The 225857-nt window shown below is 65.6% G+C and carries 209 protein-coding genes (1 of these 209 running past the window's edge); 111 read left to right on the top strand and 98 right to left on the bottom strand.

All coding sequences use genetic code 11. The annotated features are described in order from the left end of the window. The 3 genes from ACSQ23_RS25170 to ACSQ23_RS25160 form a co-directional block, all read left to right on the top strand. Positions 1–2402, top strand: the final stretch of a protein-coding gene (locus ACSQ23_RS25170; RefSeq protein WP_436092274.1) for a LamG-like jellyroll fold domain-containing protein. 9913 nt of this gene lie to the left of the window's left edge; the window shows 2402 of its 12315 coding nt (coding positions 9914–12315); its start codon lies beyond the left edge, outside the window; its stop codon occupies positions 2400–2402. A 140-nt stretch (positions 2403–2542) separates the two neighbouring features. Next, the gene (locus ACSQ23_RS25165; RefSeq protein ID WP_436092273.1) at positions 2543–4114 is read left to right on the top strand and encodes a hypothetical protein; all 1572 of its coding nucleotides are present in this window, start codon (positions 2543–2545) and stop codon (positions 4112–4114) included. A 122-nt stretch (positions 4115–4236) separates the two neighbouring features. Then, positions 4237–5160 carry a hypothetical protein gene (locus ACSQ23_RS25160; RefSeq protein ID WP_056001564.1) on the top strand — a complete coding sequence of 308 codons (924 nt, stop codon included), beginning with the start codon at positions 4237–4239 and terminating at the stop codon, positions 5158–5160. Positions 5161–5714: 554 nt separating this feature from the next. Here ACSQ23_RS25160 and ACSQ23_RS25155 read toward each other — a convergent pair. From ACSQ23_RS25155 to ACSQ23_RS25125, 7 genes are all read right to left on the bottom strand, one after another. Further along, positions 5715–7007, bottom strand: a complete 1293-nt coding sequence (locus ACSQ23_RS25155) for a trypsin-like peptidase domain-containing protein (protein ID WP_056001561.1) — start codon at positions 7005–7007, stop codon at positions 5715–5717. Positions 7008–7137: 130 nt separating this feature from the next. Beyond that, positions 7138–8307 (bottom strand): hypothetical protein, encoded by a 1170-nt coding sequence (locus tag ACSQ23_RS25150; RefSeq protein ID WP_056001557.1) that lies wholly within the window; start codon positions 8305–8307, stop codon positions 7138–7140. A 94-nt stretch (positions 8308–8401) separates the two neighbouring features. Further along, positions 8402–10291 carry a hypothetical protein gene (locus ACSQ23_RS25145; RefSeq protein ID WP_056001554.1) on the bottom strand — a complete coding sequence of 630 codons (1890 nt, stop codon included), beginning with the start codon at positions 10289–10291 and terminating at the stop codon, positions 8402–8404. 194 nt (positions 10292–10485) lie between these two features. Beyond that, positions 10486–11805, bottom strand: a complete 1320-nt coding sequence (locus ACSQ23_RS25140) for an HlyD family type I secretion periplasmic adaptor subunit (protein ID WP_436092272.1) — start codon at positions 11803–11805, stop codon at positions 10486–10488. Then, positions 11795–13471 carry a type I secretion system permease/ATPase gene (locus tag ACSQ23_RS25135; RefSeq protein WP_436092271.1) on the bottom strand — a complete coding sequence of 559 codons (1677 nt, stop codon included), beginning with the start codon at positions 13469–13471 and terminating at the stop codon, positions 11795–11797. The genes ACSQ23_RS25140 and ACSQ23_RS25135 overlap by 11 nt, the downstream gene beginning before the upstream one ends. Positions 13472–13520: 49 nt before the next feature. Further along, a complete protein-coding gene (locus tag ACSQ23_RS25130) occupies positions 13521–14282 on the bottom strand; it encodes a helix-turn-helix transcriptional regulator (RefSeq protein ID WP_055883610.1) in 762 nt (253 codons plus the stop codon). Positions 14283–14447: 165 nt separating this feature from the next. Then, positions 14448–16100, bottom strand: coding sequence for a tetratricopeptide repeat protein (locus ACSQ23_RS25125; RefSeq protein ID WP_055883606.1), 1653 nt, complete (start codon positions 16098–16100; stop codon positions 14448–14450). A 307-nt stretch (positions 16101–16407) separates the two neighbouring features. Between ACSQ23_RS25125 and ACSQ23_RS25120 the strand changes: the two genes are divergently transcribed. Beyond that, on the top strand, positions 16408–17286 hold the full coding sequence (locus ACSQ23_RS25120; protein WP_436092270.1) for a phosphatase PAP2 family protein: 879 nt from the start codon (positions 16408–16410) through the stop codon (positions 17284–17286). Positions 17287–17292: 6 nt separating this feature from the next. Then, positions 17293–18753 carry a S8 family serine peptidase gene (locus ACSQ23_RS25115; RefSeq protein ID WP_055883600.1) on the top strand — a complete coding sequence of 487 codons (1461 nt, stop codon included), beginning with the start codon at positions 17293–17295 and terminating at the stop codon, positions 18751–18753. Positions 18754–18883: 130 nt separating this feature from the next. Here ACSQ23_RS25115 and ACSQ23_RS25110 read toward each other — a convergent pair whose 3' ends face one another. Continuing rightward, the gene (locus ACSQ23_RS25110) at positions 18884–19078 is read right to left on the bottom strand and encodes a DUF2934 domain-containing protein (protein WP_197421329.1); all 195 of its coding nucleotides are present in this window, start codon (positions 19076–19078) and stop codon (positions 18884–18886) included. A gap of 243 nt (positions 19079–19321) precedes the next feature. Here ACSQ23_RS25110 and ACSQ23_RS25105 point away from each other — a divergent pair, with 243 nt between their 5' ends. Together ACSQ23_RS25105 and ACSQ23_RS25100 are read left to right on the top strand one after the other, a co-directional pair. Next, positions 19322–21172, top strand: coding sequence for an ABC transporter ATP-binding protein (locus ACSQ23_RS25105; protein WP_436092269.1), 1851 nt, complete (start codon positions 19322–19324; stop codon positions 21170–21172). Further along, positions 21169–23076, top strand: a complete 1908-nt coding sequence (locus ACSQ23_RS25100; RefSeq protein WP_436092268.1) for an ABC transporter ATP-binding protein — start codon at positions 21169–21171, stop codon at positions 23074–23076. Before ACSQ23_RS25105 ends, ACSQ23_RS25100 begins: the two co-directional genes overlap by 4 nt. 171 nt (positions 23077–23247) lie before the next feature. Here the strand turns inward: ACSQ23_RS25100 and ACSQ23_RS25095 are convergent, their stop codons facing one another. Continuing rightward, on the bottom strand, positions 23248–24024 hold the full coding sequence (locus ACSQ23_RS25095; protein ID WP_436092267.1) for a phosphodiester glycosidase family protein: 777 nt from the start codon (positions 24022–24024) through the stop codon (positions 23248–23250). A 113-nt stretch (positions 24025–24137) separates the two neighbouring features. On the opposite strand from ACSQ23_RS25095, the gene ACSQ23_RS25090 reads away from it, so the two are divergent. Both ACSQ23_RS25090 and ACSQ23_RS25085 read left to right on the top strand, forming a co-directional pair. Beyond that, positions 24138–24977: an aldo/keto reductase gene (locus ACSQ23_RS25090; protein WP_436092266.1), complete on the top strand. Its 840-nt coding sequence runs from the start codon at positions 24138–24140 to the stop codon at positions 24975–24977. 136 nt (positions 24978–25113) lie between these two features. Beyond that, on the top strand, positions 25114–26025 hold the full coding sequence (locus ACSQ23_RS25085; protein WP_436092265.1) for a FecR family protein: 912 nt from the start codon (positions 25114–25116) through the stop codon (positions 26023–26025). A 28-nt stretch (positions 26026–26053) separates the two neighbouring features. On the opposite strand, the gene ACSQ23_RS25080 is transcribed toward ACSQ23_RS25085, so the two are convergent. The 6 genes from ACSQ23_RS25080 to ACSQ23_RS25055 all read right to left on the bottom strand — a co-directional run bounded on the left by ACSQ23_RS25080 (position 26054) and on the right by ACSQ23_RS25055 (position 32627). Next, on the bottom strand, positions 26054–26383 hold the full coding sequence (locus ACSQ23_RS25080; protein ID WP_436092264.1) for a hypothetical protein: 330 nt from the start codon (positions 26381–26383) through the stop codon (positions 26054–26056). A 631-nt stretch (positions 26384–27014) separates the two neighbouring features. Continuing rightward, complete coding sequence (locus ACSQ23_RS25075) at positions 27015–28004, bottom strand: ABC transporter ATP-binding protein (RefSeq protein WP_436092263.1); 990 nt, start codon at positions 28002–28004, stop codon at positions 27015–27017. After that, positions 28001–28981 (bottom strand): ABC transporter ATP-binding protein, encoded by a 981-nt coding sequence (locus ACSQ23_RS25070; protein ID WP_436092262.1) that lies wholly within the window; start codon positions 28979–28981, stop codon positions 28001–28003. Before ACSQ23_RS25070 ends, ACSQ23_RS25075 begins: the two co-directional genes overlap by 4 nt. After that, positions 28978–29862, bottom strand: coding sequence for an ABC transporter permease (locus tag ACSQ23_RS25065; RefSeq protein WP_436092261.1), 885 nt, complete (start codon positions 29860–29862; stop codon positions 28978–28980). Before ACSQ23_RS25065 ends, ACSQ23_RS25070 begins: the two co-directional genes overlap by 4 nt. Before the next feature lies 1 nt (position 29863). Further along, positions 29864–30814, bottom strand: a complete 951-nt coding sequence (locus ACSQ23_RS25060) for an ABC transporter permease (RefSeq protein WP_436092260.1) — start codon at positions 30812–30814, stop codon at positions 29864–29866. A gap of 235 nt (positions 30815–31049) precedes the next feature. Continuing rightward, positions 31050–32627, bottom strand: coding sequence for an ABC transporter substrate-binding protein (locus ACSQ23_RS25055; RefSeq protein WP_436092259.1), 1578 nt, complete (start codon positions 32625–32627; stop codon positions 31050–31052). Positions 32628–32878: 251 nt separating this feature from the next. Between ACSQ23_RS25055 and ACSQ23_RS25050 the strand changes: the two genes are divergently transcribed. The 3 genes from ACSQ23_RS25050 (at position 32879) to ACSQ23_RS25040 (ending at position 37120) form a co-directional block, all read left to right on the top strand. Beyond that, positions 32879–34078 (top strand): mandelate racemase/muconate lactonizing enzyme family protein, encoded by a 1200-nt coding sequence (locus tag ACSQ23_RS25050; protein ID WP_436092258.1) that lies wholly within the window; start codon positions 32879–32881, stop codon positions 34076–34078. A gap of 333 nt (positions 34079–34411) precedes the next feature. Beyond that, the gene (locus ACSQ23_RS25045; RefSeq protein WP_436092257.1) at positions 34412–36169 is read left to right on the top strand and encodes an IlvD/Edd family dehydratase; all 1758 of its coding nucleotides are present in this window, start codon (positions 34412–34414) and stop codon (positions 36167–36169) included. An 81-nt stretch (positions 36170–36250) separates the two neighbouring features. Then, positions 36251–37120 carry an amidohydrolase family protein gene (locus ACSQ23_RS25040; protein ID WP_436092256.1) on the top strand — a complete coding sequence of 290 codons (870 nt, stop codon included), beginning with the start codon at positions 36251–36253 and terminating at the stop codon, positions 37118–37120. 186 nt (positions 37121–37306) lie between these two features. On the opposite strand, the gene ACSQ23_RS25035 is transcribed toward ACSQ23_RS25040, so the two are convergent. The 3 genes from ACSQ23_RS25035 to ACSQ23_RS25025 are packed head-to-tail and all read right to left on the bottom strand — an operon-like array spanning position 37307 to position 40443. Then, entirely contained in the window at positions 37307–38200 is an 894-nt protein-coding gene (locus tag ACSQ23_RS25035) for an SMP-30/gluconolactonase/LRE family protein (RefSeq protein ID WP_436092255.1), read from the bottom strand. A gap of 11 nt (positions 38201–38211) precedes the next feature. After that, the gene (locus tag ACSQ23_RS25030) at positions 38212–39324 is read right to left on the bottom strand and encodes a cellulase-like family protein (protein WP_436092254.1); all 1113 of its coding nucleotides are present in this window, start codon (positions 39322–39324) and stop codon (positions 38212–38214) included. 3 nt (positions 39325–39327) lie between these two features. After that, positions 39328–40443, bottom strand: coding sequence for a cellulase-like family protein (locus ACSQ23_RS25025; RefSeq protein WP_436092253.1), 1116 nt, complete (start codon positions 40441–40443; stop codon positions 39328–39330). 146 nt (positions 40444–40589) lie between these two features. On the opposite strand from ACSQ23_RS25025, the gene ACSQ23_RS25020 reads away from it, so the two are divergent. From ACSQ23_RS25020 to ACSQ23_RS24995, 6 genes are all read left to right on the top strand, one after another. Then, positions 40590–41330, top strand: a complete 741-nt coding sequence (locus ACSQ23_RS25020; protein ID WP_436092252.1) for a FadR/GntR family transcriptional regulator — start codon at positions 40590–40592, stop codon at positions 41328–41330. Positions 41331–41361: 31 nt separating this feature from the next. After that, on the top strand, positions 41362–42561 hold the full coding sequence (locus ACSQ23_RS25015) for a mandelate racemase/muconate lactonizing enzyme family protein (RefSeq protein WP_436092251.1): 1200 nt from the start codon (positions 41362–41364) through the stop codon (positions 42559–42561). A gap of 26 nt (positions 42562–42587) precedes the next feature. After that, positions 42588–43568: a substrate-binding domain-containing protein gene (locus ACSQ23_RS25010; protein WP_436092250.1), complete on the top strand. Its 981-nt coding sequence runs from the start codon at positions 42588–42590 to the stop codon at positions 43566–43568. A gap of 70 nt (positions 43569–43638) precedes the next feature. Further along, a complete protein-coding gene (locus ACSQ23_RS25005) occupies positions 43639–44619 on the top strand; it encodes an ABC transporter permease (protein WP_436092454.1) in 981 nt (326 codons plus the stop codon). Then, positions 44616–45347 (top strand): ATP-binding cassette domain-containing protein, encoded by a 732-nt coding sequence (locus tag ACSQ23_RS25000; RefSeq protein WP_436092249.1) that lies wholly within the window; start codon positions 44616–44618, stop codon positions 45345–45347. The genes ACSQ23_RS25005 and ACSQ23_RS25000 overlap by 4 nt, the downstream gene beginning before the upstream one ends. After that, entirely contained in the window at positions 45347–46102 is a 756-nt protein-coding gene (locus tag ACSQ23_RS24995) for an SDR family oxidoreductase (protein ID WP_436092248.1), read from the top strand. Before ACSQ23_RS25000 ends, ACSQ23_RS24995 begins: the two co-directional genes overlap by 1 nt. 81 nt (positions 46103–46183) lie before the next feature. Here the strand turns inward: ACSQ23_RS24995 and ACSQ23_RS24990 are convergent, their stop codons facing one another. Further along, on the bottom strand, positions 46184–46660 hold the full coding sequence (locus ACSQ23_RS24990) for a group II truncated hemoglobin (protein ID WP_436092247.1): 477 nt from the start codon (positions 46658–46660) through the stop codon (positions 46184–46186). Between the two features lie 177 nt (positions 46661–46837). Between ACSQ23_RS24990 and putA the strand changes: the two genes are divergently transcribed. After that, entirely contained in the window at positions 46838–50389 is a 3552-nt protein-coding gene (gene putA / locus ACSQ23_RS24985) for a bifunctional proline dehydrogenase/L-glutamate gamma-semialdehyde dehydrogenase PutA (RefSeq protein ID WP_436092246.1), read from the top strand. Positions 50390–50584: 195 nt separating this feature from the next. Here putA and ACSQ23_RS24980 read toward each other — a convergent pair whose 3' ends face one another. The 8 genes from ACSQ23_RS24980 to ACSQ23_RS24945 form a co-directional block, all read right to left on the bottom strand. Further along, positions 50585–51658 (bottom strand): ABC transporter ATP-binding protein, encoded by a 1074-nt coding sequence (locus tag ACSQ23_RS24980; RefSeq protein WP_055881176.1) that lies wholly within the window; start codon positions 51656–51658, stop codon positions 50585–50587. Positions 51659–51806: 148 nt separating this feature from the next. Beyond that, positions 51807–52886 (bottom strand): Gfo/Idh/MocA family protein, encoded by a 1080-nt coding sequence (locus ACSQ23_RS24975; RefSeq protein WP_436092245.1) that lies wholly within the window; start codon positions 52884–52886, stop codon positions 51807–51809. Beyond that, complete coding sequence (locus ACSQ23_RS24970; protein ID WP_436092244.1) at positions 52883–53902, bottom strand: Gfo/Idh/MocA family protein; 1020 nt, start codon at positions 53900–53902, stop codon at positions 52883–52885. Before ACSQ23_RS24970 ends, ACSQ23_RS24975 begins: the two co-directional genes overlap by 4 nt. A gap of 8 nt (positions 53903–53910) precedes the next feature. Further along, positions 53911–54321 carry an endonuclease domain-containing protein gene (locus tag ACSQ23_RS24965; protein ID WP_436092243.1) on the bottom strand — a complete coding sequence of 137 codons (411 nt, stop codon included), beginning with the start codon at positions 54319–54321 and terminating at the stop codon, positions 53911–53913. Positions 54322–54496: 175 nt separating this feature from the next. Continuing rightward, on the bottom strand, positions 54497–55327 hold the full coding sequence (locus ACSQ23_RS24960; protein ID WP_156384736.1) for a carbohydrate ABC transporter permease: 831 nt from the start codon (positions 55325–55327) through the stop codon (positions 54497–54499). A 108-nt stretch (positions 55328–55435) separates the two neighbouring features. Further along, positions 55436–56383, bottom strand: coding sequence for a carbohydrate ABC transporter permease (locus tag ACSQ23_RS24955; protein ID WP_436092242.1), 948 nt, complete (start codon positions 56381–56383; stop codon positions 55436–55438). A gap of 4 nt (positions 56384–56387) precedes the next feature. Continuing rightward, positions 56388–57665 carry an ABC transporter substrate-binding protein gene (locus ACSQ23_RS24950; RefSeq protein WP_436092241.1) on the bottom strand — a complete coding sequence of 426 codons (1278 nt, stop codon included), beginning with the start codon at positions 57663–57665 and terminating at the stop codon, positions 56388–56390. 224 nt (positions 57666–57889) lie between these two features. Beyond that, positions 57890–58570 carry a TetR/AcrR family transcriptional regulator gene (locus ACSQ23_RS24945; protein WP_056001474.1) on the bottom strand — a complete coding sequence of 227 codons (681 nt, stop codon included), beginning with the start codon at positions 58568–58570 and terminating at the stop codon, positions 57890–57892. A gap of 198 nt (positions 58571–58768) precedes the next feature. On the opposite strand from ACSQ23_RS24945, the gene ACSQ23_RS24940 reads away from it, so the two are divergent. From ACSQ23_RS24940 to denD, 4 genes are all read left to right on the top strand, one after another. Next, entirely contained in the window at positions 58769–59923 is a 1155-nt protein-coding gene (locus ACSQ23_RS24940) for a Gfo/Idh/MocA family protein (protein WP_436092240.1), read from the top strand. 160 nt (positions 59924–60083) lie between these two features. Then, positions 60084–61250: a dihydrodipicolinate synthase family protein gene (locus ACSQ23_RS24935; RefSeq protein ID WP_436092239.1), complete on the top strand. Its 1167-nt coding sequence runs from the start codon at positions 60084–60086 to the stop codon at positions 61248–61250. Positions 61251–61401: 151 nt separating this feature from the next. Further along, complete coding sequence (locus tag ACSQ23_RS24930; protein WP_436092238.1) at positions 61402–62223, top strand: sugar phosphate isomerase/epimerase family protein; 822 nt, start codon at positions 61402–61404, stop codon at positions 62221–62223. 280 nt (positions 62224–62503) lie between these two features. After that, positions 62504–63490 carry a D-erythronate dehydrogenase gene (gene denD / locus ACSQ23_RS24925; protein WP_436092237.1) on the top strand — a complete coding sequence of 329 codons (987 nt, stop codon included), beginning with the start codon at positions 62504–62506 and terminating at the stop codon, positions 63488–63490. A 123-nt stretch (positions 63491–63613) separates the two neighbouring features. Here denD and ACSQ23_RS24920 read toward each other — a convergent pair whose 3' ends face one another. From ACSQ23_RS24920 to ACSQ23_RS24905, 4 genes are all read right to left on the bottom strand, one after another. Then, a complete protein-coding gene (locus ACSQ23_RS24920) occupies positions 63614–64381 on the bottom strand; it encodes a metallophosphoesterase family protein (protein WP_436092236.1) in 768 nt (255 codons plus the stop codon). Then, a complete protein-coding gene (locus ACSQ23_RS24915) occupies positions 64378–65403 on the bottom strand; it encodes a Gfo/Idh/MocA family protein (protein WP_436092235.1) in 1026 nt (341 codons plus the stop codon). Before ACSQ23_RS24915 ends, ACSQ23_RS24920 begins: the two co-directional genes overlap by 4 nt. A gap of 15 nt (positions 65404–65418) precedes the next feature. Beyond that, positions 65419–66330: an acetamidase/formamidase family protein gene (locus tag ACSQ23_RS24910; protein WP_436092234.1), complete on the bottom strand. Its 912-nt coding sequence runs from the start codon at positions 66328–66330 to the stop codon at positions 65419–65421. 319 nt (positions 66331–66649) lie between these two features. Then, positions 66650–67267 carry a hypothetical protein gene (locus tag ACSQ23_RS24905; protein WP_436092233.1) on the bottom strand — a complete coding sequence of 206 codons (618 nt, stop codon included), beginning with the start codon at positions 67265–67267 and terminating at the stop codon, positions 66650–66652. Positions 67268–67355: 88 nt separating this feature from the next. Between ACSQ23_RS24905 and ACSQ23_RS24900 the strand changes: the two genes are divergently transcribed. The 4 genes from ACSQ23_RS24900 to ACSQ23_RS24885 all read left to right on the top strand — a co-directional run bounded on the left by ACSQ23_RS24900 (position 67356) and on the right by ACSQ23_RS24885 (position 70001). Further along, positions 67356–67823 (top strand): hypothetical protein, encoded by a 468-nt coding sequence (locus ACSQ23_RS24900; protein WP_332694140.1) that lies wholly within the window; start codon positions 67356–67358, stop codon positions 67821–67823. A gap of 69 nt (positions 67824–67892) precedes the next feature. Then, on the top strand, positions 67893–68510 hold the full coding sequence (locus ACSQ23_RS24895; RefSeq protein ID WP_055881132.1) for a trimeric intracellular cation channel family protein: 618 nt from the start codon (positions 67893–67895) through the stop codon (positions 68508–68510). After that, entirely contained in the window at positions 68510–68869 is a 360-nt protein-coding gene (locus tag ACSQ23_RS24890) for a DUF4326 domain-containing protein (RefSeq protein ID WP_436092232.1), read from the top strand. Before ACSQ23_RS24895 ends, ACSQ23_RS24890 begins: the two co-directional genes overlap by 1 nt. Positions 68870–68873: 4 nt before the next feature. After that, positions 68874–70001 (top strand): iron-containing alcohol dehydrogenase, encoded by a 1128-nt coding sequence (locus ACSQ23_RS24885; RefSeq protein WP_055881125.1) that lies wholly within the window; start codon positions 68874–68876, stop codon positions 69999–70001. Between the two features lie 194 nt (positions 70002–70195). Here ACSQ23_RS24885 and ACSQ23_RS24880 read toward each other — a convergent pair whose 3' ends face one another. Beyond that, the gene (locus ACSQ23_RS24880; RefSeq protein ID WP_055881123.1) at positions 70196–70903 is read right to left on the bottom strand and encodes a GntR family transcriptional regulator; all 708 of its coding nucleotides are present in this window, start codon (positions 70901–70903) and stop codon (positions 70196–70198) included. Positions 70904–71072: 169 nt separating this feature from the next. Between ACSQ23_RS24880 and uxuA the strand changes: the two genes are divergently transcribed. Continuing rightward, positions 71073–72290 (top strand): mannonate dehydratase, encoded by a 1218-nt coding sequence (gene uxuA, locus ACSQ23_RS24875; protein WP_436092231.1) that lies wholly within the window; start codon positions 71073–71075, stop codon positions 72288–72290. Further along, positions 72290–73363: a Gfo/Idh/MocA family protein gene (locus ACSQ23_RS24870; protein WP_436092230.1), complete on the top strand. Its 1074-nt coding sequence runs from the start codon at positions 72290–72292 to the stop codon at positions 73361–73363. Before uxuA ends, ACSQ23_RS24870 begins: the two co-directional genes overlap by 1 nt. A 185-nt stretch (positions 73364–73548) precedes the next feature. Here ACSQ23_RS24870 and ACSQ23_RS24865 read toward each other — a convergent pair whose 3' ends face one another. The 6 genes from ACSQ23_RS24865 to ACSQ23_RS24840 all read right to left on the bottom strand — a co-directional run bounded on the left by ACSQ23_RS24865 (position 73549) and on the right by ACSQ23_RS24840 (position 78629). After that, a complete protein-coding gene (locus tag ACSQ23_RS24865) occupies positions 73549–74064 on the bottom strand; it encodes a hypothetical protein (RefSeq protein WP_436092229.1) in 516 nt (171 codons plus the stop codon). Further along, positions 74065–75207, bottom strand: coding sequence for a succinylglutamate desuccinylase/aspartoacylase family protein (locus ACSQ23_RS24860; RefSeq protein ID WP_436092228.1), 1143 nt, complete (start codon positions 75205–75207; stop codon positions 74065–74067). It lies immediately after the preceding gene. Between the two features lie 2 nt (positions 75208–75209). Further along, the gene (locus ACSQ23_RS24855) at positions 75210–75956 is read right to left on the bottom strand and encodes an ABC transporter permease subunit (protein WP_055881110.1); all 747 of its coding nucleotides are present in this window, start codon (positions 75954–75956) and stop codon (positions 75210–75212) included. Next, entirely contained in the window at positions 75956–76798 is an 843-nt protein-coding gene (locus ACSQ23_RS24850; RefSeq protein ID WP_055881107.1) for an ABC transporter permease subunit, read from the bottom strand. Before ACSQ23_RS24850 ends, ACSQ23_RS24855 begins: the two co-directional genes overlap by 1 nt. Before the next feature lie 58 nt (positions 76799–76856). Further along, a complete protein-coding gene (locus ACSQ23_RS24845; RefSeq protein ID WP_436092227.1) occupies positions 76857–77618 on the bottom strand; it encodes a transporter substrate-binding domain-containing protein in 762 nt (253 codons plus the stop codon). Between the two features lie 228 nt (positions 77619–77846). Continuing rightward, on the bottom strand, positions 77847–78629 hold the full coding sequence (locus ACSQ23_RS24840; protein WP_056001431.1) for an ABC transporter ATP-binding protein: 783 nt from the start codon (positions 78627–78629) through the stop codon (positions 77847–77849). A gap of 185 nt (positions 78630–78814) precedes the next feature. Here ACSQ23_RS24840 and ACSQ23_RS24835 point away from each other — a divergent pair, with 185 nt between their 5' ends. Beyond that, a complete protein-coding gene (locus ACSQ23_RS24835) occupies positions 78815–79015 on the top strand; it encodes a CsbD family protein (RefSeq protein ID WP_069911009.1) in 201 nt (66 codons plus the stop codon). A 132-nt stretch (positions 79016–79147) separates the two neighbouring features. Here the strand turns inward: ACSQ23_RS24835 and ACSQ23_RS24830 are convergent, their stop codons facing one another. The 3 genes from ACSQ23_RS24830 to ACSQ23_RS24820 form a co-directional block, all read right to left on the bottom strand. Further along, a complete protein-coding gene (locus ACSQ23_RS24830) occupies positions 79148–79513 on the bottom strand; it encodes a YciI family protein (RefSeq protein ID WP_436092226.1) in 366 nt (121 codons plus the stop codon). Positions 79514–79707: 194 nt separating this feature from the next. After that, positions 79708–79875 carry a DUF1328 domain-containing protein gene (locus ACSQ23_RS24825; RefSeq protein ID WP_082528208.1) on the bottom strand — a complete coding sequence of 56 codons (168 nt, stop codon included), beginning with the start codon at positions 79873–79875 and terminating at the stop codon, positions 79708–79710. 314 nt (positions 79876–80189) lie between these two features. Next, positions 80190–80984 (bottom strand): response regulator, encoded by a 795-nt coding sequence (locus ACSQ23_RS24820; protein WP_056001422.1) that lies wholly within the window; start codon positions 80982–80984, stop codon positions 80190–80192. A gap of 74 nt (positions 80985–81058) precedes the next feature. Between ACSQ23_RS24820 and ACSQ23_RS24815 the strand changes: the two genes are divergently transcribed. Then, positions 81059–81349: a NepR family anti-sigma factor gene (locus ACSQ23_RS24815; protein ID WP_407065077.1), complete on the top strand. Its 291-nt coding sequence runs from the start codon at positions 81059–81061 to the stop codon at positions 81347–81349. 4 nt (positions 81350–81353) lie between these two features. Then, positions 81354–81908, top strand: a complete 555-nt coding sequence (locus ACSQ23_RS24810; RefSeq protein ID WP_055881092.1) for an RNA polymerase sigma factor — start codon at positions 81354–81356, stop codon at positions 81906–81908. On the opposite strand, the gene ACSQ23_RS24805 is transcribed toward ACSQ23_RS24810, so the two are convergent. Continuing rightward, complete coding sequence (locus tag ACSQ23_RS24805) at positions 81905–82258, bottom strand: hypothetical protein (RefSeq protein ID WP_056001419.1); 354 nt, start codon at positions 82256–82258, stop codon at positions 81905–81907. The two genes, ACSQ23_RS24810 and ACSQ23_RS24805, sit on opposite strands and share 4 nt — an antisense overlap. A gap of 147 nt (positions 82259–82405) precedes the next feature. Here ACSQ23_RS24805 and ACSQ23_RS24800 point away from each other — a divergent pair, with 147 nt between their 5' ends. The 3 genes from ACSQ23_RS24800 (at position 82406) to ACSQ23_RS24790 (ending at position 85742) form a co-directional block, all read left to right on the top strand. Next, on the top strand, positions 82406–83167 hold the full coding sequence (locus ACSQ23_RS24800) for a Crp/Fnr family transcriptional regulator (protein WP_055881088.1): 762 nt from the start codon (positions 82406–82408) through the stop codon (positions 83165–83167). A gap of 109 nt (positions 83168–83276) precedes the next feature. Beyond that, the gene (locus tag ACSQ23_RS24795) at positions 83277–84671 is read left to right on the top strand and encodes a sensor histidine kinase (protein WP_055881085.1); all 1395 of its coding nucleotides are present in this window, start codon (positions 83277–83279) and stop codon (positions 84669–84671) included. Positions 84672–84800: 129 nt separating this feature from the next. Continuing rightward, positions 84801–85742: a diacylglycerol/lipid kinase family protein gene (locus tag ACSQ23_RS24790; RefSeq protein WP_055881082.1), complete on the top strand. Its 942-nt coding sequence runs from the start codon at positions 84801–84803 to the stop codon at positions 85740–85742. Between the two features lie 290 nt (positions 85743–86032). Here ACSQ23_RS24790 and ACSQ23_RS24785 read toward each other — a convergent pair whose 3' ends face one another. From ACSQ23_RS24785 to ACSQ23_RS24755, 7 genes are all read right to left on the bottom strand, one after another. Continuing rightward, positions 86033–86266, bottom strand: coding sequence for a hypothetical protein (locus ACSQ23_RS24785; RefSeq protein WP_055881079.1), 234 nt, complete (start codon positions 86264–86266; stop codon positions 86033–86035). A 104-nt stretch (positions 86267–86370) separates the two neighbouring features. Then, on the bottom strand, positions 86371–86832 hold the full coding sequence (locus ACSQ23_RS24780) for a hypothetical protein (RefSeq protein WP_055881076.1): 462 nt from the start codon (positions 86830–86832) through the stop codon (positions 86371–86373). Between the two features lie 5 nt (positions 86833–86837). Continuing rightward, positions 86838–87233, bottom strand: coding sequence for a DUF883 family protein (locus ACSQ23_RS24775; protein ID WP_055881073.1), 396 nt, complete (start codon positions 87231–87233; stop codon positions 86838–86840). 177 nt (positions 87234–87410) lie between these two features. After that, positions 87411–87569 carry a DUF3309 family protein gene (locus ACSQ23_RS24770; RefSeq protein WP_082434138.1) on the bottom strand — a complete coding sequence of 53 codons (159 nt, stop codon included), beginning with the start codon at positions 87567–87569 and terminating at the stop codon, positions 87411–87413. A 491-nt stretch (positions 87570–88060) separates the two neighbouring features. Continuing rightward, entirely contained in the window at positions 88061–88939 is an 879-nt protein-coding gene (locus tag ACSQ23_RS24765; RefSeq protein WP_055881071.1) for a transglutaminase family protein, read from the bottom strand. A gap of 11 nt (positions 88940–88950) precedes the next feature. Then, positions 88951–91353: a circularly permuted type 2 ATP-grasp protein gene (locus ACSQ23_RS24760; RefSeq protein ID WP_436092225.1), complete on the bottom strand. Its 2403-nt coding sequence runs from the start codon at positions 91351–91353 to the stop codon at positions 88951–88953. Between the two features lie 365 nt (positions 91354–91718). Next, complete coding sequence (locus ACSQ23_RS24755) at positions 91719–95060, bottom strand: DUF2126 domain-containing protein (protein WP_436092224.1); 3342 nt, start codon at positions 95058–95060, stop codon at positions 91719–91721. Between the two features lie 115 nt (positions 95061–95175). Between ACSQ23_RS24755 and ACSQ23_RS24750 the strand changes: the two genes are divergently transcribed. After that, entirely contained in the window at positions 95176–95670 is a 495-nt protein-coding gene (locus tag ACSQ23_RS24750) for a hypothetical protein (protein ID WP_436092223.1), read from the top strand. 149 nt (positions 95671–95819) lie between these two features. Here ACSQ23_RS24750 and ACSQ23_RS24745 read toward each other — a convergent pair whose 3' ends face one another. Then, a complete protein-coding gene (locus ACSQ23_RS24745) occupies positions 95820–96089 on the bottom strand; it encodes a hypothetical protein (protein WP_056001410.1) in 270 nt (89 codons plus the stop codon). 75 nt (positions 96090–96164) lie between these two features. Between ACSQ23_RS24745 and ACSQ23_RS24740 the strand changes: the two genes are divergently transcribed. The 6 genes from ACSQ23_RS24740 (at position 96165) to ACSQ23_RS24715 (ending at position 103348) form a co-directional block, all read left to right on the top strand. Beyond that, entirely contained in the window at positions 96165–97088 is a 924-nt protein-coding gene (locus tag ACSQ23_RS24740) for a LysR substrate-binding domain-containing protein (protein ID WP_055881060.1), read from the top strand. 194 nt (positions 97089–97282) lie between these two features. After that, complete coding sequence (locus ACSQ23_RS24735; RefSeq protein ID WP_055881057.1) at positions 97283–98440, top strand: ABC transporter substrate-binding protein; 1158 nt, start codon at positions 97283–97285, stop codon at positions 98438–98440. A 343-nt stretch (positions 98441–98783) separates the two neighbouring features. After that, the gene (locus ACSQ23_RS24730; protein WP_055881055.1) at positions 98784–99785 is read left to right on the top strand and encodes an ABC transporter ATP-binding protein; all 1002 of its coding nucleotides are present in this window, start codon (positions 98784–98786) and stop codon (positions 99783–99785) included. A 5-nt stretch (positions 99786–99790) separates the two neighbouring features. Then, a complete protein-coding gene (locus ACSQ23_RS24725) occupies positions 99791–100741 on the top strand; it encodes an ABC transporter permease (protein WP_156387352.1) in 951 nt (316 codons plus the stop codon). 185 nt (positions 100742–100926) lie between these two features. Continuing rightward, positions 100927–101742 carry an ABC transporter permease gene (locus ACSQ23_RS24720; protein WP_055881313.1) on the top strand — a complete coding sequence of 272 codons (816 nt, stop codon included), beginning with the start codon at positions 100927–100929 and terminating at the stop codon, positions 101740–101742. A 178-nt stretch (positions 101743–101920) separates the two neighbouring features. Then, positions 101921–103348 carry a gamma-aminobutyraldehyde dehydrogenase gene (locus tag ACSQ23_RS24715; RefSeq protein WP_055881049.1) on the top strand — a complete coding sequence of 476 codons (1428 nt, stop codon included), beginning with the start codon at positions 101921–101923 and terminating at the stop codon, positions 103346–103348. 204 nt (positions 103349–103552) lie between these two features. Here the strand turns inward: ACSQ23_RS24715 and ACSQ23_RS24710 are convergent, their stop codons facing one another. Then, the gene (locus ACSQ23_RS24710; protein ID WP_055881048.1) at positions 103553–104320 is read right to left on the bottom strand and encodes a FadR/GntR family transcriptional regulator; all 768 of its coding nucleotides are present in this window, start codon (positions 104318–104320) and stop codon (positions 103553–103555) included. Positions 104321–104701: 381 nt separating this feature from the next. Between ACSQ23_RS24710 and chvE the strand changes: the two genes are divergently transcribed. The 4 genes from chvE to ACSQ23_RS24690 all read left to right on the top strand — a co-directional run bounded on the left by chvE (position 104702) and on the right by ACSQ23_RS24690 (position 112097). Next, positions 104702–105772: a multiple monosaccharide ABC transporter substrate-binding protein gene (chvE, locus tag ACSQ23_RS24705; protein WP_055881045.1), complete on the top strand. Its 1071-nt coding sequence runs from the start codon at positions 104702–104704 to the stop codon at positions 105770–105772. Positions 105773–105950: 178 nt separating this feature from the next. Beyond that, a complete protein-coding gene (gene mmsA, locus ACSQ23_RS24700) occupies positions 105951–107486 on the top strand; it encodes a multiple monosaccharide ABC transporter ATP-binding protein (protein ID WP_055881310.1) in 1536 nt (511 codons plus the stop codon). Further along, positions 107483–108754 carry a multiple monosaccharide ABC transporter permease gene (gene mmsB / locus ACSQ23_RS24695; RefSeq protein WP_055881041.1) on the top strand — a complete coding sequence of 424 codons (1272 nt, stop codon included), beginning with the start codon at positions 107483–107485 and terminating at the stop codon, positions 108752–108754. The genes mmsA and mmsB overlap by 4 nt, the downstream gene beginning before the upstream one ends. Positions 108755–109055: 301 nt before the next feature. Continuing rightward, the gene (locus tag ACSQ23_RS24690; RefSeq protein ID WP_436092222.1) at positions 109056–112097 is read left to right on the top strand and encodes an alpha-mannosidase; all 3042 of its coding nucleotides are present in this window, start codon (positions 109056–109058) and stop codon (positions 112095–112097) included. A gap of 173 nt (positions 112098–112270) precedes the next feature. Here the strand turns inward: ACSQ23_RS24690 and sseA are convergent, their stop codons facing one another. The 5 genes from sseA to ACSQ23_RS24665 form a co-directional block, all read right to left on the bottom strand. Continuing rightward, positions 112271–113107 carry a 3-mercaptopyruvate sulfurtransferase gene (sseA, locus tag ACSQ23_RS24685; protein ID WP_436092221.1) on the bottom strand — a complete coding sequence of 279 codons (837 nt, stop codon included), beginning with the start codon at positions 113105–113107 and terminating at the stop codon, positions 112271–112273. A 129-nt stretch (positions 113108–113236) separates the two neighbouring features. Continuing rightward, the gene (locus ACSQ23_RS24680; protein WP_055881034.1) at positions 113237–114304 is read right to left on the bottom strand and encodes an ABC transporter ATP-binding protein; all 1068 of its coding nucleotides are present in this window, start codon (positions 114302–114304) and stop codon (positions 113237–113239) included. Between the two features lie 3 nt (positions 114305–114307). Next, entirely contained in the window at positions 114308–115096 is a 789-nt protein-coding gene (locus ACSQ23_RS24675; protein ID WP_055881032.1) for an ABC transporter permease, read from the bottom strand. Next, positions 115093–116031 carry an ABC transporter permease gene (locus tag ACSQ23_RS24670; RefSeq protein WP_436092220.1) on the bottom strand — a complete coding sequence of 313 codons (939 nt, stop codon included), beginning with the start codon at positions 116029–116031 and terminating at the stop codon, positions 115093–115095. Before ACSQ23_RS24670 ends, ACSQ23_RS24675 begins: the two co-directional genes overlap by 4 nt. A 1-nt stretch (position 116032) precedes the next feature. Next, complete coding sequence (locus tag ACSQ23_RS24665) at positions 116033–117142, bottom strand: ABC transporter substrate-binding protein (RefSeq protein WP_055881030.1); 1110 nt, start codon at positions 117140–117142, stop codon at positions 116033–116035. Positions 117143–117505: 363 nt separating this feature from the next. Here ACSQ23_RS24665 and ACSQ23_RS24660 point away from each other — a divergent pair, with 363 nt between their 5' ends. The 4 genes from ACSQ23_RS24660 (at position 117506) to ACSQ23_RS24645 (ending at position 122551) form a co-directional block, all read left to right on the top strand. Continuing rightward, positions 117506–118756 carry an imelysin family protein gene (locus tag ACSQ23_RS24660; RefSeq protein ID WP_056001385.1) on the top strand — a complete coding sequence of 417 codons (1251 nt, stop codon included), beginning with the start codon at positions 117506–117508 and terminating at the stop codon, positions 118754–118756. 113 nt (positions 118757–118869) lie between these two features. Continuing rightward, positions 118870–120378: a di-heme oxidoreductase family protein gene (locus tag ACSQ23_RS24655; RefSeq protein WP_056001382.1), complete on the top strand. Its 1509-nt coding sequence runs from the start codon at positions 118870–118872 to the stop codon at positions 120376–120378. Beyond that, positions 120378–121451, top strand: a complete 1074-nt coding sequence (locus tag ACSQ23_RS24650) for an imelysin family protein (RefSeq protein ID WP_436092219.1) — start codon at positions 120378–120380, stop codon at positions 121449–121451. Before ACSQ23_RS24655 ends, ACSQ23_RS24650 begins: the two co-directional genes overlap by 1 nt. Before the next feature lie 2 nt (positions 121452–121453). Then, the gene (locus ACSQ23_RS24645) at positions 121454–122551 is read left to right on the top strand and encodes a DUF1513 domain-containing protein (RefSeq protein WP_436092218.1); all 1098 of its coding nucleotides are present in this window, start codon (positions 121454–121456) and stop codon (positions 122549–122551) included. Positions 122552–122784: 233 nt separating this feature from the next. Here ACSQ23_RS24645 and ACSQ23_RS24640 read toward each other — a convergent pair whose 3' ends face one another. Next, positions 122785–123225 carry a multidrug/biocide efflux PACE transporter gene (locus ACSQ23_RS24640; protein WP_436092217.1) on the bottom strand — a complete coding sequence of 147 codons (441 nt, stop codon included), beginning with the start codon at positions 123223–123225 and terminating at the stop codon, positions 122785–122787. 127 nt (positions 123226–123352) lie between these two features. Here ACSQ23_RS24640 and ACSQ23_RS24635 point away from each other — a divergent pair, with 127 nt between their 5' ends. The 3 genes from ACSQ23_RS24635 to ACSQ23_RS24625 all read left to right on the top strand — a co-directional run bounded on the left by ACSQ23_RS24635 (position 123353) and on the right by ACSQ23_RS24625 (position 126300). Next, positions 123353–124219, top strand: coding sequence for a LysR family transcriptional regulator (locus ACSQ23_RS24635; RefSeq protein WP_056001370.1), 867 nt, complete (start codon positions 123353–123355; stop codon positions 124217–124219). A gap of 375 nt (positions 124220–124594) precedes the next feature. Then, entirely contained in the window at positions 124595–125479 is an 885-nt protein-coding gene (locus ACSQ23_RS24630) for an alpha/beta hydrolase (RefSeq protein WP_436092216.1), read from the top strand. A gap of 38 nt (positions 125480–125517) precedes the next feature. Beyond that, positions 125518–126300, top strand: a complete 783-nt coding sequence (locus ACSQ23_RS24625; RefSeq protein WP_436092215.1) for a protein phosphatase 2C domain-containing protein — start codon at positions 125518–125520, stop codon at positions 126298–126300. Positions 126301–126387: 87 nt separating this feature from the next. Here the strand turns inward: ACSQ23_RS24625 and ACSQ23_RS24620 are convergent, their stop codons facing one another. Beyond that, positions 126388–127410 (bottom strand): substrate-binding domain-containing protein, encoded by a 1023-nt coding sequence (locus ACSQ23_RS24620; RefSeq protein ID WP_055881001.1) that lies wholly within the window; start codon positions 127408–127410, stop codon positions 126388–126390. Positions 127411–127895: 485 nt separating this feature from the next. On the opposite strand from ACSQ23_RS24620, the gene ACSQ23_RS24615 reads away from it, so the two are divergent. The 10 genes from ACSQ23_RS24615 to ACSQ23_RS24570 all read left to right on the top strand — a co-directional run bounded on the left by ACSQ23_RS24615 (position 127896) and on the right by ACSQ23_RS24570 (position 137407). Then, complete coding sequence (locus ACSQ23_RS24615; protein ID WP_436092453.1) at positions 127896–129158, top strand: ABC transporter substrate-binding protein; 1263 nt, start codon at positions 127896–127898, stop codon at positions 129156–129158. 263 nt (positions 129159–129421) lie between these two features. Further along, complete coding sequence (locus ACSQ23_RS24610; protein ID WP_244488521.1) at positions 129422–130315, top strand: carbohydrate ABC transporter permease; 894 nt, start codon at positions 129422–129424, stop codon at positions 130313–130315. Beyond that, on the top strand, positions 130315–131154 hold the full coding sequence (locus tag ACSQ23_RS24605; RefSeq protein WP_055880992.1) for a carbohydrate ABC transporter permease: 840 nt from the start codon (positions 130315–130317) through the stop codon (positions 131152–131154). The genes ACSQ23_RS24610 and ACSQ23_RS24605 overlap by 1 nt, the downstream gene beginning before the upstream one ends. Before the next feature lie 4 nt (positions 131155–131158). Beyond that, positions 131159–132169 (top strand): ABC transporter ATP-binding protein, encoded by a 1011-nt coding sequence (locus ACSQ23_RS24600; protein WP_436092214.1) that lies wholly within the window; start codon positions 131159–131161, stop codon positions 132167–132169. Between the two features lie 185 nt (positions 132170–132354). Then, positions 132355–133125 carry a ThuA domain-containing protein gene (locus ACSQ23_RS24595; RefSeq protein ID WP_055880985.1) on the top strand — a complete coding sequence of 257 codons (771 nt, stop codon included), beginning with the start codon at positions 132355–132357 and terminating at the stop codon, positions 133123–133125. Between the two features lie 73 nt (positions 133126–133198). After that, positions 133199–134245: a Gfo/Idh/MocA family protein gene (locus ACSQ23_RS24590; RefSeq protein ID WP_436092213.1), complete on the top strand. Its 1047-nt coding sequence runs from the start codon at positions 133199–133201 to the stop codon at positions 134243–134245. Between the two features lie 51 nt (positions 134246–134296). Then, on the top strand, positions 134297–135343 hold the full coding sequence (locus tag ACSQ23_RS24585) for a Gfo/Idh/MocA family protein (protein WP_436092212.1): 1047 nt from the start codon (positions 134297–134299) through the stop codon (positions 135341–135343). A 103-nt stretch (positions 135344–135446) separates the two neighbouring features. Then, positions 135447–136442 (top strand): phosphotransferase family protein, encoded by a 996-nt coding sequence (locus tag ACSQ23_RS24580; protein WP_436092211.1) that lies wholly within the window; start codon positions 135447–135449, stop codon positions 136440–136442. Between the two features lie 193 nt (positions 136443–136635). After that, positions 136636–136887, top strand: coding sequence for a GlsB/YeaQ/YmgE family stress response membrane protein (locus ACSQ23_RS24575; RefSeq protein WP_055880977.1), 252 nt, complete (start codon positions 136636–136638; stop codon positions 136885–136887). 4 nt (positions 136888–136891) lie between these two features. Continuing rightward, positions 136892–137407 carry a GNAT family N-acetyltransferase gene (locus ACSQ23_RS24570; protein WP_436092210.1) on the top strand — a complete coding sequence of 172 codons (516 nt, stop codon included), beginning with the start codon at positions 136892–136894 and terminating at the stop codon, positions 137405–137407. 403 nt (positions 137408–137810) lie between these two features. Here ACSQ23_RS24570 and ACSQ23_RS24565 read toward each other — a convergent pair whose 3' ends face one another. Then, a complete protein-coding gene (locus ACSQ23_RS24565) occupies positions 137811–139604 on the bottom strand; it encodes a bifunctional metallophosphatase/5'-nucleotidase (RefSeq protein ID WP_436092209.1) in 1794 nt (597 codons plus the stop codon). A gap of 288 nt (positions 139605–139892) precedes the next feature. On the opposite strand from ACSQ23_RS24565, the gene ACSQ23_RS24560 reads away from it, so the two are divergent. After that, entirely contained in the window at positions 139893–140546 is a 654-nt protein-coding gene (locus ACSQ23_RS24560; RefSeq protein WP_055880971.1) for a ThuA domain-containing protein, read from the top strand. 83 nt (positions 140547–140629) lie between these two features. On the opposite strand, the gene ACSQ23_RS24555 is transcribed toward ACSQ23_RS24560, so the two are convergent. Beyond that, entirely contained in the window at positions 140630–141268 is a 639-nt protein-coding gene (locus ACSQ23_RS24555; protein ID WP_436092208.1) for an NrsF family protein, read from the bottom strand. Next, positions 141261–141818: a sigma-70 family RNA polymerase sigma factor gene (locus ACSQ23_RS24550; protein WP_436092207.1), complete on the bottom strand. Its 558-nt coding sequence runs from the start codon at positions 141816–141818 to the stop codon at positions 141261–141263. The genes ACSQ23_RS24555 and ACSQ23_RS24550 overlap by 8 nt, the downstream gene beginning before the upstream one ends. Before the next feature lie 154 nt (positions 141819–141972). Here ACSQ23_RS24550 and ACSQ23_RS24545 point away from each other — a divergent pair, with 154 nt between their 5' ends. From ACSQ23_RS24545 to ACSQ23_RS24535, 3 genes are all read left to right on the top strand, one after another. Then, positions 141973–142338 (top strand): hypothetical protein, encoded by a 366-nt coding sequence (locus tag ACSQ23_RS24545; protein WP_197421239.1) that lies wholly within the window; start codon positions 141973–141975, stop codon positions 142336–142338. Between the two features lie 87 nt (positions 142339–142425). Continuing rightward, positions 142426–143304, top strand: coding sequence for a cytochrome b/b6 domain-containing protein (locus ACSQ23_RS24540; protein ID WP_436092206.1), 879 nt, complete (start codon positions 142426–142428; stop codon positions 143302–143304). Beyond that, positions 143301–144095: a molybdopterin-dependent oxidoreductase gene (locus ACSQ23_RS24535; protein WP_055880965.1), complete on the top strand. Its 795-nt coding sequence runs from the start codon at positions 143301–143303 to the stop codon at positions 144093–144095. Before ACSQ23_RS24540 ends, ACSQ23_RS24535 begins: the two co-directional genes overlap by 4 nt. Before the next feature lie 63 nt (positions 144096–144158). Here ACSQ23_RS24535 and ACSQ23_RS24530 read toward each other — a convergent pair whose 3' ends face one another. Both ACSQ23_RS24530 and ACSQ23_RS24525 read right to left on the bottom strand, forming a co-directional pair. Beyond that, entirely contained in the window at positions 144159–144983 is an 825-nt protein-coding gene (locus ACSQ23_RS24530) for a DUF4097 family beta strand repeat-containing protein (RefSeq protein ID WP_055880962.1), read from the bottom strand. Between the two features lie 53 nt (positions 144984–145036). Next, a complete protein-coding gene (locus tag ACSQ23_RS24525) occupies positions 145037–145537 on the bottom strand; it encodes a hypothetical protein (RefSeq protein WP_055880959.1) in 501 nt (166 codons plus the stop codon). 582 nt (positions 145538–146119) lie between these two features. Between ACSQ23_RS24525 and ACSQ23_RS24520 the strand changes: the two genes are divergently transcribed. Beyond that, on the top strand, positions 146120–147646 hold the full coding sequence (locus ACSQ23_RS24520) for a DEAD/DEAH box helicase (RefSeq protein WP_082528202.1): 1527 nt from the start codon (positions 146120–146122) through the stop codon (positions 147644–147646). A gap of 347 nt (positions 147647–147993) precedes the next feature. Continuing rightward, a complete protein-coding gene (locus ACSQ23_RS24515) occupies positions 147994–148911 on the top strand; it encodes an IS110 family transposase (RefSeq protein ID WP_156387292.1) in 918 nt (305 codons plus the stop codon). 113 nt (positions 148912–149024) lie between these two features. Here ACSQ23_RS24515 and ACSQ23_RS24510 read toward each other — a convergent pair whose 3' ends face one another. Next, entirely contained in the window at positions 149025–149867 is an 843-nt protein-coding gene (locus ACSQ23_RS24510) for an intradiol ring-cleavage dioxygenase (RefSeq protein WP_436092205.1), read from the bottom strand. Positions 149868–150214: 347 nt separating this feature from the next. Between ACSQ23_RS24510 and ACSQ23_RS24505 the strand changes: the two genes are divergently transcribed. Together ACSQ23_RS24505 and ACSQ23_RS24500 are read left to right on the top strand one after the other, a co-directional pair. After that, complete coding sequence (locus ACSQ23_RS24505) at positions 150215–150346, top strand: hypothetical protein (RefSeq protein ID WP_274532718.1); 132 nt, start codon at positions 150215–150217, stop codon at positions 150344–150346. Between the two features lie 63 nt (positions 150347–150409). Continuing rightward, complete coding sequence (locus tag ACSQ23_RS24500) at positions 150410–151204, top strand: phosphorylase family protein (RefSeq protein ID WP_055880956.1); 795 nt, start codon at positions 150410–150412, stop codon at positions 151202–151204. 179 nt (positions 151205–151383) lie between these two features. On the opposite strand, the gene ACSQ23_RS24495 is transcribed toward ACSQ23_RS24500, so the two are convergent. The 3 genes from ACSQ23_RS24495 to ACSQ23_RS24485 all read right to left on the bottom strand — a co-directional run bounded on the left by ACSQ23_RS24495 (position 151384) and on the right by ACSQ23_RS24485 (position 153635). After that, entirely contained in the window at positions 151384–152007 is a 624-nt protein-coding gene (locus ACSQ23_RS24495; RefSeq protein WP_055880953.1) for a nucleoside deaminase, read from the bottom strand. Positions 152008–152268: 261 nt separating this feature from the next. Next, positions 152269–153042: an META domain-containing protein gene (locus tag ACSQ23_RS24490; protein ID WP_436092204.1), complete on the bottom strand. Its 774-nt coding sequence runs from the start codon at positions 153040–153042 to the stop codon at positions 152269–152271. A 77-nt stretch (positions 153043–153119) separates the two neighbouring features. Continuing rightward, positions 153120–153635 carry an ureidoglycolate lyase gene (locus ACSQ23_RS24485; protein ID WP_055880948.1) on the bottom strand — a complete coding sequence of 172 codons (516 nt, stop codon included), beginning with the start codon at positions 153633–153635 and terminating at the stop codon, positions 153120–153122. A gap of 122 nt (positions 153636–153757) precedes the next feature. On the opposite strand from ACSQ23_RS24485, the gene ACSQ23_RS24480 reads away from it, so the two are divergent. Beyond that, positions 153758–155320: a winged helix-turn-helix domain-containing protein gene (locus tag ACSQ23_RS24480; protein WP_055880945.1), complete on the top strand. Its 1563-nt coding sequence runs from the start codon at positions 153758–153760 to the stop codon at positions 155318–155320. 217 nt (positions 155321–155537) lie between these two features. On the opposite strand, the gene ACSQ23_RS24475 is transcribed toward ACSQ23_RS24480, so the two are convergent. The 5 genes from ACSQ23_RS24475 to ACSQ23_RS24455 form a co-directional block, all read right to left on the bottom strand. Beyond that, positions 155538–155981 (bottom strand): cupin domain-containing protein, encoded by a 444-nt coding sequence (locus tag ACSQ23_RS24475; protein ID WP_436092203.1) that lies wholly within the window; start codon positions 155979–155981, stop codon positions 155538–155540. 74 nt (positions 155982–156055) lie between these two features. Beyond that, positions 156056–156877 (bottom strand): bifunctional allantoicase/(S)-ureidoglycine aminohydrolase, encoded by an 822-nt coding sequence (locus ACSQ23_RS24470; RefSeq protein WP_436092202.1) that lies wholly within the window; start codon positions 156875–156877, stop codon positions 156056–156058. Between the two features lie 65 nt (positions 156878–156942). After that, complete coding sequence (locus ACSQ23_RS24465) at positions 156943–157971, bottom strand: GlxA family transcriptional regulator (RefSeq protein WP_436092201.1); 1029 nt, start codon at positions 157969–157971, stop codon at positions 156943–156945. Positions 157972–158087: 116 nt separating this feature from the next. Continuing rightward, positions 158088–159242: a DJ-1/PfpI family protein gene (locus ACSQ23_RS24460; protein ID WP_436092200.1), complete on the bottom strand. Its 1155-nt coding sequence runs from the start codon at positions 159240–159242 to the stop codon at positions 158088–158090. 187 nt (positions 159243–159429) lie between these two features. Further along, positions 159430–159753, bottom strand: a complete 324-nt coding sequence (locus ACSQ23_RS24455) for an ArsR/SmtB family transcription factor (protein WP_056001308.1) — start codon at positions 159751–159753, stop codon at positions 159430–159432. A gap of 60 nt (positions 159754–159813) precedes the next feature. Between ACSQ23_RS24455 and ACSQ23_RS24450 the strand changes: the two genes are divergently transcribed. The 4 genes from ACSQ23_RS24450 to ACSQ23_RS24435 all read left to right on the top strand — a co-directional run bounded on the left by ACSQ23_RS24450 (position 159814) and on the right by ACSQ23_RS24435 (position 161141). After that, positions 159814–160272 carry an SRPBCC domain-containing protein gene (locus ACSQ23_RS24450; RefSeq protein ID WP_056001305.1) on the top strand — a complete coding sequence of 153 codons (459 nt, stop codon included), beginning with the start codon at positions 159814–159816 and terminating at the stop codon, positions 160270–160272. Further along, entirely contained in the window at positions 160269–160628 is a 360-nt protein-coding gene (locus ACSQ23_RS24445) for a VOC family protein (RefSeq protein ID WP_055880923.1), read from the top strand. The genes ACSQ23_RS24450 and ACSQ23_RS24445 overlap by 4 nt, the downstream gene beginning before the upstream one ends. Before the next feature lie 84 nt (positions 160629–160712). After that, the gene (locus ACSQ23_RS24440) at positions 160713–160904 is read left to right on the top strand and encodes a hypothetical protein (RefSeq protein ID WP_056001302.1); all 192 of its coding nucleotides are present in this window, start codon (positions 160713–160715) and stop codon (positions 160902–160904) included. Positions 160905–160907: 3 nt separating this feature from the next. Beyond that, on the top strand, positions 160908–161141 hold the full coding sequence (locus ACSQ23_RS24435; protein WP_056001300.1) for a hypothetical protein: 234 nt from the start codon (positions 160908–160910) through the stop codon (positions 161139–161141). A gap of 164 nt (positions 161142–161305) precedes the next feature. Here the strand turns inward: ACSQ23_RS24435 and ACSQ23_RS24430 are convergent, their stop codons facing one another. From ACSQ23_RS24430 to puuE, 7 genes are all read right to left on the bottom strand, one after another. After that, complete coding sequence (locus tag ACSQ23_RS24430) at positions 161306–161770, bottom strand: SRPBCC domain-containing protein (RefSeq protein ID WP_056001297.1); 465 nt, start codon at positions 161768–161770, stop codon at positions 161306–161308. Continuing rightward, positions 161767–162477: a DNA alkylation repair protein gene (locus ACSQ23_RS24425; RefSeq protein ID WP_055880912.1), complete on the bottom strand. Its 711-nt coding sequence runs from the start codon at positions 162475–162477 to the stop codon at positions 161767–161769. The genes ACSQ23_RS24430 and ACSQ23_RS24425 overlap by 4 nt, the downstream gene beginning before the upstream one ends. 9 nt (positions 162478–162486) lie before the next feature. Further along, positions 162487–164247 (bottom strand): serine hydrolase, encoded by a 1761-nt coding sequence (locus ACSQ23_RS24420; RefSeq protein WP_436092199.1) that lies wholly within the window; start codon positions 164245–164247, stop codon positions 162487–162489. Positions 164248–164344: 97 nt separating this feature from the next. Then, positions 164345–164803, bottom strand: coding sequence for a VOC family protein (locus ACSQ23_RS24415; protein WP_055880909.1), 459 nt, complete (start codon positions 164801–164803; stop codon positions 164345–164347). Positions 164804–164915: 112 nt separating this feature from the next. Then, positions 164916–165398: an SRPBCC domain-containing protein gene (locus ACSQ23_RS24410; protein WP_436092198.1), complete on the bottom strand. Its 483-nt coding sequence runs from the start codon at positions 165396–165398 to the stop codon at positions 164916–164918. Positions 165399–165426: 28 nt separating this feature from the next. Continuing rightward, entirely contained in the window at positions 165427–165783 is a 357-nt protein-coding gene (locus ACSQ23_RS24405) for an ArsR/SmtB family transcription factor (protein WP_055880904.1), read from the bottom strand. 234 nt (positions 165784–166017) lie between these two features. Continuing rightward, positions 166018–167433, bottom strand: a complete 1416-nt coding sequence (gene puuE / locus ACSQ23_RS24400; RefSeq protein WP_436092452.1) for an allantoinase PuuE — start codon at positions 167431–167433, stop codon at positions 166018–166020. A 211-nt stretch (positions 167434–167644) separates the two neighbouring features. Here puuE and uraH point away from each other — a divergent pair, with 211 nt between their 5' ends. The 11 genes from uraH to ACSQ23_RS24345 all read left to right on the top strand — a co-directional run bounded on the left by uraH (position 167645) and on the right by ACSQ23_RS24345 (position 182721). Then, complete coding sequence (gene uraH / locus ACSQ23_RS24395) at positions 167645–168001, top strand: hydroxyisourate hydrolase (RefSeq protein WP_069907755.1); 357 nt, start codon at positions 167645–167647, stop codon at positions 167999–168001. Beyond that, positions 168001–169464 (top strand): xanthine dehydrogenase small subunit, encoded by a 1464-nt coding sequence (gene xdhA / locus ACSQ23_RS24390; protein WP_436092197.1) that lies wholly within the window; start codon positions 168001–168003, stop codon positions 169462–169464. The genes uraH and xdhA overlap by 1 nt, the downstream gene beginning before the upstream one ends. After that, positions 169461–171791, top strand: coding sequence for a xanthine dehydrogenase molybdopterin binding subunit (gene xdhB, locus ACSQ23_RS24385; RefSeq protein WP_436092196.1), 2331 nt, complete (start codon positions 169461–169463; stop codon positions 171789–171791). The genes xdhA and xdhB overlap by 4 nt, the downstream gene beginning before the upstream one ends. Positions 171792–171933: 142 nt before the next feature. Next, positions 171934–172815 (top strand): xanthine dehydrogenase accessory protein XdhC, encoded by an 882-nt coding sequence (gene xdhC, locus ACSQ23_RS24380; protein ID WP_436092195.1) that lies wholly within the window; start codon positions 171934–171936, stop codon positions 172813–172815. Next, positions 172802–174367 carry an ABC transporter ATP-binding protein gene (locus ACSQ23_RS24375; RefSeq protein ID WP_244488520.1) on the top strand — a complete coding sequence of 522 codons (1566 nt, stop codon included), beginning with the start codon at positions 172802–172804 and terminating at the stop codon, positions 174365–174367. The genes xdhC and ACSQ23_RS24375 overlap by 14 nt, the downstream gene beginning before the upstream one ends. Further along, the gene (locus ACSQ23_RS24370; protein WP_056001288.1) at positions 174357–175451 is read left to right on the top strand and encodes an ABC transporter permease; all 1095 of its coding nucleotides are present in this window, start codon (positions 174357–174359) and stop codon (positions 175449–175451) included. Before ACSQ23_RS24375 ends, ACSQ23_RS24370 begins: the two co-directional genes overlap by 11 nt. 3 nt (positions 175452–175454) lie before the next feature. Further along, positions 175455–176390, top strand: a complete 936-nt coding sequence (locus ACSQ23_RS24365; protein ID WP_055880886.1) for an ABC transporter permease — start codon at positions 175455–175457, stop codon at positions 176388–176390. A 29-nt stretch (positions 176391–176419) separates the two neighbouring features. Then, positions 176420–177505, top strand: coding sequence for a BMP family ABC transporter substrate-binding protein (locus ACSQ23_RS24360; RefSeq protein ID WP_436092194.1), 1086 nt, complete (start codon positions 176420–176422; stop codon positions 177503–177505). Positions 177506–177742: 237 nt separating this feature from the next. Beyond that, entirely contained in the window at positions 177743–178963 is a 1221-nt protein-coding gene (locus tag ACSQ23_RS24355; protein ID WP_436092193.1) for a urate hydroxylase PuuD, read from the top strand. Positions 178964–178965: 2 nt separating this feature from the next. Further along, on the top strand, positions 178966–180300 hold the full coding sequence (gene guaD / locus ACSQ23_RS24350) for a guanine deaminase (RefSeq protein WP_436092451.1): 1335 nt from the start codon (positions 178966–178968) through the stop codon (positions 180298–180300). Between the two features lie 261 nt (positions 180301–180561). Further along, positions 180562–182721, top strand: coding sequence for a malate synthase G (locus ACSQ23_RS24345; RefSeq protein WP_436092192.1), 2160 nt, complete (start codon positions 180562–180564; stop codon positions 182719–182721). Between the two features lie 134 nt (positions 182722–182855). Here ACSQ23_RS24345 and ACSQ23_RS24340 read toward each other — a convergent pair whose 3' ends face one another. Further along, positions 182856–184499, bottom strand: a complete 1644-nt coding sequence (locus ACSQ23_RS24340; protein WP_436092191.1) for a CocE/NonD family hydrolase — start codon at positions 184497–184499, stop codon at positions 182856–182858. Further along, complete coding sequence (gene ade, locus ACSQ23_RS24335) at positions 184496–186208, bottom strand: adenine deaminase (RefSeq protein WP_436092190.1); 1713 nt, start codon at positions 186206–186208, stop codon at positions 184496–184498. The genes ACSQ23_RS24340 and ade overlap by 4 nt, the downstream gene beginning before the upstream one ends. 120 nt (positions 186209–186328) lie before the next feature. Between ade and ACSQ23_RS24330 the strand changes: the two genes are divergently transcribed. Together ACSQ23_RS24330 and ACSQ23_RS24325 are read left to right on the top strand one after the other, a co-directional pair. Then, a complete protein-coding gene (locus ACSQ23_RS24330; protein WP_156384700.1) occupies positions 186329–186502 on the top strand; it encodes a hypothetical protein in 174 nt (57 codons plus the stop codon). 6 nt (positions 186503–186508) lie between these two features. After that, on the top strand, positions 186509–187507 hold the full coding sequence (locus ACSQ23_RS24325; protein WP_436092189.1) for a DNA topoisomerase IB: 999 nt from the start codon (positions 186509–186511) through the stop codon (positions 187505–187507). Positions 187508–187693: 186 nt separating this feature from the next. Here the strand turns inward: ACSQ23_RS24325 and ACSQ23_RS24320 are convergent, their stop codons facing one another. Further along, positions 187694–189877, bottom strand: coding sequence for a putative bifunctional diguanylate cyclase/phosphodiesterase (locus tag ACSQ23_RS24320; protein ID WP_436092188.1), 2184 nt, complete (start codon positions 189875–189877; stop codon positions 187694–187696). A 115-nt stretch (positions 189878–189992) separates the two neighbouring features. After that, positions 189993–191237 (bottom strand): ROK family transcriptional regulator, encoded by a 1245-nt coding sequence (locus ACSQ23_RS24315; protein ID WP_055880864.1) that lies wholly within the window; start codon positions 191235–191237, stop codon positions 189993–189995. Between the two features lie 343 nt (positions 191238–191580). On the opposite strand from ACSQ23_RS24315, the gene ACSQ23_RS24310 reads away from it, so the two are divergent. From ACSQ23_RS24310 to ACSQ23_RS24290, 5 genes are all read left to right on the top strand, one after another. Then, complete coding sequence (locus tag ACSQ23_RS24310) at positions 191581–192585, top strand: substrate-binding domain-containing protein (RefSeq protein WP_407065080.1); 1005 nt, start codon at positions 191581–191583, stop codon at positions 192583–192585. 98 nt (positions 192586–192683) lie between these two features. Beyond that, positions 192684–193799, top strand: a complete 1116-nt coding sequence (locus tag ACSQ23_RS24305) for an ABC transporter permease (protein ID WP_055880860.1) — start codon at positions 192684–192686, stop codon at positions 193797–193799. Then, a complete protein-coding gene (locus tag ACSQ23_RS24300; protein ID WP_436092187.1) occupies positions 193796–194659 on the top strand; it encodes an ATP-binding cassette domain-containing protein in 864 nt (287 codons plus the stop codon). Before ACSQ23_RS24305 ends, ACSQ23_RS24300 begins: the two co-directional genes overlap by 4 nt. Next, complete coding sequence (locus tag ACSQ23_RS24295; protein WP_436092186.1) at positions 194656–195702, top strand: NAD(P)-dependent alcohol dehydrogenase; 1047 nt, start codon at positions 194656–194658, stop codon at positions 195700–195702. Before ACSQ23_RS24300 ends, ACSQ23_RS24295 begins: the two co-directional genes overlap by 4 nt. A gap of 192 nt (positions 195703–195894) precedes the next feature. Further along, on the top strand, positions 195895–196677 hold the full coding sequence (locus ACSQ23_RS24290; RefSeq protein ID WP_055880855.1) for an SDR family NAD(P)-dependent oxidoreductase: 783 nt from the start codon (positions 195895–195897) through the stop codon (positions 196675–196677). Between the two features lie 187 nt (positions 196678–196864). Here the strand turns inward: ACSQ23_RS24290 and ACSQ23_RS24285 are convergent, their stop codons facing one another. Both ACSQ23_RS24285 and ACSQ23_RS24280 read right to left on the bottom strand, forming a co-directional pair. Continuing rightward, positions 196865–196996 (bottom strand): hypothetical protein, encoded by a 132-nt coding sequence (locus ACSQ23_RS24285; RefSeq protein ID WP_436092185.1) that lies wholly within the window; start codon positions 196994–196996, stop codon positions 196865–196867. Between the two features lie 5 nt (positions 196997–197001). Continuing rightward, positions 197002–198348, bottom strand: a complete 1347-nt coding sequence (locus ACSQ23_RS24280; protein ID WP_436092184.1) for an MFS transporter — start codon at positions 198346–198348, stop codon at positions 197002–197004. Positions 198349–198523: 175 nt separating this feature from the next. Between ACSQ23_RS24280 and soxR the strand changes: the two genes are divergently transcribed. The 3 genes from soxR to ACSQ23_RS24265 are packed head-to-tail and all read left to right on the top strand — an operon-like array spanning position 198524 to position 199785. Beyond that, positions 198524–198988, top strand: a complete 465-nt coding sequence (gene soxR, locus ACSQ23_RS24275) for a redox-sensitive transcriptional activator SoxR (RefSeq protein ID WP_056001968.1) — start codon at positions 198524–198526, stop codon at positions 198986–198988. 56 nt (positions 198989–199044) lie between these two features. Next, positions 199045–199563 carry an MgtC/SapB family protein gene (locus tag ACSQ23_RS24270; RefSeq protein ID WP_436092183.1) on the top strand — a complete coding sequence of 173 codons (519 nt, stop codon included), beginning with the start codon at positions 199045–199047 and terminating at the stop codon, positions 199561–199563. Between the two features lie 27 nt (positions 199564–199590). Beyond that, positions 199591–199785, top strand: coding sequence for a DUF3008 family protein (locus ACSQ23_RS24265; protein ID WP_056001248.1), 195 nt, complete (start codon positions 199591–199593; stop codon positions 199783–199785). Positions 199786–199954: 169 nt separating this feature from the next. On the opposite strand, the gene ACSQ23_RS24260 is transcribed toward ACSQ23_RS24265, so the two are convergent. Together ACSQ23_RS24260 and ACSQ23_RS24255 are read right to left on the bottom strand one after the other, a co-directional pair. Continuing rightward, a complete protein-coding gene (locus tag ACSQ23_RS24260) occupies positions 199955–200455 on the bottom strand; it encodes a hypothetical protein (protein WP_436092182.1) in 501 nt (166 codons plus the stop codon). A 602-nt stretch (positions 200456–201057) separates the two neighbouring features. After that, the gene (locus tag ACSQ23_RS24255; RefSeq protein ID WP_436092181.1) at positions 201058–201504 is read right to left on the bottom strand and encodes a hypothetical protein; all 447 of its coding nucleotides are present in this window, start codon (positions 201502–201504) and stop codon (positions 201058–201060) included. A gap of 267 nt (positions 201505–201771) precedes the next feature. Here ACSQ23_RS24255 and ACSQ23_RS24250 point away from each other — a divergent pair, with 267 nt between their 5' ends. Both ACSQ23_RS24250 and ACSQ23_RS24245 read left to right on the top strand, forming a co-directional pair. Continuing rightward, on the top strand, positions 201772–203517 hold the full coding sequence (locus ACSQ23_RS24250; RefSeq protein ID WP_436092180.1) for a tetratricopeptide repeat protein: 1746 nt from the start codon (positions 201772–201774) through the stop codon (positions 203515–203517). 33 nt (positions 203518–203550) lie between these two features. Continuing rightward, positions 203551–204552, top strand: a complete 1002-nt coding sequence (locus ACSQ23_RS24245) for an MDR family oxidoreductase (protein ID WP_436092179.1) — start codon at positions 203551–203553, stop codon at positions 204550–204552. A 200-nt stretch (positions 204553–204752) separates the two neighbouring features. Here the strand turns inward: ACSQ23_RS24245 and ACSQ23_RS24240 are convergent, their stop codons facing one another. From ACSQ23_RS24240 to ACSQ23_RS24225, 4 genes are all read right to left on the bottom strand, one after another. Beyond that, the gene (locus tag ACSQ23_RS24240; protein WP_055880836.1) at positions 204753–205088 is read right to left on the bottom strand and encodes an SMR family transporter; all 336 of its coding nucleotides are present in this window, start codon (positions 205086–205088) and stop codon (positions 204753–204755) included. 139 nt (positions 205089–205227) lie between these two features. Further along, positions 205228–206547 carry a Mur ligase family protein gene (locus ACSQ23_RS24235; RefSeq protein WP_436092178.1) on the bottom strand — a complete coding sequence of 440 codons (1320 nt, stop codon included), beginning with the start codon at positions 206545–206547 and terminating at the stop codon, positions 205228–205230. Then, entirely contained in the window at positions 206537–207865 is a 1329-nt protein-coding gene (locus ACSQ23_RS24230; RefSeq protein ID WP_436092177.1) for a hypothetical protein, read from the bottom strand. The genes ACSQ23_RS24235 and ACSQ23_RS24230 overlap by 11 nt, the downstream gene beginning before the upstream one ends. 2 nt (positions 207866–207867) lie before the next feature. Continuing rightward, positions 207868–208761 (bottom strand): metallophosphoesterase family protein, encoded by an 894-nt coding sequence (locus tag ACSQ23_RS24225; protein WP_436092176.1) that lies wholly within the window; start codon positions 208759–208761, stop codon positions 207868–207870. A gap of 85 nt (positions 208762–208846) precedes the next feature. Between ACSQ23_RS24225 and ACSQ23_RS24220 the strand changes: the two genes are divergently transcribed. Continuing rightward, on the top strand, positions 208847–209338 hold the full coding sequence (locus ACSQ23_RS24220; protein WP_436092175.1) for an NUDIX domain-containing protein: 492 nt from the start codon (positions 208847–208849) through the stop codon (positions 209336–209338). A 90-nt stretch (positions 209339–209428) separates the two neighbouring features. Here the strand turns inward: ACSQ23_RS24220 and ACSQ23_RS24215 are convergent, their stop codons facing one another. Next, the gene (locus ACSQ23_RS24215) at positions 209429–209818 is read right to left on the bottom strand and encodes a nuclear transport factor 2 family protein (protein WP_436092174.1); all 390 of its coding nucleotides are present in this window, start codon (positions 209816–209818) and stop codon (positions 209429–209431) included. A gap of 68 nt (positions 209819–209886) precedes the next feature. On the opposite strand from ACSQ23_RS24215, the gene ACSQ23_RS24210 reads away from it, so the two are divergent. Further along, a complete protein-coding gene (locus ACSQ23_RS24210) occupies positions 209887–210471 on the top strand; it encodes a TetR/AcrR family transcriptional regulator (protein WP_055880822.1) in 585 nt (194 codons plus the stop codon). A gap of 177 nt (positions 210472–210648) precedes the next feature. Here the strand turns inward: ACSQ23_RS24210 and ACSQ23_RS24205 are convergent, their stop codons facing one another. After that, on the bottom strand, positions 210649–211161 hold the full coding sequence (locus ACSQ23_RS24205; RefSeq protein ID WP_436092173.1) for a putative immunity protein: 513 nt from the start codon (positions 211159–211161) through the stop codon (positions 210649–210651). Positions 211162–211250: 89 nt separating this feature from the next. Here ACSQ23_RS24205 and ACSQ23_RS24200 point away from each other — a divergent pair, with 89 nt between their 5' ends. Then, a complete protein-coding gene (locus tag ACSQ23_RS24200; RefSeq protein ID WP_436092172.1) occupies positions 211251–212210 on the top strand; it encodes an alpha/beta fold hydrolase in 960 nt (319 codons plus the stop codon). On the opposite strand, the gene ACSQ23_RS24195 is transcribed toward ACSQ23_RS24200, so the two are convergent. After that, positions 212160–213764: a winged helix-turn-helix domain-containing protein gene (locus ACSQ23_RS24195; protein WP_436092171.1), complete on the bottom strand. Its 1605-nt coding sequence runs from the start codon at positions 213762–213764 to the stop codon at positions 212160–212162. The genes ACSQ23_RS24200 and ACSQ23_RS24195 overlap by 51 nt on opposite strands. Before the next feature lie 454 nt (positions 213765–214218). Here ACSQ23_RS24195 and ACSQ23_RS24190 point away from each other — a divergent pair, with 454 nt between their 5' ends. Beyond that, positions 214219–216642 carry an autotransporter outer membrane beta-barrel domain-containing protein gene (locus tag ACSQ23_RS24190; RefSeq protein WP_436092170.1) on the top strand — a complete coding sequence of 808 codons (2424 nt, stop codon included), beginning with the start codon at positions 214219–214221 and terminating at the stop codon, positions 216640–216642. Positions 216643–216644: 2 nt separating this feature from the next. Here the strand turns inward: ACSQ23_RS24190 and ACSQ23_RS24185 are convergent, their stop codons facing one another. Further along, entirely contained in the window at positions 216645–217217 is a 573-nt protein-coding gene (locus ACSQ23_RS24185; protein WP_436092169.1) for a TetR/AcrR family transcriptional regulator, read from the bottom strand. Positions 217218–217253: 36 nt separating this feature from the next. Between ACSQ23_RS24185 and ACSQ23_RS24180 the strand changes: the two genes are divergently transcribed. From ACSQ23_RS24180 to ACSQ23_RS24150, 7 genes are all read left to right on the top strand, one after another. Next, complete coding sequence (locus ACSQ23_RS24180; protein WP_436092168.1) at positions 217254–217643, top strand: DUF4336 domain-containing protein; 390 nt, start codon at positions 217254–217256, stop codon at positions 217641–217643. After that, positions 217633–217962 carry a hypothetical protein gene (locus tag ACSQ23_RS24175; RefSeq protein ID WP_436092167.1) on the top strand — a complete coding sequence of 110 codons (330 nt, stop codon included), beginning with the start codon at positions 217633–217635 and terminating at the stop codon, positions 217960–217962. The genes ACSQ23_RS24180 and ACSQ23_RS24175 overlap by 11 nt, the downstream gene beginning before the upstream one ends. Before the next feature lie 389 nt (positions 217963–218351). Further along, on the top strand, positions 218352–218912 hold the full coding sequence (locus ACSQ23_RS24170) for a GNAT family N-acetyltransferase (protein ID WP_436092166.1): 561 nt from the start codon (positions 218352–218354) through the stop codon (positions 218910–218912). Positions 218913–219055: 143 nt separating this feature from the next. Then, entirely contained in the window at positions 219056–219355 is a 300-nt protein-coding gene (locus tag ACSQ23_RS24165) for a hypothetical protein (protein ID WP_436092165.1), read from the top strand. Between the two features lie 72 nt (positions 219356–219427). Next, positions 219428–220225 carry an ADYC domain-containing protein gene (locus ACSQ23_RS24160; RefSeq protein WP_436092164.1) on the top strand — a complete coding sequence of 266 codons (798 nt, stop codon included), beginning with the start codon at positions 219428–219430 and terminating at the stop codon, positions 220223–220225. A 90-nt stretch (positions 220226–220315) separates the two neighbouring features. Beyond that, positions 220316–220984: a CoA pyrophosphatase gene (locus ACSQ23_RS24155; protein WP_055880800.1), complete on the top strand. Its 669-nt coding sequence runs from the start codon at positions 220316–220318 to the stop codon at positions 220982–220984. Continuing rightward, positions 220981–222180 carry a CCA tRNA nucleotidyltransferase gene (locus ACSQ23_RS24150; RefSeq protein ID WP_055880797.1) on the top strand — a complete coding sequence of 400 codons (1200 nt, stop codon included), beginning with the start codon at positions 220981–220983 and terminating at the stop codon, positions 222178–222180. The genes ACSQ23_RS24155 and ACSQ23_RS24150 overlap by 4 nt, the downstream gene beginning before the upstream one ends. A 171-nt stretch (positions 222181–222351) precedes the next feature. On the opposite strand, the gene ACSQ23_RS24145 is transcribed toward ACSQ23_RS24150, so the two are convergent. Beyond that, entirely contained in the window at positions 222352–222540 is a 189-nt protein-coding gene (locus tag ACSQ23_RS24145; RefSeq protein WP_055880795.1) for a DUF1059 domain-containing protein, read from the bottom strand. A gap of 235 nt (positions 222541–222775) precedes the next feature. On the opposite strand from ACSQ23_RS24145, the gene ACSQ23_RS24140 reads away from it, so the two are divergent. Beyond that, entirely contained in the window at positions 222776–223888 is a 1113-nt protein-coding gene (locus ACSQ23_RS24140) for an HD-GYP domain-containing protein (RefSeq protein WP_436092163.1), read from the top strand. Here the strand turns inward: ACSQ23_RS24140 and ACSQ23_RS24135 are convergent, their stop codons facing one another. Next, positions 223889–225058 carry an AAA family ATPase gene (locus ACSQ23_RS24135; protein WP_055880789.1) on the bottom strand — a complete coding sequence of 390 codons (1170 nt, stop codon included), beginning with the start codon at positions 225056–225058 and terminating at the stop codon, positions 223889–223891. Between the two features lie 98 nt (positions 225059–225156). Beyond that, positions 225157–225588, bottom strand: a complete 432-nt coding sequence (locus ACSQ23_RS24130) for a hypothetical protein (RefSeq protein WP_436092162.1) — start codon at positions 225586–225588, stop codon at positions 225157–225159. Positions 225589–225857 lie beyond the last annotated feature (269 nt).

Raw genomic sequence — 225857 nt, 5'->3', positions numbered from 1 at the left:
GCTTCACGCTGGGGGCCGAGGTCGAGAACCTGACGCTGACCGGCACGGCCGCCAGCAACGGCACCGGCAACGCCCTCGCCAACGTCATCACCGGCAACGTCGCCGCCAATACGCTGAACGGTGGCGCCGGTGCGGATCTGCTGGTCGGTGGAGCCGGCAACGACATCTACATCATCGACGAAGCCGGGGACGTGATCGACGAAAGCGTCAATGGCGGGGCCGGCACGGATACGGTGCAATCTGCCATCTCGTTCGACCTCGGCAGCGCCTCGGTGCTCGGCGATGTCGAGCGGCTGACCCTCACCGGCACAGCCAATATCGATGGCACCGGCAACGAGCTCAACAACGTGCTCACCGGCAATGGCGGCGACAACGTCCTCGATGGCGGTACGGGCGCGGATACCCTCGCCGGGGGCCTCGGCAACGACACCTACCTCACCGATGGTGGCGAGACGATCACTGAGGCGGCCTCGGCCGGCATCGACACGGTGCGTGCCTCGGTCGATTACACCTTGGGCGCCAACCTCGAGAACCTGGTGCTGGTTGGCGCTGCGCTCGCCGGTACCGGCAACGGCCTCGACAACACCATCACCGGCAATGCCAACGCCAACGTGCTGAGCGGCGGCGCCGGCATCGACACCATGCTCGGCGGGGCGGGCGACGATATCTACATCGCAGACAATGCGGGCGACGCGGTGACCGAACTGGCCGGCGAAGGCGTCGACGAGGTGCGGAGCTCGGTGAGCTACAGCCTCGGCAATGAGGTCGAGAACCTGACCTTGACCGGCACCTCGGCGATCAACGGCACCGGCAACAGCCTCGCCAACCTGATCACCGGCAACGGCGCCAGCAACACCCTCAGCGGGGGGGCCGGCAACGACACCCTCAATGGCGGGACCGGCGCCGACAGCATGGCCGGCGGCGAAGGCGATGACAGCTTCATCGTCGACAACCTGGGCGATGTGGTCAGCGAGCTCGCCGGCGAGGGCACCGACCTGGTGCTCTCCTCGGTCTCCCATACGCTGGGGGCCGAGGTCGAGAACCTGACCCTGACCGGCACCGGCGCCATCAACGGCACCGGCAACAGCCTCGCCAATCTGATCGTCGGCGGCATCGGCGCCAATGTCCTCAACGGGCTCGAAGGGGCCGACCTGATGAGCGGCGGCGCCGGCGGCGACACCTATGTCGTCGACAATGCCGGCGATGTCGTCGACGAGTTGAGCCATGACGGGGCCGGCATCGACACGGTGCAGTCCTCGATCAGCTTCAGCCTCGCCGACTCGGCTCACGTGCTGGGCGAGGTGGAGCGGCTGACCCTTACCGGCACGGCGAACCTCACCGGCACCGGCAACGCTGCGGACAACCTGATTACCGGCAACGCCGGCAGCAATGTCCTCGATGGCGGGGCAGGGACCGACACGCTGGCGGGTGGCCTCGGCAACGACACCTACATTGCCGATATCGTCGGCGACGTGGTCACCGAAGCCGCCTCGGCGGGCACCGACACGGTGATCTTCAACGGCGCCGCCGGCACGTTCGTGCTCGGCGCCAATGTCGAAAACCTCACCCTCGGCGGCTCCGCGGCGATCGGCGGCACCGGCAACGGGCTCGCCAACGTGCTGATCGGCAACGCCGCCGGCAACACGCTCTCGGGCGGGCTCGGCAACGATACGCTGAACGGCGGTGGCGGCGCCGACACCCTGATCGGCGGCGGCGGCAACGACACCTATGTGGTCGACAATGCCGGCGACAGCGTCGACGAGGCGACCGGCGGTTCGGGGGTGGACACCGTCCAGTCCTCGGTCAGCTTCAGCCTCCTCGCCGACGGGGCGCATGTCCTGGGGGTGGTCGAAAACCTCATCCTCACCGGCACGGCGTCGGTCTCCGGCACCGGCAACGCGCTCGACAACCTGGTCAGCGGCAACTCCGGCAGCAACATCCTGTTCGGCGCGGCCGGCGACGATACGCTGAGCGGCAATAACGGAGCGGACACGCTGATCGGCGGCACCGGCCATGACGACCTGTTCGGCGGCGCCGGCGCCGATGTGTTCGACTTCAACGTCGCCGATTTCGGCGGCGCCGGCGGCGCGATGGCTGATCACTCCGACGAGATCTTCGATTTCTCCATCGCCGACGGCGACACCATCGACCTGTCGGGCCTGCTCAACGACGCCATGGCGCTGGTCGGCGGCAACGCCAACAGCCTGCTCCGGGCCTCGATGGTGGGTGACGACCTGGTCATCGAATTCAACGAAAGCGCGGTGCTCGACGGCTCGGCCGTCCAGTCCAACTGGGGCGAAGCCATCACCGTCCGCGACGTCGGTGATCCGGAGGGAGTGAACGTCGTCTTCGCCAACCAGACCTGGCACTACGACGCCGACACGAACCTCTTCGGCCTCTAGCAGTCACCGTTTCAAGCGAACGGTGACAAGGCCGGCGGGCCTGGCGCAACGACCTCCAGCGCCAGGCCCGGGGCCTCACGGGATCGGCAGGGCGCCGCGCAATCGGCACCCACAGTTCACAGACGGATCAGGAGAGGTAGATGTTCAGCATAGTTGCGCGAGTTGTTCTCAGAGTACTCTCAATAGTTGCATCGGCGTGGTTGTTGGTTGTCGCGCCGGTCGAGGCGCAGTCTCTGCGGCATGGGACAACCGTCAGACTCCTCGAGAACAACGGCGAGATGCAGAATGGGCAGCTATACGCGATTGATGTCAGTTGCTCGCCAAAGGGCGCGAAAGTACCCGCGGATCCGACTGTTTTTGAATCCACCGGGGTGTTCAGCAGGACTTACTACACCGCATCTCACCTGCTGATCATCACTCTCAAGGATGTTGCTGACACGCCCTCACTCACGCAATTGCCGACCGACGCGCTTGTCGTTGTCCATCCGTACACAAGTGCGAAGGATACTGGGTGGCGAGACAGCGACTGCAAGCGGACGGTCGTTGTGGCGGGTGGCCCAAACATCCACCTGGTCATTGCCTCGGCGTTCTCTGCGACTACTGAACCATCACCGGTCGTTGGGGTCATTACCGGCGCTTTGAAGCTCGCCTCACCCCTTCTCGCGCTCTTCGGTGCCACTCCCGAGGCCGCCGCGGTGACCACGTTCACTGCGGGCATCGAGAGCCTGAAAAAGCCCTATCAGGACTTGCTCAGTACACTGAATGAAGGAACCAAAATCCGAGCGGGTTCGGCCACTCTTGTGGCCGGGACATACGAAATTTCTGCGCCGTTCAGCACCGAGACAGTCACCGTCAGGCCGGTTGCGTCCTTGGTTCAGGATGGAAAGTACGCGTTTACCAAATACCTTGATGATCAGATCGGAAGTGCAAAATTCACTCTGAACAAGGCGTCGTTTTCTGACACATGCCTAACGATCAACAGGGAATTGTATGATCTTGGGATGCATGCGCCGCTCGATCTTGGCTATGCCAAGCTGCAGCTGGCGCTGAGGGCGAAGTTCACCAAATCCGAGATACTTCAGTGCCTGACACGTGAGCAGGCGATCGAGCTGCTTTCGAAGCTTCCGGAGAGATTCTGGGGCAATGTGGACGTCCTGACGCAAAGGTACACGCTACCGGAAGTCGACACAGTGCATCCTGTCGACGAAGCCGCGCCAGGGGCGCAGCCGCCGTTCGATAAGGTTAAGAGAAGCTTGTTTGACCTCGTTAGCAGCCTGTCGGCTGCTGGACGTACCGGAACGGTGGCCGCGCACCAGCGAGCCGTGCTCGCGACACTCTTCGCCGACAGCGTTCTGGTCAGCGACAGAACGAGCGATGAACTCGCTGGCGGCGGCGACAGGTCTCTGAGCCGTGACGCGCTTGTCGACTCGCTGGCGTCCTCGAAAATTCGACGCTTTGGGTGTTACGCAGCAACGGTGAAGCTCGCTGCGCTGGATACCGTTGGCGATGGAGCAGTCGCAGCATTCCTCGGCTTTGTGGTCGATCCGAATGCAGTGACTGCAGCAGAATCGCAGGCCGTAGTGTTCCGACCATTCTTTGGCCCGAACGGGATCGAGAAGGTAACGATAATGCGGGATTTCGCGATGATCTCGGCCATTGTTACGGATGCTGCCAACAAGTGCGGCGAACTGAGCATAACGAACCCACCGTGAAATCAACGGTGAGCGTGTCAGCGTTCGGCGTAGAGGTACTATGCACTAATTCGCTGCTGCCCGCTGCCGCAACCTGACCCCGACCGCAACCAGTAACCGTTTGCAACGAAAAGGAGACAGGAATGTTCTCGACACAGCTTCGGGCAATATTGGCGGCTTTGGCGGCCTTTGGCATTTTTGGTGCAAGTTACGCTGGCGAATGCGACTCCGTCGGCAGCATCAGCATTGGCTCACAAGCGGCGAATGTCCTCGAAGACGGAAGCGTGGTGCTTAGGGCCAAGATGAACATCAATATCGATGGCTCTGCCCGAGCCTACCATCTTAAGAACAGAGCCGGTGGTGCCCTTATCCACCTCTGCAATGCAGGCGAGGTGTTCCTCCCCGACGGTAGCCGCTACCAGGGATCTGAGAGCAATGAGACGTGCACTGGCAGGTTTATGACCGACGTTGCAGCCATCGGCGCTGCGGGGTGGAATGACCCTACCGTTGGCGCGGTGCGTTGGTTTGGCGTGCTTGGCCAGGGCAGAGTGCGGGTCGGGAGCAACACCGTGGAGGGTGTGGTACCCGTGCTGCAGGCGGACGGCTTCTTCGTATCGCCTACCGCGCTCATCGATCCCCACTTCCCACCGGAAGATCAGCGGCGTTACGTCGAACCGCTGACAATTCCGGCTGGTGTCATTCGGAGCTCTGCCTCGCTCACCGCGAGAGGCGTGGTTGTTGGTACATTTGGCGTTGCGATCGACCCCGTGAAGAACGTGGCGGTTCCCTTTATTGTCGGGGACACGGGTCCGCGGGTGGGAGAAGGCACCCCGGCACTCGCGCGGCAGGTCGCAGGCCTCGCGATCGATCCCGGCGTTGAGTACTCGCATCGCTACGACGGTGTTGTCGATACTCGAAGGGTCATTTGGGTGTTCTTTGGCGGTAACGGAATGTCGCCTCCCTTCACCCAAAGCTCCGTAGCTGATGCCGCGCGCGCCGCATTCGACGCCTGGGGCGGTGAGACCCGGCTGGCGCACTGCGCCGCACGGAGCGATATCCCGGACTAGGTAGCTGATACTTTTCGTTGGGTTGGGGCCAAAGCAGATGTTCGCACCCTGTGTCCTCTTGTCTTGGGGCCTCAATCCTTTCGGAACACCCGACCCAGCAGGTCGGTCAGCGGCTTAGTCAGAAACGCTAGCACCATGCGATCGGGGGAAGCGATGTCGAATGTCGAGGTCACCGTTCGCCTGGAGGGGACCTTGGAGATCAGGAGTCCAAGGGCCAATACACCAGCCGGATGGATTACTTTCGGGTTTCATGAGGATCTGAGCGAGGCGACGGTCCAGGCGCTAGATGGGGATGGTCGACCTAATCGGCGAACTCTACGGGCTCGGCCGCGTCGAGGCTATGGCGCTCGGGAGCGTTGTCGTGGACCTACGGGTTATGCAAGTCGTCAACGGGGACCAGGGGTGTCCACGCCTGCCTGTCGCATAGGCTGCTGGCTCGCGTGCCTCGATGCCGACGCGTGCTCGATTCGCCTGCGGAACCGGAGCTTGCTGCCATGACCGAAGAGTCCGTCCGGGCCCGCCGATATTTAGGCAGGCCGCAGGCCACCCGACATCTACTCTTTTACGCAATAGGTCAGTGCGACGAAAGGATCGCGCACGCTGACTGGCGCTCCGTTGCCGATCGTGTCCGACTTGATCAAAGTCCCGTTAGGGGGAGCAGGCGGCGTTCCAACGACCTTCGTCATCGCATAGTCTCCGTTAAAATAGTTGTTGCTGGTGTCCTGTACGACCGAAATCGAGAAGCTGTGTGGTGGCAGTTGGTCGACCGAAAGTGTCGTTGCCTCGGCGCCGCCGGTTTGTCCGAGCACGTAACTCGAAAGGTTCGCCCCCCTATCGTCGACGCCATCGGCCTCGCCGGCGCCAACAATTCGACGCGCCACCGCGGGCTCGAACCGCCCCCAGCCAGCAGGACACTGTTCCAGATCAAAAGCCATGACCGCACCGCCGGGAACAGCGTCGCGCAACAGATGCTCGAGGTCGAAAGTCGTATTCCCCAATGTGCCGATTGCACCAGTGTTCCGCTCGGTTTCCGCCTTGAGGGCGTCGTATTTCTGCTGCAGCTCCTGAAGGTCTTTGTCATTCTTCTTGCACGCACCTTCGGTCTGCAAAACCACGCCGGCCTGCGCCAGGAGCGGCGTGGCCTTTTGTATCGGCACCACAAAGCTGATGAGCTGCGCCTGATCATCGCGCATAGCCGCCGAGACGCCTACAACTGTTCCGTCAGCTCCGAACACCGGCCCACCACTATCGCCGGGATTGAGCGCCAGCGAGGTTTGCCACCAACCGTTAGGCGCCGGCTGATTGTTGGGGTCCGGTGTCAGAGGGCCGATATAGGTGTTTAATGCCGAGATCTGGCTGGTCTCCGGGACGTCCAGGTCGCCGGATGGGAACCCGGCAGCGGTGAGTTCGTCCCCAACGGTGAAGCCTGTACTGCTCCCGATTGGCAATACCGTGTACCGCTCGTCCTGCCTGATCTTCAGAAGTGCCAGGTCGTTCGTTTCGTCAGAGTACTCCAAGCTCGCCGACAGAGCCGAAGCCTCGTATGATCCAAGGCGCACCCGATATTTTCTTTGAGCGATGTCTGCCTCTGCAACCGCGTCCACCTTGGGTGGCCTGAGGACATGCAGTGAGGTGATGATGTAACCCTCCTTGCTGACGACAAAACCACTGCCGAAGGTAAATCCGCTGGTCCCGTCCTTAGCGGTATACTCGAAGAGCACCATGGCAACGCCGGGGCCATACTGCTTGTAGATGCAGGCTTCGGTTTCGCCCCCTAGTGCCGGCGCCGCGGCTGCAATCAGAAACGAGAGTGAACACGCCGCTACTTGCAACTTGTGTTTTGTCATCCTGGATCCCCAACGTCATTCATAGCTGAGAGGCGCCTTTGACTGACGAAATAGCCGTCGCGCCGGGAGGTGAAGCACGCATGCTCCGGGGGAAACGAGTGCTGAGCAAGCAGTAGGATTGCTGAGAACATCACAAAGCTCGCACAATATCGCCCACGCGGTGCTTGAGAAGTTCGCCATAACCCGCGTAACCACCTATCGACCGGCCCATCCGAATGAGTGATCCGATCCCCTTGCCATTTAGGATGGAGTCGTCGTCGGCCAGCCTGTTGTAGTGGGTAGGTTTCGAGTGCTCTCTGATTGCTTGCCCTAAGACGGCTTTCCCGGCGTCGCCAAACAGCGTGTCCCAATCCGCGTTCGTGCTGGTCGTGCAGACCTCATCGGGATCAAGCCCGCGCCAACGGGTGCGAAAAGACCGCACGAGCGCGTCATCCCCTTCGTAACCTTGGACAAACCGCACCAGGCCTCGGTAGTTTGACCTCCACGTTGTCTGGATCAGGCCTCGGCCACGGAACTTGAAGAAATCGGTTTCCAGAATGATCCCGCAGTCGTCGGGACGTCCGTTGGTGGGATAGTCCTCCTTCGGATAGTCGGTTCCCAACCAGACATCGTTCGAGGTTCTCGCCAGGTTGCTCGACAACGCGAGGTCGCCATGAGCTTTGAGGAAGACGTCGTCGTTGAACAGCTTCCCTGCAGGTAGGTTCTGCAGGTTCTTATGCTTGTTGTAGGAGGCCTTGTTGAACTTCCGTTTGACACCATCGGCAGGTATGGCGTCGAACAGGTAGGAAATTCCCGGATGATCTGGAGGAGAGCCAAAAAGCTCACTCCGGCTCTGGAGTTGCCCCCCCACCTCGTTCGTAAAGACCGCCATGTAGGCCATGAATCTCATGGCCGTGACCTGGTCACGGGCACCGGCGTCGGCGACGAACCGGTCCCAGAAGGCGTCAAAGTCAGCCCGCGTTCCCGAGATACGCTTGCCCTTCCACGCGCCCTTGTTGGCAACGGTATCGTTAAACCAGTTGATGAAACCGGCACTTCCAAACAGACCATCGCAGTCAGCCGCGCCGGACATGACCGTTGAGAACTTTGCAGCCGAACCAACCGGCAGGTCTGGAGCCGCCGCGACTTGCACTATTGTCGTTCCCGGCTGCGGCTCCCAGATCTGAGAAAAATCCGCGTATCCAGTTTCTTCTGGCGAGAGCAGGTCGGCAAAGCTTGCCAGGTCTTGGGCGACTGAACGGTGTACAAACCCAGAGAGCCCCAGCGCCATCAGCCCAAGGGACACTTCGCGTCTCTTCATCGCATCCTCCGGTGCGTTTCTGACTAGTTGTCTCGCTTAAGGCGGCGAACGAAGTCAGACATGATCGTGAAAGATACAGCTATCACGAGTTCGGTCAGTTGATTTCTGCTAGTACAGGCACGTAGTATCCCGTCAGGTCAAGGGTCACTGCCTCAACTGGGATGTCGATCTCCACGCCTTGTCTTGGTAACAGCGTAAATGGCGCCGCCCCGAGTGAAGTTGATATGCCATTCGCGGTGTTGTACTTTAGCGAGCTAACGTAGGTCACCTCGGGCTCTTGCTCTCTTACGATGAGCTTTCTGGCGCCGGGCGGAATTGCAATGCGCTCCGCCCGAACCAGGTCAGACGAGGACGCCCCCACAAGAACGCGACCGTGATATTTAGACGAGCCATCCTGCATGACGAAATAGACAAAGGGGCACGACCCCTCCTCAAAGGTCCAGGTCGTGTAAAGACTGATATCGGGCGCGGACGCGGTCGTAACTTGCTTCCCATCGACGTTGATGTAGACCAGTTCCACCGCCTCTCCGTAGGAGTAGCTAGGTGTCGGGGTCAAAGGCGACGAAAGGGGAATGTCTCCCAATTTTTTCGGGCTCAGGGTCTTGCAGGTTTCGCCAGTACAGACTCGATATTCCAGCTCCGTACTGCGGTACTTCCGCGAGAGCGCCAACGCCGCCTCATGGGGAATTGGGCCTCCGCCCTGGACGCTGTTCAGCTCTTCCCTCTGATACTGGAATTCGATTCCAAGGGGCACAACGTAGGTGCTTCCCTCGTTGGCATTCAGGATCATTTGCCCGGTGCGAACCGGGCGTCCGGCGTCGAAGCTTGTTTCAGCGCGCAGCGAGGTTTGGCTGTCCAGTTTCACGAAGGCCCCATCGAGGACGACCGGGTCGTCGACTGCGGAGATCACCGCTACGATCGTCTTCAGTTCACGGGGCACAGCGTACATATTCAACCCGCCCACGTATCCGGCACACCCGCCCTCCATATCCCCGGACACCGTGGAACCCACCGCGAGCAAGAAGTCGGAGGGGAAGTAACCCGAGGTGACGTGGTCAATTAGGTCGTAGGATGGACTTGGCGCGTCCTGTTCCAGGAGCGCTTTGGCATCCGCCCCAACAGAGCCTGAATCCAACCCCATGACGTCGTTGAGCCCCCTGCCTTGCAGGATCAGGTCCTGCGCGAGACGATCGATGCGCAGCCAATATCCGCTGAACTCTTCGTCACTGATGTACCGTGCGAAGGAGAGACAGCTCGATATGACATCGACTGGATCCTCTGTTCGTTGCAGCAAGCTTTGATCGAGCTCGCGCACCGCTTGCCTGGTCGTGGCGTCCCGTGAGTGCGTCAGGTGGTACGAGTAATTTGACGGCCATCCGCTCGTGCCAAGAAAGGCATCAGCTGCCGCCTGATCCGGCCACACGAGTTGTCGCTCAAATGTCGGCAGTCGCATCTTGTCCACAACAGGCTGCGGAAGCGACTGAATTGATGTATAGCCCAATGAAGTGATCTCGGTTCGGCCATCAGCCAGCGAGACATCGGCTCCCAGGTACTCCTCGCCGGTCGAGCGTGACGCGTAATTTTCATATAGATCTTCGAGTCGTTTGAAGACCTCGTTCTTTGCGACCCTCGGCTGTTTGCCGATAAGCAGGCTGAGTGTCTCGTCAGCGTAACCGACTAACAGCAAGCTACTCTGAACTGCGTTCAGCGCGAGGTATTTGACAGAAACCTTGGGTCGGTCGGGCGCTGGGCAGACGACATCAATGATCGTCTCGTCCCGATAGCCATCGACAGGCTGCGCCAGCACACTTTGCAGGAGGTGACATTTGCCACCATTAATTGGGATCGCTTCGACCAACCGATCTTGGGCGTAGGCCGAAATATCCAGCAAGATCAATGTTGTCGTCAGAAGTGCAGCAGCGGCGCCAGTATCTATGCGCCCAACGAGGCGGATAGCTTTGTGTGAAGACAGGCTCGGCGTCATTGTGATCTCCGAAGGGGTTCCTGTGGTGCTCCTCAAGATGGATACGAGCGCGCTGACGTACAGTAGGTTGTGAGTGAATATAGAGTATGAATGTCAATGCTCATCAATGTCGAATCTCCATTCTGCACTTGATATTGAACATCAACGGAGGTCGTTATATTTGCGTAGCGGTTCCCCCTCGGAGTGTGCCTCCCTCAATCCTCCCGAAACGCCCGGCCCAGCAAATCCGTCAGCGGTTTACTGAGGAACTCGAGCACCGTGCGGTCGGTGGTGCGGATGAAGGCGTTGACGGGCATGCCGGCGACCAGGGGGATGTGGCCGGGCAGGCGGTCGAGTTGCTCGGCCGGCACGATGATGCGGGCGACGTAATATTGCATTGCGCCTGAGGGATCAGTCGTGAGGTCGGGGCTTACCGATTTCACCTCGGCCTCGAGGTCGGGGCTGTAGCGGGTTTCGATGCCGGGGAATTTCAGCAGCACGTGCTGGGCCGCGCCCACCGCCTCGACATCGAGCGGGCTGATGCGGGCCTCGACGGTTGCGCCGTTGACCGGCGGGATCACCAGCATCGCCGTTTCGCCGGCGCCGACCACGCCGCCGACGGTGTGAATGGTCGAGCCGTGCACGATCCCGGTGATCGGGGCGCGGACTTCGAGCCGCGCCAGCTGGCTGTCGAGCGCCACCTGCTGCTGCAGCAGCTGGGCGATCTCGGCACGGGTGGTTTGCTGCTCGCCGATGATCTCGGCGCGCCGTGTATCGGCTTCGGCGGCGAGCAGGGCCCGGTGCTCGGCAATGGTGGCGCGCGCCTCGGCGATGCCGGCGGCGACCTGGCCGATGCTCCCCTCGAGCTGCAGCTGGCGCTGCGCGATGTCGTTGATCCGGCTCTGCTCGACCAAGCCATCGGCCCGCAGCGCCTCGAGGTCGCGGCGCTCGACGGCGAGGAGGGTCAGTTGCCCCTGGCTGGCGGTGCGTTGCGCTGCGAGCCCGCCGATCTTTTCGTCGAGCTGGTTGATCTGCTCGACGATCTGGGCATGGCGGCTCTGCTGCACCGCTGCACGCGCCTGCATGAACGCATGCTGGGTTTCGAGCAGTGCGGCAAGATCGGCTCCGGCCAGCGCCGCGGGCGTGGTTTCGACCAGCACCGGCATCGGCGATCCCTCGAGCTCGGCCGCCAGGCGCGCCAGCCGGGCGAAGGTGTCGCGCAACTGCGCGAGGACGATGTTGCGGCTCGCCATGACCGAGGTTGCATCGAGGCGGAACAGCACGGCGCCGGCCAGCACGTGGTCGCCATCGGCGGCGAGGATCTCGGCGATGACGCCGCCATCGGGGTGCTGGACCCGCCGGGCGCCGCCCTCGACCACAATGGTGCCCGAGGCGACGACGGCGCCCGAAATGGTGGTCGAGGCGCTCCACCAGCCGAGTCCGCCGGCAAAGCCGGCGAGCAGGGCAGCGCCCGCAAAGACGTGCAGCTGCAGGCTTTTCGCCGCCTGGCCGGAGGGCGCGCGATCAGTTGACATCGGCGTGGCTCCGTCCCGCATTGCCGGCTCCGGCCTGGCTGCCATTGAGGTGGCCCAGCACGGCCTCCTTGGAGCCGAACATCGCCTGCCGGCCCTCGGCCAGCAGCAGCAGCTTGTTGGCGGCGGTGAGGGCGCTCGCCCGGTGGGCGATGACGATGACGATCGCCCCGCGGGCCCGGGCGCCGAGGACGGCGGCGGCGAGCGCCGCCTCGCCGGGCGCGTCGAGGTTGGCGTTCGGCTCGTCGAGCACGATGAGGAAGGGCTGGCCATAGAGGGCGCGGGCGAGGCCGATGCGCTGGCGCTGCCCGGCCGACAGAGCGCCGCCACGCTCGCCCACCGGTGTTTCGTAGCCGTCGGCGAGGCCGGCGACGAGCATCTGAACTCCCGCCGCGGCGGCCGCCGTCTGCACCGCTGCCGAGGCGCCGGCCTGAAAGCGCGAGATATTGTCGGCGATGCTGCCCGAGAGCAGGCCGACATCCTGTGGCAGATAGCCTGTCGCCGCGCCAAGGATCGACGGATCGTAGTGGGCAAGCGGTTGCCCATCGAAGCGAACCTCGCCGGTGCGGGCCGGCCACACCCCCACCAGCGCGCGGCCGAGCGACGACTTTCCCGAACCCGATGGCCCGATGATACCAAGCGCATCGCCGGCGACGAGCTCGAAGCTGATGCCGCCGACGACGACCCGCCCCTCCGGTGTGGCGACGGCGAGGTCGATGACCTCGAGGCGCTGCTGCGGCGCCGGCAGGAGGACCTGCCGTGCCTGGCGTTCACTTTGCGCCAGCGCCGGAAGCAGCCGCCGCAAGGCCTGGCGGGCGGCAACAAAGCTGCGCCAATGGCTGACCGCCTGCTCGACCGGCGCCACTGCGCGAGACGAGAGGATGGAGGCGGCAATGATGATCCCGGCCGTCGACTCGCCGCTGATCACGAGGAATGCGCCGGTGGCGAGCACTGCCGATTGCAGCATCAGCCGGGTGCCGCGGGTGAACGAGGAATAGAGCGCGGCGCGGTCGCTGGCGCCCGCGGTGGCGGCGCCCAGATCGGCAACGATCGCGGTAAGACGCTGCGTCAATGGCGGTTGCAGCCCCATGGCGCGAATGGCCTCGGTGCCGTGCCGGATCTCGCTCAGCGTCGCGCCACGCCGCAGCGCCGCGTCGGCGACGGCAGTCGCGGGCCCACGGGCGCGGAACTCGTGCACCACCAGCAGCCCCACAGTGGCGAGAATGCCGGCCAGCGTCACCTGGCCGAGCAGCGGGTGCATCAGGAAGATGAGGCCCAGATAGAGCGGCAGCCAGGGCAGATCGAGCAGTACGGTCGGGCCCGGCCCCGAGGCGAAGGCGCGCACCGCATCGGCATCGGCGAAGGGATCGGAGCCTCGGGCCTGCTTACCCTCGATCACGGCATTGACGATGCGCGGCATCAGCGCATCCTCGAAGGCGCGGCCAAGGCGGCTGGCGATGCGCATGCGGATGAGCTCGACCAGCGCGTAAAAGCCATAAACCGCGGCAACCAGCAGGGAGAGCGACAACAGGCTCGGCAGCGATCGGCTGGGCAGGATCCGGTCGTAGACCTGCAGCATGAAGATCGGCCCGGCCAGCAGCACCAGGTTCGAGGCGATACTGGTGACGATGATGGTGGCGAGCCCGGCGCCAACCCAGCTGCGGGCCATCGCCCGCCCCCCGGGGGTCGGCAATGGGTTGGGAGCGCGCTGCAGCATCTCAGGCTCCCTCGACGAACGTAGCGCCGGCACATAGCGAGATCATCAGGCGCACCAGGTCCACCTGGCGGTGGCAGCCCATCTTGGCGAGGACCGTCTTGCACTGGCTGCGCACCGTCTCGAGCTCGACGCGGCGGGCCAGCGCAATCTGGGTGAGCGTGAGCCCCTCGACCAGGTGTCCCAGCACCGCCGTCTCCGCCTCGGTAAGGCTGAAGCCCATGCCGATGGCCCAGAGCTGATGGCGCGACAGCTCGAACGCGCCGACGCGGAAATCGAGGATGGCGACGCTGGCGCCGGAACGCAGCTGCTCGGGTGGCGCCCATAACGAGATGCTGACCGAGAATGCGCCGAGCTCGCCGTCCGAAACGACAAGCATGGGGTTGGCGGTTTCGCGCACCTGTCGCAGGGCATCGCGCACCAGCAGCGCACCGCGCTCCGAGGTGATCTCGACCACGCCGCGGTTGAGCCGGGCAGGGTACCGCTTGTGCAGGAGCGCCCGCCCCTGAACATTGGCGTAGCGCAGGATCAGGTGGTTCGGATCGACGATGATGCAGGCGCTATGCCCATCGGGGCAGATGTTCTCGTAGCTCAGCGCGGCCTCCTTGCGCAGTTGCGACGTCGCCAGTGCCGGGGTGGGAAGGTGCCGCCTCGGCTGGCGATAGGGGCTCGGGTACGGCGCCGGTTCCAGCTCGCGCGAGGGGTGTTCGGCCGGCTCGATCGTTTCCAGCCGATGGTCGGCGGCCGAGCCGCGATAGGTGATCATGGTGCCAAGCGCCCTGCCTGCGGTTGCGATGCTTGCGGTAATAGGGCGCGGCAGGTCCGACGATCGTGAAAGCGGCGCCCGCCGACCGTGAAAACGGCGTGCGCGGGAGGAAAACTTTGCTAGGAACGGGTCACGATCGGGTCGCCTGGTGGGGCCGGCGGTCGCTTACACACCAACGAGGCGCAAGGCCGACTTCACGAACAGGGCGCTGCCGGCGCTGGGCAAGGCGTCGAGCGGCGCTTCGACGGCGTTGCTCGTACCGGCGAGGCGTTCGGCTTCCGGCAGCTGCCCGAACAGCGCGCGGGCCTCATCGACCTGGCCGGCATGGGCGAGCGTCGCGCCGAGATAGCGCAGGATCGGCGGGTAGGAGAGCTGGCGGTTGGCCGGCTCGAGCTGCAGCGCGCGGCGGCCATGCGCGATTGCCGCCTGGTGGTTGCCGGCCAAACCCTCAATCATCAGCAGGGTGGTGGCGAAAGCATAGCGGTAGGAGAGATTGCGGCCGGTCAGCAGGGCTGTCGTGGCGCTTTCGCGCGCCTCGTCGTAGCGACCCGAATAGAACCGCAGCAGCGACAGGGCATCGTAATACATGACGTGCCGCGTGCCGGTGAGGCCGGCGCGGTCGATCAGATCCCACGCAGTGGAAAAGTCGCGGAACAGGAACGCCTCGACATGCGCGCACAAGGACAGCACCAGCCCGTTATAGGGCTCCTCCGCCAGCGCCCGGTTGAGGTTCTCGCGGCATTCCTCGAGCGTCAGCCGGTAATTGTAGCCGTGGCCCGGATCGGCGAGAAATACCGCCTGGTAGGCCTGCCAGGCGTTGAAGATGCCGTTCTCCCGGTACTCCCTGACGCTGGCCCAGGTGTCCCTGCTGCGAATGACGTCCGCGGGGTTGAGGCTGAACATCTGCTCGACCGCTGCGAACGCCGCCCGGCGCGTCATGTGCAGTTCGTCCTGCCGCGGGGGGCGCAGCAGCGCTTCGCGCAGCAACTGGTCGACACACTGACCGGCGAACGTGCCGACGCGGCCATTGGTGGCGGCCCAGCCGCCGCTGGTGCTGATGCCGTCCTGCCGGCTCATCAGCAGCGCGCCATCGCTGAACCGGTGCGCCACGACGACGACCCATGATGCATCGCCCGCCGCTGTCGCCCTGATATGCAGCTCGATATCGGGGGCGATGGCAGGGCCGACAGGCCGGCCCTGCGGGCGCTCGACAATGCTGGCGCGCACGAACCCCGACTCCGACAGGCCGGCCGCGATTGCCTGCGCCACCATATCGGGGACCAGCGCCACCGGCCCCGAAGGGGTGCGGTCGATGTCGAGATGCAGGGTGACCAGCAGATGGGTGGCGGGGCTTACCGTACTGCTGCCAGCGGTTCGGACCGGGGCGGCCGCACTGTGCCGCTCGCTCAGCCGCTCGGCCCGCAGCCAATCCTCGAAGCCTTCGGCCCCCGGCAGGTCGAGGCCCTCCAGCAAGGTCGATCCGCTGGGGATCGGTCTTTCGAGCGCATCGACCTCGCAACGCTCGAGCCGCAGCCGGATGGCTTCGCGGCCGACCTCGAGCAGGGCTTCGGTCAGATCGCCCAATACCTGCCGGATGCTGGAGAGCTCGCGGCGCAGGCTGCCCTGCGCCTCCGACCGCTCCGAGCGCGACCACAGGGTATCCTGCAGCCACACTCTCGAGCGTTCGCCGTGCGGCGCGAGCGCGAGAACGGCCAGCAGGGCGCGCGCCTTGCGGCTCGAGACTGCGACCTCTCGTCCCTGATGCTCAAGCCGAAAGACGCCGATGAGTCCAAGCTTGAATTGCCGTTCCGCGTCCATCTTGCTTGCTGCTTCCCCGGCAATTGTCGACCTTACGCAAAAGCCAAGGAAAATCAACGACAGCCGTATGTCTTCGTTGCCGGAAAGACATGCGGACGTCGAATGTCGTCACGAAAAAGAACGATCGGAACGGAATAGTTTTGGCGAGCTAGATTTACTCAGAGTGCGGACGTGTTGCAACTCTGCCGCGCAAGACAACAAAAACGGTGCTCGACGGGATCATCGCAGATTAAGCGGCTTGTCACGTCCGTGCCGAAAAGTCTCAATGATCGTCAATAGTACGCTGGAGCTTTTGGGGGGAGCTGCCATGGCTGAAGACGATCCGGTATTCAATATTCCCGACGAGATTCTGTGGACCGCGGACGGTGACCTGATCCCGCGGATGGCGGCCGCGGTGCCGTTCGCCGGACGTTCATCCGGCATGATTGCCGCCCTGTCGCGCTCACGCTCGCGCTCCCGCTCACGCTCCAGGTCGCGTTCGCGCTCCAGGTCGCGCTCACGTTCGCGCTCGAGATTCGACAGCGACGGAGCGCCGCAGGGCGGGGCGGTGCTGCAATCGTGGTCGGTGGTGAAGGCGCTGTTCGAGGGATCGGCCGGGGGCCTGCTGCCCTTCGAGACGCTGCTCGACCGTCTGCCGCCGAACCCGGACGAGACGGCGCTCGAGATCGAAGAAATGCGCCTCATGCAGGTGCACCTGACCACCGACAAGACCCGCCAGGAGGAGATCCTGCGCCAGGCCGACATGAGCGACCTGTCGGATATCTATCGCCCGCTCGGCATCGACAATGGCGGCTATCCCGACACCGAGGCGCTGATCGACCTGGTGTTCGAGACGGCCGAACGGGTCGGTTATTTCTATAAGCGCATCATCGATCGGCCACGACCCAACGCGGTCGATCCGCGCCTCAGGCCGTTCCTCGATATCCCGCCGCACCAGGCGTTTCCGTCCAACCACTCGTTTCAGATGTTCAGCGTCGCCGAGGTGTTTTCGCGCATTCTTCCCGAACATCCCGGTAGCGCCGAGCTGTTTTATGTGGCGCAGCGCGTGGCCGAGAACCGCGAATATGCCGGGCTCCACTATCCGTCGGACACGCGGGCTGGCCGGCGCCTGGCGCAACGCTTCTCACCCTATCTCGTCAACTTCCTCAGGCGCGAAATTGGCAGCGCCCTGGCCGAATGGCGGTAACCGAACATGAGCAGTAACCGTTTCTGGCGTGAGCCCGATCCCAAGAATGGCAAGCCAGGGGGCTGGCTGCCGATCTTTTACCTGTGGCACCTCGAGCAGATCGGGGTCATCGAGCGCGGTAACGGCCCGATCGACAAGTCGATCGAGTATGAGCCGGGAGAAGGCTATGGTTGGCCGTACTGGCCGGACGAGCTGCCGTACTCGACCGTTGCGATCATCGACAGCGGCTGCACGACGCGCCATCCCAACCTGCCGGCCAGTGCCATCCGGCACGGCGTGGACATGGCCCTGATGCCGGTGGGTGGCGTCTACAGCAAAGATGACGCCGACGACATTCGGGAGGAGCGCAGGAAGGGCAAGTGGCGCCTCGACCAGATACTGAAATCCCTCGATGTCCCGGCCGATGCGCTTGCCCTGCAGGAGATCGCCGACGAATTGGCCGACCGCCTGCCCGACCACGTGCAGACCGAGGACCCGGCGAACAACTTTGCCGGTCACGGCACGGCCTGCGCCGGGTTGGTTGCCGGCCGCCTCACCGACGGGGGCAAGGAACGGCCGACAGTGCTGCCCTATTACGGTGTCAACCCGTTCGCGACGATCATCCCGATCGCCACGCCCTACAGTCACGAAATCCGGCCGATCATTGCAGCCCTGATGCATGCGGTGATGGTCGAGGCCGACGTCATCCTGATGCCGCGTGCGGTGAACGACCTCGTGCTCGACCAACAGCGTGACGACGGAACTCCTGACGGCAAGCCTGGTGCATGGAAACCTCCGGCGCTGCACGACCTGCGCGCCACCCGGATCGACTCCGACGCCACGCTGAAGAACGACAAGCAGCTGTTCGTTGCGCTGCTGCAGGCCGTGGCGGCCTGGCGGCCGGTGGTGCTGGCCGCCGGCAACGAGGGCAGGGCGGTGCCCACCTATCCGGCCTCGCTGGCCCACCAGAAGCAGAACCCGCTCACCGACGCGATCATCGTCGGCGCCGTCAACGCCGACGGCGTGCCCTCGTCCTACTCGAACGGCACGCCGCAGACCGGTGTCACGGTCTATGCGCCCAGCGATGACGAGGAACGGATCGACCAGACAAATGGCGACCCGCTCGCGCTGTTCGATCTGGCCGGCCGCGACGCCGCCTGGATCGCACAGCAACCGTTCGTGCGGCCAGCCGAGAACACCTACCTTCCCTACGCCGTGCTCGCCATCGACGTGCCGGGCCGCACGCTGCCCGACGCCACCCCGCAGCAGGTGGTGCCGATGCGCGCGCTCTACAGCAGCTTCGGTGGCACCTCGGCCGCCTCCTCGATCGTCGCCGGGGCGCTCTCGCTGGCCCAGGCCAAGCGCAAGCAGGCGGGCCTCGGGGTGCTGAGCGGCACCGAAATGCAGAAGTGCCTGGTCGACAGCCTGAAGGGGCAGGCCGTGCCGGTTCTCAACATCGCAACGCTGTTGGAGCAGGTGCTGGCGTAACGTCACCCGCAGGCCGGGATCGCAAGGCCGGCGGTACTGAAGAGCCCGTCGGTGTCGCGCACCCGGTCGGGCGCCGATTGCAGGGGCGTCGCGGCGAATGGGCCGCGGCGCGGCGTCGCCAGGCGGGGCCTCAGTCGCCGTCCGGGCCGTCTTCCAGCCACTGGTCGTATTGCCGCTCGCGGCGGTGCTGGTCGAGGGCGCGGAGGTAATAATCCTCGTGCCGGCCGTGCGGGCGGCCAGCCTGTTCCCAGAGGAAGTAGGCGGTTTTGCGCACGGCCTCGCGGAAGGCGTCGTCTTCGTGCGGCGGGCCTCGGCCGTCGGTCATTTTGGGCTCGTGGTTCATTTCGCCCTCAACGTTGCGCCGAAGGTGAGGTTGCATTCGTGCAACATCATGGCGAAGCCTTGCGGCGCTGATACGAAAGTACCCTATCGCCCCCGCATATCTGCCTTGAACAGAACGCAAATCAGCGCAAGAGATGAGGCCTTCCTCTGGTTCTACCGGGCCGAGTCTGTCCGCCAATATTCCGGCGAGGGCAGGCCCTAAAAGCTTTATGTCTGGACCCTTAAATTGAGCTCGAATGCTCCGCGCAGCGCCTATTCGCCTGGCGATGCAATGTCACATGTCGTCGCCGCACAGCAGGGTAAGGGGCTCACCACCCTGTGGCGGATCATGGTGCTGACCTGGCGTCACCCCTGGATGGTGATTATTACCATCCTCTCCTGCTTCATTTCGTCGGCACTGCAATTGGCGACGCCGGTACTGCTTGGCCAGGCGGTCGATCGCGCCGAGGGCGTCCTGGATGGTGGGGTGGGCGCCGCCGATGCGCTGTGGAGCATTGCGCTGATCCTGCTGGTGGTCTCGACCCTGCGCGGCCTGTTCACGATGTCGATGAACTACTTTGGCGAAGCCGTTGGCCACCACACGGCCTATGAGCTGCGCCTCGCGGTCTACGAGAAGATCCAGCGGCTGAGCTTTTCCTACCACGACAAGGTGCATACCGGTGACCTGATCACCGTGGGCATGCTCGATCTCGAGGGCGTGCGCATGTTCTTTGCGACGGGCCTGCTCCGCATCGTGCTGCTCGGCACGCTGATCGGGGTGGGCGCCTATATGCTGATCTCGACCGACTGGATCCTTGGCCTTCTGGCGCTGAGCTTTGCGCCGTTTGTCGGGGTGAACTCCTCGCTCACCCAGCTGAAGCTCCGCGCCACCTGGCTGACGCTGCAGGAGCGGCTGCAGGACCTGTCCCGCGTCATGGAAGAGAACCTCGGCGGCATCCGCGTGGTCCGCGCCTTTGCCGGCGCGCGGCATGAGATGAAGAAATACAACGAGGCTTCCGACCGGGCGCTCAAGCTGACGCATAAGCGCGTCGATATCCGCGTCAACTCGACCTCGATCATGAATATCAGCTTCTTCGTCTCGATGGCGCTGGTGCTGTGGTATGGCGGCGAGCGCGTCATTTCCGGCGAGATGACCGTCGGCACGCTGGCGGCTTTCCTCACCTTCATGACCATCCTGCAGATGCCGGTGCGCCAGCTTGGCCTGCTCGTCAACTCGGTAGCCCGCGCCTCGACCTGCGGCAATCGGCTGTTCGCTTTCCTCGACCTCGAAATCGAGATCAAGGACGAGCCGGGCGCCAAGCCGCTGAAGCTCTCCGAAGGCACGCTGAAGTTCGAGAATGTCGATTTCGCCTATCCCTCGGCGCCGTTCCGTCCGGTGCTCCAGGGCATCTCGTTCGAGGGCAGGAAGGGCGAGACCATCGGCATCGTCGGCAAGCCCGGCTCGGGCAAATCGACTATCGCCCACCTGATCCCGCGCTTTTACGATGTGACCGGCGGCCGGGTGACCATTGACGGCCAGGACGTTCGGGCGCTGACGCTGGCGAGCCTCAGGCAGGCGGTGGCCGTGGTGCAGCAGGACAGCTTCCTGTTCACCACCAATATCGAGAACAACATCGCCTATGGCGATCCGTGGGCGAAGGGGCCGCGCATCGCCAGCGCCTCGGAATATGCGCAGCTCCACAACTACATTATCGGGCTGCCCACCGGCTACGAAACCATCGTGGGCGAGCGCGGCGTGTCGCTGTCGGGCGGCCAGCGCCAGCGCCTCAACATCGCGCGTTCGCTGATGCTCAGGCCCTCGGTGATGGTGTTCGATGACTCGACCGCGGCGGTCGATGCCGGCACCGAGCAGCGCATCCGCACGGCGATGAAGCGCTTCGCCAAGGACCGGGTGACGCTGATCATCTCGCACCGGCTTTCCTCGCTGATGCATGCCGACCAGATCCTGTTCATCGATGAGGGCAAGATCGTCGAGCGCGGCACGCATGAGGAGCTCCTGGCGCTCGGCGGCCGCTACCGCGCCCTTTACGACCTCCAGGTGAAGCCTGGCGACGACCAGCTGGAGGCTGCCGAATGACCGAGGCAACGCTCAACACCGAAGACGACAGCGAAGACCGCAACCGCCGTCCGCCCCGCGCCGTGGTCGGCTCGAGCCTCGACCGCGAGGAAGAGGTGTTCGGCAAGGCCTATGATCCGAAGATCGTCCGCCGCATCTGGGCCTTCGTCAAACCCTATCGCAGGCAGATCTACCTGTCGGTCGCCGCCGTGCTGGTGTTCACGCTGACCCAGCTGGCTTTCCCGCTGGTGATCCGCTTTGCCATCGATAACGGCATGGCGCAGGGCGGGGGCGGGCGTTCGATCCTCCTCTGGTGCATCGTGGCGTTTGCCGGGCTGATCGCTATCAACTTCGCCTCGTCCTGGATCCAGGAAACGGTGGTCGGCAAGGCGGCCGAGAACGTGCTGTTCGACATGCGCCGCGCCATGTTCGCCCATCTGCAGCGGGTATCGCTCGGCTGGATGGACAAGACCGAGGTCGGCCGGTTGATGTCGCGCCTGATGGGCGACGTGAACTCCATGCAGGAGTTCCTTGAAACTTCAGTGCTTTCGGTCGGCGATATCGTCCTGCTGTTCGGCATTGTGGGCGTGCTGCTGTGGCTCGATCCGATGCTCGGGCTGATCACCATGGCGACCATGCCGATCCTGTTCATCGTGCGGCTGTTCTGGCTGCCGCCGGCCAAGGTCAGCTTCATGGCGGCGCACCACACCAACTCGGCCGCCAATGGCGCGCTCGCCGAGGGCATCAATGGCGTGCGCACGGTGCAGAGCCTCGATCGGCAGCAGGTCAATTTCGACCTCTACGAGGAAAAGGCCCGCGCCAATCTCCGGGCGCACCTTCGCGCCGCCAAGTTCGCCCAGGTGATGGTGCCGATCGTCGATACGCTCACCGGCATTTCGATGGCCACGGTGATCGTGGTCGGCGGCCAGATGGTGCTGGGGCGTGAGCTCGATGTCGGCGTCATGGTGGCGTTCCTGTTCTACATCCAGCGCTTCTTCGATCCGATCCGCTCGCTCACCATGCAGTATTCGGTGTTCCAGCGCGCCATGTCGTCGGGCACCCGCATCGTCGAGGTGCTCGATGTGCCGGTGACCATCGCCGACAAGCCCGATGCCTTCCCGCTGACTGCGGGGATGGATGGCTCGGTCGAGTTCAAGGATGTCACCTTCGGCTACCGCAAGGGCCAGCCGGTGCTGAAGCATGTCAGCTTCCGGGTCAACCCGGGCGAGACGGTGGCCATTGTCGGGCCCACCGGCTCGGGCAAATCGAGCTGCATGTCGCTGGTGCACCGCTTCTACGACGTGTGGGAAGGCTCGGTGACGGTAGGCGGACACGATGTACGCGACGTCACCCAGGATTCGCTCGGCGAGCAGGTGGCGATGGTGCTGCAGGAGCCGTTCCTGTTCACCGGCTCGGTGATCGAGAACATCCGCTACAACAAGGAAAGCGCCACCCGCGAGCAGGTGATCGATGCGGCAAAGGCGGTGGGCGCGCATGATTTCATCATGTCGCTGGCCGATGGCTACGACACCCGGCTTGAGCAGCGCGGCGGCAACCTGTCGCTGGGGCAGCGGCAGCTGATCAGCTTCGCCCGGGCGCTGGTGGCCGATGCCAAAATCCTCGTCCTCGACGAGGCGACAGCGAACATCGACAGCTATACCGAGATGCTGATCCAGAAGGCGCTGAAGCGGCTGCTCGAAGGCCGCACCGGCCTCGTCATCGCCCACCGCCTCGCCACCATCCGCGGCGCCGACCGCATCATCGTGCTGCAGAACGGCGAGCTCTTGGAATCGGGCAACCACGAGCAGCTGATGGAAAAGCAGGGCCTCTATTCGCGGCTCTACACCATGAACTATTCGAGCTTCGACGACCTGCCGGAGAATGCGGAAGATCATGCCGCGGCGGCGGTGGGGAAGGCGACCTAACTCCCTACGGCTTTTGCGGCCCCACCCCCTCCCAGCCTCCCCCATCAAGGGGGAGGTGTCAGGCTGGTGGAATTGGCTGGATCGTGCCTTACACACTGAACGGCACCTCCCCCTTGATGGGGGAGGCTGGGAGGGGGTGGGGCCACAGGCTTGATGGAGCGAAGGTACCCGCTACTTCGCCACCCCCAGCATCGGCCCATAGCCGCCATGCCACGACACATCGTTCCGGCCGAGCTCCGGATCGTACAAGCCCACGCCGCGTCCGCCATCGAGGAACAGTGCATCGTCGCAGCCGAGGCTGTCGCGGAACAGCCGCGCGAAATCGTGGAAGTTCACGCCGCCATCGCTGACGGCGACGATCACCTCGCCTTCTCTACAGACGCCGACGCCGCTGCGCCGGGTGCGGTCGGTGGAGCCGGGGATCAGGGCAGGGTGGAGTTGGCCTTCGATCACCAGCATTGGCCCTGACTGCGTGGCGAGCCGCGGCTCGGGGGCGGCGGCGAGATAGTCCTCGGTGCTCGTGATCGCCGCCGTGTCGCCGACAATGAAGAACACGCCATTGGGCTTTTTGTAGAAGTTGGGGATGGGTTTTGTCCCCGGCGCCGCCTCGTTGGTGTTCAGCTTCACCAGTTTCTCCTCCGCCTCGACATAGAGGCCGATGGGGCGGAACTCGGTGTCGTACATGCCGGCATTGACGGCGAACTGCAGCGTGCGGCCGCTGGCCGCGAGCGCGGTGGCCAGCGCGTCGAAGCGGCGATAAGGGCGCTTGTCGGCATCGCGCCAGTGCAGCTCCAGCTCGGCGGGCGCGGCGCGGCACACGGTATAGCGCGCGCCCTCGAACTCGGTGGCCGCGCAGCGCGCCTCGCCCGGGGCAGCGTGCGCGAGCGGAGCACCGAGCAAAGAGGCTAAGGCGAATGCAGCAAGGGAGAGTGAATCACGCGGGGTCATCGGCGGACTGTCGCGGCGAGCAGCGCCGCACGCAAGCGCAACACGCCTATTTGGGGATAGCGTTACCGCGCCCGCTCCGTTCCTATGCCTCGCAAAACTCGAGGAGATTCGTGATGTCCCTGTTGCCCGACCACAAACTCAATGATGGCACGACGCTTCCGGCGGTCGGGCTCGGCACCTATGCGCTGCGCGGCATTCCCGGGGCCGAGGGCATGGCGGAAGCGCTGCACGAGGGCTATCGGCTGCTCGATTCCGCGGTCAATTACGAGAACGAGGGCGCCGTCGGCAAAGCCGTGCGGATGTCCGGGGTGCCGCGCGAGGAAATCCGCGTCACCTCAAAACTCCCCGGCCGGCATCACAAGAAGCCGAATGTCACCTGGGCGATCGAGGAATCGCTGTTGCGCAGCGGTCTCGACTATCTCGATCTCTACCTGATCCACTGGCCCAACCCGAGCCAGCAGCTGTTCGTCGAGGCCTGGGAGGGGATGATCGAAGCGCGCGAGCGCGGCCTCGTCCGCTCGATTGGCGTCTCGAACTTTCTCCCTGACTATCTCGACCAGCTGATCGAGAAGACCGGCGTTGCCCCGAGCGTCAACCAGATCGAGCTGCACCCCTATTTCAACCAGCCCGAGCAGCGCGCCGCCGACAAGCAGCGCGGCATCCTCACCCAGGCCTGGACGCCGATCGGCAAGGGCACGGGCCTCCTTGCCGAGCCGGCGGTGGTGGCGGCTGCCACCAAGCACAGCCGCACGCCGGCGCAGGTGGTGCTGCGCTGGCACCTGCAGCTTGGCGTGCTGCCGATCCCCAAGTCCGCCACCCCGTCGCGCCGCCGCGAGAACCTCGAGTTGAGCGGCTTTGAGCTCGACAATGCCGACATGGCCGCGATCAACGCGCTGGCCCGTCCCGATGGAAGGCTGTTTGACGGCGATCCGCGCACGCATGAGGAGTTCTGAGGGGCGTAAGTCGAATTCGCCCCACACTACTTTGAGTATGATGCGATTTGTGCAGTGTTCACCCCGATCGGGAAGTGATTAGCTCAGCGCTATTGCTGCCGCACGGTCGCGGCTGGGGCTAACCCCGGGGACATCGATGAACTGGCTGGTCAAACACCTGACGGCGGTGCTGTTTGTCTTCAGTGGTTCGGCCGCGGCCCTCGCGGCGCCGGCCGGCTCGGCGGTGGGGGTCGATCCCGCGGCGGAAATCAATTCGACCGGCGGGCTCCGCACCCTGGTGGTCGGCGAGGACGTATTCCTCGGCGACCTGATCCGCACCAGTTCGGGCGGTTCGGCACAGATCCTGTTCGCGGACGGCACCAAGCTGGTGGTCGGGCCCGGCTCGACCCTCAAGATCGAGGATTACCTGCTGCGCGCCGATGGTTCGGCCGGCAAGATGGTGATCGGGGCGCTGGCCGGCACCTTCCGCTTCGCCACTGGCGACGCCGCCAAGGACCGCTACAGCATCAAGACCCCCAGCGGCACCATCGGCATTCGCGGCACCGAGTTCGACCTGGTGGTCGACGGCCCGAAATCGACGCGCGTGCTGATGTATTCGGGCAGCACCGAGCTCTGCACCAAGGCCGGGGTATGCTCGGAGATTTCCGAGACGTGCGAGCTGGGCGAGATGACGCGCGACGGCGCCAGTTCGCTTGGGCTTTCCAACGCCCTCGACCGTGCCACGCGTAAGGAGCTGCGCGGGCTGTTCGTCTATGGCGCCACGCAACAGCCGCTGGCCGGCGCCTTCCGGATGAAGCAGGCGGCAAGCTGCCTGCTCTCGCCGTTGCCGTTTAGCCCCGGTTTCTTCAACAGCCTCGATCGGCAGACGCCGGCCGGAAAGCCGATGCAGGTGGTTGCCGGCAGCGCCGGCGCCCCGGCCCCCGATGGTGGGGTGCAACCGACGCCGACCACGCCGACGCCGACCACGCCGCCGTCCTCGGGCAGCGGGGGCGAGTGCGCCGGCAACAGCGGCCACAACCCGGGCAACTCGCAGAACTGCAGCCACTAGGGCGGGTCGCTCCAGCCGGCTCGCCAGCCTATCGCGGGGTCTCCAGCCGCTCGGCGGATTTGCGCGCCCGCGCCTCCTTCATCGCGTCCTTGTAGCGGCCTTCGTCGGGCAGCTCGTGGTAGGTGATGTGGAACAAGGCAGTGTTGGGCCCGGTGACCGGGAACATCTCGTTGGATTCGGTCGAGCTCACCACCAGCATGGCGTCCATCAGGGCGCGGTCATAGCCGAGGCTGGCGAGATACCAGGCGGCTGCCGCGACGCCTTCGTCGGGGATGGCGATGGTGACCATCGAAGTGCGGTAGAACGGCATGTGCAGCGACACCACGCCGTTGGCATAGAGCTTTCTCCGCCCAGCCACAGGAACGCACAGGCCGAGTAGCAGAGGCTGCCTGAGGCATAGGTCTCGAGCCGGTGCTCGCGCGCCCAGGCGCCGGCATCGATGGCAGTCATGAAGTCGCCGCCGGGGCTATGCAGATAGAGCCCTTCCACCTCGCCGTCGGCCGCCGCGAACACCTCGCGGATGCGCTCGAAATCGCCTGCCTCGATGCTGCCATCGACGATGATGGTGCGCAGTTCGGGGCTCAAGGAGATATTGGCCGCCTGCGCCGGCACTGCCGACGCGATGGCCATAGCCGCTGCTGCACATGCAACCAGCTGCACGATGCCCAGCATCGCCGCCTCCCGAAACCGGCTTAACAGCCGTTGCCTCCAATATGGTCTACGGCAGTAATTCTGCGAACAGGCAGTCGTTCGGGCGTGCAGGTGGCGAAAACGACGCTAGTTCATCGGCGGATGCTGTGCAATCGGGGGACGGTGAGATGGGCCACCCGGCGGTGCGGTGATCCTCCCCCGCGTGGCGGGGGAGGGGGACCGCCGAAGGCGGTGGAGGGGGCGGCAAGAGTCGCCGGCTTGGGCTCCCCCCTCCACCAGCTTCGCTGGTCCCCCTCCCCCGCCACGCGGGGGAGGATGCCGAGAGGCCGGTGCGCAGCTTAGCCTTCGCCGGCCGCGATCTCCTCCGCGAAATGACACGCCGCCTGCCGCGTAGCACTGACGCTGCGCAGTTGCGGCACCTGCACTTTGCAGATGTCGCGGGCGAACCTGCAGCGCGGGTGGAAGTGGCAGCCGGTCGGCGGATTCAACGGGCTCGGAATCTCGCCTTCGAGGCGCTTGCGGGCGTGACGCTTGCTCGGGTGGGAGACCGGCACCGAGCCGAGCAGCGCCTGGGAATAGGGGTGCATCGGCAGGGCGTAGAACTCGCGCTTGGGCGCCATTTCGACGATGCGGCCCAGATACATGATGGCCATGGTGTCGGCGATGTGGCGGACCACGGCGAGGTCGTGGCCGATGAACAGGTAGCTCAGCCCCAGCTCGTCCTGCAGGTCCTGCAGGAGGTTGATGACCTGCGCCTGCACCGACACATCGAGCGCTGACACTGCCTCGTCGCAGACGATCAGCTGCGGCTTCGAGGCGATGGCGCGGGCGATGCCGATGCGCTGGCGCTGCCCGCCGGAGAACTCGTGCGGGAAGCGGGTCAGGTGCCGGCGCGACAGGCCGACCTTGTCGAGCAGCTCGCCGGCATAGTTGGTCAGTTTGGCGCTGGGCTTTTCGCTCTGGGCGTAGAGCGGCTCGAGGATCAGCTCTTCGACGCGATGGCGCGGGTTGAGCGAGGCCTGCGGGTCCTGGAAGATGATCTGCATGGCGCTGCGCAGCTGCCGCAACTCTTCCCTGGGCATCGTGGCGAGGTCGCGGCCGTTGAAGCGCACGGTGCCGGATGTCGGCTCGATCAGCTGCAGGATCAGCCGGCCGGTGGTGGATTTGCCGCAGCCGCTCTCACCCACAAGGCCGAGCGTCTGGCGGCTGCCGAGTTCGAACGACACCGATTGCACGGCCCGCAGGGTCTGTCTGGGTGCCAGCCAGTTGTCGCCGGCAACCGGAAACTCCTTGGAGAGGCTGTCGACCGAGAGCAAAGGAGTGGTCATCGCGTGCCCTCCGAAACGAGGCCCGGCGCGAGGATGCAGGCGGCGCTCTGGGCCGGGGAGATTGGGAGCAGCGGCGGTTGCATGTCGAGGCAGGCGGAAATCGCCCGGGGGCAGCGCGGCGCAAACAGGCACCCGGGCGGCAGTTCGGCGGGGTTGGGCATGGCGCCCGCGATGGTGCGGAGGCGATGGGCCTCGCCATCGAGCTCGGGTGTGCTGCCGAGCAGGCCGCTGGTATAGGGGTGCTGTGGCCGATCGAAGAGATCGAAGATAGTCGCCTCCTCGACGATACGGCTCGCATACATCACCACGACGCGGTCGGCGACCTCGGCCATGACGCCCATATTGTGGGTGATCAGCAGGATGGCGGTGCCGAAATCCTGCCGCAGCTGGTTGAGCAGGTCGAGCAACTGCGCCTGGATGGTCACGTCCAGGGCGGTGGTCGGCTCATCGGCGATGAGCAGTTTTGGCGACGACGACAGGGCGATGGCGATCATGACGCGCTGGCGCAGGCCGCCGGAGAGCTGATGCGGATAATCCTGCAGCCGGCGGCGCGGTGCCGGCACCCCAACTTTCTCGAGCAGTTCGGTGGCGCGGTCCCACGCCGCCTTCCTGCTCATCGGGTCATGCACGCGGACCGCTTCGGCGATCTGGTCGCCGATGGTGAAGACGGGATTGAGCGAGGTCATCGGTTCCTGAAAGATGATGCCGATGTCGCGGCCGCGGAGTTTTCTGAGCTCACGGCGCGACAGGGTCAGGAGGTCGCGGCCCTCGAAGTGAATCGAGCCCGTGACCTTGGCGGTCGGCGGCAGGAGGCCCATCACGGCGAGCGCGCTGACGCTCTTGCCCGAGCCGCTTTCGCCCACCACGCCGACCAGCTCACCGGGATGCACGTCGAAGCTCGCCTCGCGCACCGCGGTGAAGCGGGTGTTGAACGACACCGTGAGGTCACGGACGCTGAGCAGGGGGGCGGCGGTCATTGTTCTACTTTCATCCGCGGATCCAGCACGTCGCGCAGGCCATCACCCAGCAGGTTAAGGCCGAGCACGGTGATGGCGATGGCGAGACCGGGGATGACGGTCAGCCAGGCTGCCTCGCGCAGATAGGTGCGGCCCTCGGCGATCAGGACGCCCCAGCTGGGGACGGTGGGCGGTGCGCTGAGGCCGAGAAAGCTCAGCACCGCTTCCGACAGCACGGCATAGGCGAAGACGAAGCTCAGCTGCACGATGAGCGGCGCCATGCAGTTGGGCATGATGTGGTGCCAGAGGATGCGGCCGTCGCGGGCGCCTGCCGCCCGCGCCGCCTGCACGTAGTCGAGTTCGCGGGCGACGAGGATCGAGGCGCGGACGACACGCGCGGTGCGCGGGATATAAACGACGGCAAGGGCAATGATGGCGGTTGCTGCCGAGGGCCCCAAAGCGGCGGCGATGCCGATGGCAAGCAGCACGGCGGGAAAGGCCATCAGCGCGTCGGCGATCCGCATTAAGAGGTCATCGAGGCGGCGATAATAGCCGGCGATGGCGCCGAGAAACACGCCGAACACCGCGTTGAGGATCACCACGGCAAAGCCGATGCCGAGGCTCAACCGGGCGCCGTTGAGAACGCGCGACAGCATGTCCCGGCCGAGATTGTCGGTGCCGAACAGGTAGAGCTCGGAGGGCGGCTTGAAGCGGTTGCGGACCGACAGGGCGTTGGGATCGACGCTGGTGAGCAGCGGCGCCGCGAGGGTGAAGAGGCAGATGCCGCCGAACAGGATGGCGCCGAGCAGGAACGAGCGGTTGGCGCTGAGGCGCTTAACCCAGTGGCGGGCCGAATCCAGCGCAAGCGACAGCCGCGACGGCTCGTTGACGAGGTCGGTCATCTCAGCGCCCCCTGACCCGGATGCGGGGATCGAGGCTGGTGTAGAGCAGGTCGATCACGATGTTGAGCAAGAGCAGGGCCGTGGTGACGAACAGCAGCCCGCCCTGGATCATCGGGTAGTCGCGGTTGGAAATCGCGCTGCCGAGGAGCGAGCCGATCCCCGGCACGCCGAAAATGGTTTCGATGACGATCGAGCCGGACAGCAGCACCGAGAGCACCAGGCCGATCATGGTGACGATCGGCATCATGACATTGGCGAGCGCATGCCGGCCGACGACGATCCACTCGGGCAAGCCCTTGGCGCGGGCGGTGCGGATGTAATCCTGGTTGAGCACTTCGAGCATGGTGGAGCGGGTGATGCGGGTCAGCAGCCCTGCCTGCATCAGGGCGAGCGCCACGGCGGGGAGGGTGGCCGTGCGCAGCCAGCCGATGGGATCCTTGGTGAATGGCACATAGCCGCCGGTGGGCAACCAGCCCAGGTGCACCGAGAACAGCACGATCATCACCAGCGCCAGCCAGAAATTGGGCAGCGACACACCGAGCAGCGCGAACAAAGTCGCGGCCTGGTCGATCCAGCGATTGTGGTTGAGCGCCGCCAGCATGCCGGTGCTGAGCCCGATCAGGATGGTGAGCACCAGCGAGTAGATGGCGATGCCGATGGTGATGGGCGAGCGGGCGAGCAAGGCATCGACTACTGGGATGCCGAGGGTCAGCGAGCGGCCGAGATCGCCCTGGAACAGGTTGATATAGAAGGTGAGGATCTGGATGTGCAGTGGCTGGTCGAGCCCGAGATTCTGCCGGATCTGCGCCAGTTCCTCCGGCGTTGCCGATGGCCCGCCGATCACCACCGCCGCATCGCCGGGGATCAGGTAGATGATGCCGAAGGCGATCAGGCTGACGAGAATGAGGATCGGGATCGCCTGGAGCAGGCGGGAGATGATGTAGCCGAACATCGTGCAGGCCCTCTAGTCGTATAGGAGATGAGCCACCGGGCTCTCCGTAATCCTCCCCCGCGTGGCGGGGGAGGGGATGAGGCCAGGGCCTCACCCCGGGGGGACCGCCGAAGGCGGTGGAGGGGGGAGCCAAAACTGAGACTCTTGCCGCCCCCTCCACCACCCTTCGGGTGATCGTCCCCCGCCACGCGGGGGAGGATCAGAGCGGAGAGGCCGGTGGCTCTGCCCCGTCACATCACTTTTCGAGCCAGACGTTCGACACCCGCGTGTTGTAGAAGGGCTTAAACCCCTTCACGTTCGACCGTGTGCCCTGGACGTTCGACATCACGCCGAATGGAATGGCGAGTACGTGCTCGAACACCGCCTTCTGGGCATCGGCGAAGGCAGCGGCCCGCTCTTCGATGGTGGCGCCACCCTGCACGCGCTGGAACGCGGCGTTGTAGTCGGGGTCACCGGCCGGGTCCTGCGGCTTATAGATATTGGCGGGGGCCGCGAGGTTGCGGAGCGTCGTCGCGCCGCCCTGGGCGGCCGAGCCGGTCCAGTGGGTGAAGAAGAAATTCCACCCGGTGGTTTCCTTCTCGCTGGTGGCCAGCGCCGTCGGCCAGTCGAACACCTTGAGTTCGGCGTTGAAGCCGGCTGCCTGCAGCTGCGCCTGCATTACCAGGGCAGTGTTGTACATGGTGGTGATCTGCTGGGTGGTCAGCAGCACGATCGGCTCGTTGTTGTAGCCGGCCTCGGCCAGCAGCGCCTTGGCCTTGTCGGCATTGGCCTGGTTGTAGAGCTCGCCGCCGGCTTCGGAGAAATAGGCGGTGCCGGGGAATTGCAGGCTGGGGTTGAGCTTGTAGACGCCGTCGGTCGACGCCTCCATGATCTCATCCATGTTGAGCGCGGCCAGCATGGCCTGGCGCACCTTGAGGTTGTCGGTGGGCGGCGCCGACCAGTTCGGGTAGCCGATATTGAGGCCGTAGGCTTCGAGCGTCAGCAGCTCGACGCCCTCGACCGCCGCGAGGCGCTCCATCGAAATCGCCGGCACCGATTCGACGATATGGACTTCGCCGGTTTCGAGCGCCGCCATGCGGGCGGCGGTTTCGGTGAGCATGCGGAAGGTCACGGTATCGACGCAGGCCTGCTTGTAGCCGGCAAAGCCGCTGAGACCGGTGAGCGTGGTGCCCGGGGTGTAGTCGGCATAGCGGTCGAGACGCACATGGCTGTCCGGCACGAATTCGCCGAGCTTGAACGGCCCGGTGCCGATGACGTCGATCTGCCCGGCCGCCTTGCTGGCCTCTTCCGAGGGCATGATGACGACGGGGGCCGTCGACGACGAGAGATTTTCGAGGAAGTTCGCCTGCGGCGCCTTGAGCGTGATGACGAAGGTGGCGTCATCGGGGGCCGTCCAGCCTGCCACGGCTTCGAGGATCGAGCGGCTGACGCCGACGGTCTTGTAGCGGTCGAACGAGGCGAGCACGTCGGCGGAGGTCATCGGCTTGCCGTTGTGGAACTTGACCCCCTGGCGCAGCTTGAAGGTGTAGTTCAGCCCATCGGCGCTGGTCTCGATCGTGTCGGCGAGATCGGGCACCGGCCGCATGTTCTCGTCGCGGATGATCAGCGCCTCGAAGATGTTCATGGCGATATTGCGTGTCGCCGACGGGGTGGCCGTCTGCTGGTCGAGCGTTCCGGCCGCGGCTTCGAGCCCGACCACCAGATCGCCGCCCTGCTGTGGGCAGCTGAACCGCTCCTGAGCCGTCGCGCCGAAACTGGCGAGAAGGCCCAGCGTCACTGCCGAGCTGAAAAGAAGATGCTTCCTGTTACCCATTGTCCGTCCCTCCTGAAAATAGACGTGCATCGACATCAAGGACCGGGCCCCTGATCGAAAGGGGTAGAACGCGCATCGCCCCAACGACTTGCGTTTCCGATCCTCGTCTGTATCGTGGTCGACATGTATCGTTAAAGGTATTCAGTCAGCTTCACGCCGGATCGTCAAGAGGGTGTGGGAATTTTCGTCGGGAGGGGGGCAGGGGCCTTGAGCCCAGCCGGTCTCACGGCGCCTGAGGGAGGAAATGCGAAATGAAGATAACCGAGGTCGAGACGCTCTATACCGAGGAGTTCTCGAACGTCATCTGGGTGCGGGTGCATACCGATGCGGGGATAACCGGGCTGGGCGAGACGTTCTTCGGGCCGGGGTCGGTCACCGCACATGTACACGAAGTGCTGGCGCATAAGCTGCTCGGCCGCGACCCGCTGGCGATCGAGGCGATCAACCGCGAGATGGTCTATGCGGCGCTGGGGTTCTCGTCATCGGGGGCGGAAATGCGGGCCGCGTCGGCGGTCGACATCGCGCTGTGGGATCTGTTCGGCAAGGCATGCAACCTGCCGGTGCACCAGATGCTGGGCGGGCTGAGCCACCAGCGGCTGCGCATCTACAATACCTGCGCCAACCCTCGCTACGCGCAGGCGCGCAACTTCCGGCCGGTGGATAACTGGGCCTCGGGGCAGGGCGATGCCCGCTATGCCGATCTCGACGGCTTCATGCATCGGGCGGGGGAGCTGGCGGAGGACCTGCTGGCCTCGGGGATCACGGCGATGAAGATCTGGCCGTTCGATCCGCCGGCGATGGAAAACGACGGGCGCTACATCACCACCGACCAGCTGAAGCTGGCGCTCGCGCCGTTCGAGAAGATCCGGAAAGCCGTGGGCGACCGCATCGAGATCATGGTGGAGCTGCATAGCCTGTGGAACCTCCCCACCGCCAAGCAGATCGCGCGGGCCCTGGAGCCGTTCCAGCCGACCTGGTTCGAGGACCCGATCCGCATGAACTCGCCGCAGGCGCTGGCCGAGTTCGCGCGCTCGACCCCGATATCGGTCTGCGCCAGCGAAGTGCTGGCGACGCGCTTTCCCTACAAGGACCTGCTCGACCGCGACGCGACGCATGTGGTGATGGTCGATATCGGTTGGTGCGGCGGGCTGACCGAAGCACGCAAGATCGCCGCGCTGGCCGACACCTATCACCGGCCGTTCGCCGCGCATGACTGCGTCGGCCCGGTGGCGTTCGCCGCGGGAGTGCATGCCTCGTTCAGCCAGCCCAACACGCTGATCCAGGAGAGCGTGCGGGCCTATTACAATGGCTGGTACAAGGACCTGGTGACGGCAACGCCACGCATCGAAGGCGGGCATGTGTACCCAATGGAGGGGCCTGGGCTGGGGACTGAGTTGAGGCCGGAGGTGTTCGAGCGGGCCGATCTGGTGCGGCGGGTGTCGCGGGTTTAGGGGCAGGGGGACTGGGCACTGGCACTGGACGCGATCGCCTTCTCCCCTTGTGGGAGAAGGTGCCCGAAGGGCGGATGAGGGGTATCTCTCCGCGCACTGGGTCACTCCTCGCTTCGCTCGGAGCGCGCTACACTTCGTTGCGCGGACCCCTCATCCGGCCTTCGGCCACCTTCTCCCACAAGGGGAGAAGGCCCTCGCCTCACAGCCGGAACTTGAGGCACCATCATCTCATGGTCGTACCCCACACAAAGTCCCTTGACGGCCTTCGTCCATGTAACGTTACAGTGCACGCCGGCAAAACCACCGAACAACAGCCGCACGGACAAGCGTCAGATGAGCATTGAGACCACCCCAGCCAATGCCGCCAAGCCGGGCGAGCCGCGGGCCTATCGCAGCGCCGAATGGTTTGCGCGGGCCGGCAAATATGGCTTCGTGCCGCGCAGCTGGATGAAGAGCCAGGGGTTCTCGCCCGAACTGCTCGATGGCCGGCCGGTGATCGGCATCTGCAACACCTGGTCGGAACTGACCAACTGCAACCGGCACCTGCGTGAGCTGGCCGAGCATGTGAAGCGGGGCGTGCTGATGGCGGGTGGTTTCCCACTGGAGTTCCCGGTAACGAGCCTGGGTGAGCCGCTGATGCGGCCGACCACCATGATGTTTCGCAACCTCGTCGCCATGGATGTCGAAGAGACGATCCGCGCCAACCCGATCGACGGGGTGGTGCTGCTGGCCGGCTGCGACAAGACCACGCCGGCGGTGCTGATGGGGGCGGCAAGCTGCGATGTGCCCGCCGTGCTGGTGTCGGGCGGGCCAATGCTCAATGCCCGCTTCCGCGGCCGGGTGTTGGGCTCGGGCACCGATATCTTCAAGCTCGATGAGGAATACCGCACGGGCAAGATCTCGAAGGCCGACCTCGATGCGGCCGAGGCGGCGATGAGCCGTTCGGCCGGCTCGTGCATGACCATGGGCACCGCCTCGACCATGGCGTCGCTGGGCGAAGCGATGGGCATCGGCTTTGCCATGAACGGCTCGATCCCGGCGCCCGACAGTCGTCGCGCCGTGCTGGCCGAGCAATCGGGCAAGCGTGCCGTCGAACTGGTGCGGCAGAACATCACCATTTCCAAGATCCTGACCCGGGCGGCGTTCGAGAACGCGGTGAAGGTCAATGGCGCGATCGGCGGCTCCACCAATGCGGTGGTGCACCTGCTCGCCCTCGCCGGTCGGCTCGGCGTCGATTTCAAGCTCGAGGACTGGGACGCGCTCGGCCGCGACGTGCCGACCATTGTCGACCTCAAACCCTCGGGCCGCTTCCTGATGGAAGAGTTCTTCGATGCCGGCGGTTTGCCGGTGGTGATGCAGCGCATCTCGCATTTGCTCAACCTCGACGCCGTCGCGGTTGAAGGCGGCACGATCGGCGAGCGCATCGCGGATGCGCAAAGCTGGAACGACGAGGTGATCCGGCCGCTGGACAAGCCGCTGACGCCGCAGGGCGGCATGATGGTGCTGAAGGGCAACCTTGCCCCCAATGGCGCCATCATCAAGCCGTCGGCGGCCTCGCCACGGCTGATGCAGCACCGCGGCCGGGCCATGGTGTTCGAAAATTCCGAGGATCTCAGGGCCCGCATCGACGACCCCGATCTCGATGTCGACGCCGACAGCATCCTGGTGCTGAAGAATGCCGGGCCGCGCGGTTATCCCGGCATGCCGGAAGCCGGTACCATGGCGCTGCCCAAGAAGCTGCTCGAGCAGGGCGTCACCGATATGGTGCGGGTCTCGGACGCGCGGATGAGCGGCACGGCATTCGGCACCGTGGTGCTGCATGTGGCGCCGGAATCGGCGCTGGGCGGGCCGCTGGCGCTGGTCAGGACCGGCGACTTCATCGTGCTCGATTGTGCCGCGCGGAAGCTCGAGCTCGAAATATCCGCCGAGGAACTGGCGCGGCGCCGGGCGGCCTTCGTGCCGCCGCCGCCGGCCTATGAGCGCGGCTATGGCCGGCTCTACATCGACCATGTGCAGCAGGCCGACAAGGGCGTCGATTTCGACTTCCTCGTCGGCGGCAGCGGCACGCCACCTTCAAAGGTCTCGTTCTGACGGCACACCCGTCGCACTGCCGATGCCGCTCGGTGAGCCGCTGAGCCTCGGCGCCCGCATTTTATCTGGAGGATATTCAGCATGACCGCCCGCGCCTATTGCGACTGCCACGTCAATATCTACAACGAAGAGCACATCCTGCCGCTGTACTGGACGCTGCATGGCCGGGTACGGAAGGGCGAGCTCAGCCACCAATCCGATGCGGATTCGCTCTACACGGCGATGGCCGATGTGGAGAAGGCGATCATTTTCACCCTGCGCTATGCCGACGCCATCGGCGTCGAGGGCAATGACGAGCTGACCGCCGCGGCGGTGAAGAAGTACCCCGACAAGTTCGTCGGCTTCGCCTATGTCGATCCGCGCCGCCCCGACTACATGGACATGCTGCACCACGCCATCGAGGACCTTGGTCTCAAGGGCGTGAAGTTCGGGCCGATCTATAACGGCGTGCACCTCTCCGACCCACGGCTCGAGCCGGTCTACGAGTATCTGCAGAAGCGCAACATCCCGCTGACCATGCATATGGGCACCACCTATGCCCGCAATGCCCCGGTGGAGCTTGGCCGCGCCATCCATGTCGAGCCGGTGGCGCTGAAATACCCCGACCTCACCATGATCCTCGCCCATATGGGCCACCCCTGGTACGACGAGGCGATCGTCGTGGCGCGCAAGCAACCCAATGTGTGGCTGGAACAGTCAGCGCTCTTCTACCGGCCCTGGCAGTATTACAACATGCTGGTGCTGGCCGAGGAGTATCGCACCGCCGACAAGATCTTCTTCGGCACCGACTTCCCGTTCGCCGGCGTGGCGGAATCGGCCGATGGGCTGATCAACATCAACAAGCAGGTCGAAGGCACCAACCTGCCACGGGTGAGCGAGGAGACGATCCAGTCGATCCTCTGGTCCAACCCGTTCAAGACCTGGTGGAAGGGTGACAACCCGCTGGGCTGAGCGGCCGGTCTGGCCGGGCACGGGACTCTCCGTGATCCTCCCCCGCGTGGCGGGGGAGGGGGACCGCCGAAGGCGGTGGAGGGGGCGGTAAGAGTCTCCGGCTTGGGCTCCCCCCTCCACCAGCTTCGCTGGTCCCCCTCCCCCGCCACGCGGGGGAGGATCGCGGCACCGCCGGTGGCTTTGCCGCTATCCCGCGAAGGTGCCGGAGGCGGTCCCCACGCTGGCGAGCGGGACGGCAACCAGCGCGCCCTCGGCCGGACGAGCCGCCAGCTCGGCCTCGCTCATCCCGAAACGCGCCGAGGTGACATAGAGCGTTTTGAGGTCCGCGCCGCCAAAGGTGCAGCTAGTGGGCGATCGGACCGGCAGCTCGACCATCTCGATGGCGCCGGATGGGGCGATCCTCGCAATGCCGGCGCCGCCGGCAACGCGGCAGTTGTAGACGGCGCCGGCCGCATCGCGGGTCGAACCATCCGGAAGTCCGCGCGGCAACGGCGAAGCGAAGGGGCGCGGGTTGGCGAGGGTGAGGGCGCCGGGGTCGTAGTCGAAGGCCAGCAGCGCATTGGTGGTGGTGTCGGCGGTGACGAAGCGGCCATCGTCGAGCCAGACCATGGTGTTGGTGATGCCGAACCGCTCCGAGCTGAGGGCGGTCACCTGGCCTTCCGGCGAGATCCGGTAGAGCCGGCCGGTGCGATCCGGGGCGGGCTTGGGCCCGCCATCGGCGCCGATATTGTCCTGCATGGTGCCGACCCAGAACGAGCCGTCTGGCGCCACCACACCCTCGTTCAGGCGGTTGCCCGGCTGCTCGGGTTCGGGAACCGCGAAAGTGTCGAAGCTGCCGCCGGGCGACCACAGCACGACGCGCTGGCGGAGGCCGACGATGAAGCCGCCGCCACGCCGCAGCCCGATCGAGGTCGGCAGCTCGGGCGTCGCCCACTGGTGGTGGGCGCCGGTCACCGGATCCAGCCGGTGGATGGCGCTGCCGACGATATCCACCCAGTAGAGCGCCGCTTCTGCCGGCGACCAGATGATGCTCTCGCCGACACTGTTGCGGGCGTCGAAGATGATGGCGGCTTCACGCATGGCTGGGCTCGCTATTTGCGGAACTCGGCCGCCAGCGGCGACGACTTGATGATATCGGTCAGGCGCCGGTGCCAGGCAATGTCGCGCCACATGCCACGATATTGCGGCCCGCAGAAGTTCGAGGTGCAGATCGCCGTCCAGCGGCCGGTCGCCGCCGCCTGCTCGACGCCATCGGCGCAGACATCCATCATCCAGTCCCAATCGGCCATCGGCCAGTCGCGATACATCACCGAGGCCCAGGCCTCGGTGGTGACGAGCGGCAGCTTGCTGCGGCGCGACCAGTCGGCCGCTTTGCCGATCCACTCGGTGAGCGTGGTGTCGAAGCGCTGTTTGTCGGCGAGATAATGCGGCTTGGCCTTGCGGATCAGCGTCTGGAACTCGCGCTGTTTGAACGAGTAGCCGATATCGGCGTAAAAGCTGCTCATCGCCGGATTGGTGATCCAGATGTGCGGCTCGAGGAAATCGAGCATCGACACATCCTGCTGTTCCCAGAGCTCGAACTGGTCCGACTGCGAGAAGGTGTAGTCGAGCTCGGGGTAGCGCTGCCGCAACAGGGCGATGCTGTCGCGCATCCAGCCGATGACGCGCGGAGCGGTCAGCAGATCGGGCGCGGTCTGCCCAGGCGGATAGAGATAGGGCGCCCATTTCACGTTGGGGAATTCATTGCAGAGATCGACGTAGAGGATGGCGTCGATGAGGCCTGCCGCGGCGATGAGATCGAGCGTGGCGAGCCACACCCGCGCCTGATCCTCCGCGGTCTTGATCAGCATGCGGGCATCTTCATTGTCGCGCTTGTACCAGGTGGAGAGGCCGACCACGATGCCGCGCGCCTTGCACTTAGAAATGAACTCGACCAGCGCCTCGCCGACCTTGCTGATGTCGACTTCGCCCGGTGCGCCCCAATCGCCATCCTGGCCATCCGAATGGATGGTCCAGGTCTTGTGCGGGTCGGCGGCGATCAGATGCGGGAAGGCATCGATGCGCACCGCGTCGTAGCCGCGCTCGGCCAGTTCATCGAGCGCCTGGTCCCAATCCTCGTAGCCGGCGCCGGGCCAGCGCCGCTCGATCCAGGAGAACTCCCACATGGTGATGGCATAGGGGCGGGTTACGCGGCTGATGGTCATGGCTCAACGTCTCAGGTCGGAATCGATGGGGGAGGTCTTGATCAGGTCGGTGAGCCGGCGGTGCCAGGCGATATCGCGCCACATGCCGACGAATTGCGGCCCGCAGAAGTTGGAGGTGGCGATGCCGACCCAGCGGCCCTTCGTAGCGGCGTGGCTGACGCCGAGCTCGCAGAGATCCTTGATCCAGCCCCAGTCGAGCAGCGGCCAATCCTTGTAGTCGACCACCGACCAGCATTCGGTGGTGACCAGCGCCTTACCCGAGGCACACGACCAGTCGGCGATGTTGTCGATCTCGCCGGTCAGCGCCTTATCGTAGCGGGCCTGGTTGGCGCGGTAGGTCTCGTAGCCACGCGCCACGATGTTGTCGAAACCCTCCGGCGAGAACTTCTCGAAATTGTAGCCGACGGCGGCGTTCCAATCGCTGGTCGAGGGATGCGACATCCAGATATGGGGCTCGAGGATATCGAGCATCGACACGTCCTGCTCGGCCCAGTCGCGGTACTGGGTGCAGAACGAGAAGGTGTAATCGAGATCGGGATAGCTCTGCTTGGCGATGGCGATGCTGTCGCGCATCAAGGCGACGATCTCAGGGTCGCGGCGTGACCGCTCCTCGCCCTCGATGCCGCCATAGAGGAAGGGCGTCCAGAACGGGATCGGGAACTCGTTGCAGAAATCGACATAGAGGATGCTGTCGATCAGGCCGGCGCGGTCGATCAAAGCGAGCGTATCGACCCAGACCTTGGCGAGATCGGCGGCCGAGCGGATATTGAGGCGGACATCGTCGCGGTCCTGCCGCCACCAGGTGGAGAGGCCGACGCCGATGTGGCGCGCCTTGCACTTGGCGATGAACTCGACAAGCGCCGGACCCACCGTGACCCGGGTGAGCGACTGGGCGCCCCAGCTCACCTGGTTCCAGGTGGGGAGAATTTCCCATTCCCGCTCGGCGCCGGCCGAGACCAGGTGCGGGAAGGCGTCGATGCGGACCGCGTCATAGCCGCGTTCGGCCAGCTCATCGAGCGCCTGGTCCCAATCCTCGTAGCCGGCGCCGGGCCAGCGCCGCTCGATCCAGGAAAAGTCCCACATCGTGATGGCATAAGGCTTCAGAAAGCTGGGTTTCATCCCCGGTCTACCCTCCCTTGGCGCGCAGCATGTTCGTTACCTGTCTGCTTGCATGGGGTGCATTCGTAGACTGGATATCGTCGTATTGACAACAGGTAAGTGACATGCTTTCTACAAAAACAACGTGACCTAGCATACAGGTTGAGATGAGCAATAACGGGTACCCCAGGCCGGTCGAGGCTGCCGACGAAGAAGAGGCGCCAACCTCGCTGGTGCAGAAGGTGATCCTCGGCATCCGCCAGATGATCCGCTCGGAGGGGATGAAGGTCGGCGATCCGCTGCCCAGCGAGACCATGATCGGCGAGCAGCTCGGCGTGTCACGGGCCGTGGCGCGGGAGGCCTATCGGTCGATGGCGGCGCTGGGCCTGCTCAGCGTTTCGAATGGCCGCCGGGCCCGGGTTTCGGCGGTCGACCCGCAGGTGCTGGCGCTGGTCATCGACCATGGCGTGCAGACCGACCAGGTATCGGTGCAGCAGATTCTCGACGTACGCCGCACCCTCGAGATGCGGACCGTCGGGCTCGCGGCCCTCCGCCGCACCGACAAGGAAGCGCGCGAGATCAAGGCGCTGGCGGCGGCGATGCGCGCCGACTTCCACGAGATGGACAAGGTGATGGAACACGACATCGCCTTTCACGAAACCATCGCCCGCGCCTCGCGCAACCCGATGTTCGCGCTGATGGTGGGCTCGTTCCACGTGCTGACGCGGCAGACCTGGCGCGTCGGCTGGCTGGCGCGCGAGAGCGACGCGGACCGCTACGACAATGTGAGCTGCCACGAGGCCATCGCGCAGCACATCGAGGCGGGCAATCGCAGCGCCGCCGAAGCGCAGATGGCGGAGCATTTCGACAACACGGTGAAGGTGCTGCTCGCCAGCGGCGTCAACTGACCAACTCTGAGGCCCGGGGGAGGGGCTGGCGGTGAAAATCCAGAAGATCGAAACGATCCGGATCGCCGAACACGCGAATATCTGCTGGGTCGAGGTGCACACCGATGAAGGCGTGACCGGGCTCGGCGAGACATTCTTCGGTGCCGAGGCCGTCGAGGCCTATATCCACGAGACGGCCGCGCCTATGCTGATCGGGCGCGATCCGCTGCAGATCGAAGCCATCTCGCGGGCCCTCACCGGCTATCTCGGCTTCGCCTCGACCGGCGTCGAGATGCGCGGCAATTCGGCGATCGATATCGCGCTGTGGGATATTTTCGGCAAGGTCAGCAACCAGCCGATCGCGCAGCTCCTGGGTGGGTTCACCCGCAGCGAGATCCGCACCTATAACACCTGCGCCGGCACCGGCTACATGCAGGAAGGCGGCCAGACCGTCGCCAATTACGGGTTGAGCGGCGGGCGCAACCAATATGCCGATCTCGAGGCCTTCCTCAGCCGTGCCGATGATCTCGCCGAAGAGCTGCTCTCCGAGGGCATCACGGCGATGAAGATCTGGCCGTTCGATGTGGCGGCCGAAAAGAGCCGCGGCCAGTACATCAGCGCGGCCGACCTTAAGGAGGCGCTGTCGCCGTTCGAAAAGATCCGCAAGCGGGTCGGCGACAAGATGGATGTGATGGTCGAGTTCCACTCTATGTGGCAGCTCACCCCGGCCATCCAGATCGCCCGGGCCTTGGCGCCCTACAACACGTTCTGGCACGAAGATCCGATCCGCATGGATTCGCTCGGCGATCTCAAGCGCTACAGCGAGGCCTCCATCGCGCCGGTCTGCGCCTCGGAAACACTGGCGACGCGCTGGCGCTTCCGCGACCTGCTGATGGCGGACGCAGCGGGCGTCGTGATGCTCGATCTCTCCTGGTGCGGCGGGCTCACCGAAGCCAAGGCGATCGCCTCGATGGCCGAGGCCTGGCATCTGCCGGTGGCGCCGCATGATTGCACCGGGCCGGTGGTGCTGTGCGCCTCGACCCACCTGTCGCTCAATGCGCCCAACGCCCTGGTGCAGGAGAGCGTCCGCGCCTTCCATCGTACCTGGTACGGCGACCTCGTCACGCAACTGCCCCCGATCAGCAACGGCAAGATCACCGTTCCCGAGGGGGCGGGGCTGGGGATGGAACTCAATCCCGAACTCGACCGGCGGTTCAAGACGACCCGACGGAGTAGCGACGCCGAAAACTAAAAGCAGATTTTCCAGGGAGGAAAACCATGAAGACGCTTATTGCCGCCATGCTGGCGGCCACGGCCCTCTGCGCAATGCCTGCACTGGCTGAGGACAAGCCGCCGCTGCGCATCATCTACGCCACCCATGCCGACAGCGGAAACACCTTCTGGCTGACGGTGAAGAAAGGCATGGACGACGCCTGCGCCATCGTCAAAGCCGATTGCCAGATGCTGTTCATCGCCAAGGCCGGCGACGTGGCCGGCCACATCGCCAATATCCAGGCCGCCATCGCGCAGCAGCCGGACCTGCTCATCACCTCGATCACCGACGACACGGCGTTCGATGCGGTGGTCAAGGAAGCCGTCGATGCCGGCATCGCCGTGATCTCGTCGAACGTCGATGACAACCAGGGCGCCAAGGGCAATGCCCGCGCCGCCTTTGTCGGCCAGAGCTTTTTCACCGCCGGGCAGGCGCTCGCCACCCGGGTGGCTGGCGATTTCCCGGCCGAAGGCCCGATCCGCGTACTGATCGGCGTCAACGCGCCGGCCGATAACTGGTCGCGCACCCGGGCCAACGGCATCATTGCCGGGCTCGAAGACTGGAAGGCGGCGAACCCGTCGCGCGATATCAGCTGGCACGAGATCGATGCCGGCCTCGACTACGGCACCAGCGCCGACCGCTTCGGCAGCTACTTCACCAGCGAGCCGAACCTCACCGCCTATTTCGATACCGGCTTCTGGGATGTCGGTGTCGTCACCGTGCTGAAGGATCGCGGGATCGATCCGGGCAAGGTGATCCTTGGCGGCTTCGACCTCGTGCCCGATGTGCTGGCGCAGATGCAGGCCGGCTACATCCAGTATCATGTCGACCAGCAACCGTATCTCCAGGGCTGGGCCCCGGTGATGCAGGCCGGGCCGATCCGCGACTACAAGATGGCCGCCTATGACGTCGATACCGGCAGCGCCATCGTCACCAAAGACATGGTTGGCGCCATCGAAGAGCTGTCCAAGGCCGGCTACCGCTGACCCCCTGGCGGCGGTGGCCTCGTAACGGCTGCCGCCGCTTCGTTTTCGGTCTCGCGAGGAGAAGCGACCAATCATGCGACTGCTAAAGATCTACATGCAGCGACCCGAGCTCGTCGCCCTCGTGGTGCTGATCGTGTTCACCACCTATTTCGCCGCGGCCAGCAACGGGCTGTTCCTGTCCAACGCCAATGTGCGCGGCATGTTCAGCCTCTATCCCGAACTGGCGATCCTGGCGCTCGGCTTCAGCCTCCTGATGATCGCGGGCGAATTCGACCTTTCGATCGGCTCGGTCATGGGGCTCTGCCCGATCGTGCTCTGCGCCATGATCAATTTCGGCATCCCGTTCTGGCCCGCCTTTATCCTCGCCCTGGTGGTCGGCGCGGCGATCGGCCTGTTCAATTCGGCAGTGACGCTGCGCTTCGGCATTCCGAGCTTCATCACCACGCTCGGCACCCTGTTCATGGCGCGCTCGGTGGCGGTGGTGCTCTATTCGAGCGGCCTTGCCACGACGCTCGATATCGCGGTGGTGCCCACCTGGGCCTTCTCCGAACCACTGGGCATTTTCCGCGTCTCGGCCATCTGGCTGGTCGCCCTGGCGCTGCTGGTCTGGCTACTGCTCGAGAAGACCAATTTCGGCAACTGGATCCGCGCCACCGGCGGCTCGGTGGAAGCGGCCAAGGCCATGGGCATCCCCACCTCGCTGGTGAAAACCGTCTGCTTCATGATCTGCTCAACCCTCGCTGGGTTGGCCGGCATCATCCAGGTGGTCCGCATCGGCTCGCCGATCCCCTCGATGGGCGAATCCATGGAGCTGCAGGCCATCGCCGCCGCGGTGATCGGCGGCATCGCGCTCTCCGGTGGCGTCGGCAACATCGTCGGCGTGGTCATCGGCATGGCGATCATCCGGGTCATCGATTCCGGCATGATCATGAGCCGGGTCGATGCCAGCTGGTTCAAGTTCGCCATCGGCTTCCTCATCGTCTGCGCCGTCATCGCCAACCATTGGCTGGAGCGCCGGGCGCGCAACATCAAGCTGGAGGTGGCCCAATGAGCGCGCCGCTGATCGAATGTACCGGACTGCAGAAGTGGTATTCCGGTGTCCACGCCCTCAAGAATGTCAGCCTCCGCGTCGAGCGTGGTGAAGCGGTTGGCCTCGTCGGCGACAACGGCGCCGGCAAGACCACGCTGATCAAGATCCTCTCGGGCGTGCATCGGGCCGATGCCGGCAAGATCAGGATCGACGGCAAGGACGTGACCATCCGGAATGCCCGGCACGCCATGGAGCTGGGGCTGGAGACGATCTACCAGTACAATTCCATGGTCCCCACCATGACCATCGCGCGCAACGTCTTCATCGGCCGCGAGCCGCTCAGCTGGTCGCTGTTCGGCTTCGGGGTGATGGACCAGAAGAAGATGCGGGCCGAAAGCGTCCAGGCGATCGCCGATGTCGACCTGCACCTGCGCTCGCCCGATGCGCTGGTGGGGGAACTCTCCGGCGGTCAGCGGCAGGGCGTCGCCATCGCGCGCGCGATGCATTTCAAATCGAAGGCGCTGATCCTCGACGAGCCAACCAACCACCTGTCGGTGAAGGAGACCGACAAGGTGCTGGGCTTCGTGCGCGACCTCAAGAAGCAGAACGTCACCGGCATCTTCATCTCGCACAACATGCAGCACGTGTTCCAATGCTGCGACCGGGTGGTGGCGATGGCGCGCGGCGAGATCGTGTTCGACAGCCCGATCTCGAAGACCAGCATCGACGAAGTGCACGGGTACCTGTGATGAGCGAGTTCGCGGGCAAGACCGTCCTCATCACCGGGGCGCTGGGGACGCTGGGCACGGCGCAGGCCGAGGCCTTCGCCCGGCTCGGCGCGCGGCTGCTGCTGCTCGACCGCCCCGGCGATCCCCGTGGCGACGAGCGGGCCCGCGAACTGGCTGCCCGGCATGGCGTGGTGGCCCGCTCTATCGGCCAGGACCTCGGCGAGCTGAAAGCAAGCGAGACGCTGGTGCGTGGGCTCAGCGACGAGTATGGCGGCATCGACGTGCTGGTCTCCAACGCGGCGCTGATCATCAACAAGCCGTTCGAGGAGTTTTCGATCGAGGAGTACGAAGATCAGCTGCGGGTCAATTCCGCCGCGACCTTCGCCCTCGTGCGCGCCGTGGCGCCGGCGATGAAACAGAAGCGTGACGGCAAGATCGTCAATTTCTGCTCGGTGACGCTCAATGGCCGGTGGGACGGCTATGTCCCCTATGTGGCGAGCAAGGGCGCGATGCTGGGGCTGACCAAGTCGCTGGCCCGCGAACTGGGGCCGTTCAACGTGCGGGTCAACGCGGTATCCCCGGGCGCCGTGGTGTCCGAGGCCGAGAACCGGGTCTTCGCCGACCGCCTGCAGCAATACAATGACTGGATCCTCGAGAACCAATGCCTCAAGGAGCGGATCCAGGCGAGCGATGTTGCCGACCTAGTGCTGTTCCTCGCCTCCGACCGCTCGCGCATGATCACCGGCCAGAACTTCGCGGTCGATGGCGGCTGGTAGCCGACCTGTCCGCTTCCGGCGCAAAACGTCCCCAGCATGAACCGAGGCGCGGGAGGCTGGGCGCGATGTCGCCGGCGGCCATCAGCCCCGATACGGCCCTCCCGGTGGTCCCCAGCCCCATACCGGCATCGGTGGGTTGCCCTTTGGCGCCGCCACGCCGGGCTGCGAGTTGATGACGGCGATGCGCGTTCCCCACTCGAGATAGCCGACAAACGCCGCGCGGAACTCGGGGTCGCTGGGCAGGCCGACCTCGTCGGCGGTCTCGAGCATCAGCTCGATCCAGCGTTTGCGCTGCGCCTCGGTCAGGGCGCGGCCGAGATGGCGGGCGATCATGCCAGAATGTGAGCCGCCGTGATCGGTATAGGGCGTGCCGCCGCCGAACACCTCGGCAATGAAGCTGGCCACGTGCGCCGCATGCCTGGGGTCCATATTGGCAAAGACCGGCCCGATCACCGGATCGGCCGGCACCCGCTGATAGAACCGCGCCGTCAGCGCGGCGATGCGTTCCTCGCCGCCCGCCCAGGCGCTGAGCGTCGGAATGGCTGTTGAATCGGTCATGGTCTCGGTCTCCTCGTCGGCCCGAGGCTGCCTCGTGGCGCGACATTGCCGCAAGCTGGCCCGTTGGGCAGGCAAGCTCACTGCGACTTTAGTCCACCTAAAATTGCTGTTGCCGCCATCACATTTTCCCCACACAAATCAGCGACGCGTGCCACAGTTCACGGCACGGGGGCATAAATGGGCGATCTCAACGAACTCCGCGGCCGCATTCGGGCAGCACTTCTGGCCGACGAGGCCGAAACCATCGCGCGGCTCACGACCGACGCGGCATTGAGCGACGCCGACCGCGCCGCCATCGGGCAGCGGGCGCTGCAACTGGTGGAAAAGGTGCGGGCCGCGCAGTCCTCCGGCATGCTGGAATCCTTCCTCGCCGAGTATTCGCTCTCAACCGATGAGGGCATCGCGCTGATGTGCCTCGCCGAAGCGCTGCTGCGCGTCCCCGACAACCGCACCATCGACGACCTGATCGAGGACAAGATCGCGCCGTCGCGCTGGGCCGAGCATCTCGACCGGGCCAATTCGGCTTTGGTCAACGTCTCGACCCTGGCGCTCACCCTCACCGGTTCGGTGCTGCGCGAGGGCGGGGCAGGGATTGCCGGCACCATCAAGAACTTCGTGCAGCGCATCGGCGAGCCGGTGATCCGCTCGGCCGTGATGCAGGCGATGAAGATTCTCGGCAGCCAGTTCGTGCTTGGCCGCGACATCGAGGAGGCGACCCGCATCGCCCGCCGGGCGGAGAAGGACGGCTTCACCTATTCCTACGACATGCTGGGCGAGGCCGCCCGCACCGAAGCCGACGCCAAGCGCTATCGCGCCGCCTATGCCGAAGCCATTGCGGTGCTTGCCACCCGTTCCACCGCCGGTTCCGTGCGCGACAACCCGGGCGTCTCGGTCAAGCTCTCGGCGCTGCATCCGCGCTACGAGTTCATGAAGCGCGAGCGGGTGATGGACGAGCTGGTCGAGCGCACGCTCGCCCTCGCCATGATGGCGCGCGGCGCCAATATGGGCTTCAACATCGATGCCGAGGAGGCCGACCGGCTCGACCTCAGCCTCGACGTGATATCAGCGGTGCTGGCCGATGAGCGGCTTGCCGGCTGGGATGGGTTCGGCATCGTGGTGCAGGCCTATGGCCAGCGTGCCAGCCACGTCATCGACTGGATCGAGGCGCTGGCCGAGCAGCTCGACCGCCGCATCATGGTGCGGCTGGTGAAGGGCGCCTATTGGGACAGCGAGATCAAGCGCGCCCAGGTGCTGGGTCTCGGCGGTTTCCCGGTGTTCACCCGCAAACCGGCGACCGATGTCAGCTACATCGCCAACGCCAAGCGGCTCTTGTCGAAGACGCATCGCATCTACCCGCAGTTCGCCACCCACAACGCCCATAGCGTCGCGGCGGTGCTGGAGCTGGCGCAGCGGCTCGGCGTCGGCAACGACGCCTTCGAGTTCCAGCGCCTCCATGGCATGGGCGAGCGGCTGCACGAGATCATCCACGACGAGCACAAGACCCGCACCCGCATTTATGCGCCGGTCGGGCGGCATGCCGATCTCCTCGCTTACCTGGTGCGGCGCCTGCTCGAGAACGGCGCCAACGGCTCGTTCGTCAACATGATCGCCGATCGCGACGTGCCGGCCGCCGCCGTGGTGCAGGACCCGTTCGAGGCGGTGACGCACGCCGTCGCCAAGGTGCGGGCGCCCGCCGAACTGTTCGCGCCGCGCCGCGCCAACTCCAGGGGGCACGACCTGACCGACTCGCTGGCGGTGAACTATCTGCTCGCCGATCGCGACCGGTTCCGACCGAGCGAGAAGCGGTGGCACGCGGTGCCGGCCTCACTGGTCGCCGGCAGCCAGGGCGAGCAGTTTTCGATCATCAGTCCCGCCACCGGCGAGCCGGTGGGCGACGCCATCGGGGCAGGGCCGGAGACACTGGAACTGGCGATTGCCACCGCCAGGGACGCAGCGCCCGGCTGGGCGGCGCGGCCGGTGGCCGAACGCGCCCTGCTGCTCAGGCAGGTTGCCGATCTCTATGAGGACAATGCCGCCGAGTTCTTCGCGCTCTGCGCCCGCGAGGCTGGCAAGACCCTCAACGATGCGGTGAGCGAAGTGCGCGAAGCCGTGGATTTCCTTCGCTATTACGCCGCCGAGGCCGAAGCGAGCGAACCGCGCCAGCCGCTCGGGGTGTTCACCTGCATTTCGCCGTGGAATTTCCCGCTCGCCATCTTCACCGGCCAGATCGCCGCCGCTTTGGTTGCCGGCAATACGGTGCTGGCGAAGCCCGCCGAGACGACGCCGCTGATCGCGGCGCTGGCGGTGCGGCTGATGGTGCAGGCCGGCATTCCCGAGGACGTGGTGCAGCTGGTGCCCGGTTCCGGTCCGGTGGTGGGCTCGGTGCTGACTTCCGACCCACGCATCGACGGGGTGTGCTTTACCGGCTCGCTGGCGACAGCCAAAGCGATCGATGTGAAGATGGCCGACAATCTCGCCGCCGGCGCGGCGCTGATCGCCGAGACCGGCGGGCTCAACGCCATGATCGTCGACTCGACCGCTTTGCCCGAGCAGGCGGTGCGCGACATCCTTGCTTCCGCCTTCCAGTCGGCCGGGCAGCGCTGCTCGGCGCTGCGCATCCTCTATGTGCAGGAGGACGCGGCCGAGCGGACGCTCGAAATGCTCTATGGCGCGATGGACGAGCTGAAGCTCGGCGACCCCTGGGATCTGTCGGTCGATATCGGCCCGGTGATCGACAGCAAGGCCAAGGCGAAGATGGACGCCTATATCGCCGAGTTCGCCGCCCGCGACGCCGTGCTGCACCAGTTGGCGGCGCCGGAGCAGGGGACGTTCGTGCCGCCGACGGTGCTGAAAGTCTCGGGCATTGCCGAGATGAAGGAAGAAATCTTCGGCCCGGTGCTGCATGTCGCGACCTTCAGGGCCGAAGATCTCGACGCGGTGGTCAACGCCATCAATGCTTCGGGCTATGGGCTGACCTTCGGGCTCCATACCCGCATCGACGGGCGAGTGGAGGAGCTCTCCGACCGCATTCGCGCCGGCAATATCTATGTCAACCGCAACCAGATCGGCGCGGTGGTCGGCTCACAACCATTCGGCGGCGAGAGCCTCTCGGGCACCGGCCCGAAGGCGGGCGGGCCGAATTACCTGAAGCGCTTCTGGCGCCCGGCCGAGGCGTTCGAACCCTCCACCGGGGTCAACCCGCTCTCCGGCCTCTCGATCGGCTTTGCCATCGCGGCGGTCGACCAGGTGAAGATCGGCATCGAGCGGGTGGGGATCGAGCCGGCGCAGGAGCTGTTGCCCGGCCCGACCGGCGAATCCAACACGCTCTACACCTGGCCGCGCGGCGTGGTGCTGTGCCTTGGGCCCGACACGCAGAGCGCGCTGCAGCAGGCGACGCTGGCGCTCGAGCAGGGCAATGGCGTGCTGGTCGTCGCCCCCGGCGCCAGCCGCATCGCCGAAGCGCTCGGCGCCAATGGCGAGCCGATCGGCGGGCTGGACAAGAAGCTGTCGCCGGCGGCGATCGAGGCGGGGTTAAATGTCGACGCCATCATGCATTTTGGCACCGACGCGGATTTGCGGCCGTGGCGGCAGGCACTATCGCGCCGCGAGGGGATGATCATTCCGCTGGTCACCCGGCCGAGCGACGCCGAGCGACTGATCACCGAGCGGCATGTGTGCATCGATACGACGGCGAGCGGCGGGAATGCGGAGTTGCTGGCGGGGCAGTAGGAGCGTGGGGCCCACCCCCACCCAGCTTCGCTACGGCTTTGCCTAGCTGCGCTACCCTCCCCACAAGGGGGAGGGAGACGATAGAACCGAAGCCCTCAGTCGGGTCTCCCTCCCCTTGATGGGGAGGGCAGCGTAGCTTGCCCGCGCAGCGGGCTTAGCGCAGCTGGGTGGGGTGGGCCTCAGGCTCAGCCGCCCCTAAATCGCCCGCCCATCCCGCGCGAACACGTGGTAGCGCGCCGGATCAACATAGGCCGTGAGCATCGAGCCCAGTTCCACCTGCCGCTGTCCGTCTACCGCGATGGTCATCGCCTGGCCATCGGCGGTTGTGGTGTAGACCATGGTCTGGCCGCCCAGTTGCTCGACCAGGTCGACCTTGACCTTGGCCAGTTCGACACCCGAACCTTCATTGATGCCGATGTGTTCGGGGCGCACCCCGAAGGTCACCGCATCACCGGCGCCGACCTGGCGGTTGACGACGATCTCGCTGCCGCCGGCGCGGAGCTTGGCGCCCGCGCCATCGGCGCTTTCCACCTTGGCCTCGAGGAAGTTCATCTTGGGCGAGCCGATGAAGCCGGCGACGAAGCGGTTGCGCGGATGATTGTAGAGTTCGAGCGGCGCGCCGACCTGCTCGATGATGCCGGCCTGCAGCACGACGATCTTGTCGGCCATGGTCATCGCCTCGACCTGGTCGTGGGTGACATAGATCATGGTGTTGCCGAGGTCGTTGTGGAGCTTGGCGATCTCCACCCGCATCTGCACGCGCAGCTCCGCATCGAGGTTACTCAGCGGCTCGTCGAACAGGAAGATGCGGGGCTCGCGCACGATGGCCCGGCCGATGGCGACGCGCTGGCGCTGGCCGCCTGAGAGTTGCTTGGGTTTGCGTTTGAGCAGCGGCTCGATGCGCAGGATATCAGCTGCCTTCTGCACCCGCTGCTGGATCTCGGGCCTCGGCACCCGCGCCGTTTCCAGTCCGAAGGCGAGGTTCTGGTAGACGTTCATATGCGGGTAGAGCGCGTAGCTCTGGAACACCATGGCGATGCCGCGCCTGGCTGCCGGCACCTCGTTCATGCGCTCGCCGTCGATCAGGAGGCTCCCGCCCGAGATCGGCTCGAGCCCGGCAATCATCCGCAATAGGGTGGATTTGCCGCAGCCCGAGGGGCCGACAAACACAGTGAACTCACCCGGATCGATGTTGAGATCGATGCCGTGGATCACCTCCACATCGCCATAACGCTTCTCGACCTGCTGCAGGACAACGCTTGTCGACATCAGATGCTCTCCTCCACAGGGGCAGTGCAGTTGCCCACCGGGTCATTCCCGCGAAAGCGGGAAACTCTGTTTGCGGTGCTCGCGGCGCACTCCGAAACGGAGGTTCCCGCTTGCGCGGGAATGACTCCGTGGGTGGGGCGGCAACTCCTCATCGAAACCCCTCCGGCAGCCAGCTGCGATATTTCGGGTGGCCTGCGGTCACGGGGAAGCTTACCTCCTCGTGCGTTTCGGACGAATGGTAGAATGCCGTGACGATTTCCAGCGCCCGGCGCGAGTCCTTTGACGTCACCGGCATCGGCCCCAGCCCCTCCAGCGCATCCCAGAAGCGGCGCATCTGGGTCTGGAACCGCGACGGCACATCCTGCCAGTCGGCGAGCAGCGCCTCGATCTTCACCTTGGTCGCGTCGTTGCGCGGCAGGATCTTCCAGGGGAGTTTTCCGGGGTTGTAGGCTTCGTGGTCGCTCTCGAAGGTGACGTGCTCGAAGGCCAGCCGGATGCGGCTGATTTCGTCGGCCGAGCCGAGCGTCGCGGTGAAGCTGGCGAGCGCGCCACTCTCCATCTCCAGCGAAGCCGAGATGCAATCTTCCACCTCGATCGCATTCACCCGCGTCGCCACCCGGCCGAACAGGCTTTTGGGCTCGCCCATCAGGTAGGTGAAGATATCGTGCGGGTGGATGGCGTGGGTCATCAGCACGCCGCCGAGCTCGGTCTTCCATTTGCCGCGCCAGGGCACGGTGTAATAATCCGGCCCGCGCCGCCACAGCGTCTCGACGGTGCCGACATAAGGCTTGCCGGCGATCCCTGCCTCGATGATGCGTTTGACCTGCTCGATGCCGTTGCCGTAGCGATACTGGAACACCGGCATCAGCTTGCCGCGGCTCACCTTCTCGAGCTCGATGATCTCATCGACCTCGGCGAGCGAGCCGACCAGCGGCTTCTCGCACACCACGTGCTTGCCGGCTTTCAGCGCCGCCACCACCATCGGGTAATGCACCATGGGCGGGGTGCAGACATCGATTATGTCGAGATCGTCCATCGCCAGGAGGTCGTCGAAATTTTCGACCCGCCGCTCGATGCCGAACTCGTCGGCCAGCGCGTTGCGCCGCGTCGGGTCGAGATCGCAGATGGCGATGACCTTGAAGCGGTCCTTGTTGGTCTCGTAGCCCTCGACGATGTGGCTCTTGCCGATGCCGCCGCCGACTACAGCGACTGTGTAAACCCTGCTCATTGCTGCCAAACCGTCCCGACTTCAGCCAGTTTCTGCGCCGTCAGCGCCAGTTCCATCGCCTTGAAGGCGCGCACCTGCGGCATTGCCGTCTCGGTGCGGTTGAGGATGTCCGCGATCAGCTGCCGCCCATAGGGCAGGTCCTGACCCGAGCAATCGATATGCTGGGTGCCGTGCTTATCGACAAGGAACAGGTGGTCGGTCCCCGGCCGCCCGGCGATGTCGATATACTTCCTGAGCTCGATATAGCCCTCGGTGCCGAGGATGGTGAGCCGCCCGTCGCCCCAGGTCGGAAGCCCGGCCGGGGTGAACCAATCGACCCGCACGTAGCCCGTGGTAGTGGGGGTCCTCAAATGCATGTCGCCGACATCCTGCAGCCCGGGTTTGCCAGGGTTGCCGCGGTTGTTCACCGAGGCCGACACCACTTCGGCATCGGCATCGGTGCCGGAAAAGAACAGGAACTGCTCGCACTGGTGGCTGCCGATATCGCAGAGGATGCCGCCATAAAGCTGCCGATCGAAGAACCAGGCCGGCCGCTGGTTGTTGCGGATGGCATGCGGCCCGAGGCCCACGGTGTTGACCACCTGGCCGATGGCGCCGGCCTTGACCAGCTCGCCGGCCTTCACGGTGGAGCGGGTTTCAAAATGCTCGGAATAGCAGACCGAGTAGATCCGCCCCGTCTCGGCCTGCACCCGCTTGATCTCGGCCAGTTGCTCGAGGCTGGTCATCCCCGGCTTGTCGCTCATCACATCCTTGCCATGCCGCATCGCGGCGACCGAGATGGCGGCGCGCTCGGAGAGGATCGCGGCGGTGAGCACCAGCGCGATGGACGGATCCTCGAGGATGGCGCGTTGATCGGCGACGCGCTTCGCTTGCGGGAATTTCTCGCTGAACTCACGCGCGAGATCGTCCTCGGGGGAATGAAAAGCAACCAGCTCGGCGCCTTCGCGCAGCAGGCAGTTCACCTGGCCGTAGATGTGGGAATGGTTGAGGCCGATGGCGGCAAATTTGATGGGCATGGTCAGTCCTAGAATCCTGTGGCCGCTGATGCTGCCGTTCCGTCGTCTCCCTCCCCCTTGTGGGGAGGGATCAAGGGTGGGGGTAGGGCCGCAAGCACGGCAGCCAGATGGGTGGCGACACCTTCGAGGTTGTCGCGGATATCAAGGTTCGAGTACCGGGCGATGCGATAGCCCTCCCGGCGGATCAGCTCCGAGCGCCTATTGTCGTAAGCGATGGCCTCAGGGGTGAAGTGGGTTTCTCCATCGACCTCGATCACCAGTTTGGGGTGGTGGCAGGCAAAGTCAACATAGTATGGACCCAGTTGCACCTGGCGGCGGAAGCGGAAGCCCTGCTCCTTCAGCGAACGGAGGTAGTTCCAGAGCCTCGCCTCGGCCGGCGGCATACGCTTACGGAGTTCCCTTGAACGTTCGATGCTCATGGCCGCCCCCACCCAGCTTCGCTACGGGCCGTTGGCCCTAGCTGCGCTACCCTCCCCACAAGGGGGAGGGAGACGATGGAACCGAAGCAGCAGTCGGGTCTCCCTCCCCTTGATGGGGAGGGATCAAGGGTGGGGTGGGGCCACAGGCGCGGTGTCGAGGCGGGCGAGCGGGCCCTCACCGCTTCATCCCCGTCGTCGCAATCCCCTCGATCAGCAGACGCTGGAAGAACAGGAAGAACAGGAAGATCGGCACCAGGGACAATACGCTCATGGCGAAGAGGCCGCCGAAGTCGCTTTCGCCGGTGGAGTCGGTGAAGGTCCTGAGCCCGAGCATCACGGTGTATTGCTTCATCTCGTTGAGGTAGATCAGCGGGGCGAAGAAATCGTCCCAGGTCCAGATGAAGGTGAAGATGGCGGCGGTCGCCAGCACCGGCATCGACAGCGGCAGCATGATCTTCCAGTAGATGCGCCAGGCCGAGCAGCCGTCCATCATCGCGGCTTCGTCGAGTTCCCTCGGGATGCCGCGGAAGAACTGCACCATCAGGAAGACGAAGAAGGCGTCGACCGCGAGGAATTTCGGCACCACCAGCGGCAGGATGGTGTCGACCCAGCCCAGCTCGCGGAACAGCACATATTGCGGGATCAGGGTCACCTGGCCGGGCAGCATCAGCGTCATCAGCATCATGGCGAACCAGAAGTTGCGACCCTTGAAGCGCAGCCGCGCAAAGGCGAATGCCGCCATCGAGCAGGCGATGAGGTTGCCCACCACCGAGGTGACCGAGATCACCAGCGAGTTCCAGAAGAAGGTGCCGAAGCTGACGCGCAGCCCGTCCCAGCCGCGGAAATAGCTGTCGAGGCTCCAGACGCTGGGGATCAGCGTGCCGCCAAAGATCTCGTTCTCCGGCCGGAAGCTCGCCGAGAGCATCCACAGCAGCGGATAGAGCATCAGGATCGAGGCGCCGATCAGCGCCACATGGGCGAGCACGCTGAGGATGCGCTTGCGCATCAGCTTGGCCGGCGAGGCCTCGGTGACGACGGTGAGGCGCGGGGCGGGGGCGGTAACGGTCATCGGGTGCCTCCCTCGGCCGAACGGTCGACGAGCGACACGGGTGCCTCAATCATCATAGTGCACCCAGTATTTGCTGGTGAGGAACGAGAAGGCGGTGAAGCAGGCGACCAGCAGCAGCAGGAACCAGGCCAGCGCCGAGGCATAGCCCATGCGGAAGAAGCCGAATGCCTCCTGGTAGAGGTAGAGCGTGTAGAACAGCGTCGAGTTGATCGGATTGCCGGTGCCGGCCGAGATGATGAAGGCCGGGGTGAAGCTCTTGAAGGCCTCGATGGTCTGGATGATGGCGTTGAAGAACACCACCGGGGTCAACAACGGCAGGGTGATCTTCCAGAACTGGCGCCAGCGGCTGGCGCCGTCGAGGCTAGCGGCCTCGTACATATCCTGCGGGATCTGCCTGAGACCGGCGAGGAAGATGATCATTGGCGAGCCGAACTGCCAGATCGACAGGATAATCAGCGTCCACAGCGAATAGCGCGGGTTGGAAATCCAGCTCGGGCCCTGGATGCCGAACATCGAGAGGAAGTCGTTGACCAGCCCGTCGCCGGCAAACAGCTGGCGCCACAGGATGGCGATGGCGACGGAAGCGCCGAGCAGGCTGGGCAGGTAGAACAGGGCGCGGTAGAGCGGCAGGCCGCGCATGCCGCGGTTGAGCAGCAGCGCCACACCGAGCGCGAAGGCGAGTTTCAGCGGCACCGAGAAGATGACGAAGGTCAGCGTCACCTGCATCGAGGCGATGAATTTCGGATCCGCAGTGAACATGCGGATGTAGTTGCTGGCGCCCACCCATTCGGGGGCGGTCAGCAGGTCGAAATCGGTAAAGCTCAGGTAGAGCGAGGTGATGATCGGCCCGATGGTCAGGCCGAGAAAGCCGATCAGCCAGGGGATCAGGAAGAGGTAGCCGGGGGCGTGGTTCTGCCACGCCCTCGACCACCACGATTGGTACACCGCACCCCCGGCATGGGGGACTCCGGCCTCCACGGCGGGCGCGGTCATGACGTCAGGCCGCGCGGTTCAGGATGTCGGTCGCGCCCTTGACGAGCTCGGGACCGGCCTGTTCCGGGCTCTTGGCGCCGAAGCCCACTTCCTGCCCGAGAATACGGAACAGCGAAGCGTCGATCTCGCCGGCAGCGGCCGGCGGGGACGGGGGCAGGGCGCCGAGCAGCGGGCCGAGATTGGCGACGAAGTTGAGCGCCACCTGGCTCTGTTCGTCGAGCGTCGGGGCGAGCGCCTCGCGCACGGCCTTCGAGCAGGGGATGCCGCGCTCGACGCCAAGCACATTGCTGGCGGTAGGGTCGTTGACGAAGAAGCTGATGAACTTCGCCGCCGCTTCCTGCTGGGCCGACGAGCCGCCGATCGAGAAGAACATCGAGGGCTTGCGATAGTGACCGCCAGGGGCGTCGGCGGCGGTGCGCGGGAAGTTCGAGATGGTGATCTTGTCCTTGATGATCGCCTGGAAGGCCACCAGCTGGTTGGAGTTGGACGGGATCACCGACGCCTTGTTGAGCGTCAGCATGGTGGTCTCGAGCGGCCCGGTATCGAGCGCCTGGTCGTCGGGGCTGACGCAGACGCCGGCGGTGCGCAGGTCCGCCCAGAGCTTATACCACTCGGTGGCGTCGGCTTCGTCGAAGGCCACCTTGCCATCGGCGGTGTAGAGCGCCTTGCCGCGCTGGCGCAGCCAGTTCTCGTACATCGGCTCGGACACCGAACCGTCGGCGATGACGGCTTTGCCGACGCCCTTGGACTTGAAGGCTTCGCTGATCGTGGTCAGATCGGCATAGGTGGTGGTCGGGCCGGGCACATCGAGACCGGCCTTCTCGAAATCGACGGTGTTGATCATCAGCGCCACCGAATTGGCGCCCAGGCTGATGCCATAGAGCTTGCCATCGACCTTGCCGCCATCGAGCTGGTCCTGGTCGAAATCGCCCAGGTTCAGCGCGCCGCCGACGAAGCCGTCGAGCGGGGCGATGGCGTTCCGCTTGGCGTATTCGACGATGTAGCGGTAATCCATCTGGATGATGTCGGGCGCATTGCCGCCAGCGGTCTGGGTGGCGAGCTTGGGCCAGTAATCGTTCCAGGCGAGGAACTCGCCTTCGATCGCCGGGCCTCCGGCCTTGGCGTAGAGATCGGTTACGCCGTAGGTGCGGTCGGCGCGGGCCTGGCCGCCCCAGAAGATCAGGCGCAGGGCTTCCTGCGCAAAGGCAGGCGAAATGCCGGCTGCGGCGGCAAGCGCCGTCGTGCCGAGCAGAAACTGACGGCGGTCTAGCTTCATGGTCATGGATTCCTCCCGTTTAGTCCTCCGGGGCGGCGACGCCGGCCCGATCCTTTGTTGCGCTCTTGGTGGCGCTAAATAACTAATTGGTTACAACCATGGGCCGGGACGTGCGGCCTGTCAAGCAGGTGCCGTTTCGCACCGAGCCCCAGGCAGAATCGCGTCCAGGCAAGGCTCGGCGCCGGGCCTGGCCGGCGGCGAAGGGCAGCGTTGCAGGCGCTTGCAGCGATTCAGCGGCGGGTGCGGAGGTAGTCGACGACCATCTGCACAGCCTGCGCTTCACGGTCCTGGATCAGCGCGAACTGGCTGAGGTCCTTGCCGAAAACCACCGACAGCGTCTGCATGTTCGAGACGTAGAAATAGCACAGCGAGATAATCGAGATGTAGAGCTGCATCGGGTCCACATCGGTGCGGAACGTGCCCTCGGCATGGCCCCGCTTCACGATCTCCTGCAGCTCGCCGACGATGGGCGAGCGGATCTCGTCGAGATTCTTGATTTGCTTGACGAATTTGGCGTTCTGCAGGTTTTCCACAGAGAGCAGCCGCGGGAACCACGGGTTGGCGAGGAAGTGCCGGAATGTAAACCGGATAACCCGGTCGATAGCTTCTACCGGATCATACTGGCTGATGCGCAGCTCGCGCTCGCCGCGGCGGATTTCCTGGTAGGCGTCGAGCAGAACGGCCTGATACAGAGCCTCTTTATTCCCGAAATAGTGGTAGAGCAGCCGCTTATTGGCCTTGGCGCGGTCGGCAATGGCATCGACCCGGGCGCCGTTGAAGCCCTCTTCGCAGAACTCGTCGCGCGCCGCCTTGAGGATCGAGGCCTTGGTCTTTTCGGCATCGCGCGGACGCACCGGTGCCGGCGTGGCGGCGCGCCGCCGAACCTTCACCGCTGCCACCTCGCTCGCCATCGATCCTACTCCCCGCGCCGTTGCGGTTGTGCTGTCCAGTGTAACAGGACGGTTCATCAGCCGCGTTGGGCCGAGACGAAAATCATGCTTTCGTTCAAGCTCCGACGCCCGCTCTTGACGGTCCATCCTAGCGACGTGTATCTAAGTAACCAAGCAGTTACAAACATAGCGAATTGCGGCAAGCAGGAGGAGCGAGGGATGGCCGAGCGTCGGCTGGGACTGATCATGCACGGCGTGACGGGCCGTATGGGGTATAACCAGCACCTGGTGCGCTCGATCCTCGCTATCCGCGAGCAGGGCGGGGTGGTGCTGTCGAACGGCGACCGGCTGGTGGTCGACCCGATCATCGTCGGCCGCGATCGCGAGAAGATCCAGCGGCTCGCCGAAAAGCACCACATCAAGCGCTGGTCGACCGATCTCGACGAGGTGCTTTCCGACACCGAGGACGAAGTGTTCTTCGATGCCGGCACCACACAGATGCGGGCGGAGCTGTTGAGCCGGGCGATCGACGCCGGCAAGCATGTCTATTGCGAAAAGCCGGTTTCCGACGACCTCGAATCCGCCGTTGCGCTGGCAAAGAAGGCGAAGGCCTCGGGCGTCAAGCATGGCGTGGTGCAGGACAAGCTGTTCCTGCCCGGGCTGCTGAAGCTCAAGATGCTGAAGGACGCCGGGTTCTTCGGCCGGATCCTCTCGGTGCGCGGCGAGTTCGGCTATTGGGTGTTCGAAGGCGATTGGGGCCAGCCGGCGCAGCGCCCGAGCTGGAACTATCGCAAGGCCGATGGCGGCGGCATCATCCTCGATATGCTGTGCCACTGGCGCTATGTGCTGGATAACCTGTTCGGCGAAGTCGAGGCGGTAAGCTGCCTCGGCGCCACGCATATTCCGTCCCGGGTGGATGAGCGCGGCAACACCTATGAAGCCGATGCGGACGATGCGGCCTATGCGACGTTCCAGCTCAAGGGCGGCGTCGTCGCCCATATCAATTCGAGCTGGGACGTGCGGGTGCGCCGCGACGACCTCGTCACTTTCCAGGTCGACGGCACGCACGGCTCGGCGGTGGCGGGCCTCCACAAATGTTTCAGCCAGCACCGGGTGAATACGCCCAAGCCGGTGTGGAACCCCGACCAGCCGCAGACCATCGATTTTTTCCAGAACTGGGAGGAGGTGCCCGACAACTGGCCGGCGCAGAACGGTTTCAAGGCGCAGTGGGAAATGTTCCTGAAGCACGTCGCCGAAGACGCCCCCTGGCCCTATGGCCTCGAGGCTGGCGCCAAGGGCGTGCAGCTGGCCATGCTCGGGCTGCAAAGCTGGAAAGAACGGCGCTGGCTGGATGTGCCAGCGCTGGGGATTTGAGGGATGCTGACTGAGAGAGACTCCCCCCTCCCATCCTCCCCCACAAGGGGGGAGGTGCCGCCCGGTGGATTTGGCATTATCGCGGGTCAGCCTCAACTCTTCACCTCCCCCCTTGTGGGAGAGGCCGGGAGGGGGGTGGCCCCACGCTCGGAGGCAAGTCATGCCTGAACTCATTCTTCCGATGTCCACCCGCACGCTCGAAACCTACCGCCTCACCGGCACGCCGATCCCGTTCGAAAAACACGCCGCCAGCGATTTCCCGCGCATTGCCTATGCCGCGGCGCATGTGGTTGCCGATCCGCTGGCCGCGAACGATCCCTGGCTCACACCCGCCATCGACTGGGATACGACGCTCAAATTCCGCCACCGGCTATGGGATCTCGGGCTCGGCGTGGCCGAAGCCATGGATACGGCGCAGCGCGGCATGGGGCTCACCTGGAGTGACGCGCAGGAGCTGATCCGCCGGGCTCAGGCCGAGGCGCGCGGCCGGTCCGACGCGCTGATCGCCTATGGCGCCGGCACCGATCACCTGGCGCCCGGACCCGATGTCACCATCGACGACGTGATCCGCGCCTATGAAGAGCAGGTCGGGTTCGTCGAAGCCGAGGGCGGTCGGATCATCCTGATGGCGTCGCGCGCCCTCAAGGTGGCGGCGAAATCGCCCGATGACTATGCCCGGGTCTATGGCCGGATTCTCGGCCAGGTGAAGCAGCCGGTGATCCTCCACTGGCTGGGCGAAATGTTCGACCCGGCGCTGGAGGGGTATTGGGGCGAGGCTGACCACAACGCGGCGATGGACGTCTGCCTCGAGGTGATCGCCGCGCATGCCGACAAGGTTGATGGCATCAAGATCTCGCTCCTGAGCAAAGAGAAAGAGATCGCCATGCGCCGCCGGCTGCCTGAGGGCGTGCGGATGTATACCGGCGACGATTTCAACTATGCCGAGCTGATCGCCGGCGACGAGCTAGGCCATTCCGACGCGCTGCTCGGCATTTTCGACGCTATCGCTCCGGCCGCCTCGGCGGCGCTGGCGGCGCTGGGGCGCGGCAGCGACAACGAGTTCTTCGAGCTCTTGGAGCCCACCGTGCCGCTCAGCCGGCACATCTTTGCGGCGCCCACCCGCTTCTACAAAACCGGCGTGGTGTTCCTCGCCTATCTCAACGGGCTGCAGGAGCATTTCGCCATGATCGGCGGCCAGCAATCGACCCGCTCGCTGCAGCATTTGAGTGAGCTGTTCCGGCTGGCCGACAAGGCGCGCGTGCTGGCTGACCCTGGGTTGGCGGTGGAGCGGATGAAGCGGGTGCTGGCTGTGCATGGGGTGGTTTGAGGTGTCCGTGTCTGTGGCCCACCCCTCATCCGGGCTTCGCCCACCTTCTCCCACAAGGGGAGAAGGGTCCTCCACTAACATCTCAGTCAGTCCTTCCACCTTGATGGGAGAAGGTGGGCGAAGCCCGGATGAGGGTGGGGGCAACACGCGCATGACCCAGCAACTCTCCATGAACCTCGCGACCCTGCGCAACGGTTCAAGTTTTGCGCAGATGGTCGACGATTGTCTCCGGCATGGCGTCACCGCCATTGCGCCGTGGCGCGATCAGGTGGCGGCCGTCGGGCTCGCCGAGGCGGCCAGCATCGTCAAGGCCAATGGCCTGCGCGTCACCGGGCTCTGTCGCGGTGGCATGTTTCCGGCGGAAACCGCTGAGGGACGGCAGGCCAATATCGACGATAACCTCCGCGCCATCGATGAAGCGGCGGCACTCGGCGCCGATTGCCTGGTGCTGGTGGTCGGCGGGTTGCCCGGGTCGTCGCGCGACCTGCCGGGGGCCCGGCAGATGGTCAGCGACGGCATCGCGGCGATGCTGCCGCATGCCCGCGCCGCCGGCGTGCCGCTCGCCATCGAGCCGCTGCACCCGATGTATGCGGCCGACCGGGCCTGCGTGAACACCATCGACCAGGCGCTCGATATCGCGGGCGAACTGGGGGAGGGGGTCGGCGTCGCCATCGACGTCTATCACGTCTGGTGGGACCCCAACCTTGCCGCCGCCATCGCCCGGGCCGGGCGGGAGCAACGCATCTTCGCGCACCACATCTGCGACTGGCTGGTGCCGACCACCGACATGCTGCTCGATCGCGGCATGATGGGCGACGGGGTCATCGACCTCCCCGCCATCCGCGCGATGATCGAGGCCGCCGGCTACCACGGTCCGCAGGAAGTCGAGATCTTCAGCCGCGACAACTGGTGGAAGCGGCCGGGGGACGAGGTGGTGCGGGTGTGTGTGGAGCGGCTTAGTACGGTGTGCTGAGGCGGAGCTCGAGTTTGTGGCCCACCCCACCCAGCTTCGCTACGGGCCGTTGGCCCTAGCTGCGCTACCCTCCCCACAAGGGGGAGGGAGTGACGATGGAACCGAAAAGCTTACAGTCGGGTCTCCCTCCCCTCGATGGGGAGGGTAGCGCAGCTAGGCGGAGCCGTAGCGAAGCTGGGTGGGGTGGGGCAGCATCCACCGCAGTTGTGCTCCACCCAAAGCATCGCTTGCACCTCGCGTCTCAGCCGCTAATCTCCCGGCAAAAATCCGAGGAGACTCCATGCATATCCTGATCATCGGGGCGGCCGGCATGATCGGCCGCAAGCTTACGTCTGCGCTGCTCAAGTCGGGGCAGGTGGGCGGCAAGGCCATCAGCAAGTTCACGCTCACCGACGTGGTCGAGCCGGCGAAGATCGATTTCAACGGCGACGTGGCGACGGTGGTCTCCGACGTCTCCTTGCCGGGTGAAGCCACAAAGCTGATCGCCTCGCGTCCCGACCTGATCTTCCACCTCGCGGCGATCGTTTCGGGCGAGGCCGAGGCGGATTTCGACAAGGGCTATCGCATCAACATGGATGGCATGCGGTTTCTGCTCGAAGCCATCCGCCAGGAAGGGCTCAAGGCGCCATACCTGCCGCGCCTCGTCTTCACCTCGTCGATCGCAGTGTTCGGCGCGCCGTTCCCGGAAGCCATCGGCGACGAGTTCTTCAACACCCCGCTCACCAGCTACGGCACGCAGAAGGCGATCTGCGAACTCCTGCTCAACGACTATTCGCGCAAGGGCTTTGTCGATGGCGTCGGCATTCGGCTGCCCACCATCACCATCCGGCCGGGTAAGCCCAATGCGGCAGCCTCGGGGTTCTTCTCCAATATCCTGCGCGAACCGCTGGTCGGGCAGGAGGCGGTGCTGCCGGTGTCGAAGGACGTGCGCCACTGGTTCGCCAGCCCACGCGCCGCGATCGGTTTCCTGACCCATGCCGCCGAGCTCGATACGACGAAGCTCGGCTGGCGCCGGACTCTCTCGGTGCCGGGGCTCTCGACCACGGTGGGCGAGGAGATCGAGGCGCTGCGCCGGGTGGCCGGCGACAAGGCGGTGAACCTGATCAAGGATGTGCCGGACCCCAAGATCATCTCGATGGTGGCGGGCTGGCCGCGCAATTTCGACGCCAAGCGGGCCATTTCGCTGGGGTTCAAGGCCGAGCAGAGCTTTGACGAGATCATCCGGATCCACATCGAGGATGAGCTGGGCGGCAAGATCGGGGGGTAGGGGAGCTGGGCCTACCCCCACCCAGCTTCGCTACGGGCCGTTGGCCCTAGCTACGCTACCCTCCCCACAAGGGGGAGGGAGGGGTTTTGTGTCCGCTGAACTCTCAGTCGGCAGCCACTTGCCTCAGCCGGGTACCTTGAGCGGTTTCGGGGTCAGGCCGCGATAGCGGGCGGTGCGCAGCTCATTGATGTAGTACTCGAGGTCGGGCATGCCCGAGATCTCGGCCTGCCGGATGGAGGCCTCGATATCGTAGGGCAGGCGAGCGAGGCTGACCGTCCAGGGCGCCGGCTCGGCGCCGTCGAAGCGACCCTCGAGAATGGCGTAGCAGGCAAGAGGGACGTCGAGCGGGTTGCCGACGCTGCCGGCGTTGAACAGGCATTTATGCGCGAAGGTCTTCACATAGGCAGTGTGGACGTCGCCATAGCCGACGATGTCGGGCAGCGGCCCATGGCCGGTGAAGTCGGTGTTGTCGAACATCTGGAGGTGGTCGTCGCGGCTGTCATACTGGCGCACCCGATGGTTGATGCCGCGCGCCGAGGCGTGGAACAGCCGCACACTTCGGCCGCTGAGGCGAAAATCGAGCGTTTCCGGCAGGTCGCGGAGGTAAGCGAGTCGCTCGGGGCCCAATTGCCGGCGATGCCAGATGGAGATGGCATCTGCGTCACCATCGGCCAGCCCGGCATCCCAGTTGCCCTTGACGGTCGTGACGCAGACCCGGCGCGAAATGTCGATCACTTGGGCGCCGCTGGGCCCCTTGCCGGCGAGGTCGCCGAGCCCGTAGATCCGCGTGATGCCGCGCGCCTCGATGTCGGCCAGCACCGCCTCGAGCGCCGGCAGGTTGCCGTGGATATCGGAGATGATGGCGATACGGTCGAGCGCCGGCGCTTTCATGCCTCGGGCTTCACCTTGCCGGCGGCGAGATAGGCGGCTTCCACCAGGGCGAAGGTCTTGAGGTTGTCCTCGGCGCTGGTAGCGGCTGGGCGGCCGGCGCGCAGGGCTTCGAGCATATGGCGGTTGGTGGCGAGCACGCTTTCCTGCGCCACGTGCCAGGGCCGCTCGGCCCAGGGCAGCACTTCCGGGTCCTCGTCGAGCACTTCCATCCGGCCGTTGATGGTGACTTCGACCTTGTTGCCGATGCGCGAGACGATGGCGCCTTTGTCGCCCTCCACCTCGATCAGGGTTTCGGGGAAACTGTCGGGCAGGCGGCGCGAGCCATAGGTGCACTCGACCACCGAGACGGCGCCGGAGCTGTGGCGCAGCAGCATGGTGGCGGTGTCCTCGCCCTTGGCCTTGGGGTTGCGACGCTGCAACTCGGCGGTCGAATGCTCGACCTCGCCGAGCAGCACCCGCGCCACATCGAGCACGTGGACGCCCAGGTCGATCAGTACGAAACGCTGCTGTTCGGCGAGATAGGGCTGGCCGGCATAGATGTCGTAGCCGGTACGGAAGCTGACGCGCGCCCAGGTCGGCGTGCCGATGGTGCCGGAGCGGACGATTTCGGCGATACGGCGCAGCGGCTTCTGGAAGCGGAAGTTCTCGTGCACGGCAAGGAAGATGTTGGCGGCCTTGGCCGTGGCCACCATCTCGCGCACCTCGGCAATATCCTGGCCGAACGGCTTCTGGATGATGGTCGGCACCTGGTGGCTCAGCGCAAGTTTCACCAGCGGCAGGTGGCTCTGCATCTGCGTTGCGATATCGACCAGCCCGAGCTGCTCGGCGCGGAACATCACAGCAGCATCGGTGTACCAGCGGGGCACCCCGAACTTTTCGGCGGCGGCGCGGGCGCGCTCCGGGTCCACGTCGCAGACGGCGACGATGTCGACGCCCTCCGGCTTCAGGTCCTGCCAGGCATGGAGATGGTTCTGCGCGAAGAAGCCGCAGCCGATCATTCCCAGCGCGATGCGCTCAGCCATTGCCGCCTCCAGCGGTTACTTGGTCGGCAGCCACTGCTTGGGGATCTTGCACACCATGGTGTAGGCGGGGTCGTAGACGTTGCCGACCTCGTAGCGCACCACCTGGCCCATCAGGTGGCTGGCGGCGGTCTTACTGAGCCCGTACTCGGTGCAGAGCCAGTTGAACATGTCATTGGTGGCGTGCTGCAGCGCCTGGTCGAGCGGCCGGGCATTGCCGACCGAGAAGATTTCGGTAGCGCTCTCGCCGCGCGGCCACACCAGCTTCCGGCCCTTTTCGACGGTCAGCCGCACTTCGACCTCGTAGCTGGTCTCGATGCCGGTGCCGACGATCTCGCCATCGCCCTGCACGGCGTGGCAATCGCCGAGAAAGAACAGCGCGCCGTCGACCGCCACCGGGAACCAAACCGTCGCGCCCGGGCCGAAGCCGCGATAATCCATGTTGCCGCCATTCTCGGCGCTGGTGGCGGTGGAAAAGGCCTGGCCGAGGCTCGGCGCCACGCCGAAGCAGCCGATCATCGGCTCGAGCGGCAGCACGAAATGCTCGAGCCCCTTGACCGGCGGCTGCAGCTGCGCGGTGCCGGCCTGCCGGTCGATCGACCAGGTGACGGTCTCGCGCGAGGGCAGGTCGCGCACCGATTCCGGATCGACGACGTTCCCCGCCAGCGACGAGCGGGTCCAACCGGTGGCGCGGTTCGGTGTCATGCGGAGGATTTCGACCTTCAACGCGTCGCCCGGCGCAGCGCCCTCGACGAAGATCGGCCCATTCATCGGGTTCGGCCCGGGCTGGCGCTGCACCCCATCCTTGTCGAAGCCCCAGGCATCGAGCGTCTCGGTAATCACGGTATCGCCCGAGGCGACGGTGAAGGCAGGGGGGCGCGTGCCCAGCACATTGTGCCACTCGGTGGCAACAAAGCGATGCGTGGTCATTGGGGTGGTTCCTCCTCGGCGCATAGGGGTAGCGGGAGCGGGGAGGGTTGTCACGTGGGCCGAAAGGCTTGGGTAAAGGCTTGGGTGATGTGGGCTCCCGTCCACCGGCCTCATCTCCCCCTTGGCGGGGGAGAAAGCGAAAACTTGGGCTTAGCGCAGCTAAGGCCTTAATTTTCGCAAGAGAGGGGGGCGCGGGAAGGCACGGTGGCTCCGCACCCCCTCTCTTGGAATTTCTAAGGCTTAGCCAAGACGCTAAGCCCAAGAAATTCCATTCTCCCCCGCAAGGGGGGAGATGAGGAGAGACCGGTGGTTTTGGCCCTCACAACCCCGCCAGCCACTCCGCATATTCGGCCTCGTGCCGCCCCTCGAAATTCGCCATCCCCGGCTTGGTCAGCACGCCGCGCCGGGGTGGGATGAAGGAGTGGATGCGGCGCTTGGGGTGTTCGCGCCAGTTGACGTTCACCGCGGCGAATTTGGGGAAGAACTCGAGTTCGTCATAGGGCAGGTGGTCGTGGATCCACCAGCCGAGCGCTTCCCAGCGGCCGGTGGCCTCGTAGTATGGGATCAGCGCATGGACGATGATGCAGGCGGTGGCGCCGATGCCGCCCAGGGCGTCGCGGCGGTCCCAGATATGGCCGCCGAAATTGCTCTCGTTGCGCCCGCAATTGAGGTCATGCTCGTTGCCGAACTGGTTGACCGCGGGCGAGCGATAGGCCGAGCGGATCGAGATGCGGCCGAAGCGCGCCAGCAGCGGTTCGAGGCACGCCTCGCAGAGGCGTTTGCCGGCTGCGATGGCGAGGTCGGGATCATCGGGAATATTGGGGATGCCATAGAAACTGGCGATCTCCGAATAGAGGAAGTCGCGCATGAAGAAGTTCTGGCTGAGCCGCACCCGGCCCAGTTCCTCGAGGCCCTTCATGCTCTGGGGTTTTCGCATCCTCAATATCCTGCGGTCTGTTCGACTGATGATACTGTGCGCTATCAATGGTTTGGCGGACCACCCGTTTCCAACAGGAGTTACGAGAATGCTGAAGCTAGTCGCCGCTGCCCTGTTCGCCGGCTTGCTCGGGGCGCTGCCCGCCATGGCGCAGACCGGCGCCGAAGTCGATGACGCCATCACTACGGACCTCGGCGATGCGGCACCCTATCACACCGCGTTCGACGCCATTCACCAGGCGGTCGCCGACGACAACGCCGCCGGGGTGGCCGAGTGGGTGTCCTACCCGATTACCGTCAGCGTCGGCGGCAAGGCGCTGACCATCAACGATGCCGCCCAGTTCGAGACCGAGTACGAGACGATCATCACTGGCGACATCAAGGACGCGATCCTCACGCAGCAGTGGGAAGCGCTGTTCGTCAATGCCGATGGTGTCATGTACGGCAATGGGCAGGTCTGGCTGAACGGCATCTGCAAGGATGACGCCTGCGCCGAATTCGACGTGAAGATCATCACCATCCAGTCAACCGCCGATATCACCCCGAAGGCCAACTAGCCCACGGGGCGATTCGTCTGCTCTAGTGTCCTCCGTGGGAAGCCCTTCAGGGCAACCGCGGGGGACGTCATGCTGCTGCAGATCATCTTTTATGTCGCGATCACCGCTGAGGCGATGACCGCCGCGCTGGCGGCGGGGCGCCGCAAGATGGATTGGTTCGGCGTCTGCGTGCTGGCCTGCGTCACGGCGCTGGGCGGCGGCACGGCGCGCGACCTGGTGCTGGGGCATTACCCGCTGATCTGGGTCGAGAACCCGTATCTGCTGATCATCTGCTGCGCCGCGGCGTTCATCACCATTGCGCTGGCCCGCTATATGGCGGCGCTGCGCTGGCCGTTCCTGCTGCTCGATGCGCTGGGGCTCGCTGCCTTCACCATCATCGGCTGCAATGTGGCGCTGGAAATGGGCCAGCAGCCGATCATCGTGGTGGTGGCGGGGATGATCACCGGCATTGCCGGCGGCATCATGCGCGATATCCTCTGCAACGAGGTGCCGCTGGTGTTCTCGTCCGAGCTCTACGCCACCGTCGCCATCATTTCGGGTACGCTCTACTATCTGGGCCGCGCCATGGAGGTGCCACACGATATGCTGGTGCTGGGTACCATCGCCATCGGCTTTGCGGTGCGCGTCGCGGCGATCGTGTGGAAGCTCGAAATGCCGAAATTCGTCTACGACAAGGAGCTACGCTGATGGCTCGCCCACAACGCCTGCAGCTGTCGCGCCAGGCCGGCTTTAACCTGCAGGCGATTTCGCTGGCGCTCAACGGGCTGCCGGCCAAGCTGATCACCCGGCCGGGGCGGTGGGGCAACCCTTTCACCATCGACGACACGGCCAGGCGCTATGGGCTCGATCGTGCCCAGGCGCAGGTCAAAGCGGTGGAGCTCTGCGGGCAGTGGCTCACCGGTACGCTCGATCCGGCTTTGTCGCCGGGGGCGCCGCCGGAGCGGGCTGTCATCCGGGCTGAACTCAGGGGATATAACCTTGCCTGCTGGTGCAAGGCGGGGACGCCCTGTCACGCAGACACATTGATCGAACTGGCGAACGGATAGGCTGATGGCACGGATAAACTACCTCACGAGCATCGAGTTCGGCGCGGGCGCCCTCTCAACCCTTGCCGAAACGGTGGAGGAGTTCCGGCTCAACCGGCCGCTGCTGGTCGCCGATCGCGGCATCCTCGCGGCGGGGCTGGTGGCCGAGGCGCTGGCGCATCTGCCGGCCGAGACACCGGTGTTCCTCGATACCCCACCCAACCCCACCGAGGGGGCGGTGATCGCGGCGCTCGAACAATATCGCGGCGAAGGCTGCGACGGGATCGTCGCCATCGGCGGCGGCTCGCCGATCGACCTCGCCAAGGGCGTGGCACTGCTCGCCACCCACCCCGGGCCGCTCGAACAATATGCGATGATCTATGGTGGGCTGGAGCGGATCGGGGCCAAGGTGGCACCGCTGATCGCGGTGCCGACCACGGCGGGCACCGGTGCCGAAGTCGGGCGGGCGGCGCTGCTGACGCTCGACGATGGGCGAAAGCTGGGTTTCATCTCGCCGTATCTGATCCCCAAGCGGGCGATCTGCGACCCGGCGCTGACCTATGGCCTGCCAGCCGGGCTCACTGCGGCGACCGGGCTCGATGCGCTCAGCCATTGCATCGAGACGCTCTGCTCGCCGCGGGTCAACCCGCCGGCCGAGGCGATCGCGCTCGATGGGGCAGGGCGGATCTGGCGGCATCTCGAAACCGCCTGTCGCGATGGCCGCAACGCCACGGCGCGTTCGGAAATGATGATGGGCGCGCTGATGGGCGGGCTCGCCTTCCAGAAGGGGCTGGGCGCGGTGCATGCGCTGAGCCACGCGCTGGGCGGCCTCAAGGATGTTTCTCTGCACCACGGCACGCTCAACGCCATCCTGATGCCGCCGGTGCTGCGCTTCAACGGCCCGGAGATCGGCGAGAAGCTGGGGCGGCTGAAGGCCGCGATGGGCTTCCCGCCGGCCGCGGACCTGGCGCGCGAACTCGATACGCTCAACCGCCGTCTCGGCATCCCCGAGGGGCTGCGCGGGCTCGGGGTGCGCGAAGATCACTTCGACTGGGTGATCGAACGGGCGCTGGCTGACCACAGCCACGCAACCAACCCCCGATTGGCGACGGCCGAGGACTATCGGCAGTTGCTGGAAGCGGCGATGGATTGAGGGGGAGGGGAGCGAGAGCAGCGGTCTGGGTGATCAGCGAACGCTCCACCAACTCGGTGTCATCCCAGCGAAAGCTGGGAACCATCTATCAGCTGGTGCGGGCGGTGAGTTGGGTCCCAGCTTTCGCTGGGATGACACCGGATGAGGGGGCACGTTAGTGCCCTCCACGGTCCTCTAACACACCGTCCAAGCCCTCACTCGTCCGCAAACAGATCCGCGTGTTCTTCCGCCAGCTTGGGCAGTGACGGCGCCAGTTCGTTGAGATGCAGGCGCATCATGCTCACGGCGCCGTCTACGTCGTTGCGCTCGAGCGCGTCGACCACGGCGGTGTGCTGGGCGATCACCTGCGGGCGCGGGGTGGCCTGGGGGAAGCCGAGGAAGCGGACGCGGTCGAGCTGCGCCTTGAGGCTGACGATGTGGCGCCAGGCGTGCTCGACCCCGCCATGCGCGGCGATGGCGCAGTGGAAATCGTCGTCGAGCCGCATGAAATCGATCAGCTTGCCGGCGAGCGCCACCCGCTGCTCGGCCACCAGCTCGCGCAGTTCGGCGATGCCCGACGGCTTGATCCGTTCGGCGGCCTTGCGGATTACCGCCAGCTCGATCGCTTCGCGGATGAAGCGGGAGTTCTGCACCTCGCGGATCGAGATCAGCTTGACGAAAGTGCCGCGTTGCGGCCGCACCTCGACGAGGCCGGCTTCCGCCAGCTTGATGAAGGCCTCACGCACCGGTTGGCGCGACACGCCCATATAGCGGGCGAGCTCGGCCTCCGAGAGCAGGTGCCCGGGCCTGAGCTGCAGCTGCACGATGGCATTGCGGACCGTATCGTAGACCCGCTGGCTCATCGAAAGCTGCCGCGTTCCGGCGATGACGGGCTGGTTTACCAGCTCCAGTTCAATGGTCATGTTGACTCCCCCAACGCTGCCATACTAGCACCGGTTGGCGCGGTTGGAAGCGCTAGAGCATTTCGCCGTTTCATTGAACGGCGAAATGTTCGAAGCCGGTAAGTAATCGCGCTTTCGAGGCGGAAAAGTCGCAGAACTTTCCCCCTCCTGGCGCTGTTGGAGAAGCCAAATGAGGCAGACGTGGCGCTGGTTCGGTCCGGCGGACCTGGCAAGCATCGATGACATCGTGCAGGCCGGCGCTGAGGGGGTGGTGACGGCGCTGCACCACGTGCCCAACGGGGTGGTGTGGAGCGCCGAGGAAATCGGCAAGCGCCAGCAGCAGATCAGGCAGCGCAAGGACGGCACGCCCTCCGGCATCGCCTGGGACGTGATCGAAAGCCTGCCGGTGTCAGAGGACATCAAGAAGCAGAAGGGCGCCTGGCGCGAGCATATCGCCAACTACCAGCAGAGCCTCCGCCACGTCGCGGCGGCGGGCCTCAGGACCGTCTGCTACAATTTCATGCCGGTGCTCGACTGGACCCGCACGGACCTGCGCTATCAAGTGGCGCATGGCGGCACCTGCATGCGCTTCGACATCAACGATTTCGCGGTGTTCGAAATCCACATCCTCAAGCGAGCCGGGGCAACCGAGAGCTTTCTGCCCGAGGTGGTCGCCGAGGCGGCGCGGCGGTTTGCCGGGATGGACGATGCAGCCCAGCAGCAGCTGTCGCGCAACGTGACGATGGGCCTGCCCGGTTCGACCGAAAGCATGACGCTCGACGACGTCAGGGCGCACCTCGCCGAATATCAGGGGATCTCGCCCGACCAGCTCCGCCAGCACTTTGTCGATTTCCTCTCGGAAGTCGTGCCGGTGGCCGAGGAGGTCGGGGTGCGGCTCTGCTGCCACCCGGACGATCCGCCGTTCCCGCTGCTCGGCCTGCCGCGCATCATGTCGACGGCCGCCGACTACCGGCACATTCTCGATGCGGTCGACAGCCCGGCCAATGGCATGACCTTCTGCTCGGGGTCGCTCGGGGCGCGCCCCGACAACGACCTGCCGGCGATGATGCAGGAGTTCGGGCCGAAGGTGCATTTCCTGCATCTCAGGAACGTGCGCCGCGAGAGCGACGCCATTTCGGGGTCGTTCTATGAGGACGAGCACCTGGCCGGGAGTACCGACATGGTGCCGCTGATCGCCGCGATCCTCACTGAGGAAGCACGGCGCAAGCGCGAGGGCCGCGAGGACGCGCAGATTCCGATGCGCCCCGACCACGGGCAGGACATTCTCGATGATCTCGGCCGCCGGGCCCAGCCGGGCTACCCGACCATCGGCCGGCTGAAGGGCCTCGCGGAGCTGCGCGGCGTGATGACGGCGCTGGCACATCGCGAGTTCGGGCTCGGCCTCTGATGGCGCCGATCCGCTTCGGTCTCGTCGGCGGCGGCTGGCGCGCCGAATTCTTCACGCGCATCGCCCGCGAACTGCCGGAGCGGTTCCAACTGGTCGGCGTGGTGCAGCGCGACCCCGCCAAGGCGGCGGCATTCGGGGCGCAATGGGGCGCGCCGGCCTTCGCGAGCTATGCGGAGCTGGCGGCGGCGGGCCCGGACTTCGTGGTGCTGTCAGTCAAGGCGGAGGCGCATCTCGCCATCCTCACCGAGCTGCACCAGCTCGGTCTCGCGGTGCTGTGCGAAACCCCGGCGGCGCTCGACCTCGAGACCATGATCGCGATCTGGCGGCTGGTGGAGCAGGGCTTTCGGCTGCATATCGCCGAGCAATACCTGTTCCAGCCGCTGCACGCGGCGCGGCTGCAGGTGATCGCCAATGGCGGGCTCGGCCGGGTCAGCCTCGCCCGCGTTTCGGCGGCGCATGGCTATCATGGCGTCAGCCTGATGCGGCAGTTCCTCGGCATCGGTTTCGAGGAGGCGGTTATCCGCGGCAAGCTGTTCGAGGCGCGGGCGCTCGAAGGGCCGAACCGCTTCAGCTGGCCCGACAGCGAACGCTTCGTCACCACCAAGCAGACACTGGGCGAGTTCGATTTTGGCGACAGGCTGGGGCTGTTCGATTTCACCGACGTGCAGTACCGCTCGCCCGTGCACTCGCATCGCGTCGTCATCCGCGGCGACCGTGGCGAGATCGCCGACCTCGAGGCGCGGGTGATGCCGGTCTATGGCCAGCCGCTGACCAAAATCTTCACCCGCAGTGAATCCGGCCGCTACGGGAACCTGTTCGGTTACGCGCTCGAAGCGATGCTGTGCGGCGACGAGGTGGTGTGGACCATGCCGTACCCCAATGCCCGGCTGATGGACGACGAGATCGCCATCGCCGTGGCGATGGAACGGATGGGGGCGTTGGCGCGCGGACGGGGTGAGGGGCCGTACCCCTATGCCGAGGGCGCGCAGGACCAGTATCTGTCGCTGCTGATGCATGAGGCAGCGAGGAGCGGCGAGACGGTGCGGAGTGTGCGGCAGCCCTGGGCGGGGTAGGGTACGGCCCGTGCAGAGTGCGTTCCCCCTCTCCCCTCTGGGGGGAGGGTCAGGGTGAGGGGCGCCAAGCACACCGAAAGAGCCACCGCTGGGTGACGGACCACGCTTGGTCCTGTGCGCTTGGCGCCCCTCACCCCAGCCCTCTCCCCAGAGGGGCGAGGGGGCGCAGACTGCGGGCGCGGGGCTTACCCCTCAGGCAATCCCGTCTCGTTGCGAATGAACGCCGCCACCTTGCGGAGGTCCTGGCCTTCGCCACCCTCGGAATATTGCCGCGATTTCAGCGCCAGCTGAATCTTCCGCCCATCTGTCAGCGTCAACGACAGCACGTCGTGACGCGGCCGCTCGGCGTGGTCTTCGGCCACCTTGAGCGCCGCGACCTCCTCGAAGCCCAGCTCGAGCACGACATCCTTGCCGCGGTCGTGTTTCTGCTCGGAGCGGATGCGGCGGGTCTTGGGGTCGAAGGCGGTGACGATGCTGGTGGTATGAGGCCTCAGATACAGCACCGCTGCGGCAATGACGGGGGCGGCGATGCAGATGGCGGCCGAGACCAGGCGAAAGGTCGGATCGGGGATCTGCTGCTCGAGCATGAAATAGAGCAGCGCTGACACCACAACGGACCCCGCGAGCCACATGGCCCGCGGCGGTTGCTGGTGGGTGGCATAAAGGGTCAGCGCGCCGTTGTTGCGCCTCAGGTCGATCATCTAGTCCTCAAGCAGGTAGGCGCCCTTGCGGCCGCTGAGCGGTGTCTTGCCGACGATCTTCATGATGCCGGCGCCGCGCGGCGCATATTTGGCCATGGCGCGCGACAGCACCAGACCATCGGTGCCGGCAAGGATCGGGGTGCGGGCCATGAAGGCTTCCGGCCCGTCGAGCGCGATCAGGTCGGCGACCGGTTGGCCCTTGGTGACCCGTTCGCCGAGCTCGACGCGATAGGCGACGAGGCCGGGGCGGTCGGCCCTGACGATCTCGGTGGCATCGAACGGCGTCGCTTCCGACAGCGGGGCAGGGCGCGCGCCCGGATCGGCGTCGATCAGGTTGCGCTCGCACAGAAAACCCCATAGCCGACGCGCATCGTCGGCGCCGAAGTGATCGAACACGTCGGCCTGGCCGCGATATTCGAGCGTCGCGGTGGCGCTCGCCATCGGCACAGGCTTGCCCGGATTGGCCAAAGCCACCTTGCGGTAGAGCTGCGGCAGCACCTCGTCGAACGAGCCGCCGCCGCTGTCGGCGGCGGTCAGCGTCGCCGCGGCGCCAATCCAGTCGGCAAGATCCTGCAGTTCGGGCATCAGCTCGGGCGAGGTGAAGATGTGGACCAGCGAGTCGTCGTCGCAGTGGAGATCGAAGACGAACTCGGCATCGTGGGCCTCCTTCAACACCAGCAGGCGCAACTGCTCGTTGGCGCTGCGCGGCTGCTGCGCGTCGATCCAGTTGGCGACGGCCTTGCGGATCAGGTTGACGTTGAAGCGCTCGTCGTCGGACAGCCGGCCGTTCAGCTGCGAACGGATCGCGGCGAACAGGTCGGGCCAGCGGCGGTTGAAGTTGATGCCGGTATTGGCGTCGTAGCGGCCGATATGGCGGCGCAGCGAGAAACTCGCCATGCCGAGCGGGTTGACCAGCGGCATCACGGTGAAGCGGGCGCGCAGCAGCCCCTGGTCGTCGGCCTGGCGCAGCATCGGCAACAGGTGATGCAGCACCATGGTGCCGGGGTGTTCGTCGGCGTGCAAAGCCGCCTGCAGGTGGACCTTTTCGGGCGCATCCCCGGGGCCGATGACGTAATAGGTGAACTCGGTCACCGCGCCGGGCGTATCGCCCTTGAGCGGTACGACCTTTCTCTCGAATGCCATGACTACCCCCGGATCCAGCGCGGCGAGAATCGGATCGCCGGCGCTTGCGGCAGGTGTCGCATGAGATGGCGATAGACGCGCCCGAAAACGAAGAAAATGATCATCGAGACGCCGAGGAAATAGAGCCCCGCCACCGGGAAGTGGAGGAAGGCGTTGTAGTCCTTTTCGAACAGCTCGCCGGCCTTGTTCATCAGGTCCTTCTGGTCGTTGATCACCGGCAGGGTGAAGTAGACCAGGGCGGTGGTGTGGAACAGCACCACCACTTCGTTGGTGTAGGCCGGCCAGGCGATGCGGATGACATTGGGCCAGGTGACGGCGCGGAACAGCTGCAGGCGGTTCATGCCGAAGGCGCGGGCCGCTTCGATCTCGCCCTTGGGCACGTTCTGCATGGCGCCGTGGAGGATGTTGGCGGTGTAGGCGGTGGTGTTGAGCACCAGCACGGCCGGCCCGAGGATCAGCGGATTGAGCACGATCCAGTCGATGCCGAGCGGCTTCCACAGACTGAGGTTGAAGGCCAGCGCCAGCGAGTAGAACATGAACAGCTGGATGAAGAAGGGTGAGCCGCGGAAGGCGTAGATGAAACCGCGGCTGAGGCTCGAGACCAGCCCGCTGGACGAGCCCTTGCCGAGCGCTACGAAGATCGCCAGCACGAAGCCGATGGGGATCGAGGCCGCGGCGAAATAGATGTTGAACAGCGCCGGCTTGGCGAGGATCACCAGATCGTTGGCGATGGCGGTGATGAGCTCCATCAGCTTGCCCCCGCCGTGGCCATGCCGCGTCCGGCCCAGCGCTGCAGCGCGGTGAACAGCTTTTCGGAGAGGAAGGTCAGGAGGATGTAGAAGATCAGCAGCACGAGGTAATAGCCCCAGCGCCAGTCGGGGTGGACGAGCCCGGCCGAGCGGGTGAAGTTCGGCGATCCCAACCGATCGGCCCACAGCACGATGTCGGAGATCTGCAGCAGCGACAGCAGCGAGGTCGCCTTGATCAGCAGCATCCAGATGTTGGAGAGGCCGGGCAGGGCATAGGCCCACATCTGCCGGATATGGACCCGCAGCAGCACCTGCAGCGGGCTCATGCCATAGGCGCGAGCGGCCTCGAGCTGGCCACGTGGCACCGAGTTCATGGCGCCCGAGATGACGTTGCCGGCAAAGGCGCCATAGACGATGCCGAGCGAGACGCCGGCGAGGATCAGGTACTCGAAGCTGCCGAAGATCAGGTTGGCGTCCGGGCAGAGCGGCCAGCGGCCCAGCGCCAGCTCAGCCGGCGTGCACACCGCCTGGGCGCGGATCCATTCCACCGCCTGCTCGAAAGCCAGCGGGAAGAACAGGAAGAACAGCACGTCCGGGATGCCGGGCAGCGAGTTGGTATAGGCCTTGCCGAGCAGGCGGAAGCCGGCGAAGCGCGAGTTGCGGCCGGCGGCCGAGAGCACGCCGAGCCCCAGCGCCACGGCCGCGCCGATGGCGCCGGCGGCCAGCGTATACTGCACGCTCGCATACCAGCTCAGATGCTTGCCGTTGGTGAAGTAGCCCAGCCAGAACAGCACGTCCTGGCCGAGGACGTCCCGGAGCCATTGCGGCAGAAGATCGACCATAGGGGTCCTGTAAAGCAACAGGGGCGGGAAAACCCCGCCCCCGCCATTATGTGAGGGTTCAGCCGCCGGCGAAGATCGGGCCCGGCGCCTTGTCCGGGAACCACTTGATGATCAGCGCGTCGAGCGAGCCGTCCTGCTTCATTGCATCGATGACGCCGGTGACCTTGTCGCGCAGCTCGGTATCGGCCTTGCGCACGCCGGCGCCGACGCCGCCACCCAGCATCACTTCGGGACCCACCACCTCGATGGCGCCACCCGAACCGGCGACGATCTCGGAGATATAGGAGCTGTCGGCGAGCACCACGTCGACATTGCCGGCATTGAGGTCGGCCAGCGCCTGGTCGGCGGTCTCGAACGACTTGATGGTGTTGGTGCTGCCAAAGGTGGTCTCGGCGTAGCCGGCCTGGATGGTGCCGCCCTGCACGCCGATATTCTTGCCGCTGAGCGCGTCGAAATCGAGCTTGGTGCCGGTGCGCACCATGTAGTGCGACGGATCGGGCGGGAAGTAGTTGGCGGTGAAGTCGATAGACTGCTTGCGCTCATCGGTGATCGACATGCCGGCCATGATCAGGTCGTAGTTGCCGGCGACGAGGTTGGGGATGATCGAATCCCACTCGTTGACCTGGAAGGCGCATTCGAGCGCGGCGCGCTTGCAGATCTCGTTACCGAGATCGATTTCGAAGCCGGCGGGCTTGCCGGCTTCGTCGAGGAAGTTCCACGGCGCATAGGCGCCTTCGGTGGCAATGCGGATGGCCTGTGCATTGGCGCCGGTCGCGAACATGGCGAGGGCTGCCGCTGCCGCCAGAACGAGCTTGTTCATAGTCTCTCCTGTCACACCGCCGGTCTTGGCCGGCGTTCTGGCCGGTCCCACCACCGGCTGATTGGGTTGTGCCGCCCGACGGGCGGCACATGAAGCGCAACGCTAGCGCTTTTTACCGTTCGGTCAATCGTTTGCGAATTGTTGCAATCGGGGGTGCGCACCGCACTCTCAGTGATCCTCCCCCGCGCGGCGGGGGAGGATCATGGAGAGGCCGGCGAAAAGTCTCAGTCACCCATGGCCGGCGGCGCTGAGGAACTGCTTGAGGCGGGGCGAGCGGGTGTTGCCGAACACCTCGGCCGCGGTGCCTTCTTCCTCGATCTTGCCCTGGTGCAGGAAGACGACGCGGTCGGCGATGGTCTTGGCGAACTGCATGTCGTGGGTGACGAGGATCATGGTGCGGCCTTCGTCGGCCAGCAGCTTGATGACCCGCAGCACTTCCACTTCGAGCTCGGGGTCGAGCGCCGAGGTCGGCTCGTCGAACAGCATGACCTTGGGGTTGATGCACAGCGCCCGGGCGATGGCGGCGCGCTGCTGCTGGCCGCCGGAGAGCTGGCTGGGGTAGCTGCCGGCTTTCTCGCGGATGCCGACCTTGGCCAGCATTTCCAGCGCCTCGGCCTGGACTTCGGCCTTGTCGCGCTTCTGCACCTTGAGCGGCGCCTCCATGACATTGCCCAGAATGGTCATGTGGCTCCACAGGTTGAACGATTGGAACACCATGCCGAGCTCGGAGCGGATGCGGCGGATCTGCTGCTCGTCGGCGGGCTTCCGATGCGGCGGCGTGCCGGTGAGCGCGATCTCCTCACCGCCGACCTTCACCGTACCGCTCTCGGGCACTTCGAGCATGTTGATGCAGCGCAAGAGGGTGGATTTGCCCGAGCCGGACGAGCCGATCAGCGCTACCACCTCGCCCTGGCGGGCGGTGAGCGAAACACCCTTCAGCACCTCGAGCGGACCGTAGGACTTATGGAGATCGGAGATTTCGACGACGGGCGGAGAGAGGGGGTTCTGCATCCGCCGCAACAAACCCAATGCCGCGCCTCGTGGCAAGAGTTTTGCGGAACCCCTCGTCGAGGTTCCCCGAACCTCGGTGAAACTTGACCGGCTGGCGGAACCCACGCGGGTAGGAGGCGTTAGTCCTGTAGCAGCCACCGGTTACGGCGGCTCGTTTTCCTCAGCAGACGAGAAGGAGATTGCAAATGAATTGGAACCAGATGGAAGGCAACTGGGAGCAGTTCAAGGGCAAGGTCCAGACCCAGTGGGGCAAGCTGACCGACAACGACCTCGACATCATCAAGGGCAGCCGCAAACAGCTCAGCGGCAAGATCCAGGAACGCTATGGCAAGGCCCAGGAAGAGGCCGAGCGCGAAGTCGACGATTGGTTCAACCGCCTGCACTAAGCGGTTCGGACAGCTATGAAAACTGAGCCCCGCTTCGGCGGGGCTTTTTGATTCCGAGGGGCGCGCGGTCCTTGCGTCCCCTCTCCCCAGAGGGGCGAGGGGGCGCTGTGGCGCTGCCGGTGCCAGTTTCCCTCAGCGCCCCTTATCCCGATCCTCAAGCGTGCCGAATGCCCGCACCTCGACCGGCGCCCGGCACGCAACCGCTGCCCGCTTGCCCCAATCCAGCGCGGTGTCCATGTCGGGAAGTTCCAGCACCCAGAAGCCGCCGATGTGTTCCTTGGTTTCGATATAGGGACCGTCCGTGACCAGCAGGCCGCCATCCGGCTTGCGACGCACGGCCTTGGCATCCCTGGTGCGACCGAGGCCGCCGACGAACCTCACGATGCCGGCCGCCTGCATGTCGACGTTGAGGTCGGCGATGTCGCGACGCGTTTCGTCGCTCTCGGAGTTCGGCGCGAAATCATCGGAATGGTGGATGGCGACGAGGTATTGGGTCATGGCTCTCTCCTCAGGCGGCGCGGACGTTCACCTCTAATCGAACCAGCCGGGCGGGATTCGACAGAGCCCCGCGAAATTGTCTGACGGTGCGCGCAAAAGCTAGCGGCCCCGCCCACTCGGACGGAGCCGCTGCCACCTCAGACCGCGGACCCGGCTAGGGACGGTCCGAGTTGCTCGCGCGGAGCGTAGGGCCGCTACGACGCGCGCCGGAACAGGCCGATGATCAGCGAGATCACCAGGAAGGCGAGGAACAGGAAGAACAGGATCTGCGCGATGCCCGATGCGGCGCCGGCGATACCGCCGAAGCCGAGGACGCCGGCGACCAGCGCGATGACCAGGAAGAGCAGTGCGTATTGCAACATTCTTGTTACTCCATTGATCTCTCGGAGGAGTAACGACCGGGCGTGGGATGGGTTCCCGGGTGTCCGGGAACAACGCATACTTTGCTGCAAGCCCACGGAAGGCACCACATACTGGGTGTCATCCCAGCGAAAGCTGGGACCCAAGCATCCATTTGTGTAGAGGCGAGTTGGGTCCCAGCTTTCGCTGGGATGACACCGGGGTGGTGGGACCACCCTGCGCAACGCCTGCTCTTGGCGGACAAAAGGAGCTTTTTGCGAACAAAAAAGAGCCGGGCAGAGCCCGGCCCAAATCCGGAGGGGCGTCCGGAGTTCCGTCAGGCCGCGGCGCGCGAGCCTTCGTCGAAGAACAGCGCCTGGCTGATCAGCGCCCGCACCATGTCGGGATTGAACGGCTTGGTGACGAGGAAGGTCGGTTCCGGCCGCTCGCCGGTCAACAGCCGCTCCGGGAAGGCGGTGATGAAGATCACCGGGATCGGATGAGCATGCAGGATATCGTTGACCGCATCGATGCCGGAGGAGCCGTCGGCGAGCTGGATATCGGCGAGGATCATGCGCGGCTGGGTCTTGTGATAGAGCGCTACCGCTTCCTTGTGGGTGCGGGCGATACCGACGACGCGATGGCCGAGGCCTTCGACCATCTGCTCAATATCCATGGCGATCAGCGGTTCGTCCTCGATGATCAGGATATCGGTCGCCACCTGGCGCGAGATATCGGCCGAGGCCTGCGCGAGGAGATCTGCGAACTCGGCTGAGGAGACATCGAGGATTTCGGCGGCCTCATCGTGGCTGAAGCCCTCGACGGCTACCAGAAGGAAGGCCTGCCGCGGACGGGGAGCAAGGTTCGCGAGGTTGGCCGCGGCCCGCGTTTCCCAGGGGAAACTCGAGCTCGGCTCCGGCACGCGAATGGCCGAGCTGGAGAACAGCGCCGAATAGAGCCGGTAGAGCGCAATCCGGTCGTTGGTGGATTCGGGGAAGATGCTGAGATCGGCGATCAAAGCCTCGAGGGTTGCGGCGACATAGGCATCGCCAGAAGTCTGCGAGCCGGTGACGGCGCGCGAGAACCGGCGCAAATACGGTAGATGCGGTGCGATCCGCGTGGAAAGGGACATCGATAATCTACTCCCGTGACGCTATTAGAGCTTACCATGCTGAAGAACGGGGATGCGGAAAACTTGGTTCCAGCATGTTCGGAACTTTTTTTGCCACCGCGCATTTAGTTTGCCGCGGCTGGAGTATGGGGCGTCAGATCCTGCTGTGGGGCGAAGGGTTTATGCGAGACAAAACAACAATGAATGATTTGAGCATGCTACGGCGGCGCCGCGACGATGGACTGGGGCCAAATTCCGACATCGGTAACAAGCTTCGAGCGCTCTATGGAGCGGTACAGGGCGAAGAAATCCCATCCAAGCTGATCGACCTGCTCGAGCAGCTCGACGCGGTGGAAAAGCAGTCCAAGCCCGCGAAGGGTAAATAGCGCCATGGAAGCCGAGAAGCCGAGCTTCAAGCGAGAGCTGCTGTCTACACTCCCCAGTTTGCGCGCCTTTGCTGTGTCGCTCTCCGGGCGGCACGACAAGGCCGACGACCTGGTGCAGGACACGGTGATGAAAGCCTGGGCGAAGCAGGACAGCTTCGAAATGGGCACCAATATGAAGGCGTGGCTTTTCACCATCCTTCGCAACGAGTTCTACAGCCAGATGCGCAAGCGTGGCCGCGAGGTGCAGGACAGCGACGGCGCCTTCACCGAGCGCATGGCGGTGCATCCCTCGCAATATGGCATCATGGACCTGGGCGATTTCCGCCGGGCGCTCGACCAGCTGCCCGACGACCAGCGTGAGGCGATCATCCTGATTGGTGCGTCCGGCTTCTCTTACGAAGAGGCGGCCGAGATCTGCAAATGCGCCATCGGCACGATGAAGAGCCGGGTCAGCCGGGCTCGCACCAAGCTGCAGGAACTGCTCCAGGTGACCGGCGAAGGCGATTATGGGCCGGACGCGGTGTCGGCGCAGGTCACCACCATTCCCCGGTTCACCTAGAGCGCGTGGCGCTGCCTGGCGGCAGCGCAGGCCGCCAGCAAGGCGGTGGTGTCGAACGGTTTGGCGAGCGGGGTCGCGCCGGTGAACATTGCCTGGACCGCCTGGTCAGCTGAGGTCACCACCACCGGAACGCGCGCGGCGCGCAGTGCGGCGCAGAGCGCCACGGCGTCGGCGTGGCCGAACCGCGCCTCGATCACCGCCAGGGTAAAGCCGGAGAGGTCGAGAGCGCGCGCGGCGTCTGCGTCGCCCGTGATGGTGACGTGGGCGGCGCCGGCGGCGCGCAGCGTCTGTTCGATATCGGCGGCGACGAGATACTCCTCCTCAACGACGAGGGCATGCAATCCGTGCATTGGTGGTTCCATGACGCAGTGGTGGCCGACATCGATCATGGCCGGCTCGCCGCGGTCATTTAACAAAGACATGCGCCGGGGAAGTTTGGCCGGTTTCGGCAGTTGCGTTCCCACGGCGTTGCGGCATGCTGCCGGAACCATTCAGCCGTGAGCACCGCCCTGGCCACAGTTGCCCATGCCCGCCGTATCCCCTGTGAAGCATGCCCCCTTCGGGAGAACGAGCACTTTCGCGACTTCACGCCGGAGGAGCTGAAGTTCGTTTCGAGCTTCAAGCGCGGCGAACTGGTGAGCGAACCCGCTTCCGCCATCCTGTCCGAGGGCGCGCATAGCGCGCAGCTGTTCACGCTGCTGTCGGGCTGGGCCTTCCGTTTCAAGACGCTGGAGGACGGGCGCCGGCAGATCCTCAACTACCTGTTGCCCGGCGACCTTGTCGGGCTGCAGGGCTCGGTGATTGGCGAGATGGAGCACTCGGTCGAGTCACTATCGCCGGTGGTGCTGTGCGTGTTCCAGCGCGATACCCTGCCGACGCTGTTCGAGAACCATCCCGGCCTCGCCTTCGACATCACCTGGCTCGCCTCGCGCGAGGAGCGGATGCTCGATGAGAACCTGTTGAGCGTCGGGCGTCGCAGCGCCATGGAGCGGGCCGCCTACCTGATCGCCTTCCTCTACCAGCGTTCTGAGCAGGTAGGGCAGGGCAAGGCCTCGAAACACTTGATCCCGATCACCCAGCAGCACGTGGCCGACACGTTGGGGCTGTCGATCGTCCACACCAACAAGACGCTGCGCAAACTCGCCGAGCGCCAGCTGATCCGCTGGCATGACCGGGCTTGCGAGGTGCTCGACCCCGAGGCCTTGGCCGATATCGCCGGCTGGGGCGGCCTCACCGACCGGAAGCGGCCGCTGATATGACGGGGCCCAATTGTTGCCACCGCCCGGGGCTAGGCGTGCGACATCTCATCTGGTCCGGGGGGCAAAGCCGGACTGTCCAGCACCATCCCCGGATGAGGGCGGCGTCTTGATGCTTGATGTCAGCAGCCAGTCCGTCGACACCGCCCCGCCGCGGCGCGGCCTCGTGCGGCGGGTCGCCATCATGGCGTCGCTGACGCTGGTGCTGGTGGCGGTGGCAGCGTCGCTCTACATGGTGCGCACGGTCGATAGCCAGCTTGCCGATATCGCCAAGACCTACGAGATCCGGCGGCAGGCGCGCGAACTGATGCTGTCGGTGGTCGATGCCGAAACCGGGCAGCGCGGCTACCTGATCACCCGGGACGAGGCCTATCTCAACCCCTACAATACCGCCGTCGGCAACCTGAGCCAGACCTACCAGAACTTGTTGGCGCTGATCGGCGACAACCCGACACAGCTCCAGCGCATCGAAGCCCTGGTGCCCGATCTCGATGCCAAGCGCGCCGAGATGGCCCGCACCATCGAACTGATGTCGTCGGGCCAGAGTGCCGAGGCGCTGGCATTGCTCCGCTCCGATACCGGGCTCGAGCTGATGGAGCGGATCCGCAGCGTGGTGCGGCAGGTGATCGGCGAGGAAGACGACAAGCTGATCGAGCGCAACGGCCGGATGGAACTTTACCGGCAGTTGCTGATTGCCACCATTCTCGCCGCCCTCGCGGCCGCGGCCATCCTCACCTATTCACTGCTGTCGCGCACGCAGCGCAAGGTCGCGGCGCTGGCGCAGCAGCAGAACCGGCTGAGGACCGCGAACGAGGAGCTCGAGGCGCATGTGCGGGAGCGGACGGCCGAGGTCGAGGAGGCGCGCGGCCATGCTGAGCGCGAACGGGCCCGGCTCGAGACGCTGCTGCAGGATACCAACCACCGGATCGGCAACTCGTTGGCGACGGTATCGTCGCTGCTCGGCCTGCAACTGGCACGGACCTCGTCGGACGAGGTGCGCAATGCGCTGGAGGCGGCGCAGCTCAGGGTACAGGCGATCGCCTCGGGACACCGGCGACTGCGGCTCGGGCCCGACCTCGAGACCACCGATGCGGCTGAGTTCCTCGCCGATGTGATCGACGACCTCGCAGCTGCCATGCCGCCGGACAAGGCCGTAACGTTCGAAAAGCACCTTGAAGCAATGATCATCCCGGCGCGCGATGCGACGACGCTGGGCATCGTGGTCAGCGAGCTGGTCACCAATGCGCTGAAGCATGCCTTCGCCGAGGGCCAGGCGGGCACGGTGCATATTCGCTTCGAACGCGGCCAGGATGGGGTCACCGCGCTCACCGTCGAAGATGACGGGCGCGGCATCGGCGCCAATAGCGGGCAGGACGGGCTGGGCGCGCTGATCGTCAAGCAGCTGGCGCGGCAGTTCGGCGGGACAGAGCCAGAATACCGGGCGCGCGAGGGTGGCGGCACGGCGATCACGGTGAAGCTGCCGCGGCTGGACAGGTCGGCGGGGTAGGGTACTGGCGGTGCGAGGATCCTCCCCCGCCACGCTGGGGAGATCACGGAGAGTACGGTGCACCAGCGGCGGAACCCGCTGCCCCGTCGCGCCGTTCCGCTCGTCACGGGTTAATCCCAGGGGGGCTGCATGCATTTCGTCGGGGTGTTCAACAAAGACGGCGGCACCTTCCGCACCATGGACATGGTGGCGTTCGCCGCCACTGCGGAGCGGATCTTTGCCGAGCACAGCCAATCGATCGAATGCCGGGTGGTCGATGGCGACCAGCTGAGCGCGGAACTCGAGCGCGCCGCGGCCGACCCCACCTCCGAGGTGGTGCTGGCGGGCGGCGGCGACGGCACCATTTCGGCGGCCGCGGGCATCTGTTTTGCCCACGAGATGGCGCTGGCGGTGCTGCCGGCAGGCACGATGAACCTGTTTGCCCGCTCGCTCGGCGTGCCGCTGCAGCTCGAAGCGGCGCTCGGGGCCATCGCTCGGGGGCAGGTTGCGGCGGTCGATATCGCCACCGCCAATGGCCGGCCGTTCGTCCACCAGTTCTCGGTCGGGCTCCACTCGCGGCTGGTCCGGATCCGCAACGAGCTCACCTATCACAGCCGCTGGGGCAAGATGCTGGCGAGCCTTCGCGCGATCGGGCTGGCGCTGTCGCGCCCACTGGTGTTCGAGGCCGAGATCAGCACCCGGCAGGGCACGGACCGGCGTAAGGCGACGGCGATCGCCGTCTCCAACAATGTGCTGGGGGAGGGCCATGTGCCCTATGCCGAGGCGGTCGATCGCGGCGTGCTCGGGGTCTATGTGGTCAAGCCCATGCCGCCGGCCGAGCTGGCGCGGCTGGCTTTGTCGCTGGCCTTCGGCAACTGGAAGGCGCATCCGCTGGTCTCGGAGCGCGAGGTGGCGCAGGTGAGCCTCCGCTTCCCCCACCGCAAGGCCTCGGCGCTGGCGGTGATCGATGGCGAGCTGATCCCGCTCGAACGGCAGGTGGATTTGCGGATCCATGCCGGCGGGCTGAAGGTGGTGCTGCCGGTGGTGGAGGTAGCGGGGGAGCGGGAGGATCCGCAGATCGAGGCGGTTTAGCTCACCGGCGGTGCCACATCGCCCCCTCGCCCCTCCTGGGGGCGCGAGAGGCGCCCCCGGGGGGAGAGGGCGGCAGTGAGGCCGACGGCCTCGTTGCGGGGTGAGGGGTGCCAGGCGCCCTGAAACAAGCCTCCACATCGCAGCCGCTCACCCGGTGTGCTTGGCTACCCCTCACCCTGACCCTCTCCCCAGAGGGGAGAGGGGACGCGCGCTGCACCCACAGTGTCAAAACGCAATCACCCCGCCGCGGAAACCCGGGCGGGGTGAGCAATCTACTCAAACTGTTGCAGTCAGAGGCTAGCCGCCCCTGCTTCCACCGGTTCCTGGCCGAGCTTGCGCAGGGCGTTCTCGATGGTTTTCAGGTCTTCGCCGTCGTCGCCGTCGACCGGGGTCATGCCCTCTGTGGCGCTGCGCTCCTTGGAGAGCGAGTCCGCTTCGAGCTGACGCAGGATGGTGATCTTCTCAGCATCCGCGATGTGGTCGTCGGTCAGAATGGTCACGATCTTCCGTTTGATGTGGGTCATAGCTCACACTCCTGGAAATCTTCTTTGGCCCACCTGCAGAAACTACAGGTGCATCAGATAACGCGGCCCGTCAGACGGGGTTCCCGACAAATGTGGCGATGTGATCAGTCCGGATCATGGCCATTACTATGGCCGTGCGAACTGCCGGACTTGCTCAGCAGATAGGCCGCGGCGAGTGCGCCGCCGATGGGGATGCCGACCTTCTTCATCAGGTCGGATTTCAGCACCAGCGGCAGGGCGGTGAGCGCCGCGGTGGTGACCAGAGCGGTCTTTTCGGCAGCATTGCGCCGTTGCGCGGCGTGCTTTTTGGCGACGCTGTCGGTGATGACGATGGCCGCATAGAGCCCGAGCGCGATAACCGATGCGCCGGCGGCGATCAGCAGCGGCGCGACGATGGGGCCCCACATCAGGGTGAACCAGGCATTGAGCGCCACCAGCCCGAAGACCAGCGCGATCAAGGCAAAGAGCGCCACGGCCGACCAGGCCATGGCGTTGTTCTTGAAATGCTCGAGCAACTCGTCGACCTCGATCCCGAGGACCGACGCCGCCAAAGCGAGGAGGTGCATAGGGGCTACCTCGAAACGACGGCGAGAACGAAGCCCAGCGCAATTGCGCCGGCGACAGCGGTCAGCGGCTTTTCGCGGATGGTGTCCTTGATCTGCTTTTCGAGCTGGCCGAACTCGTCCTGCACGTCCTCGATAGCGCTCTGGCCAGAGTTGGCCAGGTTTTTCACCTCGCGCTTGGCAAGTTTCTGCGCGTCGTGAACCTTGTCCTCGGCGAGGCTGGCCAGCGTTGCGGCAATCGACTTGAGGTCGGATTGCAACTGCTGCACCTGGGCCGAGAGATCGTCCTCGCGGCTCTGGCTCTGGCGCGCCGCAGCGCGGCGCGGGCCATTGGCGGCGCGGCGCGCCGGTGCCTTGGCGGCTGCGGCGGTACGATTGGGGGCCATGTCGGTGGTGGATGCCATGATGGTCGCTCCTCATGTGATGGGGGTTCAACGCGCGGTTGGCGCTTGAGTTCCGAACCCCTTGATTTCTGGGGCTATCGGGCGATTGGTGCCCACAAAAGAGTGCACCCCAGTCCGGGGGCGAACTGGGGTGCGATGGCGAGCCGCAAGGGGGGCGACCTTGGCTCGCGAAGCTCGTCAGAATACGCGCATCAACACGAGGATGATGACGATGACGAGCACGACGCCAAGAATACCGGAGGGGTAAGCTCCCCAGGAGCGGGAGTAGGGCCAGGCCGGTATGGCGCCGATCAACAGCAGGATCAGCAGAATGATGATGATCGTGCTCAAGGTCATAGGCTGGGTCTCCTAGAGGACTGACAGGAGGAGGGTGGCGGCTACGGCGAGAATACCTGCAGCAGGGACGATCGCTGCGAGGACTGCTCCGTAGTGCGTACGCCCATCATATCCTTCGGGGATCCAAACGACGGCCGTGCGGGCGGCATGTTCGAGGTTGGCGATCTCAAGTCGGGTCATCGCTCTCGTTCCTTTTTCATGGTGCTACCGGAGGGAGGGCCGGTAGACACGCCGCCTCGTTGGCGCGTCAGCCAAATAACGAGGGCCCCCAGAATTGGTTCCGGGGCGGGGTGAAAAGTGTGATTGGGGGCTAGTCGTGCGCTTGATCCTGGACCCAGCCACCGGATGTCATCCCAGCGAAAGCTGGGACCCATTCCGCCGCTTATGCGGACTGTGAGTTGGGTCCCAGCTTTCGCTGGGATGACATCGCGTTTGTGAAACGCTCTGGCGCAAGGCTTTGAATTTCAGCGCTTTCGAGGCTGCCTAAAGCGCTACTCCACCCGCACCACGTCCACGGATTGCTTGGCCGTATGGCCGCCGCTGGTGCGCAGCACGCCGACGATCGGGGAGATGTCGGAATAGTCGCGGCCGTGGCCGATGGTGATGTGGTCGGGGCCGGCCAGCATGGCGTTGGTGGGGTCGAACTCGAGCCAGCCCGAATGCTGGCCGCACCAGACGCGTACCCAGGCATGCATGGCGTCGGCGCCCTCGAGACGCGGCTTGCCCTTGGGCGGAATGGTGCGCAGGAACCCCGAGACATAGCCGGCGGGGATGCCGAGGCCACGCAGCCCCGCGATCATCACATGGGCGAAATCCTGGCAGACGCCGCGCTTCAGCGCAAACGCCTCGACCGGGCCGGTATCGACCTTGGTGGCGTCCTTGTCGTAGCTGAAGTCACGATGGATGCGCAGGCAAAGATCCATGGCCGTGGCGTAGACCGATTGGTCGCCGGCAGCCGAACTTCGGGCATAATCGGTGATCTCAAGGGCGAGCGGGATACGCGGCGAGGCGGAAAGAAAATGCTGCGGCGAATCCGGCGCCACCGACCAGAGCGTCGCCAGTTCCTGCTTCAATCCGCCGAGGGTAGGGGAGAGATCGACCGGGCGCGCCAGATCCTCGACCTGCACCCTGGCGCTCAGCCGCACATCGAGATGATCGTGCCGGCCGGCATAGGCGATGGTGGTGACGAGGTTGCCGAAATAGTCGGCGAAGGTGGTTTCCTGCTCGGGCCTGGGTTCGAACGACAGCGATGAGGCGATGACCCGCTGCGCATTGGGTATGGAGATCGGGGCGACGCGGACCAGGTGGCGGTCGCCATGCACCGAGGCCTTGTAGTCGTAGTGCAGTTCGAGCCGGACGTCGTAGAGCACGGCCCGCCTCCTCAGACGAAATAGGCGTCGGCAATGAGCCCGGCGAGATTGCCGATCTCGATGCCCAGCCGGTTGATTTTCGACGTCGTCATGTCCTCGGGCTCGGTGACGCGGAGCTCGGTATCGAGCGTCAATGCTGCCTTCGCCGCCATCGACAAATGCCCATCCTCGAGGCCGCCGGGCAGTTGCTCGAGCTGCTGGTAGAGTTCGGCGATCTGGAAGCGCACCGAGCGCGGGTTGAGCGGATCGAGCACCAGGAGATCGACATAGGAGTTGACCCCGGCGCTCACCGCATAGCGGCGGCGATGCGTCATGACACTGTCGCCGACTTCGAGCAGCAAGTCGAGCGCCCCCTCGGGCGCGCCCTTGCGCGTACACCAGGCGACGCTGTGGGCGATCTGGATGCCGCGCTCGAGCCGGCGGCCGATCTCGAGGAAGCGCCAGCCGGCAAAGCGGTACATGTTTTCATGCACGAGGCCGGAAAAGCCGGCGAGCTTGCGCAGCAGCACCGTCATGGCGCGGGTCGCATCGTCGCCGGGCAGCACGCGCTGCGAGAAGCTTCTGGCGGTCTTGCGTAAATCGGTCAGAGCCAGCCAACCATCGGGCGAGAAGCGGTCGCGGATCTGGCTGGCGCTGTGCACGGCGCTGTCGATGGCGGCGAGCAGGCCCGGTGGCAGCGGCACCTCGGCATCGACGCCGATGCCATCGAGATAGGCCCGGGTATCTTTGAGGATCGCCTGGTCGGTGTTGGAGATCTCGGCCAGCCGTGCGTTGTAGGCGCGAAGTATCCGCACCATGGCCTCGCAGCGTTCGGCATAGCGGCCGAGCCAGATCAGGTTGTCGGCAGCCCGGCTCGGCAGGCTCCCCGAGGACATGCGGACCAGCTTTTCGCCTTCGGTCGGCAGCAGCGTGACGCGCTCGACGGGTTGCTTGCTGACCACCCAGACGTCGGCCGCCTGGCCGCCGCGCTGCATGGCGATGGCGGTTGAATCCTGGGTCGAGCCGACCCGGGCGAAGCCGCCGGGCATCACCGTCCAGCCATCGCGGGTGCGGGCAGCATAGACGCGCAGCGTCATCGGCCGCGGCTCAAGCTTGCCGCCGACATAGACCGGGGCAGTGGAGAGCTGCACCTGCTCCTGGCCGACAAAGCGGCCGCCTTCGGCCTCGAGCCGGGCGCGCAGCGCCTGCCGCTCGGCCTCGGGCAACGCGCCGCCGACCACGGTGCCGCGCTGATCCTCGATGGCGAGGCCGGTGGCAAAGGCCGAGCCGACCATCATGGTGTCGAAATTGTCGATGACGTGCTGCCGTTCGGCCGCACCGCCGCACCACCAGGTGGCGATCGAGGGCAGCTCGAGCTCGCGCCCGGTCAGCGCCCGGCAGAGGTTGGGCATGAAGGCCGAGAAGGCGCGGGTCTCGAGGATGCCGGTGCCCAGCGCATTAACCATCGAAATGGTGCCCTGGCGCAGCGCCTCGGTGAGGCCGGGCGTGCCGATATGGCTGTCGTAGCGCAGCTCGAGCGGATCGACGAAGCTCGCATCCATGCGTCGCCACAAGACGCTGATCGGCTGCAGGCCGGAGACGGTGCGTACCATCACCTGGCTGTTGTCGACCACCAGGTCCTCGCCCTCGAGCAGGGTGAAGCCGAGATAGCGGGCGATATAGGCGTGCTCGAAATAGGTCTCGTTGTGCTGGCCCGGCGTCAGGATGCCGACCCGGCCATCGGTGGCGATGCCGGTCAGCGCATCGCGGAAGCCGCGAAAGAACCCGGCGAGCCGATGCACATGCATCTCGCCATAGATATCGGAGAGGGCGCGGGTGGTGGCGACGCGGTTCTCGACGGCGAAGCCGGCGCCTGACGGCGCCTGGGTGCGATCGCCCAGCACCCACCAGCCGCCATCCGGGCCGCGGCCGAGTTCAAAGGCGCAGAAATGCAGGAAATGCCCACTGGCCGGGCGGACCCCGACCATCGGCCGCAAGAACTCGTCATTGCGGGCGATCAGTTCGGGCGGCAGCAGGCCACGTTGCACCAATGTGTTGGTGCCGTAGATGTCGGCAACGATGGTTTCGAGCAGCTCGGCGCGCTGCGTCAGGCCGTGCGTGATGGTGAGCCACTCGCTCTCATCGAGGATCAGCGGCACATGCGCCAGCGGCCATGCGCGCTCCTTGCCCTCGGCGCCATCATATTTGCGATAATAGACGCCGGCATCGCGCAGATACTGGTCGGCGCGCTCGAAGCGCCCGCCCAGTTCCTCGTGCCCAAGCTCATCGAGCGCCGAGATCAGCGGCGCCCAGCTCGGGCGGATCTGCCCCGCGGCGTCGAGCATTTCGTCCGGAACACCCGGCAACAGCTTGTAGTCGGCAACAAGGCTCGGCGCCCCGCGCTTCCTGACCTGCCGTTGATTCCGCTTATCCATGGGGAAATAGCGCTAGCGGAAGCGGATGGAATGGCAAGGGGGAATTCGACGGATAGTCAATTCGGAGGTGTAGCAAACGCCAGGAACGGGTGCCGGCTTGAGTCCAATATGCCGACCTCCCCCCGGCTGTCATCCCAGCGAAAGCTGGGACCCATCCATCGGCTGGCGCGGGCGGCGAGCGGACGAGGGCAATATCCCTCGCCGCGGGGTCCCAGCTTTCGCTGGGATGACATGCGGTGAGGAGGAGAGGCTGTGCCCTCCATGTCCCCCCTCTGGCGAAAACTAAGGACTTAGCTGCGCTAAGCCCAAGTTTTCGCATTCTCCCCCGCAAGGGGGGAGATGGCCGAGAGGCCGGTGGTTTCCCCCTACACCGGCACCCGCAAATCCAGCGTCAGCGGGAATTCCGCCGAGGGTTCCTCGGTCGGCGGCACGAACGCCCCCGGTGTATGGCCGTTCGGTACGAACCGAGCGAGGCGCCGTGCCTCCGCTTCGTTGCCGTTAACCGGGAAGGTCTCGTAATTGCGGCCGCCCGGGTGGGCCGTGTGGTAGGTGCAGCCGCCGATCGAGCGGCTTGACCAGGTGTCGTAGACATCGAAATGCAGCGGCGAGTTGACCGGCAGCACCGGGTGCATGCCGGAGGCCGGGTGCCAGGCCTTGTAGCGGACGCCGGCCACCGAAACTCCCGCTTCGCCAGTGCTCGTAAGCGGCACGGCGCGGCCATTAGCCGTGACCTGGTAGCGGCCGGGGTTGAGGCCTTCGAGCTTTACTTGAAGGCGTTCAACCGATGAATCAACGAAGCGTACGGTGCCGCCGATGGCGCCTTGCTCGCCCATCACATGCCAGGGCTCGAGCGCCTGGTTGAGGGTGAGCTTCATGCCCTCGACCTCCACCTCGCCGCAGAACGGGAAGCGGAATTCGAGCTGCGCCGCGAACCATTCGGGGTCGAGGTCGAAGCCATTATCCTTGAGGTCGCCGAGGACATCGAGGAAATCGGCCCAGACGAAGTGCGGCAGCATGAAGCGATCATGCAGCGTCGTGCCCCAGCGGGTGAACTTGCCCTGCTTGGGCGCCTTCCAGAAGCGGGCGATCAGGGCGCGGACCAGCAATTGCTGCGCGAGGTTCATCCTGGCATTGGGCGGCATCTCGAAGCCGCGGAACTCCACCAGCCCGAGCCGGCCGGTCGGGCCATCGGGCGAATAGAGTTTGTCGATGCAGATTTCCGAGCGGTGCGTGTTGCCGGTAACATCGACGAGCAGGTTGCGGAACAGCCGATCGACCAGCCAGGGTCGCGGTGGCGGGCCTTGATCCGGCGCCGGCACCTGCTTCATGGCGATTTCGAGCTCATAGAGGCTGTCGTGCCTGGCCTCGTCGAGGCGCGGCGCCTGCGAGGTGGGGCCGATGAACAGCCCGGAGAACAGGTAGCTTAGCGACGGATGCTGCTGCCAGTGGAGGATCAGGCTCTTGAGGAGATCCGGGCGGCGGAGGAACGGCGAATCCCCCGGGGTCGAGCCGCCGACCACCACGTGGTTGCCGCCGCCGGTGCCGGTATGCTTGCCGTCGATCATGAACTTGTCGGCGCCGAGCCGGGCCTGCCGGGCTTCCTCATAGACGGCCGTGGTGGTGGCGACGCACTCCTCCCAGCTCGAAGCCGGGTGGATGTTCACTTCGATGACGCCGGGGTCGGGCGCGACGCGGATGACGTTGAGGCGGGGGTCGTAAGGCGGCGCATAACCCTCGACATGGATGGGGAGGCCGAGGGTTTTCGCCGCTTCCTCGGACGCGGCGATCAGCTCGAGATAATCCTCGACTGTCGAAACCGGCGGCAGGAAGACGCAGAGCCGGCCTTCGCGCAGCTCCACGGTGATGGCGGTGCGCACGGTCGAGTCGATCTCGTCCAGCACCTGCTCGGTGATCTCCTGGGAGATCGTCGGGTCGGCAGTGAAGGTCGAAGGCTGGGCGTGGTGGCCGATGCGGACCTCTACAGGCTGCTGTAGCAGCTCCTCGACGTCGGGCAGCTCGAGCACCGCGATCAGCGGATCACGCGGCACCACATGCGGATAGGCGGTGGGCGCCACATGCTTCAGCGAACTCAGCGGCAGGCGGTAGCCGACCGGCGAGTCGCCGGCGGCGAGGAACAGTTTTCCACGACGCGTCCGCCATTTCTCGGTAATCCAGCGGTTGTTGCGGTCGGGCAGGGCGTTCCAGCGCTGCACCGGCAGCACATAGCCGGTGGGGTTGTTCAGCCCGTTGTCGAACACCCGCGCCATGCGGGCCCGCGCCTCGGGGTCGGCGAGCTCGGAATTGGCCGGGTCGACATTGGGCGGCAGGCGAGCTTCCTTCACCAGCCAATCGCCCGGATCCTCATAGGCGGCGTCGATGGTTTCGGTGCCGACACCGAGATTGGCGGCGATTTCGGCGAGCAGGCGCTGGTCGTCGCCGGGCTTGGCTTCGGTGGGCACACCCTCATGGGCGAACAGTGTCTCGTCGCGCCACACCGGCTGGTTGTCGCGGCGCCAGTAGAGCGAGAAGGTCCAGCGCGGCAGTGTTTCGCCCGGGTACCACTTGCCCTGGCCGTAATGCAGCAGACCGCCGGGCGCGAAGCGTTCACGCAGCCGCCGGATCAGCGCATCGGCCTTGGCCCGCTTGGTCGGGCCGACCGCATCGGCATTCCACTCGCCGGCCTCGAAATCGTCGATCGAGACGAACGTCGGCTCGCCCCCCATGGTGAGGCGGACATCGCTCGCCACCAGCTCTTCGTCGACCCTTTTGCCGACCGCGTTGAGCCGATCCCAGCTCTGGTCGGAGAACGGCATGGTGATGCGCGGGTGCTCGGCGACGCGGCTCACCTTCATGTCGAAGGCGAATTCGACATTGGCGAAGCTGGTGAAGCCGGAGATCGGCGCGGCGTTGCGATAATGCGGGGTGGCAGCGAGCGGCACGTGGCTCTCGCCGGCCAGGAGCCCGGAGGTGGGGTCGAGCCCGACCCAGCCGGCGCCGGGCAGATAGACTTCGCACCAGGCGTGGAGGTCGGTGAAATCGTGGTCGGTGCCCGCCGGCCCGTCGAGCGAGACGAGATCGGGCTTCAGCTGGATCAGGTAGCCCGAGACGAAGCGCGCGGCGAGGCCGAGATGGCGCAGCGCCTGCACCAGCAGCCAACTTGAATCGCGGCACGAGCCCTGGGCGCGGGTCAGCGTTTCCTCGGGTTCGAGCACGCCGGTTTCGAGCCGGACGATGTAGCCGATCTCGCTCTGCACCCGGGCATTGAGCGCGGTGATGAAATTGACCGTGTTCATCGGCGTGCGGTCGACGCCGCGCAGGAACTCGGTGAGCAGCGGGCCCGCCGGCTGCGGCTTCATGTAGATGGAGAGATCGTCGCGCAGCTCTTCGGGATATTCGAACGGCCAGGTCTCGGCCCGCTCCTCGACGAAGAAATCGAACGGGTTGTAGACCGTCATGTCGGCGACGAGATCGACCTCGATCTTCAGCTCGGTGACCGGCTCCGGGAAAACGTGGCGGCTGAGGTAATTGCCGTAGGGGTCCTGCTGCAGGTTGACGAAGTGGTTGGACGGCGAGACCCGCAGCGAATGGCTCAGCACCTTGGTCTTTGATTGCGGGGCGGGCTGGAGCCGGATGATCTGGGGCTGGAGGACGACCGGACGGTCGTATTTGTAGTGCGTCAGGTGATAGATCGCGGCTTTGATCGACATACGGTCGGACGCTCGCTACTGAGGCACAGAAACTTCCCGACACGACGATAGCATAGAAGCGCGGCGCGGCTAGCCTTCGTAACAGGCAGGGGAAAAACATGACGGAGCAGAGCGCGTGATCCGGGCGTTCGGGCGGGCGGTGGTGACGGTAGCGGTGGTGATCTACACGCTGCTCGATGAGCTGCTGTTCCCGCTGTTTCGGCCGCTGATCGCGTGGCTCAGCGCGTTGCGGCTGTTCCAGCGGCTCGGCGACTGGCTCGGCCGGCTGCCGCCCTATGCGGCGCTGGTGGCGCTGGGCGTGCCGTTCGTGGTGATCGAGCCGATGAAGGTGGTCGCCATCTGGTGGGCCGGCACCGGCCACGTCATCACCGGCACTATCGGGCTATTGCTGGCGCACGCGTTGTCGCTGCTGGTGGTCGAGCGGGTCTTTCATGCGGTGTACCAGCCGCTGATGCGGATCGAGTGGTTCGCGCGGCTGCTGGGCTGGATGTTCAAGCTGCGTGACCGGGCCATCGCGTGGGCGAAATCGACCGCGGCCTGGCAGGCGGCGGCGGGTTGGGTGCGCGGCGTGCGGGAGTGGGTGCGGGGGGTATTCAAGTCGTTCAGGTGATGGCTGCCACCGCGCCTTCACCAAACTCGGTGTCATCCCAGCGAAAGCTGGGACCCATCCATCAGCTGGCACGGGAGGCGAGTTGGGTCCCAGCTTTCGCTGGGATGACAGCGGTGGGGTGGGGAGTTAAGTGGTCTTCCGACCTGAACCTACCGCTTCTTCTTGCCCTTGATCTCCTCGCGCATGGCGGTGCGCGATTCCAACAGGAACTCTTCTATTTCCTCGAGGCTGGCGGAGAAATCGTAGCCGGCATTGCCGAAGACGATCTCGAAGGTGTCGTCGTCGCGCAGCATGTAGCCGCCATGCGCCTCGATCTTGGGGTTGCGCTTTTCTGCCACCAGCAGGCTCACGCCGAACGGTCGGCCGATGCGGCGGACGCGGCGTTCGATGGCGGCGAGGGTGTTGGCGCGGCTGCCCATGATTTTGCCTCCGAAGCTCGAGTTTTGCCCACCCATAGCGATTGAGCGCCAGCGGACGCAATGCTTTAGTGCGGCATGGCTTTCACCCTGAGGCAGCTGCAGTATTTCATCTCGGTCGCCGAGGAGGGGACGGTATCGGGGGCGGCGCAATCGCTGTCGATCAGCCAGTCGGCGGTGACCGATGCGATCAAGGAGCTGGAATCCGATCTCGGGGTGACGCTGTTCGAGCGGCATCGGCGCGGGCTGACCATTACCCATAAGGGGCACCAGTTCTACCGCCACGCGGCCCGCATCCTCGCCAGCGTCTCGGATGCGCGGCGCAGTTTCGGCGAAGCAGAAGCGCCGGCCGGCGGCAACCTGCAGCTGGGGGTGACGTCACTGGTGGCCGGCTATGTGCTGTCGGATCTCCTCGCGCGCTACCGGCGCGCCTATCCCAACGTCAATGTCACGGCGATCGAGGATAATGGCGACTATCTCGAACACCTGCTGATCGGCGGCGAGCTCGACGTGGCGGTGATGGTGATCTCCAATTTGAGGGATCGCGTGGCGCTGCAGGCCGAGATCTTCGAGACCTCGCCCTATCGGCTGTGGCTGCCCCTTGGGCACCGGCTGGCCGGGGCCGACATCATTTCGGTTTCCGATATCGTGCCGGAGCCCCTGATCATGCTGACGGTGGACGAGACGGAGGAGAATACCGGAAAGCTCCTCGCCGCCTTCAGCGCCCGGCCCAATGTGGCCTTCCGCACCCGCTCGGTCGAGGCAGTGCGCAGCCTCGTCGCCACCGGCGCCGGCATCGCGCTGTTGCCGGACCTGGTCTATCGACCGTGGTCGCTGGAAGGCGACCGGATCGAGAGTCGCGATATCTCGGGGGCGCTGCCGGTGGTACAGGTGGGGATGGTCTGGCGGCGCGGCAGCCAGCTGACCCAGGCGGCCCGCGATTTCATCGGGTTAGCGCAGCAGCAGCACCCGTCGCGGGGCAGGGCGGCGCAGGAGCGCTGAGGGGGGCACTGAGCCCCTCAGTCGGTGCTTCCCTCCCCCTTGAGGCCCCTTGAGGGGAGGGGAGCAGAAGAGCTATCGGAAATTCCGAAAGCTCCCCCCGGACGAATACATTTGCGAATAGCAAAGCGCTCGATAAGCTCCCAATCAAGGGCATGATGCGCATTTGGGAGCGCTGCCCGAGCAGGGAGAAATCGATGAAATCCATCCTCAAGACGTGTACGGCCTTGACCATGGTTGCGACCTTCACCGGTCAGGTGGCTGCGCAGGAGATGCTGCAGTCGCTCGGCGCGGGGGAGGGCGAAGTTTCGATCGTCGCCTGGGCCGGTTACATCGAGCGCGGTGAGACCGACCCGAATTATGACTGGGTCACCAAGTTCGAAGCCGATAGCGGCTGCAAGGTGACCGTGAAAACCGCCAACACCTCGGACGAAATGGTCGCGCTGATGAACGAAGGCGGCTTCGACCTCGTCACTGCCTCGGGCGATGCCTCGCTGCGCCTGATTGCCGGCAAGCGCGTACAGCCGATCAACACCGCGCTGATCCCGTCATGGTCGACGATCGATCCGCGCATCGAAAGCGCCGCCTGGCATACCGTCGATGGCGTGCACTACGGCACACCCTATGTCTGGGGCGCCAACGTGCTGATGTATAATACCGAAGTGTTTGGCGATAAGCCGCCGACCAGCTGGAACGTGGTGTTCGAAGAGACGACGCTGCCCGACGGCAAGTCGAACAAGGGGCGCGTTCAGGCCTATGACGGCCCGATCTACGTGGCCGACGCGGCGCTTTACCTGATGAAGCACAAGCCGGAACTGGGGATCACCGACCCCTATGCGCTGAACGAGGATCAGTACAAGGCGGCGCTCGACCTGCTGCGGGTGCAGCGCACCTTGGTCGGCCGCTACTGGCACGATGCGTTCATCCAGATGGACGACTTCAAGAACGAAGGCGTCGTTGCCTCCTCGTCCTGGCCGTTCATGGTCAACGTGCTGAAGGCCGAAGGCGCCAAGGTAGCGTCGACCTTCCCGGAAGAAGGCATCACCGGCTGGGCCGATACGACGATGCTGCACGCCGAGAGCGCGCATCCCAACTGCGCCTATATGTGGATGGAGCATTCGCTCTCGCCCAAGGTGCAGGGCGATGTGTCGGCCTGGTTCGGCACGGTGCCGTCGGTGCCGGCCGCCTGCAAGGGCAATGAGCTCCTCACCGATGAGGGCTGCGCCACCAACGGCTACGAGAACTTCGACAAGATCCGCTTCTGGCGGACCCCGACCGCTAAGTGCGAGGCGGGTGAGTGCGTGCCGTATTACCGCTGGGTCAGCGACTACGTCGGGGTTATCGGCGGCCGCTAGGGGGCTCTAGTCGGCCCGGGGGAAAAGCGCGCTGCGCTGTTCCCTCATCCCGCGACGGTCACTCCCGCGACGGCGGAGCCCAGCGCAACCTCGCGTCCACAGCGAGTGGGTTTCCGCCGTTGCGGGGGTGACACCAAGGGGATTTGCCGTGAGGCAAATCCTCCGATCCCGGCGATTTGCCGACGGCAAATCGCCGGCCCTAGGGGAATTTTGCCGCTCGCGGCAAAATTCTCCCGACATCCCGGGGATTTGCCTTTGCAAATCCTCCGGTTGATCCCCGCGGATCTTTCGCCGTTATCTGAGACGGTGAAGCTCCCCGGTTGACGCAAAGGCTCCCTGACGCATGACCTCGGCCGTGTCCCTGCAAACCGTTTCCCGCCATTTCGGCGCGGTAAGAGCTCTCGACGAGGTCGATCTCGAGGTCGGGGAAGGGGAGTTCTTCGCCATGCTCGGCCCCTCGGGCTCGGGCAAGACCACCTGCTTGCGGTTGATCGCCGGCTTCGAGCAGCCGACGCTGGGGCAGATCCGGATTTTCGGCGACGCGGTGGAGGGCGTGCCGCCCTATCGGCGCAACGTCAACACGGTGTTCCAGGATTACGCGCTGTTCCCGCACATGAACGTGCGCGAGAATGTTGAATTCTCGCTGATGCTGAAGAGGGTCGACAAGGCGACGCGGGCTCGCGAGGCCGAGGCGGCGCTGGAGCTGGTGAAACTCGGCGGCTATGGCGACCGGCGGCCCGGCCAGCTCTCGGGCGGTCAACGACAACGAGTGGCGCTGGCCCGCGCCATCGTCAACCGGCCCAAGGTGCTGCTGCTCGACGAGCCGCTCGGGGCGCTTGATCTCAAACTGCGCGAGCAGATGCAGGAAGAGCTGAAGGCGCTGCAGAAGACGCTCGGCATCACCTTCATCTTCGTCACCCACGACCAGGGCGAAGCGCTGTCGATGGCCGACCGGGTGGCGGTGTTCGATTTTGGCAAGCTGGTGCAGGTGGGGACGCCCGAAGAGATCTACACCAAGCCCAATTCGCGCTTCGTCGCCGATTTCGTCGGTTCGTCCAACGTGCTGGCGCCGGAGTTCGTCGAGACCATTGCCGGCGAGCGGCGCTGGGCCTCGCTGCGGCCCGAGGCGATCCACCTGCTCCGCAGCGAGGGTGGCCATTCGGCGCTCACCGGAACGGTGGTGTCGCGCTCCTATCTCGGCGCCACGACCCGGCTCGGCATCGAATTGGGGGGCACGCTCCTCCATGCGGTGGTTCCCTCCGGCACTGACGTGCCCGCCGAGGGCGACCGGGTGACCATCGGCTTTGCCCGCGAGGCGCTGCACATGATGGAGGATGCCGGTTGAGCGCGATCGCCGCGAGCAGTTCCAGCGCCATCCTCCCGAACCAGCGCGGTTGGCTCGGGGCGCTCAGCGACCGCTTCTGGCGGCAGCCGAAGCTGTTCGTCTTCCTGCTGCTGCTGCCGGCGCTGCTCTGGCTCGGCATCGTCTATGTCGGCTCGCTGTTCGCGCTCCTGCTGCAGAGCTTTTTCTCGATCGATGAGTTCTCCGGGCTGATCAACTACGAGTTCACGCTCAAGACCTACGCTGAGCTGCTGAGGCCGCAGAACCTCGACGTGATCCTTCGCACGGTGAGCATGGCGGCAGCGGTGACGCTGGCCTCGGCGCTGATCGCCTTTCCCATCGCCTATATGGCGGCGCGCTATGCGCGGGGGAAATGGAAGGCGCTGTTCTATCTGGGCATCATGCTGCCGCTGTGGGCCAGCTATCTGGTCAAGGTCTATGCCTGGAAGCTGATCCTCGCCAAGGAGGGCATCCTCAACTGGGTGTTCGAGCAGCTGCAGCTGACCTGGCTGCTCGACGCCTGGCTTTCGCTGCCGGTGATCGGCGGCAACTCGCTGTCGATCAGCTACACCGGCACGTTCCTCGTCTTCCTCTATGTCTGGATGCCCTACATGATCCTGCCGATCCAGGCGGCGATCGAGCGGGTGCCGACCAATCTTCTCGATGCGTCGTCCGATCTGGGTGCGACGCCGATGCAGACGTTCTGGAAGGTGATCTTCCCCTTGGCGTTGCCGGGGATCGTCGCCGGCTCGATCTTCACCTTCTCGCTGACGCTGGGCGATTACATCATCCCGCAGATCATCGGCACCTCGGCCTTCTTCATCGGCCAGGCGGTCTACGCGCACCAGGGCACGGCCGGGAACATCCCGCTGGCCGCCGCCTTCACCGTGGTGCCGATCGTCATCATGGGGCTCTACCTGTGGATGGCCAAGCGCATGGGGGCGTTCGATGCGCTTTGAGCCTCAGGCATCCGGGCTCCCCGCCCCCCTCCCCAACCCTCCCGGGGGACGCGGTAGCGCCCCGAAGGGGGAGGGTGCCCATCGAGGCTTGCCTTCCTATTTTGCCACACGCACCGGCCGGCACCTCCCCCTAGACGGGGGAGGTTGGGAGGGGGTGAGCCCCACGCTCGATGTCGGAGGCCATGATGCGCTCTGACACCCCCCGCGCCCCCTGGGGGCTGAAGCTCGCTGCCGGCGCCGGGCTGTTCTTCATGCTGGCGCCGATCGCGCTGATCTTTCTTTATGCCTTCTCCTCGGAGGAGCGGACCTATCAGTGGCCGCCGCCGGGGCTGACGCTGAAGTGGTTTGCCGTGACCTGGAACCGGCCCGACGTGTGGCAGGCGCTGACCCTGTCGGTGCAGGTGGCGGCCATTTCGACCGCCATCGCGCTGGTGTTGGGAACGCTCTGCGCCGCGGCCGTTTCAGGCACCCGGTTCTTCGGGCGCGAGACGATTTCGCTGCTGGTGATCCTGCCGATTGCGTTGCCCGGCATCATCACCGGCATATCGCTCCGTTCAGCGTTCAGCCTGATGGAGATCCCGTTCTCGTTCTGGACGATTGTGCTGGGGCACGCGACCTTCTGCATCGTCGTCGTCTACAATAATGCGGTGGCGCGCTTCCGGCGCACCTCGGGCTCGATGATCGAGGCGGCGATGGACCTCGGCGCCGACAAGTTCCAGACTTTCCGCCACGTCATCCTGCCCAATATCGGCACGGCACTGCTCGCCGGCGGCATGCTGGCCTTTGCGCTCAGCTTCGACGAAGTGATCGTCACCACCTTTACCGCCGGCCAGCAGCAGACGCTGCCGATCTGGATGCTCGAGGAACTGGTGCGGCCGCGGCAGCGCCCGGTGACCAATGTGGTCGCCATGGTGGTGGTGATCGTGACGCTGCTGCCGATCCTGCTGGCGTTCTATTTCAGCCGCGGCGGGGATCAGACGGTGGCGGGGATGGGGAAGTGATGCTGGCTGCAGTTCACCTGGCCACCCCCCTCCCAACCTCCCCCACAAGGGGGGAGGTGCCGATCGGGGCTTTGGCAGGTCTCTTGCCACCCTCACCGACCCACACCTCCCCCCTTGTGGGGGAGGCTGGGAGGGGGGTGGCCACGTGCACTGAAAGTCGAGTTATGGGAGAGAGAAAATGCACACCGAAATGCTGATCGGCTCGCGCTTCGAGGCGGGGACGGAAACCGAGGAGCAGGTGCTCAATCCCAGAACCGGGGAGCTGATCCGGGGTATCCCCGAGGCGTCGCTGAGCCAGATCGATGCGGCCGTGCTCGCCGCGGAGAAGGCCTTCGCCAGCTGGTCGCGGACCACGCCGGGGCAGCGCTCGAACTATCTGCTCAAGATCGCGCAGGCGATCGAGGACGATGCCGATGGCTTTGCGGCGCTCGAGGCGCTGAACTGCGGCAAGCCGATCAATGCGGTCAAGAACGACGAGATCCCGGCGATCGTCGATTGCTGGCGCTTCTTTGCCGGGGCGGTGCGCAATATGCAGGGCTCGATCGCGGGGGAATACCTGCCGGGCCACACCTCGATGGTGCGGCGCGACCCGATCGGCATCGTCGGCTCGATCGCGCCGTGGAATTACCCGCTGATGATGATGGCGTGGAAGCTGGCGCCGGCCATCGCCGGCGGCAATACGGTGGTCTACAAGCCATCAGAGCAGACGCCGCTGACGGCGCTGAAGCTCGCGAAAGTCTTCGCTGAGGTGCTGCCCGAGGGCGTGGTCAACGTTATCCTGGGGCGCGGCGACAGCGTCGGCAACGCGCTGATCAACCACCCCAAGATCAACATGATCTCGATCACCGGCGACGTCGCCACCGGCAAGAAGGTGCTGCAGGCGGCGGCCAAATCGGTGAAGCGCACGCATCTCGAACTCGGCGGCAAGGCGCCGGTGATCGTCTATGACGATGCCGACCTCGAGGCGGTGGTGAGCGGGCTCAAGGCCTTCGGCTACTATAATGCCGGGCAGGATTGCACGGCGGCCTGCCGGATCTATGCCGGCCCGAAAATCCACGACAGGCTGGTGGCCGACTTGAGCTCGGCGGTCAACTCGATCAAGTACAACCAGGCCGACGATACGCTCAACGAGATCGGGCCGCTGATCTCGAAGCGCCAGCGCGACCGGGTGGCGAGCTTCGTCGAGCGGGCGTCGGAACTGCCGCATATCAAGATCACTGCAGGTGGCCATGTGTCGGGCGACCGGGGCTTCTTCTACGAGCCGACGGTGATCGCCGGGGCGCTGCAGGCTGATGAGATCGTGCGGCGCGAAGTGTTCGGGCCGGTGGTGTCGGTCACCCGCTTCACCGACCCCGAGGATGCCATCGCCTGGGCCAATGACAGCGACTATGGCCTCGCCTCATCGGTGTGGACCAAGGATGTGTCGAAGGCGATGCAGACGGCGGCGCGGCTGCAATATGGGTGCACCTGGATCAACACGCACTTCATGCTGGTCAACGAGATGCCGCATGGCGGGCTGAAGCAGTCGGGCTATGGCAAGGACATGTCCGTCTATGCGCTCGAGGACTATACGGCGGTCCGGCATGTGATGATCAATCACGGGTAGGCTTGGCGTATCGTCAGCCGGTGTGCTTGGCGCCCCTCACCCCGGCCCTCTCCCCAAAGGGGCGAGGGGGCGATAGGGGCGCCGGCGTGCAAAGTGCGTCCCCTCGCCTCTCCAAGGGGGCGCAATAGCGCCCTCCCGGGGGGAGAGGGCGGCGGATGAGGCCGGAGGCCTCACCGCGGGGTGAGGGGCGCCAAGCGCGCTGCACTAAGCCGCCGCCACCCCGCTGGCGAGGTGCGAGCGGATATCCAGTTCCGTGCTTTTGAGGTGCGCGCGCATGGCGTCGACGGCGGCGCGTTGGTCGCCGGCGCGGATGGCGTCGAGGATGGCCTGGTGGGCTTCGACGGTTTCGACGCGGCCGGCGCCGCGCAGGGTCTGGCCGCGCCGGCTCATCACGAAGCTTTCGCGCAGGGGCTTGGCCATGGCTTCGAAGATGAAGGCGATGACGCGGTTGCCGCTCGCCATGGCAATGGCCTCGTGGAACTGCAGGTCGCTTTCGTGGAAGCGTGCTTCGGCCTCGGGGTTCTCGCCGTCGGCTGCCTCGGCCGCCGAGGCGCGCATGTCGCGCATGGCGCTGTCGATAGCCTGGATGCCGGCGCGGCTGGCGCGCTTCGCAGCGAGGCCCGATGACAGCGATTCCATCGCCATGCGCAGTTCGATCAGGTCGAACAGCCCCTTGGGATCGTTGCGGACGATCGAAACCAGCAGTGCCGCGAACACCGAACTGTCGGGCTCGCGCACCACGGCGCGGCGGCCGCGGCCGATATGCAGGAGGCCGCGCCCGACCAGCATTTTCACCGCTTCGCGCACCGTCAGGCGGCTGACCTCGAAGCGGCTGGCAATATCGGCTTCGCTCGGAATGCTGGCGCCCGGGGAGAGCTCGCCGAGAATGATCTCGGTCAGCTCGTTAGCCACCCTCTCGGCCGCCGTCAGTGGGTAATCCTCCGGGCCGGCGTTCACGTCGCTACGGGCCATTCCCCTCACACCTATCTGATATGTTATACGGCACCGACGCGAACTTTGTCGTCTGTCCGGTGCTCTCCTCAACGCCGAATTGTAATGCAGACATAGCAATTTGAGCAAGGATGAAAGCTCGGCGAACACGCCTTCGGCAGCCGTTCGGCGGACATCTTTACAGCGATATCTGATTACTCTAGGTTCCGCCGGCGCGTTGGAGGACGCGCGAAATGCCCCGGCTACGGGGCGTTTGGGAGGCGTCGCCACCGGGTGCCCGGCACGGCAACGAAGACCCGCGCAGCAATGAGCTGCGATGGTTGGTTCCCTTCACCTGTCCTCCCCGCGGGCGGCACGTCCCGATCGCGGTTCCGTCACCAAGGTTTACCCGGGAGGAAACCAGTGAAAGCCTTGAAGCTTCTTATGACCGCCGTCACCGTTGGCGCCATCGCGCTCTCCGGCCAGGCGTTTGCCCAGGACAAGGGCGCCATCGGCATTGCGATGCCGACCAAGTCGTCGCTCCGTTGGATTTCGGACGGTGACTCGCTGAAGGCCGCCCTCGAGGCCAAGGGCTACAGCGTCGACCTGCAATATGCCGAGGACGATATCCCGAACCAGCTCGCTCAGATCGAGAACATGGTGACCAAGGGCGTGAAGGCCCTGGTGATCGCGTCGATCGACGGCACGACGCTCAGTGCCGTGCTGCAGCAGGCTGCCGACTCGGGCATCAAGGTCATCGCCTATGACCGCCTGATCCGCGAAAGCGCCAATGTCGACTACTACACCACCTTCGACAACTTCCAGGTTGGCGTGCTGCAGGCCAACTCGCTGGTCAAGGGCCTGAAGGAACGTTTCCCGAGCACCAAGCCGTGGAACGTCGAACTGTTCGGCGGCTCGCCCGACGACAACAACGCCTTCTTCTTCTACGACGGCGCGATGAGCGTCATCCAGCCGCTGATCGACTCGGGCGACGTGGTGATCAAGTCCGGCCAGACCGGCATGGACAAGGTCGGCACGCTCCGCTGGGACGGCGCCGTGGCGCAGGCCCGCATGGACAACATCCTTTCGGCCAACTACTCGGACGGCAGCCGCGTCGATGGCGTCCTGGCTCCCTATGACGGGCTGAGCCGCGGCATTATCTCGTCGCTGCGCGGCGTTGGTTACGGTTCGGCCGACCAGCCGTGGCCGATCATCACCGGGCAGGACGCCGAAGTCCCGTCGGTGAAGGCGATCATTGCCGGCGAGCAGTACTCGACCGTGTTCAAGGATACCCGCGAACTGGCCGCGACCACTGCCGCGCTCGTCGACACTGTCGTCGGCGGCGGTACGCCTGAAGGACTCGACACCAAGACCTATGACAATGGCGTCAAGGTCGTGCCGTCGATCCTGCTCGTCCCGCATGACGTCGATGCCACCAACTACAAGGCTCTGGTCGTCGACTCGGGCTACATCAAGGAATCCGACCTCCAGTAAGGTCGAAGCCTTCGGAAGGGCCTCGCTGAGCAGCGGGGCCCTTTCGGCATTCTATCCCCTCAAGTAAACTTCGCCCCACAAGTAAATCCGGCCCCGCGGCGCCATCTGGCGACCGGGACCAACCAGAAGGCCGCCCATGACCGACACGATCCCGGAGATGCGCGACACGATCTTGCCGATGCGTGACACGATCCTGCAGATGCGTGACATCACCAAGACCTTTCCTGGTGTGAAGGCGCTGCAGAACGTCAACCTGGACGTCAAGGCCGGCGAAATTCACGCCATCGTCGGCGAGAACGGTGCCGGCAAATCGACACTGATGAAGGTGCTTTCCGGCGTCTACCCGCATGGCTCCTATGAGGGCCAGATCATCTATAATGGCGAGGAATGCGCCTTCCGCTCGATCCGCGACAGCGAGCACAAGGGCATCGTCATCATCCACCAGGAGCTGGCGCTGGTGCCGCTCTTGTCGATTGCCGAGAACATCTATCTCGGCAACGAGCGCGCCAAAGCCGGCATCGTCGATTGGGACGAGACGCGCGAGGGCGCCCGCGCCGTGCTGCGCAAGGTCGGGCTCAACGAAGACCCCGATACGCTGGTCACCAATATCGGCACCGGCAAGCAGCAGCTGGTCGAGATCGCCAAGGCGCTTTCGAAAGAAGTGAAGCTGCTCATCCTCGACGAGCCGACCGCCAGCCTTTCGGAAAAGGACAGCGCGGCGCTGCTCGACCTGCTGCTCGGCTTCAAGGCGCAGGGCATTTCCTGCATCCTGATCTCGCACAAGCTCAACGAGGTTTCGAAGATTGCCGACCGGATCACGGTGATCCGCGATGGCCGCACCATCGAGACGCTCGACAAGGCCGATATCACCGAGGACCGGATCATCACCTCGATGGTCGGCCGCCCGCTCGAGGATCGCTACCCGGCCCGCGCGCCTCAAATCGGCGAGGTGGTGTTCGAGGTGAAGAACTGGTCGGTCTACCACCCGCAGCACCGCGACCGGCAGGTGATCAAGGGCATCGACCTCAACGTCCGGAAGGGCGAAGTGGTGGGGATCGCCGGGTTGATGGGCTCGGGCCGCACCGAATTCGCCATGAGCCTGTTCGGCAAATCCTACGGCGTGAAGGTCAGCGGCGAGGTGCTGCTGCACGGCAAGAAGGTCGATACCTCGACGGTCGAAAAGGCCGTGTCGCACGGCATCGCCTACGCCACCGAGGATCGGAAGACCTTCGGGCTCAACCTCATCGACCACATCAAGCACAACACCACGCTCGCCAACCTGTGGGGCGTGTCGCGCTGGGGCGTCATCGACGACCTCGCCGAGCTCGACGTGGCGAACGACTATCGCAAGAAGACCAATATCCGGTCCTCGAGCGTCTACCAGACGGTGGGGAACCTGTCGGGCGGCAACCAGCAGAAAGTGGTGCTGTCCAAGTGGCTGTTCGCCAACCCCGAAGTGCTGATCCTCGATGAGCCGACCCGCGGCATCGATGTCGGCGCCAAGTACGAAATCTACAGCATCATCAACCAGCTCGCCGCGCAGGGCAAAGCCATCCTCGTCATCTCCTCGGAGATGCCGGAACTGCTCGGCATCACCGACCGCGTCTACGTGATGAACGAGGGCCGGCTGGTCGGCGAAATGCCGACCGTCGAGGCGAGCCAGGAAAAGATCATGCGCGCCATCGTGCGCGCCGAAGGGAAAGTTGCATCATGACGACCGAAACCGCACCGCAGGCTGCAACCCCGGCAGAAGCCGCTGCGCCGCTTTCGATCTGGGGCGCGCTGCAGGCGAACCTCCGCGAATACGGCCTGCTGCTGGTGCTGATCCTGATCATGCTGTTTTTCCAGTGGACGACCGGCGGCGTGCTGTTCAAGCCGCTGAACCTCACCAATATCGTCCTGCAGAACAGCTACATCATCGTGATGGCGCTGGGCATGCTGCTGGTGATCGTCGCCGGCCATATCGACCTCAGCGTCGGCTCGGTGTCGGGCTTTATCGGCGCGCTGGCGGCCATGCTGATGGTCGGCTGGAAGTTCCCGCCGGAGCTGGCTTTCCTCGCCAACCCGATCGTTGCAGGCCTCATCTGCCTCGTGGTCGGGGCGGCGATCGGCGCGGCGCAAGGCTACCTGATCGCCTATTACCGCATCCCGAGCTTCATCGTGACGCTCGCCGGCATGCTGATCTTCAAGGGCCTGTCGCTGTCCATTCTCGCCGGCCAGTCGGTCGGCCCGTTCCCGGCCGAGTTCCAGCTGCTGTCGGCGGGGTTCATCCCCGACTTCATCGGGGCGATCACCCTCGTGCCGGCCAGCCAGGGCGTGCAGCCCTTGGTGCTGCACGGGGCAACGCTCGCCATCGGCATCGTCGCCGTGGTCGGCATGATCCTGCTGTCGATCCGCACCCGCGCCCGCCGTACGGCGCGCGGCTATGAGAGCGAGCCGTTCGCGCTGTTTGCCGCAAAGAACATCGTGATCGCGGCGCTGGTGCTGTTCTTCACCTATATGCTGGCGTCCTACAAAGGCCTGCCGAACGTCCTGGTGGTGATGGGCATCCTGATTGCCGGCTTCGTCTTCCTCACCAAGCGTCTGACCTTCGGCCGGCGTATCTATGCCATCGGCGGCAACCCCAAGGCGGCGGCGCTGTCGGGCATCAAGACCGAGCGGCTGACCTTCTACATCTTCGCCATCATGGGGGCGCTCGCGGCGCTCGCCGGCATGATCTACGCCGCCCGCCTCAACTCGGCGACGCCGAAGGCGGGGCAGGGGCTCGAGCTCGACGTGATCGCCGCGGTGTTCATCGGCGGCGCCTCGGCGCTGGGCGGCGTCGGCCAGGTCGCCGGCGCGGTGATCGGCGCCTTCATCATGGGTGTCCTGAACAACGGCATGTCGATCATGGGCATCAACATCGACCTGCAGCAGATGATCAAGGGCGTGGTGCTGCTGGCCGCGGTGTTCTTCGACTTGTACAACAAGAACAAGGCGTAAGCGGTCGCAGCCGACGGACGAATGAGCCCGGGTTTCACGATGGTGGGACCCGGGCTTTTTGCTGCGCTGTCGTATGCTCCCCTCCCCCTTGAGGGGAGGGGCTGGGGGTGGGGGTGGTGAGGCGGGCACGGTGGTGACTGCACCACCCCCTCCCTCAATCCCTCCCCTCAAGGGGGAGGGAGGCGACAACCCAGACATCTCGCCACAACCGGCAACTTTTCCTCCGTCCCGCCCTAGCGAGCCGCGGCCAGTTATGGTTTTGTCCGCCGCGCATTGTAACGTTGCAACGAGGATATTTCGCATGGCTCTTTCCATCGAGCAGCGGCTGGACCGGATCAGGGTGCGGCTGGATGAGCTCACCTGGTGGCGGGAGCGCGAGACACTGCCGGTGGGCGGCTGGACGCTGAACGGCAAGCCGATCGAGGTCGGGGCGCCATGGCCGAGCCGTGACGGCGTGCAGAGCTTTGCCGCCGGCGTTTCGGTGCCCTCGAGCTGGCCGATTGCCGAGACGCGGCTGTTCCTCGACCTGGGTGGCGAGGCGCTGGCGACGCTGATCTATGGCGACGACAATGTCGGTTTCGGCAACGACCCGTATCACAAGGAATTCCCGGTACGGGCGCATGATTTCCGCATCGAGGCGGAAGCGGTGGCGCGGCTGCCGTTCGGCGAACCGGTGCGCAAGCCGCATCTGAACGACGCCAGACTCTACTGGCTCGACGGCGCGGTCGACGCGTTCCGCCTGCGCTTGAGCCAAGTGCACGAAGCGGCGACGGAGCTCGGCGAGCACGAGGTGGTGCCGCACCTCGTCGCTGCGGCGGAGGAGGCCTTTTACGCGCTCGAATGGCCGTCGGGGACGGAGGATTATGTCGCGCGCTTTGCGCCGCAGCGCGGCCAGCAGAAGATCTGGCAATTGCCGCCGCTCAAGGACAACCCGGCGCCGCTCAGCGAAGCGCAGCGCCAGAGCGTCATCAAGGCGGACCTGAAGCTGATCGAGCGGCTGCGCGAACTCAAGCAGCGCTTCCCGCAACAGGGCGAGATCGCGCTCACCGGGCACGCCCATATCGATCTCGCCTGGCTCTGGCCCTATGCCGAGACCCGCCGCAAGATGCGCCGCACCTTCTCGACGGCGGTGACGCTGATGGAGGGGAGCAACGAGTACCTGGCGCAGTCGGGTTTCCGCTTCAACCAGTCGACGGCGCATTACTACGCGCAGATCGAGGAAGACGATCCGGCGCTGTTCCAGAAGATCAAGGCGAAGGTGGCGGCCGGCGGCTGGGAGACGGTCGGCGGCATGTGGGTCGAGCCCGACACCAATATGCCCACCGGCGAGAGCCTGACGCGGCAGATCCTCTACGGGCAGCGCTATTTCCAGCAGAAGTTCGGGGTCAAGCACCGGGTGTGCTGGCTGCCCGATTGCTTCGGCTTTTCGGGTGGGCTGCCGCAGCTGTTGAAACAAGGCGGTATCGACTCGTTCTTCACCATCAAGGTGAACTGGAACGACACCAACACCATCCCGGCCGACCTGTTCTGGTGGGAGGGGATCGATGGCTCGCGGGTGTTGACCCACACCTTCAACAACCCCTGGCACGGCTATAATGGCGCGGTGAACCCGCTCAGCATCCTGAAGACCTGGCGTAACTTCATGCAGAAGCCGCAGCATTCGACCTCGCTGCTCGCCGTGGGCTATGGCGATGGCGGTGGCGGGGTGACGCCGGAATATGTCGAGCGCGAAATGCAGCTGCGGGATTTCCCGGTGCTGCCCAAGGCGCGCTGGAGCCGGGTCGAGGATTTCTTCGCTGCGGCGCACGAGACCGGCAAGCAGACCGAGCTGCCAGTGTGGCAGGGCGACATCTATCTGGAACTGCACCGCGCGACGCTCACCACGCAGAGCGCCACCAAGAAGGCGCACCGGCAGGCTGAGCGGGCGCTGATCACCGCCGAAACGCTGGCCTCGCTGGCGGCGCTGCTCGGTGGCGAGCAGCCGGAGAGCCTCGAGCATATCTGGCGCGTGGTGCTGAAGAACGAGTTCCACGACATCCTGCCCGGCTCGTCGATCGCCGAGGTCTACGAGGATGCCGAGCGCGAGCTGAACGACGCGGTCGGCCGCGCACTGGCGCGCCAGCAGATGGCGATGTCGGTGATCGTCAACCGCATCCCGAACGGCGATGTGCATGACGCGGTGATCGTGGTGAACCCCTCGCTCAGCCGCCGGCCAGTGCGGGTGACGCTGTCGGACGGCACGCATTTCTCGAGTTCCGACGTGATGGCGCCGCTCGGCATCAAGGTGTTCACCCGCGCGACGCTCGAGCCGCTGGCGGGCCTGTCGGTGAGCGAGAGCCACCTCGAGAACACGCATCTTCGCGCCACGATCGGGCTCGACGGCACCGTCACCAGCCTCATCCACAAAGCGACCGGGCGCGAGGCGCTCGCGGGCCGCGGCAACCAGCTCTGGGTCTATCCGGCCGATAAGCCGCGCGACTGGGATGCCTGGGATATCGAGGAGGACTACGCCAAGAAGGGCATCGAGCTGAACCGCCCTGAAAGCATCAAGGTGGTCGAGGATACCCCGGCGCGCGCCGCGATCCGCATCGTCCGTCGCTTCCGCGCCTCGACGGTGACGCAGACCTACAGCCTCGACGCCAACGGGGTGCGTCTCGATATCGCGACCGAGATCGACTGGCACGATCGGCATTGCCTGCTCAGGACGCAGACGCCGGTGGCGGTGCGCGCCGCGCACGCGACGTTCGAGCACGCCAACGGGGTGGTGCAGCGCACCACGCACAACAATACCAGCTGGGACCAGGCGCAGTTCGAAGTGCCGGGCCATCGCTTCCTCGATATGAGCGAGCCGGGTTTCGGCGTGGCGCTGCTCAACGACGCCAAGTATGGGCACAGCGCCAAGGGCAATGTGCTGGGCCTCAGCCTCGTGCGCTCGCCGGTCTATCCGGACCCACTGGCCGATGAAGGCGGGCAGCGCTTCACCTATGCGCTCTATCCGCATGCCGGCGAGTGGCATGAGGGCCGGGTGCGCGAGGAAGCCGAGGACCTCAACCAGCCGATGCTGGCGGCCGTCGCCAGCGGCGTCGCCGCGGTGCATTACGAGCCGATCGCGATCGACGGCATTCCGGCAGCGCTGTCGGGGCTGAAGCCGGCCGAGGACGGCAATGGCCTGGTGCTGCGGGTGTATGAGCCCTCGGGCCGGCGCGGCGATTTCGCAGTGGAGGTGCCGGAGGGGTGGAAGCTCAGCGAGAGCCTCAACATTCTCGAGGAGCCGATGGAGCGCGGCGAGGGCGCGGGGCTGCGGCCGTTCGAGGTCAGGAGCTGGCGGGTTTCGCGGGGGTAGGGGCTGGAGCGTGGGGCCCACCCCCACCCAGCTGCGCTACGGCTCCGCCTAGCTGCGCTACCCTCCCCACAAGGGGGAGGGAGGGGCTCAGCGTTCGCTGAAGCCTCAGTCGTCTCTCCCTCCCCTTGATGGGGAGGGATCAAGGGTGGGGTGGGGCCGCTTGCGCTGACCGCTCAGCCCTTCTCCACCGGCGCATCGGCCTTGCCGCCCCACTCAGTCCACGACCCATCATAGACCGCCACATCCCTGGCCCCGGCAATGGCCAGTGCCAGCGCCACGGTCGACGCCGTCACCCCCGAGCCGCAACTGGTGACGATGGGCTTGCTCACATCCACCCCGGCTTTCGCAAACAGCGCCTGCAACTCCGCCGCTGACTTCAGCTGCCCGTTCGCCGTCACGTCGCTGGCCGGCACACTCAGGCTGCCGGGGATGTGGCCCGAGGCGAGGCCGGGGCGGGGTTCCGGGGCTTCGCCGCGGAAGCGGTCGCCGGGGCGGGCGTCGACGATGGTCCTGGCTTTCGAGCTGGTCAGCCCGAGCACGGCGTCGAAATCCTGCACCAGCGCCGGCTGGTAGTGCGGCACAAAAGTTCGGGGTGCCGGCTGCTCCTCGCCCGAGGCGGTTGGTCGGCCCTCGGCGCGCCATTTCGGGCCGCCGCCATCGAGCACGCGCACGTCCCTGGCGCCCATGGTGCGAAAGCTCCACCAGACGCGCGGTGCGGCGAAGACGCCGGCTTCGTCGTAGACGACGATGGTGTCGGTATCGGCGATGCCGAGTTTGCCTACCGCCTCGGCAAAGGCCGCCGGGGTGGGCAGCATATGGGGCAGGGTGGTGGTCTTGTCGGCGATATCGTCGATGCCGAAGAACACCGCGCCGGGCAGGTGGCTCTTGAGGTATTCGGCGCGCCCGCTGCGGTTGGCGGCCGGCATGTACCAGCTGGCATCGACGAGGACGACATTGGCGTCATCGATGTGGTCGGCAAGCCAGTCGGTGGTGACGAGTGGGGTGGTCATGGGTGCTCCGCGATTTGCGGGGCACCTTAGTGCAGGATGGCGCGCGGGTGAATCGGCTTGCGGGTCAAAGTGTTGCTGGTTGGGGAGAGGGACGCCGACTGCCAGCATTAGTGCTAGCTTACCAGGCGCCTACCGCTCCAGCACCAGCACGTCGCTCGAGGCGATGCCGATGCGCACTGGCGCTCCGTGCGCCGGGGGTGGGGTGCGTTGGTCGTTGAAGGTGTCGAGGTTCACCGCGTTGTCGCCGAGGTCGACCTTCAGGCGGATCACCGAGCCGAGGAAGCTGACTTCAGCGACCTTGCCATCGAGCACGATATCGCGCGTCGCGCCGTTGGCGAGCGACACCGCTTCGGGCCGCATAGTCAGGGCTACGGCTTCACCGTTGCGTGCAGAAGCGGGCAAAGCCGGGATGGTGACGGTGGTGCCGCCCAGTGTCACGGTCTTGGCGCCGGCGTCGGCGACGGTGGCATTAAGGGTGTTGAGGGTGCCGACGAAGGTCGCGACGAACCTGGTCTGCGGCCGGTTGTAGATCTCGAACGGCTGGCCGAACTGCTCGACATTACCGGTGTTGAGCACGACGATCCGGTCGGAGATCGACAGCGCCTCTTCCTGGTCGTGCGTCACGAACACCGTGGTGATCCCCAGTTCGCGCTGGATCTGGCGGATCTGCTCGCGCAGCGAGACGCGGATCTTGGCATCGAGCGCGGAGAGCGGCTCGTCGAGCAGCAGCATGCGGGGGCTGGGGGCGAGCGCGCGAGCCAGCGCCACGCGCTGCTGCTGGCCGCCCGAGAGTTCGAACGGATAGCGCTTGCCGTAGCCGGAAAGGCCGATCAGCTGCAGCATCTCCTCGGTCCGGGCTTCGCGCTGCGGCTTTGGCATGCCGGCGATTTTCAGCCCGAAGCCGATATTGTCGGCGACGTTCATGTTGGGGAACAGCGCATAGGCCTGGAACACCATGCCGATCTTGCGCTGGTTGGGCGCTAGGCCGGAAATGTCCTTGCCCTCGACCAGGATGCGGCCCGAATCCGGGCGCTCGAAGCCGGCAATCATCCTGAGGATGGTGGTCTTGCCGCAGCCCGAGGGCCCGAGCAGGCTGACGAACTCGCCCTTGTTGAAGCTGAGGTCGACGCCCTTGACGACCTGGTTGCCGCCGAAGGCCTTGACCAGCTTGTCGATGCGCAGAAATTCTTCGGCCATGGTCTAGTCCCTACGGGCGGTTTTGGGGGCAAAACGCGCGAGCAGCTGGATCATGCCCATGGCGCCCCAGGTGATGACGAATGAAATGACGGCGAGCGCGGCAGGCTCGAACGCCCGGTTGGCGCCGACATTCTGCATGTAGACACCGAACACCTGCCGGTTGAGGAGGCTCGCGATAGTGAACTCGCCGATGACGATGGCGAGGGTCAGGAAAGCGCCCGACAGCACCGCGACGATGATGTTGGGAAAGATCACCTTGGCGATGATGGTCGCCTGGTTGGCGCCGAGGATATTGGCGGCTTCGGTGAGGGTCTGCACATCGATGGTGCGGAGCCCCGTATCGACCGCCCGATACATGTAGGGCAGGGCCAGCGCCACATAGGCCAGCGTCAACAGGATATCGGTGCCGAGATTGGTGCCGAGCAGCGGCAGCGGCGACGAGGTGTTGTACATGCGGATATAGCCGAACACCAAAATGATGGCCGGGATCACCAGCGGCAACAGGGTGATGAACTCGATGATCGGCCTGAGATGCGGGGCGCGCAGCCGCACGTAATAGGCGGCGGGCACGACGATCAGCAGGCCGGCGAGAATGGCGCAGACGCCGACGATCAGCGAGTAGCTGAACGAGGCCTGGAAGCGCCCATCGGAGAACACCGAGGTATAGGCATCGAAGGTGTAGCCCTCGCGGCGGATGCGCAGCGAGAACTCGAAGGTGGCGAGCAGCGGCACGATGAAATAGGCCGCGCCGAAGGCGAAGATGAGCCAGCTCCAGAGCTTGGCGGGCTTCATTTGAGCCACCTCTCGGCGCGGGTGCGGATCACCAGGTAGACGATGTTGGCGAGCGCGGTGATGACGATCATGCCGAGCGCCAGCGCGGCGCCGAGGCCGGGGTTGTGCAGCACGTCGCCGCGGATCTGCGCATAGAGCAGGATGGGGACGATGTTGAGCGACGAACCGGTGAGCGCGTAGGCGGTGGCAATGGCGCCGAACGCGTTGGCGAACAGCAGCGACAAGGTGCCGAGGAGGTTCGGCCACAGCACCGGCAGCCCGATATAGCGCCAGAACTGGCCATTGGTGGCGCCCAGCGTCGCGGCGGCCTCGCCCCATTCCTTCTTCAGCCCATCGATCGCCGGCGCGATGATCAGGATCATCAGCGGGATCTGGAAGTAGAGATAGGTGATGGTGAGGCCCCAGAAACTCAAAAGGTTGAAGCCGGATTTGTAGAGGTCGAGCCCGGCGAACTTCAGCAGCACGGTGACCAGCCCGAGCCGGCCGAGCGTCGCGAGGAAGGCGAAGGACAGCGGGATGCCGGCGAACTGCGAGGCGACGCCGGAAAAGGTCATCACCGCCGAGCGGATGCCGGAGGGGAGCTTGCCCCGGATGATGGCCAGCGCAATGGCGAGCCCGATGGCGGCGCCAAGCACGGCCGACGTCACCGAAACCCGGATCGAAATCCAGAACGAGGCAGCGATCTGCGGCGTCGCCAGATCCATGACGTTCTGCAGGGTGAAATTGCCTTGCGGGTCCTGGAAGGCGCCGACCACGAGGCCGAGCGTCGGGATCAACAGGAACAGCAAAGCGAAGATGATGAACGGCGCGATGGCGATGATGTCGCCGAGGCGGAGCCTCAAAAAGAACCGGAACGGGTTACCACCGACGCGCACGGCCGGCCCGGTGGAAACCGGGCCGGCCGAGGTGTCAGCCGCAGAGCTGACATTGGTCATGTTACTGGACGTTGGCGCCGACGACGGCGTCCCACTGGCCGGTGATCACTTCCTTGGCGGCAGCCTGCTCGTCGAGGGTCGGGAACACGGCCTTGGCATAGGCCTCGGCCGGCGGCAGCTTGTCGAGCAGCTCCTGCGGGATCGAGCCCTTGGCAGCGAGATCGTTGAAGCGGATCGGGTGGCAATAGCCAGCCAGCCAGCCGAGCTGACCTTCGTCGGAGTAGAGGTATTCCATCCACAGCTTGGCCGCGTTCGGATGCGGCGCGAAAGCCGAGATCGCCTGGATGTAGACGCCGGCGACGACGCTGTCGGACGGCACGACCACTTCGGCCTTGGGGTTGCCGGCAAAGCCATCGCGCCAGGCCAGAGCATTGTAGTCCCACGCCACGACGATCGGGGTGGTGCCCTGGGCGGTGGAAGCGGCCTTGCCGATCACCGGCACGAAGTTGCCGGATTTGTTGAGCTCGGCGAAGTAGGCGAGACCAGCGTCGGCCGCGGCCTTGGCATCGGCAGCACCGGTCGAGAGGCCGGCGCCATAGACGCCCTGGATGGCCTGGTTGGCAGCGCGCGGATCACCGGCCAGCGCCACGGCGTTGGCATAGTCGGCGCCCTTGAGGTCGGCCCACGAGGTCGGGACCTTCGAGACGAGGTCGGTGTTCACGAGGAACGACAGCACGCCGTAGTAATCGCCGTACCAGTAGCCTTCAGCGTCCTTGGCCGAATCCGGGATCGAATCCCAGGTCGAGACCTTGTACGGCTGGATCAGGCCTTCGGCCTTGGCCGAGGGGCCAAAGCTGAGACCGACGTCGATCACATCAGGGGCCTGCGGGCCGGTATTGCCCTTGTTGGCCTTGATAGCTTCGATTTCATCGGCCGAGCCGGCATCGGGGTTCAGCTCGTTGATGGTGATGCCCGGATACTTGGCCTTGAAGGCCTCGATCACGGCGCCATAGCCGCACCAGTCGTGCGGCAGGGCGATAGTGGTCAGTTGTCCCTCAGTTTTCGCGGCTTCGTACAGCGCGGCGAGGTCGGTCTGCGCCGAAACGGTGAAGGTCGAAGCGGCGAGTGCCGCGACCGATACCGAAGCGACGAGCGCATTCTTGACGATCATTCTCAAGTCTCCCTGGAATTTTGGCTTCTTGTCCTGACTCGGGAGGAGCCCCTAAAGCCGCGCTTCACCTATTTTGGCCGTGTGACAGCCACGTGACACCCCCAAGGTGCGCCGTGGCAGGCGAGGCGATCCATTGCCCCGACAAAGTCAGGCGGCGCAGGCGAGACAGCGTTCGGACCCCCTCCGAAGTCAATTGTGACAATTGTGACAGTGCCCGTTTTGCTTGGGCGAGTCGAGATGGGGGCAGGAAAGCCAGATTAGAGCCGTTCCAAGCTGGGTCGATATTTCTTGAAGCCGACTATCCACTTTGATAGTCGGCGCTACCAACGGGCCCGCGCAGGCCTGCTCCAGGAGATTTCAGTAATGAAGATCAGCACGCTTGCCCTCTCGATCGGCATGGCGGCGATGGGCGCCGGCCTTGCCAATGCCGCCGAACCCAGCGCCGATGCCATCCTCAAGACCTACGCCGATATCGCGCTCGCCGGTTACGAGGATGCGCTCGCGACCGCCAAGGCGCTCGACGCCGCCACCGACACGCTGATCGCCAACCCGAGCGAAGAGACGCTGACCGCGGCGCGCGAAGCCTGGCGGGCGTCGCGTCCGTCGTACCAGCAGACCGAGGCGTTCCGCTTCGGCAACCCGGTTGTCGATGAGTGGGAAGGCAAGGTGAATGCCTGGCCGCTGGATGAAGGCCTGATCGACTATGTCGATGCCTCTTATGGTACCGAGAGCGACGAGAACGGGCTCTACACCGCCAACATCATTGCCAACTCAAAGATCACCATCGACGGCACCGAAGTCGATGCGGCGGAGATCACCCCGGCGTTTTTGCAGGATACGCTGCAGGAAGCCGGCGGTATCGAAGCGAACGTCGCGACCGGCTACCACGCCATCGAGTTCCTGCTCTGGGGCCAGGATCTCCACGGCACGGAAGCCGGGGCCGGTGAGCGGCCGTTCACCGACTATTCGACCGAGGCTAATGCCAAGCGGCGCGGCCAGTATCTCGATGCGGCGACCGACCTCCTCGTCACCGATCTCGAGGAAATGGTCGCCAACTGGCAGGAAGGCGGCGCGGCGCGCACCGCACTGGCGGGGCAGGGGCTCGCCACCATTCTCACCGGCATGGGGTCGCTGTCGTTCGGCGAGCTGGCAGGCGAGCGCATGAAGCTCGGCCTCCTGCTGCACGATCCGGAAGAGGAGCATGACTGCTTCTCGGACAACACCTATATCTCGCATCTCAACGACGCGATCGGCATCCAGAACGTTTACCTGGGCAAATACACCCGGGTTGATGGCTCGGTGGTCGAAGGCCCCTCGATCTCGGAGCTGATTGCCTCGAAGGACGCCACCGTCGACACCGAGCTCAAGGCGCTGCTGGCCGACACCGTCGCCAAGATGGAGCTGATGAAGACCCGCGGCGACACCGTCGAAAAATACGACCAGATGATCGCCGAGGGGAACACCGAAGGTAACGCGGTTGTGCAGGCGGCGATCGATGGCCTGATCGCGCAGACCCGTGGTATCGAGCGCGCCGTGGCGCTGCTGGAGCTGGGCGACACGGTGACCATCGAGCAGTCCGACAGCCTGACCAACCCGGACGCCGTGTTCCAGTAGGCGAGTCTTCGTAGGCCTGGGTTTTCCAGAGCTTTGTCGGCGTCGCGGGTTGCCAGAATCCGCGATGCTGCGTTTCATCCCGGTCCATGGCCGGGAAGCCAAGAGTGCGAGACATGCACAAGCGCTTGACCGTTTTCCTGGTCATAACCCTTATCGCGGGTCTCGCCGTCGCCAGCGACGGCGGGACCCGTTCCGATTTGACGCCGAGGGATCTGCAGCGGGTCCAGGCGGTCACTGCCCCCACTACGGATTTCACCAAGCCCGAGAATTTCGAGCAGCTGCCGGGCGGGGCCGGCACGGTGAAGAAGCGCGTCAACCAGGACATCTTCTCGTTCTCGTCGGCCAATATCAGCTTCGAGCAGGAAGCCGAGTTCAAGCTCGGCAACGCGCTGTTCCGCAAGCTCTGGGTGTCGGCGCCGGCCTCGACCGAGGCGTCGGATGGGTTGGGGCCGCTGTTCAATGCGCGCGGCTGCCAGAACTGCCATTTGAAGGACGGGCGTGGCCATACGCCGTCGGGCAATGGCGACGATGCTGTATCGATGTTCCTGCGCCTCTCCATCCCGCCGCGCCACGATGCCGACCATGCGGCGCTGCTCGCCGGCGCCAAGGTGATCGAGGAGCCGACCTATGGCGGCCAGTTGCAGGATTTTGCCATCCAGGGGATCAAGCCCGAAGGCAAGATAGTGATCAGCTATACAGACGATCCGGTGAAGCTGGGTGACGGCACGATCGTGACGCTGCGCCGTCCGAGCTATTCGGTCGCCGACCTCGCCTATGGCGCGATGGCCGACGATGTGCTGCTCAGCCCGCGCGTCGCGCCGCAGATGATCGGACTGGGGCTGCTTGAGCAGGTGCCGCAGGAGGATATCCTTAAGAAGGTCGACCCCGACGATCGCGACGGCGACGGCATTTCGGGCCGGCCCAACATGGTGCTCGATGCGGAGAGCGGGCAGCGCGCGCTTGGCCGCTTCGGCTGGAAGGCCGGCGCCGCCAGCATCCGGGCGCAATCGGCCGATGCCTTTGCCGGCGATATCGGCATTTCGACACCGCTGGTGATGAAGCCGCATGGCGATTGCAGCACGGCAGAGGCCGAGTGCCTGGCGGCGCCGACCGGCGAACAGCAGCGGCTCGGCCCGTCCGAGGCGCCCGATCCGGTGCTCGACCTCGTCACCTTCTACTCGCAGAACCTGGGCGTGCCCCAACGCCGAAACGTCGGCGACGCCGACGTGCTGCGCGGCAAGCAGGCGTTCTATGCCGCCAATTGCACCGCCTGCCACACGCCAAAGTATGTGACCTCGCGCCAGGCGCCGATCGAGGCGCACAAGTTCCAGCTGATCTGGCCCTATACCGACCTGCTGCTGCACGACATGGGCGAGGGCCTTGCCGACAACCGCCCCGAGGGCGATGCCGACGGCTATGAGTGGAAGACCCCGCCGCTATGGGGGATCGGGCTCACCGAGACCGTCTCCGGTCACACCGAGTTTTTGCATGACGGGCGGGCGCGCAACCTCACCGAGGCGATCCTCTGGCATGGCGGCGAGGCGCAGAAATCGCGCGATGCGTTCGCAAACATGCCGAAATCCGAGCGCGATGATCTGATCGCCTTCCTGGAGTCGCTGTGATGCGTCTGTTGCTTGCCGTTGTCCTGGCGCTGAGCCTGACGCCTGCGCTGGCGCAGGAACAAAAGCTCACGGCGGAGCAGGTGGTGTCGCTGGCGATCACCGAGGCGATCCGCCCCGGTTTCGCCCAGTATGCCGAGACGGCGGCGACGCTCGAGCGCGACGTCGCGGGCCTCTGCGGCGGGCCATCCGAAGCGAGCCTCGACGTTGCCCGCACCCAGTTCAAGGCCGCCGTTATCGCCTGGTCGCGGGTCGAGCTCTATCGGCTCGGGCCGCTGATGGTGGAGAACCGCTACGACAAGATCCTGTTCTGGCCCGATCGCAAGGGCATCGCGCTGAGGCAGGTGCAAGGCGTGCTCGCCGATGCCGACCCCGATGCGGCGGACCCGGCAAAGCTCGGCAGCAAAAGCGTCGCCATGCAGGGGCTGGGGGCGCTCGAGTTCCTGCTGTTCGGCACCGGCGCCGAACAGCTGAGCAGCGCCGAAGGCGATTTCCGCTGCCGCTATGCTCACGCCATCGCGATGCTGCAGGCCGAGACTGCGGCCGCCTTGTCGGCTGAGTGGAACGACCCCGCGGGCATCTCGAAGCGGCTGCTCGAGCCGTCCGAAGCCGATCCCGACTATCGCAGTTTCCGCGAGGTGGCCGAGGCGCTGACCGGGTTGCTGGCGCACGGCACCGAGGCGATCCGCGACCAGCGGTTGCTGCCGTTCCTAGGGCGCGACGGCGCGGCGCCGAAGCCGAAATCGGCGCTGTTCTGGCGCTCGGGCATGACGGTGCCCTCGATCAACGCCAATTTCGAGGGCTTGCGCGCTTTGCTCGAGAAATCGCGTATCGCCGAGGCAACGACGGCGGAGAACCTCTGGGTGTCGAACAGCGCCAGTTTCGAGTTCGGCAATGCCGAGCGCGCCGGCAAGGTGGTGACCGAGCCGGTGGAGCAGGCGCTTGATGATCCCAAGCAGAAAAAGGCGCTCGACTACCTGGTGATCGTCACCCAGTCGCTCGACACCATCCTCGGCGAGAACCTCGCGGCGGCTTTGGGCCTGTCGGTCGGCTTCTCGTCGCTCGACGGAGACTGATGATGTGGCAGCGGCGGGCATTCCTCAAGGCAGCGGGCGTTGGCTTTGCCGCCGCGCTGCTGCCGCGGCGTGCCGAAGCGCTGGAGCGAGCCGAACTGATCTTCGCCTCGTCGATCCAGAAGCGCGAAGGCGGGTTCGGCGCGGCGCTGGTGAACGAGGCCGGAGCGGTGATCTCGACCGTCGACCTGCCGGAGCGTGGGCACGACATCACCTTTTCGCCGACCACGGGGCAGGGGGTGGTGTTCGCCCGCCAGCCCGGCACCTTCGCGGTGATCTTCGACCCAAAGGGCGGGGCGAAGCCGCAGACGCTGACCAGTATCGAGGGCCGGCATTTCTTCGGGCACGGAGCCTTCTCGCCCGACGGCAAGCTGCTCTATGCCACCGAGAATGATTTCGACAATGCGCGTGGGGTGATCGGCATCTATGACGTCGCCGGCGGCTATAAGCGGATCGGCGAGTTCGACACCTTTGGCACCGGCCCGCACGAGATGCTGCTGATGCCGGATGGCGAAACCTTCGTCGTCGCCAATGGCGGGATCGAGACGCACCCCGATTACGGGCGGACCGAGCTCAACCTCGACAGCATGGATCCCTCGATCGCCTTCGTCGACCGGCGCTCGGGCAAGCTGATCGGGCAATTGCGGCTCGATGGCGGGCTGCACCAGCTGTCGATCCGCCACATGGCGTTCGACCACAAGGGCCGGGTCTGGTTCGGCTGCCAGTTCCGCGGGCCCTCGGCCGATCGGCCGCAACTGGTCGGCTATGCCACGCGCGATGGCGAGATCCGGCTGATCGAGCTGCCCGACGCGACGCTCGGGGAATTGCGCAACTATATTGGCTCGGTCGCTGCCTCAGCCGATGGCGGGCTGATCGGCGTCTCCTCGCCCGAAGGGAACACCATCCTCGCCATCGACCCCGATACGGCGACGGTGGTCGCCAGCCTCGGGCTCGAAAACGGCTGCGGCATCGCGCCGGACAGTGTCGGGCTCGTGGCTTCGAGCGGAGAAGGGGCGCTGGGCGGGCTCGCCGGCTCGCCGGCGCCGCTCACGACGTTCGAGCTGAACTTTGACAATCATTTGAGGTTGCTGAAGGCGGTTTGAGCGGGCATCGTGCCCTCCAAAAACCCCCTCTCTTGCAAAATCTAAGGCTTAGCCAAACGGCTAAACCTAAGATTTTGCTTTCTCCCCCGCCAAGGGGGAGAGTCCTGACTGATGGTCCGATGTCGGTGGGACCACCGATCATCTCCCCCTTGGCGGGGGAGAAAGCGAAAACTTGGGCTTAGCGCAGCTAAGTCCTTAGTTTTCGCCAGAGAGGGGGTGCGGAGCCACCGGAACTAAACCCCCGCCACCTTCCGCTCCACCCAGAGCTGCCTGAGCCCGTCATACGCCCAGTTGTACGCAAACGCGTAGGGCAGGAAGAACAGGAAGAAGCCGATATCGAGCATGAAGGCCTGGACCAGCGAGATGTTCAGCAGCCACGCCGCGAGCGGCACGCCGACCAACACCAGGCCGCCTTCGAAGCCGAGCGCGTGCAGCGCCCGGACGGCAAGGGTGCGCGGCACGCGCGCCACCGGCCACAGCCGGTCGAAGACCAGGTTGTAGACGACGTTCCAGCCCATGGCGGTGGTCGAGAGCAGGATGGCCAGGAGCCCGACATGGCTGAGCGGCCGGTCGAGCAGCCAGGCGGCAATCGGCGCGCAGACGAGCAGCGCGATGACCTCGAAGCCGACCGCGTGGCCGATGCGTTCGAGGAAGGACCGGTTCTGGAGTTGCATGGTGTTCTCACACTTCAACGTCTTGGTTTGTCGCGCTTTCGAACTGGAAAGCGCTCCCGGATGTGAGCTGCACCTAGCATCGATTTTTCAGGTATACCAAGATAGGTACCATCGAGAATATCGATAGATGCAATATTCCCCCGAAGCCATGGAGGCCTTCGCCGCGGCGGCGGCGCTCGGCTCGTTCTCGGCCGCTGCCCGGCAGCTGCACAAGAGCCAGTCGACCATCAGCGCGGCGATCGCCAATCTCGAGGCCGATCTCGACCTGACGCTGTTCGACCGGTCGAGCCGCCTGCCGGTGCTGACGGCGGCGGGGCGGCGGGTGCTGGCGCATGTGCAGGAGATTCTGGCTGCCGGTGACCGGCTCGAGGCTTTGAGCTTGCGGCTCTCCGACAAGGTCGAGCCGCGGCTGACCATTGTCCTCTCCGACACTTATGGGCAGAGCGACCATCTCGAGCTGATGCAGGAGTTCGAGCGACGTTATCGCGATATCGAGCTCGAATGCCTGATCGCCGAGGGGCCCGATGTCATCGATCTCTTACAAGCGGGCCGGGCGCATCTGGCGGTCACCGCGGCGGCGCCATCCTATCCCAGCGGCATCGCCTCGGCCCGGCTGGCCGAGCCGACCCGCATGGGGGTGTTTGTGGCGCGTGAGCACCCGCTGGCGACGGCTGGCAGCCCGAGCGCCGAGCAGCTCGCGGCGACGCGGCAGATTTACCTCAACAGCTATGTCGGCGGCGGCACCCGGCCGCTCGGGCTTGCCTGGTCGGCGCCGAGCTACCTGATGCTGCTGGAGCTGACACAACAGGGTTTCGGCTGGGCCGAACTGCCCGACTGGCTGGTACGCCAGTATGCCGGCGACACGCTGGCCGAGCTGACACCCCGCGGCTGGCCCCGGCTGCTGCCGGTCGATGCGTTGTGGTCACGGAGCTCGCCGCCAGGGCCGGCGGGGCAGTGGCTGCTGGATGGTTTGCTGAAGGAGACGCGGGGGTAGGGGGCGAGGGTTGATCCAGGCGGGGGATGAGGTGCGCCGGCCGTGCCACACCGCCCCCTCGCCCCTCTGGGGAGAGGGCGGGGCTGAGGGGCGCCAAGCGCGCTTGGCCGAGCCCGGATTCCATCAATTGCAGGCGCGTCCGGTGTGCTTGGCGCCCCTCGCCCTAACCCTTCCCCCCGGGGGCGCTATTGCGCCCCCTAGGAGGGGCGAGGGGACGCTCGTTGCACCGACTGTGCCACGCAACCAGCACCGCCTTCTGGCTAGTTGCCCAACCCTCCCAACCGCAATACCATGCCAACCAGGAAAACGTTTTCCCAAACCTACTTTGCATATTGAACTCGCCGTAACCGGCGATCCGAGGGGGACAGATTGAGATTGAAACTTCTGGCTGCGCTGGGCGCGGCCGCGATGGTGCTTGCCAATTCGATGGCGCTGGCGGCGGGGATTGTCGAGTTCGGGTTGCAGGCGGAAAGCCCGACGCTTGGCCGGCCGATCCCTTATGCGGTCTACACGCCGTTTCCGGCGCCGGCCGAGGGAGAGCGGTGGCCGGTGGTCTATCTGCTGCACGGGCTGACCGGGGCGGATGGCGACTGGTTCACCTGGGGTAATCTCGGCCCGATCCTCGACCGGGCACTGGCCGATGGCCGAATTCCGCCGCTGATGGTGGTGGCGCCGGGGGCAGGGGACAGCTGGTATGTCGACAACCCCGATGCCGGAGGGTTCGGGCTGATCGACACGGCCTTCGCCACCGACCTCGTCAAGGCGATCGATGCGAAGTACCCAACGGCCAGGTGCCGCGCCGGACGGGCGATCGGTGGGGTGTCGATGGGCGGGGTCGGCGCCGTGCTGCAGGCGATCAACCACCCGGATGTCTATGGAGCGGTGATGAGCTTTGCCGGGGCGCTGCACAAGCCGCTGGAACAGAACGACCAGCGCAGCGGCTGGATCCCCGGGCTCTACCAGAACGTCTTCGGCGCGCCGTTCGACCGCGCCCGCTTCAACGCCGCCAACCCCTTCACATTGATGCCGAAACTCAGGCGCGCCGCCGACAAGCCGGCCTTCTACTTCGCCATCGGCGATGCCGATTTCCCGGACCTGATCCTCGCTTCGGCCGAGTATCACAACGGACTGACGCAGCTCGGCATCGACACGACCCTGCGGGTGACTCACGGCCGGCATTACTGGGACACCTGGCAGCAGCAGATCGTCCCGGCGCTGGAATGGCTGGCGCCGAAGCTGGACGCGAACTGCGGGCGATAGGGTATTACCTATGGCGGGCTGAGGGGCAGGAGGCGTCGATGCAGGAGTTCGTCTGGAGCGGCAGTGTCGATCCTTGCCTCGACGGGCCGCGCATCTACACGGCGGGTCGGGTCGCCATCGGGATTTGCGGCGGTAACGCCGCGTTCGGCGCAAAGAAGAACGAGGACGCGGCTTTGGTGTGGGCCGGCGAGGATTGGGTCTTCGCCGTGATCCTCGATGCGCATGCCGGCTCGGAAAGCGCCGACGCGGTGCTCGAGCTGTTCGAGGCGGGGAGGCCGGAGCTGCTGGCGCTGATCGAGCGGCCGGAGCCGTCGCATGTTGCGGTGCAGGCCGCGGTGACGCGCCTGCTGCTCGGCGGGGCGGCGCAGATGGCGCGGGTGCGGGGCGAGACGGCTTGCCTCGTCTGCTATCAGCAAGGCGGCTACCTGATGTGGCTGTCGATCGGCGACAACCAGCTTTACCTGCTGCATCCCGAGCTGCAGCGGCTGGGGCAGTTCACCCTTACGGTGCGTAACTATTTCGAGTGGATCGGCGAGCGGAGCAGCCTGACGCTCGAGGCGCCGTGCTTTTCCACCGGCATCCGGCAGTTGCGGCAGGGGATCAACACCATCGCGCTGGTGACCGACGGCCTGCTCGAGGTCGGCGACCGGCCGTTCGAGGACCCGGCGCGGGTCAGCCGCGAGCTGCTGTCGCCCGCGGGGGTGTCGGGCGCGATCTCCTCGATGCTGGCGGAGGTGCACCGGCTGGGCGGTACCGACAGCGCGACGGTGGTGGTGTGGCAGGTGGATAATCCGGGGATGGGGCTGATGCCGTCGGGGTGAGGGGGGGCCACAAACGACGCAGTCGGCGCACCCTCCCCCGCAGGCGGGAGAGGGACCCGACTGCACGTTCTGCGCGAGCCCGAACACCTACTTCGGCGCAGGCCCCGTCGATTCCCGCAGCACCAGCTCAACCGGCCACAACTCATGGATCGAGCCTGGGGGTTTGCCGTCCTGCATCTGCAGCAGGAGCTCGGCGATGCGGGCGCCGGCGGCGCGGATCGAGGAGCGGGTGGTCGACATGGAGGGGACCATGTTGTCGGCGTTGAGATAGGGGAAGACGTCGTCGTGGGCGATCATCGAGACGTCCTTGCCCAGCTCCAGCCCAGCCAGCCTGATGGCGCGGAACACCCCAAGCGCCGTCATCATCGAGCCGGCGAGGAAGGCCGTGGGGCGCGGGCGCCGCTCGAGGAAGGCCTGCGCCAGGCGGAAGCCGTTCTCGTCGGTGAAGCGGCCGCCGCCGATCAGCTGCGGATCGGGGGTCAGCCCGCGCGCCAGCATGGCGCTGCGGAAGCCGCGGTCGCGATGAATGGCGAAGGTCTGGTCCTCCGGGCCATTGATCATGGCGATGCGGGTGTGCCCGAGGTCGAGCAGATGGCTGGTGGCGCGGCGGAAGGCGCCCTCGTTGTCGATATCGAGCCAGGCATGCGGGATCTTCACGTTGTCGGCGCGCCCGTGCATCAGGAACGGCATGCCGAGTTCGGTGAGCGCGGCGATGCGTTCGTCGTTCGGTGTCGGAGCCGAAAGCACCAGGGCGTCGACGCGCTTGCTGGCGACGAGCCGGCGGAACACCGGTATTTCGTCGTCGGCGTCGATCGGCGTCACCACGATATCGATATCGTGCTGCGCCATGCGCTCGCTGATGCCGGAGAGAAATTCCGAGGTGTGCGGGCCGAAATGCAGCGAGCGCTGCAAGGGCAGGGTGACGCCGATGGCGCCGGAGCGGCCAGTGGCGAGGCGGCGGGCGCTGACATTGGCCCGATAACCGAGCCGGCGCGCCGCCTCGCTGACGCGCTCGCGGGTCGCCTCGTTGACCTCCGGAAAGCCGTTCAAGGCACGACTGACCGTCGTCTGCGACAGCCCCAGCTCCGCGGCCAAGTCTTTGAGTTTCATCACCAAATTCGTCTGCGCCCGTCAACGGCGCGCGGTGGTGTTCCACTCGCGAACCAAGCCCCGAAGCGGAGCTTACAGCCGGACGCCCTCCTCACCAAGTGCCGCATTCAAAGCGATTTGGAAAGCAAACGCAAGGGGCACGGAAGCGGCGGGGCGGCACTAACATTTCTGACGTTCGTACCTCAGGTCGAAATGCAGTGGTTTGCGGACGTTAACAGGTCGCCTCACTCAACACATTGATATTGCACGATGATTCGGCGCGCCAATTGTGGCGTTAAGGAATGGATGGCGAATCTCGCTTGACAGTATTTCATGGCTCTGGCTAGTTTCGATCCAAAGCGCTTTGGATGACTTTTGCGGGGCGGATCGCCCTCGGTCCTGGCGTTTTGGTGGGAGGAACTGACTGCCGATCTGCGCCGCGAGGCGTCGATCGCGTTTGGCTGCCTCCCGGTCATGTCTGTCCTTTGGGAGGAAGAATAATGAGAATGAAGTCCCTGATCGCCGCCCTGCTCGCCAGCGCCACGCTCGGCGTCATGGCCGCGCAGGCCGCCGATCTCTCGATCGTTTCGGGCGACACCGGCAATGGTCTCGAGTTCCTGCGCTCGCAGCTCGATCGCTTCGAGGCCGAGACCGGCAACAAGGTGACCGTGGTCCCGATGCCGTCCTCGACCACCGACCAGTTCGGCCAGTACAAGCTGTGGCTCGCCGCCGGCAACTCCGACATCGACGTGTACCAGACCGACGTGATCTGGGCGCCGCAGCTGGCGGACCAGTTCCTCGACCTGACCGATGCGGCCAAGGACGTGGCGGCGAACCACTTCCCCTCGATCATCGAGTCGCAGACGGTGAACGGCAAGCTCGTCGCGCTGCCGGCTTTCACCGACGCTCCGGCGCTCTACTACCGCAAGGACCTGCTCGAGAAGTACGGCAAGACGCCGCCCAAGACCTGGGCCGAGCTGACTGCCACCGCGCAGGAGATCCAGGACAAGGAGCGCGCTGCCGGCAACCCCGACATGCAGGGCTTCGTGTTCCAGGGCAACGCCTATGAAGGCCTGACCTGTAATGCGCTCGAGTGGGTGATGTCGAACGGCGGCGGCCAGATCGTCGAGCCCGATGGCACCATCTCGATCAACAACGAGAAGGCCGCTGCGGCGATCGATATGGTCAAGGGCTGGGTCGGCACGATCTCCCCGCAGGGCGTCCTCGCCTACCAGGAAGAAGAGAGCCGCGGCGTGTGGCAGCTCGGCAATGCCGTGTTCATGCGCAACTGGCCGTATGCCTACCAGCTCGGCAATGGCGACGACTCCGCCGTGAAGGGCAAGTTCGACGTGGTGCCGCTGCCGATGGGCGACGGCGAGGGTGCTCGTTCGGCTGCGACGCTCGGTGGCTGGAACGTTGCCGTGTCGAAGTACTCCAAGGCTCCGGAAGAGGCGATCAAGCTCGCCCTGTTCCTGTCGTCGACCGAAGTGCAGAAGGAACGCGCGATCAAGCAGTCCAACCTGCCGACGATCGTTTCGCTCTATGACGACGCCGACGTGGCGGCTGCCCAGCCGATCATCCCGAACTGGAAGGAAGTGTTCCAGAACGCCGTGCCGCGTCCTTCGGCTCCGACCAAGGTGAAGTACAACGAGGTCTCCTCGCTGTTCTGGTCGGCCGTGCACGACACGCTGTCGGGTAACGGCACTGCTGCCGAGAACCTCGAGCTGCTCGAAGCCAAGCTGACCGAGCTCAAGGGCGACGCCTGGTAAGCCTCAGCTGACGTTCGGTGCGGGCAGCCTTCGGGGGCCCGCACCGTCTGGAGCATTCGTCGCTTCGTTGAATCGACAAAATGCTCCAAGTCTTTGATTTGGTCGCGCTTTCGAACCGGAAAAGTCTCACGACTTCTCCTGAAAGCGCTCCGGTCCTGCAGCAGGGGAAGCGCCAGATGACTGTTGAAGCCACGGCAGGGCAAGCCGTCCGAACCCAGCCCAAGATCGAGTCCGAACTGCTCAAGTCGCGCGTCGGCGCGGCGATGTGGTTCCTGCTCCCGATGCTCGCGGCGCTCGCCGTGGTGGCCGGGTGGCCGCTGCTTCGAACGATCTACTTCTCCTTGACCAATGCCTCGCTGACCAACCTCTATGAGGCTGAGTTCGTAGGCTTCAAGAACTACCTGAGCTGGACCACGCTGAAGAGCGGCCGCACCGTGTTCTCGGGCCTCCTGGTCGATCCGGCCTGGTGGAACGCCGTGGGCAACACGCTGCGCTTCGCCGTCATTTCGGTGACGCTCGAGACCGTGCTCGGCATGGTCGTGGCGCTGGTGCTCAACGCCGAATTCAAGGGCCGCGGCATCGTCCGCGCCGCCATCCTGATCCCGTGGGCCATCCCCACGATCGTCTCGGCCAAGATGTGGTCGTGGATGCTGAACGACCAGTTCGGCATCATCAACGACCTGTTCATGAAGCTGGGGCTGATCAGCCACAAGATCGCCTGGACCGCCAGCGCCGATACGGCGATGACCGCCGTGCTGATCGTCGATATCTGGAAGACCACGCCGTTCATGGCGCTGCTGATCCTCGCCGGCCTGCAGATGATCCCCAAGGACATCTATGAGGCGGCCGAGATCGACGGCGTGCATCCGGTGAAGGTGTTCTTCAAGGTGACGCTGCCGCTGGTGCGGCCGGCGCTGATGGTGGCGGTGATCTTCCGCCTGCTCGATGCGATGCGCATCTTCGACCTGATCTATGTGCTGACGCCCAACAGCGCGGCGACCAAGACCATGTCGGTGATCTCACGCGAGAACCTCTTCGATTTCGACAAGTTCGCCTACGGCTCGGCGCAATCAACCTTCCTGTTCCTGATGATCGCCGTGATGACGGGGCTCTATATCTGGCTGGGCAAGGTCCGGTTCGACGGGGGAGACCGCTGATGACTCTGGACCTCTGGCACATCACCAAGCGGGTGGCGTTCTACGCGCTGGTGATCTTCATCGTCGTGGTGTCGATCTTCCCGTTCTACTACGCGATCCTCACCAGCTTCAAATCAGGCACCGACCTGTTCCGGGTCACCTACTGGCCGACCTCGTTCTCGCTCGACAACTACATGTCGGTGTTGACCACCGGCAGCTTCCCGCGGAACCTCTTGAACTCGGTGTTCGTCGCCGCGGTGACGGTGCTGGCCGCGCTGTTCCTCGCCATCACCGCGTCCTTCGCCTTGAGCCGCGTGCGGTTCCGGGGCAGGGGGCTGTTGCTGATGACCATCCTCGCGGTCTCGATGTTCCCGCAGATCGCGGTGCTGGCGGGCCTGTTCGAAGTGATCCGCTTCCTCGGCATCTACAACACGCCGTGGGCGCTGATCTTTTCCTACACCATCTTCACGCTGCCGTTCACCGTGTGGGTGCTCACCACCTTCATGCGCGACCTGCCGATCGAGATCGAAGAGGCGGCCATCGTCGATGGGGCGACGCCGTGGATCATCATCTGGCGCGTCTTCCTGCCGCTGCTGTGGCCGGCGCTGGTGACGACGGGCCTGCTCGCCTTCATCGCGGCCTGGAACGAGTTCCTGTTCGCCTTGACCTTCACCTCGTCGAACGCGACCCGTACCGTGCCGGTGGCCATCGCGCTGCTGTCGGGCGGCAGCCAGTACGAAATCCCGTGGGGCAACATCATGGCGGCATCGGTGATCGTCACCGTACCGCTGGTCGTCCTCGTCCTCATCTTCCAGCGCAAGATCATTTCCGGCCTGACCGCCGGCGGCGTAAAGGGCTAATTCCATGGCGCATATCGAACTCAAGAACATCAAGAAGTCCTTTGGCCTCGTCGATGTGATCAAGGGCGTCGATCTCGAGATTTTCTCGGGCGAGTTCATGGTCTTCGTCGGACCGTCCGGCTGCGGCAAGTCCACCTTGCTGCGCCTGATGGCCGGGCTCGAGGATATCACCTCGGGCGAGATGACCTTCGACGGCACGCTGGTCAACGCGCTGGCGCCTTCGAAGCGTGGCATCGCCATGGTGTTCCAGTCCTACGCGCTCTACCCGCACATGACGGTGTACGAGAACATGGCGTTCGGCCTGGAGCTGGCCAAGTCGAGCAAGGAAACGATCAAGGAGCGGGTGGAGAAGGCGGCCGAGCTGCTGCAGATCACCCCGTACCTGAGCCGCCTGCCCAAGCAGCTCTCAGGCGGGCAGCGCCAGCGCGTCGCCATCGGCCGCGCCATCGTGCGCGACCCCAAAGTGTTCCTGTTCGACGAGCCGCTGAGCAACCTCGACGCGGCTTTGCGCGTCGCCACCCGGCTGGAAATCGCCAAGCTGCACCACGCGATGAACAGCTCGACCATGGTCTACGTGACGCACGACCAGGTGGAAGCGATGACGCTTGCCGACCGCATCTGCGTGCTGCGCGATGGCCTGGTGGAGCAGGTGGGGACGCCCCTCGAGCTCTACGAGAACCCGCAATCGCTGTTCGTCGCCGGCTTTATCGGTTCGCCCAAGATGAACTTCCTCAACGGTGAGATTGCTTCGAAGTTCGGCGCTAACACCATTGGCGTGCGCTCCGAGCATATCGAGATCGCCGATCGCGACGGCGCCTGGAAGGGCAAGGTCGTGCACTCCGAGAGCCTCGGCTCGGACAGCTATGTCTATGTCGATATCGGCGCCGGCGGCGATCCGATCATCGTGCGGCAGGAAGGCACCCATATGCACCAGCCGGATGCCGACATCTCGATCGCGCCGATCCCCGGTAAGGTCTACCGCTTCGACAAGGCCGGAAAGCCGGTCAAGAACTGACAAAATTACCGCAGGCGCACGCATTTTCGCTGCGCCTGCCTCGATTTTCGCCGCACTTGCTTGCCAATTGCAGGGCCGCAATGCAGTGAATCCCGCCGACGATCAAACCGCTTTGAGAGCCAGTTTGGATGCCTTGGGCCGGAGCCATCATCCGGCCCTTTCCACGATTACCAAGGAGACCCGCCATGCCGATCCGCGTCACCGTCTGGGGTGAGAATGTCCACGAGCAGAAGAATAAGGCCGTGGCCGAGAACTACCCCAAGGGTATGCACGGCCAGATCGCCGCGCTGATCGGCGAGGACAAGAACCTCGTCCCGACCACTGTGACCCTGCAGGATGCCGAGCATGGCATGACGGTCGAAAAGCTCGCCAACACCGACGTCCTCGTCTGGTGGGGCCATGCCGCACATGGCGAAGTGAAGGACGAGATCGTCGAGCGCGTGGTGCAGCGCGTCTGGGAAGGCATGGGGCTGATCGTGCTCCATTCCGGCCACCATTCGAAGGTGTTCAAGCGCCTGATGGGCACGCCGGCAAACCTGCACTGGCGTGAAGCCGGTGAGCGCGAGCGCATCTGGGTGGTGAACCCGGGTCACCCGATCGCCAAGGGCCTTGGCCCCTATTTCGAGCTCGAGAACGAAGAGATGTATGGCGAGCCCTTCTCGGTGCCGGAGCCGCTCGAGACGGTATTCGTCTCGTGGTTCCAGGGCGGCGAGGTGTTCCGCTCGGGCCTTACCTATCGTCGCGGCGCCGGCAATATCTTCTACTTCCGCCCGGGCCACGAAACCTACCCGACCTATCACGACGCCAATGTCGGCAAGGTGCTGCGCAACGCAGTGAACTGGGCCTACAACCCGGATAACCACGCGCACCTCTTGAAGGCGCCGAATACGCCGGTGGATAAGGCGATCGAGCACATCGTCGAGCGCGGCGCCAAGCTGACGCATCACCCCAAGTGACGCTACGCTGATCTCTGCAGGGCCGCCTCCGGGCGGCCCTGATCCCGTCTCGACCTCCAACCCCGACAGAGCGATGCGCCTTCTCATTCTCGGTACCGGCCGGATGGCCAACAGCCACGCCAAAGCCTTCCAGGCCATCGAAGGTGTTCAGATGGTCGGCGCCGTCGACACCATCCCGGAGAACCTCGCGACGTTCTGCGACACCTACGGCATCGCCAACCGGTTTTCCTCGCTCGACGATGCGCTGGCCTGGGGCGATTTCGACGCCGTCGACAACATCACCCCGGATTCGATCCACCACCCGACAACGCTGAAAGTGCTGGCCGCCGGCAAGCACGTGTTCTGCGAGAAGCCGCTGGCGCCAAACTATGGGCTGGCGATGGAAATGGTCGAGGCGGCGGAACAGGCCGGCCTGATCAACATGGTGAACCTCACCTACCGCAATGTCGCCGAGCTCCACAAAGCCCGCGAGATCATCGCCTCGGGCGCCATCGGCGAGGTGAAGCATATCGAGGCGAGCTACCTGCAGCACTGGCTGGCGCTGCGCGATTTCAACGATGCCGCCAACCTAGCCGGCACCTGGCTGTGGCGGCTGTCGAAAGGCCACGGCTCGAACGGCACGGTCGGCGATATCGGCATCCATATCCTCGATTTCACCACCTTCGCCATCGGCCAGCCGATCGTCGCGATGAACAGCCGGCTGCAGACCTTCCAGAAGGTGCCGGGCGACCGGATCGGCGAATATGTGCTCGATGCCAATGACAGCTTCATCATTTCGGCCGAGTTCGCCAATGGCGCCATCGGCACCATCCACTCGTCGCGCTGGGCCTCGGGCCACTCGAACGACCAGCGGCTGCGCGTCTATGGCAACAAGGGCGGGCTGGAGCTGAGCCATGGCCACTGGGGCTCGCTGCTGCGGGTCTGTGCCGGCGAAGATGTCGCCACTTCGACCTGGCGCGAGGTGAAGGCCGAACCGGTGAAGACCAATTACCAGCGCTTTGTCGAAGCCGTGCAAACCGGCGTCCAGGCCGACCCGGATTTCCGCCACGCCGCCGAGCTGCAGAAGATCCTCGACTTGGCGCTCGTCGCCGACCTCGACCGGAAAGAATATCGGGTCTGACCCGACCGTAACGCATACGGGCGAAACCGCCCCATCTCGAAGGAATACACTATGCGCATGCTCATCCTCGGCACCGGCGGCATGGCCGCCCAGCACGCCAAGCACTTTGCCGCCATCGAGGGGGTGACCCTGGTCGGCGGCGTCGACGTCGATCCGAACCGGCTCGAGAAGTTCAACACCACGCACAACATCCCGAACGGCTTTGCCTCGCTCGACGCGGCCATCGCCTGGGGTGAGTTCGACGCGGTGGCCAATGTCACGCCGGATTCGATCCACCACGCCACCTCGATCGCGGCGCTGAAGGCCGGCAAGCACGTGTTCTGCGAAAAGCCGCTGGCGACCGACGCCACCAAGGCGTTCGAGATGGTCGACGTGGCCGAGCAGTCCGGGCTGATCAACATGGTCAACCTGACCTACCGGAACGTGGCGCAGCTGCAGAAGGCGCGCGAGATCGTGCTCTCGGGCGCCATCGGCGCGGTCAAACATGTGGAGTCGAGCTACCTGCAGAGCTGGCTGGTATCGAAGGCCTGGGGCGACTGGCGCACCGAAAGCCAGTGGCTGTGGCGCCTGTCCAAGAAGCACGGCTCGAACGGCGTGCTCGGCGATATCGGCGTCCACATCCTCGATTTCGCCTCGTATGGCTCGGGCCTCGAGATCGAGCATGTGTTCGCGCGGCTCAAAACCTTCGACAAGGCCGAGGGCAACAAGATCGGCGAGTACGAACTCGACGCCAATGACAGCTTCACCATGGCGGTGGATTTCGACAATGGCGCGCTCGGCGTGATCCATGCCAGCCGCTGGGCCACCGGCCACATGAACGAGCTGCGCCTGCGCGTTTACGGCGAGAAGGGCGGCGTGGAAGTGCAGCACCGCCACGATGGTTCGCGCCTGCGCGTCTGCCTCGGCGACAATGTCGAGAGCGGCACCTGGGAAGAAATGGACGTGCCGCCGGTGCCGACCAACTACCAGCGCTTCGCCGAGGCGGTGAAGACCGGCAAGATGCAGGAGCCGAGCTTCCGCCACGCCGCCGAGCTGCAGAGGGTGCTGGACCTCGCGACGGTGTCGGAGCAGCAGCGCAAGGAACTGCCGACGCACTGATCGACGCCTTTGGACGTTACGGGGAGCTGCGCCTGGTGCGTGGCTCCCTTTGCTTTTGTGGGGCGGCATGTAACGTCAGGCGGGGCGATCTCGGGGAGAGAGCATGGCGCTGCCGGAGTTTCCTGTCGTCTCCGACGAGATGCTGCACGCCATTGCGACCCAGCACGGCATTGCCGCCGGCTCGGTCGCACCGATGGCGCAGGTCGGGATCTTCAACGCCATCTACGCGCTGGGCGACCGGCACGTGCTGCGGGTGCCGCGCCTGCACCAGCGGTTCGAAGGTACGGCGCTGAACGAAGCGATCGCGGTGCCCCTGGCTCGGGCGGCCGGAGTGCGGACGCCGGCTTTGCTGGTGTCCGACGCGACGCGGAGCATCCTGCCGGTGGCCTACGGCATTTATGAGCGGGTGGAGGGCAGGGTGCTGGAGCGTATCGTGGCCGACCCGGCCCTCGCCGCGGCCACCTGGCGTGAGCTGGGGCGCGATCTGGCGCGCCTCCATGCCGGGGTGGAGCGGTCAGCGGCGACAGAGCTGCTCACCTGGGACGACAAGACCGACCCGCGGCCGCTGCCCGCCGAGATTGCGCGGGCCGGCTATTTCGGGGCGGCGGAGGCGGAGTGGCTGACGCGCTGGCTCGACCGGCTGGCGCCCTATGCGGAGGCGCCGGGTGAGGCGCGGTTCCTGCATGGCGATAGCCAGGCGAGCAACCTGATGGTCGGGGCCGACAACCTCGACTATGTGGCGGTGCTGGATTGGGGCGGTTGCGAATGGGGCGACGTGGCGCGCGATTTCGCCGGCGTGCCGCTGCGGGCGGTGCCGGCAATGCTCGAGGGCTATGGGGAGAGCGGCCGGATCGACGAGGGATTGCGGCCGCGGATCGTGTGGCGGCACCTGCAGATTGCGCTGCACCAGCTGCGGGGCAGGCCGGTGCCGGATTACTCCTGGGGCGAGCGGCCGATCGGCATGCTGCTGGAGGTGCTGCGGTTCTTCGGCGAGCAGCGCGATGAGGCCTGGCGGGCGTGCGGGCCGTCATCCCGGCGAACGCCGGGACCCACTGCTCTGAGGGCCGGGCTGAGCGCGGATCGTCGCCGGTCCATCTGAGATGGTTCGGGGTGTCCGGTGCGAGCGGAAGTGTCGGCGCACTGGGTCCCGGCGTTCGCCGGGATGACGACCGAGTGTAGGGGAGGGGACAGGGGTGGGGGTCCACAGCCACCGGCCTATCGTGTCCGCCCCCCGCCCATTGCAACCCAACCGCCTCGGGTCCATTTATGTTCGCGAGGAATCGGAGGGGCTTATGGGCATTTTGGGCGCCATCATCATTGGGTTCATTACCGGGGTCATCGCCAAGCTGATCACCCCGGGGGATCCCAAGCCGCGCGGCTTCATCCTGACCACGGTGCTGGGCATTGTCGGGGCGTTGCTGGCGACCTGGCTGGGGCACGCGATTGGCTGGTACCAGTCGGGCGAGCCGGCCGGCTTTTTCGGCGCCATTGTCGGCTCGATCATCGTGCTGCTGATCTGGCGGCAGCTGGCCAACCCGCGCTGACGCCATGGACATTCCAACCATCGAAACCGAGCGGCTGATCCTTCGCGCCTATACGCCCCAGGATTTCGACGCCTTCGCCGCCATGTGGGCCGACCCCGACGTGGTGCATTTCATCGGCGGCCGGGTGTTTTCCCGCGAGCAGAGCTGGCAGCGCTTCCTGACCCGGGCAGGGGGCTGGCAGCATCTCGGTTTCGGCTTTTTCGCGACATTCGAGAAGGAATCCGGCCACCTGGTCGGCGAGGCGGGCTTTCACGAAGCACGTCGCATCATCGAGCCGCCCCTCGAGGGGACGCTCGAAGCCGGCTGGGCGCTGATGCCTTCGGCGCAGGGCTGGGGCTATGCCACCGAGGCGATGCAGGCGGCGATCGGCTGGGCCGAGACGACCTTCCCCGCCCGTCGCATGACCTGCCTGATCAATGTCGACAACCTCGCCTCGATGCGGGTCGCCGGGCGGCTCGGTTTCAAGGAATTCGCGCGCACGATCTATGGCGACGACAAGGTGGTGTTGTTCCAGCGCTGAGCGTTCGCGCAGATGCGATTGGCCTGCGCTTGCAGGGCCCGCTGGACCACCCCCAATACTCGATGCCCACCTCCCCCTTGACGGGGGAGGCAAGCGAAGCTTGGGAGCGAGAGCGACCTAGCGGAGCTCGGAGGGGGTGTGCGGAGGGTACGATGCGTGCGGCTTAGCGCGCCTCCAGCCATTATCTAGCGTGTGGCACACCCCACCCCATCCCGGCCATTCGAGCGTAGCTCTCATGGCCTTCTCCCCTATCGCTCCACTGGAGCGATTTTGCCTACGGCCGGCTCGAAGCCCGTCAAGGGGAGGGTGTCCGCCGGTGCGTGCACACCCCCCACCAGCCTATCGGCTGGTCCCCCCCTCCCCCGCGAGCGGGAGAGGGAGCGCCGACTGCACGTTCTGGTGCTTACGGCTTCGGTGTTTCCGTAGCTGGCGCCATGGCGGGAGCCTCCATCGCTGGGGCTTCCATTGCCGGAGTCTCGGCAGGTGCCGCTGCCGGAGCCTCGGTTGTGGCGGGCGCAGCCGCCGGTGCTTCGGCAGGAGCCGCCGGAGCCTCGGCCGGCGCAGGTTCAGCCGCCGGAGCCTCAGCAGGAGAAGCGTCGGTGATGCGGCCGTCGGTGTAGGGGGTGTAGTCGCCGCCGAGCTTGGCGATGTAGTCGGCCACCACCTTCTCGAGCGGCGGGCCGAAGTCGTAGGCATTCACCGCCTTGGTGCCGAACAGCTCGTAGCCGTCGCCGCCGCCGCGCACGTAGTTGTTGGTGACGAGGCCATAGGTCTTTGCCGGGTCGATCGGCACCCAGTTATCACCATCCTTGACCAGCACGTCGGAGATGCGCGAGCCGGCGGGCTTGGACTTGTCGAAGGTGTACTTGAGGCCGGCGACCTGCGGGAAGCGGCCGGCGACTTCCTCGATCTGGCTCACGCCGTTTTCCAGCGAGGCGACGAGGTCGGCGCCGGTGAGCTGGAAGGTGGCGAGGGTGTTGGAGAACGGCAGCACCGTCAGCACTTCACCCATGGTGATCTCGCCGGCATCGATCGACGCACGCAGGCCACCCGAGTTGGCGATCGAAATGCTGACGCCCTGGTCGGCGACGCGGTCGAGCTGGGCATCGGCGACGAGGTTGCCCATCGAGCATTCCATGACGCGGCAGACATTGCGGTCGCCCTGGATAAGCTCGGTGGCGTTGCCGATGACTTCGGCCTTCAGCGCCTCGAGCGGCTTGCCGAGTTCGGCGACGCGATCGAGGAAGCCCTGGTCGGGGGTCACCGAAGCATCGAGCAGGATCGGCGCGCCAGTGGCGGAGATGACCTTGCCGGCATCGTCCCAGGTGACTTTCAGGTCACCCAGGACCTTGCCGTACTGGCCGGCCTGGACGATCGGCACGTCGACGCCGTCGGGGTTTTTCACCACGGTGGGGTAGGGGCCGGCTTCGCCTTCGCCGGTGCCGAGGAAGGTGTGGGTGTGGCCGCCGACGATCACGTCGATGCCGGAGACGGCCTTGGCCAGGTCCTGGTCGACATTGTAGCCGATATGGCTGACGACGATGATCTTGTTGATCCCGGCGCCTTCCAGCGCGCCGACGGCGCCCTTCACATATTCGGTGACGCTCTCGAACGCGACGTTCGGGCCGGGCGAGGCGATATCGGGGGTATCCTCGGTGGTGGCGCCGATGACGCCAACCTTCTCACCGCCGATATTGAGGACGATCACGCCCTTGGGCAGGCCCTTGAGGTCCGCGTCCTTGGTGGTGTCGAAGTTGCCGCCGATGATGGGGAACTTAGCCGAAGCGATGAACTTGGCGAACTCGGCCGGGCCATCGTCGAACTCGTGGTTGCCGGTGGCGACCACGTCGAAGCCCATGTCGTTCATGAAGTCGGCGACGATCTCGGACTTGTACTGGGTGTAGAACAGCGAGCCCTGGAACTCGTCGCCGGCCGAGAACAGCACGCTGTTCTCGCCTGCCGCCGTGGCCTTGGCGCGCTCAGCGTCGATGGCGGTCTTCAGGCGCGCAATGCCGCCGAAGCACTCGCCCTTGGTTTCGCCCTCAGCGTTACAGGTCGAGTCGGTGCCGGTGATGGATTCGAAGCGCGAGTGGAAATCATTGATGTGGAGGATTTTGAGCGAGAACTCGGCCTGCGCCGCGCCGGTGAATCCGGCCGATAGCGCCAGCGCCGCGGCGCCGAACAACAGCTTCTTCATATCCCTGTTCCTTTGCGTGGAATCCGGTTGGTCCGGACTCTTCTCGCACTGCATTGCAACGCCGGTGTAACAAGCATCAGGCATGCCGCTGGCCGTCATCCGCAACCCCAGTGGAAGCGCAAGTTAACTATAGAACGGACGGGAGCGGAAGGGCGTGGAGCGACGCTTTTGGGCTTCCATGAGCGGCCGGTTCGGTTACTCTCCGCCCGCTTTCGATCGCCGGTTACCGCGTGATCGGACCGGAGAAGTCAGCAGCTTTTCCCGATCACGTTTTTTTAGGAGTCGACTATGCGCAGTGCCTTGATCGTCTGGGGTGGGTGGAACGGGCACGACCCCGAGGAATGCGCGGCAATCTACCGGCGCTGGCTGCATGAAGACGGCTATTCGGTGCGGGTCGAAACCGACCTCCAGGTGTTCGCCGATCCGGCAATCCACGAGCTCAGCCTGATCATTCCGATCTACACGATGAGCAAGATCGAGAAGGAACCGCTGGCGAATCTGGTCAAGGCCATCGAAGGCGGCGTTGGCCTTGCCGGGCATCATGGCGGGATGAGCGATGCGTTCCGCGACGCGGTCGACTACCAGTTCGTGGTCGGCGGACAGTGGGTGGCCCATCCGGGCAACATCATCGATTACACGGTGGATGTAACGAAGCCCGAGGACCCGATCATGCAGGGGATCCCCGCCTCGTTCCCCTACACCTCCGAGCAGTATTACATGCACATGGACCCCTCGGTCGAAGTGCTGGCGACCACGACCTTTTCCGGCCAGCACGCGGCCTGGACCAAGGGCGTGGTAATGCCAGTGGTGTGGAAGCGGCTCTACGGCGCCGGCAAGGTGTTCCACTCGACGCTCGGCCACCAGGCCAAGGAATTCGAGAACCCGCAGATGGCGACGATTCTTCGCCGGGGTATCAACTGGGCAGCGCGCGACGAGGCTTAGGGGATAGCACCGAAGCCGGCAGTTTGCCGCCCTCCCCCGCAAGCGGGAGAGGGAACCCGACTGCAGGGATTGCACCAACCTGCCTACCACCGCAGCGCAAACCGCCCGATCAATGCCCCGATCACCGCCGTGGCGAGCACACCTGCGGTGTACCAGATGGCGATGAAGGGCATGCCGCTTTCGGTGCAGTGGAAGGCGTAGACCCAGACGCCGGCGCCGCCGGCGAACAGCCCGGCGGCGAAGCCGGCGAGGGTCGGGTTGGTCGGCGCGGCGCGGCGCATGGCGAGGATGACCGCGGCATAGATCGGGGCCGCGAGCGCGACGATGTAGAACGGGCAGCGCAAAGCGGTGTTGCCCATCACCAGGCGGCCCATCTGGTCGGGGCCCATCAGCACCAGTTGCAACAGGCCGCCGGCGCCGACCAGCAGCACGAGAATGGCGAGGCCGATCACCTGCCGGCGCAGTGTGCCGCCCGGTCGCGCCAGGTTGAGCGCGGCGATGCCGCCGATAATGGCAAAGCCCGCCGTATAGGCGAACTTGGTCCAGAACATCATGCTGCCGGGCGCTTCCATCATGTCGGACCTGGGGCCCAGCCAGGCGAGCATGATGAGCGCCGACAGCACGATGCCGAGGCCGGCCCAGCCGAACAGGCGGGTCTGCAGGGCGCGACGAGGGGTCGGCTTCAGGTCGGCGGTCAGCCGGTCGAGCAGCTCGTCACTCATCGGAGCGCCCTCCAAAGCGGTCGGCGAGCGATTTGAGCCCGCGGTGGATCGAGACCTTCACTGCCGATTCCGACATGCCGCTGCGCGCCGCGGCTTCGGCGATCGAGGCACCCTCCAGCCGCACCTGGCGGATCAGGTCGGCGCGGCGGGCGGGCAGGCTCGAGAGCACCGTATCGACATCCATGCGGGCGCTGGCGTCGCCGGTTTCGTCGCGGGCGAACAAAGCCGCATCGTCTTCCAGCGGCATGGTGGCGCGGACCTTGCTGCGGCGGAAATGGTCGATCAGCTTGTAGCGCGCGATGGCGTGCACCCAGGCGGTCAGCGGCTGGTTGCGGTCATAGGTCAGCCGTCGCGTGTGGATGGCCATCAGGGTTTCCTGCACCAGGTCGTCGCTGTTGGCGGCGAGCGCGGGGGTTAGGCGGCGCGCGAAATACGGCCGCAGGGTGCGGCGTAATTCCTCGAGCAGCATGCGATAGGCGCTCGCATCGCCGTCGAGCGCCTTCAGCATCAGCGCGCGAAGCCGCGCTTCCATGTCCGAGGTGACGCTCATTGAATCCTGAATTCGGCAGAGGTGCCGGAAAGGTTACACCGCGCCGCGAACTCTGTCGCGCTGTCACGAACGCGTGACGACGGTAACCGGGTGTCTGCCGGCGGCGAACTCCATCCCGTAACCGCCGCATGAGCGGCCAACGGGAGACTCACAGATGAAAGCCGCTCTTTCCACCCTTGCCCTTCTGGCCGCACTGGGTTTTGCGGGCCATGCCGCCGCCGAGGATGCTATGGCCACGCCGATGGCCGCCGAACCGATGGCGGGCGACGCCATGTCTGCCGCGCCCGGCGACGCCATGTCTGCCGCGCCCGGCGACGCCATGGCTGCCGATCCCATGGCAATGACTCCCGAGGCGATGCTGAAGGCCTGCCTCGAGAAGGCCGGCATGGAAGCCGATGCGATGAAGAAGGACGAGGCGAGCAAGGCCTGCCACACGGCGCCGATGGCTGGCGATGCCATGAGCGGCGACGCCATGTCCGCCACGCCCATGGCCGATGGCGCCATGGCTCCGGCGCAATAAACTATCCGTGATAAGCTGCAATCGCTCCCCGAACTGCCGTTCCTAAGGGCAGGCGGGGAGCGACGCCGGGAACCTTCGGGGGAATAAGTGACCGATCAGGCAATCGACAGAGTTGAGGTCGAACGAGAGGCGAAGCCGAAGGGGCCGCTGATCTATCGGCAGGCGATCCTGACGCGCGTCACTCACTGGGTGTGGGCGATCGCCATGTTGTTCCTGTTGCTCTCTGGCCTGCAGATCTGGAACGCCCATCCGGCGCTCTATATCGGCGCCCAGTCGGGCTTCGAGTTCAACAATGAGATCCTGAGGATCGGCGCGGAGAATACCGACGCCGGGCCGCGCGGCTTCACCACGGTGTTCGGGCAGAAGTTCGATACCACTGGAGTCCTCGGGATGAGCGAGCTCAGGGGGAACTCCAACTTCGTCGGTTTCCCCGGCTGGGCCACTATCCCGTCGTTCCGCGATCTCGCGACCGGCCGGGTGGTGCATTTCTTCTTTGCCTGGATCCTCGTCGGCGCGCTGGCCATCTGGCTGGTCTCCAGCCTCTTCAACGGGCACCTGTGGCGCGACGTGATCCTCAAGCCGCGCGATTTCCGTGAGCTGCCAAGGGATATCTGGGAGCATATCCGGTTCCGCTTCCATCATCGCCGAACCTATTCGCCGCTGCAGAAGGTCGCCTATTTCGGGGTGTTCTTCATCCTGTTCCCGCTGATCATCCTCACCGGGCTGTCCATGTCGCCGACGATGAATGCCGGCTGGCCATGGCTGGTCGAAGTGTTCGGCGGGCGGCAGACGGCGCGCACCATCCACTTCATCGTCATGGTGCTGCTGGTGCTGTTCTTCGTGGTGCACATCGCCATGGTGGTGCTGGCGGGGCCGATCAACGAGCTGCGCTCGATGATCACGGGGTACTATCGCACCAGCCCCGGCACCGAGCCCGACGCGCCCAAGAAGGAGAAGTCGAAATGAGCCGATTGATCCTCAACCGCCGCCGGCTGCTCGGGCTCGGCGCGGCTTCCGCCGGCTCGCTGGTGCTGGCCGGCTGCGACCAGTTCGATTTCCTCGGGGCGCGCAACGACCCGGTCCGCAACTTCCTCGAGCGGGCCAATGAGCTGACCTACAGCGCGCAGCGGGCGCTGGTCGGCGAGCAGGCGCTGGCCAAGGAATTCTCCGAGAGCGAGATCCGCCAGGGGCAGCGCCCGAACGGTTCGACCGATCCGCGCAATATCGAGCTCTATCGCGATCTCGAGGCGAGCGGCTTTGCCGCCTACAAGCTCAGGATCATCGGGCTGGTGGAAACGCCGAAGGAATATTCGCTCAGCGAGTTGCAGAATATGCCGGCGCGCACTCAAATCACCCGGCACGACTGCGTCGAGGGCTGGAGCTGCATCGCCAAATGGACCGGCGTGCCGCTGAGCCGGCTGCTCGACGAGGCCAAGGTGCAGCCGACGGCGAAGTTCGTCGTCTACCATTGCTACGACCAGATGGGCGGCGGGCTTTCGGCGCCCGAGGCCTATTACACCAGCTCCGACCTGATCGACGCCTTCCACCCGCAGACCATCGCGGCGTTCGGCCTCAACGGCGGCGCGCTGCCAGTCGCCAATGGCGCGCCGGTCCGCATCCGGATCGAGCGGGCGCTCGGCTACAAGCAGCCCAAATATGTCCACACCATCGAGCTGGTTGATAGCTTTGCCAAGTTCGGCCTGGGGCAGGGCGGCTATTGGGAAGACCACGGGTACGATTGGTATGGGGGGATTTGAGCGCCGGTTCGAAGGCCGCAACGTTTCGGCGTCCAATGCACGCCGAAATGTCAGGGAAGCGCTCTAGACCTCGGTCAGGACGACATCGCCGGTGACGATCCTGGCGCGAATCTCCAGGTAGTCGGCGCCATCTTTGGGTTGGCCGGCGCCATGCAGGCTCGAGCGGATCTGGCCGGTGACGGTCGAGATGTCGGTCCAGACCGCAATACCGGCAGGCACTCCCACATGTGCGTCGCCGGAGGCGCCCTCGACCGTCACACGGCCACGGCGCGCCGTGCCTACCGTGAGGTCGCCCGAACCTGTCCGCAGCGTAACGTCGGTTCCGGCATCGCCCACCCTGATATCTCCCGACCCCGTCTTTACCGAGGTCGCGCCACGCGTGGTACCCAGTTGCACATCGCCCGAACCGGTCGAAACCTCAACCACCGCACCCGACTGCGTCACCGACACATCGCCGGAACCGCTGCTTGCCTTCACGTCGTCCCGCGCGTTCTCGACACGGATGTTGCCTGAGCCGGTGTCCAGCACCATTGGTTTGGTGGCGGTGTCGACAACCAGGTCGCCAGAGCCGCTCTTCAGATGCGCTACCCCGACGCTGCCAACGACTGTGATATCGGCGCTGCCGGTACGGACGGCGACCTGGCTATCGGCTGGCAAGGTGATAGCGACGTCCAGGCGCGTATCGCCACCGAAGAATCCGTCGTGCTGTTTTGGGCCGATCACGGTGATCTGGTCGCCATCCTGGCTGACACGAACCTGGTCGGCGGCGTGGCCGAAGATCTCGACGATGGTCTCGGTCGTTTCGGTGGCCACGAGCTTGACCGACCCCTTGGCGATCTCGGTGACAAGCCGCACCGGCAGACGAGTCTCGAAGCGATGCATGGTCATTCGTCTCTCCTGTTGTGGACTTCTGTTGTGGACAGGCGGATCGGGGAGTTTGGTTAGATCCAGCCGGTCATGCGGCGGCCTCGCTTGCCGGAGGTTTCTCCGGCTGGGTCGGCGCTGCCGCTCGGCGGACCATCGCCGCGGGTGGCCGCGCGCACGGTGCCGACCAGCCAGTTGTTGAGCGATTGTCCCGAGCGCGCGGCCATTTCCTCGGCCTTCGCCTTCATCGTCTCCGGCATGCGCAGGGAGATACGGGCGAGGTTGCCATCGTCATCGGCCTCATCGAGCGGTGGGCTGAAGCCGGGGTCATCGGCAAGCGGCAGCTGCAGGACGAAATCCAGCTCGCGGCCGTTGAGCCTGACCTCGACACTGCCGCTCGGCAGCTTGGCGGTAATCTCTGCGGCTGCCTGGCTGATGGCATCCATCAGCGCCAGCCGCACAGTGGGGCTCAAAGCGAACAGCAGGCGCTCTGTCGCCTCGCGCACCTCTGGGGCCGCCACGTCGGCAGCCGCAAGCAGGTCTTTTCGAAAGCCGTCGATGTGTGGTGTCAGGTCCATGGCGCAACAGATGACATCATAGTGACGTCATGTCAATGCGGATGTGACGTCATCATGTGCGGTTGTGACGTCATATGGGGCCGGGATGGGGATTTGGCGCTGACTGATAGAGACGGCCCCCTCCCATCCTCCCCCACAAGGGGGAGGTGCCGCATCCAGTTTGAGGCACGATCCCGCCACGCACACGACTCTTCACCTCCCCCATCATGGGGGAGGCCGGGAGGGGGCCGTCTGCTTCAGTCAGCCTCGCCGCATAGCTCCCCTGCAGCTCATTTCGGCGAAATCCCTTGCTAATCCGGCACATATCGCCCATATGGCCAGCATTCGCCCCGCGCACCTGTCCCGTTTATCGGGAAACACGCGCGATGACGGCGATGGACTTCTCTTCTTACTGGCCAAAAACGGTGAGCGGCGAAGTGCCCCGGAAATGTCCCCCGCAAGAGTAGCGGGAACACCGGGAGACAGCGCAACCGTGCGGCAATCCCGTCGCCATTGCATCTATTGATCACGCCGAGCCCGTAATGGCCTCCGGCGACCCACGCGCACCGATTGGCCCGGAGCGCGCCAATGAAAGTTTGACCATTGACCACTTCATTTTCCGAACTCGGCCTTTCAGCGCAGCTCGTCAGCGCGCTTACGGCAGCCGGGTTCACCACCCCGACCCCGATCCAGGCGAAAGCCATTCCGCCGCAGCTCGAGCGCCGTGACATCATGGGCATCGCCCAGACCGGCTCGGGCAAGACCGCGGCGTTCGGCCTGCCGATCCTTGCCGGCCTCGCCGAGCTCGGCGGCCGTGCCAACCCGATGACCACCCGCGCGCTGATCCTTGCGCCGACCCGCGAACTGGCGGTGCAGATCGACGAAGTGCTGCATAAGCTGGCGGGCGCCAAGCTCTCGACCGTCCTGGTGCTCGGCGGCGCCTCGCGCGCCGGGCAGATCCAGAAGATCGCCCGCGGCGTCGACGTGGTGATCGCCACCCCGGGTCGCCTCAAGGACCTGGTCGACGACCGCAAGCTCAAGCTCACCGAGACCCGGTGGCTGGTGCTCGACGAAGCCGACCGCATGCTCGACATGGGCTTCATCAACGCCGTCAATGAGATCGCCCGGGCCATCGGCCCGCGTCGCCAGACCGCGATGTTCTCGGCCACCATGGCGCCCGAGATTGCCGAGCTCGCCAAGGGCCTCTTGAACGATCCGGTGCGCGTCGAAGCGAACCCGGCGGCGCAGACCGTCGGCACCATCGACCAGCGGGTGATCCTCGCCGGTTCGAAGGAAAAGCGCGGCGTGCTCAACAAGCTGCTCGAGGACGAGAGCCTCAGCCGCGTCATCATCTTCTCGCGCACCAAGCATGGCGCCGACCGCGTGGCCAAGAACCTCGCCATCGATGGCCATGAAGCGGCGGCGATCCACGGCAACAAATCGAACAATGCCCGCCAGGCGGCGCTCAAGGGCTTTGCCAATGGTTCGGTGCGCATCCTCGTTGCCACCGATATCGCGGCGCGCGGCATCGACGTGCAGAACATCACGCACGTAATCAACTTCGAGCTGCCGGACGATCCGGAGAACTACGTGCACCGCATCGGCCGCACGGCGCGTAACGGCGCTTCGGGCTTTGCGATTACGCTGTGCGATGGCACCGAGCGCGGCAAGCTCCGCGATGTCGAGCGGTTGATCCGCAAGACCCTGCCGGTGACCGGCGAGCTTAAGGGCAATGGCGGCGAAGTGATCGACGCAGCGCAGGTTCGCGCCCAGCGCCAGCCGCCGCGCCCGCAGACCCCGCGTCCGGATGGCCAGCGCAAGCACGCCAATGCCGGCCGGCACTTCTCGGGTGCCAAGAAAGCGGCGATCGTCGACGGCCGCAAGCGCGGCCATGGCGAAGGCCATGCTGCTCCCGCGAGCAATGGCCAGCCGCAGCGCGGCAACGCACAGCAGGTGCGTGGCGGTGCGGCCAAGGGCAGCAACATCTCGCAGAACGGCGGCGCGGCTCCGACCACGCCCGGCTGGTGGGAAAAGCCGACAGGGCAGGGCACGCCCGCGCCCAAGCAGCGCTGGAACAAGAAGCAGAAGGACGCCGGCCGGCAGCGCCGCACGGAAAGCGCGGCTGGGTAAGGCTGGATAGCGCCACCTCGCATCTCCCCCTTGGCGGGGGAGAAAGGGGGGCGGGCCGCCACTGTGTTATCCACGATCGTCTGACGAGGGGGTGGTCGGTGTTCCGATCGCTTCCCAACCACCGATGTCATCCCAGCGAAAGCTGGGACCCATCTATCGGCTGGCGCGGGCGGTGAGTTGGGTCCCTGTGTGTCGAGCTTGTGGTTAGATGGGTGTCGGGAGGCAGACCGTTGGGTCCCAGGTCGAAGCGACCGTAAGCTGGCTCGGGTCGCCTCCCGACTGCTTATGCACCTGAACAGTTGAACGAGGCCGGTTGCATCGGACCTCGCAGCACAGGGACAGGCCTCATGATCATAGCACCTGGCTTCATCGGTATCGACGTCTCCAAGAACCATCTCGACATCTTCGACGGCAGCACGCATCGGATCGCCAACGAGAGGGAGGCGATCGCCGCCTGGCTGGCGGAACTGACCGCTCCCCGGCTGGTCCTGTTCGAGGCGACCGGTACCTACGACCGGCAGCTGAAGCAGCAGTTGCACGCCGCCGGCATTGACCTGGTTCGGGTCAACCCGCTGCATGCTCGAGCTTTCGCCCGTGCCACCGGGCAACTGGCCAAGACCGACGCGATCGATGCCCGACTGCTCGCGGCCATGGCTCAGGCGTTCAACCCGGCGCCACAGCCGCCGGACGATCCAGAGCGGATGGAACTGGCCGAGTTGCACCGTCGGCGGGCTCAGTTGGTCAGCTGCCGCCAGCAGGAACGCACCCGGCTGCACACCGCCATCCCGAGTATCGCCCCCAGCATCGTCAGCCACCTGGACTGGCTCGACGCCGTGATCAAGCAGCTCGAGCAGCAGATCGAGATGCTGATCCGCCGGTCCACAGCCCTGACGCTGGCCGCCAGCCTGCTGCGCTCCATCCCGGGCATCGGCCCGGTCAATGCGGCGGCGCTTATCGCGCTGATGCCGGAGCTTGGTCAGCGCTCCGGCAAGACCATCGCCGCACTCGGTGGGCTCGCCCCGATCAACCGGGACTCCGGCCAGTTCCGCGGCCAGCGATCAATCGCCGGTGGCCGCGCTGAGGTTCGCAAGCTTCTCTACATGGCCGCCGTCACCGCATCCCGCTCAAGCTCTCGGTTCGCCGAGACCTACAAAGGGCTCACTGCCAAAGGCAAAGCCGCAAAGCTTGCCCTCATCGCCGTCGCTAGAAAGCTCCTCGTCACAGCCAACGCCATCCTCAAGACCGGACAGCCCTTCAAAGCCTGAACAACACAGTTGCCAGCTTTCGCTGGGATGACACCTGGATGAGGAGGAGAGGTGGTGCCTCCCAGTACCCACAGCGATCAAAAAAGGGCGGCACAGTGGGTCGCCCTTTTTGCTTAGCGGATGCCCTTGATCCCGGGCACCAGGCTGACACTCGTCTCGGTCGACGGGGCGCTCATCGCCCCGTCCGGTGGTGGCCCGCTCGGGGGCTCGCCACCACCGGCAGCGCCGCTGAAGCCGGTGGCGGACTGGGCGGCGGGGTCGACGCCGACGATCATGGCGACGAGGTAGCGCTCCTCGAGTTCCTTCACATAGGCGAACGAAGCGCGGGTGGCTTGGCTCGCGATATTGTCGTTGGCGTTGAGCACGTCGCGGTCGTGGCCATGCGCGGTGTAGGGCTCGACATTCTGGTAGATGAACTGGCTCAGCGCATCGGGGAAGAACAGCTGGCCGGTCAGGACGGTTTTCTCGTCGAGGAACACCTTGAAGTGGATGTGGGTGGTGCGGCCGGCATACCAGCCCGGATAGATGGTCTGGAATTCGACGATGCCGGTGGCGCCGGCGAATTGGGTCCCGCGCAGGAACGTCTGGCCCGTGGTGTCGATACCGCCGGTCTGGTTGGCATAGCCCGAATAGAGCCCCTCGGCATTGCAGTGCCAGATATCGACGCGCGCCCCCTCGATCGGCTTGCAGCTGCCATCGACGATCTGCAGCCGCACGGTGGTCGCGACGCCAGTTTGCGTGCCCTCGGTGATATCGGCGCGCTCGAGCTTGGGATCGAAATAATAGGGGCCCTCGGTCACTTCAGGGGTGAGCACGCAGACATCGGCGCCGGGCATCAGGCCGGTGGTTTCGGCGCTCGCTTCCTGGGCAAAGGCCTTCTGAGTCATCAGCGCGCCGCCGGCGGCGGTGACGGCGACGAGGCGCAGGGCGTCGCGGCGAGTTAACGGGCTGGGCATGGGGTCGTCTCCGCTTTCGGTACGAGCCCGATGTAGGAAGGGGTCGGGCGATCCCTGCGTTACAAGTTGGAGAACTGCATTAAGTCTTCGAAATGTGGCGGAACCGGACATTCCTGAACGGCAGATAAACGCCGGATTCCGGGAACGTTCAACCGCCGCGCCGCATTATTGCCCTCAAGATGAACCACCGGGCCCAAGGGTCCGACCGCCCAGGGGGCACAAATGCTGAAGCTCACTCTCGTTGCTCTGTTCGTGATGTCGATGGCGACGCTCACCATCGCTGCCTCCGCGCTGCCGGTTGAAACCGCGCCGGCCACCCAGCTCGCCGATCTCGGCTGAGGCGAAAAGTGGACCACGACCACCAGCACGGCCACCGGCCGGCCGGCATGAACAGCGGCACCCAGATCCTGCTGCTCGTCCTCTTCGCCACAGCGCTCGCCGTGCTGGCCTTCGCTGCCGCGAGTGTCGTGCTCGTCTAGAGCGCGCTTTACCATTTAACCCCGAGATGACACCTTCCCGCCGCTGGTCGGTAGGAGAGCGTCATGGTTGAAACGAAGGCGCCGCATCTGACGCCGCGGAGCCTGGTCGGACAGCGCTTCGGTCGCGATGTGTTCGGCGGCATCCGGGTGGCGCTCATCGGCTATTGCCCGCCACCGTCGCGGCTCGAGGGCTACAGCCCGGAGCGGGTTAGCGACCAGCATTTCATCCATGTCAGCCCGGACAGCGTCCGCATCCTCCGCCACGGTGGCCAACGCTACCTGTCGCTGGCGCATGTCTATGGCGGCCCGGTCTCGGCCTCGACAGTCGAAGAGCTGGCCTATTACGGGATCGAGGCGATCCTCGCCTATGGCCTTGCCGGCGGGCTCGGCACCAAAAATCTCAGGATGGGCGACTTCTACCTGGTCGAGGATGCCTTCGCGGCCGACGGCACGACGCGGCACTACACCAGCGATCCGGTGGTTGCCGCCGATGCCGGGCTCAAGGCGCTGATCCTCGAGCAGTGGCCGGATGCCATCACCGCAGTGCGCGCGGCGACCGGCGATGCCATCTATCGCGAGGACGATGCCATGCTCGAGGGGTTTCGGGCTCGGGGCTGCGACATCGTCAACCTCGATTCGAGCCACCTGTTCGCCGCCTCGCGCACCAATGCCGAAGGGCGGCGGATCCGGACGATCCAGTGCGGGGTGATTTCCGATATGGTGAGTGCGGAGCCGGGCGCCGACTCCGAAAGCACGCTCTCGACCATGCTGTCGGGCGCCGGCGAGGGCTTCAACCCGCTTGAGCGGACCGGCGACATCGTCTCGTTCTACATCGAGCAGCTGGCACCGCGGCTCTGAGACGGATCACTGGCTTCCGGCGCACGATCTGTCACCCCGCTCGGTGTCATCCCTGCGAGAGCAGGGACCCATCTCGCCGCCCGCGCCCGTTGATAGTTGGGTCCCAGCTTTCGCTGGGATGACATCCGGGGGGAGGCGGGCTTTGTGCATAAGCAGATGAGCTTTGGCCCAGAGCTGCCTCAGCTCAGCGGGATGCCCTTCTTGCCCTTGTCTTTCTGGTAGGCGGCCGAGAGGTCGTTATAGGCGGCGTTGAGCTCGTCGACCCGGGCGACCAGCAGCTCGCGCGACGAGCGGTCGATGCCGGCCATCATCTGCTGGATATCGTGGCTCTCAAAGAACGCGTTCCTGCGGTTGTAGAGCGGCCGATCCTCGGGGACGAAATCGCGGTCCGGGTCGGGCACGGCATAGACTTCGCGGAGGATGCGGATGTCGTGCGGGATGCCGAAACTGTCGCGGGTGTCTTCGTAGCTGAACAGGTAATAGAAATTGTCGAAGCCCGACCAGGTGATGCCGGAGAGGCAGAGCGAGCAGGGCTCGTGCGTGGCCAGGAACAGGCAATCCTTGGGCGCCGGGCGCTCGGCGGCCGGGAGTTCGTAGAACCGCTTGATGGCGTGCATTTCGCCATGCCAGAGCGGGTTCTCGGTCTCGTTATTGGTCTCGCCGACGACCAGCGACAGGTCGGACTTCCTGAGGATCGCTGCCCCGAACAGCTTGTTGCCGCCACCGACACCGCGCTTGGTCAGCGGCAGCAGGTCGAGCTCGATGACATCGAGCAGGCGGGAGATGAGGTCGGGCGTATGCATCGGGGGCTCCGGTTGGGTGCACCCAAAGTGCGGCGACCGGTGTGCGGCGTCAATGTTTGCGTGCTGAACCACGGGCTGCGCCACGTCGCCCCCTCGCCCCTCTGGGGAGAGGGCTGGGGTGAGGGGCGCCAAGCGCGCGGGACGGACGTCTATCTTCCGTGGGAGCTGCCTATCCGGTGTGCTTGGCGCCCCTCACCCTGACCCTCTCCCCAGAGGGGCGAGGGGACGGGGTGGCGCAGCCGGTGACACATACAAACGGCTTTAGAACCGCGATTTTCCGAGGTTCGCCAGCTCGACCCCGCCAGCGTCCAGCAGGATCAGGTGATCCTTGTCGAGCCGCCAGAAGCGGGTGGCGGCGAGGGCGGCGAAGAAGCTGTCTTCCTGCTTGGTGGCTTCGTCGGAAACACAGGCCATGCGGGTGGCGGCCACGGCGCTGAAGATCAGCCGTTCAGCATTGACCTCGGCCTGGGCGAACCACGAGTTGCAGCCGCCGCGGCCGCCGGCGCGCATGTCGGAGGCGATGGAGAGCGAGGAGACTATGCCACGCGCTGCCGGCGCGCCGCCGATGGTTTCGGCCTGCCAGGTAATATCGAGGATCGGCGAGGGCGCCGGGGCGACGACCGGGTCGGGCGTCGAGACCGGTTCCTCCTGGGGCACGATGTTGACGATGATGAGGATTGGGGTGGCCGGGGCCAGCGGGTCGAGGGCGTAGGGCTCGGCATTGCGGAACCACACGGCATCCGGGCCGGCGATTTCGGCGATCAGCGCGTAGCTGTGGCCGGCGACGATGACGGCGTCATCGAAGTTGAGGGTGAAGGTCAGCGGCACCTGGCCGGGGCTGGAGATCGGCGCCTTGGCGGAAACGCGTGGCTGGTCGGGCGTCGCGAGGTCGATCAGCGACACCGACAGTGTGCCGCCGGGCGGCAGTGCGATGCGTTCGCGATAGGTTACATCGCCCTTCAGCGTCACCTTGGCGGCGAGCGCCGGGCTCGCCAGTGCCAGCAGCAGTGCCACCATCGCCACAACGATACGCATGTGATGCCTCCAACCCTCAGTCCGCCTTGCCAGACTATGCAGCAATTGCAACGCGGTTGCGACGCCCAAGCGCCAAGTCAGTAAAGAATTGAACCGGTCGCCACCACCAAATACGGCTCGGCAAAGAAGTATTCCTCCAGATTGTTGCCATCGCCGCCGCGGTCGATGATCAGGAAATCGGCGGTCTCGCGCAGCGGCGTGAGCACGGCATGCCAAGTGTTCATCGCCATATTGATGCCTTGGCCGGCCGCCGCGAGGAAGGCGCGTGGGGTGCCGGGGATACCGCCTTCATCCGGCGCGACGATGGAGAGGAACGGGCGCTGCGACAGCGGGTAGAAGGCCTGGCTGCCGAGCGGGTGGCGCTCCACCATGTTCAGCGTCAGCGGCAGCTCATAGGGCTGGCCGCGAGCGATAGAGACCAGCGGGCGCGCATGCACGCCGCCGAGCTCAACCCGCGCCAGATCATGGTAGCGCTCGGTCATGCCGCCATTGATGGGATAGTGGTGCGCACCTTCGGTTTCGATCACCTGCCCGAAGGGGGCATAGGCCTCGCGCGTCAGCGGCTCGATGAGGATAGTCCGGCTGGCTGTCATTTCGACTCCCGTTTGCTGCCCTGGACCTTAGCCGATGTGACGCACCGGGGAAGCCTCACTGCCGGCTGGTGTTTCTCGGGTGAGTGCGCCATGTTCCCGGTGCGGCAATACTGAAAGCGATAATGGCAGAGTATCAGTTCAACAGTTTCGTCTTCCACGAGGACTTGCTTTCGGCACGAGACCTGGGGGGCAGGGAGGTCACCTTCACCCGGGCGGAACGAACGGTGCTCTCGACGTTCATGGCGCACCCGCAGCGGCTGCTGACGCGGAACGCGCTGCTCGATGCCATCTCGGGTGTCGGCTCGGATGCTTCCGACCGGAACGTCGATTTCCTGATCAACCGGCTGCGCGCCAAGCTGGGTGATCCAGCCCGTTCGCCGCGCTTCATCGCCACACGCTACGGCGAAGGCTATGTGTGGGTGGCGGAGCCTGCCCAGCCGGCCGATGCGCTGGTGGTGGTCGGGCCGGTGCATGGCAAGGCGCGGTCGGGCCGGTTCTCCGAGGTTGCCGGCGCCCTGCTCGGCGAACTGGTGCAACAGCTCGACGCGGCCACCTCGCCCGGCCAGGCGGTTCGGCTCGAAGAGACGTTCTCGGCGCGCAGTGCGACGAGGACGCGCTTCAACCTCGAGATCAGCTTTTTCCCACAAGCCGAGGCCCTGCAATGCGCGCTGGTGCTACGGCAGATGCCGGGTGGCGACGTGGTCGGGATGTCCCGGCTGGCAGTCGCCGAGGCGGGTGAGGTGGCAGGACTGGTGGCCGACGTGGTGCAGCAATACCGCTCGCTGATCTGGCACCGGCACGCCCTGGGGATGATGGATGCACCGGCCTCGGCGACACCGCCGCTTTATGTGGCGATGCACGATGCCGGGCGGCTGATCACCGCCGATACCCGCAGCTGGATCGAAAATGTCGACCAGGTGCGCGCCGCGCTGGCTGCCAACCCGGACGATCCGGTGGCGCGGCTGATGTGGGGGCTCAGCCTCTATGTGCAGGTCATCATGGGGAGCAATGGGCAGGGCCGACCGGAAGCCGAGCGGATCGCCGTCGAGGACGAGATCGAGGCGGCCGCGCTTGGTGCACTGCCGGGTGTTGCCGACAACCCGATGCTGAAACTGTCGGTGGCCAAGCTCCTGTTGTTCCTCGCGCGCGGGCACACGGCGATGGGAGAGCGGCTGGCCGAGGAGGCGTTCGAAGCCAGCACGGCGTTTGCCGCTTCGTTCGCCATTCTGGGGCAGGCGCGGCTGATGCGCGGCCGGCTGGCGGAGGGGATCGACCTGCTCGAACGTGCCGCCGAAATGGCCGAATATGGCACCGAGTTCTGGATCTATACCCTCGTGGTGCTGTGCGGCGGCAAGCTTGCGGCCGAGGATCGCAAAGGCCTCCGCGCCACGCTGCAGCAGTTGCACGAGGCTTCGCCGCAAACGCTGATCACGGTGGCGCCGTTCTGCGTTCCGGCAGACGAGCCGTTGTCCCCCCCGGGCCAGGCCTTCATCAGCAGCCTCGGGCCGGAGGGGGCGACCCGGACGCTCGAGTATATCTTCATGACCTCGGTCCGGCAGTACGAGGATCTGCGCCATCAGGGCAACGTGTTGCGCGCGTTGGCCCAGCGCCTGCAGCAGATCTACGGGGCGGATGTGGTACCGTCGCACATCAGGGCGCTGCTGGAGCCTGCAGCAGGGGGCTGACGACCGCCGCCACCGGGGTCGTCAGCTGTGCGAGGTCGACCCGTGGACCTGCGCCCTGTGCACTGCAGGCCGTGAGGGTCACGAGCGCTGCCATTGCGGGGCCAGTGCCGACGCTGGGGCGTCGGGCTGGAGGCACTGTTGGCAACCGGTCGGCCATGGCGATCTCCCTGAGGCGAATTGCTTCGCGAGCAAACGCTAGGGGAGGACTGTTGCTGGATTATTTGCTGGCCGAAGCGTCGACCTTGATGGTGTTGGCAGCCGTGCCGCCGCCCATATAGACCGCCACCAGCTTCATCGGCACGGTGCCGGTATTGACGCCGTTGTGCGGCCAGTGGACCGCTTCGAGCACGGCTTCGCCGGTGCGGTAGACCTTCTTGCCCTTCGTGCCGTAATCGACGGTCAGCTCGCCCTCGAGGATATAGGCAAAGAGCGGCACTTCGTGCTCGTGCCAGCCGGTTTCACCACCCGGCGGCACGGTGACGATCGCCGAGGTGACGTTCGGCGTCCCCTCGGGATAGGCGAGCGGCGCGCCCAGCACGTCGCTGCCGCCCTGCACCAATGGGGTGAGCAGGTTCTGGTAGCTCTGCGGCGTCAGGTCTTCGGCCAGCGCCGGCGAGGCCAGAACCGCAAGCATGGCGGCGGACGCAAATATGGCTTTCATCGCAATTATCTCCCTCGGCCGCGCGCGACGCGGCGGGGGCACGATGATGGCAAGCTGCCCTCTGCCGCAAGGGGTTAGAGCGCGAGTTTCGCGTGCCGGTTGACGTCCTTGTACAGCAGATAGCGGAAGCGGTTCGGGCCGGCGTAGCAGGCTTGCGGGCAGAAGGCGCGCAGCCACATGAAATCGCCGGCTTCGACTTCGACCCAGTCGCCGTTGAGCCGGTACACTGCCTTGCCCTCGAGCACGTAGAGGCCGTGCTCCATGACATGGGTTTCCTCGAACGGGATCACCGCGCCGGGCTCGAGCGTCACGATGTTGACGTGCATGTCGTGACTGATATCGGTGGGGTCGACGAAGCGCGTGGTGCCCCAGCGGCTATCGGTGCCGGGCATCCAGATGATCGGCTCGTCCTGCTCATTGGCAACGAACGCAGCCGGCACGTCGATGCCCTCGACCGCCTCGTAGCGTTTGCGCACCCAGTGAAAGCGCACGGGGGCGGTGGACTTGTTGTTGAGCGCCCAGCGCGTGCCGGGCGGCAGGAAGGCGTAGCCGCCGGTCTTCAGCAGGTGGGTCTTGCCATCAAGGGTGAGCGTCGCCTGTCCCTCGACGACGAACAGCACACCCTCGGCGCCGGCATCGGGCTCCGGCTTGTCGCTGCCGCCGCCGGGAAACACCTCGACGATGTACTGCGAGAAGGTCTCCGAGAAGCCGGTCATCGGCCGGGCGATGACCCAGGCCCGGCTGTCCTTCCAGTGCGGCAGGTAGCTGGTCACGATGTCCCGCATGACGCCACGCGGAATCACCGCATAGGCCTCGGTGAACACGGCGCGGCCGGTGTGGAGGGCGGTCTGGTCGGGCAGGCCGGCAATCGGGCCGGCATAGGTGGTGGGGGCCATCGGACTTCAGTGAACGTGAGTGGTGAGTGCTCTTAGCGCGAAAGCCGATGCAGGCACAGTGGGTGTCAGCGCCGGCTGCCCTTGATGCGGAAGCGCTCGCGATAGCCTTCGGGCGTGGTGCCGAGGTGCTTGCGGAAGGCGCGCGACAGGGTGGTGGCGCTGCCCAGCCCAGCCCGCTCGGCGATGCGGGCCAGCGGCCAGCGCGTCGATTCCAGCAGCTGCTTGGCGCGATCGAGGCGGACCAGCTCGACATAGCGAGCCGGGGTCATGCCGGTTTCGAGGCGGAAGGTGCGGGCAAAGGTGCGCTCGCTCATGATGGCGCGATCGGCCAGCACGGCGACGCTGAGATCGGCCTCGGGGTTGCCGGCGATCCAGGTGACCAGCGATTGCAGCCCATCGCCGGCGCTGGTCTGCGCCGCGAGGCTGCTCGAAAACTGCGATTGGCCACCAACGCGGCGCAGGTAGAGCACCAGCTCGCGCGCCGTCCGCAGCGCCACCTGCGGCCCGCAATCGTACTCGACGAAGGCGAGCGCCAGGTCGATGCCGGCGGTGACGCCGGCCGAGGTGAAGATGTGGCCATCGCCGACGAAGATCGCATCGGGCACCACCTCGGTGCGCGGCAGCAGGGTTTCGAGCAGGCGGGTAGAGGACCAGTGCGTGGTGGCGCGCCGCCCGTCGAGCAGGCCGGAGGCGCCGAGCAGGAACGCGCCGGTGCAGATGCTGGCGACGCGCCGGATGCCGGGGGCATGGGCGGCGAGCCAGGGGAGCAGGGCGGTGCCTTCCGCAGCGCGGCGCACCGGGCCTTCGGGGCCGCCGGAAATCAGCAGCGTATCGATATCGGGCCCCAGCGCCTCGAGCGGCAGGGTGCCGGCGAGCGACAGGCCGGAGCTCGAGGTGATGGTACCGCCGGCCGGGCTCGCCACGATGATCTCATAGCGCAGCGGGGTCGCGGCGAGATCGGGCATGAAGTCGTTGGCCTTGGCGAACACTTCGGCGGGGCCCGTGACATCGAGCAACTGGAAGCCGTCGTAACCGACGATGGCGATACGGCTGATGGTGCTGTGGTTCGGGGGCAGGGGGACGGGTAGCGGCATGGGTTCATCCTAGTGCGCGACAGGGATGGTTGGAAACGCGGGTGAGAGGGCAGACGGTCCGCTGCCGACCACAGGCTCACCTCACCCGGTGGGTGGGGAGAGTTGCGCAGGACCCCCTACCGCCCGCCGCCAGCCCAGGGATACTCCATCACCAGTGCGACGATCTTCGCCGTCGGCAGGTCGTAGCGCGCCGCCACCACCGGCAGCTCGTTCTCGAGCGTCTGGGCCGGCGCTTCGGTGGGCGGCGGGGGCAGGATGCGGTCGACGCGGGCGCTTTCGCTGGGCTGGTCGGGGAGGATCAGCAGGCCGTGGCGGCTCCGAACCGGCGCGCCGCCGGCGCCGAGCGTCACGACGCTCGCGAGGTTGGTGCGGGCATAGGCGTCGACGAGTAACCCCAGCGCTACCTCGTCGACGCCCTGCTCGAGCGGAATACCGACGGTTTCACGTCGCCAGAAGGTCAGGGCGTTGCGAATGAAGGTCTTCTTGTGCTCGAGAGTGAGTTCGAACCCGGCCGAGCGATGCCGGGCATCCCAGCTGGCGACGCCCAGTTCGGCGGCAGTGCGCTCGGCAACGGGCCTCCCGCCAATGGCCTCGACCAAAGCCAGCATGATCGGGATGTTGGCAGTGATGCCGGTGGAGGTAGCGACACCATCGTCGACCACATAGCGGCGATCGGGGACGAAAGTCATGGTCGGATGCTTCTGGCGCAGTTCGGCGACGGCGCTCCAGTGCCCGGTGGCGCGGCGGCCATCGAGCAGGCCGGCAAAGCCGATCATGCGCGAGCCGTTGCAGATCGAGATGATTTTGGCGCCCTTCTTATGCTGGGCGACCAGCCAGTCGGCGATGACCTGGTCGGTGCCGGGGTCCATGGCGGGAACGACGACGTAGTCGGCGCCTTCGGGGTGTTGGGCATCGAAATCGGCGATGGTCGCTTCCGGGGTGATCTTCGGGCCGGGGTAGAGCTGCACCGGTTCGGCGCGCTCGGCCACCACGGTGACCTCGGCGACGTCAGCCCGCTTCAGCACGCCATAGGCCGAAAAGAAGTCGGAGAGCTCGGTCGCCTGGTTCCAGGCGATGATGGCGATCACCGGCCGGTCGGTGGGGCGGGTCGGACGCATCGCCGCGATGGTGGCGGCCTGCTCGTCCGCTGCTATCGGTTCGGCCGGCGCTGGGGCCGCGGTGGGTGTGCCGGGGGAGAGGAGGATCGGGGTAGCGATCAGCACCGCCAGCAGCAGCACGCCAATGCCTGCGAAGATCGTCCGCTTGCGCATCTTGCCCTCCAGTTGGACTCGAGGAGGCTAGCGGCCGGCAGACGACAATGGCCGCCAAATCAGCTGCAGTTCCTGCCAAACGGGCAGGGTGGGGGTAGGGCGGCACGCGCAGGCCTCGCAGTGATCCTCCCCCGCCACGCGGGGGAGGATCACGGCGCGGTCGCTGGCTTCGATGCCCGCACCGGGGTCAGCCCTCCAACCCCTGCTTCAGCTTCAGCAAACCCTGCGCCGCGTAGGCGGCGTAGCCGCCGATCCAGCGCTCGTGCAGCTGCTGAATGGGAATGGCGTTGAGGTGGTTCCAGCGTTCGCGGCCGTCGCGATGGGCGACCACCAGGTCGGCCTCCTCCAGCACCTTGAGGTGCTGCATCACCGTGCAGCGGTCGAGCTCGGGGAAGGCGTCGCAGAGCGCCCCGGTGGTCTGCGGATTATCCTTCAGCCGGTCGAGCATGTTGCGGCGCACCCGGTTCCCCAGGGCCTTGAAAATCCTGTCATTTTGGTCGTCGCTTGACATGTTATATTTTTATAACATAATGGCCGAAAAGACAAGCGATAAACGCCAAGGAGAGACGTCATGGATGTGAAGCTGAAAGTGTCGGGGCGGATCGCCAGGCCCGTGCACGAGGTGTTCGAGGCGGTGGCCGATCCGGCAAAACTCTCCGGCTTTTTCACCACCGGCGGCGCCAAGGGCCGGCTCACCACAGGCGCCACCGTGACCTGGGACTTCGCCGATTTCCCCGGCGCTTTTCCCGTGCAGGTGGTCGAAGTGGTCGACGACCAGCGGATCGTCCTCAAGTGGGGCGCCGTGGAAGGGACGGGCGCCAACCCGAGCGGCGATACCACCGTCACCATGAGCTTTGAGGCCCTCGAGGACGGCCGGACCCTCGTGACCATCACCGAGGCGGGCTGGACGGCAACGCAGCAGGGGCTCGATGCCTGTGTCGGTAATACCGAAGGCTGGACGGGCATGCTGTGCGCCATGAAGGTCTATCTCGAGCACGGCTTCAACCTGCGTGACGGCTTTTACAAATGACCAGCGAAATCCGCGGCGGCATCAACATCGCCATGAAGGTACCGACCCATCTCTATGCGGAAACGGTGGCGTTCTATCGCGACGTGCTGAAGCTCGAGCGGGTGCCGGAGCGGCAGGAGGTCGGCTTCCTGTTCGGGCCGAACCGGCTGTGGATCGACGAGGCGCCGGGGTTTTCGCAGAGCGAAGTCTGGCTTGAACTGTTCACGCCCGAATTTGCTCCCGCCGCAGCGCGGCTGAGCGCCGCGGGGGCGACCCGCAACGATGCCATCGAGCCCTTGGGCGAAGGGTTTCGCGGTGGCTGGTTCTTCAATCCGGCCGGGATCGTTCACATGGTGCGCGAGCCCGACGCCTGGTGAGCGGTTAAGCAAAACGGCCGGCGGTCGTCCAAGGCCAGCGCCGAGTGTCAGAAAAAGTTTAGGAATCGGGCGCAGATTCGGGCCATGGCAACGCAATCGCACCATAACCCGCGCCCCCTGATCGACCCGATCCAGCTGGAACAGGCCGGACGGGCGCTGCGCCAGTGGCTCGACCGCCTGCTCGGCCATGCCGAACCTCAGGTAAATACCGATATCGACTGGGAAGATGGCGAGCCGCACCACGAGCAGCGCGACGGAAGTTACCCGGGGCACTGAGCGATGGATTGGCTCCGCGACTTCCAACAGTCGTTCCGTGAGCCGGTCTATGGATTTCTTGCGACGTTCTGGCCCGTCCTCGCGGTCATCGCGCTGATCGGCCTCGGCTGGCTGGTCGGCAGCATGGTGACGCGCGCCCGTCGAGGTGGCAGCGACAGCAGCGGCAGTGGCGCATTCTCGTTTGGGGATTCCGACGGGGATGGCGGTGGCGGCGATGGTGGTGGTGGCGGCGACTGAGAGCGGCGCCACCCGTCTCCGCTCCCCTCCCCCTTGAGGGGAGGGGTTGAGGGTGGGGGTCCATCGGTGATCACAGAACCACCCCCACGCCCCACCCCTCCCCTCACGGGGGAGGGGAGCGACATCGAGTGGGTGGCGAGCGCTTCGCCCAAACGTTCCAACCCTCAGCCGAGCCCAGCCAATAAATCCTCCAGCCGGTCGTAATGGGCCACCGACTCGTCGTTCATCCCGGCCTTCACAAGCAGCTCGCGCACGTCGCCACTGGGGAATTCCGAGAGCACGTCGAGGGTGGTTGCCCCGGCGTCTTCGGTCAGCGCAGTGGTGACCAGCACCTCACCCGGGTCCCAATCTTCCCAGTGTTCGGTCTGCACGATGCGGCTGGGCGCCTCGAGGTCGCGGAACGTACCGTGCTGGCCGATCTCGCGCCCGTCGGGGCGGCGGGTGACGATGCGCCAGTCTCCGCCGACGCGGAGGTCGAGTTCGCAGCTGACCAGCTCGGCATACCAGCGTCGCAGCAGGGCAGGGGTGGTGAGCGCCGCGAACACCAGCTCGCGCGGCGCCTTGAATCGGCGGACCATGCGGATGGCGCGCTCACCCTCGAGGGTGATGTGCAGCGGTTCGCGGGTCATCTGGCCTTGCCCATGGCGAGGTAGCGGGCCCGCTCGTCCGGCGCATAATGTTCGAGCGCGTTGCGCAGCATGACGCGCGGCATCCGGGCTGCGTGCCTGTCGAGGAAGGCGTTGAGCGCCGGGCGGTTACCGTCGGCAGTGCGCAGCATCCAGCCTGCGGCCTTCTGCACCAGATCCTCGGGGTCATCGAGCAGCAGTTCGGCAATGGCGAAGGCGTCGTCGAGCTGGCCGCGGCGGATGAACGAGAAGGTGGCGAGGGTGGCGGTGCGCCGCTCCCATGGGTTCTCCGATTTCGCCAGCCGGTAGAGGATATCGCGCGGGCGATCGACGAGATGCGGGCCGATCACGTAGTAGGCGGCGAGATCGACGAGGTCCCAGTTGTTGATGCGGTCGTGGCGGCGCAGGTAGAGCTCGAACAGCTCCTCTTTGCGCTCCAGTGTGGTCTTTTTCGCCTGGTATTGCTTGGCCATGATGCTCATGGCGGCAGCGCGCGCCTCATGGATGTCGGACTCCATCAGGTTTTCGATCTCGGCAGGCGGGGTCAGTAGACACTGTTTGGCGAGGGCGAATACCTCGCCCATGCGCACGCCAATGAAAGTGTCGGCCGCGTCGTCATCGAAGTCGAAGTAGCGATGGTATTTCTTGCGCTCCTCGTCCGACCGCAGCTCCTGCAGTCGGGCGAGGATCGCTTTGGCAGTGAGTTCCATCTCTCCCCCTCAGAAGGTCTGGCCCATCTGATCCATAACCTGCTCGAGACCGAGCTGCGAGTAATCCATCATCTGCTTTGACGTGGTGGTGTGCTCGGTGATGGTGACCTCGGTGACATCGCCCTTCGGGGTCAGCGTCACCACGGTCGCGACGTCGCGCGGGAATTCCGCGGGCATGCCGACGCTGGTCGGGTCGATCGGGTTGCCGTCCTTGTCGGAGAGGTTCTGGACGTATTCGAGCCGCTCGTTGGGGATGACCTTGGTGTACTCCCAGCGCATCCACAGGTCGTGCCCCTCCGGCGAGCGCATCAGCACCACCGAATAACCGCCTTCGCGGACATCCATGCGGGCTTCCGGGCTGGTCCAGGGGCGCGGGCCCCACCACTTCATCACCTCGGCATCTTCGGTCCAAGCGCGCCAGGCGCGTTCGGGCGAGGCGTTGAAACTGCGGGTGACGACGACGTCGTGGGTGATGAGCTCGGGCACGTCGGACACTCCCTTGGTTTCGGCGCCGATGGCGGTGAACGCGCCGCGCCAGAAGTCGCGGAACTGGTTGGAGGCGATGTAATATTGCACCGACTGGGTGAACATCAGGCCGATCAGCCCGGTCGCTGGGTCGTTGACCCAGCTTGTGCCATAGCCGCCATCCCAGCCGTAGCGGCCTGGGGTGGGCGAGATATCGTCGGGCGTGTCGTAGGTCAGCACGCCATAGCCCCAGCCGAGCTTGTCGAAGAAGCCGGGCATGAAGCCGGCGCCATCCTGCTGCTCCGGCGTCAGCTGGTTGCGGGTCATCTCGGCCACCGAGGCTTCGCTGAGGAGGCGGGTGCCCTGGTACTCGCCCCGGTTCAGCAGCATGCGGGCGAAGGCGAGGTAGTCATCGAGCGTCGAGACGAGCCCGCCGGCGGCCGAGGGGAAGCTCGGCGGCTTGCTCCAGATGCCCCCGACCGGATCCTCCAGAAACTGCTCGTTGGTGGCGAAGTTCACCGAATAGGCGGGCTGGAAGCGGTCGAGCTTTTCTGCCGGCACGAAGAAGCCGGTATCGACCATCCCGAGCGGGGTGAAGATGCGGCTCGCGAGGAAGTCTTCGAGTGGCATGCCGGAGGCGCGGGCGATCAGCACGCCGAGCAGGAGCGAACCGGTATTGTACATCCAGGTCTCGCCCGGCTGGTGCATCAGCGGCAGCTCGGCGAACTTGGCCATCCACTCATCCGGCGTCCATGGCGTCGCCGGCACCGGGGGGCCATTGGTCAGCTGGCGCGCATCGATCGCCTGCTGGATCGGCAAAGTCGGGTCGAACAGCACGCCGAAGCCGAGCGTGAAATTCATCAGGTCGCGCACTAGGATGGGGCGGCTTGCCGGCACCGTATCGGTGATCGGGCCTTTGAGGTCCTTCAGCACCTGGCGGTTGGCGAGTTCGGGCAGCAGCCGATCGACCGGTTCGTCGAGGCGGAGCTTCTTGTCCTCGACCAGCATCATCACTGCCGCCGTGCCGACGGCCTTGCCGACCGAGGCGATGCGGAAAATCGTGTCGCGACGCATCGGCACGCCGCCCTCATAGGCGGTATTCCCTGCGGTATCGACGATCACCTCGTCGCCCTTGGCGAGCAGCCAGACGGCGCCGGGCATGTCGCCCTTCTTGATCGAGGCTTCGATCTTGCCCTTGAGCGTGGCGAGGGCGGCAGGATCGAACGTCGCCTGCTGGCCGAGGGCGGGGATGGCCGAGGCCAGCACCAGCGAGCTGACAGTGAGGAGGAAGGTTCGGCGGCGCATTGCGGGTCTCCAGGTTTGCGGCAAGCCGCTCCCGGCCGCGCGCCGGGGGGCGCACGGGGGAAGGCGTTGCGATGTGGGTTTTCGGGAGGGCGCCGGCTTAGCTGCCGGCGTAGGCCTTCTGGATGTCGGCCACGATGATCTTCTTCATCTGCAGCATGGCCTGCATGGCGCGGCCGGCGCCGGCACGGTCACTGCCGGCCAGGGCTTCGCCGAGCTGCTTGGGGACGATCTGCCAGCTGAGGCCGAATTTGTCCTTCACCCAGCCGCACTGGCTCTCCTCGCCGCCATCGGCGGTGAAGGTGTCCCAGTAGTGGTCGACCTCCCGCTGGCCGTCGCAATCGATGGTGAAGGAGATCGCCTCGGTGAACTTGAAGATCGGGCCGCCGTTCAGCGCCATGAACTCCTGGTCCTTGAGGCGGAAGGTGATGGTGATGATGCGGCCGTCCGGATAGTGGTCGACCTTGCGGATTTCGCCGTCCTTGAAGGTCTCGATGTAGAACTTGACCATCTCTTCGATGCGGTCGTCGATCCACAGGCAGGGCATGATCTTGGGCATTTGAGGTCTCCTTGGTTGGGTTGAGTTCTCCCGGTCCGTGAAGCGGAACGCTTCAGCGGCAGGGTGGTCGCAGTGGCAGTCGAAGCTTCAGGGGCAGGTATGCCCCTCGGGGTTAGTAAGCCGGCATATCGGCCAGCAATTCTTCCAGGCGCTTGAAGCCCATCTCCATGCCCTCGGCCATCGGGGTGGCCCGGGCGCCGTCGCGCGCTTCCTTATTGGCGTAGAGGATGGTCACCACCGAGGTGGTGATGCCATTGGCTTCAGTGATGCGGTTGGTGACGATGGTCTGCCCGCCGGTCCAATCCATGTCGTAGATCTCGTTGGTCTTGATCCAGTCGGGGCGGGTAATTTCGAGCACCTCGCCAGACGAACCCATCTCGAAACCGCCGGGCCCCCTGGTGACGAAGCGCCACTTGCCGCCGACGCGCGCATCGAACTCGCAGGTGACGAACACCCAGTCGGCCGGCCCGAGCCAGCGACGGATCAGCGCCGGGATGGTCCAGCAGTCGAACACCAGGTCGGCCGTCGCCCTGAAGGTGCGGGTGACGACGATCGCGCGATCGGAGGGCAGGGTGATGGTCAAAGGCGGCTGCATGGGGCGTCTCCTCTGGTCTTCTTGTGATTCAGTTTTTCTTGTTTCCTTGGGGGGCGAAGCGCTGCAACTCGTCGAGCAGGGTATCGAGCCGCTGGTAGCTCTGCTCCCAGAACTTGCGATAGTTCTCGAGCCAGCCCACCGCATCGGCCAGCGGCAGCGCCTCGATCTTCACCGGGCGCCGCTGCGCATCCTTGCCGCGTGAGACGAGGCCAGCATTCTCCAGCACCTTTATGTGCTTGGAAATGGCCGGCTGGCTCATCTCGAACGGCGCCGCCAGCTCGTTCACCGACGCATCGCCCTCGGCCAGCCGCGCCAGGATCGCGCGCCGGGTCGGATCGGCGAGGGCGGCAAAGGTGAGATCGAGCTGGTGCTGGTTGGGCTGCATTTCATAACCTGTTCGCTATATAACGAGATGGTTATGCTTGATGCCGCGGGGGATGTCAAGCGGGGTGTGCGTGGGCGGTGCTGCTCGATAGGCCGGCGCGGGCTGACCCCCACCCTTGATCCCTCCCCGCAAGGGGGAGGGAGACGCAGACTGGGATGTCAGAGTGAGGGTCTCCCTCCCCCTTGCGGGGAGGGGACAGGGGTGGGGTCAGCCCGCGCCGGACTTGCGTATATCTCAGCCCAGAATCTGCCGGATCCGCAACTCCGCGATCCGCTCCACCTGCCGGCAGGCGGTGGCGAATTCCACCTCGCGATCATTGGCCAGGCGCTTTTCGAACGCTGCCATGATCTGGGCTTTGGTGTTGTCGCGCACCGCGATGATGAAGGGGAAGCCGAACTTCTCGACATAGGCGGCGTTCATTTCGCCGAAGCTCGTGCGCTCGGCATCGGTGAGCGCATCGAGCCCGGCCGAGGCCTGCTCGGACTCGGATTCGGAGGTGAGGCGCTTGGCGGCGGCGAGCTTGCCCGCGAGGTCGGGGTGGGCGTTGAGCACGGCCAGCCGCTCGGCGCCGGTAGCGGCGCGGAACACCTGGCTCATCAGGGCTTGGAGCCCGGTGGCGGTATCATGCGCCGGGCCCATTTCGCGCTTGTGGGCGCGCTCGGCCACCCATTCGGAGTGCTCGAACACATTGCCGAACAGCTGGGTGAAATCGTCGAGCGCCAGCTCCGACGGAACGGTCTCCGGCTTCACATAGGGGTGGGTCTGCAGCCAGTGCTCGGCGATATCGATCCGCTTGGCGATCCAGACCTTGTCCTTCTCCATGATGTACTCGACGAAGCGCTTCAGCCCGGCAAAGCGGCCGGGCATGCCGACGAGACGGCAGTGCAGCCCCAACGACATCATCTTGGGGGCGCCGGCCTCGCCCTCGGCGTAGAGCACGTCGAACGTGTCTTTCAGCAGCTGGAAATATTCCTCGCCATTGGCGAAGCCCGACGCGGTGGTGAAGCGCATGTCGTTGGTGGCGAGCGAATAGGGGATGATTAGCTGCGGGCTGCCGAAATGTTCGCGGTAATAGGGCAGGTCATCGTCATAGGTGTCGGAGACATAGGCGAAGCCGCCTTCCTCGCTGGCGAGATCGACGGTGTTCACCGACGTGCGGCCGCAATACCAGCCGGTAGGGCGGGTGCCGGTGACCTCGGTATGCATCCTGATCGCGGCGTGCAGATCCTCGCGCTCATGCTCTATGTCGTAATCCTTGTAGTCGATCCACTTGAGCCCATGGCTGGCGATCTCCCAGTCGGCGTCGAGCATGGCCTTGACCTGCTCGGGCGAGCGCTGCAGCGCGGTGGCGACTCCATAGACGGTGACCGGCAGGTTCAGGCCGGTGAACAGCCGGTGCAGACGCCAGAAGCCGGCGCGGGCGCCGTACTCATACATCGACTCGACATTCCAGTGGCGCTTGCCCGGCCATGGCACGGCGCCGATCACATCGACGAGGAAGGCCTCGGACGCCGCATCGCCATGCAGGATATTGTTCTCGCCGCCTTCCTCGTAGTTGAGGACGAACTGCACCGCGATATGCGCGCCGCCGGGCCATTGCGCATCCGGCGGATTCGGGCCGTAGCCCTGCAGGTTCCGGGGATAACGCATCATGGGCACCTCTTGGTTGGTTCCCGATTTATCACGAGCGCCATGCCGCGATGCAAGGGCGGCAAAAGTGGACCAGTTGGTAAAAAACTGCCGGGCACCCCCTTGGAACGGAGGCGAATATGCTCAATAGTCGGGCAATCCAAGGGTTATGCCTCAACGGCAAGCGGGAGCCGCGGGGGCGATCCGGCGCGCAGGGTGAAGGGACTAGACTATGGCGGGTTCAGCACGCCTGACGACGCACGTACTCGATACGACACATGGCAAGCCAGCAGCCGGCATGCGGCTCGACTTGCTTATGGTCCATGGCGACCATACGCACCATATATGGTCCGGACACACCAATGCCGATGGGCGGGTGGACCAACCGCTGCTGGAAGGCGACCGCTTCCACCTGGGCAGCTATGAGCTGATCTTCCATGTGGGGCAGTATTTCGAGCGGATCGGCGTCAACCTCGAGAACCCGTTCCTCGACACGGTGCCGGTGCGGTTCACGATGAGCGAGGCGGCGCATTACCACGTGCCGCTGCTCGTCTCGCCGTACGGATATTCGACTTACCGGGGAAGCTGATGACCGAAATCCGGAGCCAGCTGCGCTTCATCCTCAACGACCAGGACGTCGTGCTGGACGAGATTTCGGCGACCCGTACGCTGCTCGATTTTCTTCGCCTCGACCGGCGCATGACCGGCTCGAAGGAAGGCTGCGCCGAGGGCGATTGCGGCGCCTGCACGGTGCTGGTCGGTCGAGTGACTTCGGGCGAGCTGGTTTACGAATCCGTCAATGCCTGCATCTGCTTCGTCGGATCGCTTGATGCAACGCATGTGGTGACGGTCGAGCACCTCTCGGCCGCCAATGGGCCGCTGCACCCGGTGCAGCAGGCGATGGTCGAGCATCACGGCAGCCAGTGCGGCTTCTGCACCCCGGGCATCGTGATGTCGCTCTACGGCATGTGGATGCAGAACGCCGATCCCTCGGTGAACGATATCGAGGTGGCGCTGCAGGGGAACCTCTGCCGCTGCACCGGCTATTCGCCGATCATCAAGGCCGGCCGGTCGATCTCGGCCTATGGCACGGTGGTGGCCGATCCGCTGGTCAGCGAGCGGCAGGCGATCAAGGCGCGGCTCGAGGCGCTGCGCGATGGGCGGCGCGTGGAAATCGGCGAAGGCAGGGGCCGGCTGATCGTGCCGGCTTCAGCCGACGATCTCGCCGAGGTCTATGCTGCCAACCCTCAGGGGACGCTGGTGTTGGGCGCTACCGATGTCGGGCTCTGGGTGACCAAGTTCATGCGCGATATCGGGCCGATGATCTTCATCGGCGATATCGCTGAGCTGCAGTCGATCGAGGCAACCGACGGCGCGCTGAAACTCGGGGCAGGGGTGACCTATTCCGCCGCCACCGCGGCGGTGACGGGGCGTTTCCCGCAGCTTACCGAACTCTGGATGCGCATCGGCGGCCAGCAGGTGCGCAATATGGGCACCATCGGCGCCAACATCGCTAATGGCTCGCCGATCGGCGACACGCCGCCGCCGTTGATCGCGCTCGGCGCTTCAATCACCCTCAGGAAAGGCGACGCACGCCGCGAGGTGAAGCTCGAGGATTTCTTCATCGCCTATGGCAAGCAGGACCGGCAGCCCGGTGAGTTCATCGAGAGCGTCACTATCCCATCGCTGCCGGCGGGCGAGCAGTTCGCCTGCTACAAGATCACCAAGCGCAAGGACGAGGACATCTCGGCTCTCTGTGGCGCCTATCGACTGAAGCTCGAGGGCGGCAAGGTCGCCGCCATCACCATCGCCTATGGCGGCATGGCGGCAACGCCGAAGCGAGCCAAGGCGGTGGAAGCGGCGCTCCTGGGCAAGGCGTGGACTGTTTCGACGGTCGAGGCGGCGATCCCGGTGTTTGCCGAGGATTACCAGCCCCTCACCGACATGCGCGCCTCGGCGGAATATCGGCTGCTGGCGGCGCAGAACCTGTTGCGGCGGTTCTTCCTCGAGACCACCGGCGAGGGCGAGCGGCTGACGAGGGAGGTGGCATGAACAAGCAATCTCCGATCACCACCTCGCCACTGCATGTCTCGGTCAAGCATGACTCCGCCATCAAGCAGGTGGCCGGCCGTGCCGACTATATCGACGATCTGGTCGAGCCCGAGGGCACGCTGCACGCCTATCTCGGGCTTTCCACCAAGGCGCATGCCGACATTGCCTCGATGAACCTCGATGCGGTACGTGCGGCGCCCGGCGTGGTGGGCGTCCTCACCGCCGAGGATATTCCGGCCGAGAACGACGTCAGCTCGGTGCACAAGCATGACGAGCCGGTGTTCGCCACCACCCGGGTGGTCACCTGGGGCCAGCCACTGTTCGCGGTGATCGGCGAAACGCGCGAGGCGGCGCGGCGGGCGGCCAAGCTCGCCAAGATCGAGTATCGCGAGCTGCCGCATGTCACCGATGTGGATGCGGCGGTGGCGGCGGGCGGCAAGCTCGTCACCGAGCCCTTGAAGCTCGAACGCGGCGATGTCGAAGCCGGCTTCGCGGCTTCACAGCATCGGGCCAGGGGCCGGGTGCGGATTGGCGGGCAGGAGCATTTCTACCTCGAGAGCCAGGCGGCGCTTGCCATCCCCGGCGAGGACGACGAGATCACGCTGCAGGTCTCGAGCCAGCACCCGACCGAAATCCAGGTGATGGTGGCGCAGGTGCTGGGCGTGCCGCATGCCGCGGTGACGGTGAACATGCGCCGCATGGGCGGCGGCTTCGGCGGCAAGGAAACCCAGGGGAACCTGTTCGCCGTGGTGGCCGCAGTCGCGGCCAAGAAGCTCAACAAGGCGGTGAAGATCCGCCCGGACCGCGACGACGATTTCCAGATCACCGGCAAGCGCCACGATTTCGTGGTCGACTACGATGTCGGCTACAATAGCGACGGCAAAATCCAGGCGGTGACCGCCACCTACGCGGCGCGCTCGGGCTATTCGGCCGACCTGTCCGGCCCGGTGACTGACCGGGCGTTGTTCCATTGCGACAACGCCTATTGGTACCCGACGGTGAAGGTGAACTCGCTGCCGCTGTTCACCAATACGGTGTCGAACACCGCCTTCCGCGGCTTTGGTGGCCCGCAGGGGATCATCGCAGCCGAGCGCTGGATCGAAGACATCGCCTATGCGCTGGGCAAGGACCCCCTCGAGATCCGCAAGGCCAACTTTTACGGCACCGACAGCAACAACGTGACGCCCTACCACCAGGTGGTGGAGGACAATGTCATCCACCGGGTGATCGAGGATCTCGAACAGAGCTCCGACTACCAGGCGCGGCGCCAGGCGATCCTTGCCTTCAACAAGACCAGCAAGGTCTTGAAGAAGGGCATCGCCATGGTGCCGGTGAAATTCGGCATCTCGTTCACCGCCACCTGGCACAACCAGGCCGGGGCATTGGTGCATGTCTATCGCGATGGCTCGATCCATCTGAGCCATGGCGGCACCGAGATGGGGCAGGGGCTCCATATCAAGGTGATGCAGGTGGTGGCCGATGCGTTCGGCGTGCCGGTCGAGCGGGTGCAGATCACCGCCAGCAATACCGGCAAGGTGCCCAACACTTCGGCGACGGCGGCCTCCTCCGGCACCGATCTCAACGCCATGGCGGCGCTCGATGCGGCCAACCAGATCAAGGCCCGGATGATCGCGCATGCGGCCTTCATCTACGAGGTCGAGCCCAAGGACGTGCAGTGGGAGTTCGGCGGTATCCGGGCCGGCCAGCAGTTCGTGCCGTTCGATGAGTTGGCGACGTCCTGCTGGATGAACCGGGTGCAGCTGAGCGCCGCCGGGTTCTACAAGACGCCGAAGATTCACTGGGATCGCACTACCGGGCGCGGCCACCCGTTCTATTATTTCGCCTATGGCGCGGCGGCGTCGGAGGTGACCATCGACACGCTGACCGGCGAGTATCAGGTGGATCGCTCGGACGTGCTCGAGGATGTCGGCCGCTCGCTCAACCCGGCCATCGATATCGGCCAGGTGGAAGGCGGCTTCATCCAGGGGATGGGCTGGCTCACCACCGAGGAACTGTGGTGGGACCAAAAGGGCCAGCTCCGCACCCACGCGCCCTCGACCTACAAGATCCCGCTCGCTTCAGACGTGCCGCGCATCTTCAACGTGCGGCTGGCCGAGTGGAGCATCAACAAGGAACCGGCGATCGGACGGTCGAAGGCCGTCGGCGAACCGCCGCTGGTGCTCGGCTATTCGGTGGTCGAAGCGCTGTCGATGGCGGTGGCATCGGTGGCCGACTACAAGGTGGCCCCGCAGCTTGATATGCCGGCAACGCCCGAGCGGGTGCTGATGGGGGTTGAGCGGATGCGGCGGGCGAGGGCGAGTACGTGAGCCCGGTGCTCGCCACGCACCCCCTCCCAACCTCCCCCGTCGAGGGGGAGGTGCCGCATCGAGTTTGCGGCTCGATCTCACTCCAACCACCAGCCGGCACCCTCCCCCTCGCGGGGAGGGTTGGGGAGGGGGAGGCCCCACGATGACTCTCTCCCCAGCCACCCTCAGATCCTTCCTCTCCGCCAATCCCGCGGTTATCGTCGCTGAACTCACTGCGGTGCGCGGCTCGTCGCCGCGTGAGGCCGGGACGTTCATGCTGATCTCCGAGGACGAGCAGGTCGGCACCATTGGGGGTGGGGCGCTCGAGTATATGGTGATTGACCGGGCGCGGCAGGTGCTGCGGGCCGGTGAGCATGAGGACAGCCTCGATATTCCGCTCGGGCCCGAGATCGGGCAGTGCTGCGGCGGGCGGGTGGATGTGGCGCTGCAGCGGGTGACGCCGGCTGAGACGCTACGGCTGGTCGAAAAGCTCGAGGCCGAGGTGGCGGCGCGGCCGCATGTCTATCTGTTCGGCTCCGGCCATGTCGGGCATGCCTTGGCCCGGGCGCTCTCGGCGCTGCCGCTCAAGGTGCATGTGGTCGATACGCGGCCGGACGAGCTCACCAACCTGCCCGGCAACGTCGAGACCCACGCCGTGGCGATGCCCGAGGCGGTGGTGCGTTCGGCCCCCGCGGGCAGTGGCTTCGTCATCCTGACGCATGACCATGCGCTCGATTTCCTCATCGCCGCCGAGGCGCTGCAGCGCGCTGATGCCCCCTATGTCGGCATGGTCGGCTCGAAGACGAAGCGGGCGCGGTTCCGGTCCTGGTACCTGGGCGAGGGCTATCCGGCGGCGCCGCTCGACCGGCTGGTGCTGCCGATCGGCGGCCAGGCGTTCCCAGAGGGGATTGGGGACAAGCGGCCCGAGGTCATCGCGGCGCTGGCGGCAGCCGAGATTCTGGTCCACATTGGCCGGCGGGAAGTCGAAGATCTGAAGGCGCGGCCGGCCACCGTAACGAAGTCGGGAGCCGCTGTTGGACAGTAGCATCGCGCCGCGTCTGCAATTGACCGGTATCACCAAGCGCTTTCCCGGCGTCCTCGCCAATGACAGCGTTTCGTTTGCTGTGCTGCCCGGCGAAATCCACGCGTTGCTCGGTGAAAACGGCGCCGGCAAGTCGACGCTGGTCAAGATGATTTACGGCATCATGCAGCCCGATGCCGGCGAAATCCGCTGGAACGGCCAAGCGCTCACCATCGGCAACCCCAAGGCGGCCCGCAAGCTCGGCATCGGCATGGTGTTCCAGCATTTCTCGCTGTTCGAGGCGATGACGGTGCTCGAGAACATTGCGCTGGGGATGGACGCCAAAATCCACGCTCGCGACCTCGAGGCGAGGATCCGCGAGGTGATGGAGCAGTACGGGCTGAAGCTCGATCCGCACCGAACCGTCTCCACCCTGTCGGTGGGCGAACGCCAGCGCATCGAGATCGTGCGGGCGCTGCTGCTCAACCCCAAACTGCTGATCATGGACGAGCCAACCTCGGTGCTCACCCCGCAGGAGGTGGAGCAGCTGTTCGTGGTGCTGCGGCAACTGGCGTCGGAGGGGTGCTCGATCCTCTACATCTCGCACAAGCTGCACGAAATCAAAGCGCTGTGCGATACAGCGACGATCCTGCGTGGCGGCAAGCTGGTCGATACCTGCGATCCCAAGGTCGAGACCTCGCGCTCGATGGCCGAAAAGATGATCGGCGCCGGGCTCAAGGAAATCACCAAGCCGGCCAGCCGGTCGCTGGGGCCGGAGAAGCTGGTGGTCAGCCGGCTGTCGATCCCCGGCGCCGGGCCGTTCGGTATCGCGCTCAAGGACATCAACTTCACGGTCCGCGGCGGCGAAATCTTCGGCGTGGCAGGCGTCGCCGGGAACGGCCAGAATGCCCTGCTGCTGGCGCTGTCGGGCGAGGTGCTGTCGGGCGATGCGGAGGCCATCAGCATCGATGGCGCACCGGTCGGGCAGTTGCAGGCGAAGTCACGGCGGCTCAAGGGGCTGGCCAGCGTGCCGGAAGAGCGCAACGGGCATGCCGCAGTGCCGGAATTCAGCCTCGCCGACAATACCATCCTCACCGCCCGCGACCGCCTCGGCATGGTCAGTGCCGGACTGATCAAGGCCGGTGCGGCCAAGACCTATGCCGGCGAGGTGATCACCGCCTTTGCCGTCAAGGCGCTGGGGCCGGGCGCAATGGCGGGTTCGCTCTCGGGCGGGAACCTGCAGAAATACATCATGGGTCGGGAAATCCTCCAGAAGCCCGCCGTGCTGGTGGTCAGCCAGCCGACCTGGGGCGTCGACGCCGGGGCGGCGGCGGCGATCCATCAGGCGATCGTCGACCTCGCGGCTGCGGGTTCGGCGGTCGTGGTGATCAGCCAGGATCTCGATGAGCTGCTGTCGCTGTGCGACACGCTGGCGGTGATCAACGAGGGGCGGCTGTCGCGACCGATAGAGGTCGCCGGCGCCGATATCGAGGAGATCGGCCTGCTGATGGGCGGCATCCACGGCGAGGCGCCGACCACCCCGACTGCTGAGCTGGAGCTGGCCGATGCGCATTAAGCTAGAAAAGCGCCAGGAGCCGAGCAAACTGATGCAGGTGGTGACGCCCATCGCCTCGGTGCTGCTCACCATGCTGGTCGGCGTCGTGGTGTTCGACCTGCTCGGTATCGACGGGCAGCGGGCGGTGATCGATATCTTCCTGACGCCGCTGCTCGCCTCTTACAAATGGCAGGACGTGGCGGTGAAGGCCGCGCCGCTGATCATCATCGCGCTTGGCCTCTCCATCGGCAATCGCGCCAATGTCTGGAACATCGGCGCCGAGGGGCAGTACATCATCGGCGCGCTTTGCGCCGCCGGCGTCGGCATTGCCGCCGGCACGGCCGGCGGGCCGATCATCATGGTCACCATGATCCTTGCCGGCATGGTCGGCGGCAGCGCCTGGGCCTCAGTACCGGCGGCACTTCGGACCCGCTTCGGGGTCAACGAAATCCTTTCGAGCCTGATGCTCACCTATGTTGCGCTGCAGGTGTTGAGCTACCTGGTCGGCGGCCCCTGGAAGGACCCGAACGGCCGCAATTTTCCGGCCACCGCGCCGCTGCAACCGGACCAGACGCTACCGATCCTCTTCTCCGGAACCACGGTTCACCTCGGTGTCGCCATCGCCGTCGTGCTGCCCTTCGTGTTCTGGCTGCTGATGTCGCGCTCGGTGTTCGGCTACCAGATCCGTGTCGTCGGCTCGGCGCCCAATGCGGCGCGCCATGGCGGGTTCGACGGCAATCAGACGGTCTGGCTCGCCATGCTGATCGGCGGCGGCATGGCAGGGCTCGCCGGCGCGCTGGAATTCGCCGGGTCGCTGAAGGCGATCAATCTCGGCTTTCCCTCCGGCTACGGCTTCACCGCCATCATCGTGTCGTTCCTCGGCCGGCTGCATCCCATCGGCTGCCTGATCGCCGGCATCGTGCTCGCCGTCACCTATGTGGGCGGGCAGGTGGCGCAGACCACGGTGCACATCCCCAACGCCACCGCCGGCATCTTCCAGGCGATGATGCTGTTCTTCATCCTCGCGAGCGACATTTTCGTGCGCTATCGCGTGCGCTTCATCCCGTCGGCCAAGGCCGTCGTGCAGCCGGCGCCGGGGGAATAGGCCATGGATTTCCTCATCGCGGCCATCATCACCATCGTCGGCATTTCCACCCCGATCCTGTTGGCCGGGCTCGGCGAGCTGGTGGTCGAGAAGTCCGGCGTGCTCAACCTCGGCGTCGAAGGCATGATGCTGGTCGGCGCCATCGCCGGCTTTGCCGCTACCGTCCTCACCGGCAACCCGTGGCTGGGAGTGATCGGCGCTGCCGTCGCCGGCGCGCTCGCGGCGTCGCTGTTCGGCTTTTTCGTCCTGACGCTCAATTCGAACCAGGTGGCGACCGGGTTGGCGCTGACCATTTTCGGCACCGGGCTCAGCTCGCTGATCGGGCTCAGCTTCGTCGGCCGGATCGTGCCGCAGTTCGGCTCGGTGTTTCCGCCCGAGCTGGCGCGCGACCCGCTTCTCAAGGTGCTCTTCGGCTATTCGCCGGTGGTGTACTTCGCGCTGATCATGGTGTTCGCGGTCGGCTGGTTCCTCAAGTCGACCCGCGCCGGGCTGATCCTCAGGGCCGTCGGCGAGAACGACCTCAGCGCCCATTCGATCGGCTATTCGGTGATCGGGGTGCGCTACGCCGCGGTGGCCTTCGGCGGGGCCATGGCAGGGATCGGCGGGGCCTATTTCTCCATGGTGATCACCCCGATGTGGGCCGAGCGGATGACCGCCGGGCGCGGTTGGATCGCGCTGGCGCTGGTGGTGTTCGCCGGCTGGCGGGCCGGACGGCTACTGGTCGGCGCGATCTTTTTCGGCGTGCTGATGTGGATGGAGCTCAACGCCAAGGCCGGCGGCCTCTCGTTCCTGTCGTTCGCCCAGTACATCCCGTCTCAATTCTGGGCGGCCATGCCCTACCTGATGACCGTTGTGGTGCTGACGCTGATCTCCATGCGGGATCGGGTCGGCCTCAACGCGCCTGCTTGCCTCGGCAAGCCCTTTCTTCCCGCAACGTAGAAACGCCAACAACGTAACAGGAGACGTCCATGGCAAATCTCAATCGCCGCCACTTCATCGCTGCCGCAGGTGCGGCCGCCGCGGCCGTGCCGCTCGCCGGCGGCGCCGCCTTCGCCCAGGAAAAGATCAAGATCGGCTTCATCTTCCTCGGGCCGATCGGCGACTATGGCTGGACCTGGGCCCACAACAAGGGCCGCGAGGCGGTCGATGCGGCGCTCGGTGACAAGGTCGAGACGATCTATGTCGAGAACGTCGCCGAGGACGCTTCGGCCATTCCGCTGATCCGCGACCTGGCCCAGCAGGGCTGCAAGCTGATCTTCACCACCTCCTACGGCTACATGGACCAGACCATCACGGTGGCGGCCGAGTTCCCGGATGTGAAGTTCGAGCACTGCACGGGCTTCAAGCGTGCCGACAATGTCGCGACCTACAACTCCAAGTTCCACGAAGGGCGCGCCGTGCTCGGCACCATCTCGGGCAAGATGAGCAAGTCGGGCACGCTCGGCTATCTCGGTTCGTACAAGGTGCCGGAAGTGGTGCTGGGTGTGAACTCGTTCCTGCTCTCGGCGCAGAAGCAGAACCCCGATGCCAAGCTGAAGCTGGTGTTCATCGACAGCTGGTTCGATCCGCCGAAGGAGGCCGCGGCCACCGAGACGCTGATCAACCTTGGCTGCGATATCGTCACCACCCATACCGACAGCCCGGCGGCGCTGCAGATTCTCGAGCAGAAGGGTCTCTACGGTTTCGGCCAGGGCGCCGACATGTCCTCGTTCGCGCCTAACGCCCACCTCACCGCGATCGAGGACATCTGGGGCCCGTATTATGTCGAGCGCGTCCAGGCAATCATCGACGGCACCTGGGCGTCGGCCGACACGTGGGACGGCATGAAGGAAGGCACGGTGGTGATCTCGCCCTATAACAAGGCGGTTCCTGCCGATGTCGTGGCGCTCGCCGATGCCGTGCAGGCCGGCTACAAGGACGGCACCTACGACATCTTCACCGGCCCGATCTACGACCAGGACGGCAACCTCAAGGTCGAGGAAGGCAAGGTCATGACCATGGCCGAGCTCGCCGTGATCGACTGGTTCGTCAAGGGCGTCGAAAGCGCCGCGTAAGCAGGCTATGAAACGGGAAGGGGCGGGCGCGAGTCCGCCTCTTTTCACGACCTGAGTTGGCGGAGAGAACCCCTCATCCGCCCTTCGGGCACCTTCTCCCACAAGGGGAGAAGGCAACGACTGAGAGTTCTCGGTTCTATCGCCTTCTCCCCTTGTGGGAGAAGGTGGCCGAAGGCCGGATGAGGGGTCCCGCGACGTCAGTCGCGCGGCCGAGCGAAGCGAAGGACGACCAAAGCGATGACCGACTACGCAATCTTCTGGGAATGGCTGAGTTTCGCGGTGCGCTGGACGCATGTGATCACCGCCATCGCCTGGATCGGCTCCAGCTTCTACTTCATCGCGCTGGACCTGGGGTTGCGGAAGACCCCGAGCCTGCCGCCCTTGGCGCATGGCGAGGAGTGGCAGGTGCATGGCGGCGGCTTCTACCACATCCAGAAGTACCTGGTGGCGCCGGATTTCCTCCCCGAGCACCTGACCTGGTTCAAGTGGGAGAGCTATTTCACCTGGATTTCCGGGTTCATGCTGCTGGTCGTCGTCTATTATTTCGGCGCCGACCTGTTCCTCGTCGACCGGCATGTGCTGGATCTGCAGGCCTGGCAGGCGATCCTGATTTCGCTCGGCTCGATCGTCCTCGGCTGGGTGCTCTACGACACGCTCTGCAAATCGCCGATCGGCAACTCGACCGGCGGGCTGATGGTGGTGCTGTTCGCCATCCTCACCGCGATGAGCTGGGCCTATACGCAGGTGTTCACCGGCCGCGCCGCCATGCTGCATATGGGCGCCTTCACCGCGACCATCATGGCGGCCAACGTCGCGATGATCATCATCCCCAACCAGAAGATCGTGGTGGCGGATCTCAAGGCCGGGCGGGTGCCCGACGCCAAGTATGGCAAGATCGCGAAGCAACGCTCGCTGCACAATAATTACCTCACCCTGCCGGTGATCTTCTTCATGCTGTCGAGCCATTACCCGCTGGCCTTCGCCACGCCGTGGAACTGGCTGATCGCTTCGCTGATCTTCCTCGAAGGCGTGCTGATCCGACATTTCTTCAACACCAGGCATGGCCGCAAGGGCAACCCGACCTGGGTGTGGCCGCTGGTGATCGTGATTTTCCTCCTCTGCGCCTGGCTGTCGAGCGGGCCGAAGCTGCCGACCGGGGCCGAGACCGTGGCGTCGCCGCAGGCAATGCTGTTGATGCAGTCGCCACATTTCAAGGCGGCGTCCGAGGTGGTGCAGGGCCGCTGCAGCATGTGCCACACCGCCGAGCCGGTCTGGGAGGGCATTGCCGAGGCGCCCAAGAACGTCATTCTCGACAATGACATTGCCATCGCCAACCACGCCGAACAGGTGGCGATCCAGGCCGGCTATTCGCACGCCATGCCGCCGGGCAATGTCACCGACATGACCGACGACGAGCGGGCGTTGCTGGTGGCGTGGTTCCGCGGGGACGGGCAGTGATTATCCCATCTGACGAGGTAGGCTTCCGCATCCTGCGCGGCCGCGTGCTGACCTTTGTCAGTGAGCCGCAAGGACGAGATGACCACGGCAGCTATCGCTATATCGAGAATGGCTTCGTGGTCGTTGATGCCCATAGTGGCAAGATCCTGATGGTGGACGAGTGGCGAGACGGCCAGCCTCCTCCGTGGTCCGACGCCAAGATCGAGATCATCGATCACCGTCCGAACCTGATCCTGCCCGGGTTCATCGACCCGCATATCCATTTCCCGCAGATGCAGGTGATCGGCGCCTATGCGGCGGCGCTGCTCGAGTGGCTCAACACCTACACCTTCGTCGAGGAACAACGCTTTGGCGACGAAGTGCATGCGACCCGCATCGCCTCACGGTTCTTCGACGAGCTGGTCCGGCACGGCACCACCACGGCGGCGGCCTATTGCTCGGTGCACCCGCAATCGGTCGATGCGTTTTTCGGCGAGGCCGAAAAGCGCAACATGCTGATGGTGGGCGGCAAGGTGATGATGGATCGCAATGCGCCGCCGGGCCTGCTCGATACGCCGCAATCGGGGTATGACGACACCAAGGCCGGCATCGCGAAATGGCATGGGCGGGGCAGGGCGCACTATGCCATCACGCCGCGCTTCGCCATCACCTCGACGCATGAGCAGATGGCGATGGCCGAGGCGCTGGCGCGGGAGTTTCCGGACCTCCACATCCAGACCCATGTCTCGGAAAACCTTGCCGAGATCGCCTATGCCAACGAGCTCTACCCGAACTATGGCGACTATGTCGGCATCTACGAGAAGTTCCACCTGCTCGGCCCCAAGACGCTGCTCGGCCACTGCATCCATCTCAGCCATCGCGAAACCGAGGTGATTTCCGAGACCCGTTCGGTGGCGGTGTTCTGCCCGACCTCGAACCTGTTCATCGGCTCGGGCCTGTTCGACTATGAGCGCCAGCATGAGCGCGGCGTGCGCATCGCGACCGCCACCGATGTCGGCGGCGGCAGCTCTTACTCGATGCTCCGCACCATGGACGAAGGCTACAAGGTGATGCAGCTGCGCGGCCAGCGGCTGACCCCGTTCCGCTCGTTCTTCCACATGACGCTGGGCAATGCCCGGGCGATGAGTCTCGAGGGGCGCATCGGCTCGCTCGAGCCGGGCAAGGAAGCCGATATCGTGGTGCTCAACTCCAGCGCCACGCCGCAGATGGCGCTCCGCATGGAGACCTGTGGCTCGCTCGAGCAGGAGCTGTTCCTCCTGCAGACCTGCGGCGACGACCGGGCAGTGGTCGAAACCTACGTGATGGGCAAGCCGATGAAATCGGCGCTCGCCGCCTGATCCGAAGGTGACGCCGATTGCGCTGTTTGGGGGATTGCGCGATGGGGGCTGCTGTGGGCATGACGGTTACCCGGATGCGAGCCGACCCCCACCCCTGTCCCCTCCCCCTAAGAATGGGGAGGGAGACCCTCACACTGAAGGCCGTGTTCTCGTCTCCCTCCCCCTTGCGGGGAGGGGACAGGGGTGGGGGTCGACGCGCGCTGGCGCGGCGGTATATCCCACTGGTTCCCGCCTGCGCGGGGAATGAACGAAGGAACGGACATGGCTGACTACATCGAGAAATCCGGCCTGAAGGTCGATCGGCTGCTGGTGGATTTCGTCGAGCAGGAAGCCATTCCAGGCACCGCCGTATCGGCCGAGCAGTTCTGGAGCGGGCTCGCCGGGTTGGTGCGGGATTTCGCGCCGCGCAACCGCGAGCTGCTGGCGATCCGCGACCGGATCCAGACCGAGGTTGATGACTGGCACAAGGCCAACGGGCCGGTCGGCGCTGATCCCTCGAAATACCAGGCGTTCCTCAAGCAGATCGGCTACCTCGTTGCCGAACCGGCCGATTTCACCATCGAGACCAGCGGGCTCGACCCGGAGATTTCCTCGATCTGCGGCCCGCAACTGGTGGTGCCGGTGTCGAACGCGCGCTATGCGCTGAACGCCGCCAATGCCCGCTGGGGCAGCCTCTATGACGCGCTCTACGGCACCGATGCGATCTCGCGCGAGGGCGAGCTGGCGCCCGGTAAGGGGCTGAACCCGGCGCGTGCTGCAGCGGTGGTGGCGCGGGCGGCCGAGTTCCTCGATGCCTCGTTCCCGTTAGCCTCGGGCAGCCATCGCGACGTCACCGGCTATCATGTGATCAAGGATGGCGATCGGCGCGTGTTCGTTGCCGATACCGCTGGCGGCCGCGTAACCCTCAAAGACCCCGCGCAGTTCGTCGGCTATGGCGGCACCGAGGAACGCGGCGAGCTGGTGCTGCGCCACAATGGCCTGCACGTCATCCTGATTATCGATCCCAAGAGCCCGATCGGGGCGACGCACCAGGCGGGCCTGAGCGACCTGATCGTCGAGTCTGCGCTGACCACCATCCAGGACTGCGAGGATTCGGTCGCAGCGGTGGATGCCGAGGACAAGGTCGGGGTCTATCGCAACTGGCTCGGGCTGATGAACGGCACGCTGAGCGAGACGTTCGAAAAGGGCGGCAAACCGCTCACCCGCAAGCTCAATGCCGACCGGCAGTACAAGGATGTCGCCGGCCAGCCGCTCACGCTGAAGGGCAGGGCGCTGCTGCTGGTGCGCAATGTCGGGCACCTGATGACCACCAAAGCCGTGCTCGACCCTCAGGGACAGCCGATCGGCGAAGGGCTGATGGATGCGGCGGTCACCGCGCTCTGCGCGCTCTCGGACAAGGTCAACTCGACCACCGGCGCCATCTATGTGGTGAAGCCCAAGATGCACGGGCCGGACGAGGTCGCCTTCGCCTGCGAGATCTTTGCTGCGGTCGAGAAGCTGCTGGGACTGAAGCCCGAGACCATCAAGATCGGCATCATGGACGAGGAGCGGCGCACCTCCGCTAACCTCAAGGCCGCCATCCATGCCGCCCGCAAGCGGGTGTTCTTCATCAATACCGGCTTCCTCGATCGCACCGGCGATGAGATCCACACCTCGATGCTGGCCGGCCCTGTGCTGCGCAAGGACGACGTCAAGGCCGAGAAGTGGATCCAATCCTATGAGGATCGCAACGTGCTGATCGGTCTGGCTGCCGGTTTCTCGGGCAAGGCACAGATCGGCAAGGGCATGTGGGCGCGGCCCGACGACATGGCGGCAATGCTGGCGAGCAAAGCTGCGCATCCCAATGCCGGCGCCAACACCGCCTGGGTGCCGTCGCCGACCGCGGCGACGCTGCATGCGCTACACTACCACCAGATCGATGTGTTCGAGGCGCAGAAGCGCCGGCACAACCAGGCGACACCCGGCCTTGGCGAGTTGTTCTCGATGCCGGTGCTGGATGCCTCGACGCTCGACAGGGCCGCGGTGCTGCGCGAGCTCGACAATAATGCGCAGGGTATTCTCGGCTATGTGGTGCGTTGGGTCGACCAGGGGGTCGGCTGCTCCAAGGTGCCCGATATCAACAATGTCGGGCTGATGGAGGACCGCGCCACCTGCCGCATCTCCTCGCAGGCCGTGGCCAACTGGCTGAAGCACGGGCTGGTCAGCGAAGCCGAGGTGCGCGCCTCCTTCGAGAAGATGGCAGCGGTGGTCGATGGCCAGAACGCCGGCGACCCGCTGTACCAGCCGATGGCTGGGCATTTTGGCACGTCGATAGCCTATCAGGCGGCGCTCGACCTGGCGCTCGAGGGCGCGGTGCAGCCGTCGGGGTATACCGAGCCGATCCTCCATGCAGCGAGGGAGCGGGTTAAGGCGGGGGTGTAGCTGGCTCACGCCCCAGCTACGATCGTTCAGCCATCGCCTCCCTCCCCCTTGAGGGGAGGGATTGAGGGAGGGGGTGGTCCGGTGATCACCGATGGACCCCCACCCCCCACCCCTCCCCTCAAGGGGGAGGGGAGCTAGATTCGATCCAACTCCACCACCGGCAGATGAATGGCGCTCGGGTGGGCCGGGTCGTGGAATATCTCGATATCCGCTGAGGCGAGGTGGGAGGCTTCGCCGAGCGCCTCGTCGGTGCCGGTGTTGCGGGCGTAGCGGGGGTGGGCGCCGCTGGCGACGATGACGCGCAGCCGGTGGTTGCGGTTGAAGCGGTGGGCGGTGGCGTGCATGCGGAAGTTCAGCTTCCAGATATCGTCGGCGACTGCCGGATCGGCCGAGGTCTTGCGGATGATGCCGTCGCAGATATTGGTCGACAGGCCCTTTTCGTCGACATCGCAGAGCCGCACGAAGAAATCGGTGTTGGGGAGGGTCGAGCGCGCATGGAGCGCGATCCGCACCTGGCCGAGGATGGTGATGGGGTTGAACAGCGGCTCGGAGGTATAGACCAGCACGTCGTCGCGCTTTTCGAGCGGCGCATTGTCGACCGGCCCGGCGCCGTTGAAGGCGAACATGGCGCCGCCGACCGACGGGGTCGGATGGGCGGGATCATAGGTGTAGGTATCGGGCGCCGAGGCGCGGACCGGGCGCTGCGACAGCACTTTTTCGGGGTGGATGTGCCAGATCTGGTTGTCCGCCTGCACCGGCGGGTAGCTGTCGAACTCGCGCCATTCGCCGAGCCCGGAAATGTAGAGCCGCACCGGCTTGGCGCGGAGGCTCGTGGCGTCGCCGAGCAGCTTGGCGTTCATCCACTCGAGCGTCTGCTTGACGCTCTCCATCTGCAGGTCCGGGCTGACGTGGAACCAGGGGCCGACCGTCAGCTGCGGGGTGTGGCCGGCATCGACGAGCGTCGCGTAATCGCGCAGCAGTTGATCGAGCATGAAATCGTACCAGCCCGAGGTGAAGCTCACCGGCGGGGTGCGGGCGCCTATGCGATGGGTATGGTCGAGCGGCTGCCAGAAGGCGTCGTTGCCGATCGCCTCGTCCATCCAGCGGCGCCAGAACGGCACCTCGCGGCCGGTGACGCGCTTATCGGCATCGCGCAACGGCAGCTTCATGGTGGCGCGCAGCGTGGTGCGTTCGATGCCGCCGGTGAACATGCGCTGCGCGGTGCGCATCGGGTTGCCGCGCAGGCCCTCGACCGTCTGGATCCAGCTCAGCCACAGCCCGACCGCCAGCCCGCCGCCGGGAAAGACGATGGAGCGGAATTCGGCGCTGGTGACCTTGATCGCCATGGCGGATTGTTTGGGCAGCGCGTCGCAGATCGCCCATTGCGCATAGCCGAGATAGCTCGGGCCCGAGGTGCCGAGGCGGCCATCGAACCAGGGCTGCGCCTTGATCCAGTCGATAGTGGCGAGCCCGTCGTCGCGCTCGTGCCCGAACGGGTCGAACTCGCCTTCCGACTTGTCGGTGCCGCGGCAGGCCTGCAGCACGACGTGGAAGCCGCGCTCGGCATAGACTTCGCCGATGGTGGCAAAGCCGGAGAGCCCATAGGGCTCGCGCATCAGGATGGTGGGGTGCTTGCCCGGCAGCTTGGGGGCGAAGTGCTCGGTCGCCAGCGCCACGCCGTCATACATCGGCACCCGGATGTTGCGGGTGCGGACGATGCCGCATTTGCGCCTCGGGAGCTTATAGAGGTCGGCAAGAAACCGGCTGGCAAAGCTCATTTGACGAAGTCGAACTTGTCCACGTCGAACAGCCCCCGGTCGGTCATCTTCAGATGCGGGATCACCGGCAGGGCGAGGAACGCCACCTGCAGGAACGGCTCGGGCAGGGTGCAGCCGAGGTCGTAGGCGGCCTGGCGCAGGTGATGGAGCTTATCGGCGACGGTCTCGAAGCTGAGCAGACTCATCAACCCGGCGATCGGCAGCGCCAGGTCGGCGGTGACCCGGCCGCCATCGGCGACGGCGAAACCGCCGCCCAGCTCGATCAGCCGGTTGACCGCCACGGCCATGTCTTCGTCATCGGCGCCGACCACGGTGATGTTGTGGCTGTCGTGGCCGACCGAGGAGGCGATGGCGCCGCGCTTCAACCCAAAACCCTTGGTGAAGCTCAGCGCCACATTGCCGTTGATGCCGTGCCGCTCGATCACGGCGATCTTGATCACGTCGTTGTCGAGATCGGGCAGGGTGCCCTTGTCGGAGACTTCCAGCGTCGCCGTCTCGCGATAGGTGAGGATCAGCCCCGGCCGCACCGCGATCACTGGAGTTTCGTTCTGCCGCGGGTTGGGTGGGACGATGAAGGTCGAGGGGGCGACCCGCTGCGCCTTCATCGAGGCGAGACCGACCGGCGGCACCGGCTGGCGGGCCGCGAACAGCTCGGGCCGCACCAGCCGCCCGGCGGTGATCACCTCGGCGACCCGGCAGCCCTCGAGATCGTCGAGCAGTGCGATATCGGCCCGATAGCCGGGCGCGACGAGGCCGCGGTCTTTCAGACCGAAAATGCGGGCGGCCGAATGCGAGGCAGCGCGGTAGACATGATGCAGCGGCCGGCCGCGGCCGATCAGCCGGCGGATCGAAGAATCGAGATGGCCTTCTTCGAGCGTATCGAGCGGGTTGCGATCATCGGTGCAGAGCGCGACATAGGCCGAGGTATTGGCATCGAGGATTTCGGCCAGGGCCTCGAGGTCCTTCGAGACCGAGCCCTCGCGGATCAGGATCGCCATGCCTTTACTGAGCTTCTCGCGCGCCTCCACGGCGGTGGTCGACTCGTGGTCGGTGCGGATGCCGGCGGCGAGGTAGCCGTTGAGCGCGAGGTCGGTGACCAGCGGGGCGTGGCCATCGATATGCTCACCCTGGAACGCCACGAGCTTGGCGATGATCCCCGGATCGGCCGCGAGGACTCCCGGATAGTTCATCATCTCGGCGAGGCCGATGACCTGGCGGTGGCGGCGGAACTTCTCGAGGTCGGCGATTTCGAGTCGCGCCCCTGAGGTTTCGTGCGGTGTTGCCGGCACGCAGGACGAGAGGTTGACCCGGATATCCATCACGGTGCGCTCGGCGCACTCGAGGAAATAGCGGATGCCGTCGGCGCCCAGCACGTTGGCGATCTCGTGCGGGTCGCAGATCACCGTGGTGACGCCGTGCGGCAGCACGCAGCGATCGAACTCGAACGGAGTCACCAGCGAAGATTCGATGTGGAGGTGCGTGTCGATGAAGCCGGGCACGGCGAAGCGGTTCTCGCCCTCGATCAGCGTCTTGCCGTTGTAGTAGCCGTAGGTGCCGACGATGCGGTCGGCGACGATGGCGATGTCGGTGTGGGTGACCGAACCGGAGATGACGTCCAGGAGGCGGACGTTCTTGATCACCACATCGGCCGGAACCTCGCCGGCCCCCGCCTTGATCATGCGGGTGAGGAGCTCTGGTGAAATGGTCATGACGCGGCCGTGATCTGCATGTCCCAACGTCTTCGTTCAGCCGGTCACGGTCAAGTGGGGACGGAACTGCTCGGCGCCGGGGGCGTTGGTTTTCACATTCTTCTGCAAGCGAGTAGCGCCATGCGAACCTATGATGCCGAGAAGTCGACGAACGAAGTTCGCCAAGGGAGCGGGCGGCTGATGAATCTCCGGGTGCTGATCTGGTCGGTGCTCGGCATCATCCTCGCCTTCGGCCTGATCTACCTGGTGTTCTATGCCATGGCCCCGCCGCCCAACACCACGACGGGCGTGTGAGCGAGGGTGGTTAGGCTGAAGCGGGTCAGCCGCGACGAGCTGACGATACGCCGACGCCGGCACGGCCGCACCTTCGGCTATGTCGACGAGAACGGCGAGCTGATCCGTGAGGAAGAGGTTCGTGAACGGGCTCGTAGCCTCGCCATCCCGCCGGCCTGGACCGAGGTGCGGATTGCCGCTGACCCGCGCGCCCATATCCAAGCCTGTGGCACCGATGCCGCGGGGCGGCTGCAATATATCTATCACCCGGACTGGGAAGCCCGCCGGCTTAGACACAAGCACGAACAACTCGGGTTGTTGACTGCGGCCTTGCCGCGCATCCGACGACGGGTGCGCGACGACCTCGAGGCCGAGGCGGGCAGCAAGCAACTGGCTCTGGGGCTCGGCGTGGCGCTGATCGACCGCACGGCGATGCGGGTCGGGCGCGAACGCTATCTCGATGCGCACGGCACGCGCGGCGCCGGCACGCTCTACAGCCGCGACGTGGTTGTCGCGGGCGACGAGGTGCAGGTGAGGTTTCCGGCCAAGAGCGGCAAGAGGGCGAGCTACAGTTTCGCCGATGCACGGCTCGCGGCGGCGATCGACAAGGTGAAGTCGATCCCCGGGCGCCGGCTGCTGATGTATCGCGACGAGGCCGGCAAGCCGAAGGCGCTGCGCACCGACGACCTCAACCGCTACCTGCGCGAGGTGGCGGGCGTGACGGTGACGGCCAAGGATTTTCGCACCCTCCATGCCAGCGCCATGGCGGCGGAAGCCCTGGCTAAGCTGGAGCCGGGGGAATCGGTGACGGCGCGAAAGCGCCAGATGGCCGAGGTGACGAAGCAGGTCGCGGCGTTCCTGCAGAACACGCCGGCGATCAGCCGGGCAAGCTATGTGGCACCATGTCTCTACGCGCTGTTCGACAAGGGACGGCTGGCCGAGCTCTGGGCCGCGGGCGGCGACGGCACAAACGGCGTCCGGCAGCGTGAGGTGCGGCTGGCGGCAGTGCTGGAGGCCGCGGGGTAGGGGGCTTCGCGTCCCCTCTCCCCTCTGGGGAGAGGGTTAGGGTGAGGGGTAGCCAAGCGCACCGACTGAGCGGTTACGATGCGCAGGAGGCTTGGTTCCGAGCGCTTGGCGCCCCTCACCCCATCCCTCTCCCCAGAGGGGCGAGGGGGCGATGTGGCACTGCCCGTGGTCCCGTCCCGCTATCCCTCACGCCACCCGCGGCAACGGCTCAGAGAAGCGGGCGTCGATGTCGTCGAGGGTCAGCGGCTGGGAGAACAGGTAGCCCTGAAAGGTGTTGCAGCCCATGCGGATGAGGGCCCGGAACTGCTCCTCGGTCTCGACGCCCTCGGCGGTGACCTCGATATCCAGCGCATGGGCCAGCGTCACCATGGCCTGGACGATGGCGTCCGACGCATTGGCGGTCGACAACTGGGCGATGAAGGAGCGGTCGATCTTAATGCGATCGACCGGATAGCGCTTCAAATAGCTGAGCGAGGAATAGCCGGTGCCGAAATCGTCGAGCGCGATGCGGATCCCCGCGGTGCGGAAGCTGCGGATGGTGTTGGCGGCAGTCGACTCGTCGTCGAGCAGGATGCCCTCGGTGATCTCGATCTCGAGATCGGCCGGCCGCATGCCGGTTTCGGCCAGCAGCGTGAAGACGCGCTCGGCAAAGGTCGGGTTACGCAGCTGCGCCGGCGAGATATTGACCGCAATGGTGCGGCCGGGCCAGCGCGCGCCGAACTCGGCGGCGCGGCGCAGCACGAACTCGCCCAACTGCTCGATCAGCCCGGTGCTCTCGGCAATGGCGATGAAGCGCGACGGTGGGATCATGCCGATCTGCGGATGGGTCCAGCGCAGCAAGGCCTCGGCGCCGACGATCTCCTCGGCATCGCCGCAGAGCGGCTGGAACGCCACCCAGAGCTGACCGGGGTTGCTCAGCGCCTCGCGCAATTCGGCTTCGATGACGTGCCGGTTCTGCACCTGCTCGTCCATCGCCTCCTCGTAGAAGGCGGCACGGTTGCGCCCGGCGGATTTGGCTTCGTAGAGCGCAATGTCGGCTTTACGGCTCAGCTCGTGGCTGTCGCGCTGGCCTGATGTGGCCACCACGATGCCGATCGAAACCCCGACAAAGGCGTCGCTGCCCTGCACCCGGAACGGTTTGGCGATGGTGTCGACGATGCGCTGCGCCAGCGCCGCGACCTCGACCGTGCCGGCATAGCAGGTGTGGAGAATGGCGAACTCGTCGCCGCCCAGCCGCGCCAGCACGTCGGTGGGGCCGAGTACGGCACGCAGGCGGTCGGCCACGGCGCGGATCAGCTCGTCGCCGGCATGATGCCCCAGCGTATCGTTGACCTGCTTGAAGCGGTCGAGGTCGAGCATCAGCAGCGCCGTCGGCGGATCGCGCAGCTTGATGGCGTCGAGCCGGCCGTTGAACTGGCGGTCGAAGCTCAACCGGTTGGGCAGCCCGGTCAGTGCGTCCTCGGTGGCCTGCCGTTCGGCGTCGATGCGCTTGAACTCGAGGGCCCTGAGCGCCCGCCGCAGCCGATAGAGCAGCAGCGAGACCAGGAGCGAGACGAAGACGAAGGCCAGGATCAGCACCGGCGCGGTGCGCTGCAGCAGCTCCTGGCCCGGCCGATAGGGCAGCCATTCGAAGAAGGCGACGATCCGGCCGGCACGATTGGTGACCGGGAAGGCCTCGATATCGGCGGCCGCAGAGGTGACGGTGGTGAAGCGGCCCACCTCGGTCATGTAGCGGTCGATCATCCTGAGCTCGAAATCGATGTCGAGCCTGACGATGGTGATGAGAACCGCCTCGCGACCGGCCGACTGCGCCAGGTTGCCGGAATCGGAGACCAGCGGCATGACGCTGGCGATGGCCGGGCGGCCATCGACCAGTACGTAGTCGGCGACATGCGGCGGCACATCCAGGTAGCCGGCGGCAGTGAGTTTTCGCAGGTCGTCGACCAGCGGCTGCAACGCGGCGCGCCGGCTGTCGAAGCTGGCGGTGCCACGGGTCCGCCCATCGATCGCGGCATAGATCGGAGCGTCGTCCGGGGCGAGCACATAGCTCTCGTCGTGGCCGAAATACTCGAACATCCACTTGCCGATATTGCTCTCAAGCCAGTTTTCGTCGTGGTCGCGCGCGGCGAGCACCGCGTCGTCCCAGATCGCAACGCTCTGCTGTTCGCGGGGCGTGAAGGTGCGCTGCGCCTGTACGGCGTGGATGACGCGCTGCGCCTGGCGGCTGACGGCGTTGTCGTCGATCTCGGCGGCCGACCACAAGAGGAAGCCGCCCAGCAGCGTCGCGGCAATGGCGAAAACCACGACGAACGCGGCCAGCACCAGCATCGAGAATGTGCGTCTGAACTTGGCGCGACGAGTATTGAGCATCGGGTCTTGGGGGGCAGGGACTATGTCACTGTGCCCGGCAAGCTTTTCGAACTCGTTACCCGTTTGACGTCGCGGCGAGATTTGATCGGATCAAGTCACCGCCGGCTTCGCTATTTCAAGCATTGTCCTTGAACAGCACTTCACGATCCTGGGTGAAGTTGGCGAGCAAGGGCAGCGAGGCGCCGCCCATGGCGCGCGCCGCATTGCCGATGCTGCCCGGCAGCAGGCGGAACGGCGACAGGCCCTGCCGGTTGATCCGGCCCACGGCCGCCTCGGTGCGGGCGATGATGCGGCTGCGCACATGGGTGGGGAAGGCGCCATCGATCAGCACGGTTTCGACGTCGATCACCGCGATGGCGGCGACGATCGAATAGGCAAGGCTTTCGGCCACCTCGTCGATCCAGCGGTCCAGCGCCTCGCCCAGATCGTCGCCCCAATCATCGGGCGATTGCCAGAGGATCTCGGGGTTGCGGCCGATGGCCAGCAGCTCGCGCTCCAGCACGTAGATCGAGGCGACGTTCATCAGTTGTGGGGTGCGTCCCGGCGGCACGACGTGCCCCGGGTCGGGCGCCGGCATCGAGCCGAGCGCTCCGGCATTCTGGGTGCGCCCGGGGAACAGATGCCCGTTCAGCACCAGGCCGCCACCGATGAACGAGCCGATGAAGACATAGAGGTAGTCGATGTGGTCGGCGCCGCTGCCGAACATCAGTTCGGCGGCGCAGGCCGCGGTGATATCGTTGGCGAAATACACCGGCCAGGGACAGATCTCGGCCATCATGGCGCGCACATCGACCTGTCGCCAGGCATCGATCTCGGGCTTGGGCGCGCCGATCTCCTCGTGCCAGGTCCACATCTCGTAGGGGGCGGCGATGCCGAGGCCGGCGATGCGGGCGGTCAGCGCCGCCGGCAGCCCGCTGAGCAGTTCGTCGATGCCGGCGCGGGCGAACTCGCGAACGCTGTCGGGGGTAGGGTAGGGGTAGGTCTTGTGCAGGAGCTTGAGGATCTGGCCGGTGAAGTTGATCAGGTAGAGATCGACGCTGCGCCGGCCGATCTTCAACCCGAAACTCAGCGCCCCCTCGGGGTTCAGCGAATAGGGCACCAGCGGCTGGCCCACCTTGCCGCGCAGCGGCTTGCCACGCAGCAGCAGCCCGTCGGCTTCCAGCGCATTGGTGATGATCGAAATGGTCTGCGGCGAGAGCCCGGTCATGCGCGCGATGTCGGCCTTGGGCAGGTCGCCGTGGCGACGGATCAGCGACAGCACCAGGCGCTCGTTGTAGAGCCGTACGCCGGTCTGATTGGTGCCGCGACTGGCGGCGCCCGGCTTGCGGGCGGCTTCCCTGCTTGTCGGCCCGGTGACCACGACTCCCGACCTCGCAACTGCATTTGTTGACAATTCGTCCGTTCTCCGTCGTGCGCACAAAAGCCACGCCGGAGGCGAAACGGCAATCGATTACATGGGGTTCTCACCCCTCCCGAACGAAAGGATTATCCCTCATACCCCCTCTGTCAATTAATAAATCAAGTGGATTAATTTATTGACAGGCCGCAGAGGTTGCGCTGAATATCGCCTCCGGTTCGGGGAGGAGCGTGTCGCGGAGGCGGCTCGACGACCCTGATCCAACGGTCCTGAGGAGCGGCGAAACGCCGGTGGACCGGAATGACAATTATCGAACTCTTGGGAGGACTACATGGGACTTAGCTATCTGAAGCTGGCTCTTGCCAGCGCTGTCGTCGCCGGCGGCCTGATGAGCGGCGCCGCGCTGGCTCAGGACGTTACCGTTGGCCTGATCACCAAGACCGAGACCAACCCGTTCTTCGTCAAGATGCGTGAAGGCGCCGAGGCCAAGGCCAAGGAGCTTGGAGTGAAGCTTATCGCCTGCGCGGGCAAGTTCGACGGCGACAATGACGGGCAGGTCGCCTGCATCGAGAACCAGATCTCGGCAGGCTCCAAGGGCTTCGCCATCGTGCCTTCGGATTCGAAGGCCATCGTGCCGACCATCCAGAAGGCGCGTGACGCCGGTCTCAAGGTGATCGTGCTCGATACTCCGCTCGATCCGATGGACGCCGCCGACGCGACGTTCGCCACCGACAACCGTAAGGCCGGCATGCTGATCGGCCAATGGGCCGCCGGAACGCTGGGCGACAAGGCCAAAGATGCAGTGATCGTGGCGCTCGACCTCGCCACCAACCAGCCGACTGTCGACTACCTGCGCGACCAGGGCTTCATGGCCGGCTTCGGCATCGACGTGAAGGACCCCAACAAGTACGGCGACGAGGACGACGCGCGCATCTGCACGCACGAAATCAGCCAGGGCGACCAGGAAAAGGGTCGTACCGCGATGGAGAACGCGCTGCAGAAGTGCCCGAACGTCAACGTCGTCTACACCATCAACGAACCGGCGGCAGCGGGCGCTTACGAGGCGCTCAAGGCAGTTGGCAAGGATGACGGCTCAGTGCTGATCGTCTCGGTCGACGGCGGCTGCCCGGGCGTCGCCAACGTCAAGTCGGGCGTGATCGGCGCCACCAGCCAGCAATATCCGTTGAAGATGGCCTCGATGGCTCTCGACGCGATCGTCAGCGGCACCATTCCGGCGATCGACCCGAATATGGGCTTCCTCGACACCGGCGCGACACTGGTGACCGACAAGCCGGTGGCAGGCGTCGAGTCGATCGACACCACCAAGGGCGCCGAGCTTTGCTGGGGCTGATCGGCCTGATTTGAAGCAACGGGTTCCCGCACCGGCGCTTGTCGCCGGCGCGGGAACCGACGGTTCCGACAACTTGTCCTTAGGGGAGAGGGGACACGATGAGCGACGACGCCGCCGGCTCGGCAACGGCTGAAACTGGTCTGAAGGGGGGAGCGACCGAAGTTGCGGCCTTCGAGGAAGACCGCAAGGGCATCATCCGGACCATCCAGGGGATACTGCACGAGTACCCCACATTGATCCCGCTGATCGTGCTGCTGGTCAGCAGCGTGATCTTCGCCATCGCCGCCCCCGGCAAGTTCCTCTCGCCGCTCAACCTTTCGGTGGTGCTGCAGCAGGTGACCATTGTCGCCATTCTGGGCATGGCGCAGACGCTGGTAATCCTCACGGCGGGCATCGACCTCAGCGTCGGCTTGATCATGATCCTCTGCTCGGTGGTGATGGGCCGCACGGCTGTCTATTTCGGTGTGCCGGTCTGGATCGCCTTTCCGCTCGGCCTCCTCGCCGGCCTCGCCTGCGGCTACCTGAACGGGCTGCTGGTCACGATGCTGAGGCTGCCACCGTTCATCGTGACGCTCGGCACCTGGAGCATTTTCGGGGCGCTCAACACCTTCTATTCGAACAGCGAGACTATCCGCTCGCAGGACATGGAAGCGGCAGCGCCGTTCCTGCTCTGGCTGGGGAAACTGTTCAAGCTCTACGATATCGGGCTGTTCTTCGGGCTCGACCTGCCATGGCTGCGCGGCTGGGTGGTCACCTATGGCTCGGTACTGATGATCGTCCTCGCCATCGTCCTCAGCTACATCCTGGGGCGTACCGCCTTCGGCCGGCATGTCTATGCCACCGGCGACGACCCCGACGCGGCGCGCCTCTCCGGTATCAACACCAATCGCGTGCTGCTGGCCGTCTATGCGCTGGCGGGCCTCATCTGCGCCATTGCGGCCTGGGTGCTGATCGGCCGCATCGGCGGCGTCAGCCCGCAGGCCGGGCAGACCGCCAATCTCGACTCGATCACCGCCGTGGTGATCGGCGGCACCAGCCTGTTCGGTGGGCGCGGCTCGATTGTCGGCACGCTGTTCGGCGCGCTGATCGTGGGGGTGTTCCGCAACGGCCTGGCGCTCTCCGGCCTTGCCCTGCTGTGGCAGGATTTCGCGGTTGGCGTGCTGATTATTGTTGCCGTCACCATCGACCAGTGGATCAGGAAGATCTCGGCATGAGCGAATTGACCAATATGAGCCTGCCGACCGGCAATGCCGGGGATATCGTGCTCGAGGGCAGAGGCCTCAACAAGCGCTATGGCCGGGTGGTGGCGCTCGACAACGCCGATTTCGACCTCCGCCGCAACGAGATCCTGGCAGTGATCGGCGATAATGGCGCCGGCAAATCGACGCTGATCAAGGCGCTGTGCGGGGCCGTGATCCCCGATAGCGGCGAGATCCTGCTCGATGGCCAGCCGGTGCATTTCAAATCACCGATGGACGCCCGCAACTCGGGCATCGAGACCGTCTACCAGAACTTGGCGCTCAGCCCGGCGCTGTCGATCGCCGACAACATGTTCCTTGGCCGCGAGCTGAGGAAACCCGGCTGGACCGGATCGCTGTTCCGGCGGCTCGACCGCACCAGGATGGCGAAAATCGCCCGCGACAAGCTGAGCGAACTGGGCCTGCTCACCATCCAGAACATCAACCAGTCGGTCGAGACACTCTCGGGCGGCCAGCGCCAGGGCGTGGCAGTGGCGCGCGCCGCGGCGTTCGGCTCGCGCGTGGTGATCATGGACGAGCCGACCGCGGCGCTCGGGGTCAAGGAGAGCCGGCGCGTGCTCGAATTGATGCTCGACGTCAAAAAGCGCGGCTTGCCGATCGTCCTCATCTCGCACAACATGCCGCACGTGTTCGAGGTCGCTGACCGCATCCACATCCACCGGCTCGGCAAGCGCATCGCGATCATCAACCCCAAGCAATTTTCGATGTCGGACGCAGTAGCGATCATGACTGGGGCGATGAAGCCCCCGGTCGAAGGCGCCACCGGCCCGACGCACCACTACAAAGTCGGCGAGGAAGCCTCACAGGTCCAATGACGAAAATGCGTGCACTCGTGCTCGAAAAGCAGCACGAACTGAAACTCCGTGACATCGAGCTCCCCACCGAGGTCGGCCCCGGCGAAGTCAAAATCAAGCTCCACACCGTGGGCGTCTGCGGCTCCGACGTGCACTACTACACCCATGGCCGGATCGGGCCGTTCGTGGTCAACGCGCCGATGGTGCTGGGGCACGAAGCGGCCGGCACGGTGGTCGAAGTCGGGGCAGGGGTCACTAACCTCAAGGTGGGCGATCGCGTCTGCATGGAGCCCGGCGTCCCCGACCCGAACTCCAAGGCGTCGCGGCTGGGGATGTACAATATCGATCCGGCGGTGACCTTCTGGGCAACGCCGCCGATCCACGGCGTGCTGACGCCGTACGTGGTGCATCCGGCCAACTACACCTTCAAGCTGCCCGACAATGTCAGCTTCGCCGAGGGCGCGATGGTCGAGCCGTTCGCCGTCGGCATGCAGGCGGCGACCAAGGCGAAGATCACCCCGGGCGACACCGCGATCGTCATGGGCGCCGGCCCGATCGGCACCATGGTCGCCCTGGCGGCGCTGGCCGGCGGCTGCTCGCGGGTGCTAATCACCGACCTGGCGCAGCCCAAGCTCGATATTGCCGGACAGTACCAGGGCATTATCCCGGTCAATATCAAGGACAAGAACCTGCTCGAGGAGGTCAACCGGCTCACCGAGAACTGGGGCGCCGACGTGGTGTTCGAGTGTTCCGGCAGCCCGCGCGCCTGGAAGGGCATCGTCGACGTGGCCCGTCCTGGCGGCACGATCGTCGTGGTCGGGCTGCCGGTCGAGCCGATCGATTTCGACATCGCCTCGCTGTCGGTGAAGGAAATCACCATCGCCTCGGTGTTCCGCTACGCCCACCAGTACGAGCGCGCCATCGCGCTGATGGCCTCGGGGCGGGTGGATCTGAAGCCGCTGATCTCGGCGACGTTCAGCTTCGAGGATTCGATCAAGGCGTTCGACCGGGCGGTGGAAGCGCGGCCGACGGATGTGAAGCTGCAGATTTTGATGGACGCTTAGGGCTCGGAGAAAGGCCCCCTCAGCCGGAGCACTGATGCGCTCCGACCTCTCCCCCAAAGGGAGAGGTGGCGGTTACGGCACGATGGTGCCTCACGTTCACCTCTCCCTTGGGGGACGCGGTAGCGCCCCGAGGGAGAGGTCGCCGCGCACCGGCGGGTGAGGGGTCTTTTCTATCTTGAATGGGGGAAACACATGGACCTCGGTCTGAAATCGAAACTCGCCGTCATCACCGGCGGCAGCGTCGGCATCGGCCTCGCGGTGGCCGAGGGCTTTGCGGCCGAGGGGGCCAACGTGCTGATCACGGCGCGCGGCTCGGAGCGGCTGCATGCCGAGGCGTCGCGCATCGGGGCGAAGTACCATGTCGAGGCGCATGGGGTGGCGGCCGATGTCGCCACCGCCGAGGGCTGCGCCAAGGTGGTGACGGCGGCAGCCCAGCTCGGCGGCGCCGATATCCTCGTCAACAATGCAGGCACCGGCTCGAACGAGACCATTGCCGAGGCCGACGACGCCAAGTGGCAATATTACTGGGATCTGCATGTGATGGCCGCGGTGCGGCTGGGCCGCGGGCTGGTGCCGCAGATGAAGGCACGGGGCGGTGGCGCCATCCTCCACAATGCCTCGATCTGCGCGGTGCAGCCCTTGTGGTACGAGCCGATCTACAACACCACCAAGGCAGCGCTGATGATGTTCTCCAAGACCCTCGCCAACGAGGTGGTGGGCGACAATATCCGCGTCAACACGGTGAACCCGGGGCTGGTGCGGACGCCCGACTGGGTGAAGACGGCCAAGCAACTGGCTGGCGAGAACGGCTTTGAAGCGCACCTCCAAAGCGTTGCCGACGAAGCCGGCGGCATGAAGCGCTTCGCCACCCCGGAGGAGATGGCGAATTTCTTCGTGTTCCTGTGCTCGGAGAAGGCGAGTTACTCGACCGGGTCGACGTATTTTGTCGATGGGGGCTGGTTGAAGACGGTTTAGGGGCGTTTCACGGATGAGTTCCCCTGGCGGTGGTCGTTACCCACAGACTAGCCTCCCCACCGGCTGTCATCCCAGCGAAAGCTGGGACCCATCTATCCACTGGTGCGGGCTGCGAGTTGGGTCCCAGCTTTCGCTGGGATGACATCGAGTCGGTGGGACGATCTGCGTGAACCGAAGGGCAAAGCCCTCAATAGTTTTCGCGGTGCCGGTCGATCACGCCCAGCGCGATGATCGCCGACACCGCGAGTCCGACCGGGAGCGCAGGCAGCATCGCGCCCTCGGCCAGTCGGGATGCCGCGGGGCCGAAGCCCGGCGGCAAATTCGTTACTCCGCCGGCTGTGCCGCGGCGGGGAGGCGGGCCTCGGTCCGGGCGATGCTGAAGCCGATCGGCACCACCAGGATCGCGACGATGATGAAGAGGCCATAGAGCCAGTTGGCCGCAGCGATCGGGGTCGGGTTCGCTGCCGCGAGGCCGGCGAGGTTGACGATCAGGCCGCCCAAAGCCGCGCCGAGGCCGGAGGCGAAGAGCTGGATGGTGCTCAGCGCCGCCGAAGTCACGTCATGCTCGCCATCGGGCGCCGCCTGCATCACCCGCGGGGTCAGCTGCGTCCAGGCGGTGCCGATGCCGACGCCCATGATCAGCAGCGACAGCCCGATCGGGATGATGAAGCCGAGGCTCGAGCTCGGGTTCTGGTGGCCGACGAACAGCGCCAGACCGATCGCCGAGATCAGCACCAGCGCCGGGCCGAACGCGATGATCATGCGGGCGCGGTCTTCGGTCCAGCCGGCGGTCAGCATCGAGCTCGAGCTCCAGCCGACAGCGACCAAAGCCACCATGTAGCCGGCGGTGAGTGGGCCGAGGCCATGCAGGGTCTGCATGAACAGCGGGATGAAGATGTCGCTGGTGATCGCCATCTGCAGCAGCACCATGGTGCCGAACAGCGAGGCGAGGAGCGTGCCGAAGCGGAAGGTGCCGGTGGGGAACAGCTTCTGTGGCGCGCTCCGCTCGATCAGCCCGAACACCACCAGCGCCAGGATGGCGAGAGCGGTCAGGCCGCCGGCGACGACGATATCGTGCGACAGCGCACCGGCGGTGGAGAGCGCCAGGACGGCGACGATCATCAGGCCGATCTGGCGGATCGGCAGGCTGGTCATGCCGGCCTCGCTGCTCTTTGCCGGCACCACCTTGACGGCGAGAAGGCCAACCAGAGCGGCGAACGGCACGAGGATGAAGAAGGCCCAGCGCCAGATGCCGAGCTCGGCAAAGATGCCGCCGATCGAGGGGCCGACCAGTGTAGCGATGCCCCAGATGCCCGAGGCGAGCGCGAAGGCGCGAGCCCAGAGGTGCTCGGGGAACACCAGCCGCACCATCATGAAGGTCAACGCGGCGAGGAGACCGCCGCCAAAGCCCTGCAGCGCGCGGCCCAGCAGCAGGATCGGCATCGAGGGCGCCAGCCCGCAGATCAGGCTGCCCAGCGCGAACATGGTTGCGGCGATCAGGTAGTTCTGCCGCGGGCCGAGCCCGAACGGCCGCACAGCCGCAAAGATCGAAGCGACGATCGAGGCGACGATGAACACGGTCGTCACCCAGGCGAACAGGTCGATCCCGCCGATTTCAGCCACCACCGAGGGCATCAGCGTCGAGCCGATATAGACTTCGATGGCGTTCATGCCGACGCCGCCGGCAAACACCACCACGGGCAAGGCGTTGCCGCCGCTGAATATCTCGCCCCAACCGTTCTTCGTCGCCGCCATCGAAACCACCACTGTCTTAACTGTCGCGCAGCCTCTGGCCGCATCGGGACGTCACTGCTACAACCTCAACCTAACTTCAGGTAAAGAGGAAATCGCGATGTCGCGCGAACTTTCTGTGGGGCAGGTGTCAGAACGCAGCGGCTTTGCCGTGTCGGCTCTGCATTTCTACGAAAAGAAGGGGTTGATCCGCAGCCACCGCACTTCCGGCAACCAGCGGCGCTACGACCGCGACGTGCTGCGCCGGCTGGCCATCGTCCGGATGGGCACGGAACTGGGCATCCCGCTCGCCGAAGTGGCCGAGGCCCTAGGGCACGTGCCGGTGGGCCACACCCCTTCGGCGGCAGATTGGCGTTTGATGTCAGAGCTCTGGCATGAAAAGCTCGACAGGAGAATCGTGCTGATGACGCGCATGCGTGACGAGCTCAATGGCTGCATCGGCTGCGGGTGCCTGTCCACCAGCAGTTGCCCGCTGATGAATTCCGGCGATCACCTGGCCGAGGAGGGCAGTGGCCCGCGCCGGCTGATGCGCGAGGGCGGTGAGAGCTACAGGAGCTGACGGAACCGGGGACGAGGCAAGCCGTTGAGGGGGAAGCGTCAACAGGGCCCTCAAACATGGATTTTGTCACCAGTCTCGGCTACGAGCCGACTCACACCCCGCACCACATCATCCTGATCAGGCTGCTGATCGCCTCGGTGCTGGGCGGATTGATTGGCTGGGAGCGCGGCTCGCAGGCCGGCACGGCGGGGTTGCGGACCCATATCCTCGTGGCGCTCGCCGCAGCGTTGTTCACCACGCTGGCGTTCGAGATCTACCAGGAGGCGGTGGAGGGCGGCAGCAACAATTCCGACCCGATCCGCGCCATTGAAGCGGTCACCGCCGGCATCGCCTTTCTCGGCGCCGGTGCAATCTTCCAGCAGCGCGGCAGCGTGCAGGGGCTGACCACGGGCGCCGGGATGTGGCTGGCGGGCGCGGTCGGCGTTTGCGCGGCGCTCGGCTACTATGTGATCGCGGTCGTGGTGGCGGTGTTCGCGGTGATCGTCCTCGCCGCGATGCGCGCCTTCTCGCACCGGGTGGTCAGTGCCGAGAACGACAAGATCGGCGAGGGAACGGAGCCGCAAAAGGATCGTTGAGTCTTCCCAACTCAAGGAGGCTCCATTATGCCCGCAACCTCGAAAGCCCAGCAGAAAGCCGCCGGCGCGGCGCTCTCCGCCAAGCGCGGCGACACCAAGGTGAAAGACCTGAAGGGCGCGTCAAAGTCGATGTACAAATCGATGAGCGAGAACCAGCTCGAAGAGTTCGCTGAGACCAAGCGCAAGGGCTTGCCCGAGCACAAGGGCAAGACGAAGCACTAGCGGGCTTGCACAGAGGCCGGTGCGGGCTGACCCCACCCCTGTCCCTTCCCCCCTAAGAAAGGGGAGGGAGACCAAAACACTGATGCAGGTGCGAGCGTCTCCCTCCCCCTACTTCGGGGGGAGGGGACAGGGGTGAGGGTTGGCTTGCGCCGGCCAAGCAGTCGCGCTGTTACTCGATCGCCGTGGGCGGCGGCGGTAGCTGCGGGTCGGCGCCTTCGCCGAAGACCTGCTGACCTTCGTTGTCCCAGATACGGACCAGTTCGCAGCTCAAGAGGAAATCCTTGGCGCACTCGGTCGTGACGATGGCTTCGAGGCTCATCTGATCGTTCTGATCGCAGACGAACTTGTGCCAGTGCGGGCCTTCGTTGTGCTGCATGAAGATATCGGCCACCCAGCCGTGCGGATAGCACCAGAGGTTGGGTGAACACTCCTCGGGGCTAAGCCCGCTTTGCTGGACGCACTGGGCCACGGCGCAATCCATCGCGTCGGCAGCGAACGGACCGAAGCAGACGCCGAGGCCGGCCTCCGGAGCCTGTGACACGGCGATGCCGTTGAAGGCCGGCAGCACGAAGCTGTCGACGGCCTCCTCGCCGTCGACGGCATCTTGGGCGAGCACCGGAGTGCTCAGCAGGCCAAGCACGGCGGCCGCAAACATCGACATTCTGAGCATCGGGGTGGCCTCCGGTCTGGAAGGCGCGACAGTGCGGTGATCCGGGCGAGGCGGTCAAGGCTGCAGGCTTGGAAGGCCGACCCCGGAGTGGCCGTGGGCGGTGAAGGCCGCCAGGTACGGGAGAAGCGCGGTTGCGGTGGGAGAAGTATCCGCAACCGCGCCTTCGCCTGCTGGCCCCAGTGGCCCGCCGCAACTGGGTTACACACCGAATGGTCTCAGCACACCGGGAACCGGCGCGAGACCGAGAAACGGGAAGGCGGGGCAGCGTCAGGAGGTCGCGCCCCGTCTTTCCGTCGTCGTATGGCGGCCGCCGCGTGAGGGAACGCGACGGACCGCCGGTTTGGGTCGGAGCTTGGGGTCTCCGGCCCAGGGCCGCCCGGGTCGCCGCAGGGATATCGGCGGTCGGGCGGTAGCTCAGTCATGAGAACCAACTGGCCTCATCTAGATTTTGTCGCGCTTTCGAACCGGAAAAGTCTGCAACTTTTCCTGAAAACGCTCCGAGGGATAGAAGAGACGGAGAGCGCATTTGGGAATGCAATCGGCAGTGGCCTGCCTCAATGCAACGCGCTCCCCGCCCGGCACGTAACCTGTGGACGCAGTGATTACGTGCCAACCGCATCTAGGTGCTGATTGCGCACCCAGAAACTGACGATGGCCGCCGCTTCGCGACGGTAGGAATTGATATCGGCGTGCCGCTCGAACACAGCGTCGGCGCCGGCGGAAATAAGGGCCTCTCGCGGCTCGCGGTCGAGCGTCGGGGCAATCGCGGCAATCAGCAGCGAATGGCCGTCGCGCATGGCGCGGAGCTTCACGATAAAGTCCAGGGTGGCACTGGACGAGGCTTTGAGATCGACGATCACCAGACCCGGAATGGTCGCGAGGTCATCCTCGAGCAACTGGTGGATCTCGGCAGTCGCCAAGGCTTCGCCGTTGAGCCAGCTCACGGACGGCGCGCCATGGGCGAGCAGCATCCGGATCATCAGCCGGGCGGAATGTGAGTCGTCGTCGACCAGTGCCATAAAGGGCTGGCCGGTACCAATAGCGTCCATAATGGTTCCTTCTTGCCGCGTCGCCGCGGCAATGGCCGAAAACTCTATACGTAGTCGGTAACCCGTCGGTGGCGCCGGAGCGCCGGGGGAGCTTCGTTGCGTCCCCTTACCGCCACAAGACATGCTCGCGGCGACTGCGTTATGCAGCGACAGGCCGGGATATGATGGTTTGATGACCGTGCGCATAGGCAAAGGCATGTAACAACGCCGTAACGAGGCTTGCGATTAACATGTAAATCGCCCAGATACGCAGGGGGAGGTACTCGCGTGGGCGAACCGTTGTCGCAGACAATGCCGCCCCGAGCGGAGGTCGAGGCTGCCCTGGCGCGGATCCAGGAGTGGCCCGGGCTGGCGCGTTCGCCACAACTTGCCAAGTTTCTCAACTACATAGTCGGCGCACGGCTCGATGGAAACGAGGCTGGCATCAAGGCCTATTCGATCGCGGTGGACGTATTCGGGCGGCCGCAGAGCTTCGATCCGCAGAACGATCCGATCGTGCGCGTGCAGGCCCGGCGGCTGCGTGCGGTGCTGGAGGAATACTATGCCGGCGAGGGGGCCTCCGAACCCGTCATATTTTACCTGCCGGTGGGACGTTACATCCCGGAATTTCGCACTTCATCGGGCGAACCGGCCCCGGCGGCGGCTGAATCACCTGTAACCGGTTTCACGCCGCCGATTGCTCAGGTCGCTGCTGAGAGGTCGTGGCTGGCGCGGCTCGACGACATCGTGCTGCTGGTGGTGCTGGTGTTCGTCGCGCTTGGCATCGCCCTGGTGCTGACGCAGGTGCTGGCGCCGCGCCAGGTGCGGATCGCAGTGCCGCAGCCGCCTGTGGTTTCGGTCACCGAGTTCACCTCGGTGGCGGCCCAGGCGCCTGCTGCCAGCGTCGCCGGCCTCGCGGTCGAATTGGTGACCGACCTAGGGCTGTTCCCGTTCATCGATGCCGTCTACCTGCAGCGCACCGGGCCGGCGGCGCAGCAGGCGACAGCAGCAACTTTCGAGTTGTCGGGCATCGCGCGTACCGAGGGCACCGAAATGCAGGTCACCGCCAGCCTCAAGCGTGTTGGCTCCGATGCGGCGGTGTGGAGCATGACCGAGAAGGTGGCGACGGCCGAGTTTCCCACCTCGATCGATCGGCTGTCGCAGGGCTTTGCTGACCAGCTGGGCGCGGTCGACGGGCCGCTGCACACCGATGCGATGCAGTGGCTGGCCACCAATACCGATCTTGCCGGCAACGAGACCGACTACCTCTGCGGCCTGCTGTTCACCCGCTATCGCGGCAGCGCCAGGCTGGACGATGGCGAGCGAGCCCGTGCCTGCGTCAGTGGCCTGCTGCGCAGCCAGCCGGGCTCGGCGGTAGGCCTCGCCATGAGTGGCACGCTGCTGCTCGACCGCACGCTGCGCATGCAGCCGCCATCGGCGCGCGACCCCGAGCCGATTGCCGAGGCGGAGCGACAGATCGACGAGGCGCTGGCGCTGGCGCCGACCTCGAGCCCGATCTGGCGCGAATATGCCTTCTTCCTCGAATCCGTCGGCCGGTTCGGCGAGGCCGAGGCGGCGTTCACCTCGGCGCTGCAGCTCAACCCCTCGAACCTCGACGCCTATGCAGGCTACGCGCGGCTGCTGTCGCTGCGCGGCAAATCCGAGAAGGGGAAGGCCATGGCCGCCGATGCACTGCGCCGGGCCGTAACGCCACCCTACTGGTACCACGAGGCCGCTGCGGTGAACGCGCTGCGCGAGGGGAACAATGCCGAGGCGCTGCTGCAGGCAGAGGCGCTGGCGGTCGGCGATGCCGAGCTGGCTTCGGCCATCGCCGTGGCGGCGGCATACCGGCTGAAGTCGGAAGATGCACTCAACCGGTCGATTGCGCAGTTGCTTGAGGTGACGCGCTTCCGTCGCTTCGGTATTCTGCCGGTGCTTCGCCAGCGGCTGGGCGATCCCGAATTGCGTGCCGAGATCGGCAACGAACTGGCCGCGGCAGGCATTGATCAGGCGGCTCTCAACGGGCCGTACTGATCGACGTTTTCGACCGTTGGTTCTGGAGTTTTCATGTCTTTTCGCGCCCTGGTCACCGAGCGGCTGGCTGACGGTGAATTGCGCAGCAGTCTCAAGGAGATCACCGATCAACAGCTGCCGGCCGGAGAGGTGCTGGTGGCGATCGAGTGGGCCGGGCTGAATTACAAGGATGCGCTGTGCCTCACCGGGCAGGGCGGGCTGGTCAGAACCTATCCGCATGTCGCGGGCATCGATTTTGCCGGGCGCGTGGTGGAGAGCAGCGATGCCCGCTACCACCCCGGCCAGGCGGTGATCCTCACCGGTTGGCGGGTGGGCGAGCTCCATTGGGGTGGTTATGCGCAGCGGGCGCGGGTGAAAGCTGATTGGCTGGTGCCGCTGCCGAAGCGGTTTTCGACCCGCACTGCGATGATGATCGGCACGGCCGGGCTCGCGGCCATGCTGGCGGTCAACCGGCTGCAGGCCGAGGGGATCCGGGCCGGCGAGGGCGAGGTGCTGGTCACCGGCGCCGGCGGCGGGGTCGGCAGCATCGCCGTGCTGCTGCTGAGCCGGCTCGGTTATGACGTTGCCGCGGCGACCGGGCGAGCCGAGCTCACTGAACGCCTGACCAAGCTGGGCGCCAGCCGCATCGTCTCGCGCGACGAGGTGCTGAAGCCGACCGGCAAGGTGCTCGACAAGGAACAATGGTCGGGCGCCATCGACTCGGTCGGCGGCCCGCTGCTCGGCGAAGTGCTGAAGAAGATCCGCTATGGCGGGGCGGTGGCGGCGATCGGCAATGCTGGCGGCCGCGGCTGGGACGCCAGCGTCATCCCGTTCATCCTGCGCAACATTTCGCTCTGCGGCATCGACACGGTGATGCAGCCCTTCGAAGCGCGCCGCTCGGCCTGGGACCGGCTGACCACGCTGTTCGTGCCGGCAGCGTTCGAGCCGATGCTGACCGAAGCACGGCTCGAGGATCTGCCGGGGCTGGCGGCTCAGCTGCTGGAAGGCAAGATTGCCGGGCGCGTGGTGGTGAACCCGCGGGACCCGCCGACTTGAAGCTGGTGTAGGATGCGCGGCAGGTTGGTGTCAGCCACTGCAGGCTCCTCCAACTCGGTGTCATCCCAGCGAAAGCTGGGACCCATCTCGCCGCCAGTGCCAGCCGATAGTTGGATCCCAGCTTTCGCTGGGATGACACCGGTGGGGCGGTAAGTCTGTGCCTTCCAGCAACGTATCGCCCTTCCTTCCAGGGGAACCGTTCAGTGCACAGCCGTCTTCGAGAACAGGTTGATGACGATCACCCCGGCCATGATCAGGCCCATGCCGATCAGGGCCGGCAGGTCGAGCAGCTGTTTGTAGATCAGCCAGCCGGCCAGCGAGATCAGCACGATGCCGACGCCCGACCAGATGGCGTAGGCGATGCCGACCGGCATGCTGCGTAGCGTCAGCGACAGGAAGTAGAAGGCGACGACGTAGCCGACGATCGAGATCAGCGACGGCCAGAGCTGGGTGAAGCCGTCGGCAGCGCGGAGCGCGGTGGTGGCAATCACTTCAGCGACGATGGCGACCGCCAGGTAAGCATAGGCGATCGTCATGCGTCGACTGCGTTCGCAGCCACCCACAGGGTCATCCCCGCGAAGGCGGGGACCTCCGTTTGCGGTGGTGCCGCCGCCAAGAAAGCAGAGGTTCCCGCTTTCGCGGGAATGACACCGAGTGGGGGGTGAGTGGCGTGCCTCACGCCTTGGCCCCGAAATAGGTGCCGGCGAGCCGGACGAAAGCGGCGCCGCGTTCCTCGAAATTCTTGAACACCTTGCCCGCGGTTTCGAGCTGGCCATAGCTCGGAGCGCCGGGCGAGAGGATCACCGTCTCGAACTTCGACTGCCGTCCGGCCAGCGCCTTGACGGCATCTTCGAGCGTCCCGGCTTCGATCACCTCGATCTCGGGGGCTGCGGCATAGGTGAGGGTGGCGAGGCGGTCGCCGGTCACCGGCAGGCAGACCAGCACGGTGACGCCGCGGGGCGCGAGGAGCTGCGAGAGCTCGGAATAATCCTGGTGGCGCTCGTGACCGCCGGCGATCAGCGCGATGCGGCTGCCTTCATAGGCGGCGAGCGCCGCCTTGGTGGCTTCCGGCGTGGTCGAGATCGAGTCGTTGACGAAGGTCACATCGCCGACCTGGTGCTCTTCGAGCCGGTGCGGCAGCGGGGTGAATTTGGCGATGCCGCGCACCACGCCCTCGAGGTCGGCGCCCGCCTTCATGGCGATGGCCGCGGCGAGCAGAGCGTTATTCAGGTTGTGCTCGCCCTTGAGGCGGGAGCGGGCGGCGGCGCCGGCGATGCGGTCGTGAATGAACGGCGCCAGCGGTGGGATCAGCCGTTTCGGGTCGCGCAGCGCCTCCATCACCAGCGGGTTGCCCAACGCGCCGACGCCCAGCGCTACCGGGAAAGGCGCGTCGCGGTCGATCAGGTTGAGCTTGTCCTGGTAATAGCGCTCGACGCTGCGGTGCCAGTCGGTGTGTTCGGGCGAGAGGTTGGTGATCGCCGCGATGTCGGGGGTGAACGCCATGTCGGCGGTCTGGTAGCTCGAGAGCTCGAACACCACGATCGGGTGCTTGTCCGCGATTTCCAGCGGCGCGAGGCCGACATTGCCGGCGAGCCCGGCATCAAGGCCGGATTCAACCAGCATCAGGTGCACCAGGGTGGCGGTGGTGGATTTGCCCTTGGTGCCGGAAATGGCAATGACCATGCGCCCGTCGCGATAGGCCTCGCCCCAGAGGTTGAGGTTGGAGGTGACGGCAATGCCGGCTTCGCGCGCCATGGCGAACACCGGGCGGTAGCGCGACACGCCGGGGCTCTTGACGATGGTCGCAAACAGCCGCGCTTCGATGGCCTGCGTCAGGTCGGCGGGCGCGATGAAGGTGGCGTCCTCGATATCGGCTTCGCCGCTGTCGACGGTGACGTACACCTTGGTGTGCGGGGAGCGGGCCTCAATGAAGGCGCGGGTGGAGCGGGCCTCGCGGCCGGCGCCGTAGAGCAGCACGGGTTCGTCAAAGCGCATGCGGGGCGACTCGCTCGAAGATGTCCTTCGGGATGAGGTGTTCTGGGCTATCGATCATGAGTTCGGCAAGAGCGTCTTCGAGGCGCTGGCTGCCATACTGAGTCAACAGATCCGGCTTCAGCATTGAAACGATTGGCTCATCTGCCCATTGCGGCAGCTTGGTCAGGGCCCAGAGGCAGGCTGCCGCTTCCTCGATTTCGCCGACGCATTCCCAGGGCTTCTGGCCGGCGAGGCCAGTGAGCTCGCGGAACGAGCGCTCATGGGAGGGCTGGCTCAGGAGGTTCTGGCCGAAGATGCCGACCAGACGTTGCTTCTCCATGACCGGGGCGAAGATCAGGAACACGAAGTGGCACTTGGGGCACTTGCCACACCAGAGCGGGCCGTCATGGCCAGCGAGCTTGAAGTTCTCGTTGCAGCTCGAAAACACGTGATCGAAGCGGCTCACCCGGGCGAACAGCGTGGCGATCTTCGCCTCGGAGTAGGGGCGCAGCAGCGAGAAATAGCTGAGGCTGCCGCCGGTGGCGTGCTCGAGCACCCTGGCGATCAGGTTCTCGAAATCGATCGACTTGGAATGCTGGTGGTTGGCCTCGCGCCCATCGAACTCGACATTGCCCTCGCTGGCCGAGCGCTCGTTGGAGAGAACGATCCGGTTGTAGGAGAACAGCAGCGCAGTCAGCGCCGCGATCATCGAGTTGATGGCGGTCGAGGGCACGTGGCCGTTGTAATAGCCGGGCTCCTTGCCGAGCCGGATCATCTCGGGGTCGAGCTTGCGCCCCACATAGAGCGGGGTGCGGCCGACCTTGTCGACGCTGCCGATGATCGGTCCCTTGGGGTTGACGGCGAAGGGGGTAAAATCCAGCTCCGCGGCCTCGAACAGCTGCACGCTGACTAGCGAGTCCTTGCCGCCGCCGATCGGCAGCAGGGCGCGGTCGCGTAGCGTGGGTGCGGCGGGGGCAGGGCCGTGATCCTCGGGGTCGTCGATCTCGATCTCGCCGAAGCGCTTCAGGTTGTTGCGGGCGTAGAACTCGCCGAGGCCGTTCTCATAGACGTCGAGGGCGAAATCGTGCTCGCGCACGGTCAGCGGGAACGGGATGACGATGCGATAGGGGGCGCGCAGCTTGAAGTAGCTGACGCCGAGGACGACGGCGGTCAGCTGCAGCAGTTTGAGGAAAGCTGGCGTCGCCGCGACACTGCTATCGCTGCCGGAGGGGAAGCTCAGGACTTCGGAAAAGCTCAGCTCGCCGAGCGTGTAGCGGAACGTCGCCACACCCGTCACGGCGTCGAAGGCGGGCGGCTCGATGGTGAAGGCTTCGGTCACGTTCAGTAGATCCTGAGGCTCAGTCTCAGCACTATATCGGTCGAAAGGCGCTGAAAGCCAAACTCGCGCAAGGTGCACTGCCACGAGGTGCCGAGGCGCTGGATCGAGAACAGGTTGTAGCGGGCCGGATCGTGCCCGCCAGTATCGCCTTGCGCGGCGCCCGCCGCCGCGACGCCGACCACCGGCACATCGCCGCGCGGGCCGGGGATGGCATAGATCGAGGATTGATGGGTGTGCCCGTGCAGCACCAACTCGGCGCCGTGCTCGGCGATGACGCGGCGAAAGGACTTGGCGCCGTAGAGCCCGAGGCGCGGATGCGCCTGCTCCTGGTTCGGCGGATGGTGGATCAGGACGACGCGGAAATAGCCGCCGTCACCGAGGAGCTTCAGGCAGCGAGCAAGGCGCGCCGCCTGGTCCTCCTCGAAGCGGCCGGCGGCGATCCAGGGGGCGGTGGGCACGGCGCTGTTGCACGAAACGACCGCAACGTCGCCGACGCGGCGAACGAACGGGAAGGCGTTATCGTCGATGGTTTCGCCCATGACGTAGCCGTCCCAGCGATCCATCGCCTTCTGCAACGCGCCCTTGAGATAGGCATCGTGGTTGCCGGGCGAGATGCAGACCTGCTCGGGCGGGCCGAGGGTCTCGAGCCAGTTATAGGCGGTGTTGATCTCGGCATCGAGCGCCAGGTTCACCAGGTCGCCGGTGACGACGGTGAAATCCGGGTTCTGCTCGCGCATGTGGCGCACCAGCTTGGTCAGCCCGTCGCCGGCCATGGTGTGCTCGCGCTTGATCTTCCAGTTGAGGAAGCCGGTGATCCGCTTGTTCATCAGGTCGCGCGCCCGGACGGGCGGCAGCGGGGCCAGGTGAACGTCGGACAGATGGGCGAGCGTGATCATTGCCCGGCGTAATGCCATGCGGCGCGTGGCAAGAAAATGCCCTAAATGGCTCCGGCGCCAATTGAACGTCAGCGAGAGCATCCCCATGAGCCGAACCACCAGCAGAACCATGAGCCGCTGGCAGCGCGTCAGAACCTCGGCGCACCTGTTCATCGTCGGGGTGCGCCGGCGCATGGTGCTGGGCACCAGGGCGGTGTTGCTCGATGGCAACCGGGTGCTGCTGCTGAGGCACACCTACATGCCGGGCTGGCATTTTCCGGGCGGTGGGGTCGAGCCGGGCGAAACCGCTGAGGATGCGGCGCGACGCGAAGCCGAAGAAGAAACCGGCCTTCGCGTCGAGGGCCCGATGCGGCTGCTGGGGCTCTATCTGCAAAAGCACGAGGCGACCAACCGCGACCACGTGGCGGTCTATGTCGGGCGCAGCTTCAGCGAGGTGAAGCCGTTCCGGCCGAACAGCGAGATCGCCGAGATCGGCTGGTTCGAAATGGACGCGCTGCCCGAAGGGATGAACCCCGGCACAGCTCGCCGCATCGCCGAGATCGCGGCGGGGACGGAGGAACTGCCGGGGCTGTGGTAGGGGGCGGCGGGGTTGTGCTCAACCTAAATAGCCGGGGCAGGGGCACCCAAAGTTGCCCACCCACCGTGTGGAGAGATCGGGGCTAGAACATCATGAACCCGCCGCCTCGGGCAGCGGCGCGGCCTGGCCCGGGGATTTCGCGTAGCCCAGCGCCTCGACGATCCGGCCGTCGCGCACCCGCATGACGTTGACGCCGCGGACCGAGCCGCCGTTGCCGAAGTTGAAGCGCCAGCGGATGGTGGCGTTGTCGCCCATGACGACGGTGTCCTCGACATCGAACCAGGCCACCGGGTCGGTGGCGATGGCCTGCCAGAAGGCGAGGCAGGCGTCGTAGCCCTCGTAACGCGTGCCGTTGGGCGCCGGCTGGATCGACTCCATGACGCAATCGGGGGCGATGAGGTCTTCGAGGAGTTTCGGCTGGTGCTCGAGGAACGCCTGATTGAAGCGGCGCATGATTTCGGCGGTTTCGGTCGACGGCATTTCGCTCTCCGTACAGACAGGTCTGTCTATGTGTTGAACCATACAGACCTGTCTGGTAGTGTCAAGCCATGGCGAAGAGCGATTCCTCCACTGACCCCGCGTCCGCGCCGCTGCCGGCGCGGCGGCGGCTGCTCGATACGGCGACGCGGCTGTTTTATGCGCTGGGCATCCATGCGGTGGGCATCGACCGCATCATCGCGGAAGCCGGTGTGGCCAAGGCGACGTTCTACAGCCACTTTCCGTCCAAGGACGACCTGGTGGTCGCCTATCTCGAGGAGCAGGACCGGATCGGCCGCGCCGCCGTTGCCGCGCTGCCGAAGCTACCACCGCGCCGGATGCTCTCGGCAATCCTCGGGCGCATCAGCACTGCCGGCATGGCCGGGGATTTTCGCGGCTGCCCATTCCTCAATGCGGCAGCCGAATACACCGACCCGGTCAGCCCGGTGCGCCGGGCGATCGATGCCCGCCGCGCCTGGTATCACGGCGTGCTGCGCGACCTGCTGGCGGCGGATGGTGATCCGGCGCCGGAGGTGACGGCTTCGCTGCTGGTGGCGCTGTCGGATGGGTTGCTGGAAATCGCCTATCTCGATGATCCCAGGAGCGTGCCGGCGCTGATCGAGGCAGGGTTGGCGAGGCTGTTGGTGGCACGCTGAGGCAATGGGGCCACCCCATGGTGGAGCAATAGCCACCACTCGCTCCACCCACTCGGTGTCATCCCAGCGAATGCTGGGACCCATCTAACCGCTTGCACTGTGGCGAGTTGGGTCCCAGCTTTCGCTGGGATGACAGCCGGTGGGGGTGGAGGCAGGCAGTCCGCCAGCGAGCAGCCGCTAATCAAACACCGACCAGCAGATGGCGTTGCGTTGCTGCTGGTCGTCGAGCACCAACGCGCGGATTGCGTCGGGCAGCTGCGCGCGCTGCCACGCGCACTCCTCGCGCCGGGCCTGCTCCCGCTCGGCCTCCGGTGCTGCGGCCTCAGCGGCGCGGATGGCATAGGCGGCCGCACCCAGATCATGCGCCGCCACATGCGCCACGGCGACGGCCTGGCCGGCTGACAGGGCAGCGAACTTGGGCGCGCCGGTGAGCTCGCGGGCGGCGGCGTTGGCGACGAAAGCCATATCGTGCGCCTGTTTCACCGGGATCTCGCCGTGAATCCAGGCGTGGGTCAGCTCGATCGCCCGGCGGGGCCGGTCGTCGCCGGGGCAGGCGGCTTCGAAGTGGTGCAGCACATGGGTGGCGCAGTCCGCCGCCCAGCGGGCGAGCAAGTGGTGACCGGCATCAGTCAGCGTGCCGCCGCGCCGGATGGTGACGAGCCGCGGATCGCGTTCTTTGCTGAGGATCATCCGTCTGCCTTTGTCTCGCGCTGATGGAGCCAAGCGGCGCTGCCTGGCGTTAGCCCGGCATCATGGATAACCGGGAAAGGAGTTTGAAGATGACACCCCCAACTCGTCAACGGCTTCGCCTCAAGGGAGGCACCGAGCTGTCGTTCCTCACCGCCGGCGAGCCGTCAAAGCCAGCCGTGGTGCTGGTACACGGCTTTCCCAACGCGGCGCGGATGTTCGAAACAGTGATGACCGAGCTCTCGGGTGAGGCCTACCTGATTGCGCCGGACCTGCCGGGCTATGGCGAATCCGAGCCGCTGGCGTCACCATCGCTCAGCGGCTTTGGCGATGCGATCGCCGAACTGCTCGAGCGGCTCGATGTCGGGCCGCGCTATCTCTATGTGCATGATTTCGGCGCGGCGGCGACGCTGCACATGGCGATGCAGGCGCCCGACCTGGTACGTGGGCTGATCATCCAGAATGCCAATGTGCACCGCACCGGGTTCGGCCCGCTCTGGGAGAACTCGCTGGAGTTCTGGGCCCATCCGACGCCGAAAAATACCGCCGAAGTGATGTCGGTGCTCAGCCTCAAGGGGATGCGCGACCAGTATGTGATGGGCGTGCCGCCGGAGGTGGCGGCGCAGATTCCGGCAGCCGAATGGGAAGAGGACTGGCGGGTGATGAACCTGCCCGGGCGGATGGACACCCAGCGAGTGCTGCTGCGAGATTACGGCCGCTATGCCGAGCGCTTCGACGAGATCGCCGAGTACCTCAAGAGCTACCAGCCGCCGGCGCTGATGCTGTGGGGGCGGCACGACGCGTTCTTCGATATCGCCGAAACGCTGTCCTGGATGCAGGACCTGCCGCGGATGGAGGCCCACATTTTAGATGGCGGGCACCTGCTGCTGGAAACCCACTCGGAGGTCGCGACGCCGCTGATCGGCGCGTTCATCCGGCGCACCGAGCAGCAGCTCGGCAGCAGCAAGCAGCAGCTCGGCAGCAGCAAGCAGAACGTACACTCAGCGCTCGGGCAGTCCGAGCTCCACCAGCACGGACATCACCCGGGCTGACGCTTCGAGGAAAGCCGGGCTGACATTGCGCGCCGGCGGCTCGACATTGGCGGCGGTCGAGCCGGGCCGCAACAGCATGCCGGCCGCGAACGCCGCCCTGGCGTCGGCGGTGCGGCCGAGGCGCTGATAGGCGGTGGCGAGCATCAGGTGCGTTCGGCCGGAGGCGGGCGTGACGGCGATCGAACGTTCAAGCCAGAGTGCCGCTTCGGCGTCCCGACCGAGCAGCACATTGACCCAGCCGATACCCAGCAGCCAGGTCCAGCGCGACACTGTCGGCGTGTCGTAACGATAAGCTTGTTCAAAGCTCATGAGCGCATCCTCGAAGCGTCCGAGAAACACCTGCGCGAGGCCTGTCTGGTAGAGCGCCGAGCCATTCCAGGGGTCGAAGCTGGTGGCGCGGGCGCAGGCAATCAGGCTTTCGACGAACTCGTTGGTGGCCGCGAGGAACCGGCACTGCGCTTCAAGCACGGCGATGGAGCGTGGGCGCAGCGCTATGGCGCGCCTGAGCATCGCCTCACCGTTCGCCCGCGCCGCGGCGGCTTCGGCTTCGTCGTACCAGACCATCTGGATGCCCCGGGTCTGCAGCCCCGCAAGCGCCACCTGCAGGTCGACATTGTCGGGCGCCGTGGCGAGGGCGGTCTTCAGCATCAGCTGCGCCACGGCGAAGCGCTCGCGCGAGGTCTGGTTGATCGAGGCCGAAGCCTGCTCGATGGCAACTCGGACGCCTGGCGGCGGCTCGGCTGCGCCGGCAGTGCCGCCCTCGAGCACCTCGTTGAGCCAGCGGGCCAGCCGGTCGCCAGCGCCGGCGGCCAGCCGAATCTCCTGCAGCTCGGGCTCGAGCGCAGTATCGACGCTCGCGGTGGCGACGGACTCGACCACACCGGTCGCCGTGCGAACGGCACGGAGCTTCAGCGTCCAGGCGCTGGCGGTCCTGAGCAGTTCGCCGCGCACCTCGAACTGGGCGGGGGTGCCGGCGCCAGGCGCCAGCACCTGCAGGTTGTCGATGCGGGCGAGGCCATCGACCAACTCGTCGGTCACCCCGGCAGCAAGCGAGCCGCCATCGCCGGCTGAGGTGGCATCGACGATCGGCACGACGGCGATCGTTGGGGGCGAGGTCGCTGCGAGGTTCACCGCGGCGAAGGCGGCGATCCCTGCGATAGCGACGAGGCCCGCGACCAGGGCGAGGCGGCCGCGCGACGGCCAACCGCCCCGCGGAGCTGTCGGTTCCGGTGGCGGGCGCGCCGCGTCGTCCTCCACCGCGGGCACGAACAGGTAGCCGCGGCCGGAGACCAGCTTGATGATCTGGCGCTGCTCGTCGCCAAGCGCGGCGCGGATCTCGCGGATGCACTGGAACAGCCCGTCCTCGCCGACATGGATGTTCGGCCAGACAGCTTCCATCAGTTCCTGCTTGCTCAATACGCGGCCGGCGTTGGCGACGAACAGGCGGAGCATCTCGAAGGTCTTGGGACGCAGCCGGACCAGCGCGCCATCGGGACCGCGCAGCTCGGCACGCTCCTCGTCCAGCTCAAATCCGGCAAACCGGGTCGTCGCCATGCCCCAAACTCCCGGCGCACTCGATGCCTTGCCGGTCCTGCTATTGCAAGCGCCCCGAGCAAAAGACGCGAATTTCAGAAAAATTTCAGAATGCCGCGCCTGCGCTTTCAGGACTCGGTTCGGAGGCAGTGAGAAGAGGAGGCGCGGCTCTATTTTCGGGCTGGCGCAGGGGGCAGTCATGTTCAACCAATGGTCGGCGAACACAGGGGCGGTGCGTGCGTTGCGGCGCGTGTGCAGCCTGTCAGCGCTGCTTTTGGCGGCGACGGCGCTCAGCGCGTCGCCGGCGAGGGCCGTGGACCCTAGCGCCGCGCAGTGGGTCAATCCCGACTCGGGCGACTGGCTGGACCCAGGTAACTGGGATCTCGGCAGTGTTCCGACTTCGGTTCATAGCTCGTATATCCACCGTGGTGGCGCGGCCCAGGTTACGGGTGGCGCCGACGCTTTGAGCGGCCAAGTGATCATAGGTACGGGCCTCGGTAGCGGCGTCGTCGAGGTGAGCGGCTCCGGGTCCACCCTCACAACCGTGGACAATATCTATCTGGCTGTCTTTGGTTCCGGCACGCTTGCCATCAGCGATGGCGGCGAGGTGAGCATCGGCGGCACCGCCTATGTCGGTCAAGGGTACGACAGCACCACGGGCGGTATCGGCCTCGTCATGGTGACCGGCCCGGGGTCGGTCCTGAGTGCCAACCACCTCAAGGTAGGCTTCAACGGCAAGGGCACGGTCGAGGTCAGCAACGGGGGCACGCTAAGCGCGGCAAGCTCCGAGGTGGGTTCCCTGGCTGAGGGGGACGGCAAAATCGTGATCGATGGCCTCGGCTCGAGGCTGCAAACCGAGTTCCTCCGGGTCGCCGTTGACGGCGACGGCGCCGTCGAGATCAGGGGCGGCGGTACCCTCAGCAGCACGTGGGCCTCGGTCGCCAGCGGCGCAGGAACGATCGGCCAGGTGGTGGTCGACGGCCCCGGTTCGAGCTGGACCAATACCGGCAGCCTCGACCTCGGCGGCATGGGACAGGCGGACCTCACCATCAGCAATGGCGGGCGGTTCAGTGCGGACAACATCAATATCGGTGCGGCGGGCAAGCTCAACATCGGCGCGGCCGCGACCAGCGCGCCCGTCGCCGCCGGGACGCTCAAGGCCGGCAGCATCTCGCTGACCGACGGGGAAGCGAGACTCATCTTCAACCACAGCAGCGCGAACTATGAACTGGACACCGACATCTCCGGCATCGGAGTCATCGAGCAGCTGGGCCCCGGCAAGACGGTGCTGACCGGCAACAGCCGTGACTTCACCGGCGAAATCAGCGTCGTCGGCGGCGAACTGATGGTCGATGGCTGGCTCGGCGGCGACATGACCTCGAAGGGCCGGTTGAGCGGCGAAGGCGTCGTCCGCAATGTCAGCGTGGTCGGGGGCGGGGTGATCGCGCCGGGCAAAGATCGGATCGGCACGCTGGCGGTGGAGGGCAACCTCTATATGGCCCCGGGCTCGACCTATGAGGTGGAGATCGACTCCGGTTCCAGCGACCTGATCCAGGTGATGGGGATCGCCTATGTCGAGGGGGCGGACATCGCCATCAAGCGTGGCGTGGGGCCGCTGGCACTGGGGGGAGGCGGTTACACCATCCTCAGCGCTGACGGCGGCTTCTATGACGGCTTCGGCGACATCATCTCAGACTATGCCTTCGTTACGCCGTCGATCGCCGTCACCCGTGTAGGCAGCTCCGACCTGGTTGGGCTCAAGTTCACCCGCAACGATCTGGCTTTCACCGAGGTCGCGAAAACGGCGAACCAGTCGCAGGCCGCGGCGGCAGTCCAGGCGCTTGATATCAACAATGCCACCTACAGGACCGTTCTCAGCCTCAACCAAGCCGAAGCGCAGACGATGTTCGATGTGCTCTCGGGTGAGGGGCATGCGACGCTGAAGGGCGTACTGATGGACAATGCCGGGCTGGTGTCGGACGCGCTGGTGCAGCGGCTGGATGCAGCGCGGACGCTCGATGGTTCCGGCGCCGTCAGCGGCTATGCCGCGCTACCGGCACTGCCGGAGGCGGGCGGCGGCAACGCGATGTGGGGCGAGTTCTATGGTGGCTTCGGCAAACTCGGCAGCGACGGCAACGCGGCCGAGGCCGAACAGGCCAGCGGCGGGCTGCTGCTGGGGGCCGATGCGACCGTCGCCGACTGGCAGGTGGGGCTGGCGGCGCAGCTGGGACAGACCAACGTCTCGATCGCTGATCGCGCTACCGAGGCGACGACCGCCGACATCGGCGCGGGGTTCTATGCCGGGACGAACTGGGGCGACACCGGGTTCTCGCTCGCCGGGACGGCGACGCAGCACGCCATCTCGACCAGCCGCGAAGTGGGGCTGGGGCTCAACGAAACACTGACTGCCGACTACGGGGCTACGACCGGCCAGGTGGTCGCCGAGCTCGAGCATGAGTTCGATCTCGGCGCCGCGAGCCTGACGCCGTTTGCGCGGCTGGGCCATGTCGTCCAGGCGACCGAGGCCTTCGAAGAGACCGGCAATGGCGGCGGCGCAGCCCTGTCGGGTGAAGCCGATGTGGTCAACCAATCCTTCGCCACGCTGGGTCTGCGTGGCGCGTATCAATTCGTGGTGGGCCAGGGTGGTCTTGCGACATTCAGCGGTGGCATCGGCTGGCGTCGTGGTTTTGGTGAGGCGCCCACCGCGCATCTTGGGTTCAACGGCGGCTCGCCATTCGTTATCGCAGCCACCCCCGCCGCCGCGGCCTCGTTACTGCTCGAGGCGGGGTTCGACCTCGACCTGGCCGAGGGGCTGGATGTTTCCGCGAGCTATACCGGCGATCTCACGGTCGACGGCCAGTCGCATGCTCTGAGGGCCGGACTGGGCGGGCAGTTCTGAGGCTAGGTTCTGCCGATGCCCTCGACGACGAGGCGGATGATGCGGCGGATATCCGCCTCGCTGAACCTGCCGGTGGCGAGCGCGGTGAGCATGGCCTGCCCGTAAATGCCGAGCAGGACGAGCGCCATGAAGTCTGGATCCTCGTCTCGGCGGATGACGCCCTGCTGCTGGCCAAGGACCAGGATGTCGCGGATGAGGCGCTGGAACGAGGGACGATCGGGCGGTGGCGCCACCGAGGGGCGCTCGGCGGGGCTCAGCGCCAGGCGGGCGAGCGAAGGGTTGGCAAGGCACCAGCCGGCGCTGTCGAGGAACACTGCGGCCAGCAGTGGCAGGACGTCCTCGTTGGCGGCGATGCGGGCCCGATAGCCGGCGTCGCCGGCTTCGACCCGGGCGATCAGCTGCAGGGCGATCTCATCCTTGGAGCTGAACAGGTTGTAGAGCGTCTTGCGGGTCAGCCCGGCCCGCGTCGCGATCTCTTCCATCGAGGTGTTGGCAAAGCCCAGCGCACGAAACGCCTGGTCGGCAGCCTCGAGGATCAGGGCACGGGAGCGGTCGGTTCGCTTCGGGGTTGTCATAAGTACACAGTAGTGTAATTTTATACGGGTGTGAAGATGCGGGATTATGAGATGTGGGAAGCGTTCGGCCCGGAGATCTGGATTGTCGATGGGCCGGTGGTCACTGCCGCGGCCGGCTTTCACTATCCCACCCGCATGACGGTGATCCGGCTGGCGGGTGGCGACCTGGTAATCTGGTCGCCGGTCGCGTTGACGGCGCAACTGCGCGGCGAAGTGGAGGTGCTGGGCAATATCCGTTACCTCGTGGCGCCCAACTCGCTGCATGACAGCTTCATTGCCGACTGGCATCGCGCCTTTCCGGTCGCCCAGGTGCTGGCGGCCGGGTGTCCGCGAGAAGCGAGCCGACCTCAGGTTCGGGGCGGATCTCGGCAACACGCCGGTACCCGGCTGGACCGGCGAGATCGAGGTCGTCCTGGTGCGCGGTAACCGGATCACCACCGAGGCGGTAGCCTTCCACCGGCCGAGCGGCACGGTGATCTTCACCGACCTCCTGCAACAGTTCCCGCCCGGCTGGTTCAAGGGCTGGCGCGCCCTGGTGGCGCGGCTTGACCTGATGCTGGCGGACGAGCCCTCGGTGCCGCGGAAATTTCGTGTCGCCTTTTCCGACAAGCGCGCCGCGCGGGCAGCGCTCCGCCGAATCCTCGCCTGGCGCGCCAGCAACGTGCTGATGGCGCATGGCACGCCGGTCAGACGGGACGGCCACGCCTTCCTCAGGCGGGCTTTTGCGTGGCTGGTGAAGTGGTGAGGGAAGGGCCCCGAACTGACCCTCGAATGGTCGTTTCGGCGTCAAACCAGCGACACAAACCCGTCCCTACATGGCTTGACGTTTGTCGCGCTTTCGAACCGGAAAAGTCTGCAACTTTTCCTGAAAGCGCTCCGGTGAACCGGTAGCGCCTGCAAGGCGTTGTGACGCGGGCGGGCAGAATCTGCGGAGGCGGTCTTGAAATTTGACTGCAGGTCCATAATTTTGCGTGGACGCGTTGGCCGACACGATGCTAATGCGCTTTTCAGACGTCAGGAGGCGTCCAGGATGGAGAAGGCTTTTCAGGTGACCCGACGACCGTAATCGGTCGGCAGCCGGCTTAAGTGGGCCGGTACGTTTGTCCTCGTCTTGTTTGTTCCTGGACCAGTCACATGATCGCGCCTTCCGTCTCCGTCGCTGCTGAAGCAGCGCCTCCGCAACTCGGCCTGCCCACCATTCGCTTTGCTACTCCTGCCGACGACCAGTTCGTCGAGGACCTGCAGGCGCTTGCCTTCGGCCCGGGCCGCTTTGCCCGGACGGCGTTCCGGGTGCGCGAGCGCTTCCCGATCGACACGACGCTCAGCCTCATCGCCGAAGTGAACGGGCAGTCCTGCGGTTCGGTGTGGATGACCCCGATCAGCGTCGGCGGCATTGACGGCTACATGCTTGGCCCACTGGCGACGCACCCGGATTTCCGCAAACGCGGCGCCGGCAAGTTGCTCGCGAGGGAAGTCACCCGCATCGCGCTGGAGCGCGGCAAGGGCAGCTTCGTGCTGCTGGTCGGCGACCGCGACTATTATTGCCCGCTCGGCTGGGTGCCGACGCAGCTGGGCGCCATCGAGTTTCCCGGGCCGGTCGATCCGAGCCGGGTGCTGGTCTACTCCAACGACCCGACGATGGCCGTGCGGCTTGCGGGCCCGATCAAGGCGTTCGGCGCCGGCAAACGCTCGTAGCAAGGGGAACGGCTGGCCCTTCGGGGTCGGCCGCGCTTGAACGAGGCCGTCAGCAACGGTTCATTTCAATCGAGCTAGGTCGCCGTATCGCAACGGCGCAACGCCGGACAACCGGCCCGCCTTCCTCATTTGAAAGAACTGCAATGATCCGTGCATCTCTTGTTCTCGCTGCCCTGCTGCTCGCGTTCTCGGCGAGTGTTCCGGCTCATGCCGGCATTGCCGACAATGGCACCACCATCAACGGTATCGACCCGAATGGCATCGACCCGAATGGCATCGACCCGAACGGCATCGACCCGAATGGCATCGACCCGAATGGCATCGACCCGAATGGCATCGACCCGAATGGCATCGATCCCAATGGCATCGACCCCAACGGCGCCAACACCACGGGTGCGTTGGTCAAGCCGATGAAGCTGATCGCGGTCGAACTGGCCAACTGATCGACGACGCCGGGGACGAATGATCGTCCCCGGCGAATACCATCGCTCCCCCGAACGCGAAGCCCCCCTTTCATGTCCCTGACATCGCTCTGTGCGCTGCTCTGCACCCTGCTGTCCATTGGACCTGCCACCGCACAGACGCCGCCCGCGCCGACCGTTACCGCGATCGAGGCCGCGGCGGGCAGTTTTCGGGCGACCCTGTCGGATGGAACGACGCGGCAGGGGACGGAACTGATCGGCATGGTGCTGACCTATTCGGATGGCGACACCACCATCCGGGTCAAACTGAAGGGCGTACGCCCCGACCCGCGGGACGCCAGCGGCAGGCTGCAGCTCAACGACCTGCGCTATGCCGATACCGACAAGCCCTATTGCCTGCCATCTGCCGACGGGCTGCGCGAGGGCTACGCCATCGCCGGACGTGCCGCCGACGATGGCACCATCCACCCGGCCGAGCCGGGCGAGTTCGTGCTCGCCTGCACCTCGGGCGCACAGGGCAAGTGCCTGCGCTTCGGCTATCGGCCATGGGAGGTCGGGCCGGACGGTGTCTCTAACGCGGATCGCTACAACGCCTGCATCCACATGATTCGCGCGGACTATTGCGGCGACGGTACGGCGACCACCAAGGACGGCACGCTCATCGACATGTTCGACGATGCCGGCATCCAGCAGGCGGAGCGGAAGCCCGGCTTCAGCTTCGAGGCGGCGTGGACGCCGGAAGGCGCGGCCTGTGTGGCGCATGTGCGGATTCGTGAGAACATCTCGCTCGCGGATCTGGCTCGGACCTGTCCGCGCCTCGCCGGCAAGCTCGGCCCCGAAGCCTGCAGCGAGGGCGCTGTTTCGGCAGACGTCTACAACCTGTCGAAGTAGGCCGCGGGCGGGCGGCCGCCGCCACGGTTGTTGATTTGTCGCATGACCTTAGCGGAAAAGTCTGCCAGTTACCGGGGGAGACGTTCTGGAGTGCCGGCCCTGATTGACGACGCGCTGATCACGAGAATCGCCGGCCGGCTGCTGCGCGAACCGGAAGCGTTCGACGCGGCGGCCGGCATGCTGCCCGATTGGGTGCCGGACACGCCGCCCGGCCGCCCGCCGGTGCCGGCGGCGGTGCTGATCGCGCTGGTCAGGCGCCCCGAGGGGTTGTCGATCCTTTATACCGAGCGCTCGCCCGAGCTCCGCTCGCATTCGGGGCAGATCGCTTTCCCGGGTGGCAAGGTGGATCCGACCGACAAGGACGCGGCCGATGCGGCGCTGCGCGAGGCCTGGGAAGAGGTGCAGCTCGACCGCGGCGAGGCCAAGGTGCTGGGCTTCATGCCGCTCTACTATACCGGCACCAATTACCTGATCACTCCGGTGGTGGCAGTGGTGGAGCCGAGCCGGCCCTTCATCCCCAATCCGGGCGAAGTCCGCTCGGTGTTCGAGGTGCCGCTCGATTACCTGATGACGCCGGGCAGCTACACGACCTTCCACATCAAGCGCGGTGGCCGCGAGCACTCGACCTGGCAAATCGAGCATAGCGGGCTTGTCATCTGGGGCATAACAGCGAACCTTACGCGACGCTTCCACGATCTGGCCTTAAGCCCTGAAAGGGATTGGAGCCCAGAGCAGGACCTGAGCCCGGAGGGCGGTTGAACAAGCTGGGGGACATCGACGAACGCCTCAAGCGCGCCGACTGGCTGATGCGGCCGGAAACGCAGCGCATGATGGCATTGCTCGATGGCGCCGAGGGCCGGACCCGGGTGGTGGGCGGCATCGTGCGCGATACGCTGCTGGAGCTGCCGCGCGCCAATTCCGACATCGACATGGCCACCGAGCTCAGGCCCGAGGAGGTGATCCTCAGGGCCGAGCGGGCGCGGCTTTCAGCCTATCCGACCGGCATCGAGCACGGCACGGTGACGCTGCGGCTCGATCGGCTCACTGCCGAAGTGACGACGCTGCGCGAGGATGTCGAGACCGACGGACGGCACGCCGTGGTGCGCTTCGGCACCGATTGGCGGCAGGATGCGCTCAGGCGCGATTTCACCCTCAATGCCCTTTATGCCGGCATGGACGGTACGCTGTTCGATCCGTTGCACGGGGTGGAGGATTGCCTTGCCCGCAAGGTGCGGTTCATCGGCAAGCCGGCCGAGCGGATCGCCGAGGACCGGCTGCGGGTCTATCGCTTCTTCCGCTTTTCGGCGAGCCATGCCGGCGAGCAGTTCGACCCGGATGGGCTCGCCGCCTGTGCCGCGGCGGCGGGGACGCTGGGGCGGCTGGCGGCAGAGCGGGTCGGCGCCGAGATGCGCCGCATGCTGGCGCTGCCGCGCATCGCCAATACGCTGAAGGCGATGCGGGAAGCGCAAATCCTGCCGTTGCCCGAGGCAATGATCAGGCTGCTCTACGGCTATGAGCGGCGGGCGCGGAAGCCGGAATACACGGCGCGACTGGCGATCCTGATGTCGGAAATCGGCGCGGAGCGGTTGCAGGCGATGTGGCGGCTGTCGAACGACGATATCGGCACCGCCGAGGCGATCCTTTCGGCGGCGCGGCTGATCGCCGAGTTCAAGCTGAACGAGGCGGCCTACCGGCATCCCGGCGCACTGGCAGACGGCATCGACGTCGCGGCGACGCTGTCGAACTGGGGCGAGGCAGGCAAGCTTGCCGTTCTCGAGCAGCTGCAGCGACTCGACGTGCCGCACTTCCCGATCCGCGGCAGCGACCTCCTCAACCTCGGCATGTCACCTGGGCGGGAGCTCGGCGAAGCGCTCGAGCGGCTCGAACGGGCCTGGATCGAGAGCGGTTTTGTGCTCGATCGCGCGGCGCTGCTGGGGATGGTGAGGCGGGGGTAGGGCTTCCGTTCTCCAGGGCCGGTGTGCTTGGCGCTCCTCACCCTGGCCCTCTCCCCAAACGGGCGAGGGGACGCGAGGTGAACCGGCGGTGCCACACCGCCCCCTCGCCCCTTTGGGGAGAGGGTTGGGGTGAGGGGTAGCCAAGCGCGCAGCCCTCAGGAACTACCCGCCCTAGTGTACCGCCTCGCCCTTTTCGTGCACGCGGGCCTTGATCTCGTCGACCATGTTGGGGCGGATCAGCTCTTCGCCATGCGCGCTGCGCAGGTGCTCGGCGGCGCGGCGGACGATTTCCGCGGTGTCCTCGGCCTGGGTGTGCCAGGTGCAGCCGGGAACCAGGGTGCCACATTCGAACGATTTCATGATCATGCTCCATCGTTGGTGGCAGGACATAAGGCGCCAGGAATGCGGCAGCGGCAGGGCCACGGTTTACATGGCGATCCGCGGTCAATTGCATTCAAAGATTCACGAAACATCTACGAATGTACGGCGTGATGATCGCGACCAGCCAAGATTATCGCCGACGATGGGCAAAGTGCCGCAAATAGCAGAGCCAGCAGCAACGTCAGAGCCGAAGGGCTTGGGCACGGTGGTGTTCGTGTGCGATCCGCATTGGGAGGGGCACGGCAAGGCCATGGCGGGACAGCTCGGCGCGCCGGTGCGTCTGCTTTCGGAGCTGACCCACCGCGACCTCGCCGATGCCGAGCAGGTGGTGGTCGATGCGGACCTGCGCGACATGGATTCGGTGGGCAGGCTCAAGCATGCGCTCGACCGGGTGCCGGCGATCAAAGCGCGGACGTTCCTGATCGATGAGGGCGGCAGCGAGCGCTTGCTGCGGGTGCAGGCCAATGCCCTGGGGGCGACGCGCCACATGGTGCGGAAGTTTGCCCTGGCGGAGCTCCGCCGCGAGTATTCGGTGACCGGCCGGGCGCGCCGCTCCGCGGCGGCGGAGGCAGCGCTCAGGGCCGACACGGGTGGCGTGTCGATCGCCGACGCCGAACGCTCGCTCGAGGTGCTGTTCGAGGGCATACTCAGCGACGCGCCGATGTCCATGGAAGCCGTGTCACAGGCCGCGGCAGGCGTCCTGGCCAGCGTCAAGGCGGTTGGCGCCGATGCCTGGCTCGCCTCGGTGCGCCGGCACCATGAGGGGACGTTCCAGCATTGCCTGTTGGTCACCGGCGTCGCCGCGGGGTTCGCCAAGGGAGCGAAGCTCGGCGGTGGGCAGGCGGCGGCGCTGATGAATGCTGCGCTGCTGCACGATGTCGGCAAGGCGGTGATCCCGCGCCACATCCTCGATAAGCCCGGCAAGCTCACCCCGGAAGAGTTCGAGGCGGTGAAACTGCATCCCGGCGCCGGGTTCGACTATCTGAGCAAGCACGGCACGGTGTCGCCGCTGGTGCTCGACGCGGTGCGGCACCATCACGAAGCGCTCGACGGCAGTGGTTATCCGGACCAATTGCGCGGCGCTGAGATCGGGCCGCTGACGCGTATTCTCACCGTCTGCGATATCTTTGCGGCGCTGATCGAGACCCGGCCCTACAAAGAGACGCGGACGCCGCACGAGGCGATCAGCATGCTGGTCGACATGAGCATCAGCAGCAAGGTCGACTATGCGGCGGTGCGGACGCTCGGCGATAGTTTTGGGATCTCGCTGCCGGCGCAGTTCGGCGACGTGGTGCGCGGCTTCGCCGTCACCCGGCCGCGCGGCTGATCACTCATCATCGAACACGCCGAGCGCGCTGAGGCCGCGGATGGCGGTGCCATCCTCGGTGCGGATCACTTCGCGCGGCACGATGCCGCTCTCCTCGGCAATGGCGTCGGCGAGCGGCTGCGAATGGGTGACGACCCAGATCTGCGCGCGCTCGGCGGCCTTGACGATGGTGCGGGCCAGCGCCGGCAAGAGGCTCGGATGGAGGCTCGCTTCGGGCTCGTTGAGGGCGATGAAGGGCGGCAGCCGGTAAGAGAGCAGGGCGCCCATCAGGGCGAGGAACTGCAGCGTGCCGTCCGAGAGTTCGTGCGCCCAGAAGGTGCGCTTGGGCGTTTCGGGGAAGATCATGCCGAAGCGCGCGAACTCTTCGGGCGGTGGCACGACCAGTTCGGCGCCGGGGAAAGCGGCACCGATCGTCGCATCGAGGTCAATGGTTTCGCCCCTGACATGGCGGAGGGTCGCCAGCACCGATGCGAGGTTTCCGCCGCTGGACGCCAGCATCGGTGAAGTGATGGCGCGCGACGGCCGCCGCAGCGCCGAGTCGGGATCGGTGCGGAAGCCGTGGAAGAAGCGCCAGTTGCTCAGCTCCTGTCGCACCACGGCGATCTCCGGGTAGCCGCCGCGCACGGTCGAAAGCGCCGTCTCGCTGGCCAGCGCCCGCTCGTCGATCAGCTCGCGCTGACCGCCGGCGGCGCGGGCGAATACCGCGTTGTTCTTCCGTTCGAGCAGGGCGACGGGGCGCTTGCCCTGCCGCAGCTCGACGGTTTCCTCCTTGATCTGCGCTTCGGTTGGAAAGGCGGCGGAATCGGGGGTGGGGAAACCCAGCTCGATCCGGTAGGTGGGCAGAAACTCGTCGAGCTCCAGCCGAGCTTCCAGCGTCAGGCGGTTACGACCCTCGTGGGCGCGATACCCGTCGGTGCGGTACATCGGATCGAAGCTGCCATCGGCGGAGAGGTTCCTGCCGCCGGCCCAGAAGATCGAGCCGAGGCCACCTTCGCGGGCGATTTCGTCGGCCAGGGTGCCCCTCGCGGCGGCGTGCAGCAGCTCGAGCGAGCGGTAGAGGTTGGTCTTACCGACGCCGTTGCCGCCGGTGAGGACGGTGAGCTGGCGCAACGGCAGGCGCAGCTTGCGGACCGAGCGAAAACCCTTGATCTCGACATCGGTCAGCGTCATCGGCCCGGCTTCGCTCCTCTCGCGTGGCAGAGGTGTAGCGCGGCCAGCGAAGGGATAGAAGCGGTGCGCGGGTCAGGGCCCGCGCACCGCTTGTGGCCTCATGAAACGTAGAGCTGCACCGCGCCATTGCCGGCGGGAGCGATGTCGACGACCTGGTTGACTGCGATGTGGTTGCGGGCCAGGAGCTGCATCGCCGCTGGATCGGCCTTCAACGCCTCACGCAGCAGGTGGATCGACTGGTCGCTGGCGTTGAGCGCGTCGAACGCCTTCGTGGCATCGCCACCATCATTCCAGGCGGTATCGAACTTCACCACCGATACGGACCTGGCGTGCAGCAGGTCGGCAATGTTCTGGCGGTTGAACACCTGGACCTGCGGATCGAAGCTATCGACCGACATGCCGCTATTGGGCTTGGCGAGGGAGATTGCCGGGGCGGAAGCGAAGGCCGGGGCGGCGGCGATCAGGATTGCCGCGGCGGCAGCCGTGGCTCCCAAGCCCTTGAGAATATTGCCCTTGAGAACGTTGTTCATTTTTGAACTCCACAAGCAGCGAAGCTGAAGCGCGGTTCCGTTGCGCTGGCTGGAACCGTTCGAGGGTGCGATTTTGCACCGGCCCCTAGCATCTAGGAGCAGCCCGGGACCGCCGGTAGTTTCCGGCGGCTTAAGCTTCGGCAAGGTTGGTAAGGGTGGGGTCATGCGCAAATCTCTCCATGATCCTCCCCCGCGTGGCGGGGGAGGGGACGAGGCCAGAGGCCTCACCCCGGGGGGACCAGCGAAGCTGGTGGAGGGGGGAGCCCAAG

It is taken from the genome of Devosia sp. LjRoot16, from assembly GCF_964252795.1.
In the GTDB taxonomy this organism is placed as follows: Bacteria; Pseudomonadota; Alphaproteobacteria; order Rhizobiales; family Devosiaceae; genus Devosia_A.
Note: the sequence above shows the minus strand (reverse complement) of the source record. Positions and strands in the feature narration are given on the sequence as shown.

Excerpts from the sequence above, each read along its gene's own strand:
- ACSQ23_RS24810 (WP_055881092.1), top strand. The coding sequence starts at position 81,354 with ATGGAAGCCGAGAAGCCGAGCTTCAAGCGAGAGCTGCTGTCTACACTC.
- ACSQ23_RS24265 (WP_056001248.1), top strand. The coding sequence starts at position 199,591 with ATGCCCGCAACCTCGAAAGCCCAGCAGAAAGCCGCCGGCGCGGCGCTC.
- ACSQ23_RS24950 (WP_436092241.1), bottom strand. The coding sequence starts at position 57,665 with ATGACCATGAAGCTAGACCGCCGTCAGTTTCTGCTCGGCACGACGGCG.
- ACSQ23_RS24865 (WP_436092229.1), bottom strand. The coding sequence starts at position 74,064 with ATGATCGACCTGAGGCGCAACAACGGCGCGCTGACCCTTTATGCCACC.
- ACSQ23_RS24330 (WP_156384700.1), top strand. The coding sequence starts at position 186,329 with ATGCGAACCTATGATGCCGAGAAGTCGACGAACGAAGTTCGCCAAGGG.
- ACSQ23_RS24755 (WP_436092224.1), bottom strand. The coding sequence starts at position 95,060 with ATGTCGATCAAAGCCGCGATCTATCACCTGACGCACTACAAATACGAC.
- ACSQ23_RS24550 (WP_436092207.1), bottom strand. The coding sequence starts at position 141,818 with ATGAGCGTCACCTCGGACATGGAAGCGCGGCTTCGCGCGCTGATGCTG.
- ACSQ23_RS24835 (WP_069911009.1), top strand. The coding sequence starts at position 78,815 with ATGAATTGGAACCAGATGGAAGGCAACTGGGAGCAGTTCAAGGGCAAG.
- ACSQ23_RS24915 (WP_436092235.1), bottom strand. The coding sequence starts at position 65,403 with ATGGCTGAGCGCATCGCGCTGGGAATGATCGGCTGCGGCTTCTTCGCG.
- ACSQ23_RS25050 (WP_436092258.1), top strand. The coding sequence starts at position 32,879 with ATGAAGATAACCGAGGTCGAGACGCTCTATACCGAGGAGTTCTCGAAC.
- ACSQ23_RS24635 (WP_056001370.1), top strand. The coding sequence starts at position 123,353 with ATGCAATATTCCCCCGAAGCCATGGAGGCCTTCGCCGCGGCGGCGGCG.
- ACSQ23_RS25135 (WP_436092271.1), bottom strand. The coding sequence starts at position 13,471 with ATGGCCCGCAGCTGGGTTGGCGCCGGGCTCGCCACCATCATCGTCACC.
- ACSQ23_RS24895 (WP_055881132.1), top strand. The coding sequence starts at position 67,893 with ATGCTGCTGCAGATCATCTTTTATGTCGCGATCACCGCTGAGGCGATG.
- sseA (WP_436092221.1), bottom strand. The coding sequence starts at position 113,107 with ATGACCACCCCACTCGTCACCACCGACTGGCTTGCCGACCACATCGAT.
- ACSQ23_RS24185 (WP_436092169.1), bottom strand. The coding sequence starts at position 217,217 with ATGACAACCCCGAAGCGAACCGACCGCTCCCGTGCCCTGATCCTCGAG.
- ACSQ23_RS24955 (WP_436092242.1), bottom strand. The coding sequence starts at position 56,383 with ATGACCGCGCCCGCCGTGGAGGCCGGAGTCCCCCATGCCGGGGGTGCG.
- ACSQ23_RS24405 (WP_055880904.1), bottom strand. The coding sequence starts at position 165,783 with ATGCAGCCCAACCAGCACCAGCTCGATCTCACCTTTGCCGCCCTCGCC.
- ACSQ23_RS24760 (WP_436092225.1), bottom strand. The coding sequence starts at position 91,353 with ATGGATAAGCGGAATCAACGGCAGGTCAGGAAGCGCGGGGCGCCGAGC.
- mmsA (WP_055881310.1), top strand. The coding sequence starts at position 105,951 with ATGCGTGACACGATCCTGCAGATGCGTGACATCACCAAGACCTTTCCT.
- ACSQ23_RS24815 (WP_407065077.1), top strand. The coding sequence starts at position 81,059 with ATGTTCGGAACTTTTTTTGCCACCGCGCATTTAGTTTGCCGCGGCTGG.
- ACSQ23_RS24255 (WP_436092181.1), bottom strand. The coding sequence starts at position 201,504 with ATGGACGCTATTGGTACCGGCCAGCCCTTTATGGCACTGGTCGACGAC.
- ACSQ23_RS24485 (WP_055880948.1), bottom strand. The coding sequence starts at position 153,635 with ATGACAGCCAGCCGGACTATCCTCATCGAGCCGCTGACGCGCGAGGCC.
- ACSQ23_RS24770 (WP_082434138.1), bottom strand. The coding sequence starts at position 87,569 with ATGACCTTGAGCACGATCATCATCATTCTGCTGATCCTGCTGTTGATC.
- ACSQ23_RS24410 (WP_436092198.1), bottom strand. The coding sequence starts at position 165,398 with ATGCAGCCGCCTTTGACCATCACCCTGCCCTCCGATCGCGCGATCGTC.
- ACSQ23_RS24455 (WP_056001308.1), bottom strand. The coding sequence starts at position 159,753 with ATGTCAAGCGACGACCAAAATGACAGGATTTTCAAGGCCCTGGGGAAC.
- ACSQ23_RS24735 (WP_055881057.1), top strand. The coding sequence starts at position 97,283 with ATGAAATCCATCCTCAAGACGTGTACGGCCTTGACCATGGTTGCGACC.
- ACSQ23_RS24365 (WP_055880886.1), top strand. The coding sequence starts at position 175,455 with ATGGATTTCCTCATCGCGGCCATCATCACCATCGTCGGCATTTCCACC.
- ACSQ23_RS24980 (WP_055881176.1), bottom strand. The coding sequence starts at position 51,658 with ATGTCGACAAGCGTTGTCCTGCAGCAGGTCGAGAAGCGTTATGGCGAT.
- ACSQ23_RS24565 (WP_436092209.1), bottom strand. The coding sequence starts at position 139,604 with ATGAAGAAGCTGTTGTTCGGCGCCGCGGCGCTGGCGCTATCGGCCGGA.
- xdhC (WP_436092195.1), top strand. The coding sequence starts at position 171,934 with ATGACTCTCTCCCCAGCCACCCTCAGATCCTTCCTCTCCGCCAATCCC.
- ACSQ23_RS25065 (WP_436092261.1), bottom strand. The coding sequence starts at position 29,862 with ATGACCGACCTCGTCAACGAGCCGTCGCGGCTGTCGCTTGCGCTGGAT.
- ACSQ23_RS24270 (WP_436092183.1), top strand. The coding sequence starts at position 199,045 with ATGGATTTTGTCACCAGTCTCGGCTACGAGCCGACTCACACCCCGCAC.
- ACSQ23_RS24135 (WP_055880789.1), bottom strand. The coding sequence starts at position 225,058 with ATGACGCTGACCGATGTCGAGATCAAGGGTTTTCGCTCGGTCCGCAAG.
- ACSQ23_RS24845 (WP_436092227.1), bottom strand. The coding sequence starts at position 77,618 with ATGAACAAGCTCGTTCTGGCGGCAGCGGCAGCCCTCGCCATGTTCGCG.
- ACSQ23_RS24905 (WP_436092233.1), bottom strand. The coding sequence starts at position 67,267 with ATGCGAAAACCCCAGAGCATGAAGGGCCTCGAGGAACTGGGCCGGGTG.
- ACSQ23_RS25115 (WP_055883600.1), top strand. The coding sequence starts at position 17,293 with ATGAGCAGTAACCGTTTCTGGCGTGAGCCCGATCCCAAGAATGGCAAG.
- ACSQ23_RS24945 (WP_056001474.1), bottom strand. The coding sequence starts at position 58,570 with ATGGCGAGCGAGGTGGCAGCGGTGAAGGTTCGGCGGCGCGCCGCCACG.
- ACSQ23_RS24975 (WP_436092245.1), bottom strand. The coding sequence starts at position 52,886 with ATGAGCAGGGTTTACACAGTCGCTGTAGTCGGCGGCGGCATCGGCAAG.
- puuE (WP_436092452.1), bottom strand. The coding sequence starts at position 167,433 with ATGCGTTATCCCCGGAACCTGCAGGGCTACGGCCCGAATCCGCCGGAT.
- ACSQ23_RS24805 (WP_056001419.1), bottom strand. The coding sequence starts at position 82,258 with ATGCACGGATTGCATGCCCTCGTCGTTGAGGAGGAGTATCTCGTCGCC.
- ACSQ23_RS24220 (WP_436092175.1), top strand. The coding sequence starts at position 208,847 with ATGAGCCGAACCACCAGCAGAACCATGAGCCGCTGGCAGCGCGTCAGA.
- ACSQ23_RS24825 (WP_082528208.1), bottom strand. The coding sequence starts at position 79,875 with ATGTTGCAATACGCACTGCTCTTCCTGGTCATCGCGCTGGTCGCCGGC.
- ACSQ23_RS24170 (WP_436092166.1), top strand. The coding sequence starts at position 218,352 with ATGATCGCGCCTTCCGTCTCCGTCGCTGCTGAAGCAGCGCCTCCGCAA.
- ACSQ23_RS25130 (WP_055883610.1), bottom strand. The coding sequence starts at position 14,282 with ATGATCACCTATCGCGGCTCGGCCGCCGACCATCGGCTGGAAACGATC.
- ACSQ23_RS24650 (WP_436092219.1), top strand. The coding sequence starts at position 120,378 with ATGCGTCTGTTGCTTGCCGTTGTCCTGGCGCTGAGCCTGACGCCTGCG.
- ACSQ23_RS24900 (WP_332694140.1), top strand. The coding sequence starts at position 67,356 with ATGCTGAAGCTAGTCGCCGCTGCCCTGTTCGCCGGCTTGCTCGGGGCG.
- ACSQ23_RS24890 (WP_436092232.1), top strand. The coding sequence starts at position 68,510 with ATGGCTCGCCCACAACGCCTGCAGCTGTCGCGCCAGGCCGGCTTTAAC.
- ACSQ23_RS24775 (WP_055881073.1), bottom strand. The coding sequence starts at position 87,233 with ATGGCATCCACCACCGACATGGCCCCCAATCGTACCGCCGCAGCCGCC.
- ACSQ23_RS24655 (WP_056001382.1), top strand. The coding sequence starts at position 118,870 with ATGCACAAGCGCTTGACCGTTTTCCTGGTCATAACCCTTATCGCGGGT.
- ACSQ23_RS25045 (WP_436092257.1), top strand. The coding sequence starts at position 34,412 with ATGAGCATTGAGACCACCCCAGCCAATGCCGCCAAGCCGGGCGAGCCG.
- ACSQ23_RS25040 (WP_436092256.1), top strand. The coding sequence starts at position 36,251 with ATGACCGCCCGCGCCTATTGCGACTGCCACGTCAATATCTACAACGAA.
- ACSQ23_RS25090 (WP_436092266.1), top strand. The coding sequence starts at position 24,138 with ATGTCCCTGTTGCCCGACCACAAACTCAATGATGGCACGACGCTTCCG.
- ACSQ23_RS25165 (WP_436092273.1), top strand. The coding sequence starts at position 2,543 with ATGTTCAGCATAGTTGCGCGAGTTGTTCTCAGAGTACTCTCAATAGTT.
- ACSQ23_RS24820 (WP_056001422.1), bottom strand. The coding sequence starts at position 80,984 with ATGTCCCTTTCCACGCGGATCGCACCGCATCTACCGTATTTGCGCCGG.
- ACSQ23_RS24545 (WP_197421239.1), top strand. The coding sequence starts at position 141,973 with ATGAAAGCCGCTCTTTCCACCCTTGCCCTTCTGGCCGCACTGGGTTTT.
- ACSQ23_RS24590 (WP_436092213.1), top strand. The coding sequence starts at position 133,199 with ATGCGCCTTCTCATTCTCGGTACCGGCCGGATGGCCAACAGCCACGCC.
- ACSQ23_RS24490 (WP_436092204.1), bottom strand. The coding sequence starts at position 153,042 with ATGCGTATCGTTGTGGCGATGGTGGCACTGCTGCTGGCACTGGCGAGC.
- ACSQ23_RS24850 (WP_055881107.1), bottom strand. The coding sequence starts at position 76,798 with ATGGTCGATCTTCTGCCGCAATGGCTCCGGGACGTCCTCGGCCAGGAC.
- ACSQ23_RS24930 (WP_436092238.1), top strand. The coding sequence starts at position 61,402 with ATGACCCAGCAACTCTCCATGAACCTCGCGACCCTGCGCAACGGTTCA.
- ACSQ23_RS24780 (WP_055881076.1), bottom strand. The coding sequence starts at position 86,832 with ATGCACCTCCTCGCTTTGGCGGCGTCGGTCCTCGGGATCGAGGTCGAC.
- ACSQ23_RS24160 (WP_436092164.1), top strand. The coding sequence starts at position 219,428 with ATGTCCCTGACATCGCTCTGTGCGCTGCTCTGCACCCTGCTGTCCATT.
- ACSQ23_RS24320 (WP_436092188.1), bottom strand. The coding sequence starts at position 189,877 with ATGCTCAATACTCGTCGCGCCAAGTTCAGACGCACATTCTCGATGCTG.
- ACSQ23_RS24640 (WP_436092217.1), bottom strand. The coding sequence starts at position 123,225 with ATGCAACTCCAGAACCGGTCCTTCCTCGAACGCATCGGCCACGCGGTC.
- ACSQ23_RS24710 (WP_055881048.1), bottom strand. The coding sequence starts at position 104,320 with ATGGCCCGTAGCGACGTGAACGCCGGCCCGGAGGATTACCCACTGACG.
- ACSQ23_RS25125 (WP_055883606.1), bottom strand. The coding sequence starts at position 16,100 with ATGGACGCGGAACGGCAATTCAAGCTTGGACTCATCGGCGTCTTTCGG.
- ACSQ23_RS24555 (WP_436092208.1), bottom strand. The coding sequence starts at position 141,268 with ATGAGTGACGAGCTGCTCGACCGGCTGACCGCCGACCTGAAGCCGACC.
- ACSQ23_RS24245 (WP_436092179.1), top strand. The coding sequence starts at position 203,551 with ATGTCTTTTCGCGCCCTGGTCACCGAGCGGCTGGCTGACGGTGAATTG.
- ACSQ23_RS24480 (WP_055880945.1), top strand. The coding sequence starts at position 153,758 with ATGGCAGAGTATCAGTTCAACAGTTTCGTCTTCCACGAGGACTTGCTT.
- ACSQ23_RS24830 (WP_436092226.1), bottom strand. The coding sequence starts at position 79,513 with ATGACCCAATACCTCGTCGCCATCCACCATTCCGATGATTTCGCGCCG.
- ACSQ23_RS25100 (WP_436092268.1), top strand. The coding sequence starts at position 21,169 with ATGACCGAGGCAACGCTCAACACCGAAGACGACAGCGAAGACCGCAAC.
- ACSQ23_RS25020 (WP_436092252.1), top strand. The coding sequence starts at position 40,590 with ATGAGCAATAACGGGTACCCCAGGCCGGTCGAGGCTGCCGACGAAGAA.
- ACSQ23_RS24790 (WP_055881082.1), top strand. The coding sequence starts at position 84,801 with ATGCATTTCGTCGGGGTGTTCAACAAAGACGGCGGCACCTTCCGCACC.
- ACSQ23_RS24180 (WP_436092168.1), top strand. The coding sequence starts at position 217,254 with ATGCGGGATTATGAGATGTGGGAAGCGTTCGGCCCGGAGATCTGGATT.
- ACSQ23_RS24305 (WP_055880860.1), top strand. The coding sequence starts at position 192,684 with ATGAGCGACGACGCCGCCGGCTCGGCAACGGCTGAAACTGGTCTGAAG.
- ACSQ23_RS24130 (WP_436092162.1), bottom strand. The coding sequence starts at position 225,588 with ATGAACAACGTTCTCAAGGGCAATATTCTCAAGGGCTTGGGAGCCACG.
- ACSQ23_RS24740 (WP_055881060.1), top strand. The coding sequence starts at position 96,165 with ATGGCTTTCACCCTGAGGCAGCTGCAGTATTTCATCTCGGTCGCCGAG.
- ACSQ23_RS24625 (WP_436092215.1), top strand. The coding sequence starts at position 125,518 with ATGCAGGAGTTCGTCTGGAGCGGCAGTGTCGATCCTTGCCTCGACGGG.
- ACSQ23_RS24445 (WP_055880923.1), top strand. The coding sequence starts at position 160,269 with ATGACCAGCGAAATCCGCGGCGGCATCAACATCGCCATGAAGGTACCG.
- ACSQ23_RS24585 (WP_436092212.1), top strand. The coding sequence starts at position 134,297 with ATGCGCATGCTCATCCTCGGCACCGGCGGCATGGCCGCCCAGCACGCC.
- ACSQ23_RS24200 (WP_436092172.1), top strand. The coding sequence starts at position 211,251 with ATGACACCCCCAACTCGTCAACGGCTTCGCCTCAAGGGAGGCACCGAG.
- ACSQ23_RS25055 (WP_436092259.1), bottom strand. The coding sequence starts at position 32,627 with ATGGGTAACAGGAAGCATCTTCTTTTCAGCTCGGCAGTGACGCTGGGC.
- ACSQ23_RS24855 (WP_055881110.1), bottom strand. The coding sequence starts at position 75,956 with ATGGAGCTCATCACCGCCATCGCCAACGATCTGGTGATCCTCGCCAAG.
- ACSQ23_RS24165 (WP_436092165.1), top strand. The coding sequence starts at position 219,056 with ATGATCCGTGCATCTCTTGTTCTCGCTGCCCTGCTGCTCGCGTTCTCG.
- ACSQ23_RS24280 (WP_436092184.1), bottom strand. The coding sequence starts at position 198,348 with ATGAACGCCATCGAAGTCTATATCGGCTCGACGCTGATGCCCTCGGTG.
- ACSQ23_RS24205 (WP_436092173.1), bottom strand. The coding sequence starts at position 211,161 with ATGATCCTCAGCAAAGAACGCGATCCGCGGCTCGTCACCATCCGGCGC.
- ACSQ23_RS24450 (WP_056001305.1), top strand. The coding sequence starts at position 159,814 with ATGGATGTGAAGCTGAAAGTGTCGGGGCGGATCGCCAGGCCCGTGCAC.
- ACSQ23_RS24300 (WP_436092187.1), top strand. The coding sequence starts at position 193,796 with ATGAGCGAATTGACCAATATGAGCCTGCCGACCGGCAATGCCGGGGAT.
- xdhB (WP_436092196.1), top strand. The coding sequence starts at position 169,461 with ATGAACAAGCAATCTCCGATCACCACCTCGCCACTGCATGTCTCGGTC.
- ACSQ23_RS24440 (WP_056001302.1), top strand. The coding sequence starts at position 160,713 with ATGGCAACGCAATCGCACCATAACCCGCGCCCCCTGATCGACCCGATC.
- ACSQ23_RS24465 (WP_436092201.1), bottom strand. The coding sequence starts at position 157,971 with ATGCCGCTACCCGTCCCCCTGCCCCCGAACCACAGCACCATCAGCCGT.
- ACSQ23_RS25030 (WP_436092254.1), bottom strand. The coding sequence starts at position 39,324 with ATGACCATCAGCCGCGTAACCCGCCCCTATGCCATCACCATGTGGGAG.
- ACSQ23_RS24525 (WP_055880959.1), bottom strand. The coding sequence starts at position 145,537 with ATGGACCTGACACCACACATCGACGGCTTTCGAAAAGACCTGCTTGCG.
- ACSQ23_RS24435 (WP_056001300.1), top strand. The coding sequence starts at position 160,908 with ATGGATTGGCTCCGCGACTTCCAACAGTCGTTCCGTGAGCCGGTCTAT.
- ACSQ23_RS24880 (WP_055881123.1), bottom strand. The coding sequence starts at position 70,903 with ATGACCATTGAACTGGAGCTGGTAAACCAGCCCGTCATCGCCGGAACG.
- ACSQ23_RS24995 (WP_436092248.1), top strand. The coding sequence starts at position 45,347 with ATGAGCGAGTTCGCGGGCAAGACCGTCCTCATCACCGGGGCGCTGGGG.
- ACSQ23_RS25095 (WP_436092267.1), bottom strand. The coding sequence starts at position 24,024 with ATGACCCCGCGTGATTCACTCTCCCTTGCTGCATTCGCCTTAGCCTCT.
- ACSQ23_RS24195 (WP_436092171.1), bottom strand. The coding sequence starts at position 213,764 with ATGGCGACGACCCGGTTTGCCGGATTTGAGCTGGACGAGGAGCGTGCC.
- ACSQ23_RS24340 (WP_436092191.1), bottom strand. The coding sequence starts at position 184,499 with ATGAGCTTTGCCAGCCGGTTTCTTGCCGACCTCTATAAGCTCCCGAGG.
- ACSQ23_RS25025 (WP_436092253.1), bottom strand. The coding sequence starts at position 40,443 with ATGAAACCCAGCTTTCTGAAGCCTTATGCCATCACGATGTGGGACTTT.
- ACSQ23_RS24345 (WP_436092192.1), top strand. The coding sequence starts at position 180,562 with ATGGCTGACTACATCGAGAAATCCGGCCTGAAGGTCGATCGGCTGCTG.
- ACSQ23_RS24665 (WP_055881030.1), bottom strand. The coding sequence starts at position 117,142 with ATGATCGTCAAGAATGCGCTCGTCGCTTCGGTATCGGTCGCGGCACTC.
- ACSQ23_RS24645 (WP_436092218.1), top strand. The coding sequence starts at position 121,454 with ATGTGGCAGCGGCGGGCATTCCTCAAGGCAGCGGGCGTTGGCTTTGCC.
- ACSQ23_RS24885 (WP_055881125.1), top strand. The coding sequence starts at position 68,874 with ATGGCACGGATAAACTACCTCACGAGCATCGAGTTCGGCGCGGGCGCC.
- ACSQ23_RS25150 (WP_056001557.1), bottom strand. The coding sequence starts at position 8,307 with ATGAAGAGACGCGAAGTGTCCCTTGGGCTGATGGCGCTGGGGCTCTCT.
- ACSQ23_RS24570 (WP_436092210.1), top strand. The coding sequence starts at position 136,892 with ATGGACATTCCAACCATCGAAACCGAGCGGCTGATCCTTCGCGCCTAT.
- ACSQ23_RS24795 (WP_055881085.1), top strand. The coding sequence starts at position 83,277 with ATGCTTGATGTCAGCAGCCAGTCCGTCGACACCGCCCCGCCGCGGCGC.
- ACSQ23_RS24235 (WP_436092178.1), bottom strand. The coding sequence starts at position 206,547 with ATGCGCTTTGACGAACCCGTGCTGCTCTACGGCGCCGGCCGCGAGGCC.
- ACSQ23_RS24730 (WP_055881055.1), top strand. The coding sequence starts at position 98,784 with ATGACCTCGGCCGTGTCCCTGCAAACCGTTTCCCGCCATTTCGGCGCG.
- ACSQ23_RS24960 (WP_156384736.1), bottom strand. The coding sequence starts at position 55,327 with ATGCGCAAGCGCATCCTCAGCGTGCTCGCCCATGTGGCGCTGATCGGC.
- ACSQ23_RS24370 (WP_056001288.1), top strand. The coding sequence starts at position 174,357 with ATGCGCATTAAGCTAGAAAAGCGCCAGGAGCCGAGCAAACTGATGCAG.
- ACSQ23_RS24145 (WP_055880795.1), bottom strand. The coding sequence starts at position 222,540 with ATGAAATCGTTCGAATGTGGCACCCTGGTTCCCGGCTGCACCTGGCAC.
- ACSQ23_RS24425 (WP_055880912.1), bottom strand. The coding sequence starts at position 162,477 with ATGGAACTCACTGCCAAAGCGATCCTCGCCCGACTGCAGGAGCTGCGG.
- ACSQ23_RS24215 (WP_436092174.1), bottom strand. The coding sequence starts at position 209,818 with ATGCCGTCGACCGAAACCGCCGAAATCATGCGCCGCTTCAATCAGGCG.
- ACSQ23_RS24510 (WP_436092205.1), bottom strand. The coding sequence starts at position 149,867 with ATGCCCAGCCCGTTAACTCGCCGCGACGCCCTGCGCCTCGTCGCCGTC.
- ade (WP_436092190.1), bottom strand. The coding sequence starts at position 186,208 with ATGACCATTTCACCAGAGCTCCTCACCCGCATGATCAAGGCGGGGGCC.
- ACSQ23_RS24580 (WP_436092211.1), top strand. The coding sequence starts at position 135,447 with ATGGCGCTGCCGGAGTTTCCTGTCGTCTCCGACGAGATGCTGCACGCC.
- ACSQ23_RS25140 (WP_436092272.1), bottom strand. The coding sequence starts at position 11,805 with ATGTCAACTGATCGCGCGCCCTCCGGCCAGGCGGCGAAAAGCCTGCAG.
- ACSQ23_RS24515 (WP_156387292.1), top strand. The coding sequence starts at position 147,994 with ATGATCATAGCACCTGGCTTCATCGGTATCGACGTCTCCAAGAACCAT.
- ACSQ23_RS24615 (WP_436092453.1), top strand. The coding sequence starts at position 127,896 with ATGAAGTCCCTGATCGCCGCCCTGCTCGCCAGCGCCACGCTCGGCGTC.
- ACSQ23_RS24470 (WP_436092202.1), bottom strand. The coding sequence starts at position 156,877 with ATGGCCCCCACCACCTATGCCGGCCCGATTGCCGGCCTGCCCGACCAG.
- ACSQ23_RS24290 (WP_055880855.1), top strand. The coding sequence starts at position 195,895 with ATGGACCTCGGTCTGAAATCGAAACTCGCCGTCATCACCGGCGGCAGC.
- ACSQ23_RS24720 (WP_055881313.1), top strand. The coding sequence starts at position 100,927 with ATGCGCTCTGACACCCCCCGCGCCCCCTGGGGGCTGAAGCTCGCTGCC.
- ACSQ23_RS24715 (WP_055881049.1), top strand. The coding sequence starts at position 101,921 with ATGCACACCGAAATGCTGATCGGCTCGCGCTTCGAGGCGGGGACGGAA.
- ACSQ23_RS24840 (WP_056001431.1), bottom strand. The coding sequence starts at position 78,629 with ATGCAGAACCCCCTCTCTCCGCCCGTCGTCGAAATCTCCGATCTCCAT.
- ACSQ23_RS24965 (WP_436092243.1), bottom strand. The coding sequence starts at position 54,321 with ATGAGCATCGAACGTTCAAGGGAACTCCGTAAGCGTATGCCGCCGGCC.
- putA (WP_436092246.1), top strand. The coding sequence starts at position 46,838 with ATGGGCGATCTCAACGAACTCCGCGGCCGCATTCGGGCAGCACTTCTG.
- ACSQ23_RS25000 (WP_436092249.1), top strand. The coding sequence starts at position 44,616 with ATGAGCGCGCCGCTGATCGAATGTACCGGACTGCAGAAGTGGTATTCC.
- ACSQ23_RS24595 (WP_055880985.1), top strand. The coding sequence starts at position 132,355 with ATGCCGATCCGCGTCACCGTCTGGGGTGAGAATGTCCACGAGCAGAAG.
- ACSQ23_RS25010 (WP_436092250.1), top strand. The coding sequence starts at position 42,588 with ATGAAGACGCTTATTGCCGCCATGCTGGCGGCCACGGCCCTCTGCGCA.
- uraH (WP_069907755.1), top strand. The coding sequence starts at position 167,645 with ATGGCGGGTTCAGCACGCCTGACGACGCACGTACTCGATACGACACAT.
- ACSQ23_RS24680 (WP_055881034.1), bottom strand. The coding sequence starts at position 114,304 with ATGGCCGAAGAATTTCTGCGCATCGACAAGCTGGTCAAGGCCTTCGGC.
- ACSQ23_RS24360 (WP_436092194.1), top strand. The coding sequence starts at position 176,420 with ATGGCAAATCTCAATCGCCGCCACTTCATCGCTGCCGCAGGTGCGGCC.
- ACSQ23_RS24355 (WP_436092193.1), top strand. The coding sequence starts at position 177,743 with ATGACCGACTACGCAATCTTCTGGGAATGGCTGAGTTTCGCGGTGCGC.
- ACSQ23_RS24690 (WP_436092222.1), top strand. The coding sequence starts at position 109,056 with ATGGCTCTTTCCATCGAGCAGCGGCTGGACCGGATCAGGGTGCGGCTG.
- ACSQ23_RS24970 (WP_436092244.1), bottom strand. The coding sequence starts at position 53,902 with ATGCCCATCAAATTTGCCGCCATCGGCCTCAACCATTCCCACATCTAC.
- ACSQ23_RS25155 (WP_056001561.1), bottom strand. The coding sequence starts at position 7,007 with ATGACAAAACACAAGTTGCAAGTAGCGGCGTGTTCACTCTCGTTTCTG.
- ACSQ23_RS24295 (WP_436092186.1), top strand. The coding sequence starts at position 194,656 with ATGACGAAAATGCGTGCACTCGTGCTCGAAAAGCAGCACGAACTGAAA.
- mmsB (WP_055881041.1), top strand. The coding sequence starts at position 107,483 with ATGACGACCGAAACCGCACCGCAGGCTGCAACCCCGGCAGAAGCCGCT.
- ACSQ23_RS25085 (WP_436092265.1), top strand. The coding sequence starts at position 25,114 with ATGAACTGGCTGGTCAAACACCTGACGGCGGTGCTGTTTGTCTTCAGT.
- ACSQ23_RS24210 (WP_055880822.1), top strand. The coding sequence starts at position 209,887 with ATGGCGAAGAGCGATTCCTCCACTGACCCCGCGTCCGCGCCGCTGCCG.
- ACSQ23_RS24415 (WP_055880909.1), bottom strand. The coding sequence starts at position 164,803 with ATGCCCAAGATCATGCCCTGCCTGTGGATCGACGACCGCATCGAAGAG.
- xdhA (WP_436092197.1), top strand. The coding sequence starts at position 168,001 with ATGACCGAAATCCGGAGCCAGCTGCGCTTCATCCTCAACGACCAGGAC.
- ACSQ23_RS25035 (WP_436092255.1), bottom strand. The coding sequence starts at position 38,200 with ATGCGTGAAGCCGCCATCATCTTCGACGCCCGCAACAGTGTCGGCGAG.
- ACSQ23_RS25075 (WP_436092263.1), bottom strand. The coding sequence starts at position 28,004 with ATGACCACTCCTTTGCTCTCGGTCGACAGCCTCTCCAAGGAGTTTCCG.
- ACSQ23_RS24605 (WP_055880992.1), top strand. The coding sequence starts at position 130,315 with ATGACTCTGGACCTCTGGCACATCACCAAGCGGGTGGCGTTCTACGCG.
- ACSQ23_RS24670 (WP_436092220.1), bottom strand. The coding sequence starts at position 116,031 with ATGACCAATGTCAGCTCTGCGGCTGACACCTCGGCCGGCCCGGTTTCC.
- ACSQ23_RS24460 (WP_436092200.1), bottom strand. The coding sequence starts at position 159,242 with ATGCGCAAGCGGACGATCTTCGCAGGCATTGGCGTGCTGCTGCTGGCG.
- ACSQ23_RS24495 (WP_055880953.1), bottom strand. The coding sequence starts at position 152,007 with ATGCATACGCCCGACCTCATCTCCCGCCTGCTCGATGTCATCGAGCTC.
- ACSQ23_RS24870 (WP_436092230.1), top strand. The coding sequence starts at position 72,290 with ATGGCGCCGATCCGCTTCGGTCTCGTCGGCGGCGGCTGGCGCGCCGAA.
- ACSQ23_RS24260 (WP_436092182.1), bottom strand. The coding sequence starts at position 200,455 with ATGCTCAGAATGTCGATGTTTGCGGCCGCCGTGCTTGGCCTGCTGAGC.
- ACSQ23_RS25120 (WP_436092270.1), top strand. The coding sequence starts at position 16,408 with ATGGCTGAAGACGATCCGGTATTCAATATTCCCGACGAGATTCTGTGG.
- ACSQ23_RS25145 (WP_056001554.1), bottom strand. The coding sequence starts at position 10,291 with ATGACGCCGAGCCTGTCTTCACACAAAGCTATCCGCCTCGTTGGGCGC.
- denD (WP_436092237.1), top strand. The coding sequence starts at position 62,504 with ATGCATATCCTGATCATCGGGGCGGCCGGCATGATCGGCCGCAAGCTT.
- ACSQ23_RS24940 (WP_436092240.1), top strand. The coding sequence starts at position 58,769 with ATGGCCGAGCGTCGGCTGGGACTGATCATGCACGGCGTGACGGGCCGT.
- ACSQ23_RS24675 (WP_055881032.1), bottom strand. The coding sequence starts at position 115,096 with ATGAAGCCCGCCAAGCTCTGGAGCTGGCTCATCTTCGCCTTCGGCGCG.
- ACSQ23_RS24530 (WP_055880962.1), bottom strand. The coding sequence starts at position 144,983 with ATGACCATGCATCGCTTCGAGACTCGTCTGCCGGTGCGGCTTGTCACC.
- ACSQ23_RS24990 (WP_436092247.1), bottom strand. The coding sequence starts at position 46,660 with ATGACCGATTCAACAGCCATTCCGACGCTCAGCGCCTGGGCGGGCGGC.
- ACSQ23_RS24660 (WP_056001385.1), top strand. The coding sequence starts at position 117,506 with ATGAAGATCAGCACGCTTGCCCTCTCGATCGGCATGGCGGCGATGGGC.
- ACSQ23_RS24610 (WP_244488521.1), top strand. The coding sequence starts at position 129,422 with ATGTGGTTCCTGCTCCCGATGCTCGCGGCGCTCGCCGTGGTGGCCGGG.
- ACSQ23_RS25060 (WP_436092260.1), bottom strand. The coding sequence starts at position 30,814 with ATGTTCGGCTACATCATCTCCCGCCTGCTCCAGGCGATCCCGATCCTC.
- ACSQ23_RS25160 (WP_056001564.1), top strand. The coding sequence starts at position 4,237 with ATGTTCTCGACACAGCTTCGGGCAATATTGGCGGCTTTGGCGGCCTTT.
- ACSQ23_RS24560 (WP_055880971.1), top strand. The coding sequence starts at position 139,893 with ATGCGCAGTGCCTTGATCGTCTGGGGTGGGTGGAACGGGCACGACCCC.
- ACSQ23_RS24600 (WP_436092214.1), top strand. The coding sequence starts at position 131,159 with ATGGCGCATATCGAACTCAAGAACATCAAGAAGTCCTTTGGCCTCGTC.
- ACSQ23_RS24745 (WP_056001410.1), bottom strand. The coding sequence starts at position 96,089 with ATGGGCAGCCGCGCCAACACCCTCGCCGCCATCGAACGCCGCGTCCGC.
- ACSQ23_RS24240 (WP_055880836.1), bottom strand. The coding sequence starts at position 205,088 with ATGACGATCGCCTATGCTTACCTGGCGGTCGCCATCGTCGCTGAAGTG.
- ACSQ23_RS24420 (WP_436092199.1), bottom strand. The coding sequence starts at position 164,247 with ATGCGCCGCCGAACCTTCCTCCTCACTGTCAGCTCGCTGGTGCTGGCC.
- ACSQ23_RS24785 (WP_055881079.1), bottom strand. The coding sequence starts at position 86,266 with ATGACCCACATCAAACGGAAGATCGTGACCATTCTGACCGACGACCAC.
- uxuA (WP_436092231.1), top strand. The coding sequence starts at position 71,073 with ATGAGGCAGACGTGGCGCTGGTTCGGTCCGGCGGACCTGGCAAGCATC.
- ACSQ23_RS24910 (WP_436092234.1), bottom strand. The coding sequence starts at position 66,330 with ATGACCACGCATCGCTTTGTTGCCACCGAGTGGCACAATGTGCTGGGC.
- ACSQ23_RS24620 (WP_055881001.1), bottom strand. The coding sequence starts at position 127,410 with ATGAAACTCAAAGACTTGGCCGCGGAGCTGGGGCTGTCGCAGACGACG.
- ACSQ23_RS25110 (WP_197421329.1), bottom strand. The coding sequence starts at position 19,078 with ATGACCGACGGCCGAGGCCCGCCGCACGAAGACGACGCCTTCCGCGAG.
- ACSQ23_RS24225 (WP_436092176.1), bottom strand. The coding sequence starts at position 208,761 with ATGATCACGCTCGCCCATCTGTCCGACGTTCACCTGGCCCCGCTGCCG.
- ACSQ23_RS24430 (WP_056001297.1), bottom strand. The coding sequence starts at position 161,770 with ATGACCCGCGAACCGCTGCACATCACCCTCGAGGGTGAGCGCGCCATC.
- ACSQ23_RS25070 (WP_436092262.1), bottom strand. The coding sequence starts at position 28,981 with ATGACCGCCGCCCCCCTGCTCAGCGTCCGTGACCTCACGGTGTCGTTC.
- ACSQ23_RS24935 (WP_436092239.1), top strand. The coding sequence starts at position 60,084 with ATGCCTGAACTCATTCTTCCGATGTCCACCCGCACGCTCGAAACCTAC.
- ACSQ23_RS24860 (WP_436092228.1), bottom strand. The coding sequence starts at position 75,207 with ATGGCATTCGAGAGAAAGGTCGTACCGCTCAAGGGCGATACGCCCGGC.
- ACSQ23_RS24475 (WP_436092203.1), bottom strand. The coding sequence starts at position 155,981 with ATGAAAGCCATATTTGCGTCCGCCGCCATGCTTGCGGTTCTGGCCTCG.
- ACSQ23_RS24535 (WP_055880965.1), top strand. The coding sequence starts at position 143,301 with ATGAGCCGATTGATCCTCAACCGCCGCCGGCTGCTCGGGCTCGGCGCG.
- ACSQ23_RS24920 (WP_436092236.1), bottom strand. The coding sequence starts at position 64,381 with ATGAAAGCGCCGGCGCTCGACCGTATCGCCATCATCTCCGATATCCAC.
- ACSQ23_RS24575 (WP_055880977.1), top strand. The coding sequence starts at position 136,636 with ATGGGCATTTTGGGCGCCATCATCATTGGGTTCATTACCGGGGTCATC.
- ACSQ23_RS24500 (WP_055880956.1), top strand. The coding sequence starts at position 150,410 with ATGGTTGAAACGAAGGCGCCGCATCTGACGCCGCGGAGCCTGGTCGGA.